This window comes from Streptomyces sp. S.PNR 29 (assembly GCF_030386795.1).
In the GTDB taxonomy this organism is placed as follows: domain Bacteria; phylum Actinomycetota; class Actinomycetes; order Streptomycetales; family Streptomycetaceae; genus Streptomyces.
In genome coordinates this window covers 57,539-288,224 of sequence record NZ_JANUQM010000002.1, presented here as the reverse complement: position 1 = coordinate 288,224, position 230,686 = coordinate 57,539, and the positions used below count along the sequence as shown (strand labels likewise).

The 230,686-nt window shown below is 71.5% G+C and carries 197 protein-coding genes, 4 tRNA genes, 1 other RNA gene, 8 pseudogenes and 2 riboswitches (1 of these 212 only partly in view); of the genes and pseudogenes, 122 read left to right on the top strand and 88 right to left on the bottom strand.

Translation table 11 applies throughout. From position 1 onward, the window contains the following. Both NW895_RS05975 and NW895_RS05970 read right to left on the bottom strand, forming a co-directional pair. Positions 1–856: the 5' portion of an alpha-L-fucosidase gene (locus NW895_RS05975; protein ID WP_289934244.1), read on the bottom strand. It extends 566 nt beyond the left edge of the window; the window shows 856 of its 1,422 coding nt (coding positions 1–856); the start codon lies at positions 854–856; the stop codon falls past the left edge of the window. Between the two features lie 156 nt (positions 857–1,012). Beyond that, positions 1,013–2,032: a LacI family DNA-binding transcriptional regulator gene (locus NW895_RS05970; RefSeq protein WP_289934243.1), complete on the bottom strand. Its 1,020-nt coding sequence runs from the start codon at positions 2,030–2,032 to the stop codon at positions 1,013–1,015. A 90-nt stretch (positions 2,033–2,122) separates the two neighbouring features. Between NW895_RS05970 and NW895_RS05965 the strand changes: the two genes are divergently transcribed. Continuing rightward, positions 2,123–3,994, top strand: a complete 1,872-nt coding sequence (locus NW895_RS05965; protein ID WP_289934242.1) for a glycoside hydrolase family 35 protein — start codon at positions 2,123–2,125, stop codon at positions 3,992–3,994. An 8-nt stretch (positions 3,995–4,002) separates the two neighbouring features. On the opposite strand, the pseudogene NW895_RS05960 reads toward NW895_RS05965, so the two are convergent. Both NW895_RS05960 and NW895_RS05955 read right to left on the bottom strand, forming a co-directional pair. Next, positions 4,003–4,125 (bottom strand): annotated as a pseudogene (locus NW895_RS05960) (DUF397 domain-containing protein); the annotation flags it as partial. A 20-nt stretch (positions 4,126–4,145) separates the two neighbouring features. Further along, on the bottom strand, positions 4,146–4,415 hold the full coding sequence (locus tag NW895_RS05955) for a hypothetical protein (protein ID WP_289934241.1): 270 nt from the start codon (positions 4,413–4,415) through the stop codon (positions 4,146–4,148). A gap of 188 nt (positions 4,416–4,603) precedes the next feature. On the opposite strand from NW895_RS05955, the gene NW895_RS05950 reads away from it, so the two are divergent. Next, entirely contained in the window at positions 4,604–4,957 is a 354-nt protein-coding gene (locus tag NW895_RS05950; protein WP_289934240.1) for a hypothetical protein, read from the top strand. Between the two features lie 90 nt (positions 4,958–5,047). On the opposite strand, the gene NW895_RS05945 is transcribed toward NW895_RS05950, so the two are convergent. From NW895_RS05945 to NW895_RS05925, 5 genes and pseudogenes are all read right to left on the bottom strand, one after another. Next, entirely contained in the window at positions 5,048–5,176 is a 129-nt protein-coding gene (locus NW895_RS05945; RefSeq protein WP_289934239.1) for an RICIN domain-containing protein, read from the bottom strand. A gap of 228 nt (positions 5,177–5,404) precedes the next feature. Beyond that, an RNA gene (gene rnpB / locus NW895_RS05940) (RNase P RNA component class A) lies at positions 5,405–5,810 on the bottom strand. A gap of 116 nt (positions 5,811–5,926) precedes the next feature. Further along, positions 5,927–6,643: pseudogene (locus tag NW895_RS05935) on the bottom strand (DMT family transporter); the annotation flags it as partial. A gap of 82 nt (positions 6,644–6,725) precedes the next feature. Then, positions 6,726–7,596 (bottom strand): annotated as a pseudogene (locus NW895_RS05930) (AraC family transcriptional regulator). A gap of 26 nt (positions 7,597–7,622) precedes the next feature. After that, positions 7,623–8,198, bottom strand: coding sequence for a Uma2 family endonuclease (locus NW895_RS05925; protein WP_289934238.1), 576 nt, complete (start codon positions 8,196–8,198; stop codon positions 7,623–7,625). 162 nt (positions 8,199–8,360) lie between these two features. Between NW895_RS05925 and NW895_RS05920 the strand changes: the two genes are divergently transcribed. From NW895_RS05920 to eda, 4 genes are all read left to right on the top strand, one after another. Continuing rightward, positions 8,361–9,116, top strand: a complete 756-nt coding sequence (locus tag NW895_RS05920; RefSeq protein ID WP_289934237.1) for a MerR family transcriptional regulator — start codon at positions 8,361–8,363, stop codon at positions 9,114–9,116. Next, positions 9,113–9,682: a hypothetical protein gene (locus tag NW895_RS05915; protein WP_289934236.1), complete on the top strand. Its 570-nt coding sequence runs from the start codon at positions 9,113–9,115 to the stop codon at positions 9,680–9,682. The genes NW895_RS05920 and NW895_RS05915 overlap by 4 nt, the downstream gene beginning before the upstream one ends. 44 nt (positions 9,683–9,726) lie before the next feature. Continuing rightward, positions 9,727–10,509 (top strand): peroxide stress protein YaaA, encoded by a 783-nt coding sequence (gene yaaA / locus NW895_RS05910; protein WP_289934235.1) that lies wholly within the window; start codon positions 9,727–9,729, stop codon positions 10,507–10,509. A gap of 71 nt (positions 10,510–10,580) precedes the next feature. Further along, a complete protein-coding gene (eda, locus tag NW895_RS05905; RefSeq protein WP_289934234.1) occupies positions 10,581–11,228 on the top strand; it encodes a bifunctional 4-hydroxy-2-oxoglutarate aldolase/2-dehydro-3-deoxy-phosphogluconate aldolase in 648 nt (215 codons plus the stop codon). Here eda and NW895_RS05900 read toward each other — a convergent pair. Genes NW895_RS05900 through NW895_RS05890 form a run of 3 tightly spaced genes read right to left on the bottom strand, consistent with a single transcriptional unit; the run spans position 11,203 to position 14,192 of the window. Continuing rightward, positions 11,203–12,579 carry a bifunctional RNase H/acid phosphatase gene (locus tag NW895_RS05900; protein WP_289934233.1) on the bottom strand — a complete coding sequence of 459 codons (1,377 nt, stop codon included), beginning with the start codon at positions 12,577–12,579 and terminating at the stop codon, positions 11,203–11,205. The genes eda and NW895_RS05900 overlap by 26 nt on opposite strands. A 12-nt stretch (positions 12,580–12,591) precedes the next feature. Beyond that, on the bottom strand, positions 12,592–13,335 hold the full coding sequence (locus NW895_RS05895) for a C4-type zinc ribbon domain-containing protein (protein ID WP_289934808.1): 744 nt from the start codon (positions 13,333–13,335) through the stop codon (positions 12,592–12,594). Beyond that, entirely contained in the window at positions 13,332–14,192 is an 861-nt protein-coding gene (locus NW895_RS05890) for a Nif3-like dinuclear metal center hexameric protein (protein ID WP_289934232.1), read from the bottom strand. The genes NW895_RS05895 and NW895_RS05890 overlap by 4 nt, the downstream gene beginning before the upstream one ends. Positions 14,193–14,389: 197 nt before the next feature. On the opposite strand from NW895_RS05890, the gene NW895_RS05885 reads away from it, so the two are divergent. Next, complete coding sequence (locus NW895_RS05885; RefSeq protein WP_289934231.1) at positions 14,390–15,625, top strand: hypothetical protein; 1,236 nt, start codon at positions 14,390–14,392, stop codon at positions 15,623–15,625. Positions 15,626–15,722: 97 nt separating this feature from the next. Beyond that, complete coding sequence (locus NW895_RS05880) at positions 15,723–15,890, top strand: hypothetical protein (RefSeq protein ID WP_289934230.1); 168 nt, start codon at positions 15,723–15,725, stop codon at positions 15,888–15,890. A gap of 80 nt (positions 15,891–15,970) precedes the next feature. Here NW895_RS05880 and NW895_RS05875 read toward each other — a convergent pair whose 3' ends face one another. The 4 genes and pseudogenes from NW895_RS05875 to NW895_RS05860 all read right to left on the bottom strand — a co-directional run. After that, positions 15,971–16,909: a 3-oxoacyl-ACP reductase gene (locus NW895_RS05875; RefSeq protein ID WP_289934229.1), complete on the bottom strand. Its 939-nt coding sequence runs from the start codon at positions 16,907–16,909 to the stop codon at positions 15,971–15,973. 23 nt (positions 16,910–16,932) lie between these two features. Beyond that, complete coding sequence (locus NW895_RS05870; RefSeq protein ID WP_289934228.1) at positions 16,933–18,009, bottom strand: Zn-dependent alcohol dehydrogenase; 1,077 nt, start codon at positions 18,007–18,009, stop codon at positions 16,933–16,935. A 41-nt stretch (positions 18,010–18,050) separates the two neighbouring features. After that, entirely contained in the window at positions 18,051–18,908 is an 858-nt protein-coding gene (locus NW895_RS05865; RefSeq protein ID WP_289934227.1) for a MaoC/PaaZ C-terminal domain-containing protein, read from the bottom strand. Positions 18,909–19,106: 198 nt separating this feature from the next. Further along, positions 19,107–19,481 (bottom strand): annotated as a pseudogene (locus NW895_RS05860) (class I SAM-dependent methyltransferase); the annotation flags it as partial. A gap of 1,048 nt (positions 19,482–20,529) precedes the next feature. Between NW895_RS05860 and NW895_RS05855 the strand changes: the two are divergent. From NW895_RS05855 to NW895_RS05815, 9 genes are all read left to right on the top strand, one after another. Then, the gene (locus NW895_RS05855; protein WP_289934226.1) at positions 20,530–21,471 is read left to right on the top strand and encodes a right-handed parallel beta-helix repeat-containing protein; all 942 of its coding nucleotides are present in this window, start codon (positions 20,530–20,532) and stop codon (positions 21,469–21,471) included. 376 nt (positions 21,472–21,847) lie between these two features. Further along, positions 21,848–22,594, top strand: coding sequence for an IPT/TIG domain-containing protein (locus tag NW895_RS05850; protein WP_289934225.1), 747 nt, complete (start codon positions 21,848–21,850; stop codon positions 22,592–22,594). Between the two features lie 155 nt (positions 22,595–22,749). Beyond that, a complete protein-coding gene (locus NW895_RS05845; protein WP_289934223.1) occupies positions 22,750–24,018 on the top strand; it encodes an IPT/TIG domain-containing protein in 1,269 nt (422 codons plus the stop codon). A gap of 109 nt (positions 24,019–24,127) precedes the next feature. Continuing rightward, positions 24,128–25,867 carry an MFS transporter gene (locus tag NW895_RS05840; protein ID WP_289934222.1) on the top strand — a complete coding sequence of 580 codons (1,740 nt, stop codon included), beginning with the start codon at positions 24,128–24,130 and terminating at the stop codon, positions 25,865–25,867. Between the two features lie 90 nt (positions 25,868–25,957). Beyond that, positions 25,958–26,608 carry a class I SAM-dependent methyltransferase gene (locus tag NW895_RS05835; RefSeq protein ID WP_289934221.1) on the top strand — a complete coding sequence of 217 codons (651 nt, stop codon included), beginning with the start codon at positions 25,958–25,960 and terminating at the stop codon, positions 26,606–26,608. A gap of 22 nt (positions 26,609–26,630) precedes the next feature. Beyond that, positions 26,631–27,641, top strand: a complete 1,011-nt coding sequence (locus NW895_RS05830) for an N-acetylmuramoyl-L-alanine amidase (protein WP_289934220.1) — start codon at positions 26,631–26,633, stop codon at positions 27,639–27,641. Positions 27,642–27,797: 156 nt separating this feature from the next. After that, positions 27,798–28,610, top strand: coding sequence for a DUF5336 domain-containing protein (locus NW895_RS05825; protein WP_289934219.1), 813 nt, complete (start codon positions 27,798–27,800; stop codon positions 28,608–28,610). Positions 28,611–28,723: 113 nt separating this feature from the next. After that, positions 28,724–29,734 (top strand): LLM class F420-dependent oxidoreductase, encoded by a 1,011-nt coding sequence (locus NW895_RS05820; protein WP_289934218.1) that lies wholly within the window; start codon positions 28,724–28,726, stop codon positions 29,732–29,734. Between the two features lie 41 nt (positions 29,735–29,775). Continuing rightward, the gene (locus NW895_RS05815) at positions 29,776–30,078 is read left to right on the top strand and encodes a hypothetical protein (RefSeq protein WP_289934217.1); all 303 of its coding nucleotides are present in this window, start codon (positions 29,776–29,778) and stop codon (positions 30,076–30,078) included. A 36-nt stretch (positions 30,079–30,114) separates the two neighbouring features. Here the strand turns inward: NW895_RS05815 and NW895_RS05810 are convergent, their stop codons facing one another. From NW895_RS05810 to NW895_RS05800, 3 genes are read right to left on the bottom strand one after another with little or no spacing between them, the layout of a single operon-like run. Then, on the bottom strand, positions 30,115–31,185 hold the full coding sequence (locus NW895_RS05810; protein WP_289934216.1) for a prenyltransferase: 1,071 nt from the start codon (positions 31,183–31,185) through the stop codon (positions 30,115–30,117). Next, entirely contained in the window at positions 31,182–31,958 is a 777-nt protein-coding gene (locus NW895_RS05805) for a class I SAM-dependent methyltransferase (RefSeq protein WP_289934215.1), read from the bottom strand. The genes NW895_RS05810 and NW895_RS05805 overlap by 4 nt, the downstream gene beginning before the upstream one ends. Further along, positions 31,952–33,328 (bottom strand): glycosyltransferase family 4 protein, encoded by a 1,377-nt coding sequence (locus tag NW895_RS05800; RefSeq protein WP_289934214.1) that lies wholly within the window; start codon positions 33,326–33,328, stop codon positions 31,952–31,954. The genes NW895_RS05805 and NW895_RS05800 overlap by 7 nt, the downstream gene beginning before the upstream one ends. A gap of 208 nt (positions 33,329–33,536) precedes the next feature. On the opposite strand from NW895_RS05800, the gene NW895_RS05795 reads away from it, so the two are divergent. The 3 genes and pseudogenes from NW895_RS05795 to NW895_RS05785 form a co-directional block, all read left to right on the top strand. After that, complete coding sequence (locus tag NW895_RS05795) at positions 33,537–34,187, top strand: TetR family transcriptional regulator (RefSeq protein ID WP_289934213.1); 651 nt, start codon at positions 33,537–33,539, stop codon at positions 34,185–34,187. After that, positions 34,185–34,373, bottom strand: a riboswitch (TPP riboswitch). (Overlaps the previous gene by 3 nt.) Positions 34,374–34,554: 181 nt before the next feature. Further along, positions 34,555–34,875, top strand: coding sequence for a GYD domain-containing protein (locus NW895_RS05790; protein ID WP_289934212.1), 321 nt, complete (start codon positions 34,555–34,557; stop codon positions 34,873–34,875). Positions 34,876–34,922: 47 nt separating this feature from the next. Beyond that, positions 34,923–35,054: pseudogene (locus NW895_RS05785) on the top strand (antibiotic biosynthesis monooxygenase); the annotation flags it as partial. 44 nt (positions 35,055–35,098) lie between these two features. On the opposite strand, the gene NW895_RS05780 reads toward NW895_RS05785, so the two are convergent. Further along, complete coding sequence (locus NW895_RS05780; protein WP_289934211.1) at positions 35,099–35,332, bottom strand: ferredoxin; 234 nt, start codon at positions 35,330–35,332, stop codon at positions 35,099–35,101. 6 nt (positions 35,333–35,338) lie between these two features. Continuing rightward, positions 35,339–36,796, bottom strand: a complete 1,458-nt coding sequence (locus NW895_RS05775; protein ID WP_289934210.1) for an aldehyde dehydrogenase — start codon at positions 36,794–36,796, stop codon at positions 35,339–35,341. A gap of 157 nt (positions 36,797–36,953) precedes the next feature. Between NW895_RS05775 and NW895_RS05770 the strand changes: the two genes are divergently transcribed. The 3 genes from NW895_RS05770 (at position 36,954) to NW895_RS05760 (ending at position 39,713) form a co-directional block, all read left to right on the top strand. Further along, positions 36,954–37,307: a hypothetical protein gene (locus NW895_RS05770; protein WP_289934209.1), complete on the top strand. Its 354-nt coding sequence runs from the start codon at positions 36,954–36,956 to the stop codon at positions 37,305–37,307. Between the two features lie 178 nt (positions 37,308–37,485). Next, positions 37,486–38,601, top strand: coding sequence for a hypothetical protein (locus tag NW895_RS05765; RefSeq protein ID WP_289934208.1), 1,116 nt, complete (start codon positions 37,486–37,488; stop codon positions 38,599–38,601). A gap of 83 nt (positions 38,602–38,684) precedes the next feature. Beyond that, the gene (locus NW895_RS05760) at positions 38,685–39,713 is read left to right on the top strand and encodes an MBL fold metallo-hydrolase (protein WP_289934207.1); all 1,029 of its coding nucleotides are present in this window, start codon (positions 38,685–38,687) and stop codon (positions 39,711–39,713) included. On the opposite strand, the gene NW895_RS05755 is transcribed toward NW895_RS05760, so the two are convergent. After that, positions 39,707–40,456: a transglycosylase SLT domain-containing protein gene (locus NW895_RS05755; protein ID WP_289934206.1), complete on the bottom strand. Its 750-nt coding sequence runs from the start codon at positions 40,454–40,456 to the stop codon at positions 39,707–39,709. The genes NW895_RS05760 and NW895_RS05755 overlap by 7 nt on opposite strands. Before the next feature lie 78 nt (positions 40,457–40,534). Next, a riboswitch (cobalamin riboswitch) is annotated at positions 40,535–40,672 on the top strand. Between the two features lie 117 nt (positions 40,673–40,789). Here NW895_RS05755 and NW895_RS05750 point away from each other — a divergent pair. The 7 genes and pseudogenes from NW895_RS05750 to NW895_RS05720 form a co-directional block, all read left to right on the top strand. After that, on the top strand, positions 40,790–41,980 hold the full coding sequence (locus NW895_RS05750; RefSeq protein WP_289934205.1) for a prenyltransferase/squalene oxidase repeat-containing protein: 1,191 nt from the start codon (positions 40,790–40,792) through the stop codon (positions 41,978–41,980). Continuing rightward, positions 41,977–42,597 carry an SCO2322 family protein gene (locus tag NW895_RS05745; protein WP_289934204.1) on the top strand — a complete coding sequence of 207 codons (621 nt, stop codon included), beginning with the start codon at positions 41,977–41,979 and terminating at the stop codon, positions 42,595–42,597. The genes NW895_RS05750 and NW895_RS05745 overlap by 4 nt, the downstream gene beginning before the upstream one ends. After that, positions 42,563–43,657, top strand: a complete 1,095-nt coding sequence (locus tag NW895_RS05740; protein WP_289934807.1) for an energy-coupling factor transporter transmembrane component T — start codon at positions 42,563–42,565, stop codon at positions 43,655–43,657. The genes NW895_RS05745 and NW895_RS05740 overlap by 35 nt, the downstream gene beginning before the upstream one ends. Then, a complete protein-coding gene (locus NW895_RS05735) occupies positions 43,654–45,345 on the top strand; it encodes an ABC transporter ATP-binding protein (protein ID WP_289934203.1) in 1,692 nt (563 codons plus the stop codon). Before NW895_RS05740 ends, NW895_RS05735 begins: the two co-directional genes overlap by 4 nt. Next, positions 45,342–46,187 carry an ECF transporter S component gene (locus tag NW895_RS05730; RefSeq protein ID WP_289934202.1) on the top strand — a complete coding sequence of 282 codons (846 nt, stop codon included), beginning with the start codon at positions 45,342–45,344 and terminating at the stop codon, positions 46,185–46,187. The genes NW895_RS05735 and NW895_RS05730 overlap by 4 nt, the downstream gene beginning before the upstream one ends. Before the next feature lie 99 nt (positions 46,188–46,286). Beyond that, positions 46,287–47,774 carry a penicillin-binding protein 2 gene (locus tag NW895_RS05725; RefSeq protein ID WP_289934201.1) on the top strand — a complete coding sequence of 496 codons (1,488 nt, stop codon included), beginning with the start codon at positions 46,287–46,289 and terminating at the stop codon, positions 47,772–47,774. A gap of 28 nt (positions 47,775–47,802) precedes the next feature. Then, positions 47,803–48,028 (top strand): annotated as a pseudogene (locus NW895_RS05720) (DUF664 domain-containing protein); the annotation flags it as partial. Between the two features lie 75 nt (positions 48,029–48,103). Here the strand turns inward: NW895_RS05720 and NW895_RS05715 are convergent. Continuing rightward, on the bottom strand, positions 48,104–48,505 hold the full coding sequence (locus tag NW895_RS05715; RefSeq protein ID WP_289934806.1) for an ATP-binding protein: 402 nt from the start codon (positions 48,503–48,505) through the stop codon (positions 48,104–48,106). A gap of 146 nt (positions 48,506–48,651) precedes the next feature. Between NW895_RS05715 and NW895_RS05710 the strand changes: the two genes are divergently transcribed. Beyond that, positions 48,652–49,500, top strand: coding sequence for a helix-turn-helix transcriptional regulator (locus tag NW895_RS05710; RefSeq protein ID WP_289934200.1), 849 nt, complete (start codon positions 48,652–48,654; stop codon positions 49,498–49,500). Next, positions 49,460–49,669: a DUF397 domain-containing protein gene (locus tag NW895_RS05705; RefSeq protein WP_289934199.1), complete on the top strand. Its 210-nt coding sequence runs from the start codon at positions 49,460–49,462 to the stop codon at positions 49,667–49,669. Before NW895_RS05710 ends, NW895_RS05705 begins: the two co-directional genes overlap by 41 nt. Here the strand turns inward: NW895_RS05705 and NW895_RS05700 are convergent. Next, positions 49,653–50,822 (bottom strand): steroid 3-ketoacyl-CoA thiolase, encoded by a 1,170-nt coding sequence (locus NW895_RS05700; protein WP_289934198.1) that lies wholly within the window; start codon positions 50,820–50,822, stop codon positions 49,653–49,655. The genes NW895_RS05705 and NW895_RS05700 overlap by 17 nt on opposite strands. Positions 50,823–51,013: 191 nt before the next feature. On the opposite strand from NW895_RS05700, the gene NW895_RS05695 reads away from it, so the two are divergent. After that, positions 51,014–52,261, top strand: coding sequence for a cytochrome P450 (locus NW895_RS05695; protein ID WP_289934197.1), 1,248 nt, complete (start codon positions 51,014–51,016; stop codon positions 52,259–52,261). Here the strand turns inward: NW895_RS05695 and NW895_RS05690 are convergent. Next, on the bottom strand, positions 52,236–53,579 hold the full coding sequence (locus NW895_RS05690) for a glycosyltransferase family 39 protein (protein ID WP_289934196.1): 1,344 nt from the start codon (positions 53,577–53,579) through the stop codon (positions 52,236–52,238). The genes NW895_RS05695 and NW895_RS05690 overlap by 26 nt on opposite strands. Positions 53,580–53,778: 199 nt before the next feature. Next, positions 53,779–55,776 (bottom strand): bifunctional glycosyltransferase 87/phosphatase PAP2 family protein, encoded by a 1,998-nt coding sequence (locus tag NW895_RS05685; RefSeq protein WP_289934805.1) that lies wholly within the window; start codon positions 55,774–55,776, stop codon positions 53,779–53,781. 361 nt (positions 55,777–56,137) lie between these two features. Here NW895_RS05685 and proP point away from each other — a divergent pair, with 361 nt between their 5' ends. Beyond that, positions 56,138–57,517 carry a glycine betaine/L-proline transporter ProP gene (proP, locus tag NW895_RS05680; protein WP_289934195.1) on the top strand — a complete coding sequence of 460 codons (1,380 nt, stop codon included), beginning with the start codon at positions 56,138–56,140 and terminating at the stop codon, positions 57,515–57,517. 378 nt (positions 57,518–57,895) lie between these two features. Next, entirely contained in the window at positions 57,896–58,567 is a 672-nt protein-coding gene (locus NW895_RS05675) for an O-methyltransferase (RefSeq protein WP_289934194.1), read from the top strand. A gap of 12 nt (positions 58,568–58,579) precedes the next feature. Here NW895_RS05675 and NW895_RS05670 read toward each other — a convergent pair whose 3' ends face one another. Next, positions 58,580–58,972, bottom strand: a complete 393-nt coding sequence (locus NW895_RS05670; RefSeq protein WP_289934193.1) for a hypothetical protein — start codon at positions 58,970–58,972, stop codon at positions 58,580–58,582. Between the two features lie 123 nt (positions 58,973–59,095). Between NW895_RS05670 and NW895_RS05665 the strand changes: the two genes are divergently transcribed. Continuing rightward, positions 59,096–59,503, top strand: a complete 408-nt coding sequence (locus tag NW895_RS05665; protein WP_289934192.1) for a DUF1992 domain-containing protein — start codon at positions 59,096–59,098, stop codon at positions 59,501–59,503. A gap of 14 nt (positions 59,504–59,517) precedes the next feature. On the opposite strand, the gene NW895_RS05660 is transcribed toward NW895_RS05665, so the two are convergent. After that, positions 59,518–59,988: a hypothetical protein gene (locus NW895_RS05660; protein ID WP_289934191.1), complete on the bottom strand. Its 471-nt coding sequence runs from the start codon at positions 59,986–59,988 to the stop codon at positions 59,518–59,520. Between the two features lie 5 nt (positions 59,989–59,993). Then, positions 59,994–60,665, bottom strand: a complete 672-nt coding sequence (locus NW895_RS05655; protein WP_289934190.1) for a hypothetical protein — start codon at positions 60,663–60,665, stop codon at positions 59,994–59,996. A gap of 201 nt (positions 60,666–60,866) precedes the next feature. Here NW895_RS05655 and NW895_RS05650 point away from each other — a divergent pair, with 201 nt between their 5' ends. Further along, positions 60,867–61,361: a GNAT family N-acetyltransferase gene (locus NW895_RS05650; protein WP_289934189.1), complete on the top strand. Its 495-nt coding sequence runs from the start codon at positions 60,867–60,869 to the stop codon at positions 61,359–61,361. 32 nt (positions 61,362–61,393) lie between these two features. Here the strand turns inward: NW895_RS05650 and NW895_RS05645 are convergent, their stop codons facing one another. After that, positions 61,394–63,436, bottom strand: coding sequence for an MFS transporter (locus tag NW895_RS05645; RefSeq protein ID WP_289934188.1), 2,043 nt, complete (start codon positions 63,434–63,436; stop codon positions 61,394–61,396). Between the two features lie 180 nt (positions 63,437–63,616). On the opposite strand from NW895_RS05645, the gene NW895_RS05640 reads away from it, so the two are divergent. Further along, positions 63,617–64,657 (top strand): peptidoglycan-binding domain-containing protein, encoded by a 1,041-nt coding sequence (locus tag NW895_RS05640; RefSeq protein WP_289934187.1) that lies wholly within the window; start codon positions 63,617–63,619, stop codon positions 64,655–64,657. 115 nt (positions 64,658–64,772) lie between these two features. On the opposite strand, the gene NW895_RS05635 is transcribed toward NW895_RS05640, so the two are convergent. Together NW895_RS05635 and NW895_RS05630 are read right to left on the bottom strand one after the other, a co-directional pair. Then, positions 64,773–65,438, bottom strand: coding sequence for an HAD-IA family hydrolase (locus NW895_RS05635; protein ID WP_289934804.1), 666 nt, complete (start codon positions 65,436–65,438; stop codon positions 64,773–64,775). Positions 65,439–65,647: 209 nt separating this feature from the next. Further along, a complete protein-coding gene (locus NW895_RS05630) occupies positions 65,648–66,229 on the bottom strand; it encodes a TMEM165/GDT1 family protein (protein WP_289934186.1) in 582 nt (193 codons plus the stop codon). 376 nt (positions 66,230–66,605) lie between these two features. On the opposite strand from NW895_RS05630, the gene NW895_RS05625 reads away from it, so the two are divergent. The 4 genes from NW895_RS05625 (at position 66,606) to NW895_RS05610 (ending at position 70,962) form a co-directional block, all read left to right on the top strand. Beyond that, a complete protein-coding gene (locus tag NW895_RS05625) occupies positions 66,606–67,250 on the top strand; it encodes an HNH endonuclease family protein (RefSeq protein WP_289934184.1) in 645 nt (214 codons plus the stop codon). An 89-nt stretch (positions 67,251–67,339) separates the two neighbouring features. Further along, positions 67,340–68,977: an alkaline phosphatase D family protein gene (locus NW895_RS05620; protein WP_289934183.1), complete on the top strand. Its 1,638-nt coding sequence runs from the start codon at positions 67,340–67,342 to the stop codon at positions 68,975–68,977. Positions 68,978–69,640: 663 nt separating this feature from the next. Next, a complete protein-coding gene (locus NW895_RS05615; RefSeq protein ID WP_289934181.1) occupies positions 69,641–70,093 on the top strand; it encodes a DoxX family protein in 453 nt (150 codons plus the stop codon). A 224-nt stretch (positions 70,094–70,317) separates the two neighbouring features. After that, a complete protein-coding gene (locus NW895_RS05610; protein WP_289934180.1) occupies positions 70,318–70,962 on the top strand; it encodes a VTT domain-containing protein in 645 nt (214 codons plus the stop codon). A gap of 69 nt (positions 70,963–71,031) precedes the next feature. Here NW895_RS05610 and NW895_RS05605 read toward each other — a convergent pair whose 3' ends face one another. Next, a complete protein-coding gene (locus NW895_RS05605; RefSeq protein WP_289934178.1) occupies positions 71,032–71,262 on the bottom strand; it encodes a DUF2277 domain-containing protein in 231 nt (76 codons plus the stop codon). A 70-nt stretch (positions 71,263–71,332) separates the two neighbouring features. Between NW895_RS05605 and NW895_RS05600 the strand changes: the two genes are divergently transcribed. Together NW895_RS05600 and NW895_RS05595 are read left to right on the top strand one after the other, a co-directional pair. Then, a complete protein-coding gene (locus NW895_RS05600) occupies positions 71,333–72,103 on the top strand; it encodes an MBL fold metallo-hydrolase (RefSeq protein WP_289934803.1) in 771 nt (256 codons plus the stop codon). Between the two features lie 67 nt (positions 72,104–72,170). After that, positions 72,171–73,073: a 2-dehydropantoate 2-reductase gene (locus tag NW895_RS05595; RefSeq protein ID WP_289934176.1), complete on the top strand. Its 903-nt coding sequence runs from the start codon at positions 72,171–72,173 to the stop codon at positions 73,071–73,073. A 31-nt stretch (positions 73,074–73,104) separates the two neighbouring features. On the opposite strand, the gene NW895_RS05590 is transcribed toward NW895_RS05595, so the two are convergent. Next, entirely contained in the window at positions 73,105–74,409 is a 1,305-nt protein-coding gene (locus NW895_RS05590; RefSeq protein WP_354670072.1) for an MFS transporter, read from the bottom strand. Positions 74,410–74,744: 335 nt separating this feature from the next. Next, positions 74,745–75,659, bottom strand: coding sequence for an aminoglycoside phosphotransferase family protein (locus tag NW895_RS05585; RefSeq protein WP_289934174.1), 915 nt, complete (start codon positions 75,657–75,659; stop codon positions 74,745–74,747). A gap of 94 nt (positions 75,660–75,753) precedes the next feature. Between NW895_RS05585 and NW895_RS05580 the strand changes: the two genes are divergently transcribed. Next, positions 75,754–76,116, top strand: coding sequence for a hypothetical protein (locus tag NW895_RS05580; RefSeq protein ID WP_289934173.1), 363 nt, complete (start codon positions 75,754–75,756; stop codon positions 76,114–76,116). A 73-nt stretch (positions 76,117–76,189) separates the two neighbouring features. Here NW895_RS05580 and NW895_RS05575 read toward each other — a convergent pair whose 3' ends face one another. The 3 genes from NW895_RS05575 to NW895_RS05565 form a co-directional block, all read right to left on the bottom strand. Beyond that, positions 76,190–76,831: a DUF305 domain-containing protein gene (locus NW895_RS05575; RefSeq protein ID WP_289934172.1), complete on the bottom strand. Its 642-nt coding sequence runs from the start codon at positions 76,829–76,831 to the stop codon at positions 76,190–76,192. Positions 76,832–76,924: 93 nt separating this feature from the next. Next, positions 76,925–77,326 carry a DUF6153 family protein gene (locus NW895_RS05570; protein WP_289934171.1) on the bottom strand — a complete coding sequence of 134 codons (402 nt, stop codon included), beginning with the start codon at positions 77,324–77,326 and terminating at the stop codon, positions 76,925–76,927. A 44-nt stretch (positions 77,327–77,370) separates the two neighbouring features. Next, a tRNA-Val gene (locus tag NW895_RS05565) sits at positions 77,371–77,445 on the bottom strand. Between the two features lie 178 nt (positions 77,446–77,623). Here NW895_RS05565 and NW895_RS05560 point away from each other — a divergent pair. After that, positions 77,624–78,394 (top strand): DUF4097 family beta strand repeat-containing protein, encoded by a 771-nt coding sequence (locus NW895_RS05560; protein WP_289934170.1) that lies wholly within the window; start codon positions 77,624–77,626, stop codon positions 78,392–78,394. Positions 78,395–78,465: 71 nt separating this feature from the next. Next, a complete protein-coding gene (locus NW895_RS05555) occupies positions 78,466–79,848 on the top strand; it encodes a hypothetical protein (RefSeq protein ID WP_289934168.1) in 1,383 nt (460 codons plus the stop codon). 19 nt (positions 79,849–79,867) lie between these two features. Here the strand turns inward: NW895_RS05555 and NW895_RS05550 are convergent, their stop codons facing one another. From NW895_RS05550 to NW895_RS05540, 3 genes are all read right to left on the bottom strand, one after another. After that, the gene (locus NW895_RS05550; protein WP_289934167.1) at positions 79,868–81,037 is read right to left on the bottom strand and encodes an amidase domain-containing protein; all 1,170 of its coding nucleotides are present in this window, start codon (positions 81,035–81,037) and stop codon (positions 79,868–79,870) included. 92 nt (positions 81,038–81,129) lie between these two features. After that, positions 81,130–82,416, bottom strand: a complete 1,287-nt coding sequence (locus NW895_RS05545; RefSeq protein ID WP_289934165.1) for a hypothetical protein — start codon at positions 82,414–82,416, stop codon at positions 81,130–81,132. A gap of 54 nt (positions 82,417–82,470) precedes the next feature. Beyond that, positions 82,471–84,663: a transglycosylase domain-containing protein gene (locus NW895_RS05540; protein ID WP_289934164.1), complete on the bottom strand. Its 2,193-nt coding sequence runs from the start codon at positions 84,661–84,663 to the stop codon at positions 82,471–82,473. A 221-nt stretch (positions 84,664–84,884) separates the two neighbouring features. Between NW895_RS05540 and NW895_RS05535 the strand changes: the two genes are divergently transcribed. Together NW895_RS05535 and NW895_RS05530 are read left to right on the top strand one after the other, a co-directional pair. Further along, a complete protein-coding gene (locus NW895_RS05535; RefSeq protein ID WP_289934163.1) occupies positions 84,885–85,112 on the top strand; it encodes a zinc ribbon domain-containing protein in 228 nt (75 codons plus the stop codon). A gap of 52 nt (positions 85,113–85,164) precedes the next feature. Beyond that, positions 85,165–85,881: a DedA family protein gene (locus NW895_RS05530; RefSeq protein WP_289934162.1), complete on the top strand. Its 717-nt coding sequence runs from the start codon at positions 85,165–85,167 to the stop codon at positions 85,879–85,881. Here the strand turns inward: NW895_RS05530 and NW895_RS05525 are convergent. The 3 genes from NW895_RS05525 to NW895_RS05515 are packed head-to-tail and all read right to left on the bottom strand — an operon-like array spanning position 85,799 to position 90,344. Continuing rightward, the gene (locus tag NW895_RS05525; RefSeq protein ID WP_289934161.1) at positions 85,799–86,611 is read right to left on the bottom strand and encodes an HAD family hydrolase; all 813 of its coding nucleotides are present in this window, start codon (positions 86,609–86,611) and stop codon (positions 85,799–85,801) included. The genes NW895_RS05530 and NW895_RS05525 overlap by 83 nt on opposite strands. Next, entirely contained in the window at positions 86,611–89,148 is a 2,538-nt protein-coding gene (locus NW895_RS05520; RefSeq protein ID WP_289934160.1) for a phosphoribosyltransferase, read from the bottom strand. The genes NW895_RS05525 and NW895_RS05520 overlap by 1 nt, the downstream gene beginning before the upstream one ends. A gap of 29 nt (positions 89,149–89,177) precedes the next feature. Beyond that, positions 89,178–90,344 (bottom strand): HpcH/HpaI aldolase/citrate lyase family protein, encoded by a 1,167-nt coding sequence (locus tag NW895_RS05515; protein WP_289934158.1) that lies wholly within the window; start codon positions 90,342–90,344, stop codon positions 89,178–89,180. A 206-nt stretch (positions 90,345–90,550) separates the two neighbouring features. On the opposite strand from NW895_RS05515, the gene NW895_RS05510 reads away from it, so the two are divergent. Then, positions 90,551–91,447, top strand: a complete 897-nt coding sequence (locus NW895_RS05510) for a TerD family protein (protein ID WP_289934157.1) — start codon at positions 90,551–90,553, stop codon at positions 91,445–91,447. Positions 91,448–91,465: 18 nt separating this feature from the next. Here the strand turns inward: NW895_RS05510 and NW895_RS05505 are convergent, their stop codons facing one another. The 6 genes from NW895_RS05505 to NW895_RS05480 form a co-directional block, all read right to left on the bottom strand. Continuing rightward, on the bottom strand, positions 91,466–92,203 hold the full coding sequence (locus NW895_RS05505; RefSeq protein WP_289934156.1) for a Tellurium resistance: 738 nt from the start codon (positions 92,201–92,203) through the stop codon (positions 91,466–91,468). 152 nt (positions 92,204–92,355) lie between these two features. Next, the gene (locus NW895_RS05500; protein ID WP_289934153.1) at positions 92,356–93,498 is read right to left on the bottom strand and encodes a DUF475 domain-containing protein; all 1,143 of its coding nucleotides are present in this window, start codon (positions 93,496–93,498) and stop codon (positions 92,356–92,358) included. Between the two features lie 125 nt (positions 93,499–93,623). Further along, on the bottom strand, positions 93,624–94,199 hold the full coding sequence (locus NW895_RS05495) for a TerD family protein (RefSeq protein ID WP_289934151.1): 576 nt from the start codon (positions 94,197–94,199) through the stop codon (positions 93,624–93,626). Between the two features lie 99 nt (positions 94,200–94,298). Beyond that, on the bottom strand, positions 94,299–94,874 hold the full coding sequence (locus tag NW895_RS05490; RefSeq protein ID WP_289934150.1) for a calcium homeostasis/redox stress adaptation protein: 576 nt from the start codon (positions 94,872–94,874) through the stop codon (positions 94,299–94,301). A gap of 148 nt (positions 94,875–95,022) precedes the next feature. Beyond that, complete coding sequence (locus tag NW895_RS05485) at positions 95,023–95,481, bottom strand: peroxiredoxin (protein WP_289934149.1); 459 nt, start codon at positions 95,479–95,481, stop codon at positions 95,023–95,025. Between the two features lie 117 nt (positions 95,482–95,598). Then, positions 95,599–96,036, bottom strand: coding sequence for a DUF3052 domain-containing protein (locus tag NW895_RS05480; RefSeq protein ID WP_289934148.1), 438 nt, complete (start codon positions 96,034–96,036; stop codon positions 95,599–95,601). Between the two features lie 428 nt (positions 96,037–96,464). Here NW895_RS05480 and aceE point away from each other — a divergent pair, with 428 nt between their 5' ends. Together aceE and NW895_RS05470 are read left to right on the top strand one after the other, a co-directional pair. Further along, entirely contained in the window at positions 96,465–99,212 is a 2,748-nt protein-coding gene (gene aceE / locus NW895_RS05475; RefSeq protein WP_289934145.1) for a pyruvate dehydrogenase (acetyl-transferring), homodimeric type, read from the top strand. A gap of 71 nt (positions 99,213–99,283) precedes the next feature. Then, positions 99,284–100,030 carry a potassium channel family protein gene (locus tag NW895_RS05470; protein ID WP_289934143.1) on the top strand — a complete coding sequence of 249 codons (747 nt, stop codon included), beginning with the start codon at positions 99,284–99,286 and terminating at the stop codon, positions 100,028–100,030. A gap of 412 nt (positions 100,031–100,442) precedes the next feature. On the opposite strand, the gene NW895_RS05465 is transcribed toward NW895_RS05470, so the two are convergent. Both NW895_RS05465 and NW895_RS05460 read right to left on the bottom strand, forming a co-directional pair. After that, the gene (locus tag NW895_RS05465) at positions 100,443–100,748 is read right to left on the bottom strand and encodes a small hydrophobic protein (RefSeq protein WP_289934801.1); all 306 of its coding nucleotides are present in this window, start codon (positions 100,746–100,748) and stop codon (positions 100,443–100,445) included. A gap of 333 nt (positions 100,749–101,081) precedes the next feature. Beyond that, entirely contained in the window at positions 101,082–102,701 is a 1,620-nt protein-coding gene (locus tag NW895_RS05460) for an MFS transporter (protein WP_289934142.1), read from the bottom strand. Positions 102,702–102,818: 117 nt separating this feature from the next. Between NW895_RS05460 and NW895_RS05455 the strand changes: the two genes are divergently transcribed. The 3 genes from NW895_RS05455 (at position 102,819) to NW895_RS05445 (ending at position 105,693) form a co-directional block, all read left to right on the top strand. Continuing rightward, entirely contained in the window at positions 102,819–103,478 is a 660-nt protein-coding gene (locus NW895_RS05455) for a TetR family transcriptional regulator (RefSeq protein ID WP_289934141.1), read from the top strand. 81 nt (positions 103,479–103,559) lie between these two features. After that, positions 103,560–104,777, top strand: coding sequence for an alpha/beta hydrolase family protein (locus NW895_RS05450; RefSeq protein ID WP_289934140.1), 1,218 nt, complete (start codon positions 103,560–103,562; stop codon positions 104,775–104,777). A gap of 58 nt (positions 104,778–104,835) precedes the next feature. After that, positions 104,836–105,693 (top strand): DUF4429 domain-containing protein, encoded by an 858-nt coding sequence (locus tag NW895_RS05445; protein ID WP_289934800.1) that lies wholly within the window; start codon positions 104,836–104,838, stop codon positions 105,691–105,693. 78 nt (positions 105,694–105,771) lie between these two features. On the opposite strand, the gene NW895_RS05440 is transcribed toward NW895_RS05445, so the two are convergent. Beyond that, entirely contained in the window at positions 105,772–106,788 is a 1,017-nt protein-coding gene (locus NW895_RS05440) for an aldo/keto reductase (protein WP_289934139.1), read from the bottom strand. Beyond that, the gene (locus tag NW895_RS05435; RefSeq protein WP_289934138.1) at positions 106,785–107,270 is read right to left on the bottom strand and encodes a MerR family transcriptional regulator; all 486 of its coding nucleotides are present in this window, start codon (positions 107,268–107,270) and stop codon (positions 106,785–106,787) included. The genes NW895_RS05440 and NW895_RS05435 overlap by 4 nt, the downstream gene beginning before the upstream one ends. Positions 107,271–107,376: 106 nt before the next feature. On the opposite strand from NW895_RS05435, the gene NW895_RS05430 reads away from it, so the two are divergent. Together NW895_RS05430 and NW895_RS05425 are read left to right on the top strand one after the other, a co-directional pair. Next, positions 107,377–107,850 carry a GNAT family N-acetyltransferase gene (locus NW895_RS05430; RefSeq protein ID WP_289934137.1) on the top strand — a complete coding sequence of 158 codons (474 nt, stop codon included), beginning with the start codon at positions 107,377–107,379 and terminating at the stop codon, positions 107,848–107,850. A 19-nt stretch (positions 107,851–107,869) separates the two neighbouring features. Continuing rightward, positions 107,870–108,697, top strand: coding sequence for a serine hydrolase domain-containing protein (locus NW895_RS05425; protein WP_289934136.1), 828 nt, complete (start codon positions 107,870–107,872; stop codon positions 108,695–108,697). Here the strand turns inward: NW895_RS05425 and NW895_RS05420 are convergent. Next, positions 108,694–109,344, bottom strand: coding sequence for a pirin family protein (locus NW895_RS05420; RefSeq protein WP_289934799.1), 651 nt, complete (start codon positions 109,342–109,344; stop codon positions 108,694–108,696). The two genes, NW895_RS05425 and NW895_RS05420, sit on opposite strands and share 4 nt — an antisense overlap. A gap of 62 nt (positions 109,345–109,406) precedes the next feature. On the opposite strand from NW895_RS05420, the gene fasR reads away from it, so the two are divergent. The 5 genes from fasR to NW895_RS05395 all read left to right on the top strand — a co-directional run bounded on the left by fasR (position 109,407) and on the right by NW895_RS05395 (position 114,401). Further along, positions 109,407–110,612, top strand: coding sequence for a fatty acid biosynthesis transcriptional regulator FasR (fasR, locus tag NW895_RS05415; RefSeq protein WP_289934135.1), 1,206 nt, complete (start codon positions 109,407–109,409; stop codon positions 110,610–110,612). Between the two features lie 89 nt (positions 110,613–110,701). After that, positions 110,702–111,634, top strand: a complete 933-nt coding sequence (locus NW895_RS05410) for an ACP S-malonyltransferase (protein WP_289934133.1) — start codon at positions 110,702–110,704, stop codon at positions 111,632–111,634. A 16-nt stretch (positions 111,635–111,650) separates the two neighbouring features. Continuing rightward, positions 111,651–112,682: a ketoacyl-ACP synthase III gene (locus NW895_RS05405; RefSeq protein WP_289934131.1), complete on the top strand. Its 1,032-nt coding sequence runs from the start codon at positions 111,651–111,653 to the stop codon at positions 112,680–112,682. A gap of 99 nt (positions 112,683–112,781) precedes the next feature. Further along, positions 112,782–113,030, top strand: a complete 249-nt coding sequence (locus NW895_RS05400; RefSeq protein ID WP_030341284.1) for an acyl carrier protein — start codon at positions 112,782–112,784, stop codon at positions 113,028–113,030. Positions 113,031–113,129: 99 nt separating this feature from the next. Beyond that, on the top strand, positions 113,130–114,401 hold the full coding sequence (locus NW895_RS05395) for a beta-ketoacyl-[acyl-carrier-protein] synthase family protein (RefSeq protein WP_289934126.1): 1,272 nt from the start codon (positions 113,130–113,132) through the stop codon (positions 114,399–114,401). 55 nt (positions 114,402–114,456) lie between these two features. Here NW895_RS05395 and NW895_RS05390 read toward each other — a convergent pair whose 3' ends face one another. Continuing rightward, positions 114,457–114,951, bottom strand: a complete 495-nt coding sequence (locus NW895_RS05390) for a DUF3145 domain-containing protein (protein WP_289934124.1) — start codon at positions 114,949–114,951, stop codon at positions 114,457–114,459. A 257-nt stretch (positions 114,952–115,208) separates the two neighbouring features. Here NW895_RS05390 and NW895_RS05385 point away from each other — a divergent pair, with 257 nt between their 5' ends. Together NW895_RS05385 and NW895_RS05380 are read left to right on the top strand one after the other, a co-directional pair. After that, positions 115,209–116,102: an SGNH/GDSL hydrolase family protein gene (locus tag NW895_RS05385; RefSeq protein WP_289934123.1), complete on the top strand. Its 894-nt coding sequence runs from the start codon at positions 115,209–115,211 to the stop codon at positions 116,100–116,102. A gap of 37 nt (positions 116,103–116,139) precedes the next feature. After that, positions 116,140–117,111 carry an aldose epimerase family protein gene (locus NW895_RS05380; RefSeq protein ID WP_289934121.1) on the top strand — a complete coding sequence of 324 codons (972 nt, stop codon included), beginning with the start codon at positions 116,140–116,142 and terminating at the stop codon, positions 117,109–117,111. A 210-nt stretch (positions 117,112–117,321) separates the two neighbouring features. Here NW895_RS05380 and NW895_RS05375 read toward each other — a convergent pair. After that, a pseudogene (locus NW895_RS05375) lies at positions 117,322–117,702 on the bottom strand (RidA family protein); the annotation flags it as partial. Positions 117,703–117,730: 28 nt separating this feature from the next. Further along, a complete protein-coding gene (locus NW895_RS05370; RefSeq protein WP_289934119.1) occupies positions 117,731–118,540 on the bottom strand; it encodes an NAD(P)-dependent oxidoreductase in 810 nt (269 codons plus the stop codon). A 49-nt stretch (positions 118,541–118,589) separates the two neighbouring features. On the opposite strand from NW895_RS05370, the gene NW895_RS05365 reads away from it, so the two are divergent. Together NW895_RS05365 and NW895_RS05360 are read left to right on the top strand one after the other, a co-directional pair. Next, positions 118,590–119,522 (top strand): LysR family transcriptional regulator, encoded by a 933-nt coding sequence (locus tag NW895_RS05365; protein WP_289934118.1) that lies wholly within the window; start codon positions 118,590–118,592, stop codon positions 119,520–119,522. An 81-nt stretch (positions 119,523–119,603) separates the two neighbouring features. Beyond that, positions 119,604–120,851, top strand: coding sequence for a pyroglutamyl peptidase (locus NW895_RS05360; RefSeq protein WP_289934117.1), 1,248 nt, complete (start codon positions 119,604–119,606; stop codon positions 120,849–120,851). Here NW895_RS05360 and NW895_RS05355 read toward each other — a convergent pair. Further along, positions 120,835–121,635 carry an EI24 domain-containing protein gene (locus NW895_RS05355; RefSeq protein WP_289934116.1) on the bottom strand — a complete coding sequence of 267 codons (801 nt, stop codon included), beginning with the start codon at positions 121,633–121,635 and terminating at the stop codon, positions 120,835–120,837. The two genes, NW895_RS05360 and NW895_RS05355, sit on opposite strands and share 17 nt — an antisense overlap. Before the next feature lie 214 nt (positions 121,636–121,849). On the opposite strand from NW895_RS05355, the gene NW895_RS05350 reads away from it, so the two are divergent. The 3 genes from NW895_RS05350 to NW895_RS05340 are packed head-to-tail and all read left to right on the top strand — an operon-like array spanning position 121,850 to position 125,117. Next, positions 121,850–123,370 carry an arylsulfotransferase family protein gene (locus NW895_RS05350; RefSeq protein WP_289934115.1) on the top strand — a complete coding sequence of 507 codons (1,521 nt, stop codon included), beginning with the start codon at positions 121,850–121,852 and terminating at the stop codon, positions 123,368–123,370. Positions 123,371–123,384: 14 nt separating this feature from the next. Continuing rightward, positions 123,385–124,425: a 3-oxoacyl-[acyl-carrier-protein] synthase III C-terminal domain-containing protein gene (locus tag NW895_RS05345; RefSeq protein ID WP_289934114.1), complete on the top strand. Its 1,041-nt coding sequence runs from the start codon at positions 123,385–123,387 to the stop codon at positions 124,423–124,425. A gap of 35 nt (positions 124,426–124,460) precedes the next feature. Next, complete coding sequence (locus NW895_RS05340; protein WP_289934113.1) at positions 124,461–125,117, top strand: sulfotransferase family protein; 657 nt, start codon at positions 124,461–124,463, stop codon at positions 125,115–125,117. Positions 125,118–125,466: 349 nt separating this feature from the next. On the opposite strand, the gene NW895_RS05335 is transcribed toward NW895_RS05340, so the two are convergent. Then, complete coding sequence (locus NW895_RS05335; RefSeq protein ID WP_289934112.1) at positions 125,467–125,910, bottom strand: MarR family transcriptional regulator; 444 nt, start codon at positions 125,908–125,910, stop codon at positions 125,467–125,469. A gap of 101 nt (positions 125,911–126,011) precedes the next feature. On the opposite strand from NW895_RS05335, the gene NW895_RS05330 reads away from it, so the two are divergent. Beyond that, positions 126,012–127,034, top strand: coding sequence for an NADP-dependent oxidoreductase (locus NW895_RS05330; protein ID WP_289934111.1), 1,023 nt, complete (start codon positions 126,012–126,014; stop codon positions 127,032–127,034). A gap of 103 nt (positions 127,035–127,137) precedes the next feature. On the opposite strand, the gene NW895_RS05325 is transcribed toward NW895_RS05330, so the two are convergent. Both NW895_RS05325 and NW895_RS05320 read right to left on the bottom strand, forming a co-directional pair. Further along, positions 127,138–128,289: a serine hydrolase domain-containing protein gene (locus NW895_RS05325; RefSeq protein ID WP_289934110.1), complete on the bottom strand. Its 1,152-nt coding sequence runs from the start codon at positions 128,287–128,289 to the stop codon at positions 127,138–127,140. Between the two features lie 159 nt (positions 128,290–128,448). Beyond that, positions 128,449–129,258: a hypothetical protein gene (locus tag NW895_RS05320; protein ID WP_289934109.1), complete on the bottom strand. Its 810-nt coding sequence runs from the start codon at positions 129,256–129,258 to the stop codon at positions 128,449–128,451. A gap of 411 nt (positions 129,259–129,669) precedes the next feature. Between NW895_RS05320 and NW895_RS05315 the strand changes: the two genes are divergently transcribed. From NW895_RS05315 to NW895_RS05280, 8 genes are all read left to right on the top strand, one after another. Then, the gene (locus NW895_RS05315) at positions 129,670–130,833 is read left to right on the top strand and encodes a mandelate racemase/muconate lactonizing enzyme family protein (protein WP_289934108.1); all 1,164 of its coding nucleotides are present in this window, start codon (positions 129,670–129,672) and stop codon (positions 130,831–130,833) included. Further along, complete coding sequence (locus tag NW895_RS05310) at positions 130,830–131,834, top strand: alcohol dehydrogenase catalytic domain-containing protein (RefSeq protein ID WP_289934107.1); 1,005 nt, start codon at positions 130,830–130,832, stop codon at positions 131,832–131,834. The genes NW895_RS05315 and NW895_RS05310 overlap by 4 nt, the downstream gene beginning before the upstream one ends. A gap of 110 nt (positions 131,835–131,944) precedes the next feature. Next, on the top strand, positions 131,945–132,913 hold the full coding sequence (locus NW895_RS05305; RefSeq protein WP_289934106.1) for a hypothetical protein: 969 nt from the start codon (positions 131,945–131,947) through the stop codon (positions 132,911–132,913). Between the two features lie 141 nt (positions 132,914–133,054). Then, positions 133,055–134,167 (top strand): multiple monosaccharide ABC transporter substrate-binding protein, encoded by a 1,113-nt coding sequence (gene chvE, locus NW895_RS05300; protein WP_354670071.1) that lies wholly within the window; start codon positions 133,055–133,057, stop codon positions 134,165–134,167. A gap of 32 nt (positions 134,168–134,199) precedes the next feature. After that, complete coding sequence (gene mmsA, locus NW895_RS05295; RefSeq protein WP_289934104.1) at positions 134,200–135,750, top strand: multiple monosaccharide ABC transporter ATP-binding protein; 1,551 nt, start codon at positions 134,200–134,202, stop codon at positions 135,748–135,750. Continuing rightward, positions 135,747–136,991 carry a multiple monosaccharide ABC transporter permease gene (gene mmsB, locus NW895_RS05290; protein WP_289934102.1) on the top strand — a complete coding sequence of 415 codons (1,245 nt, stop codon included), beginning with the start codon at positions 135,747–135,749 and terminating at the stop codon, positions 136,989–136,991. Before mmsA ends, mmsB begins: the two co-directional genes overlap by 4 nt. A gap of 50 nt (positions 136,992–137,041) precedes the next feature. Further along, entirely contained in the window at positions 137,042–138,157 is a 1,116-nt protein-coding gene (locus NW895_RS05285; protein WP_289934100.1) for an aldose epimerase family protein, read from the top strand. A gap of 170 nt (positions 138,158–138,327) precedes the next feature. Next, the gene (locus NW895_RS05280) at positions 138,328–140,010 is read left to right on the top strand and encodes a histidinol-phosphate transaminase (RefSeq protein ID WP_289934098.1); all 1,683 of its coding nucleotides are present in this window, start codon (positions 138,328–138,330) and stop codon (positions 140,008–140,010) included. 219 nt (positions 140,011–140,229) lie between these two features. Here NW895_RS05280 and NW895_RS05275 read toward each other — a convergent pair whose 3' ends face one another. Further along, entirely contained in the window at positions 140,230–140,739 is a 510-nt protein-coding gene (locus NW895_RS05275) for a hypothetical protein (protein WP_289934096.1), read from the bottom strand. 44 nt (positions 140,740–140,783) lie between these two features. Next, positions 140,784–141,209, bottom strand: coding sequence for a hypothetical protein (locus tag NW895_RS05270; RefSeq protein ID WP_289934095.1), 426 nt, complete (start codon positions 141,207–141,209; stop codon positions 140,784–140,786). A 182-nt stretch (positions 141,210–141,391) separates the two neighbouring features. Between NW895_RS05270 and NW895_RS05265 the strand changes: the two genes are divergently transcribed. Further along, positions 141,392–142,465, top strand: a complete 1,074-nt coding sequence (locus tag NW895_RS05265) for a winged helix-turn-helix domain-containing protein (protein ID WP_289934094.1) — start codon at positions 141,392–141,394, stop codon at positions 142,463–142,465. Between the two features lie 228 nt (positions 142,466–142,693). Here NW895_RS05265 and NW895_RS05260 read toward each other — a convergent pair whose 3' ends face one another. Both NW895_RS05260 and NW895_RS05255 read right to left on the bottom strand, forming a co-directional pair. Continuing rightward, entirely contained in the window at positions 142,694–144,124 is a 1,431-nt protein-coding gene (locus NW895_RS05260; protein WP_289934093.1) for a family 43 glycosylhydrolase, read from the bottom strand. Continuing rightward, positions 144,106–145,074, bottom strand: a complete 969-nt coding sequence (locus NW895_RS05255) for an arabinan endo-1,5-alpha-L-arabinosidase (protein WP_289934092.1) — start codon at positions 145,072–145,074, stop codon at positions 144,106–144,108. The genes NW895_RS05260 and NW895_RS05255 overlap by 19 nt, the downstream gene beginning before the upstream one ends. A 267-nt stretch (positions 145,075–145,341) precedes the next feature. On the opposite strand from NW895_RS05255, the gene NW895_RS05250 reads away from it, so the two are divergent. The 3 genes from NW895_RS05250 to NW895_RS05240 all read left to right on the top strand — a co-directional run bounded on the left by NW895_RS05250 (position 145,342) and on the right by NW895_RS05240 (position 149,548). Continuing rightward, complete coding sequence (locus NW895_RS05250; RefSeq protein WP_289934091.1) at positions 145,342–146,934, top strand: substrate-binding domain-containing protein; 1,593 nt, start codon at positions 145,342–145,344, stop codon at positions 146,932–146,934. 314 nt (positions 146,935–147,248) lie between these two features. Beyond that, a complete protein-coding gene (locus tag NW895_RS05245; RefSeq protein ID WP_289934090.1) occupies positions 147,249–147,668 on the top strand; it encodes a hypothetical protein in 420 nt (139 codons plus the stop codon). Beyond that, entirely contained in the window at positions 147,665–149,548 is a 1,884-nt protein-coding gene (locus NW895_RS05240) for an esterase-like activity of phytase family protein (RefSeq protein WP_289934088.1), read from the top strand. Before NW895_RS05245 ends, NW895_RS05240 begins: the two co-directional genes overlap by 4 nt. 50 nt (positions 149,549–149,598) lie before the next feature. On the opposite strand, the gene NW895_RS05235 is transcribed toward NW895_RS05240, so the two are convergent. Next, complete coding sequence (locus tag NW895_RS05235; RefSeq protein WP_289934087.1) at positions 149,599–150,249, bottom strand: DUF4360 domain-containing protein; 651 nt, start codon at positions 150,247–150,249, stop codon at positions 149,599–149,601. Between the two features lie 294 nt (positions 150,250–150,543). On the opposite strand from NW895_RS05235, the gene NW895_RS05230 reads away from it, so the two are divergent. Further along, the gene (locus NW895_RS05230; RefSeq protein WP_289934086.1) at positions 150,544–153,225 is read left to right on the top strand and encodes a beta-galactosidase; all 2,682 of its coding nucleotides are present in this window, start codon (positions 150,544–150,546) and stop codon (positions 153,223–153,225) included. A gap of 89 nt (positions 153,226–153,314) precedes the next feature. Next, positions 153,315–154,427 (top strand): hypothetical protein, encoded by a 1,113-nt coding sequence (locus NW895_RS05225; protein WP_289934085.1) that lies wholly within the window; start codon positions 153,315–153,317, stop codon positions 154,425–154,427. A gap of 25 nt (positions 154,428–154,452) precedes the next feature. On the opposite strand, the gene NW895_RS05220 is transcribed toward NW895_RS05225, so the two are convergent. The 5 genes from NW895_RS05220 to NW895_RS05200 all read right to left on the bottom strand — a co-directional run bounded on the left by NW895_RS05220 (position 154,453) and on the right by NW895_RS05200 (position 160,179). After that, the gene (locus tag NW895_RS05220) at positions 154,453–155,967 is read right to left on the bottom strand and encodes an alpha-N-arabinofuranosidase (protein WP_289934084.1); all 1,515 of its coding nucleotides are present in this window, start codon (positions 155,965–155,967) and stop codon (positions 154,453–154,455) included. Positions 155,968–156,046: 79 nt separating this feature from the next. Further along, complete coding sequence (locus NW895_RS05215) at positions 156,047–157,012, bottom strand: arabinan endo-1,5-alpha-L-arabinosidase (protein WP_289934083.1); 966 nt, start codon at positions 157,010–157,012, stop codon at positions 156,047–156,049. 22 nt (positions 157,013–157,034) lie between these two features. Beyond that, positions 157,035–157,895: a carbohydrate ABC transporter permease gene (locus NW895_RS05210; protein ID WP_289934082.1), complete on the bottom strand. Its 861-nt coding sequence runs from the start codon at positions 157,893–157,895 to the stop codon at positions 157,035–157,037. Beyond that, positions 157,892–158,833, bottom strand: coding sequence for a sugar ABC transporter permease (locus tag NW895_RS05205; protein WP_289934081.1), 942 nt, complete (start codon positions 158,831–158,833; stop codon positions 157,892–157,894). Before NW895_RS05205 ends, NW895_RS05210 begins: the two co-directional genes overlap by 4 nt. Beyond that, positions 158,830–160,179, bottom strand: a complete 1,350-nt coding sequence (locus NW895_RS05200) for an extracellular solute-binding protein (RefSeq protein ID WP_289934080.1) — start codon at positions 160,177–160,179, stop codon at positions 158,830–158,832. Before NW895_RS05200 ends, NW895_RS05205 begins: the two co-directional genes overlap by 4 nt. A gap of 322 nt (positions 160,180–160,501) precedes the next feature. Here NW895_RS05200 and NW895_RS05195 point away from each other — a divergent pair, with 322 nt between their 5' ends. The 5 genes from NW895_RS05195 to NW895_RS05175 all read left to right on the top strand — a co-directional run bounded on the left by NW895_RS05195 (position 160,502) and on the right by NW895_RS05175 (position 166,156). Further along, positions 160,502–161,743: an MAB_1171c family putative transporter gene (locus NW895_RS05195; RefSeq protein WP_289934079.1), complete on the top strand. Its 1,242-nt coding sequence runs from the start codon at positions 160,502–160,504 to the stop codon at positions 161,741–161,743. 82 nt (positions 161,744–161,825) lie between these two features. Continuing rightward, on the top strand, positions 161,826–162,347 hold the full coding sequence (locus NW895_RS05190) for a toxin (RefSeq protein ID WP_289934078.1): 522 nt from the start codon (positions 161,826–161,828) through the stop codon (positions 162,345–162,347). Further along, the gene (locus NW895_RS05185; protein WP_289934077.1) at positions 162,344–163,525 is read left to right on the top strand and encodes an MAB_1171c family putative transporter; all 1,182 of its coding nucleotides are present in this window, start codon (positions 162,344–162,346) and stop codon (positions 163,523–163,525) included. Before NW895_RS05190 ends, NW895_RS05185 begins: the two co-directional genes overlap by 4 nt. Before the next feature lie 31 nt (positions 163,526–163,556). Beyond that, positions 163,557–164,744, top strand: a complete 1,188-nt coding sequence (locus NW895_RS05180; protein ID WP_289934075.1) for an MAB_1171c family putative transporter — start codon at positions 163,557–163,559, stop codon at positions 164,742–164,744. 14 nt (positions 164,745–164,758) lie between these two features. Then, positions 164,759–166,156 carry an FAD-dependent monooxygenase gene (locus NW895_RS05175; RefSeq protein ID WP_289934074.1) on the top strand — a complete coding sequence of 466 codons (1,398 nt, stop codon included), beginning with the start codon at positions 164,759–164,761 and terminating at the stop codon, positions 166,154–166,156. A gap of 88 nt (positions 166,157–166,244) precedes the next feature. Here NW895_RS05175 and NW895_RS05170 read toward each other — a convergent pair whose 3' ends face one another. Both NW895_RS05170 and NW895_RS05165 read right to left on the bottom strand, forming a co-directional pair. After that, complete coding sequence (locus tag NW895_RS05170) at positions 166,245–167,090, bottom strand: SMP-30/gluconolactonase/LRE family protein (protein ID WP_289934073.1); 846 nt, start codon at positions 167,088–167,090, stop codon at positions 166,245–166,247. A 2-nt stretch (positions 167,091–167,092) separates the two neighbouring features. After that, positions 167,093–167,866, bottom strand: a complete 774-nt coding sequence (locus tag NW895_RS05165; RefSeq protein WP_289934072.1) for an IclR family transcriptional regulator — start codon at positions 167,864–167,866, stop codon at positions 167,093–167,095. A 242-nt stretch (positions 167,867–168,108) separates the two neighbouring features. Here NW895_RS05165 and NW895_RS05160 point away from each other — a divergent pair, with 242 nt between their 5' ends. Next, positions 168,109–172,944 (top strand): tetratricopeptide repeat protein, encoded by a 4,836-nt coding sequence (locus tag NW895_RS05160; RefSeq protein WP_289934071.1) that lies wholly within the window; start codon positions 168,109–168,111, stop codon positions 172,942–172,944. Further along, entirely contained in the window at positions 172,910–174,310 is a 1,401-nt protein-coding gene (locus tag NW895_RS05155) for a hypothetical protein (RefSeq protein ID WP_289934070.1), read from the top strand. The genes NW895_RS05160 and NW895_RS05155 overlap by 35 nt, the downstream gene beginning before the upstream one ends. Before the next feature lie 8 nt (positions 174,311–174,318). Here NW895_RS05155 and NW895_RS05150 read toward each other — a convergent pair whose 3' ends face one another. Both NW895_RS05150 and NW895_RS05145 read right to left on the bottom strand, forming a co-directional pair. Continuing rightward, complete coding sequence (locus NW895_RS05150) at positions 174,319–175,572, bottom strand: helix-turn-helix domain-containing protein (RefSeq protein WP_289934069.1); 1,254 nt, start codon at positions 175,570–175,572, stop codon at positions 174,319–174,321. Positions 175,573–175,574: 2 nt separating this feature from the next. After that, the gene (locus tag NW895_RS05145; RefSeq protein WP_289934067.1) at positions 175,575–175,727 is read right to left on the bottom strand and encodes a hypothetical protein; all 153 of its coding nucleotides are present in this window, start codon (positions 175,725–175,727) and stop codon (positions 175,575–175,577) included. A 217-nt stretch (positions 175,728–175,944) separates the two neighbouring features. Here NW895_RS05145 and NW895_RS05140 point away from each other — a divergent pair, with 217 nt between their 5' ends. From NW895_RS05140 to NW895_RS05095, 10 genes are all read left to right on the top strand, one after another. Next, on the top strand, positions 175,945–176,931 hold the full coding sequence (locus NW895_RS05140; protein ID WP_289934066.1) for a DUF3068 domain-containing protein: 987 nt from the start codon (positions 175,945–175,947) through the stop codon (positions 176,929–176,931). A 240-nt stretch (positions 176,932–177,171) separates the two neighbouring features. Further along, on the top strand, positions 177,172–178,323 hold the full coding sequence (locus NW895_RS05135; RefSeq protein WP_289934065.1) for a glycosyltransferase family 4 protein: 1,152 nt from the start codon (positions 177,172–177,174) through the stop codon (positions 178,321–178,323). Beyond that, positions 178,320–179,060 carry a class I SAM-dependent methyltransferase gene (locus tag NW895_RS05130; protein WP_289934064.1) on the top strand — a complete coding sequence of 247 codons (741 nt, stop codon included), beginning with the start codon at positions 178,320–178,322 and terminating at the stop codon, positions 179,058–179,060. The genes NW895_RS05135 and NW895_RS05130 overlap by 4 nt, the downstream gene beginning before the upstream one ends. Further along, on the top strand, positions 179,057–183,463 hold the full coding sequence (locus tag NW895_RS05125; protein ID WP_289934063.1) for an alpha-(1->3)-arabinofuranosyltransferase: 4,407 nt from the start codon (positions 179,057–179,059) through the stop codon (positions 183,461–183,463). The genes NW895_RS05130 and NW895_RS05125 overlap by 4 nt, the downstream gene beginning before the upstream one ends. Next, positions 183,460–184,704 carry a condensation protein gene (locus NW895_RS05120; protein WP_289934062.1) on the top strand — a complete coding sequence of 415 codons (1,245 nt, stop codon included), beginning with the start codon at positions 183,460–183,462 and terminating at the stop codon, positions 184,702–184,704. Before NW895_RS05125 ends, NW895_RS05120 begins: the two co-directional genes overlap by 4 nt. Then, a complete protein-coding gene (locus tag NW895_RS05115; RefSeq protein WP_289934060.1) occupies positions 184,705–185,439 on the top strand; it encodes a class I SAM-dependent methyltransferase in 735 nt (244 codons plus the stop codon). It abuts the gene before it with no gap. Positions 185,440–185,463: 24 nt separating this feature from the next. Then, entirely contained in the window at positions 185,464–186,363 is a 900-nt protein-coding gene (locus NW895_RS05110; RefSeq protein WP_289934798.1) for a hypothetical protein, read from the top strand. Then, entirely contained in the window at positions 186,360–186,587 is a 228-nt protein-coding gene (locus NW895_RS05105; RefSeq protein ID WP_289934057.1) for a Trm112 family protein, read from the top strand. Before NW895_RS05110 ends, NW895_RS05105 begins: the two co-directional genes overlap by 4 nt. Further along, on the top strand, positions 186,584–187,402 hold the full coding sequence (locus NW895_RS05100; RefSeq protein ID WP_289934056.1) for an FkbM family methyltransferase: 819 nt from the start codon (positions 186,584–186,586) through the stop codon (positions 187,400–187,402). Before NW895_RS05105 ends, NW895_RS05100 begins: the two co-directional genes overlap by 4 nt. Then, positions 187,365–187,967 carry a hypothetical protein gene (locus NW895_RS05095; RefSeq protein WP_289934055.1) on the top strand — a complete coding sequence of 201 codons (603 nt, stop codon included), beginning with the start codon at positions 187,365–187,367 and terminating at the stop codon, positions 187,965–187,967. Before NW895_RS05100 ends, NW895_RS05095 begins: the two co-directional genes overlap by 38 nt. On the opposite strand, the gene NW895_RS05090 is transcribed toward NW895_RS05095, so the two are convergent. Both NW895_RS05090 and NW895_RS05085 read right to left on the bottom strand, forming a co-directional pair. Then, a complete protein-coding gene (locus NW895_RS05090) occupies positions 187,957–188,829 on the bottom strand; it encodes a hypothetical protein (RefSeq protein ID WP_289934052.1) in 873 nt (290 codons plus the stop codon). The two genes, NW895_RS05095 and NW895_RS05090, sit on opposite strands and share 11 nt — an antisense overlap. A gap of 82 nt (positions 188,830–188,911) precedes the next feature. Next, the gene (locus NW895_RS05085; RefSeq protein WP_289934050.1) at positions 188,912–189,619 is read right to left on the bottom strand and encodes a FadR/GntR family transcriptional regulator; all 708 of its coding nucleotides are present in this window, start codon (positions 189,617–189,619) and stop codon (positions 188,912–188,914) included. A 233-nt stretch (positions 189,620–189,852) separates the two neighbouring features. Between NW895_RS05085 and NW895_RS05080 the strand changes: the two genes are divergently transcribed. From NW895_RS05080 to NW895_RS05060, 5 genes are all read left to right on the top strand, one after another. After that, entirely contained in the window at positions 189,853–191,214 is a 1,362-nt protein-coding gene (locus tag NW895_RS05080; RefSeq protein ID WP_289934048.1) for an SLC13 family permease, read from the top strand. A 68-nt stretch (positions 191,215–191,282) separates the two neighbouring features. Beyond that, positions 191,283–192,731, top strand: coding sequence for an acyl-CoA synthetase (locus NW895_RS05075; RefSeq protein WP_289934047.1), 1,449 nt, complete (start codon positions 191,283–191,285; stop codon positions 192,729–192,731). Then, complete coding sequence (locus NW895_RS05070; protein ID WP_289934046.1) at positions 192,724–194,052, top strand: carboxyl transferase domain-containing protein; 1,329 nt, start codon at positions 192,724–192,726, stop codon at positions 194,050–194,052. Before NW895_RS05075 ends, NW895_RS05070 begins: the two co-directional genes overlap by 8 nt. 60 nt (positions 194,053–194,112) lie before the next feature. Continuing rightward, positions 194,113–195,801: a murein biosynthesis integral membrane protein MurJ gene (gene murJ, locus NW895_RS05065; protein ID WP_289934044.1), complete on the top strand. Its 1,689-nt coding sequence runs from the start codon at positions 194,113–194,115 to the stop codon at positions 195,799–195,801. Between the two features lie 141 nt (positions 195,802–195,942). Then, positions 195,943–196,977 carry a rod shape-determining protein gene (locus NW895_RS05060; protein WP_289934043.1) on the top strand — a complete coding sequence of 345 codons (1,035 nt, stop codon included), beginning with the start codon at positions 195,943–195,945 and terminating at the stop codon, positions 196,975–196,977. A 51-nt stretch (positions 196,978–197,028) separates the two neighbouring features. Here NW895_RS05060 and NW895_RS05055 read toward each other — a convergent pair whose 3' ends face one another. Beyond that, a complete protein-coding gene (locus NW895_RS05055; RefSeq protein WP_289934041.1) occupies positions 197,029–197,997 on the bottom strand; it encodes an anti-sigma factor RsbA family regulatory protein in 969 nt (322 codons plus the stop codon). Continuing rightward, positions 197,994–198,347, bottom strand: a complete 354-nt coding sequence (locus NW895_RS05050; protein ID WP_289934040.1) for an STAS domain-containing protein — start codon at positions 198,345–198,347, stop codon at positions 197,994–197,996. The genes NW895_RS05055 and NW895_RS05050 overlap by 4 nt, the downstream gene beginning before the upstream one ends. A gap of 223 nt (positions 198,348–198,570) precedes the next feature. Between NW895_RS05050 and NW895_RS05045 the strand changes: the two genes are divergently transcribed. After that, entirely contained in the window at positions 198,571–199,263 is a 693-nt protein-coding gene (locus tag NW895_RS05045) for an ANTAR domain-containing protein (protein ID WP_289934039.1), read from the top strand. A 205-nt stretch (positions 199,264–199,468) separates the two neighbouring features. On the opposite strand, the gene NW895_RS05040 is transcribed toward NW895_RS05045, so the two are convergent. After that, positions 199,469–200,401, bottom strand: coding sequence for a L,D-transpeptidase family protein (locus tag NW895_RS05040; protein WP_289934037.1), 933 nt, complete (start codon positions 200,399–200,401; stop codon positions 199,469–199,471). A gap of 333 nt (positions 200,402–200,734) precedes the next feature. On the opposite strand from NW895_RS05040, the gene NW895_RS05035 reads away from it, so the two are divergent. Further along, complete coding sequence (locus tag NW895_RS05035) at positions 200,735–202,825, top strand: hypothetical protein (protein ID WP_289934036.1); 2,091 nt, start codon at positions 200,735–200,737, stop codon at positions 202,823–202,825. Here NW895_RS05035 and NW895_RS05030 read toward each other — a convergent pair. Further along, a complete protein-coding gene (locus NW895_RS05030; protein WP_289934035.1) occupies positions 202,743–203,951 on the bottom strand; it encodes a PQQ-binding-like beta-propeller repeat protein in 1,209 nt (402 codons plus the stop codon). The genes NW895_RS05035 and NW895_RS05030 overlap by 83 nt on opposite strands. A gap of 280 nt (positions 203,952–204,231) precedes the next feature. Between NW895_RS05030 and NW895_RS05025 the strand changes: the two genes are divergently transcribed. After that, positions 204,232–205,239 carry a trypsin-like serine protease gene (locus NW895_RS05025; RefSeq protein WP_289934034.1) on the top strand — a complete coding sequence of 336 codons (1,008 nt, stop codon included), beginning with the start codon at positions 204,232–204,234 and terminating at the stop codon, positions 205,237–205,239. 21 nt (positions 205,240–205,260) lie between these two features. Here the strand turns inward: NW895_RS05025 and NW895_RS05020 are convergent, their stop codons facing one another. Further along, positions 205,261–205,665, bottom strand: a complete 405-nt coding sequence (locus NW895_RS05020) for an ArsI/CadI family heavy metal resistance metalloenzyme (RefSeq protein ID WP_289934033.1) — start codon at positions 205,663–205,665, stop codon at positions 205,261–205,263. A 188-nt stretch (positions 205,666–205,853) separates the two neighbouring features. On the opposite strand from NW895_RS05020, the gene NW895_RS05015 reads away from it, so the two are divergent. The 7 genes from NW895_RS05015 (at position 205,854) to NW895_RS04985 (ending at position 219,172) form a co-directional block, all read left to right on the top strand. Further along, positions 205,854–206,213 (top strand): metalloregulator ArsR/SmtB family transcription factor, encoded by a 360-nt coding sequence (locus tag NW895_RS05015; RefSeq protein WP_289934032.1) that lies wholly within the window; start codon positions 205,854–205,856, stop codon positions 206,211–206,213. After that, a complete protein-coding gene (locus NW895_RS05010) occupies positions 206,213–206,626 on the top strand; it encodes an arsenate reductase ArsC (RefSeq protein WP_289934031.1) in 414 nt (137 codons plus the stop codon). The genes NW895_RS05015 and NW895_RS05010 overlap by 1 nt, the downstream gene beginning before the upstream one ends. Before the next feature lie 464 nt (positions 206,627–207,090). After that, positions 207,091–215,451 carry a non-ribosomal peptide synthetase gene (locus tag NW895_RS05005; protein WP_289934030.1) on the top strand — a complete coding sequence of 2,787 codons (8,361 nt, stop codon included), beginning with the start codon at positions 207,091–207,093 and terminating at the stop codon, positions 215,449–215,451. Positions 215,452–215,523: 72 nt separating this feature from the next. After that, positions 215,524–216,669 carry an acyl-CoA dehydrogenase family protein gene (locus NW895_RS05000; protein ID WP_289934797.1) on the top strand — a complete coding sequence of 382 codons (1,146 nt, stop codon included), beginning with the start codon at positions 215,524–215,526 and terminating at the stop codon, positions 216,667–216,669. 99 nt (positions 216,670–216,768) lie between these two features. Then, positions 216,769–216,978, top strand: a complete 210-nt coding sequence (locus tag NW895_RS04995; protein WP_289934029.1) for an MbtH family protein — start codon at positions 216,769–216,771, stop codon at positions 216,976–216,978. 416 nt (positions 216,979–217,394) lie between these two features. Beyond that, complete coding sequence (locus NW895_RS04990) at positions 217,395–218,066, top strand: response regulator transcription factor (protein ID WP_289934028.1); 672 nt, start codon at positions 217,395–217,397, stop codon at positions 218,064–218,066. Continuing rightward, positions 218,063–219,172, top strand: a complete 1,110-nt coding sequence (locus NW895_RS04985) for a histidine kinase (RefSeq protein ID WP_289934027.1) — start codon at positions 218,063–218,065, stop codon at positions 219,170–219,172. Before NW895_RS04990 ends, NW895_RS04985 begins: the two co-directional genes overlap by 4 nt. 210 nt (positions 219,173–219,382) lie before the next feature. On the opposite strand, the gene NW895_RS04980 is transcribed toward NW895_RS04985, so the two are convergent. Continuing rightward, positions 219,383–221,179 carry an ABC transporter ATP-binding protein gene (locus NW895_RS04980; RefSeq protein ID WP_289934026.1) on the bottom strand — a complete coding sequence of 599 codons (1,797 nt, stop codon included), beginning with the start codon at positions 221,177–221,179 and terminating at the stop codon, positions 219,383–219,385. A gap of 320 nt (positions 221,180–221,499) precedes the next feature. Here NW895_RS04980 and NW895_RS04975 point away from each other — a divergent pair. Further along, positions 221,500–222,767 (top strand): annotated as a pseudogene (locus tag NW895_RS04975) (DUF418 domain-containing protein). Between the two features lie 111 nt (positions 222,768–222,878). Here NW895_RS04975 and NW895_RS04970 read toward each other — a convergent pair. The 3 genes from NW895_RS04970 to NW895_RS04960 form a co-directional block, all read right to left on the bottom strand. Beyond that, positions 222,879–222,955, bottom strand: a tRNA-Ile gene (locus tag NW895_RS04970). A 189-nt stretch (positions 222,956–223,144) separates the two neighbouring features. Further along, positions 223,145–223,217, bottom strand: a tRNA-Asn gene (locus tag NW895_RS04965). Between the two features lie 5 nt (positions 223,218–223,222). Further along, a tRNA-Asn gene (locus NW895_RS04960) sits at positions 223,223–223,295 on the bottom strand. A gap of 157 nt (positions 223,296–223,452) precedes the next feature. Here NW895_RS04960 and NW895_RS04955 point away from each other — a divergent pair. The 4 genes from NW895_RS04955 (at position 223,453) to NW895_RS04940 (ending at position 229,033) form a co-directional block, all read left to right on the top strand. Next, positions 223,453–223,758 (top strand): YtxH domain-containing protein, encoded by a 306-nt coding sequence (locus NW895_RS04955; protein ID WP_289934025.1) that lies wholly within the window; start codon positions 223,453–223,455, stop codon positions 223,756–223,758. Between the two features lie 50 nt (positions 223,759–223,808). Next, positions 223,809–225,263 carry an FGGY family carbohydrate kinase gene (locus NW895_RS04950; RefSeq protein WP_289934023.1) on the top strand — a complete coding sequence of 485 codons (1,455 nt, stop codon included), beginning with the start codon at positions 223,809–223,811 and terminating at the stop codon, positions 225,261–225,263. A 108-nt stretch (positions 225,264–225,371) separates the two neighbouring features. Further along, the gene (locus NW895_RS04945) at positions 225,372–227,105 is read left to right on the top strand and encodes an ABC transporter ATP-binding protein (protein WP_289934022.1); all 1,734 of its coding nucleotides are present in this window, start codon (positions 225,372–225,374) and stop codon (positions 227,103–227,105) included. Further along, positions 227,105–229,033, top strand: coding sequence for an ABC transporter ATP-binding protein (locus tag NW895_RS04940; protein ID WP_289934021.1), 1,929 nt, complete (start codon positions 227,105–227,107; stop codon positions 229,031–229,033). The genes NW895_RS04945 and NW895_RS04940 overlap by 1 nt, the downstream gene beginning before the upstream one ends. A 36-nt stretch (positions 229,034–229,069) precedes the next feature. On the opposite strand, the gene NW895_RS04935 is transcribed toward NW895_RS04940, so the two are convergent. Further along, a complete protein-coding gene (locus NW895_RS04935) occupies positions 229,070–230,371 on the bottom strand; it encodes an RNA polymerase sigma factor (protein ID WP_289934020.1) in 1,302 nt (433 codons plus the stop codon). Positions 230,372–230,503: 132 nt separating this feature from the next. Between NW895_RS04935 and NW895_RS04930 the strand changes: the two genes are divergently transcribed. Beyond that, entirely contained in the window at positions 230,504–230,677 is a 174-nt protein-coding gene (locus NW895_RS04930) for a hypothetical protein (protein WP_289934019.1), read from the top strand. Positions 230,678–230,686: the final 9 nt, after the last annotated feature.

Genomic DNA, 230,686 nt, shown 5'->3' with positions numbered 1-230,686 from the left:
ACCAGCCGGGACGGATCGAGGTGTTGACCTCGGCCGGGTACCAGACCAGGTCGTCCTCGTGCCCGGCCAGGGCGGCGCGGCTGCCGAGGTCGCGGTCGTCGCTGCGCACCAAGCGGGCGAAGCCCGCGTCGTCCGCCTTCTGCGAGCGGTCCGCGGTCCGCTCGGCGTCCTGCAGGGCGCGCGGCACCACGCTCCACTCGTCGGGCCGGGTGTCCCCGGCCTCGTTGCCGCACCAGCGGACGTCGGGCCCGCACACGCTGATGACCGCGTCCGGCTGCAACTCTCGCACGACGGCGTAGTAACGGTCCCAGTCGTAGACCTGCCGCCTGCCGTTCGGTCCCTCACCGTTGGCGCCGTCCAGCCACACCGAGAACACCGGCCCGTACCGGGTGAGCAGTTCGGTGAGCTGGGCGACGTAGAAGTCGTCGTACGCGGTCCCGGAGCCGTAGGACGCCTCGGTGCGGTCCCAGGGGGAGAGGTAGATGCCGAACCGCAGTCCGTGCCGCCGGGCCGCGTCGGCGACCTCCGCGACCACGTCGCCCCGACCGCCGCGCCACGGCGAGGAGGCGACCGAGTAGGCCGTGACGTCGCTCGGCCAGAGACAGAACCCGTCGTGGTGCTTGCAGGTGAGGATCACACCGGTCATCCCGGCGCTCTTGAGCGCCGCCACCCACTGGTCGGCGTCGAGTGCGTCAGGGTCGAAGAGGGCCGGATCGTCGTGTCCCTCGCCCCACTCGCGGTCCGTCATGGTGTTCATGCCGAAGTGGAGGAACCCGTAGAACTCCATCTTCTGCCAGGCGAGTTGGCGCTTGCTCGGCCGGACAGCGGCCAGCGCCGTACACGTCGATTCCTTCATCGGGACCCCTCCGTGACATCGATGTCAGACTGGGACGGGACAGGCGCCGTCGTCGCTACGATGGCATCGATAACATGACGGCTTACGGTGGCACTGGTCCACAGAAGGACGCAAGGGCTCACCCGAGACTTTTCGGCGTCCGGGCGAGCGCGCTGCTCAGCGGGCGCGCGGCGGAGCCGTGGAGGCGCGCACCGACAGCGACACGGTGCCGACGGAGGCATCGACGTCGGCGGCGTCGCCCCGCAGCAACAGGGCCACGGCAGCCGCGCCGTAACGGTAGAAGTCCTGCCGGACCGTGGTCAGCGGCGGAGAGCAGTAGGCCGCCAGGGCGATGTCGTCGACGCTCACGATGGACACGTCCTCGGGCACCGAGCGGCCGCGCTCGTGCAGGGCGCGGATCACCCCGAAGGCCATCTCGTCGCCGGCGGCGAAGACCGCGGTCACGTCCGGGATCATCGCGAGGATCTGCCCCTGCCGGTATCCGGAGTCGGGCGACCAGTCGCCCTCCAGGGGCGGCGGCGCCTCGATCCCGGCCGCGGCCAGGCACTCCCGCCAGCCCTGTCGCCGCTGACGCGCCTCGATCCACTCGTCCGGCCCGGAGATGTGCCAGACCTGCCGGTGCCCGAGGTCGAGCAGGTGCTGCGTGGCGACCCGGCCCGCCTCCTGCTGGTCGATGCCGAGCACCCGGGCACCCGCCGTCCGCGAACCGTCGAGGGTGACGGTCGGGATGTCGCGGGTGAGGTCCTCCATCTTCGACGTCACGGAAATGAGCGGTACGGCGATGACGAAGCCGTCGACGCCCTGGTCGGCGAGCCTGGACAGGGCGCGCTCCATCAGGCCGGTGTCGAGCGCGGCGATGGTCGCGATGTTCACCGCGTACCCGGCCTCACCGGCGGCCGCCTCGACGCCGGCGGTCACCGCCGAGCGCGAGTAGTACCCGCCGGACGCCAGCAGCACGAGTCCGATGGTGTGGCTGCGCCCCGAGGAGAGCGCCCTGGCGGCGCTGTTGAACCGGTAGCCGACCTGTTCCACGGCGGCGAGCACGCGCCGCCTGGTCTCGGGGTTGACGTTCGGCGAGCCGCGGAGCGCGCGCGAGACGGTCTGGGCGGAAACCCCGGCCGCCCGGGCCACGTCGGCCATGCTGGGCTGCCTCAGCTTCGTGGTGCCCTCGGTCATGGCGCTCCTCTCCCCCGCGGCCGGCCCGCGACGTCCTCCACGATCCTATCCGTCTTGTTACGTATGGCATCGATAACATAGGCTCACACGGTGACCGAGCCCCCCGCACCACACGCCTCTTCGGCCCACACCTCTTCGGCCCGTACCTCTTCGGCCAACGGCACGTCCCACGCGGCGCCCGGCACCGCGCCCAGCGCCCTCACCTGGCACGGGGGCCGCCTGTACCGGCACGGCGCGCCCCACCGCGTCCTGTCCGGGGCACTGCACTACTTCCGCGTCCACCCCGACCTGTGGCGAGACCGGATCCGCCGCCTCGCCGACCTCGGCCTCAACACGGTCGACACGTACGTGGCCTGGAACTTCCACCAGCCCCGGGAGGACCTGGCGCCCCGCTTCGACGGCTGGCGGGACATCGAGCGGTTCATCCGCACGGCGGGCGAGGAGGGCCTCGACGTCATCGTCCGGCCCGGCCCGTACATCTGCGCGGAGTGGTCCAACGGCGGCCTGCCGAGCTGGCTCACCGGCCGTGACGTCGCGGTCCGCAGCTCGGATCCGGCGTTCACCTCCCCCGTGGCCCGCTGGTTCGACGAGCTGGTCCCCCGCATCGCGGCGCTCCAGGCAGCCTACGGCGGGCCGGTCGTGGCGGTGCAGGTGGAGAACGAGTTCGGCAGCTACGGCGACGACCACGCCTACCTGCACTGGAATCGCCAGGCCCTGACCACCCGGGGCATCCGGGAGCTGCTGTTCACCGCCGACGGCCCCACCGAGCTCATGCTGGACGGCGGCACCCTGCCCGGCACCCTGACGGCCGTCACCCTGGGCTCCGGACCCGATGCCGCCCGGCAACTCCTCGCCACGCGGCGACCGGACGAGCCCTTCCTGGTCGCCGAGTTCTGGAACGGCTGGTTCGACCACTGGGGCAAGCCGCACCACGTCCGCGGGGTGGACAGCGCCGTCCGCACCCTCCGCGGCATCATCGCCGACGGCGGCAGCGTGAGCCTCTACATGGCCCACGGCGGCACCAACTTCGGCCTCTGGGCGGGCGCCAACGACCACGAGGGCAGGCTGGCGCCGGTCGTCACGAGCTACGACTCCGACGCGCCGGTCGCGGAGGACGGCAGCCTCACGGCCAAGTTCTTCGCCGTACGCGAGGCGCTCGGCGCCCGTGGCCCCCTACGGTCGTCCACCCACAGCCCGAAGCTGCGGCCGGCCCGCCTCCCCCTCCACCACCACGCCGACCTGCTCCCCGGCCTCCGCGCCGTACCGGCCACGGCCTCGACCGCCCCGCGCCCCGCCTCCTTCGAACAACTCGGCCTCGACGCGGGCATGGTCCTGCACACCGCGCACCCCCGCGTCCCGCCGGGCGACCACCGACTGACCCTCACCGACGTACGCGACCGTGCCCTGGTCTTCGCCGACGGGACGTGGCTGGGGCTCGCCGACCGCGACTCCGCGGACCTCCCCATCCGGGGAACCGGCGAGGTCGTACGCCTGGAGATCCTGGTCGAGAACCTCGGCCGGGTGAACTACGGCCCGGGCATCGGCCGCCACAAGGGGCTGCTCGGCCCCGTCCTCGTCAACCGGCGCATCGTGCAGGGCTGGGACAGCACGCCCGTCGCGCTGCAGGAGTGGTCCGCCACGGAGCTGGCCCGCGCGGTCGCCGCCGGCCCGGCGAGCACGCGGGCCGGGTTCGCCATGGCGACGTTCGACGTCGAGACGCCCGCGGACACCTTCCTCGCGCTGCCGGGGTCGAGCCGTGGCCTGGTCTGGGTGAACGGCTTCCTCCTCGGCCGCTACTGGGAGATCGGCCCGCAGGTCACGCTGTACTGCCCGGCACCGCTGCTGCGGGTGGGGGAAAACACCGTGACGGTGCTGGAGATGGAACGGCTCGGCGAGCGTGTGGAGCTGCGGGACCGGGCCGAGTTGGGGCCGGAGGAGGAGTACGTCGAGGAGTTCGGGTGACGGAGGGGTCAGCGTCCGGCGGCGAACCGCACGAACGCGGCCCACTCCGTGGGGTGGGCGGCGAGTTGAGCGCGGGCGGGGTCTTTGGAGTCGCGGACGTGAACGGTCCCGGGGGTGGTGGCGACCTCAAGGCGCCCCACCCCGGCAGCGCCTATTCGGCCTCGACCGGCGGGAGCCCGGCCACACAGCCGGGGCACCATCCGCCGCTCTCGCGCCACTGGCGCTCCTCGTTCTGCGTGGACAGTGCCTTGGCGTGCCGGTGCAGCGTGCAGGCCAGCGCGTACGTGCTCTCCTCCCTGCGGATGACCTGGGCGTTGTCCTCGGGCTTGTCATAGACGAGATCCCAGCCCGGGATCACGGACGGGCCCATGGCGTCCACGCGGCGGCGCCCGTCGCTGCTGACATGGGTGGTGCGCTCCATGCGGTCTCCTCTGTGGCGTCCAGCCCTGGCCTCACGCGCCGCCTGGAGTATCGCGGCCCCCAGGAACGGACGGCATGCATGCGGGGGAAGGTGAATGTACCCCCGTCTCCGGCCTTATGCCTGCCACGCGCACGTCCGGCATCCCGTTCCCCGGGCGCCGCTGCTCCCGCACCGGGCAGGATGGCCCCATGCCGCCAAGGACTTCCCGCACGCGCACACCCCGGGGCTGGAACCTGTTCGGGGAGCCGTACTACAGCGAGCCCGGGACCGGCCCGCACCGCCCAAGCCTGCCGGTCTTCACCCCGGACACGCTTCCAGACCGCTACCTGACGCGGAAACAGGTGGAAGAGCTGGGCCTGACGCCGGGACCACCGGTCGGCGTACTGCGCTGGACTCCACGGGGAAGGACGGTGCCGGAGGAGTGCCGGGTCTACGACCGCGGTACGGCGCAGCCGACTCCCCCGCGTGAGCCGGACTTGTTCGACGCCGTGAAGGAGGAGCAGCGCCGACCGCGAGGCCGCCGCGGCGGCTCCGGTGCGTAGCCCGCGGCCGGACGAAGCCGAACTGCGGCCCAGCGCTCAGGGCGGGGCGAGGCCGGAATCCGGTCCTGTCCCGCCCTGGGGCTCACTGCGTCAGGGGCAGGCGATCCTCACCAGCTTCCACTGCTGGTTGCTGCCGCCGGTGGTGGGCCACTGGATGATGGCCGCGCCGTCGGCAGTGGAGTTCGCGGAGATGGCGACGTTGTAGGTGTTCGAGGGCATCGGGTTTGACCGGGCTGGCGATCATCCACAACAGCGGATACAGCATCACGAGCCCTGCGGCGATCAGAACGACGTGCTTGACGAGCGTGCGCATCCGAGCCAATCGCCTGCGGCGGTGCGGGGCAGGGGCCGGGCCCGGGGCCGCCGAAGGGCTGTCATCGGCCTTCAGCTGGACTTTCTGGCGGGGCTCGCGGAGTGAACCGCCGACTGACCGGAGACAAAGTGCGGCAGACGAGTCGGGCTGTACGCCGGGTTCTGTTCCGAGGGGTCCTCGCGGGCCCCCCGGCGACGGCCATCCATCTAGGACCGGCGTTGCCGCCGGCCTCGTGCGGTCTACCCGCGGACTCGGGCGGGCAGCCCTCAAACGTCCGCGCAGAGCGCTTTTGACGGCGCTCCTCTTGACCTTGCTCCGGGTGGGGTTTACCTAGCTGCCCAGGTCACCCTGGGCACTGGTGGTCTCTTACACCACCGTTTCACCCTTACCCAGCGCCGGAGCGCTGGGCGGTTTGCTTTCTGTGGCACTGTCCCGCGGGTCACCCCGGGTGGCCGTTAGCCACCACCCTGCCCTGTGGAGCCCGGACGTTCCTCGGGAAGCCCCGCTAGGGGGACCTCACGCGGCCGTCCGCCCGGCTCGTCTGCCGTGTCGACCATGGTACCGGGCCTGCGGCCCTGCCTCGGCCCCGCGGCCGTCGCCAGCACCGAGCCCGCGAGGATCAGGGCGAAGGCGACCGCGATCGTCGGCGTCAGGCTCTCGTCCAGGAAGACGACGCCGGCCGCGACCGCCACCGCGGGATTGACGTACGTGATGACCGTCGCCCGCGTCGGCCCCGCCTCCCTGATCAGCTCAAGGAAGGCGACGAAGGCGACCGCCGTGCACACCACTCCGAGGCCGGCGAGGGCGGCCAGGACCTCTGCGGAGGGAACCTCGTCCGGCCAGGTGACCGCGGCCGCGGGCGCGTAGACGAGGGCCGCCAGTGCCAGGCAGGAGGCCGTGAGCTGGAGGGAGGGGACCTGCTTCAGGTGGCGGGCGGCGATCAGGGGGGCCGTGGCATAGCCGAGGACCGTCAGGAACACCTCGCCCAGCGAGCGGGCGTCGCCGCCGGTCAGGTGCGGGACGGTGAGGACCGCGACGCCTCCCAGGCCCAGTGCGAGGCCGGTCAGCCGCCGCGCGCCGAGACGTTCCGTGTCGCCGAAGAAGCGGGCGAGGGCGACGCCGACGATGGGGACGCCCGCGATCAGCAGGCCGGCCGTGGAACTGGACAGGTGCCGCTCGGCGTCCGTCAGCGTCCACCACGGGCCGATGATCTCGATGCACGCGAAGGCCAGCAGGGGCTTCCAGTGACTGCCTGCGGTCCGGGTCAGGCCGCCCTGGCGTATCGCGAAGGGGAGCAGGAGCGCGGCGCCCAGCGCGCACCGCGTGAACACCACCATGGACGGGGAGAGGTCCTCCACCGCCACCTTGATCATCAGATAGGGGATGCCCCAGACGACTCCCATCAGGGAGAACAGGAACCAGCCGCGTGCAGTCATGGGGCGAGTCTCCGCCGGATCAGGCCCCGGTGTCTTGAACGCTGTTGCGGTACGCCGCCGGCGTCACCCCCAGCACCCGGCGGAACCAGCGCGTCATATGCGCCTGGTCGGCGAAGCCCACGAGCGGTGCCGCCTCGGCGGGGCGCATGCCGGTGTCCAGCAGGGCGCGCGCCCTGGTCACCCGGTACTGGGCGAGCCAGGCGTACGGCGGTATCCCCATCGTCGTACGGAAGGCGCGCAGGAGCTGGTAGCGGGACAGGCCCAGGTCGGTGGCGAGGGCGGCGAGGGAGGGCGGGGTCAGCAGTTCGTCGGCGAGGCGGTCGCGTACGGCGAGGGCGATGCGGTCGGCGCCGGGAACGGTGTCGCTTTCCGCGCGGGCGGTGGAGTGGCGGCGGGCCAGGGCCGTGAGCAGCCAGGGCAGGCGGGACTCCGCCTCTGGGGGTACCCCCAGGCCCTTAAGGCACTGGGGGAGGGTCGGGGCAGGCGCTGATGTCCGTGTGGGCGAGGCGGAGGGCGGCGGCCAGTTCCGGGTCGTGGAGGACGGGCTCGCGGAAGTGCGGGAGGCCGCCGAGGGTGCCGTCGGCCAGCAAGGAGCTCTCCGCGTACAGGGCGCGGTAGGAGTAGCCGTCGGGCGCGGCCGGGCCGCCGGTGTGCATCTCGCCGGGTTCCAGTACGACGATGGAGCCGGGGCCGGAGCGGATGTGACCGCCGCGGTAGGCGATGACCTCCAGTCCGCCGACGGTGACGCCGACCGTGAACTCCTCGTGCGCGTGCGGGGCGTAGACGTGCCGGTCGAAGCGGGCGGTGAGGAGGTCCAGGGGTGGGCCGCCGTGGCCGAGCCGGGCTCGGGTCCAGCGGGCCTGTTCACGTATCCGTTCCTGTGCGCTCACCTCGTACCCCCCCCCGCCCAAGGGGATCAGAGGAAGTCGGTGGTGTCCAGCTCGAAGGCGAAGGGCTCCGGCAGGGCGATCGATTTGCCCAGGGGGCGGGTGCAGTGCTCGCGGTAGTCGTCCTTCTCCGGGTCCCTGAACAGCGTGATCGAGGAGGCCTCGCGGTCGACGAGCAGGTAGAGCGGGATGCCACCGCGGGCGTAGCAGCGGCGTTTGGCCTCGCGGTCGGCGTTGTGCTTTGTGGAGGTCACCTCCAGGACCATGGCGACGCCGTCGCAGGGCATCCAGGAGTCGGCTCCACGGTAGAGCCGCAGCTTCGTGGGGGCGAATGTGCCGTCCGGGATCGCGTGGTTCGGGCAACCGCCCCCGCTCGCCAGCTTCAGGCCCTTGTTCCCGGAGAACTGCATGTCGGTCCGGGACCGTCTGATCACCTGATTCACGATCAGGCTGATGTAGTCCTCGTGGTCCCCGTCCGGCGGCGGCGTCACAACGATCTCCCCCTCGATCAGCTCCGCCCGGAATCCCTCCGGCGTGTCCAGGGCGAGAAAGCCCTCCAGCAGGACCTCTTCCTGCGTGAGCGGCTCATGGGCCATGGCAGTCATGTCACGCCCCTCCCTCTGTCGCTCGCCAGACTGGGACATCGCTGATCACCTGTCCGTGAGATCGGGACCCCTTCCCTCGATCGTGGCACACGATCAACGTCGCCGTCAGGCGGCGAGCCGGGCGCTTGACCCTGCCGCGACGTCAACGTCTCTACTGATCCCATGCGGATCGGAGAACTCGCCGCGGCCGTCGGTGTCACCACGCGGGCCGTGCGGCACTACCACCACCTGGGCCTGTTGCCGGAGCCCGAGCGGCGGGCCAACGGCTACCGGGACTACACGCTGCGGCACGCCGTCGTGCTCGCCCGGATCCGGCGGTTGACCGAGCTGGGGCTGGCGCTGGCGGAGGTGCGGGACGTGCTCGCGGACGATGCGGGCAAGGACCTCGTCGAGGTGCTGACCGAGCTGGACGATGACCTGGCGCGGCAGGAGGCGGCGCTCCGGGAGCGCCGGGCGCGGCTGCGGGCGCTGCTGGAGACGGAGGACGGGCTGGCCGCCGAAGGGCCGGTCGCCCCGGAATTGGCCGCGCTGTTCGCGGGCATGGGGGACGTGTCCCGCTCCCCCATGGCAGCCAAGGACCGTGAGGTGCTCGCGCTCATCGAGACCATGGCCGGCCCGGAGGACCGCGAGCGGCTGATGGGCATGGTGGGCGGCGTCCTGGACGCACCGGACGGTGTTGAGCGGGCGCTGGCGGTGTACGCGTTGCTCGACGAGCTCGCCGACGCGGAACCCGATGATCCACGCGTGGACGAGGCCGCGCACGCCCTCGCCGGGTGCACGCCCCGCGAACTGCTCCCCGCGCACGTGGGCGTCGACGCCGATGGCGGCTTCCTGCGCGTCTTGTACGCGGACCTTCCTCCGGCCCAGGCGGAGGCGATCCGCCGTACGCTGCGAATCCTCACCGAGGAGCGGCGATGAGGGCCGCGTACATGCTCGTCCGGCACGAGCTGCGGCTGCTGGCGAGCCTGGGGCTGTGGGTGGCGCGGCGGACCCACGGGACGGACGGCGGGCAGGCCTTCGGGTACACGCGGGGGCAGGGCGCGATGATGTTCGGGTTCGCGTTCGTGTGCGTGATCGAGACACTGACGATGTCCGTGTTGCTGCGGGACTGGCCGGCCGTGCACCGGGTGATGTTCCTGCTGGACGTGTACACCGTCGTCTTCGTCGTCGCGCTGCACGCTGCGTCCGTGGTCCGACCGCACGTACTGGGCGTCGATGCGCTGCGGATCCGCCGTGCCGTGCACGTCGACGTGTGCATACCGCTCGCCCGGATCGTCTCCGTCCGCCGCGAGCTGCGTACGACGCACGAGCGGGCCGACGGCGAACTCAACCTCGCCGTCGGCGCGCGGACGACGGTGACGATCGAGCTCGCCGAGCCCGTCACCCACGTCACTTTCTTCGGCCGCCGACGGGACGTGCGCGCGGTCCGATTTCACGCAGACGATGCCGACGGCCTCGTGGCCGCCCTCGCCCGGCGGGCGTAGGGGCACGCCGTACCCTGTCCCGGAGCTCAACCGAAGGAGACCCCGTGCTTGTCCTGCTGCCTCCCTCCGAAGGAAAGGCATCCTCCGGCCGTGGCGCCCCGCTGAAGCTGGAGTCGCTGTCGCTGCCGGGGCTCACCGATGCCCGCGAGGCCGTGCTCACCGAGCTGGTCGAGCTGTGCAGCGGTGACGAGGACAAGGCCCGTGAGGTGCTGGGGCTGAGTGAGGGGCTGCGGGGGGAGGTCGCGAAGAACGCGGAGCTGTGGACGGCGGGGGCGCGGCCCGCCGGGGAGGTCTACACGGGCGTGCTGTACGACGCCCTCGACCTGGCTTCCCTCGACGCGGCCGCCAAGAAGCGCGCCGCCCGCTCGCTGCTGGTCTTCTCGGGGCTGTGGGGCGCGGTCCGCGTGACCGACCGGATCCCCTCCTACCGTTGCTCGATGGGCGTGAAGCTGCCGGGCCTCGGGGCGCTGGGCGCGCACTGGCGTACGCCGATGGCGTCGGTGCTTCCCGAGGCGGCCGGGGCGGGGCTGGTGCTGGACCTGCGGTCCTCCGCGTACGCGGCCGCCTGGAAGCCGAAGGGGGAGGTGGCCGCGCGGACGGCGACCGTGCGGGTGCTGCACGCGCCGACCCGGAAGGTGGTCAGCCACTTCAACAAGGCGACGAAGGGGCGGATCGTGCGCAGTCTGCTGACCGCCGGGGTCGCTCCTCAGGGCCCGGCGGAGCTGGTGGAGGTGCTGCGGGAGCTGGGGTACGTCGTGGAGGCCGAGGCGCCCGCGAAGGCGGGGAAGGCGTGGTCGCTGGACGTGCTGGTGACGGAGATTCACTGACCGGACCCTCGTGCGTTGCACCCTGCGCAATGCCCTTTGCGCAGAGTGATCGACGTGGGCAGGATGACGCCATGGCCTCTCCCCTGCCCTCCTCGGTGCTGGACCTCGCGCCCGTCGTCCCCGTCGTCGTGGTCGAGGACGTAAGCGACGCCGTACCGCTGGCGCGGGCGCTGGCCCGCGGAGGGCTGCCCGTGATCGAGGTGACGCTCAGGACCTCCGCGGCGCTCGACGCGATCCGGGCGATCGCCGGGGAGGTGCCGGAGGCGGTGGTGGGGGCGGGGACGGTGATCACGCCGGCACAGGTCGGCGAGGCGGTGGGGGCGGGGGCCCGGTTCCTGGTCAGCCCGGGCTGGACGGACCGGCTGCTGGAGGCGATGCGGGCGTCCGGGGTGCCGTACCTGCCGGGAGTGTCGACCACGTCGGAGGTGGTGGCGCTGCTGGAGCGCGGGGTGCGGGAGATGAAGTTCTTCCCGGCGCAGGCGGCGGGCGGCACGGCCTATCTGAAGTCGCTCGCCGGTCCGCTCCCGCAGGCCCGTTTCTGCCCGACCGGGGGCATCGGCCCGGACTCCGCCCCGGAGTATCTGGCGCTGCCCAACGTCGGCTGTGTGGGCGGCAGCTGGATGCTGCCGCAGGACACGGTCGCCGCCCGCGACTGGGCGCGCGTCGAGACGCTGGCCCGTGCGGCCGCCGAGCTCAGCGCAGGTGGGACGTGTCGTTGAACAGCCGGACGCTGGCGTTGCCGTCGGCGTAGTAGGCGATCGCCGACAGCGAGGCCGCCGACAGTTCCATGCGGAACAGGGACTCCGCCGGGGCGCCCAGGGCCAGCCGTACGAACGTCTTGATCGGCGTCACATGGGAGACGAGCAGGACGGTCCGGCCCGCGTACGCCGCGACCAGCTTGTCACGGGTGGCGGCGACGCGGACGGCGGTCGCCGCGAAGCTCTCGCCGCCGCCGGTGGGTTCGGCGTCCGGGGAGGCCAGCCAGGCGTTGAGGTCGTCCGGGTAGCGCTCGCGCACCTCGCCGAAGGTGAGCCCCTCCCAGGCGCCGAAGTCGGTCTCGCGCAGGCCGTCGTCGACGCTGACGTCGAGGCCGAGTCGGGCGGCGACGATACCGGCGGTCTCGCGGGTGCGGGCGAGGGGCGAGGACACGATCGCCTGGATCGTGCCGCGCCGGGCCAGCGCCGCCGCGACCCTCTCGGCCTGCTCCCGTCCGGTGTCGGAGAGGGAGGGATCGGTGCCGCCGCTGCCGGAGAACCGCTTCTGCGGCGTGAGCGGTGTCTCCCCGTGCCGGAGCAGGACGAAGGTGGCGGGGGCGCCGAGGTCGGGGGCCGCGCTCCAGCCCGGGGTGGAGACGGCGGTCCCGGCATCGGCCACCGTGCGGGCGGCGCGTACGTCGTCGCCGGCCTTGGCGCTCTCGGGACCCGGCTGCTCAGCAGCCGGTGCTGCCGCTCGCTCCGCCCCGGCCGCGTCCCCCTGGGTCTCCGTCGCCCCTCGGCGAGAGCCGGACCCGGCGGCGCCCAGCGCCCCCCGCACCCGTGCCGCACCGGCAGCCGCGTCTCCGGGAGGACCCGACGGCTCACCGGTCCCGGCGGTGTCCGAGGCGGCCCTGGACTGGGCGGTGTCCAGGGCGGCCCTGGACTCCGACGGCGACCACTGCTCCCCCCGGCTGCCCGCGTCCATGGCCTCGTTGGCGAGCCGGTCGGCGTGCTTGTTGCGGTCCCGGGGGACCCACTCGTACGTGACCTGCCCCGGCGGGAACACGCGCGCCGCCTCGGCCGCCAGCGGCTTCATGTCGGGGTGCTTGATCTTCCAGCGGCCCGACATCTGCTCCACGACGAGCTTGGAGTCCATGCGGACGTGGACGTCGGCGGACGGGTCCAGGGCGTGCGCCGCGCGCAGCCCGGCGAGCAGCCCCCGGTACTCGGCCACGTTGTTCGTGGCGACGCCGATGTACTCGGCGGCCTCGGCGAGGGGCTCCCCCGTCGCCGCGTCCAGCACCACGGCGCCGTACCCGGCGGGCCCCGGGTTGCCCCGCGACCCGCCGTCGGCCTCGACGATGAACTCCGGCACGCCGAAAGCCCCTTACAGGCCGGACTCGGCCGTGCGGACCAGGATCCGGCGGCAGTTCTCGCACCGCACCACCGTGTCCGGCGCGGCCGCGCGGATCTCGCTGAGCTCGGTGATCGCCAGCTCCTGGCGGCAGCCCTGGCAGGTGCGCTGGTACAGCCGGGCCGCGCCGATGCCGCCCTGCTGCTCGCGCAGCTTGTCGTACAGCTTCATCAGGTCCGCGGGCACCGCGCCCGCGATGACCTCGCGCTCCTTCGTCACCGAGGCGACCTCGCCGTCGATCTCCTCGAACGCCGCGTCCCTGCGGGCGGTGGCGTCGTCGATCTTCGCCTGGACGGAGGCGACCCGCTCGGTCAGCTCGGCGACCCGCTCCTGCGCGGACTCGCGCCGCTCCATGATCTCCAGGACGACGTCCTCCAGGTCGCCCTGCCGCTTGGCGAGGGAGGCGATCTCGTGCTGGAGGTTCTCCAGGTCCTTCGGGGAGGTGACGGCCCCCGAGTCCAGGCGCTGCTGGTCGCGGGCGGAGCGCTGGCGCACCTGGTCCACGTCCTGCTCGGCCTTGGTCTGCTCGCGGGCGCAGTCGCTCTCCTCGGTCTGCGCGGCCACCAGCAGGTCGCGCAGCTGCGTGTGGTCCTTGGTCAGCGACTCGATCTCGGCGTGCTCGGGCAGCGACCTGCGCCGGTGCGCGAGCTGCTGCAGCCGGACGTCGAGGGCCTGGACGTCGAGGAGTCGGATCTGGTCGGCGGGCGCGGCGTTCAGTTGGGGGCTCCTGCAGTCGTAGAAGGGGAGGCCGCGTGCGCGGTCCAGGGGTCGGTGACCGTCTTCGAGACGTGGACGCGCAGGCCCCATCCATTCCGGTCGGAGATCTCGTCGAGCTGGGCGGCGGCCAGCTCGCACCAGGGCCATTCGGTGGCCCAGTGCGCGGCGTCGAGCAGCGCGAGCGGGCTGTGGGCGCCGGCCGCCATGAACTCGGAGGCCGGGTGGTGGCGCAGGTCCGCGGTGAGGAAGGCGTCGACGCCGGCCGCCCGTACGTGGTCGAAGAGGCTGTCGCCGGAGCCGCCGCTGACGGCGACCGTGCGGACCGTCGCCCCCGGGTCGCCTGCGACGCGGATGCCCTGGGCGGTACCGGGCAGCCGCTCGGCGGCACGGGCGGCGAACTCGCGGACGGTGAGCGGGTGGTCCAGTTCGCAGACGCGGCCGAGGCCACGGCGGCCCTCGGGGTCGGAGGGGTCCGGTACGAGGGGCCGTACCACCCGCAGGTCCAGGGCACCGGCCAGCGCGTCGCTCACGCCCGGGTCGGCCGTGTCGGCGTTGGTGTGGGCGACGTGCAGCGCGATGTCGTTCTTGATGAGCGTGTGCACCACGCGGCCCTTGAAGGTGGAGGCGGCGACCGTCGTGGTACCGCGCAGGTAGAGCGGGTGGTGGGTGACGAGCAGGTCGGCGTCCAGCTTCACCGCCTCGTCGACGGTCTCCTGCACGGGGTCGACGGCGAACAGGACCCGGGAGACCTCCTGGTCGGGCTCGCCCACGACGGTACCGACCGCGTCCCAGGACTCGGCCCGCTCGGCGGGCCACAGGTCCTCCAGCGTGGCGATGACTTCTGACAGACGGGGCACGCACGCAAGGCTACCTGGACGTTCTCCGGGGTTGAACCGTCACCGGTGCCGTACGAGCCAGCACGCCTCGCTCAGCACATTCGCCCCCGTTTCCTCAGGGGAACCGTTCCTCTGCCACTCGTATGCGTGAAGTGGCCGTCCACCGGTCCCCGCCTGTGCGTGCGAAAACTAGCGTCGTCACTGGAGGTGACCGAACGATGACAGTCTGTGCCATCGAACCTTCGGCGGACCACGAGGACGACGACACAACGCCCCCGGCGGGCTGCACCCTGACCGCGGACGGCGCCTACGCCGCGCGCCTCGCCCTCAGCGGCGGCTCCTGGTACCCGGAGCGCTGGACGCTGCACGGCCCCGAACCGTACGCGGTGCCGCTGCCCGGCAACCAGCCGGAGGAGCCCGGCACCGAGGTGCAGCCGATGGGCGACGGGCGCGTCCTCATCCACCGGCTGGTGGCCGGGCGGCACGCCTTCTCGCTGCTGTATCCGACCGGCCCCGGCACCGGCGAACTGCCGCTCGGCGCGGTCGAGTGCCCGGACGACGGGACCCGGCTGCGGCTGCTTCCCCCGGCCCCGGGCGGCGGCAAGGCGTACGCCCTCGCGGCCGGCCGGGGTTCCACGGCGGTGTGGCTGGTGGCGGGCGGCGCCTTGCGGCCGCAGTTGCTCGCCGAGGTCCCCGGCCGCTGTTCGGGCGGGGTGTGGCTGGACGGCACGGGGCGGATGCTGGCGCTGGACCGGGAGGCCGACGGGCGCACCAAGTCGGTCGTGGTGGACCTGGAGCGCGGCGGGGAGGTGTCGCCCCTGCTGCAGATCACGGAGGACAGCGACGACCGGGTGCTGCTGGCCGCCCCGGACAGCGGGCTGCTGCTGATCCGCTCCGACGCGCCGTCGCCGGGGCGCGGCCGGCTGGGCTGGGGCGTGCTGGGCAGCACGCTGCCGGTGCGCTTCCCGGAGTGCCTGCGGCTGCCGGAGTGCACCGTCACACCGTTCGCGATCCAGCCGGGTCAGGTGCTGACGCCGGAGAGCTGCGCGGTGGCGCTGCGCATCGACGGCGCGTTCGGCAGCTGGGTCGGCGTATGGCGGCCCGCCGAGCGGCAGGTGCACCATCTCGCGGCGCCCCAGGGCTGGTTGGCGGGCTCGGGACGGTGGACGAGCGACGGGGTGCTGCACCTGCCGTACGCCACGGCGCAGGTGCCGTGCGGCGTGGCCCGGCTGGCGGTTCCCGCACCGCCGGGGGCGTCGGCCGGCGAGCCGGCACGACCCCCCTCACCGACGCCGCCCGCGGCACCGGCGGAACAGACGGCACAGACGGCACAGACGGAAAGGGTGGACATGGTGGAAAGGGTGGAAAGGGTGGAACCAGACCCTCCGGCCCTCTCCGCCCCCCGCCCGGTGCCGTTGCAACAGGCGCCCCTGGGACAACTTGTAACGAAGTAGTGCCGGTTGGCGTGGCCGCCTGGATTCGGGCCGAGGTGTGCCGGTTAGACTCGCCCGGCTGTAAGAAAGATCATGTTGACGGGGTGAATTCCTTCCGATGAGTAACGCCAGCACGAACCAGCCGCAGCAGGCCCAGGGTGCCGACGTTCAGGAGATCGCCGTCGGTCACGGCCGGCACCGTGGCCCGGTCTCCCAGCAGGACGGCGAGACGGCTCCGCGTGGCCGTCACCGCAAGCCGGCCGAGGAGACCGAAACGGCGGCCTGACGTAACGTCAGCCACCGGGTGGAAGCGCACCGGCCCCGCTCGTCGTCCGACGGGCGGGGCCGTTCGCCGTTCCGGCCCGTTCAGGCCCGCCTGAGCCCCAGCACCTCCACCGCCGCGAAGGTCTCCCCCCGAGGCCGGTCCGCGTAGTACGGCGTGAGCAGCGCGTCCAGTTCCTCGTACGAGAACGTCTGCTGGGCGCTGTCGAAGCGGGCGGCGACCCGCGGCCGTTCGACGACCGCGACCATGCCCCCGTGCACGACGAGCAGCTGCCCGTTGATCCGCCCGGCGGCGGGCGAGGCCAGATAGCCGACGAGCGGCGCGACATGCTCGGGCGCGAGCGGATCGAGCCCGTCGCCGGACTGCTCGAACCCGGCGAAGACGTCCTCGGTCATCCGGGTACGGGCGCGCGGGCAGATCGCGTTGGCCGTCACTCCGTACTTGGCCAGGGCGAGGGCGGTGGACGTGGTCAGGCCGACGATCCCGCCCTTCGCGGCAGCGTAGTTGGGCTGTCCGGCGGACCCGGCGAGGAACGCCTCGGAGGAGGTGTTGACGATCCGCCCGTAGACCGGCCCGCCCGCCTGCTTGGCCCGCTCCCGCCAGTGCGCGGCGGCGAAGCGGATGGTGTTGAAGTGCCCCTTGAGATGGACGCGGATCACCTCGTCCCACTCCTCCTCGCTCATGGAGAAGACCATCCGGTCGCGCAGGATGCCCGCGTTGTTGACCAGGATGTCGAGTTTGCCGAACGCGCCGACCGCCGACTCGACCAGGTCCCGCGCCTGCTGGAAGTCGCCGACGTCCCCGGTGTGGGCGAGCGCCGTGCCGCCCGCCTTCCGGATCTCGGCGGCGACCTCCTCGGCGGGACCGGCCGAGATCTCTCCGGTGCCGTCCCGGCCCGGCCGGCCGTGGTCGTTGACGACGACGGCCGCGCCCAGCCGCCCCAGCTCCAGCGCCTCGGCCCGGCCGAGCCCCCGGCCGGCGCCGGTGACGATCGCGGCGAGTCCCTCAAGCGGCAGTGACATGCGCACCTCGACCACCCGAGCCGTCAGATCTCGATGCACGTACGCAGGGCGGTCCCCGTGCGCATCTGGTCCAGCGCCTCGTTGATCTCGGCGAGCGGCACCCGGTGGGTGATCAGCCCCGCCAGGTCGATCCGGCCGGCCCGCCACAGGGCGATGGTCCGCTCGTAGGAGCGCAGGACGTCGCCGCCGCCGTACATCGACGGCAGGATCCGCTTCTCGTCGAAGAACAGCTCGAACATGTTGAGCTGCAGAAAGTCGTCCATGGCACCCGCGCCGACCACGACGAGAGTCCCGCCACGCCGGGTGTGGTCGTACGCGGTCCGGGCGGTGGCGGCCTTCCCCACGACCTCGAAGACGTAGTCGAACCCCTCACCACCGGTGATCTGCTGCTTGGCGTCGGCCAACTCGTCAGGGGCGACGGCCCTGGTGGCGCCGAACCTGAGGGCGGCCTCCCGCCGCGAGGCCACCGGATCGACGGCGACGATCTCGGCGGCCCCCTTCAGCCGGGCGCCCTGGATCGCCGAGATGCCCACACCCCCGCACCCGATGACGGCGACCGACGCCCCCGCCTCCACGTCCGCCGTGTTCAGGGCGGCCCCGAGCCCGGTGGTGACCCCGCACCCGATGAGGGCGGCAATGTCGAAGGGCACGTCGTCCGGGACCGGCACCGCGCATCCGGCGTCGACGACGACCTCCTCGGTGAAGGTGCCGGTGCCCGCGAAGCCGAAGACGTCCCCGCCGGGCCGCCGGAAGTTGGGGGTGCCCGCGTTCATGAACCCGGCCAGACACAACTGGCTCTGCCCGCGCTTGCAGGCGGGGCACGCCCCGCAGGCGGGCAGCCAGCACACGACCACCCGGTCCCCGGCCTTCAGGTGCTGGACGCCCTCCCCCACCTCCAGGATCTCCCCCGCCCCTTCGTGCCCCGGCACGAAGGGCGCCGGCTGCGGCAGCACCCCGCTCATCGCGGACAGGTCCGAGTGGCACAGCCCCGTGGCCCGCACCCGGATCCGCACCTTGCCGGGCCCGAAGCCCACCGCCTCGACGTCGTCGAGGACCTCGACCTTGTCCTGCCCGGTCTCGTGCAGTACGGCTGCGCGCATGGTGGGCTCCCCTCAGGAGTACGGGACTCAGGAGTACGAACTCAGGAGTGTTCGACGATCGTGTCGGCGAGAACGGGCGCGTCCCCTCGCTCGACGGCCCCGACGGCCACCCGTACGGCACCGTCCTGCCGCCACATGCGGATGCGCAGGGTCTCCCCGGGGTGGACGACCCCGGCGAACCGGGTGGCGTACGACCGCACCCGCGCGACATCCCCGTCGAGCAGCGTGTCGACGACGGCCTTGAGGGTGATCCCGTAGGTGCACAGCCCGTGCAGGATGGGCCGGTCGAACCCGGCGAGCTTGGCGAACTCGGGATCGGCGTGCAGCGGGTTGAAGTCCCCGGAGAGCCGGTAGAGCAGGGCCTGGTCCTCACGGACCGCCCGCTCGACGACTCGCTCGGGCTCGCCCTCGGGCGCATCGAGCCGCCCGGAGGGACCCCGCTCGCCGCCCCACCCGCCTTCGCCCCGTACGAAGATCTGGGCGTCGTTGGTCCACAGCGGACCGTCGTCGTCGGCGACATCGGTGCGCATCACGAGCACGGCCGCCTTGCCCTTGTCGTGGACGGCGGCGATACGCGAGGTGGCGGTGGCGGCACCCCGCACCGGGATCGGCCGGTGCAGCCGCAGGCTCTGCCCACCGTGCAGCACGCGAGCCAGGTCGACGTCGACACCGGGCATGGACAGCCCGCTGATCACACCGGGCGACCCGGCACCGGCGACGGTGGCGAAGCTCGGCAGTACATGCAGCCGGGACTCAAGGACGTACCGCAGCTCATCGGGGTCGGTGGCAGGCACACCGGCACCGATCCCCAGGTGATAGAGCAGAACGTCCCTCGGCTCCCAGACGATTTCGCCGGAACGGGGCTCGGCGGCAAGGGCCTTGGCTGCGTCGATGGGCATGAGGCTCCTGACATGGCTTCAGGCAAGACCCCGGCGCGGCCGTCCGCACCGTCGGCCGCACCGAGGTCGTCTCGGGCCGACCTAGAACGCGTTCCAGTCCGGCGCCCTTTGTATAGCCCAGTGCCCGCGACTTGTGAAGGCTCCTGACGTGGTGTCAGCTCATGCTTGGTGACACATAGGGGTCAGGCCTCCCGGCGAGGCGAAAGCGTCCCCGCGGTGGAAGCGCACCCCCGGCACACCCGATGCGCGGGCCCGCTCCCGCGCCCGCTCGACGGCCGTCGCCGCCAGGTCGACCGCGTCCACCTCGTACCCGCGTTCCGCCAAGTACAGCGCATTGCGCCCGGCCCCGCACCCCAGATCGAGCGCGCGGCCCCCACCGGCCGTCCCGCGCTCGACGTACGACACCAGGTTCTCGTCCGGCTCCGCCACGAAGAACGGCACCGGCCTGGAACGGCCGCTGCAGAACCCGTCCCACCAGCTGGATCCCCGGCCCGTCCATCGGTCGGCGTCCGGTGCGAACAGCCCGTCGAGCAGCGCGAGTACGTCGTCCACGGTGCGTATGCAGCGGTCCATCAGGCCCCCTTCGGTGTACGGCGATCGTATGCTCGGACAGGGGTGAAACCCCAGGTCAACAGGGGTCGCCGTGATGCCCAGGCGGGCCGTCCGCCGGAACGGTCCTCGGGCGGGGTGTCACCTGGCCGCGGCCCGCACCACTTCTGGAAGCGGGACCCGCGCCCGCCCACGTTCGCGCTCCACACACCCGCTCCCCACACCCGGAGCAGGTCCGCACAAGGCCGCCACCGTGGAATGCGGCGCGGCGATACCGACCGCGCGGCCGGTGCCACGAACGGCACCGGCCGCGCGGGATCCAAATTCTCCTCCAGGGGTGCCCATCGCGGTATGCCGGTGTGCACCGGGCCCTCCCGGGAGAACCGTGGGTGATCCGACTGCCGCATCCCCCGGCGAGAATGGGCGCCCACCGGTTAGATCCCTGCCAGTAACCCATTGTCACCGCGAGAGCCGCAAGGGGCTCAGGAGCCTCTCACACGAACGGCCCAGCGCATTGTTCGCGCCCCGGCGGAGTGGGAGGGCCGGGTGGCGGGGAGCGGGTCGGCTCGCCACTGGCCGACGGGTTCTGCCCAACGCTCCCCGTGACAGCGGTTGTTGGAGTGACCACGGGCCGGCCTCGGCGGGTGGCGGTCCACGGGCCGACGGGGGGCGCACTTCAGGCTACGTGCGCCGGGGACGGTGGGAAGCCGACCGCCCGGGAACGCAGGCCGTCGGGTCCGACCGTCACCCGAACGCATTCCCCTGGGTGCCGAAGGGCCACGGTCCCGATCAAGTGGTAGTGCCGCGTGCGGCACTTCGACCCGCCGGAGCTGCGCTCCTCTTCCCAGCCGGTGCCGCATGCCCTCGGGCGCGGTTCCCGGTGGACATCCGGTCACCGGGGCGACGCCCGTCCCACAACGTCGAGGGAGAACCGGTTATGACCGTGACCACTGCTCGTTGCCTTCTTGTGGCCGCCCTGTTGAGTGCGTCAGCGTCCGGCATCGCCACACCAGCGGCTGCCGGGCCCCCGGCGTCCCAGCGCACGCTGGTGCCGTGCGGAGATGTCGCCGCCTTGATCGCACAGATCAGCGCGGCGAACACCAGCGGATCGGGATCGATCTCGCTGACGGCCGGGTGCACGTACGTACTCACCGACGCCGAGACCACCGGCCCCAACGGCGCCAACGGGCTGCCGACCATCACCGGAAACGTGACCATCAGCGGCACCGGCGCCACCATCACCCGTGCGTCGGCCTCGCCCTTCCGCATCGCCGAGGTCGCCGCGCAGGGGAGCCTCGCTCTGTACGGGGTCACCGTGTCGGGTGGCAGTGCGACGTCCGCGCCCGGAACGACCGGTGGCGGCATCCTCACGCTCGGCAGGCTGATGGCGCACAACAGCCGGATCACCGCAAACGCCGCTTCGGGCGCAGGCGGGGGAATCGCCGTCGCGTCCGGTGCCACGGCACAGCTGAACAACACCGTGGTCACGGGCAACTCGGCGTCCGACGGCGGCGGGATCCACGTCACGGACGCCGGCTCACTGACCGTGAACGGCGGGTCCGTCACCGACAACACCGCGACCTACACCGGCGGCGGACTGGCCACGTTCGGAACCACGGTGCTCGCCAACACGGCGGTGCGTGACAACGAGACCGAGAGCTTCGAAGGCGGCGGCATCTTCACGGCCACCGGGCCGCTCACCGTCAACGGCGGCTCGGTCAGCGACAACACGGCCACCTCGCACGGCGGGGGCATCGTCAACTTCGGAAGCGTGCTCCGGCTGCAGGGCACCACGGTGCGCGGCAACGAGGCGGGGCTCGACGGCGGCGGTCTCTACCACGGCGGGGGCACGTCCACCCTGCTCAGCGGCAGCGTCACCGGCAACACGGCCGGGGGGCAGGGCGGCGGCGTCTACCGCGCCGAGGGAGACGTCATCCTGACGGGCACCCCCGTCAACGGCAACGCCCCCGACAACTGCGCCCCTCCTGGGACCGTCGTCGGCTGCGGGCAGTAGACCTGCGGGAGGGTGATTACTCCGTTCGGGTGATGCGCATTGACGGCCTCTTGTCACTGAGTCGGGCCTGTGGGTCACTGAGAGTGTGAACCGGCGGGCTGCCCATCCCCGTACCGGGGGAACATCGAGACGGGCAGCTCATGCCGGTTTTTCCACGCCCAGGAAGCCGGCACCGACGCCAGGCGCCCGGTCGTGGGCGTCGCGCAGGTGACGCTCCTCGTTCTCCCGGACCCGGCGGTACCGACTGCACCTGACAAGGCGGCAAGAGGCCGGGGGGCCTGTCCCATGACGGCGGACTGCCCGCACGGCGCGGCCGCGGTCGCCGGAGTTTCGCCGGTTCCTCGCATGTCCCCGACGAGCAGCGAGGAGTACCCGCATGCCCATTTCTCCGAACCAGGGTTCCACCGGCGGCGGAACGCTGGTGACCATCACCGGAACGAACCTGTCCGGCACCAGCGCGGTGATGTTCGGCACCAAGCCGGCCACGAACGTCACGAACGTCTCCCCGACCCAGGTGACCGCCGTCTCCCCGTCGGGGACCGGCACGGTCGGGGTCACCGTCACGACTCCCGGCGGAACCAGCAACCCGGTGCCGTTCTTCTACGTCGGCGCCCCGTTCAAGTCCTCCCTGGGCGCCACCTCCGGTCCGCTGGCCGGCGGCAACACCGTGACCATCAACGGCACCGGCCTGTCCACGGCCACCAGCGTGTCCTTCGGCGGGGTGACCGCCACCCCGACGGTGAACTCCGACAGCTCGCTCAGCGTCGTGGTGCCCGCGGGCACCGCGGCCGGGCCGGTGTCGGTCAGTGTGACCACCGCCGGCGGCACCAACAACGGCCTGTCGTACACCTACGTCGACAACCCCACGATCGGGACCATCAGCCCCACCTCGGGCCCGACCTCGGGCGGTACGGCGGTGACCATCACCGGGACCAACCTGGACAGCACCGACTCGGTCACCTTCGACGGCGCCGCGGCGCCGTTCTCCGTGATCAACACGACCACGCTGTCGGTTGTCACCCCGCCCGGCACCGCCGGGGCCGCCGACGTGGTGGTGACCAACCCCTCCGGCTCCGACACGGCGGTCGGCGGCTTCACCTACATCGCCGGCCCGGGCATCTGACCCGTCCGGCGACCTCCCCAGGGAGGCACCGAACCCCCGTCCGGGCGGGAAGCCCCCCTCCGCCCGGACGGGGCATCAGCCATACGGCCACGCCCACGAGCTGGCCTGCGATGCGTGGATGATCCCGCCCGTCTGCTCGCTGAAGGAGTACAGCCATGGCCGCTCCTGTGGTCTCCTCTGTCAGTCCCAACCAAGGGCCGGCCTCCGGCGGTACCACTGTCACCGTGACCGGTAGTGGATTCACCGGCGCGTCGCTCGTCCGTTTCGGCAGCAAGACCGCGGCGTTCACGGTCAACAGCAGCACCCAGATCACCGCGGTGAGCCCGTCCGGCACCGGCACCGTGAACGTCACCGTCACGACCAGCCAGGGAACCAGCACCCAGCAGGTCACTTTCACCTACGCGCAGACTCCCTCCCTGTCCAGTCTGTCGCCCGGTCAGGGACCGGCGGCCGGCGGGACCACGGTGACGCTGACAGGCACGAATCTCTCCGGTGCCACGGCGGTGCGGTTCGACGGCGTCGCCACCTCGTTCACCGTCGACTCCGCCACCCAGATCACCGCCGTGACCCCGGCCCACGCCGCCGGCGCCGCGGCCGTCACCGTGACCACTCCCGGCGGCACCAGCAACGCCCTCACCTTCACGTACCTCGCCACTCCCGCGGTCACCGGCGTGTCGCCCGAACGGGGCCCGGCCTCCGGCGGGACCACGGTGACACTGACGGGCGCGAACCTCACCGGTGCCACGGCGGTACGGTTCGACGGCCTCGCCGCCACCTCGTTCACCGTCGACTCCGCCACCCAGATCACCGCCGTGACCCCGGCCCACGCCGCCGGCGCCGCAGCCGTCACCGTGACCACCCCCGCCGGCACCAGCAACCCGGACGATCCGAGCGCGCACTTCTACTACGCCGCGCCGCCGTCGCTGACCTCCCTCTCGCCTCCTTCCGGAACGACGGCGGGCGGTACGCTCGTCACGCTGACCGGCAACAACCTGCTCGGTGCGACCGCGGTGCGCTTCGACGGGACGTCCGCCACCTCGTTCGCCATCGACTCCGCCACCCAGATCACCGCCCTGGCACCGGCCCACGCCGCCGGCGCCGCGGCCGTCACCGTGACCACCCCCGGCGGCACCAGCAACCCCGTCGGCTACACCTATCTCTCCGCGCCCGCGCTCACTTCCCTGGCACCGGCCTCGGGGCCGACGCACGCGGGTGCGGTGGTCACCCTGACCGGCAGCAACCTGGCGACGACCACCAGCGTGAAGTTCGGTTCCACTCCCGCCGCCTTCACGGTGGTCTCCCCGACCCAGGTCACCGCCGTGGTCCCCGCGGGCCCGGCCGGCCCGGTCACCATCACCGCGACCAACCCCGCCGGCACCAGCAACGGCCTGACCTACCAACGGACCGGCGCCCCGGCCGTCTGAAGCGGGACGCCACCTGACGGCGGGTCAGATCACAAAGGAGAAGTCAAAGATTCGTTAGGGTGCCAAAGCATCGGAATAGTTGCCCCGGCACACCGGGTTGATGCCGCACATGACACATCCGCCCATCGACCAGCCCACCTCCCGTCCGAGCGGAGCCGTCGTCCCGGTCCTCGCCTTCGCGGGCATCGTCGTGGCGGTGATGCAGACCCTGCTCGTCCCGGTCATCAAGGACCTGCCGCAGCTGCTGGACACCGCGCCCAGCAACGCGACCTGGGTCCTGACCTCGACGCTGCTCTCGGGTGCCGTGGCCACGCCGATCATGGGCCGCCTCGGCGACCTCTACGGCAAGCGGCGCATGCTGATCACCAGCCTGGCCGTGATGGTCGTGGGCGCGCTGGTCAGCGCGTTCACCAGCACGCTGCTCCCCATGATCGTCGGCCGTACGCTCCAGGGCTTCGCGATGGGCGCGATCCCGCTCGGCATCGGCCTGATGCGGGACATGCTGCCCCGCGAGCGGCTCGGCTCGGCGATGGCGCTGATGAGCTCCTCGATCGGCGTCGGCGGCGGCCTCGCCCTGCCGGCCGCGGCCCTGGTCGCGCAGCACACCGACTGGCACGCCCTCTTCTACGGCGCCGCGGGTCTCGGTGCGCTCGCCATCGCCCTCACCCTCCTCGTCGTACCCGAGTCCCCGCTGCGCGCCAAGGGCTCCTTCGACCTGCTGGGCGCGCTCGGCCTGTCCACGGGCCTGGTCCTGTTCCTCCTGCCCATCACCAAGGGCAGCGACTGGGGCTGGTCGTCGGCCACCACGCTCACCCTCTTCGCCGCGTCCCTCGTCGTCCTGCTCCTGTGGGGCGTGCTGGAACTCCGCATCACCGCGCCCCTCGTCGACCTGCGCACCACCGCCCGCCGCGAGGTGCTCCTCACCAACCTGGCCTCGATCATGGTGGGCGTCTCCTTCTACGTCGTCTCGCTGGTCCTCCCCCAACTCCTCCAGCTGCCGAGGAGCACCGGCTACGGCCTCGGCCAGTCGATGGTCGTCGCGGGTCTGCTGGTGGCCCCGCTGGGCCTGACGATGATGTTCACGGCCCCCGTCTACGCCCGGCTGTCGGCGAAGTACGGCCCCAAGGTCACGCTGATCCTCGGCATGCTGATCATCGCGATCGGCTACGGCGCGGGCCTCGGCCTGATGAGTGCCGCCTGGCAGAGCCTGGTCATCTCGGTGGTCCTCGGCGCGGGCATCGGCCTCGCCTACTCCTCGCTGCCCGCACTGATCGTCGGCGCGGTCCCGGCCTCGGAGACGGGCGCGGCGAACGGCCTCAACACACTCATGCGGTCCATCGGTACGTCGGTCTCCAGCGCCGTCATCGGCATGGTGCTGGCCGACACCGCGAACGATGTGGGCGGCGTGGCGATCCCGACCATGCACGGTTTCCGTGTCTCGTTCCTGATCGCGACCGCCGCCGTCGCCCTCGGTCTGATCCTGGCCCTCTTCCTGCCCGGCCGCCGTCCCGCACCCCACCCTCAGCTGCGCGCGAGCAGCGAGGAGGACGCGAACCCGGCCCACGCCGCCGAGGCGCTCCGCGCCTTCCGCGGCCGCGTCCTGGACGCCGACGGCGCCCCCGTGGCCCGCGCCAAGGTCACCCTGATCGACCATCACGGCCGCCAGGCGGGCGCGGCCCTCTCCACCGAGGACGGCACGTACACGCTCGCGGTCCCCGCCGGGGGCCCGTACGTGCTGGCCGCGAGGGCGGCGGGCCACGACCCGCTCGCCAGCCGGGCCACCCACCCGGGCGAGGACCGCCCGGTCGACCTGGACCTGTCGCTGCCGGCCGAGTCGGTCACCGCCTGAGAGCCACACCACCCGTACCCCCTGTCGCCCGTCCGGCAGGGGGTACGACAGCATGGACGCCCACACGGACGTACGACCGAAAGGACCGCCATGCCAGCGGCGCCGAAGCCCGAGATCCTGGCCGCCTTCGAGGCCGCCAAGGGGTTCATGCCGACGGGCGAGGGACTGGCGCTGTACGCGGCGGCGCTGGAGGCCGGCCGCCTCGGTCTGCCGCTGCTCGAAGTCGGCACGTACTGCGGGCGCTCCACGATCCTGCTCGCCGACGCGGCCCGCGAGGCCGGGGTCACCGCGCTGACGGTCGATCACCACCGCGGCAGCGAGGAGCAGCAGCCGGGCTGGGAGTACCACGACCCGGAGACGGTCGACCCCGAGGTCGGCCTGATGGACACCCTGCCGGCCTTCCGCCGGACGCTGCACAAGGCGGGCCTGGAGGACCACGTCGTGGCGCTGGTCGGCCGCTCCCCGAAGATCGCGGCCCTCTGGCGGACTCCCCTCGGCCTGGTCTTCATCGACGGCGGCCACACCGACGAGCACGCAGGCGCCGACTACGAGGGCTGGGCCCCCCATGTGGCCGAAGGAGGTCTCCTCGTCATCCACGACGTCTTCCCGGACCCGGCGGACGAGTTCACCGGCCAGGCCCCGTACCGCGTCTACCTCAGGGCCCTTGAGTCCGGCGCGTTCACCGAGATCTCGGTGACCGACTCGCTCCGCGTGCTGCGGCGAACGGGAGCGGGGATCTGAGGGCCCGGTTAGAGTCGCAGACGTGTCGTACGCAGGCCCGGAATTCGATCCTCCCCAGCCCCGCCGTCGCCGGCGCGGGCCCCTGACCGTGGCGCTCGCCGCGCTGGTGCCGGGGGCTCTGCTCGGCTGGCTCGTCCACGAGGCGGTCGGTGACCCGGCGGACCGGGGTGACGCGGCGCGGGCGACCGTACGGTCGTCCCCGGTCCCCTCGTCGGGCAGCTCCGCCGCCACCGACGACGCCCGCACCGACAAGACCCCTACCGACGACGCCCCCACCGACGATGTCCCCACCGACGATGCCAAGGAGCCCGGCGCCTCGGAGAAGCCCGCACCCAGGACCTCCGCGCCGGCCGCGTCCGGGCCTCTCAAGGGCAAGGTCGTCGTCATCGACCCGGGCCACAACCCCGCCAACTTCCAGCACACGGCCGAGATCAACCGCAAGGTGAACATCGGGACGAACTGGAAGGAGTGCGACACGACGGGCACGTCCACCAACTCCGGCTACACGGAGGCCGGGTTCACCCTGGACGTCGCCCACCGGATGCGCACGCTCCTGCAGCGGCAGGGCGCCACGGTGAAGCTGACGCAGGACGGCGACCGGCCGTACGGGCCGTGCGTGGACGAGCGGGCCCGGATCGGCAACAAGGCGCAGGCCGACGCGGTCGTCTCGATCCACGCCGACGGTTCGGGGCCCGGCAACCGCGGCTTCCACGTCATCCTGCCGGGCGCGGTGCGCGCGGGCTCCGCCGACACCCGCGCCATCGTCGGCCCGTCCCGCGCCCTCGGCGAGCGCATCGCGGGCAACTTCGTGCGCGTCACGGGCAGCGCCCCCTCCAACTACGTCGGCGGCGGCACCGGTCTCGTCACGCGTAAGGACCTGGGCGGTCTCAATCTGTCAACGGTTCCCAAGGTGTTCATCGAGTGCGGCAACATGCGCGATAGCAAGGACGCGGCGCTGCTGACCAGCGGGGCCTGGCGGCAGAAGGCGGCGCAAGGGATCTCTGAGGGAATCGTGAGCTTCCTGCGCGGGTAGCGATCGGCGCGCTGCTCTCTGCGGACAGCCTGACCGGGCGGACGATAGTGTCATCCGTACGATGAGGGTCACCCCACGCTTCACACCGGTGCCTGACGGCGACATGGTGACAGCGACGCCTCTACCGACGACGAGACGACCTACGAAGGACCTGAAGTGAATATCCGCTCCCTCACTCGAGGCGACGGCGTGGTGATCGGAGCAGCGGTGTTGCTGTTCATCGCGTCGTTTCTCGACATCTATTCGATCGATGGTGCGCCCGACAGCATCGACCTCCCGAACCTCTGGGGGAGCGGGCCGGTAGTGCTCGGTGTCGTGCTGGCAGGGATCATCGGGGCCGCGCTCGTCGTCGTCTCCCGGGGCCTGCCGCAGCCGCGCAAGGTCGCGGGCCTCGACCTCGGCCAGTTCGGCGTCGCCTTCACGGTCTTCGCCGCGTGGAGCGCCCTCGGCAACGTCTTCGACCCGGCCGGGGCCGTCGACAACGTCGGCAGCTCCTCCGACGGCCCCAACGCCGGCACGGGCCTGATCCTCGCCCTCGTCGCCACGGTGCTCATGGCCGCCGCCGCCATCGCCACCCCCCTCGTCCCCGCTCTCAAGGGCGCCCTCGTCCCGGCCCCGCGCCCCGCCGCCCCGCAGCCCTACGGCGCCCAGCCGCAGGGTGGTTACGGCTACCCGGGTGCGCAGCAGCAGCCGTACGGCGGTCCGCAGCCGGGTCAGCCGTACGGTGCCCAGCCCCAGGCGGCGCAGCCGCAGCCGCAGCCGCCGGCCGGGGACTTCTCGCCGTTCTGGTTCGCCGTGCCGGTGCCGCGGCCGCTGTTCGCGGAGGACGGTTCGCCGACGCCGATCGCGGAGCTGGCGCCGGGCACCTGGTACCTCGCCGTCGAGCAGCGCGGTCCCGGTCTGGTCGCCCAGACGCAGGACGGCCGCCGCGGAGTGCTGCAGGACACGTCGGGTATCCAGCGCGGCTGACATCGGGTTCTTCACGGCCCCTCGCCCTTCCGGCTCTTCCGGGCGAGGGGCCGTTGTCGTACAGTCACCGGCACCAGAGCTGACGAACCGTCAGCTACTCCCCGGAGGTGCCCATGCGGCTCGGACTCGCCCTCGGCTACTGGGGCCGCGGCCCCTCCCCCGACCACGTGCCGCTGGCGCAGGAGGCCGAGCGGCTGGGCTACGACTCGGTGTGGACGGCGGAGTCCTGGGGCTCGGACGTGTTCACGCCGCTCGCCTGGATCGCGGCACACACGTCAAGGATCAAGCTGGGGACGGCGGTTGCCCAGATGGCGGCCCGCTCACCGACCACGACGGCGATGCACGCGCTGACCCTGGACCACCTCTCCGGCGGGCGGATGCTGCTGGGCCTCGGTCTGTCCGGTCCGCAGGTCGTCGAGGGCTGGTACGGCCGCCCGTTCCCCAAGTCGCCGCTCACCGCCACCCGGGAGTACGTCGACGTCGTACGGCAGGTGTTCACGCGCCGGGCGCCGGTCGAGCTGGCCGGCCGCTTCCACGCCCACCCGTACCGGGGCCCGGACGCCACCGGCCTCGGCAAGCCGCTCAAGCCGATCACCCACCCCCTGCGTCCCGATCTGCCCGTCCTCCTCGGCGCGGAGGGCCCGAAGAACATCGCCCAGACGGCCCGCATCGCGGACGGCTGGCTGCCGCTGTACTGGTCACCCACCAGGCCGGAGGTCTACGAGGCCTCGCTCGCCGGCGCCCCCGACGGCTTTCTCGTCGCCCCCCTGGCCCAGGTACGGGTCTGCGACGACGTCACCGAAGGCCTGCTCCCCGTCAAAGCCATGCTCGGCTTCTACATCGGCGGCATGGGGCACGCGGCCCGCAACTTCCACGCCGACCTCATGGCACGCATGGGGTACGAGGACGAGGCCCGCCGCGTCCAGGACCTGTTCCTCTCCGGCCGCCGCGAGGAGGCGGTGCTCGCCGTGCCGGACGCCTTCGCCGACGAGATCTCCCTGGTCGGCCCGCGTGAACGCATCGCCGAGCGGCTGGAGTTGTGGCGCACGGGGCCGGTGACGGACCTGCTGGCCCTGGCGCCGGACCGGGAGTCGCTGCGCGTGCTGGCGGAACTCAACTCGTGACCGTCAGGTTTCGTTCGGGCATGCAGGGTTACTTGTCGGGCATGTCCCCTCGATATCGCTATGGCGCCAATTCGGCCGGCAGGGTCATCGCGGCCGTAGCCGACATCATGGCCCTCATCCTGGGCCTGTGGATTCTGATGTACCTGCTGGACGCGAACCGCACCAACGACTTCGTGCAGTTCGTCCACGACGTCGCCCGCTGGCTCGCGGGCTGGTCCCACGACCTGTTCACCTTCGACGAGGCATGGGCAAGGGTCGTCGCCGGCTACGGCCTGGCGGCCATCGTCTACCTCTTCGTGGGCCACGCGATCGCCAACCGCGTCCACCGGGTGCAGCGGCACTGAGCGCCCCGCAAGGGGGCGCCCCGCGCACACCGGAGGTCAGCCGCAGCAGTCCGGGTCCAGGCCCCACGGCAGACGGTCGCCGCCGAAGACCTGGCAGGTGGCCTCGTGGCCGCCCAGGGCCGCGACGGCGAGGAGGAGGGAGCCGGCCGTCCAGGCGGTCAGTTCCCTCGGCCAGATCACCGCGTCCTCGAAGACGTAACCCGTCCAGTACAGGCCGCTGTCGGCGTCCCGCAGGTGCTGGATCGACTGCAGGATGTCCAGCGCCCGGTCGGACTCGCCCATCGCCCACAGGGCCAGGGCCAGTTCGGCCGACTCGCCGCCGGTGACCCAAGGGTTGGGCACGACGCAGCGCACCCCGAGGCCGGGGACCACGAAGCGGTCCCAGTCCTCCTCGATACGGGACTTGGCCTCCGTACCGGTCAGCGCGCCGCCCAGCACCGGGTAGTACCAGTCCATCGAGTAGCGGTTCTTGTCCAGGAACCGCTCGGGGTGACGGCGGATGGCATGCCGGAGCGCCCCCGCCGCCAACTCCCAGTCCGGCTGCGGCTCCTCACGCTGCTCGGCGATGGCGAGCGCGCAGCGCAGGGCGTGGTGGATCGAGGAGCTGCCCGTCAGCAGCGCGTCCGCCGTGTCCGTGCCGTCGTCGTCGCGCCGCCAGCCGATCTGCCCGCCCGGCTGCTGCAGCCTCAGCACGAACTCCACGGCGGCGTACACGGTCGGCCACATGCGGTCCAGGAACGTGTCGTCGCCGGTGGAGAGGTAGTGGTGCCACACCCCTACCGCTATGTACGCGACGAAGTTGGTCTCGCGGCCGCGGTCCGTCACGTCCCGCGCGTCGCCGTCGGCGTAGGCCGCGTACCAGGAGCCGTCCTCGTTCTGGTGCCGGGCCAGCCAGGTGTACGCCCGCTCCGCGGCCTCGTGCTGGCCCGCCGCGTCCAGCGCCATCGCGGCCTCGACGTGGTCCCAGGGGTCGAGATGGTGGCCCCGGAACCACGGGATCGCGCCGTCCTCCCGCTGCACGGCGAGGATGCCGCGGACGGTCGCGGCGGCCTGCTCCGCGGTGAGGACCCCGGGCAGGACGAGGTGTTCTGTCCGGGGGGTCGTCACTTGGCGGCCGCCTCGGTCGCTTCGGCCGCTTCGGCCGCTTCTGTTCCGGACAGCCGCGGCAGGTGGGGCTTGGTCGCGTACGCCACGAAGCTCTTGCCGATCAGCGGGTTCAGCGCCTGCTCGGCGACCCGGGTGGCCAGCGGCTTCTTCATGATGTCCCAGACCAGCAGCTTGTGGTACGCCCGCACCGGCAGCGCCTTGTCGTTGTCGACGCCGAACGCGCACTTCAGCCACCAGTAGGGCGAGTGCAGCGCGTGCGCGTGGTGCGTGCCGTACGGCTCCAGGCCCGCCTCGCGGATCCTGGTGAGCAGCTCGTCCGCCTTGTAGATGCGGATGTGACCGCCCTCGACCTCGTGGTAGGCGTCGGACAGCGCCCAGCACACCTTCTCGGGGCCGTAGCGCGGCACGGTGATCGCGATGCGGCCGCCCGGCTTCAGCACCCGGACCATCTCGGCGAGTACGCCCTTGTCGTCCGGGATGTGCTCCATCACCTCGGAGATGATCACGACGTCGAAGGACTCGTCGGGGAAGGGCAGGGCCAGCGCGTCGCCCTCCATGGCCGTCGCGGTGGCCCCCGCCGGCGCCTCGCCGGCCTCCTTCATCGCCGCGAACCACTTCGCGACCTCGCGGATCTCCTCGCCGTTCTGGTCCAGCGCCACGACCTGCGCGCCGCGCCGGTAGCACTCGAACGCGTGCCGGCCGGCACCGCAGCCGAGGTCCAGGACGCGGTCGCCCGGGGCGAGCGGGAACCGGGAGAAGTCGACGGTCAGCACGTGGCCCTGCTTTCGGAGGAGGTACTTGTCGGGGCCGCGGGGCGGCCGGTTGCCGGAAGTGTGGAACGGCCGGAGCGGGCGATGGCCTCGCGGTACCGGGCCACCGTGCCCTCGGCGGCGCGCGCCCATGTGAAGTGCCGCAGCACGCGCTCACGTCCGGCGGCACCGAGGCGGGCCCTCAGCTCCCCGTCCCCGAGGAGCCGGCCGAGCCCGGCGGCCAGCGCACCGGCGTCGCCCGGTGGCACCGCCAGGCACGTCTCCCCGTCCCGCCCGGCGACCTCCGGGATCGCGCCGCCGGTCGTGGCGAGCAGCGGCGTGCCCGTGGCCATGGCCTCGGCGGCCGGAAGGGAGAAGCCCTCGTACAGCGACGGCACGCAGGCGACCTCCGCCGAGCGCACCAGGTCGACCAGTTCCGCGTCCGAGATGCCCTTGACGAACTCGACGGCGTCTTCGAGGCCGTACCGCTCGACGGCCCCCGCGACGGGCCCCTCCGCGGGCCGCTTGCCGACGACGACGAGGTGGGCGTCGGGGTACTCGGTGCGTACCTTCGCGAGCGCCTCGACGAGGAAGACCAGGCCCTTCAGGGGGACGTCCGCGCTGGACGTGGTCACGATCCGCCCCGGTACGACGGGCACCGACGGGTCGGGCTTGAACAGGTCCGTGTCGGCGCCGATGTGGACGACGTGGATCCGGTCCTGCCGGACGCCCAGGTGGTCGACGATCTCCTGGCGGGACGTGCCGGAGACGGTGAGCACGGACGGCAGGCGGCGCGCGACGCGCTTCTGCATGCGGGTGAAGGCGTACCAGCGGCGCACGGACCAGCGCCGCTGCCGGCTGTCCGCCGCGTCCAGCTCCAACTGCCGGTCGACGGTGATGGGGTGATGGATCGTGGTCACCAGGGGCGCGCCCACGTCCCCCAACAGGCCGTATCCGAGCGTCTGGTTGTCGTGGACGACGTCGAAGTCGCCGCGGCGGGCGCGCAGGTGGCGGCGGGCGCGCAGCGAGAAGGTCAGCGGCTCGGGGAAGCCGCCGGTCCACATGGTGGCGACCTCCAGCGCGTCGATCCAGTCGCGGTACTCGTCGCGCTTCGGGGTGCGGAAGGGATCGGGCTGGCGGTAGAGGTCGAGGCTGGGCAGCTCGGTGAGGCTCAGGCCGTCATGGCCCTCGTCGAGCACGGGGTACGGCTGGGCGCCGATGACCTCGATCCGGTGGCCGAGGCGGGCCAGCTCGCGCGACAGGTGCCGTACGTAGACGCCCTGGCCCCCGCAGAACGGGTTTCCCTTGTAGGTGAGGAGTGCGATGCGGAGCGGTCGCTCGCCGTCAGCGGCGAGATCCTCACGGGGACCCGCCTGACTGGCCTCAGCGGTCACTCTGGGCCCCCTTCTCCCTGCACTGTCCCGCGAGACTACGACGGGACGCTAATCTAGAACAAGTTTCAGACTTGATCGTCCAGAGGCTCCGAATCTACCGGCAGGTAGGGGTGCTGTGAGCAGTGGATCAGGTGATTCGCACCACGGCACGGCACCCTGCCATGCTGTCCGATCACCAGCCCTCACCGACTGTCACGGAACGGGACCCATGCCTGCGGAAGCCAAGGTGAACAAGGTGGCCAAGGTGGAAGTCAGTACCGCGCACCCCGCCTCCTCACCCCTCACCGAGCGGCAGGAGGCGCGCCGCCGCCGGATCCTGCACGCGAGCGCCCAACTGGCCAGCCGGGGCGGTTTCGACGCGGTGCAGATGCGGGAGGTCGCGGAGTCCTCGCAGGTGGCGCTCGGCACGCTGTACCGCTACTTCCCGTCCAAGATCCATCTGCTGGTCGCGACCATGCAGGACCAGCTGGAGCACATGCACGGGACGCTGCGGAAGAAGCCGCCGGCGGGCGAGACGGCGGCGGAGCGGGTGGCGGAGACCCTGATGCGGGCCTTCCGCGCGCTGCAACGCGAGCCGCATCTGGCCGACGCGATGGTCCGGGCCCTGACGTTCGCCGACCGCAGCGTCTCGCCCGAGGTGGACCAGGTCTCGCGTCAGACCACGGCGATCATCCTGGACGCGATGGGCCTGGAGAGCCCGACACCGGAGCAGCTCTCCGCGGTCCGCGTCATCGAGCACACCTGGCACTCGGCGCTGATCACCTGGCTGTCGGGCCGCGCCTCGATCGCCCAGGTCAAGATCGACATCGAGACGGTGTGCCGGCTGATCGATCTGACGGCCCCGGACACACGAAAGTGACCTACGAGACGGGTTCCCTTCGCCGGTATTGTCCGGATCAGGTTTTGGGGGTCGCCTTCCAGTCATACGACCTCTCGGTCACATGACCTTCCGGCCTCTCAGCCCTACCGTCGACGTCGGCACCAGCGGAAGCCGAAGCTTCACGCCAGAGTCGGCATCTCCGGTCGGACTCCCTCACTCGTCCCGTAGGCCGATTTCCAGAGTAGGACTTCCGTCGGCAAAGGGAACCCCCCAATCGGGATTTTTTACCCAAATCTCCCGAACAGCCCATACAGCCCCCGGCCACCGCGACACGCACCCGCGACAGAAGGAACATATGGAGTGGAAGTGACTGATGAGACATAAGTGACAGGTGAAGGTGGCTCCGATGGCGAAGTACCTCTTCAAGGTCAAGCTGACCCAGGACGGCCTCAAGGGGCTGCTCAGGGAAGGCGGGAGCGCGCGGCGGGAGGTCGTCAAGCGCACGATCGAGGGCCTCGGCGGCCGGATCGAGACGATGTACTGGGCCTTCGGCGACGACGACGTCTACCTCACGGTGGAGCTGCCCGGCAACACCTCCGCGGCGGCCCTGGGCCTGGTCGTCTCCGCAGCCGGCGGCGTCCGCACGAGCACGGTCGTCCTGCTGTCGGCCGAGGAGATCGACGAGGCGGTCCAGCAGAAGGTGGACTACCGGGCACCCGGCACCTGACCGCCCGGCCCCGCCCCTCCCGGTCCTGGAGTGCCGGGCGCGGCTACGCCGAGCACCGCGCGGCACAAAAGCGTGGGCGAGCCGAGTGGTACGAGAGCTACACGTCGCACGCGGTGAAAGCGGAGCGGGGCCACGGATTCACGCGAGCGCAGGTCTCGCACGGCCCCGCAGCGGGCTGACCGATCGATGCCACCACCTCCTGGTCCGGCAAGCGCCGCCCCGCCTACTCCTCCGGCGGAAACACCGGCTCCCCGCTCCCCAGCAGCGTGATCTGGATGGCCTCCACGGGGCAGTTCTCCGCCGCCGCCAGAACCCGCTCGTTGGCGTCGGCCTCCGCGTCGACGGGGTGGGACTGGCGGCCGGTGTCGAGGCGGAAGCCGTCGGGGGCGTGGTGGAGGCACTGGGCGGAGCCGATGCAGAGGGAGCGGTCGACCTCGACGTGCCAGCGGTCGCCCATGGTCTCTCACCCCTCCCAGCCCGCCGGCAGATGGATCATCTTGTGCTCCAGGTACTCCCCGTACCCCTCGGGGCCGAACTCCCGCCCCAGGCCGGAGTTCTTGTAGCCGCCGAACGGGCCGAGCATGTCGAGGCTGAAGGTGTTGACGGAGTACGTGCCGGTACGGACCTGGCGGGCGACCTCGATGCCATGGGCGACGTCGGCCGTCCACACGCTCCCGCTCAGCCCGTAGTCGGAGTCGTTGGCGATCTTCACGGCCTCGGACTCGTCGCCGTAGGGCAGGAGGCAGATCACCGGGCCGAAGATCTCCTCCCGGGCGATCCGCATGGAGTTGTCGACGTCGCCGAACAGCGTCGGTTCCACGTACCAGCCGCGATCGAACCCGGCCGGACGTCCGCCCCCCGTGAGGACCTTGGCGCCCTCCTCCTGGCCGATGCGGATGTAGTCGAGGTTCCTGCGCTGCTGCCGCCGGGCCACCAGGGGGCCCACCTGGGTCGCCGGGTCCAGCGGGTCGCCGACCACCAGCGCGCTCGCCGCCGCCGCGAAGGCCTCGGCGAACTCGTCGTAGCGCGAGCGCGGCAGCAGGATGCGGGTCTGCGCCACGCAGGCCTGACCGTTGTTCATCCAGGCCGCCGGGACGATGCCCGCGACGGCCGTCTCCAGGTCCGCGTCCGGCAGCACGACGGCCGCCGACTTGCCGCCCAGCTCCAGCGTCACGCGTGTCAGATTCCGCGCGGCCACCTCCATCACGCGCTTCCCGGCGGCCACCGAGCCGGTGAAGGAGACCTTGTCGACGCCCGGGTGCCCGACGAGGTACTCGCTGACCTCGCGGTCCGCCGGGAGGATGGACAGGACGCCCTCCGGCAGCCCGGCCTCCCGCGCGATCTCGCCGAGGATGTACGCGTCCAGCGGCGACTCCGGTGACGGCTTCAGCACCACCGCGCAGCCGGCGAGCAGCGCCGGCGCGAGCTTGGCGGCGGCCACGAACTGGGGGACGTTCCAGGGGACCACGGCCGCGACGACGCCGACCGGCTCGCGCCGGACGAGGATCCTGCCCAGGACCCCGTCACGGGTCTCCTCGTAGGTGAAGCCGCGCGCGACCGTGACCGCCGCGTCCCACACCATCATCGCGCCGAGGGCCTGCGCGAGGACGCTCCAGGAGTACGGCGACCCGTTCTCGGACGAGATGACGCGCGCGATCTCCTCGTGCCGGGCCGCGATCCCGTCCTTGATCCGGGTGACGACCGCGATCCGCTCCTCCAGGCTCAGGTGCGGCCAGGGGCCCTCGTCGAACGCCCCGCGCGCCACGGCGACCGCCCGGTCCACGTCCGCCGTGGAGGCGTGCGGCACCCGTCCGATGACCTCCTCGGTGTGCGGCGAGACGACCTCGATGACCTCCTCGCCCAGAGGGTCGGTCAACTCCCCGCCGACGAACAGCTGTCCGTGTTCCACGAGCTCGGTCATGGCCGACCGCCTCCCACGAGCTGGTTTCTGACACTTCATCAGATACGAAACTGATACCAGTTCCACTGGGAAGAGTCCACGGACCTCACACCGGTTCGCCACACGTTCCCGACCTCCGGCGCCCTAGCATGATCAAGCCAAGGGGGAGGTAAAGGGGATGCCAAGGGGAAGCAAGGCGGACAGGGCCGGGCGCCGTTGGCCGTTCGTCGTGGCGGCCGTGTCGCTGGCCGCCTGCGGTGCCGGCTGGGCGATCTCCGCACAGGCGGACGCGGACCGCCCCGGAGTGGCCGTCCAGACGGAGACACCCGCCACCCGCGACGAGATGATCAGCGACCTGCGCGCACTCCTCACCGAGCACGGACAGCGCCCGCCGGACACCTCGGACCTCGCCACCGAGGACATCAGGGACCGGCTGGAGCAGGCCCGTATCAGGTACGCCGAACCGGCCGAGATGCCGGTCGTCCCCGCCTGCGACGGCATCAAGAGCGTCTTCGATCCGGACTGCTGGTAGCAGGCCCGCCCGGCGGCCGACCCCCCACCGCTCGCACACCTCCCCTGCACGAGTCGGCCGACCGTGACTCGTGTCAGTCGTCATGTCATGCGCCTGACACAGACCGCGCACACCCACGCACACCCACGCACCCCCAACCACCCCCACGCACCGACACCCGTCACTCAGGGAGAGGCACATGAAGCTCAAGCACCTGGCCGCCACCGCGGCCTGCACCACCGCCCTGCTCGCGATACCGGCCGTCCCGGCCTCGGCGGCGCAGCCGCAGCCGGCCCGGCCCGGTGTCGCCGTCGACGTCGAGGCCGGGTCCCCCAAGGAGGTCCTGGCCTACTGGACGGCGGAGCGGATGGAGAGAGCGGCCGCCAACCCGGCGCCGGTCCGCGCGGTCCGCGCGCCGCAGGACGGGCCGGACCGGCGGTCCTCCGCGGCCGGGACCCCGCACCTGACGGCGTCCGCCCCGGCGGTCCGCCCCACGGCCGCTCCGGCCGGCCGCACGACCCTGTCGTCCACGACCTCCGAAGCCTCCCTCCAGGCCGCGGCGGCCGAGGACATCGCCGTCGCCCAGGACGTTCCGGCCTCGACCTCCATCCCCAACGTCGTGGTGGGCAAGCTCTTCTACAAGGCGCCCGACGGCCAGGACCACACCTGCTCAGCGTCCGTGATCGTCTCGGACACCGCGAACACCATCTGGACCGCGGGCCACTGCGTGCACCTCGGCGACGGCAGCGGGGAGGCCGGCTGGTCCACCGACATCATCTTCGTCCCGGGCTACAAGGACGGCCAGGAGCCGTGGGGCGTGTGGGTCGCGGACCGCAAGTACGCCCCGACCCAGTGGATCGAGGACGGCGACCACCAGAGCGCCGACCTGGCCGCCGTCGTCCTGCAGCCGAACACCACGTACGGCAGGCTCCAGGACAACGTCGGTGCGCTGGGGTACCAGTTCGGTTCGGTCACCGACCACCAGGACGCGTTCACCGTCGGCTACCCGGGCGAGGGCTACCAGCGCACCGACATGGACGGCGAGCAGATGATGTACTGCTACGGCAACACCGAGGACGCCCAGCCGTTCTGGCCGCTGGACGACCGGCTGAAGATGGACTGCGACATGGGCAAGGGCGCCAGTGGCGGCCCCATGTTCATCGGTGCGCTGGGCGGCAATCCCCAGATCGTCGGCGCCAACAGCCACTACGAGTCGGACGCGACGACGGGTGAGCGCATCAGCGACGACCTGTTCTCCTCCCTGCACGACGCCAACGCGGTGGCGGTGATCAACGAGGTCGACGCGAGCGCCTGAAGCCCCGCGGCGGGCAGGTGACATGGGCTCCCATGGGAACCCGTTCTAGTTATAGTGACCGGAACGCGGCGACAGGGGAGCCCATGACACAGGTGACCGACCACGGCGGAGGCGTCCGGTCCCTCCGGGTTCCCATCCCGGACAACCCCCTCGGCCACACGCTCGTGTACGTCGTCGACACCGACCGCGGCCCCGTGCTGATCGACACCGGCTGGGACGACCCGGACTCCTGGGACACCCTGGCCGAGGGCCTGACGGCCTGCGGCACCTCGCCCGGCGAGATCCACGGCGTGGTCGTCACCCACCATCACCCCGACCACCACGGCCTGTCCGGCAGGGTGCGCGAGGCGTCAGGCGCCTGGATAGCGATGCACGCGGCGGACACCGCGGTCGTACGGCGCACCCGCGAGGCCCGCCCGGAGCGCTGGCTGACCTACATGACCGCCAAGCTGGCGGCGGCCGGCGCCCCCGAAGAGCACCTCGCTCCCCTGCGTACGGCCCGCCCCGGCACCCTGCCCGGCCTCGCCCCCGCCCTCCCCGACCGCGAGATCGTTCCCGGCGAACTCCTCGCCCTGCCCGGCCGCCGCCTCCGCGCGATCTGGACCCCGGGCCACACACCGGGCCACGTCTGCCTCCACCTGGAGGAGGAGCACCCCGCCCGGCTCCCGGGCCACGGCCGGCTGTTCTCCGGTGACCACCTGCTCCCCGGGATCACCCCCCACATCGGCCTGTACGAGGACCCGGACGACACCACGGTCACCGACCCTCTGGGCGACTACCTCGACTCCCTGGAACGCATCGCCCGCCTCGCCCCCGCCGAGGTCCTGCCCGCCCACCAGCACGCGTTCCCCGACGCGGCGGCCCGCGTACGGCAGTTGCTCACCCACCACGAGGAACGCCTCTGCGGCCTGCTGACCCTCCTTTCCGAGCCCCTCACCCCCTGGCAGCTCGCCGAACGCATGGAGTGGAACCGACCCTGGGACCGGATCCCGTACGGCTCACGGAACATCGCGGTCTCCGAAGCCGAGGCGCATCTGCGGCGGTTGGTGAAGCTGGGCCGGGCGGAGGCGGTGGCGGGCAGCGATCCGGTGAGGTACGTGGCGGCTCAGTAGGAGCCGTTGGCCTGCCAGAACGCCCAGGCGTCGCAGGGGCTGCCATAGCGGTCGTTCATGTAGTTCAGGCCCCACTTGATCTGCGTGGCCGGATTGGTCCGCCAGTCGGCTCCGGCAGACGCCATCTTGGAACCGGGATAGGCCTGCACGAGACCGTAGGCCCCGGAAGAGGGATTGACCGCCTTGTAGTTCCAGCCGGACTCGTGGTCCACGATGTTGCTGAAGCACTGGAACTGATCGCCGGGCACGATCTGCCGCGCGATGGCCTGGACCTGGGCAGCGGTGTACGAGGACTGCGGCGCGAGGCTGACGGCGCCCGCCGCCGGGGAACTCGACGAACCACCGGCCTTCTGCTGGGCCTGCTCGCGCTCCTCGGCGTCCTGCCGGGCCTTCTCCCGGGCCTTCTGCTGGGCCTTCTGCCGGGCCGCCTTCTGCTGGGCCGCCTTCTGCTTGGCGATCGCGTCCTTCGCGGCCTGTTCGCGGGCCGCCTCCGCCGCGGTTCTCCTCGCGCTGTTGTCCGCTGCGACGGCCTGCGCGTCGGCCTGCTCGGCCAGGGAGGCCGTCTGCACCTGGACCTGCTGCCCTGCGGGTAAGTCCGCGAGGAGGGTCGAGTCGCTCGCCGTCGTTTCGGCGTCGTTCACCGAGTGGCCGGAGCTGCTCTGGGCAACTCCCGCGACGGCGCCGACAGTAGTGACCGCCGTGGCCGAGGCCACCGCGAATCCCCGCACTAAGTTCCCGCTCACACGTTGTCCTTCCGGCATGACCAGATCAAGAGGTTGAGCGTCGCAAGACTAAAGAGCGGCCGCACCGGCGGCAACGGGTGGCAGGTACAGTGGCCGGGTCGTCATCACACCCGTACGGGGGGAAGCCGGTGCAATTCCGGCGCTGGCCCGCAACCGTGAACCGCCCGGGCAAAGGGCGGTGAGCCGGATCGCCCCGCACGGATTCGTGAACCGGCTCACGTGCGCCGGCAAGCCCGCCGCCGCACGGCACCGTCGAGGTATACGGAGCCGAGCCGCCCGGGGGTGGGTGCCCCGTGCTGTCCGGCTCCCCGCAGGGAGAGGCACCCGCCGATCATGAGACTCAGCCGCAGCGCCGCGGCCCTGGCCGCCACCGCCGTCATGCTCGGCTCCGCCGCGCCCGCCGTCGCCGCCCCCTCGCCGTCGCCGTCGACGCCCTCCGGCCTGTACGGCACCAAGGACCCCACGTACGACGGTGTCTGGCGTCAGTCCCTCGCCCTGCTGGCGCAGGACACGGTGGGCGTGAAGCCCGCCGACCGGGCCGTCGAGTGGCTGCTGGGCCAGCAGTGTGCGAACGGCGCGTTCGCTCCCTTCCGCGCCGACCCGGGCGAGGCGTGCGACGCCAAGGTGATGGTCGACACGAACCAGACGTCCGCCGCCGTCCAGGCCCTCGCCGCCCTCGGCGGCCACGACGCCGCCACCGGCAAGGCCGTCGACTGGCTGAAGTCCGTGCAGAACGCGGACGGCGGCTGGGGCTACGCCCCCGGCGGCGCGAGCGACGCCAACTCGACGTCCGTCGTGATCGGCGCGCTGACGGCGGTGGGTGAGCGGCCGGACGACGTACGCAAGGGCGGCAAGTCGCCGTACGACGCCCTGCTGAAGCTCGCCCTGCCCTGCGACGAGGGCGGTGGGTTCGCCTTCCAGCCGGACAAGAAGGGCACGTTGGCCGCCAACGCGGACGCGACGGCGGCGGCCGTGGTGGGCGCGCTCGGCAAGGGCCTGGCGGCCGCGCCCGGCAAGAAGGCGCCCGCCGACTGTGCCGACGGCGACCTCACCCCGCGGCAGGCCGCCGCCAACGGCGCCTCCTACCTCGCGGACGCCCTCGCGAAGAACGGCCACCTCACGTCCGCCCTGGCCGGCTCCGCCGACCGGCCCGACCACGGCAACACCGCCGACGCCGTCGTCGCGCTCGCCGCACAGGGCGGCGCCGGCCAGGCGGCCAAGGCCTGGCGGTGGCTGGAGCGGAACTCCGCGAAGTGGGCGCAGCAGAACGGCCCCGCCGCGTACGCCCAGCTGATCTTCGCCGCCCACGCCACGGGCGTCGACCCGACCGACTTCGGCGGCGGGGACCTCGTCGAGCTGCTCAACGCCACCGGGCGCGCCCCGAAGTCCACGCCGTATCAGGGAAGTGCCCGGGACGAGGCGACCAACAACCCCACCTACGAGGTCTGGTGGTTCGTCGGCGCCTGCCTCGTCGCCGGCATCGGCATCGGCTTCCTGCTCAGCGGCCGGAGGCGGCAGCCGTGACCACCCGCCGTGCCGCGGCCCTGCTCCTGTCGGCGTTCCTGCTGCTGTCCGGCACGGGTCAGGCGCGAGCCGCCGACTACCGCTACTGGTCGTTCTGGGAACGCGACGGCGACCACTGGACGTACGCCACCCAGGGCCCGTCGGCCACCCGCCCCGCCGACGGCGACGTCCAGGGCTTCCGCTTCGCGCTGAGCGAGAACTCCGCCGACGCGACGCGACCGCGCGGTACGGCGTCCTTCGCGTCCATCTGCGCCAGGACGCCGACGCGGGACGGCAGCAAGCGGGTGGCCTTGGTCCTCGACTTCGGTACGACGGCGGACGCGCCGCCGGGTGAGACCCCGCCCCGGGGCCGGACGGCCTGTGCGGTGATCCCCCGGGACGCGACGACGGCCCAGGCGCTGGCGGCGGTCGCCAAACCCCTGAGGTACGACACCAACGCCCTGTTGTGCTCGATCGCGGGCTACCCGAGGAAGGGGTGCGGTGAGCAGGTGACGGAGGTGGAGTCCAAGCCGGAGGGGAACGCCGGTGACGGCCCGTCAGTGGGCCTGCTCACCGGGATCGGGGTGGTGGCGGTACTGGGCGGTGCGGCGGTGTGGCAGGCACGGCGTCGTGCGTGACCAGGCCCGTCTCCACCCCGGCGCCTGGTGGCTCTGGGCCCTGGCCCTGGGCACCGCGGCCACCCGCACCACCAACCCCCTCCTTCTCGCCCTCCTCATCGCGGTCTCGGCGTACGTCGTGGCAACCCACCGCCCCGACACCCCCTGGGCCCGCTCCTACTCCGCCTTCCTCCGACTCGCCCTCGCCGTCCTCCTCATACGCCTCTTCTTCGCCGCCGCCCTCGGCTCCCCCATCCCCGGCACACACGTGATCGTCACCCTCCCCGAAGTCCCCCTCCCCCGCTGGGCCCAGGGCATCCGCCTGGGCGGCGAGATCACCGCCGAGGCGCTCACCTTCGCGCTCTACGACGGCCTGAGACTGGCCACGCTCCTGATCTGCGTCGGCGCGGCGAACGCCCTCGCGAACCCGGCCCGCCTCCTCAAGTCCCTCCCGGGCGCCCTGTACGAGACGGGTGTCGCGGTCGTCGTCGCCCTCACCTTCGCCCCGCACCTCATCGCCGACGTCCAGCGCCTGCGCGCCGCCCGCCGTCTCAGGGGCCGCCCCGACAAGGGCGTACGGGGCCTGCTGCAGGTCGGCCTCCCGGTCCTGGAGGGCGCACTGGAACGGTCCGTCGCCCTCGCCGCCGCGATGGACGCCCGCGGCTACGGCCGTACCGCCCGGGTCCCGGCCGCCGTCCGCCGTACCACCACCGCCCTCACGCTGGGCGGTCTGCTCGGCGTCTGCGCGGGAACGTACGGACTGCTCACCGCCGAAGGCGGAACCTACGGCCTGCCGGTCCTGCTCACCGGCGTCGCCGCCGCCCTGGCCGGCCTCCACCTCGGCGGTCGCCGCTCGCTGCGCACCCGCTACCGCCCGGACCGCTGGGACGCCCGCGCCTGGCTGGTGACCGCGTCCGGCGCGACGGTGGCCGCCCTGCTCGCCCTCGCCGCGGCCCACGCCCCGGCCGCCCTCCACCCCGGGGTCGTCCCCCTCGTCGCCCCCACCCTCCCCCTCTGGCCCGCCGCGGCCGTACTCCTCGGCCTGCTCCCCGCCTTCGTCGTCCCCAAGGAGCCGTCGTGATCCGCTTCGAGGATGTCTCCGTGACGTACGACGGGGCGGCCGAACCCACGGTCCAAGGAGTTGACTTCGAGGTTCCCGAGGGCGAACTGGTCCTGCTCGTGGGCCCGTCGGGGGTCGGCAAGTCCACGGTGCTCGGCGCGGTCAGCGGTCTCGTGCCGCACTTCACCGGCGGCACGCTGCGGGGCCGCGTCACGGTGGCCGGCCGGGACACCCGCACGCACAAGCCGCGTGAACTCGCCGATGTAGTGGGCACGGTGGGCCAGGATCCGCTCTCCCACTTCGTGACGGACACCGTCGAGGACGAGCTCGCCTACGGCATGGAGTCGCTGGGCCTCGCCCCGGACGTGATGCGCCGCCGCGTCGAGGAGACACTCGACCTGCTCGGCCTGGCCGGCCTGCGCGACCGCCCCCTCGCCACCCTCTCCGGCGGCCAGCGGCAGCGGGTCGCCATCGGCTCCGTCCTCACCCCGCACCCCCACGTGCTGGTCCTCGACGAGCCGACCTCCGCCCTGGACCCGGCCGCGGCGGAGGAGGTCCTCGCGGTGCTCCAGCGCCTGGTCCACGACCTCGGTACGACGGTCCTGATGGCCGAACACCGCCTGGAACGCGTCGTCCAGTACGCCGACCAGGTCGTCCTCCTGCCGTCCCCGGGCGCCGCACCGGTCCTCGGCACCCCGGCTGAGGTCATGGCCACCTCCCCGGTGTACCCGCCGGTGGTGGACCTGGGCCGCCTGGCGGGCTGGTCCCCGCTCCCGCTGACGGTCCGGGACGCCCGGCGTCGCGCGGCCCCCCTGCGGGAGCGGCTGGCTCCGGCCGTCCGGGAAGCGGACCCGGACACGCCGCAGCCGACCACCAACGCCACGACCACCCCGGCCATCCGCACCTCCCGCCGGCCTCTGCGCCGCCGCCGCATCCCGAAGCCGGCCCCAACTCCCCCGTACGCGGCCGAAGTCCGTTCCCTCGCCGTCCGCCGGGGCCGCGTCCAGGCGCTCCGGCACGTCGACCTCACCGTCGGCCCCGGCGAGACCATCGCCCTGATGGGCCGCAACGGCGCCGGCAAGTCCACCCTCCTCGCGGCGCTCGTCGGGCTCGTCGAACCGTCCGACGGTTCGGTCCGCGTCGGCGGCGCGGTCCCCCACCGCACGCCCCCGCGCGATCTCGTGCGCCGCGTCGGCCTGGTCCCGCAGGAGCCGCGCGACCTGCTGTACGCGGACACGGTCGCCGCCGAGTGCGCGGCGGCCGACCGGGACGCGGCCGCGGCTCCCGGCACCTGCCGGACGCTGCTCACCTCGCTCCTCCCCGGCGTCGCCGACGACACCCACCCCCGCGACCTGTCCGAGGGCCAGCGCCTCACCCTCGCCCTGGCCGTGGTGCTGACGGCCCGCCCGCCCCTCCTCCTGCTCGACGAGCCGACCCGTGGCCTGGACTACGCGGCGAAGGCCCGTCTGGTCGGGGTGTTGCGCCGACTGGCTGCCGAGGGCCACGCGACCGTGCTGGCGACCCACGACGTGGAGCTGGCCGCCGAGCTCGCGCACCGGGTGGTCCTGCTCGCCGACGGCGAGGTGATCGCCGACGGCCCGACCGCCGACGTCGTCGTCTCGTCCCCGTCCTTCGCGCCCCAGGTCGCCAAGATCCTGGCACCGCAGAAGTGGCTCACGGTGGCTCAGGTGCGGGAGGTCCTCACGTGAACGGCGTTCAGCGCCAGGCCCGGGCCGTCCGCCTGGGACCCCGTTCCGTCGCCGCGCTCGCCCTGGTCAGTGCCGTGGGCGTGGTCGGCTTCGTCTGGCCGTTTCTCGCCCCGCCCACCTCGCGGCTGAGCGCGCACGCGCAGGACGCCCCGTGGCTCTTCGCGGGCCTGCTGGTGCTGCTGGTCGCGGTGGCCACCGCCACGATCTCGGAGACGGGCCTCGGCCCCAAGGCGGTCGCGATGCTCGGTGTGCTGGCCGCGACGGGCGCCGCGCTCCGTCCGATCGGTGCGGGGACCGCCGGCATCGAGCCGATGTTCTTCCTGATGGTGCTCAGCGGCCGGGTTCTCGGCCCGGGGTTCGGCTTCGTGCTCGGCTCGGTCACGATGTTCGCGTCCGCCCTGCTCACGGGCGGGGTGGGCCCGTGGATGCCGTTCCAGATGCTGGCGATGGGCTGGTTCACGATGGGCGCGGGCCTGCTTCCCTTCCCCGACCGCCTGCGCGGCCGTCCCGAACTCCTCCTCCTCGCCGTCTACGGCTTCCTCGCCGCCTTCGCCTACGGCACCGTGATGAACCTCGCGGGCTGGCCCTTCATGAACACCCTCGCCTCGGCCGTCGCCTTCGACCCGCAGGCGCCGCTCCCCGCCAACATGGCCCGCTTCCTCGCCTACTGCCTGGCCACCTCACTCGGCTGGGACCTGGGCCGCGCACTGGTCACGGTCGTCCTGACCCTCGCCCTGGGCCGCCCCGTCCTCAAGGCCCTGCGCCGCGCCACCCGCCGGGCGGCCTTCGAGACCCCGGTGACTTTCGACGCGCCTATGTGGCGAGATTCCGCTGCGAATTGACTTGAAACAGATTTCAGCTACGCAGGGGAAAGCGTTGGCCATCGTTTAGGGTGCTGCCATGCTCCTGCACAACAACATATGCCTTTCCGGGAGATCGCGATGAACCGGCCGTCAAGGCGGGTGGCGATCTTCTGCGGACTGATGATGCTGGCTCTCCTCCTGCGGGCGAACTGGCTTCAGTTCGGAGACGCCGATGATCTGGCCACCGACCCGGAGAACCGGCGGGTCGCCATCGAGCGGTATGCCACACCTCGTGGCGACATCGTGGTCGGGGGCAAGCCCGTCACCGGCGCGCAGGAGGTTCCCGGTGCGGAGCTGAGGTGGAAGCGCACCTATGCGGACGGGGCCATGTATGCGCCGGTAACGGGTTACGCGTCCCAGTCCAACGGTATGACGCTCCTGGAAAACACCTATGACGGCATTCTCAGCGGTCAGGACGACAGCCTTGCGTTCCAGCGTGTCGCCGACATCGTGTCGGGCAAGGGGCGTCGCGCCGGTTCCGTGCTGACCACGATCGACCCGAAAGCGCAGAAGGCCGCTTACAAGGGCCTCACCGACCTCAAGGGCGCGCGCGGCGCCGTGGTGGCTCTGGAGCCCAGCACCGGCAAGGTGCTGTCCCTGGTGTCGGCTCCGTCCTACGACCCTTCCGTGTTCGCCGGCAACACGTTCAAGGAGTCGAAGCGCTACCTGGCGCTCGTCAAGGACAAGCGCAAGCCCATGGCCAACCGCCCGTTGCGGGAGACCTACCCCCCAGGATCCACCTTCAAGATCGTCACGGCGGCAGCGGCCCTGGAGAACGGAATCGTCACGGACATCGACGCTCCGACGAACGCCCCCTCCCCCTACCAACTGCCCCAGTCCACCAACAAGATCGGCAGCGAGGCCGGCGACGGCGTCTGCAACAAGGCTTCCGTGAAGACCGCGATGCAGTATTCCTGCAACAACGTCTTCCTCGATCTGGCCAGCAAACTCGGTGCCGAGAAGATGCGGGAGACGGCGGAGAAGTTCGGTTTCAACGAGGACGTGTACTCGGCCGAACTCGGTGACCTGAGGGGCACGAAGAGTCTGTACCCGAGCGACCTCGACAAGCCCGGCACCGCGCTCACCGGCATGGGCCAGGGCAGTCTCACCTCCACTCCGCTGCAGATGGCCATGGTGACCGCCGCATTGGCCAACGACGGGAAGCTGATGCAGCCGTACATCGTCGACGAAGTTCGCGGACCGGACCTCACGGCGCTGGAGAAGACGGAGCCCGTCGTCATGAGCGAGTCGGTTTCGGCGGAGACGGCGCAAAGCGTCCGGGAGATGATGGAATTCACCGCCCGGGAGGGCAGTGCACGCCGCGCGCAGATCGACGGAATCACGGTCGGCGGAAAGACGGGAACCGCGCAGCGGGGCGTCAACGTCTCGGATCAGGTTCCCTACGGATGGTTCGTCTCCTACGGCAAGAACGCGAAGGGAAAGTCCGTGGCGGTGGCGGTCTTCATCGACCCGACAGACATGGACATCTCCCGCGAGGCCATTTCCGGCGGAAGCCTCGGAGCGCCGATCGCCCGCAGCGTCATGCAAGCGGTTCTGCAAGGCTGACGCCGTGACCGCCGAACCGAACGCGGACTCGGACGGCACGATCGCGGCGCTCGCACTCGACGCGACCGGCCAGGTCCCCTGGTGGCCGGAGGGGCGACGCGAGGTGACTGTGAACCACGTCCCGGTCCGGGTGCTCTCCCACACACAACGGCACGCCGGCCACGCCGACATCGGGCGCGAGCTCATCGACGGGTGATCAGGAAGGGTGGCGTGACCACCACAGCCGGCTGGTGCGCGTGGCGCGGGAATTCGGCGCGGTGGTCACGGATCGCGCACGTCCTCAGAGACTCCTGCAGGATACGGCCACGACACCTCCCATCAGGGCTGCGTTATGCGTCCCCCAAGGCCGGCAGGTCGTAGTGCTGGATTCCCGCCCGGCACTCGAACCACACCGTCTTCCCTCCCCCGCCCTGCGGATCCACGCCCCACTTGTCGACCACCGCGTCCAGCAGCACGAGACCCCGGCCGCCCTCGGCGTCCAGGGACAACTCCGCTGGCATGGCGGGGAGTTCAGGACAGCCGTCCGCCACCTCCACCCGGACCCCCTCCGTCTGCCGCAGCAACAGCAGCCGGCAGCGGCGGTCCGGGACATGGCGTACCACATTGGCGAGCAGTTCGGTCACGCCCAGTTCGACGGCGTCCGTCAGCTCGGTCAGCTCCCACTCGCCCAGGTACGAGCGGACGATACGGCGGATGTGCCGCGCCGAGTGCTCGCCCACGGTGAGGCGCATGGAGTACTGACGGGCGACGGGCCACACGAGAGTGGGGGGAATGTGTTCGTTCACGCCACGAGGTTGGCCTGCCGTGACTACTCTGGGCTACCGAACGGATACAACCGGTCCTGGAGTGGGCCGAGTTGTGCGAGAGGGGGCTCTGCGTGACCCACATCAACGTCCTCGACCCGGGCGCCTCGCCGCTGGACTACTACGGCTACGAGCTGCGGCGGTACCGGGAGGCAGCCGGGCTGACCCAGAAACAGCTCGGGGACATCATCAACTACACCGGGTCGCTGGTCGGCCAGATCGAAACGGCCCGGAAGCTGCCGACGCCGGAGTTCAGCGAACGGGCGGACGCGGCGCTGGGGACGGGCGGGTTGCTGTCCCGGCTCGTCATTCTGGTGCTGCGCAGCCAACTTCCGGCTTGGTTTCAGCAGGTGGCGGAGCTACAGGCGCGGGCCATCGAAATCTGCGCCTTCGAGACCCACATGGTTCACGGCCTCCTCCAGACCCCGGCGTACGCCCGTGCTGTGCTCGGCGCGCTGGACAAGGACAACCTCGACGACCGCACCGCCGTGCGGCTTGCCCGCCAGAGCATCTTCGAAAAGGAGGATCCGCCGGTGTTCTGGGCGGTTCTCAGTGAGGCCGCGCTGTACCAGGAGATCGGCGGGCCGGAGACCATGCGGGGACAACTGGAGCATCTGTTGTCTTTCGAAGACAACCCCAAGGTCAACATCCAGGTCCTGCCGTTCTCAGCTGGAGCGCACGCGGGGATGCAAGGCTCGTTCGACGTCTACCGCTTTGCGAGCGACCCGACCATCCTCTACACGGAGGGGTACGGCAGCGGCCATCCCACCGCCAACCCGGACACCGTCAAGAACTGCTCGCTCCGTTACGATCATCTTCAAGCTGCCGCCCTCTCCCTCAGAGACTCAGCGGAGCTGATGCGACGCGTGATGGAGGAACGCTATGGGGAACAACGCCAGGCTGACGGGGATCCGGTGGCGTAAGTCCAGCTACAGCGGCGACCAGGGGGGCAACTGCGTCGAGATTGCCGAAACCCCCCACACCACCATCGCCATCCGCGACTCCAAAACCCCGGCGGGGCCGATCCTCACCATCGCCCCCGCCACCTTCGCCACCTTCCTCACCTGGACCTCGGCTACAACCGCTGAATGATCGTCCCGGTGGCCAACCCGCCACCGGCGCACATCGTCACCAGCGCGAACTCCTTGTCCGCCCGCTCCAGTTCATGCAAGGCGGTCGTGATAAGGCGCGCTCCGGTCGCCCCCACGGGGTGACCCAGCGCGATCGCGCCCCCGTTCACGTTCACCTTCTCCAGGTCCTGCTCGAACACCCGCGTCCAGCTCAGCACCACCGACGCGAACGCCTCGTTGATCTCCACGAGGTCGATGTCCTTCAGGGACATCCCGGCCTTGCCCAGCACCGCCCGCGTCGCGTCGATCGGGCCGTCCAGGTGGAAGTGCGGGTCGGCGCCGACCAGGGCCTGGGCCACGATCCGTGCCCTCGGCCGCAGCTTCAGCGCCCGCGCCATCCGCTTCGACGCCCACATGATCGCCGCCGCGCCATCGCTGATCTGCGAGGAGTTGCCCGCCGTGTGCACGGCCCTCGGCATGATCGGCTTGAGGCCCCCCAACGCCTCCATGGACGTGTCCCGGGGCCCCTCGTCCCGGTCGACGAGCCGCCACATGCCCTGACCGGCGTACTGCTCCTCCTCCGTGGTCGGCACCTGCACGGCGAACGTCTCCCGTTTGAACCGCTCCTCCGCCCAGGCGTTCGCGGCCCGCTCCTGCGAGAGCAGCCCCAGCGAGTCGGCGTCCTCCCGCGTCAGGCCGCGATGGCGGGCGATCCGCTCCGCCGCCTCGAACTGGTTCGGCAGGTCCACGTTCCACTCGTCGGGGAACGGCTTGCCCGGCCCGTGCTTGGACCCCGATCCCAGCGGCACCCGGGACATCGACTCGACCCCGCAGCTGATCCCCACGTCGATGACCCCGGCCGCGACCATGTTGGCCACCATGTGGGAGGCCTGCTGCGAGGACCCGCACTGGCAGTCGACCGTGGTCGCCGCCGTCTCGTACGGCAGGCCCATGGTCAGCCAGGCCGTGCGCGCCGGGTTCATGGACTGTTCGCCGGCGTGGGTGACCGTGCCGCCGACGATCTGCTCGACGCAGTCGGCCGGGATGCCGGTACGGCCGAGGAGCTCGCGGTAGGTCTCGCCCAGGAGGTAGGCGGGGTGCAGGTTGGCGAGCGCTCCGCCGCGCTTGCCGATGGGCGTGCGTACGGCTTCGACGATCACGGGTTCGGCGGCCATGGGTGCGGGTCCTCTCCGTGAGGGAACTAGTACGCGTTCTAGTTCTGTGTGCAGTCTGCTGACGGGGCCTCACTGTCCGCAAGAGCCGTGCGGGCAATTGAGGAGTTCACGTCTCTTGCTACTTGTAGAACCCGTTACTACCGTCACGGCAGCCCGAATCCTGATGAACCGTCAGATGGCTGGAGCTGCCGATGCCCTGTCCAGCGCTGCCCGACGGGTTCGACTTCACCGACCCCGATCTGCTGCACCACCGCGTGCCCCTGCCCGAGTTCGCCGAGCTGCGCCGGGCCGAACCGGTCCGCTGGATCCCCCAGCCCGCGGGCCTCGCCGGCTTCCAGGACGAGGGGTACTGGGCCGTGACCCGGCACGCGGACGTCAGGTACGTGTCCACCCACCCGGAGCTGTTCTCGTCGTACCTCAACACGGCGATCATCCGCTTCAACGAGCACATCGAGCGGGACGCGATCGACGCCCAGCGGCTCATCCTGCTCAACATGGACCCGCCGGAGCACACCCGTGTCCGGCAGATCGTGCAGCGCGGTTTCACGCCCCGGGCCATCCGCGCGCTGGAGGAACGGCTGCGCGCCCGCGCCCACGCCATCGCCCGGGGCGCCCTCGGCCACTCCGGGCCCTTCGACTTCGTCACCGAGGTCGCCTGCGAACTGCCCCTGCAGGCCATAGCCGAGCTGATCGGCGTGCCGCAGGAGGACCGGGCCAAGATCTTCGACTGGTCCAACAAGATGATCGCGTACGACGACCCGGAGTACGCCATCACGGCGGAGATCGGCCGGGAGTCGGCCACCGAGATCATCGCCTACGCGATGAACATGGCCGCCGACCGCAAGCAGTGCCCGGCCGAGGACATCGTCACGCGGCTGGTGGCGGCGGAGGACGAGGGCAACCTCGGCTCCGACGAGTTCGGCTTCTTCGTGCTGATGCTGGCCGTCGCCGGCAACGAGACCACCCGTAACGCCATCACCCACGGCATGCACGCCTTCCTCACACACCCCGAGCAGTGGGAGCTGTACAAGGCGGAGCGCCCGGCGACGGCGGCGGAGGAGATCGTCCGCTGGGCCACCCCGGTCGCCGCCTTCCAGCGCACGGCGACGCAGGACACCGAGCTCGGCGGCAAGCAGATCCGCAAGGGCGACCGGGTGGGGCTGTTCTACGCCTCCGCGAACCATGATCCCGAGGTGTTCGACAGCCCGGACGCCTTCGACATCACCCGGGACCCCAACCCCCACCTCGGCTTCGGTGGCGGCGGGCCGCACTACTGCCTCGGCAAGTCCCTGGCGGTGCTGGAGATCGACCTCATCTTCAACGCCGTCGCCGACGCCATGCCGCACATCGAGCCGGCCGGCGACCCGCGCCGGCTGCGCTCCGCCTGGATCAACGGGGTGAAGGAGCTCCGGGTCAGCACCGGCGGGCGTACACGATGATCTGAGCGCCACGTACCGCTGTGCGGTCGCAGACCTGGAAGGACGTCTTCAGGACCCGGCGCTTGACCACCTCCTGCGGGAAGGGGTCGAGGGGCTGGCCGGGCGGGTCGGTCAGGGCGATGACGCGGTCGGCGGCGAGCAGGCGGCGCCGGAGGCCGTCGGCGGGGAGTTCGGTGCCCTGGAGGGTGTCCGAGGCGGTCGGGGACCCTGCCAGGGCCAGGTCGTCCACGCGCGCGTAGACGTCCGGGAAGGACATCAGCCACTCGCGGCGCCGGGCCGGCATGAACAGGACACCGTCACCCGGCCGCGCCGCCTTCTCGACCGCGTGGGCGACGGCGACGACATCGTCCTTGCGGCTCTCCGGCGAGCGGACCAGCGACGACCACGGCAGCAGCACGGCCACCGCCGCCGCCGCGAGCAGACAGGCCGTCAGGGCTCGGGTGGCGGGCACGAGCCGGTCCCGGTGGGCGATCGCCCGGTCCAGCGCGGCCCCGGCCAGCAGGGCCAGTCCGGTCATGCCGTACAGGACGTACCGCTCGACGTACCACGGCTTGACCAGGGAAACGACCATCAGCAGCCCGGCAGGGGCGACGAGCATCGGCAGGGCGAGGGTCACCAGACGACGGCTCGCGCCCCCGGAGCGGCGGGTCAGCAGCCAGGCCAGGAGCGCGCCGGCCGCCGAGATCGTCAGGAACTGGAGCCACAGGGCCACGCCGGGGCGTCCGAGCCAGCCCAGTTGGCGTTCGGACTGCCCGGCGCTGAACAGGGCCAGCGGCAGCACGCTCACCGCCACCCCGGCCGCCGCCGCGCCCCAGCGCCGCCAGGTCGCCCGAGGCACACGCTGCCGCCACAGGGTGAGGCCGTGCGCGAGCAGGGCCAGTCCGGCGAACTCGTGCAGCCAGCAGGCCAGTGCGAGCAGCAGCGCGTACGCCGTCCACCAGCGCGCCCGCCCCGTGTCCAGGGCCCGCAGGAAGGCGTACGTCGCCCAGGTGACGCCCGCGCAGACCAGCGCGTACGAACGGCCCTCCTGGGCGAACTCCTGCACGACCGGCAGCACGGCGAAGACCAGCCCCGCCGACAGACCGGCGCGCGCCCCGGCCAGCCGGTGGCCGATCGCCCCGACGCCGGCGGCGGCCAGGGCCGTCGCCGCCACCGACGGCAGGCGCAGCGCGACCAGCCCACCGTCCCAGAGGGCGAACACGCCGTGCATGAGCAGGTAGTACAGGCCGTGCACCGCGTCTATGCGGCCGAGCAGCGCCCACAGGTCACCGAGCGAACGATGGGCCACCTGGTACGTGACCGACTCGTCGCGCCACATGCTGTCCTGCCGCTCGATCCCCCACAGCCCCAGTGCCGTGGCGACGAGCGCCGGTACGACGACGGCAGCGACGGCAGCGACGGCGGCGGTGGCGGTGCCGAGCCGGGGACGGCCGGGCAGGTTCCCGCTCCGCCGGGCCTCGTCGCCCGCCGTGTCCGACGCCCGTACGGCGTCCGCTCGCGAGCCGATGGTCTCCTCCTCACCGACCGGCGCCGACGGAGCCCCTGGACTCTTCCGGGGCCGCCACGACGGTGCCGCTCACGGCGGCCGGGCGCGGCCCCGAGAACACGTACACCAGCCCGAAACCCGCCCCGACCACGAGGGCACCGCCCACCGCGTCGAGCACCCAGTGGTTGGCGGTCGCCACGATCGCGGAGACGGTGAACAGCGGGTGCAGCGTGCCCAGGGCCTTCACCCACCACCTGCGGGCCAGCACCACGATCACGATGCCGCACCACAGGGACCAGCCGAAGTGCAGGGACGGCATGGCCGCGTACTGGTTGGTGACGTCGGTCATCGCGCCGTAGCCCGGCCGGGAGAAGTCCTGCACGCCGTGCACCGTGTCGATGAAGCCCAGTCCCGGCATCAGGCGCGGCGGGGCCAGCGGGTAGAGCCAGAAGCCCAGCAGCCCGAGCAGGGTGGCGAGGCCCAGCGCGCTGCGCGCCCACCGGTAGTCCACGGGGCGGCGGACGTAGAGCACGGCGAGGACGGTCAGCGGGACGACGAAGTGGAACGACGCGTAGTAGAAGTCGAAGAAGCCCCGCAGCCAGTCCGTCCGCACCACGGCGTGGTTGACCCAGTGCTCGATGTCGACGGACAGCCGCTTCTCCAGCGCGTGGATCTCGCGTCCGTGGTGCTCGGCGGTGCCGCGGTCACCGGTCGCGGCGATGCGGATCTGCTGGTAGACGGCGTAGGTGACCCGGATCAGCAGCAGTTCCAGGAGCAGGTTCGGACGGGTGAGGACGCGCCGCAGGAACGGCAGCAGCGGCACGTTCCCGAGGCGGGCCGGGGCCGGGGTGGCGCACTGGGTGGGGATCGGGGACTGATAGAAGGGCGAGGTGCGGGACAGGAACGGTACGGCGGTGGCGGCGGCGAGGGCCGAGACGAGCACCAGGTTGTCGGTGAGCGGCCCCACCACCGCCTTGTCCGGCAGCATCCACCGCGCGGGCAGCGTCATGACCAGGACGACGGCGACCGGCCACACGTACCGGTCACCGGCGCGTCTGCCGACCCTGCCGACGGCCGTGAGCAGCACCCACAGCAGCTGGTGCTGCCAGGCGGTGGGCGAGATGGCGATCGCCGCGCAGCCGGTGATCGCGACCGCGAGCAGCAGCTGGCCGTCGCGGGCGTAGCGCACGGCGCGGCGCAGGCCGAGGGCGGCGGCGGTCGTGCCGAGCGCGAGGAAGAGGGCGACCTCCGGGGGACCTGTCAGGCCGGCGCGGAGCAGGGCGCCGTGCAGGGACTGGTTGGCGAGGGCGTCGGCCTCTCCGCCCAGGCCGACGCCCGCCATGTGGTGCACCCAGTACGTGTAGGAGTCCTGGGACATCGCGACCCAGGCGAGTGCGGTGCAGGCGGCGAACGTGACGCCGGTGGACAGAGCGGCCTTGTGGCGGCCGGTGAACCACAGCAGGGGGGCGAGCAGCAGGAGGGGCGGCTGGAGCGCGGCGGCCACGCCGATCAGCAGGCCGCCGGCGCGCTGGCCACGGACGGTGAAGCAGCCCAGCAGGACGAGCAGGACCGGGATGATGCTGGTCTGGCCGAGCCACAGGGTGGTGCGGACCGGCAGCGACAGCATCAGCAGGCTGACGGCGACGGGCGCGGCGAGGAGTGAGGTGCGGCGGCCCACGGACGGCGGCAGGGCACGGGCGGCGACCAGGCCCAGGGCGACGACCAGCAGCAGCGTGCCGAAGGTCCAGCCCCAGCCGAGGGCCTCCTCGGCGGCACGGGTGAGCGGTTTGAGGACCAGGCCGCCGAAGGGGGTGCCGGTGAAGCGCGTGGAGTCGTACAGCGAGCCCTCGACGTGCAGGACGCCGTCCGGGCCGACCCAGGTCTCCAGATCGGTCAGTCGTTCGCCCCGCGGGGTGCCGAGGACGACGGCCAGCTGCCGAACGGCGAGGATCGTGGCGATCAGCCACAGGCCGAGCCGCGCCACGCGCAGGCGCGCTCCGGCCGCGCCGACCGCTGTCGCGCCGGCCAGCGCCGCCCCGGCGGTCGTCGCTCCGAGCGCCTCCGCCGGTCGCCCCCTGCGTTTCGCGTTCGCCACTCCTCGTTGGCCTCCCGCCCCGTTCGCCCCATTGACCCCTTTTGTCCGAATGACGATAGTGCGGGCGGGGCGGGGTTGTCTCTCCGGGACGCGAGATGGATCACATCCGGATCGTGGAAATCGTCGTCCTGACCGGGCATACGACCCTGCGTGCACGCTGTTTTCGTGCACTGTGCAACTATCGGCGTACCGGGTGTAAGGGGCAACTCTGCGCCTAAGGTCGCTTTTCGGTCCGGCGACAGCGCCGCCGCACGGGCCGCGTCCCTGTCCCCGTCGAAAGGTGGCGAGCGAAGTCTTGTCGGCTGCGACAGTCGCTTCTCCCCAGCCCCCCACACCCCTCTCGTCCCCCGCGAAGGCCGCCCAGGCCACCGTCACCGACTCCGCGCTGGTCCGGCGTGCCGTGAAGGCGGCCGCGCTCGGCAACGCGATGGAGTGGTTCGACTTCGGTGTCTACAGCTACATCGCGGTGACCCTGGGCAAGGTCTTCTTCCCCTCGGGGAACCCGACCGCCCAGCTGCTCTCCACGTTCGGCGCCTTCGCCGCGGCGTTCCTGGTCCGCCCGCTCGGCGGCATGGTCTTCGGCCCGCTCGGTGACCGCGTCGGCCGTCAGAAGGTCCTGGCGCTGACCATGATCATGATGGCGGCGGGCACGTTCGCGATCGGTCTGATCCCGTCGTACGCGACCATCGGCGTGGGCGCGCCGATCCTGCTGCTGGCCGCCCGCCTGGTGCAGGGATTCTCCACCGGCGGTGAGTACGCCGGCGCGTCCACGTTCATCGCCGAGTACGCGCCCGACAAGCGGCGCGGCTTCCTCGGCAGCTGGCTGGAGTTCGGCACCCTGGCCGGGTACATCGGGGGCGCCGGTCTGGTGACGCTGATGACGGCCCTGCTGTCCTCCGAGGACCTGACGTCCTGGGGCTGGCGGATTCCGTTCCTGATCGCGGGCCCGATGGGCATCATCGGCCTGTATCTGCGGCTGCGGCTGGAGGAGACGCCGGCGTTCGCGGCGGAGGTCGAGAAGGCGGAGACGGCTCGGCCGAGGGTGCCGCTGCGCGAGATGATCGTGGGTCAGTGGAAGGCGCTGCTGCTGTGCATGGGCCTGGTGCTGGTCTTCAACGTCACCGACTACATGCTGCTGTCGTACATGCCGAGCTATCTGACCAGTGAGCTCAAGTACGACGAGACGCACGGACTGCTGGTCGTGCTGGCGGTCATGGCGCTGATGATGCTGGTCCAGCCCTTCGCGGGCGCGCTGACGGACCGGGTGGGCCGGCGGCCGGTCATCGCGGCGGGCTGCGTGGGCTTCCTGGTCCTGTCGATTCCGGCGCTACTGCTGATCCGTGAGGGCAGTCTGCTTGCCGTGGGGCTCGGTATGGCCGCCCTGGGGCTGCTCCTGGTGTGCTTCACCTCGGCGATGCCGTCGGCACTGCCGGCCCTGTTCCCGACGAGGGTTCGCTACGGCTCCCTGTCGATCGGCTTCAACGTGTCCGTCTCGCTCTTCGGCGGCACGACGCCGCTGGTGGTGACGGCGCTGATCGGGGCCACGGGCAACATGATGATGCCCGCGTACTACATGATGGCCGCGGCCGTGGTCGGTGGCGTGGCGGTGTGGTTCATGGCCGAGTCCGCGGGCCGTCCGCTGCCGGGGGCGGCGCCTTCGGTCGAACGCCGGTAACGGTGCCTGCGGATGCCTGCGGCGGCCTGCGCGGGTGGGTGGGGGTTCGCGTTGCGCCTACGGGTGGGTGGTGGGTCGGGGCCGTGGGCGGGCGGGTGAGTGGGGGTACGCGCTCAGCCGCCGCCGCTGCGGGCAGTCGTGCCGCTGGGGCGGCACGGGTGGGCGCAGCGGCACCCCGTCGCGCCGGGCCGCGCATCCCCACCCGGGCACCGCGACGCCGGGCAAGCCGTCGGCACCGGGACGTTCAGCACGCCGACGGTGCTCCGTCGCGGAACACGCCGACGCGAATGGCGCTGACAATGGGACCGGGGCGCGACTATGTTCGTTAGCGCACCTAGTTAGGAACGCTAACTAGACGGACGGAGAGGTACAGGAGTAATGAGCGAGTCGCAGCTCTGGGACGACGTCGATGACTACTTCACCACCCACCTCACGCCGCACGATGACGCCCTTGAGGCCGCCCTGCGCGACAGCGAAGCCGCCGAGCTCCCGCCCGTCAACGTCACCGCGCCCCAGGGCAAGCTGCTCCAGCTGCTCGCCCAGGCGCAGGGCGCCCGGCACATCCTGGAGATCGGCACGCTCGGCGGCTACAGCGCCATCTGGCTGGGCCGTGCCCTGCCCGCCGACGGCCGTCTGATCTCCCTGGAGTACAACCCCAAGCACGCCGAGGTCGCCACCCGCAACATCGCCCGCGCGGGCCTGGACAAGCTCGTCGAGGTGAGGGTCGGCCCGGCCCTGGAGTCGCTGCCCAAGCTCGCCGACGAGAACCCGCCGCCCTTCGACCTGGTCTTCATCGACGCCGACAAGGCCAACAACCCGCACTACGTCGAGTGGGCCCTGAAGCTCACCAGCACGGGCAGCCTGATCATCGTCGACAACGTGGTCCGCGGCGGCCGGGTGGCCGACGCGGGCAGCACCGAGCCGGACATCGAGGGCACCCGCGCCGCCATCGAACTGATCGGCAGCCACCCGAGGTTGAGCGGCACGGCGATCCAGACGGTCGGCGGCAAGGGCTACGACGGCTTCGCGCTGGCCCGCGTCCTGGCATAGCTTCCGCCGGGGCTACACCTCGTGGTAGAAGCCGACGTTGACGCTGCGCGGGCCGGTGCGGTCCAGGACGACGATCTCGCCGCTGCCACCTCTCGGCAGCGGCACCGTCCCGCCGTAGGCGACGGGCTGCGTGTACTCCCCGACCGTCAGCCGGACCTCGGACGAGGGATCGGTCTGCGAGCCGCGCAGCCAGGTCAGCTGCCAGGTCCCGTCGGGGCCGCACAGGAACTCCAGGTGGACCCGGGAGACGAACAGCCAGTCGTCGGGTGTCGCCAGCCGGCAGACGGACTTGTCCCGGCCCACCCGGAGCACGGCGCCCGGCTCGCTGGGCGCGTCGGCCATGAGCATGCCGGCCGTGGCACCCTCGTCCGCCGCTGACACGGCGGCCATGGTGAGTTCGAGCACGTGCGCTCCTCCTGAAACGTCCTGGTACGCCGGCCGGGGAACGGCCGTGCACGGCGGCCGGATTGGCGCACCGCCGCCGAATGATAAATCGCCCGGCAGCACGGCGTCCGGCACAATGGCCGCATGACCGAGCGAAAGCCACCCGGCGTCGACTTCGGGTCGTGGGTCGACAAGCAGATCCGGGACGCGAAGGCACGCGGAGAGTTCGACCGGCTGCCGGGGGCGGGCAAACCGCTGCCGAGCGAGGTGGACGCGTCGTACGACGAACTGTGGTGGATCAAGCGGAAGATGGCCCGCGAGGGCGTCTCGGTCCTGCCGCCGACGCTGGCCCTGCGCAAGGAGGCCGAGGACGCGCTGGAGGCGGCTGCCGCCGCCCCCTCCGAGCGGATCGTGCGGAAGATCGTGGAGGACCTCAACGTCCGGATCCGCGACATGATGTACAAGCCGCCGCCCGGCCCCCCGCTGGGTCTGAAGCCGTACGACGTCGAAGAGGTCGTACGTCAGTGGCGGGAGCGCCGGGCGGCGCGGTAGCGCGTGTGTGGCGGTCAGATGTGCAGCAGCCGGTCCGCCAGCTCGCGGTAGTCGCGCAGGGCGAGACGGAGCTGTTCGGTGTCGGCGCCGGTCACGGACTTGCCGCCGCCCGCGTCGGCGGACTGCCAGGACATCCGCAGGGTGCGGCGCCGCTGCGTGACCGCGTCCGTGAAGCGGGAGGCGAGTTCCTCCAGGACGTGGTCGGCCTCCTCGACGGCGTCGCGCGGCCCGTCGACGAATCCGGAGACCGCGTGCTGCAGGCGCAGGCCGAGCTTGTCGCACTCCTCCTGCGGAAGCAGCCGGGTGCCCGCGGTGCCGCCCGTGTGCGGGGCGGAGGCGTCGCCGCCTCGGGTGTCACGCGGGCCGGTGCGGCTCTCGGCGGCGGTCACGGGGCTGGTGCCCAGTGCCGTCTCGCCGCGGGCGTCGGGGGCGTTCTGGCCGCGCTCGGCGGGTGCGCCACCGGGCGGCCGGGTCACATCGGACATGCGCCTCAACTCTCCTTCGGGTGGTGCCGGTTGAACGCCCACGGCGCGTGCTGGCCGCGAGCATGGGCCCGCCGTTCGCCGCCGCCCACGCCGACGCGGTGCTCTCCGCCGTTGTGCCGGGCGGGGCGCATCAGCTCGTCGAAGAGGGCCCGGGCCTCGACCATGGCCTCGCGCATCTCCTCCGTGCCCGCGCCGCCGTCCTGGGCGCCGGTCATGTACGCGCGTGAGACGCGGTGCACGCGCCGGTAGCCGTTGACGTGGTGGGCGTGGTGCACCGACAGCGCGGCGAGCTGCTCCTCGTACTGCCCGCCGTCGGGGAAGCCCCGGGCTCCGGCCAGCTCCGCGAGCAGCCGGTCCGCCTCGGCGACCGCCTCGTGCGGGGAGTCGACGAAGCGCTCCTGGGCGGCCGTCCAGCGTGCCTCGAACCGCTCGCGCTCGGCGGGCTCCAGCGGCCGTTCGCGCAGGGAGCCGTGGCGCTCCACGCGCTCGGCGAGTTCACGCTCGGCGGCCTTGGCGTCCCCGTCGTGCCGGGCCAGGGCCCGGTCGTACTCGGGTCCGAAGCGCCTCTTCAGGCCCGGGCCGCGCTGTGCGCCCCGGGAGCGCAGGGTCAGTGCGGCCGCGACGAGGAGAACGGCCGCCACGATCACGATCAGAGCGATGATCCAGCCTGTGGACATGAATGCCTTCCGGGTTTTCGACCCAACCGGCTCTCCGTACGGGCCGGTTCCGTGGCCGGGTAGCCCGGGAGGGCGCCCTCAAACGGCGCCGGGGCCCGGACCGGGGGCCGACAGTGCCGGCGCACGTCGTGCGCCGGACTCGCCGGAGGTCACCCATATTCGGTTGCGCGCCCGGTAGGGCGTCTTCCGAGAATGCCGGTCATGACCTGGACGATCAGCCCGGAACCGTACGACTCCCCCACCGCCGCAGCCCTCTGGCGTGCCTACTACACGGAGGTCAGCGACCGCTGGTACCTGCGGCACGAAGGGCGGCGGACCGACCCCGCCGAGCTGGAACGGGAGATCGCCGCCGACACCGGCGCCGACCTCGCCCCGCCCCGGGGGCAGCTGCTGGTCGCCCGGTACGCGGGCGAGCCGGCCGGTACCGCGGGCGTACGGCTGCTGGACGACGCCACCGCCGAGCTCACCCGGGTGTTCCTGCACGAGGCGCTGCGCGGCAAGGGCGGCGCAGCGCTGCTCGTCGAGGCCGCCGAGGGCACGGCCCGCGCGCTCGGCGCCGACCGGATCGTCCTCGACACCCGTACCGACCTCGTGGAGGCCCGCGCCCTGTACGCCCGCCTCGGTTACACGGAGACCGGCCCGTACAACGACAGCCCCTACGCCGAGCACTGGTTCGGCAAGCGGCTGGCGCGGTAGGGGCCCGACAGACCCTCAGGGCGCCGCACGGCTCAGATGCGCCTCACCGGGCGGCCGTCGTGGGGGCGTTCCCGTTCCGAGCCGCACAGCTCGTCGGTCAGTTCCTTGACCAGTTGCACCAGGTCGGTGGGCCGGTCCGGTCCCCACCAGTCGCCGAGGAGTTCGGCGAGGGAGTCCTCGCGGGCCCGGGCCAGCCGGTCGGCGACCTCGTGGCCCTCGTCGGTCAGGAAGAGGTCGAGGCCCACACGGTAGGCCAGGTGCCGCTCCTCGACCTGCCGGACGGCCTCGATGATGCTGTGCAGCGGGACGGGGGTGCGATCGGCGAGCACGGCCGGTTCCACCGAGCCGTGCCTCTTGATCCGCAGCACCAGCCAGCTCGCCGCGGGCAGCAGGTCGTAGCCCGCGCGTTCGGTGACCGTCCGGTAGATCTCGCGCCGCCCCTCCCGGGTGCCGAGCACCGACAGGGCGCGGCACACCTCGTCGTACGACGACCGCTCCACCGGGTTGCTGGCGAGCGTCTCGGTGAGGTCGGGTGCGGTGACCGAGCCGCGCAGCCGGTCCTCCTTCAGGAGCCAGGCCAGCACGAAGCCGAGAAGGGCGACGGGGGCGGCGTACAGGAAGACGTCGGTGATGGACGCGGCGTACGCGTGCAGTGCCGAGGGGCGCAGGCCCGGCGGCAGGGCGGCGATGCCGCGCGGGTCGGCCTCCAGGCTGTCCACCGAGATGCCGGGCGGGAGCCGGGTGCCGCGGAAGGCGTCGGCGAGTTTGTCGTCGAGGCGGCCCGCGAAGACGGTGCCGAAGACGGCGACGCCGAAGGACGCGCCGATGGAGCGGAAGAAGGTCGCGCCGGAGGTGGCGACGCCCAGGTCCTCGTACGACACGGCGTTCTGCACGATGAGGACCAGGACCTGCATGACCAGGCCGAGCCCGAGGCCGAAGACGAAGAAGAACCCGCTCATCTCGGCGGTCGAGCTGTTCTCGTCGAGTTGGTGCAGCAGGAGCAGGCCGAGGGTGGTGACGCCGGTCCCGGCGATCGGGAACACCTTCCAGCGGCCGGTGCGGCTGACGATCTGCCCGGAGGCGGTCGACGACAGCAGCATGCCGAGCACCATCGGCAGCATGTGCACGCCGGACAGGGTCGGGCTCACGCCCTGCACGACCTGCAGGAAGGTCGGCAGGTAGGTCAGCGCGCCGAACATGGCGAAGCCGACGATGAAGCTGATCACGGCGGAGAGCGTGAAGGTGCGGATGCGGAAGAGTTTGAGCGGCAGCACGGGCTCGGCCGCCCCGCGCTCCACGGCCACGAAGGCGACGGCGAGGACGACCCCCAGGACCGCGAGCCCGATGATCTGCGCCGATCCCCAGCCCCAGGTGGTGCCGCCGAGGGAGGTGACCAGGATCAGGCAGGTGGCGACGGAGGCGATGAGGAGGGTGCCGAGGTAGTCGATGACGTGCCGTGTGGCCTTGCGCGGGATGCGCAGGACCGCCGCGATGACGGCGAGCGCGACGAGGCCGACGGGCAGGTTGACGTAGAAGACCCAGCGCCAGCTGAGGTGCTGGGTGAACAGCCCGCCGAGCAGCGGCCCGAGGACGCTCGTCGCCCCGAAGACCGCGCCGAACAGTCCCTGGTACCGGCCGCGCTCGCGGGGCGGGACGAGGTCGCCGACGATCGCCATCGACAGCACCATCAGCCCGCCGCCGCCCAGGCCCTGCACGGCCCGGAAGGCGATCAGCTGCGGCATGTCCTGCGCCGTGCCGCACAGCGCCGAGCCGACCAGGAAGATCACGATCGCGGTCTGGAACAGCCGCTTGCGCCCGTACTGGTCGCCGAGCTTCCCCCACAGAGGGGTCGCGGCCGTCGAGGCCAGCAGATACGCGGTGACCACCCAGGACAGGTGCTCCATGCCGCCGAGATCGCTGACGATGGTGGGCAGCGCGGTCGACACGATGGTCTGGTCGAGTGCGGCGAGCAGCATGCCGAGGAGCAGGGCGCCGATCGAGACGAGGACGTTGCCGGGCACGTGCTCCTGAGCGTCGGTGGGCGGTCGTGGTGCGTCACGCACAGGGTCCGTCATACCGCGCGCTTCCCCGGCCATCCAGGCCTCCCGTCCCTCTTGTGACACTCCCATGGTGGCCGGTGTGTCCAGTTCTGGCCTGTTGAGTCCTGTTGGAAGCCGGTATTCCGGGGGCTTCCGCCCCAAGGTGTGGAGAAGATCTGCATAATCTCTGGAGGTCGCGAGGGGAGGGACGAGGACGTGACGGAACGGCAGGGGCACCAGTGCCCGGAGTGCGGGGCGCCCAGGGGCGCCGACAACACCCCGTCCTGCGGCTGCACACTGCGCGCGTCCGAGGCCCTGCGCGACGCGCGTGAGGCGGAGGCGGCGGTCGCGGAGGATTTCGATCCGCTGCGGATACGGCCGTACGTGGAACTGGACGGCGGGGGCGAGCCCCCGAAGACCTCCCCGGCGTCCCCGTCGCGGCCCTCGCCGGAGCCGGACGCCACCATGCCGTTGCGGGCCGTCGGTCCACAGGCGCCGGACGCGGAGGCGACCTCCGTGCTTCCCACCCCCCTTGCGCCCCCGGCGAACGACCCCAGCACCACCGATCTGCGCCTGTTCGAGACCACGGAGCCCGGCCGCGCCACGCCGGGCCCGGACGGCACCGGCACCGGCACCGGCGAGGAGCCGGCCCGTCGGCGACGCGGTGCGCTGCTGAGCGCGGCGGGGGCCGTCGTCGCCGTGGTGGCGGCGGCCGGGTACGCGAGCGGGCTCTTCTCCTACGAGGCACCGTCACGGGACACCGCGCTGCCGGAGGACATACGGGCCGGCGTCCCGGACCCGTCGACCAGCGCGCCCTCGGCGGAACCGGCCGCCCCGAGCACGCCGTCCGCGCGGCCCACCGCCGCGCCGCCGCCCCCGGCGGCCGGTGCGAGCCCGTCGCCCTCGTCGCCGTCCCCGTCGGCGACCAGTGCCTCACCCACACCGTCCCGGTCGGCGGAACCGACGGGGACCCCGACCTCCCCCGCCCCCACCGCCTCCGCGGAGGACCCCGGGAACGCCCGCCAGAACGCCATCCCCGTGCTGCGGCGCGGCGACCGCGGCCCCGAGGTCACCGAACTCCAGTTGCGCCTGAGCCAGGTGTACCTCTACAGCGACGAGCCCGACGGCGAGTTCGGCCAGCGGGTCGAGGACGCCCTCCGCAACTACCAGTGGTCGCGTGGCGTCGACCAGAAGGAACTCGGTGTGTACGGGAAGGAGACGCGGAAGCGGCTGGAGTCGGAGACCGAGGAACCGTGACGCGGCACTCGCCGAGCCGACGGTGACGGTGCCGCCCGGGTGACGCGTCACCCGGCGTCGCAGCCGGCCTCGTCCGGGGGCTGCCGCCCCCGGAGCCACCCCCTGCGCCGGGCGCCTACTGGCTGATGTACAGCCGCATCAGGTCCCCCACCGCCTCCACCCGCACCTGCGTCAGGTCCTCCACCGCCACGTCCGGCTCGTACGACGCGGCCCGCGCCCCCACCCCCACGACCCGCATCCCCGCGGCACGCCCGGCGGCGATCCCGGCCCCGGAGTCCTCGAACACCACACAGTCGGCCGGCGTGACACCCAGCTCGGCGGCCCCCTTCAGGAACCCCTCCGGATCGGGCTTGCTGGCGCCGACCGACTCGGCGGTGATCCGCACCTCGGGCAGCCCGAGCCCGGCGGCCGCCATGCGGGCCGTGGACAGCGCGACGTCGGCGGAGGTCACCAGCGCGTGCGGCAGCCCCCGCAGCGAGGCGAGGAACTCCGGCGCCCCCGGAACGGCGACGACACCCTCCGTGTCCGCGGTCTCCTCGGCGAGCAAGCGCGCGTTGTCCGCGAGGTTCTGCTCCATGGGCCGGTCGGGCAGCAGCAGCGCCATCGACGCGTACCCCTGCCGGCCGTGGACGACCTTCATGACCTCGTCCCCGTCCAGCCCGTGCCGCTCGGACCAGCGCCGCCAGACGCGTTCGACGGAGGCGTCGGAGTTGACGAGGGTGCCGTCCATGTCCAGCAGGAGGGCGCGGGCGGTGAGAACGGTGGTGGCCGTCATCGGCAGCTCCAGAGGCTCCAGGGCGCCACAGGGCGCGAGAACGCGGAAACGTGGGCGCGGGAAGGGGGCACGGCCTTGCAGGGCCCACCCCGGAGGGACAAGGCGGCCCCGCCCGCCGGTCAGGGAAAACGGGCGGGAGCCACTTTGTTCCTCCACGGTACAAAACAGGGGCCGGTTCCGCCACCGCCTTCCGCGATCGTTCACCCGCCGTTCGCTCAGCCGCTCACGGCCTCCCACAGGCTCCACACCCCGAGCGCCAGCATCAGCAGCGCCGCGATCTGCGTGATCAGCCGCAGCGGCACCCGCCTCATCAGCGCCTTTCCGCCGACGATGCCGAGCCCGGCCACCGCCCACAGCGCGAGCACCGCGCCGAGACCGACGGAGAGCGGGTCGTCGTAGCGGGCCGCGAGGTTCGCCGTCATGATCTGGGTGAGGTCGCCGAACTCGGCGACGAGGATGAGCATGAAGCCCGCCCCGGCGACCTTCCAGAAGGACTGGTCCTCCGGCCTGCGGACCTCTTCCTCGTCCTCGTCCTTCTTCAGCAGCAGCATCGCGGCGCCGCCGAGGAACAGCACACCGGTCAGCGCGTGCACGATCTGCTGCGGCAGCAGCGTGAGCACACTGCCGGCCGCGACGGCGAGCGCGACATGCAGCGCGAAGGCGGCGGCGACGCCGGCGAAGACGTAACCCGCGCGGTAGCGGGTGCCGAGGACGAGGCCGGCCAGTGCGGTCTTGTCGGGCAGTTCGGCGAGGAAGACGACGCCGAAGACGAGCGCCGTCACGGTGATGCTGATCAAGGATCCCTCATCGGTCGGGGCCGCCCCGCCGAGAGTGCTGAGCCTTGCGCGGACACCTCGGCAGGACAGCACACGCGGACGCCCGTGCCGTACGGCACAGGCGGTGCACTGCTTGCCGAAGGTCTCGCTGGCCGGCCCCGTCGTGTCCGAGGTCCGCCTCCGGGCGCCGGCTCAGGCGAGCTGAGCAGTATGTCGACGGTCCGGCGAAGAGCTACTCCCCTTCTGCGCCGCCCATGGTACGCGAAGCTCTCCGCACCCCTTGTCGTGTCATGAACACGTCACTAACTTCTCACCGTACGCACATCTCCCCGCAACGCGGCGCGGCGAGCATTCCCTCGCTCGCCCGCCAACGCCCCCACCCCACAAGGGAGTTCGCATGCCCAGATTCTACGCGCGTCGACGCCTCAGCATACTCGCGGGCCTCACCGGCCTCATAGCCTCCGCCGGACTTTTCAACGGCCCGACCGCCTCCGCCGCCCTCCCCACCCCCGTCAGCGCCGCCACCGCCCGCACCTACCTCGCCTCCCTCACCGTGGCGACCGAGGACCGCACCGGCTACGACCGCGATCTCTTCCCGCACTGGATCACCCAGTCCGGCACCTGCAACACCCGTGAGACGGTCCTCAAGCGCGACGGCTCGAACGTCGTCACCGACTCCTCCTGCGCCGCCACCAGCGGCAGCTGGTACTCCCCCTACGACGGCGCCACCTGGACCGCCGCCTCCGACCTGGACATCGACCACCTGGTCCCGCTCGCCGAGGCCTGGGACTCCGGCGCGGACGGCTGGACCACCTCCCGGCGCCAGGCCTTCGCCAACGACCTGACCCGCCCGCAGCTCATCGCCGTCACCGACAACGTCAACCAGGCCAAGGGCGACCAGGACCCGGCCACCTGGATGCCGTCGCGGACCGCCTACCGGTGCACGTACGTCCGCGCCTGGGTGCAGGTGAAGTACTACTACGGCCTCTCGGTCGACTCCGCCGAGAAGAGCGCGCTGCAGAGCTACCTCGCGAACTGCTGACCCGGCGGCCGTGCAGCGGTTCGGTAACGGAGCCTCCCCGCTGACCTCCGTCGTTCCGTACCGTACGGGGCGACGGAGAGGGGATCACCATGGCCCAACTGCGCCTGGGACCGCTGCTGAGGTTCACCGACGGCTCGTCCGCGACCGTGTGGGTCGAGGCGAGCCGTCCGTGCGCCGCCGAGGTGCGCTGCGCCGACGGCGCCGGCGGCACGGCCCGCACCTTCCAGGTCGCGGGCCACCACTACGCCCTGGTCCCGGTGACCGGCCTCACCGCGGGCACGTCGACCGCGTACGAGGTGTTCCTCGACGGCACGCGCGTGTGGCCGTTGCCCGACTCCCGCTTCCCGCCCTCCGTCATCCGCACGCCGGGTGAGGACGACGCCGTCCGCGTCGCCTTCGGCTCGTGCCGCTGGGCCGCGCCCCCGTCCGGTGAGCCCGACCCGGTGGGCCCCGACGCCCTGGACACCCTGGCCGCCCGCATCGCGGCCGACCCGGCGGGCGAACGCCCCGACGTGCTGCTCCTCCTGGGCGACCAGGTGTACGCCGACGAGACCTCCGACGCCACCCGCCGCTGGCTCGCCGCCCGCCGCGACCTGAACGACCCGCCGGGCAGCCAGGTCGCGGACTACGAGGAGTACACCCGGCTCTACTACGAGTCCTGGCTCGATCCCGAGGTGCGCTGGCTGCTGTCCACCGTGCCCAGTTGCATGATCTTCGACGATCACGATCTGATCGACGACTGGAACACCTCCGCCGCCTGGCTCGCCGACATGCGGGCCACCGACTGGTGGCGGGAGCGGCTGCTGAGCGGCCTGATGTCGTACTGGGTGTACCAGCACCTGGGCAACCTGCGGCCGGACGAGCTGGCCGCCGACCCCCTGTACGCGGCCGTCCGCGACACCCCCGACGGCACGGACGTCCTGCGCGCCTTCGCCTCCCGGGCCGACGCCGACCCGGCGTCGGTGCGATGGAGCTACCGGCGCGACTTCGGCCGAGTACGCCTGCTGATGGTCGACACGCGGGCGGCCCGGGTGCTCGACGAGGACAGCCGCGCGATGCTCGACCCGGCGGAGGCCGAGTGGCTGCGCGACCAGGCGCTCGGCGACCGGGGCACGTACGACCACCTCCTCATCGGCACCTCGCTGCCCTGGCTGCTGCCGCACCTGGTGCACCACGCCGAGGCGTGGAACGCGGCGCTGTGCCGGGGCGAGAAGGGCGCGCGCTGGGCGCGGTTCGGGGAGAAGCTGCGCCGGGCGGCGGACCTGGAGCACTGGCCCGCGTTCCCGGCCTCCTTCGACGCGCTGACGGCACTGATCGCCGAGGCCGGTTCGGGACCGGGAGCGCCCGCGACGGTGCTCGTGCTGTCCGGGGACGTGCACCACGCGTACGTGGCCGAGCCGAAGTGGCCGTCGGGCGCGCCCGGCGCCCGGGTGTTCCAGCTGACCTGCTCCCCCGTCCACAACGCCATCCACCTGGCGATCCGCCTCGGCTTCCGCTTCGGCTGGAGCGTCCCGGCCCGCGCCCTCGGCAGGCGCGTCGCCGGGCACGGACGCTGTCCCCGGCCGCCGATCGACTGGCGGAAGACCGGCGGCCCCTGGTTCGGCAACCAGCTCATGACCCTGACCCTGCGGGGCCGTTCGGCCCGGCTGCGGCTGGACCAGGCGCAGGCGGTCAAGGGGGCGGAGCCTCGGCTGCGGACGGTGACGGAGACCGAGCTGGCACCGTGAGCCCCTGACCGCCGAGCGGCTCAGGGTTCCTTTCACTATGAGCGTCCGATCAGGCCGCGCGACCCGGACGGGCACAGTGAAAGGACCCCTTGGATTCACCGCGACGCCGTCATCACGGACTGACGGGTCGGAGGGCGGTGCGACGTCCACCCCGGCGGTTCGGTCCATGGTGCGACCGGATCGGGGCCGCTCAGGACCCTGGACCCCAGCGCCCATGATCGCGAAACGCGCGGCATCCCTTTTGAGTCCCGCGGTAACGACCAGAAGGGATGCCACGGCTTCCGGAACCCGATCCGGCACTGCTGAGAACCGGTCAGTGGCGGCATGGGACGCAACATATCGGCCTCACCGCCTGACGGATCGTCAAAAATAGGCATACTTAGCTTGTTTCACGTCCGACGTGCCGACCGAAGGGGTACATCGGCCGGCGGCCACGAGAGTCAGGCCGGGCATGGATTCGGACACGCTTTCGGACGCCGACACGGTGGCGAGAACCGCCCTACGTGCAGTGATGGCCGATGCGGAACCCCAAGCGGAGGCCAAGCCATGGCCAAATGTTGAACTTGCAAGCATCTATTAGGCGCACCTAACGTGGACCCCTCGGTTCTGTCCCCAGACCGGCCCACCGCCTTGGACCGGCCTACCGAAGGAGTACCCCCCACCATGACCGGACGCCTCAACAGCGCCCAGCCATACGCCATCGGCCTCTTCCGGATCGTCGTCGGCCTGCTGTTCCTCTGCCATGGAGCCGCCAAGCTCTTCGGCGTCCTGGGCGGCGCGGACGGCCAAGGAGGAACCGTTTCCGCAGGGACCTGGCCCGGCTGGTACGCGGCCGTCATCGAACTCGTCGGCGGCAGCCTGGTCCTGATAGGACTCGGCACCCGGGCCGCCGCGTTCATCTCCTCGGGCGCCATGGCCTACGCGTACTTCAAGGTCCACCAGCCGAGCGCGCTGTGGCCGATCGAGAACCACGGGGAGCCCGCGGCCATGTACTGCTGGGCCTTCCTGCTGCTGGTCTTCACCGGCTCCGGCGCCTTCGGACTGGACCAGCTGCTCTCGAAGCGCAAGTCGGCGCAGGAGAAGCCGACGACGGAACAGACGCCGGTGGCGGCCTGATCCGGACCTTCTTCGGTGCCCTCCTCCTGCTCGGAGGAGGGCACCGTCGTACGGGGTGGGGCACGGCGGCCGTCAGGTGAACAAGCCGTGCCGAATGCGAAAGCCCCCCGTGAATCACCCGTTACACCCCAGGCGTACGCTGTAGGGCTGTCATTGGCCGCCCCTGCCGTTCCCTCGCGCGTCGCGGCACGGTCTGGTCCACGGGGGAATAACGGGGAGTCGCGGTGCTGGAGAGTCTCGGGAGTACGGGGTCGCTGACCGCGAACCCATGGATCTACGCGCCATGGATCTACGCGCTGGTGGCCCTCTCGGTCCTCCTCGACGTGTTCCTGCCGGTGCTGCCGAGCGGTGCGCTGGTGATCATGGCCGCCACGGCGGCGGCCGCGGGCTCGGCGACCGGGCGGGGTCCGCGGGACCTCCCCGACATCCTGGCCCTGACGTTCTGCGCCGCCACCGCCTCCGTGCTGGGTGACCTGGTGGCCTACCGCCTCGCCAGGCGGGGCGGCTCCCGCCTGGACCGCGCGATCGCCCGCTCCCGCCGCCTGGCCACGGCGCAGGAACGTCTCGGCGCGGCCCTCGCAACCGGCGGCGGCGCCCTCGTGGTCCTCGCCCGCTTCGCCCCCGCCGGCCGCTCCCTCGTCTCCCTGGGCGCCGGCGCCGCCCACCGCCGGACCCGCGACTTCCTCCCCTGGTCCGCCCTCGCCGGCCTCACCTGGGCCACCTACAGCGTCGCCCTCGGCTACTTCGGCGGCCAGTGGCTCGGCACGACATGGCTGGCGACGGCGGTGTCCCTGGCAGCCCTTCTCGGCGCGGGCGCGGGGGCGGCGTATCTGATACGCCGGCCTCGGCGGACGGTGGAGGCTTCGTAGCAGCGGGCGACGAGGCCTTGAGGGGCCGGGAGGTCACCGCACCACCGGACCCGCGCGACGCAACCCCCGCTACCCCGCCTGCCGCACCCCGGCGCCCCGCACCTCCAACCCGTCCAGCAACTCGGCCGTGGCCTCCGCGATCGCCTCAACGGCCCGTTCGAACACCTCCCGGTTATGGGCGGCAGGCGCCCGGAACCCCGAAACCTTTCGCACGTACTGCAGGGCAGCAGCGCGAATCTCCTCTTCCGTGGCCTCTTCGGCCAGCACGGGCGGACGCAGCGTCTTGATACTCCGGCACATGTCTCCAGTCTCACCCCAGCCCCCATGCCCTGGAGGAATAACCGCGCATCCCCGCGTGATTGAGCTGAACATGATCACCGAGATCCGCTACATCGGCGGCCCCACCGCGGTCCTCACCCTCGGCGGACTGCGCCTGATCACCGACCCCACCTTCGACGCCCCCGGCGAGTACCCCGTCGGCTCCCGCAAGCTGACCAAGACCACCGGCCCGGCCGTACCCCCGTCGGACATCGGCCCGATCGACGCCGTACTCCTCTCCCACGACCACCACCCGGACAACCTCGACACCGCCGGCCGCAGCTACCTCGCACAGACCCCGCTGGTCCTGTCCACCCCCTCGGCCCACGCCCGCCTCGGCACCCCGGTCCACCCGCTCCCCGCGTGGGCCCACATCGACCTCCCCCGCCCGGACACCGGCGCAGCCCTCCGCGTCACCGCCGCCCCCGCCATGCACGGCCCCCGGGGCTCCGAACCCCTCGTCGGCGAGGTCACCGGGTTCGTGCTGTCCGGCGAGGGCCTGCCGAAGGTGTACGTCAGCGGCGACAACGCCTCCCTCGACCTGGTCCGCGAGATCGCCGGCCGCGAGGGCCCCTTCGACGTGGTCGTACTGTTCGCGGGCGCGGCCCGCACCCCCCTCGTCCCGGACGCCCCGCTGACCCTCACCAGCGAGCAGGCGGCCGAGGCCGCCGTGATCCTGGGCGCCCGTCACGTCGTACCGCTGCACTTCGAGCACTGGGGCCACTTCACCCAGGACGGCCCCACGCTGACGAAGGCCTTCGCCGAGGCCGGCCTCACCGACCGGCTGCACCTGCTCACGCCCGGAGCCTCCGTACGCCTCTGACAGCTGCGATGATCCTCCCCGAGGCGGCCACCGCTCCGGGGCCGACCGACGAGAGGACACCCCGCACATGGCGAACGACACCCTCACCGTGGCCGTCCTGGGCCCGGGCGGCGTGGGCGGACTGCTCGCAGCACTCCTGGCCCGGGCAGGGCACCGCGTGATCTGCCTGGCCGGCGAGGACACGGCACACACGCTCCGCACGGACGGGATCCGCGTCCGCAGCGGCCAGTTCGGCGACTTCACGGCCCGCGTCGAGGCGGACACCCACCTCCGCGAACCGGTCGACGCGTGCCTGGTCACCGTCAAGCACACGGCCCTCGACACCGCTCTCACCCGCCTCCCCGCCCCGGTACTGGGCGAGGCTCTGCTCGTGCCGTTCCTGAACGGCGTCGAACACCCGGCACTTCTGCGCGCGCAGTACCGCGCCGACCGCGTCGCACCCGCCGTCATCCGCGTCGAGTCGACCCGCGTCGCCCCGGGCGTCATCGACCACGGCAGCCCGTTCACGGAGATCGACCTGACCGGCACCGCGGTCCCCCGCGGGGCGCTCGACGCCCTCGCGGAGGCCTTCGCCGCCGCCGGCCCGGCCACCCGCGTCCTGGAGGACGAGGCGGCGGCGCTGTGGGCCAAGATGTCGTTCCTGGCCCCGTTCGCACTGCTCACCACCCGCTACGGCCTCCCCCTGGGCGACATACGCACCCGCCACCGCGAGGAGCTGACGGCCCTGGTCGAGGAGACGGCGGCGGTCAGCCGCGCCTGCGGCGGCCCCGCCGACACGGCCCAGTCCCTCGCCCGGTACGACGCTTTCCCACCGGGGACCAAGTCCTCGATGCAGCGCGACGCCGAGTCCGGCCGGCCCCTCGAACTGGACGCGATCGGCGGCGCGTTGCTGCGCGCGGCCGAGCGGCACGGCGTGCCCGTGCCGCTCGCCTCCCGTCTCGTACGGGAGCTGGGGGACGCCGGGCACTGAACCCGGGCTGTTCGCGCGACGACAGAATCCGTCACGCGGACGCGACCGGGGTCTGCGGCGGGGCGGGAAGCGTCCGTCCCAGGCGGGCGAGGGGGGACAGCGCCATCAGTACCGGCGACAGCAGCATGCCCGCGGCGGTCACCAGGAGGCTGGTGCGCGTCCCCCACGCATCCGCGAGAAAGCCGCCGAGCAGCGAGCCGAGCGGGGTCAGCCCCATGCCGACGAAGTTGATCGTCGCGGCCACGCGGCCCTGCATCCCGTCCGGAGCAACGGTCTGCCGGACGGCCATGATCGTGACATTCACCAGCTGACTGAAGGTCCCGAAGACGAAGTTGACCGCAAGGAGGGCGGGAACCGTCACCACGGCGGAGCCGTGCACCGCGGGCACGAACAGGAACACGCCGTCGCCGATCGCTGCCGCGGACACGAGTACCGCGCCATGTCCGAAGCGGCTCGGCAGGCGAGCGGCCAGCAACGAGCCCAGGAGCGCGCCCGGCCCCGTCGCCGCGAGCGCCAGCCCGACGGCGGTGCCCGACAGGTGCAGATCCCGTGGCAGGAACAGCAGATAGACGGTCATCACCGCCGCGAAGAAGAACTGGAAGGCGGCGGACGCGAGGCACACGGTCCGCAGCGAGGCATCGCGGGCGACGAAGCGGAGGCCCTCATGGATCCGCCGCCAGACCCGAGCAGGACGTTGCGAGCGTTCCGGGACGGATTCACGGCGGCCGATCCGTCGGAGCGACAGGAACGACAGCGCGAACAACACCGCGCTGGAGGCGGCGGCGATCGGCGCCGACAGCGCGGACACCAACGCACCGCCGAGGGCGGGACCGCCGATCTGCGCAGCGGACCGACTGCCCTCAAGCGCGCTGTTGCCGCGCATCAGCTGATCGCGTTTCACCAGCCGTACCAGGCACGCCTGGTACGCCACGTCGAAGAAGACGGACAGAGCCCCGACGGCGAACGCGACCACGAGCAGCATCGGCAGGCCGAGCCCGCCGAGGAGGCCGGCCACGGCGGCGACGCCCAGCGCCAGGGCCCGGCCGGCGTCCGTCAGCACCATCAGCGTGAGCGTCCGCCACCTGTCCACCCACGCGCCGATGAAGAGCGACAGCAGCAGGATCGGCGCCTGCCCCACCGCGCGCAGGGCGCCCAGCTGACCGGCACTGGCGTCGAGCGCCAGGACGGCGAAGAGCGGCAGCACCACCAGAGCTGCTTGTTCGCCCAGTTGGGAGGCCGTCTGGCCCACCCAGAGCCTGCGGAAGTCGGCGTCCCGCCACAGGCTTGACGGAACAGGCCGACCGGAATCTGATACAGCGGAGGAAGACAACGGCACAGGGACCCCTCGGATGACCGAAGACGAGACCCGACCGACCGGCGCACGACAGGTGCACCGACCGTTTCAGGCAGCGGGAAAGGAAAGCTCGCTGTGCCGCGCATCAAGGGCAGCACGCGATGACAGGCCGCTCACGGCCTCAGACGTCAACGCGTGCTCGGACGACCGGGCATGTCTTCGCTCCTCATGAGTCACTCGCTGCCCGCACACTAGCGCCCGCTCGGCAGGGCGCGAAAGCCGATTAAAAAAGGGGGCCTTGCGCTGTGGGCGTCCGATGAGGTCGCGCACAGCGCATGGACGCTGCAAGGCCCCCTGAGGGCCGGGCAGACACCTGATCAGGTGCGGGCCGTTGCGATGAGGCGTCGCAGCGAGGCCTGGGCGGGTGGGCCCCAGGTGCGCTTGCCGCCCGGACGGCCTCGCACGCCCGCCTCTCCGATGAGGATGCAGGCGAGTGCTTTCAGCACCGCCCAGCCACGGGCGCGGCGAAGGGTCGCCGGGTCCGGGGCCGGCTGACAGGCGGCGTAAAAGCGGTCGACGGCGTCGTCCGGCAGCAGTATCCACGCGGCGGCGAGGTCGCAGGCCGGATCGCCCGCGAAGAGGTCGCCGAAGTCGATCACACCGCAGAAGGTGCCGTCCGCGGTGAGGACGTTGGCCGGATGCAGATCGCCGTGCAGCCACACCGCCGGCCCCGTCCAGTCGGGCGCGGTGACGGCGTCCTCCCAGACCGCGCGGACGGCGTCCGGGTCGGGGAGCAGCCCCTGTTCGGTGGCCGAGGCCAGCCCCCGGGCGAACCCCTCGGCATGGTCGGGCAGCGGCTCCCCACGGCGGCCGGCCGGCGCTCCTTCGGGGGCAGGCCGGTGCAGAGCGGTCAGGAAGGCGGCCAAGGTGTCGGCCGCCTCCGCACCGCGCGTGGCGGGGGCACGGTCGGCGGGCGTTCCCGGCACCCAGGTGGTGACGATCCAAGGCCGCGGAAACCGCTCGGAGGGCTCGCTGAGGCGCTGCGGGACGGGGACCGGCAGGGGAAGACGCGGGGCGAGAACGGGAAGCCACTCGTGCTCTTTGCGCAGCAGCGCGTCCGCGGACGGCGTCGCCCAGGGCAGCCGGACGGCGAGATCGTCGCCCAGCCGCCACAGCTGGTTGTCCCAGCCACGCGCGCCGAGCCTCAGAGGGAGGCCGGCCAGGTCCGGATGCTGGTCGCGCAGCAGATCCCGGACCAGCTCCGCGGTGATCTCGATCTCGGTAGAGGTCATGCGGAGCCACGATAGCCGGACGGCGAGGCGCCGTTCGGCGGACGGCAGCGAAAGAAACTCGCCACTCAAAATCGAACAGGCGTATTATTGGGTCGTGGCAACGACCTATGACTTTCCGAGTGACCTCCTCGCCGGTCAGGAGGAACTCCATCAGGTCCGGGCCGAGCTGTCGGCCCTGCTGAAGCGGCTCCCCTGGTCCGTCGAACCGCTGGACGGCTTCAGCGACGACACCGGCTGGCGCAAGGTGGAACGTCCCGCCTCCCCCGGCTGGTCGGCGGACGAACAGGCCGAGGTGGAGAAGCTGCGGCGGCGTGAGCGTGAGCTCGCCGTCTTCGTCAGCACCCACCGCTACTGGTCGGAGCTCACCGGCCCCGACCGTGTGGACGCCCGGACGCAGCTGAAGCACGCCCACGAGATCCCGCCCGAGGACACCGAGGAGTCCGGGAAGGCCTCCTAGGGACCGGGCGGGGAGGGAACGGACGAGGAGGGGCCGGCGCGCGGAGGCGCCGGCCCCTTGCCGTGGGCCGGCGTCAGTCCTTGCCGAGCAGCTTGTTCATCTCGCTGATCTCGGCGTTCTGCGCGGTGACGATGTCCTCGGCCGTGGCCTTGGCGGGCCCGTAGGCGCCCTTGTCCTTCTCGGTCGTGGCCATCTCGACGGCACCCTCGTGGTGCTCGACCATCATGGTCAGGAACAGGGTGTCGAAGGTCTTGCCCGAGGCCTTCTCCAGCTTGTCCATGTCCTGGGGGCTCATCATCCCGGACATGCCCCCGTGCGCCGAGTGATCCATGCCCGGCATGGCCTTCGGCACTTCCTCGCCCCACGACTTCAGCCAGCCGGTCATGGTCCTGATCTCCGGGTCCTGCGCCTTCTCGATACGCGTCGCGAGGTCCTTGACCTCGGCGGAGCCGGCCCGCTCGGCGGCGAGCCGCGCCATCTCCAGTGCCTGCTGGTGGTGCGGGATCATGCCCTGCGCGAAGGCGACGTCCTGGGCGTTGTGCGCGCCGTTCGTCGCCTCGGCGCTCGCGGACGCCCCGCCGCCCGTGGACGAGGAGCCGTGCCCCCCGTGCCCGCTGCCGCTCCCGTCGCCGCCACAGGCGGCCAGGGCGAGAGCGGCGGTCGCCGTCGCCACCACGAGGGCGGTACGGCGGGTCAGCGTACGGATGCTGGTCATGGGTGAACTCCTGCTGTGCGGATCCTGCTGTGGAAAGGGAAGGTCGGCATGCCTGTGCGCCGCGCCGACTGCGGGCGCGGGGCGGGGCGGTGCCTATATCCGCAGGAGCTGGAGTTCGGCCAGGGTGGGCGGCGCGCGTGCGCCGTCGGGAGCCGAGGCCGGATAGGTGCGTACGGCCTCGTCGCACACGGCCGTGGGGGCAGGGTCGGGGCCGAGCGCGGGCAGCACCGGACCGCCGCTCACCGCGCCCGCCGCACAGGTCGAATCGGCGTGCTGGACGTGCCCGCCACCGCAGTGGCCGTCATCCGGGCACCCGTGGTGCGCCATGGCCACGGCTGTCATGGACCGTGTGGGGGAGTGCTCGGCAACCGCGCCACCGGGCGCCAGCCCGTGCATCCCCAAGAGCCCCACGAGCAACCCGAGCACGCACAGGGCCCAGCGCCACCGCGAGGGCGGCCGCTGCTCACGCTGCTCGGGAATGCTCACGGGCGTCATCGTACGAGGAAAGCCCCCGGACAGCTTCCGGGGGCCTTCGGTCGTGGTGGGCGCGGACGGTTTCGAACCGCCGACATCCTGCTTGTAAGGCAGGCGCTCTACCCCTGAGCTACGCACCCGAGACGAGTCGACAGCCTACATTGCCCGGGGCGCTGTCCCGCAAACCCGGGGGTTAACCCCACCCTTGATCCGGCAGTGGCCCGGATGCCCCGCCGGGCGCCGGATCCGTACGGTCGAAGAGCCTCGTCGTCCGCCTCGGCCGGCGAGCCTCGCCGTTCGTCTCAGGGGGAGATCGTCATGGCCCGTACGTTTCCTGCTCGCGTGGTCGCCGTGACCGGTGCCGTCGCGGTTGTCGTCGCGGGCCTCAGCGCATGCGGCGCCTCCGCGGGGGACGACAAGGACCCCGAGCACCGGTCCTTCGCCCTGCAGGGCCGCACCCTCACCGTCGACTCCGACGACTCGGCGCTGGAGATCGTCGCCGCGGACTCGACCAAGGCGGGCACCGTCGAGGTCACCCGGTGGTTCCAGGGCTCGGTCGCCATCGGCGGGGAACCGGAGGTGACCTGGTCCATGAAGGACGACCGGCTGGTGCTCCGCATGAAGTGCTCCGGCGTGGTCGCCGACTGCGCGGCCAGGCACCGCATCGAGGTGCCGCGCGGCATCGCCGTCAAGGTCGAGGACGGCGACGGCGGCGTGCGGGCGCGGGGGTTCCGGGACGCGTTGAGCATTCGTACGGGAGACGGGCCCGTCCATGTCACCGACTCCAGCGGGCCCCTGGAGCTGCGCACCGGCGACGGGTCCGTGCGCGCGGACGTCTCCTCGCGCCGGGTGCGCACGCACACGGGCGACGGCTCGGTCCACCTCGAACTCGGCGCCGTACCGGACGTGGTGGACTCCCGCAGCGGCGACGGTTCGGTGACGATCGCGCTGCCCCGGGCCACCTACCGGGTGACGGCCGAGACCGGCGACGGCGGGGTCGATGTGTCCGTCCCCCGGGACAACTCCAGCGCGCATGTGGTGACCGCCCACACCGGCGACGGCAAAGTCACGGTCCGCACGGCGAACTGATCAGCCCGTGTGTTCGTCCTTCACGGGTGGGACAATGAACCCGGGCAGGGCGGACGACACGGGAGAGGGATGTGACGGCGACACCATCGCAGCCGTACTCGTCGCCGAAGGTGCCGTGTGCCCGTCCCGCGCGTCAGGTGCTCCGTGACACGCTGACCCTGATCGGCCTGCCGCTGATCGCCGCCCTGGCGCTGCCCGCCGCGTTCGCCGGGGGCGGCACCCGGCGCTGGTTCGGCGGGCGTGCCGAGAGCCAGCGGGCTGAGGCGCAGGCCGCGAAGGACGCCGCCGCGGCCGCGTTCTACGAGCTGGACACCGCCCAGCGGGACCTGCGGATCTCCATCGAGACGATCACCGCTGTCGACGGCTCCCCCGCCGCCCTGCGCGCCGTCGCCGACTTCGAGGCGCTCGGCCGGCGCATCGACGAGGCCAGCAGCCAGTACATCGACGCCGTCGACGCCCACGACCTCGACCGGGACGACCTGGAGGCCTCGGCCGCCTCCCGCGCCCGTGCCGAGCTGACCGCCGCCAAGGAGGAGCTCGGCCGGGTCAAGCGGGAGCTGGACCGTTTCACCGAGGGGCTCGGGCCCCTGCTCGGCAAGGCGGAGACCCAGCTGGCCCGGCTCGCGCCCGCGGTCGAACGGGCCCGGCAGTCCCTGCTCGCCGCCTCGGGCGCCCTCGACGCGATACGCGCCTCGGGGCTGACGGCGGACGACCTCGCCGCCCGGCTCGCCGCCCTCGCCCCGGAGCTGACCAAGCTGAACCAGGGCGCAGGGCAGCACGGCGTACCGGGGACCCTGGAGCGGGCCGAGCGGGTCACCCGGGAGGCCGAGGCCATCCGGGTCGAGGCCGAACGGCTCCCCGAGCGGGCCGCCGAGATCGACCACCGTCTGGTCTCGCTGCGCACGCGAGCGCAGGCGCTGACCACGCGCGCGGGGCAGGTCGAGCCGGTGCTGAGCGAGCTGCGGCGGCGGTTCACGGCCGCCTGCTGGCAGGACCTGCAGCACGTCCCGGAGCAGGCCGCTAAGACCGTACGGCAGGCCGAGCTGAAGCTGCGCGAGGCGCAGGCCGCGCGGGACGCCCAGCGCTGGCCCGACGCGACCGCACTGGTGTCGACGGTGCGGGCCCTGCTGAACGCGACCGACGAGGCCGTGTCGGCCGCCGGCGACCGGCTGCACCGTCTGAACGCCGTACAGAAGGACCCCCAGCAGGAGATCGACCGCACGCGCTTCGCCATCCGCGACGCGCAACGGCTGGCCATGGCGGGCCGCACCACCCCCGACCCACGGCACGCCCGCCCCCTGGACGACGCGGTGGCCCGCCTCGATCACGCGATCGCCGGCCTGGAGGGCCGGCACCCCGACTACTGGCACTTCCTGATGGAGACGGAAGCGATCCGGCAGACGGCCGCCCATGTGGTGGGCCGGATCCGCGAGGAGCGCGGGGCCGGACACTGAGCCCGGCCCCCGCCCGGCATCAGGTGCGGTAGGCGTAGTAGTACGCGTTCGGGTACGACGCGACGAGGCTCGCCACCGACCTGCGGAGGGTGTTGTTGGAGTGGTACGTCACGTAGGGCACGCCGCCGCTCTTGTACGTGACGATCATCGTGTGGTCCTTGGACCCGTCCCTGTCGAAGTCCATCTGGAGGACGTCACCGACCTCCATCTGGTAGACGTTGGCCAGCGGCTTGGTCCGCTTGGAGTTCTGGGCGAACCAGGACCACTCGTTGACGCCGATGAACGAGTCCGACTGGATCTCGTTGTTGCCGAACCACTTGGTGTAGTCGTACACGTAGCCGGGGACGTGCTTCCAGCCGCCCGCCTTGAGGGACTGGCTGACGAAGTTGGTGCAGTCGCCGCCGGCGCCGTGGCCGTTGAAGTCCGGGTAGTCCTTGTTGTAGACGTTCCAGTACTTCTCGGCGTAGGCCGCCATGGCCTTGTAGTCGTACGTGGTGCCGGTCTTCGGGGCGGCGGCCGGGTTGCGGGTGGTCGCCGCGCGCGGGGCGTTCGGCATGGTGTCGTCGGCGGTGGTCGCCTTGACGGACGCCGGCTTGGAGAGCGTGTTCACCGCGAGACCGCCCTGGTCGGTGTCACGGATGCCGGTGAGCTGCCAGTTGCCCTGCTGGTCGGCCCTGAAGGTCAGTTCGTGGCGGGCCTGGAAGCCGGTCGTCCGGGGCGCGCTGCCGCGGGCCCGGGCGTAGGTCAGGGTCGTGGTCTCGGTGACCGCGGCCTTGGCCGTACGGCCCGTCACACGGGTGGCGTCCAGGGTGACGGTGGTGCTGGCCTTGCTGTACTTCTCGCCGGCCTTCGCCAGCTTGTCCTTGCGCTCGCCCAGCGTGGACAGGGTGGCGTCCTCGGTGCGGGCCGTGCCGGAGGACAGCGTGACGCCGCCGGAGAAGCCGTCGGTCAGCGGCTTCTCTCGCTCCCCCTGCTCGCCGGTGACCAGGGCGTCGGTGCGGTCGGTGAAGACCGCGTCCGCCAGCCGCTGGAAGGTGGCCTTGGTCCGCGCGTCCACCGTCGGGTCGTCGACGACCGCCGCGCCAGCGCTCCAGTTGGGCAGCAGCGCGACTCCGGCGACGACCGAGGTCGCCGCAGCCCCGAGTATCGTGACGCGGCGGCGCGTCACGTTCAATTTCCTTGACTTCACTGGTGTTTCCCCTCTTGCCCCGGCGGAGTGATACCGGGGGGTAGGGAATCTTTGCATGGAGTGTGCGGCTGTTGTGAAGAGGGTTGCGCTTATTACTTCACTACGGTCGACCAGTCGGGCGACTGTGCCGGATCCAGGCCGCGCAGCAGCTGCAGCGTCTCGGGCTTCTGCACGTCGAGCCAGTCGGCCAGCTCCTTGAAGGACACGCACTTGACGTCCTTCTTCGTGCACACGCTCTTGATGACCTGGTCGACGGCCCGCATGTAGATGCCGCCGTTCCAGTTCTCGAAGTGGTTGCCGATGAACAGCGGTGCCCGGCTGCCGTAGTACACACGGTCGAAGCCGTCCATGTAGGCGGCGACGGTCTGCTGCTCCCACTCGGGATACTTCGCCGGGTCGCCCTCGGTCTCGCCCTCGGACTGGTTGTAGAGGAAGTTGAAGTCCATGGAGAGGCCCTGGTACTTGCCGCCCTCGTACGGGAGCATCTGCAGCGGGAAGTCCCAGATGCCGTTCTTCTTGCCGGGCCATATCTGGAAGTCGCCCGCGGAGCTTGCGTCGTAGCGCCACCGGTAGTCCTTGATGGCCTTCAGCAGGTTCTCCTGGCCCTCCAGGCAGGGCGCACGGCCGCCGGTGACCTCCTTCCGGATGTCGAACGGCAGCGGGTCGGCGTCCTTGAAGCCGGTGTTGGTCTTCCAGTTCTCGACGAACTCGTAGAACTGGTCGATCTCGCTCTTCCACTCCTCGACGCTCCAGTCGCCGCCGCCCTTCTTGCCGCAGAAGTGGCCGTTGAAGTGGGTGCCGATCTCGTTCCCGCCCTGCCAGGCCTTGCCGAGCTGCTCCAGGGTGGTGCGGATGTGCTCGTCGGTGGCGAAGCTGATCGCCGCCGAGCCCTTGGAGTGCCGGGGCGGGGAGTAGAGGTCCCGCTTGCTCTTGGGCAGCAGGTAGATGCCCGTGAGGAAGAAGGTCATGTGGGCGTTGTACTCCTCGGCCAGCTCCCGGTAGTGCGCGAAGAGCTGGTCGTCGCCCTGCAGCGCCCCGTCCCAGGAGAAGACCACGAACTGGGGCGGTTTCTCCCCCGGTTTGAGCGGTACCGGCTTCAACTGCCCTTTCTGGGGGCCGGTGTAGGAGGTGGAGCCGTCCCCGAGGACTTTGGTCTTCCCGTCCCACTCCGGCTCCTGGCTCGGCTTCGCTGAGGCCGCCTTGCCGCCGTCGCGGGCCCCGGAGGACGCGGTCGGGGTGGTGTTGTCCGAGCGGGTCAGGGCCAGATAGCCCGCGACCAGGGACGCGACGACGAGCAGGGCCGCCAGGGTCAGCATGCCCGGGGGCGCGGTGCGGCGGGGTGCGCGGGCTCGGCGGCGGCGGCCGGACGGTGACATCATGCGCGGCTCATTCTGCGAGGGGGTTGGGGGGTGTGGTGGTGCCGGGCGCGGGGGTCAGCCGAGGCCCAGGGCACCGGACCAGATGTCGTACGGGACGCTGTCGGTGGCCGTGCCGGCGATCCCGTTCAACGGCAGGGGTTCGAGGCTCTTGGTGAGGTCGATGCGGTAGGTCACCACGGCCGTCGAGACGGCGTCGGCCGTGCCGACGTACCAGGCCGCGGTGTCGTCCTGCGTGGTGCCGGCCTTCCCGGCCACATCGGCGGACCGGGCCACGCCGGGGTGGGCGGTGCGGAAGGCGTCCTTCAGGGCGGTCTGGACCTCCGCGGCCACCGTCCCCCGCACCGCACGGCGGGAGGCGGGCTTCGACAGCGCGACCTTGGATCCGTTGCGGGTGATACGAGCCACCGAGTACGGCTCGACGTGCGTGCCGGCGGCGGCGAACGTGGCGTACCCGCTCGCCATGCGTATCGCGCTGGGCGTGGCGCTGCCCGTGGACAGCGCGGGCACCTGCGGGCCGAAGCTGGAGGAGAGCAGCCCCGCCGCCTGAGCGGTCCGGCGCACCGTGTCCAGGCCGGTGTCCATGCCGAGCTGCATGAACGGGGTGTTCACCGACAGGGCGAGCGCCCGGCTCAGACTGATCTGCCCGTAGGACTTCCCGCCGTCGTTGCGGGCGGCGACCTTCTTGCCGCTGCGGTCCCAGTAGGGCCCCTCGGGTGTCATGACGGGGACGCCGTCGTCGCCGTCGTACAGCGTCTGCGGGGTGACCTCGGTCGTGGCGCCGTCGCGGGTCTTGTGGACACCGTGCTCCAGCGCGGCGGCGTAGACGAACGGCTGGAAGGCCGAACCGGCGGGCACCGTGGTCGCGTTGGACTCGTTGTAGCCCTGCGTACGGTGGTCGGGGCCGCCGTAGACGGCGAGGATCCGCCCGTCGGTGGCCACCGAGGCGGCGCCGTAGTGGACGGTCTTCGCGGCGGCCTTGCCGTCCTTCCGCGCCTGCTTGCGGGCCTTGGCCACGGCGTCGGTGAGCGCGGTCTCCCGCTTCCGGTCGAAGGTCGTGTAGATCTGGTAGCCGCCCAGGTCGAACTGCTTGTCCGAGAGGTGCGCGGCCTTCTTGGCGTACTGCGCGGCCAGCTCCACCAGGTAGTCGCTCTGCTTGCCGGTGTCGTAGACCGGGGTCTGCTTCAGCGGCTCGGGGAACGTCCGGTACTTGGCCCGCTCGGCCTTCGACAGCTTGCCGAGGTCGACCATGCGGTCGAGGATCCAGGACCAGCGTTCCACCGCCCGGGCGTGGTTGGCCTTGTTCACGTTGGGGTCGTAGAGTCCCGCGCCCTTGAGGAGGGAGGCGAGGAAGGCGGCCTCGCTGACGTCGAGTTCGCCGACGTCCTTGCCGTAGTAGGCCTGGGACGCGCGCTGGATGCCGTAGGTGCCGCGGCCGAACCAGCTGGTGTTGAGGTAGCCCTCCAGGATGTCGTCCTTGCTCATCCCGTTGTCCAGCTTCAGAGCGAGCATCGCCTCGGTGAACTTGCGGCCGACCGAGCGGTCCTGGTTGAGGTAGACGTTCTTGACGTACTGCTGGGTGATGGTGGAGCCGCCCTGGGTGTCGCCCTCGCCGACCGTGCGCCACAGGGCGCGGGTGAGGCCGCTGAAGGAGATTCCGGGGTCGCTGTAGAAGCTCGCGTTCTCCGCCGCCAGCACGGCCCAGCGGACGTCCTCGGGGATGTCCTTCAGCGGCATGTCCTGCCGCCGCACCCAGCCGGTGCGTGCCATGGGCGTCCCGTCGGACCAGAAGTAGACGTTGTCCTGCTGGGTGGCGTACGAGTTCAGGTTCTCCGGGATGTCGGTGGCGGCGTAGGCGGCGCCCAGGAAGACGGTGGTCAGGCCGGCGAACGTCAGCGTGGCTCCGAGCCACTGCCGCCAGGAGGGCACCCAGCGGCGCCAGCCGGTGCGGCCGGGGCGCGGGTACTGCGGCCGCAGGCGGCGGGCATAGGGCGCGACGCGGGCCAGGAGCGGGGCCAGCCGCGGGCCGGTGGCGGCGCGCAGACGGGACGGGAGGGTGGCCCGAGGGGCCTTGCGCCTACGGCGCGCCCTGCCGGTATCACTCGTATCTGAGGCATTTCCAGATGAATGGTCCGTGCTGCGCGATGCGCCCGGGTCGACCGTGCGCAATTGCATGGTCTCGTCCGGATTCAAGGAAGCGGGGACCTTCAACTGCATGGTCTCGTCCGGTTCCCACCCAGCCTTGGTCATGGCTGTGCTCCCCTCCCCGCTTATGGTGGTGCTCGCGCGGAGGGGCATGGCCGCCGTGGTCGACAGCAGCGCGCCCCCACATTCCCCCGGCCTTTCGGCTCCCCGCGACTGATCGAAAGTTACCAGCGAGCTTTACAACTTCTCCACAGAGGTGCGGCAGAAACGGTCGACAGGAATCGCGGAGGGCGGAATTTCCGTTCACGCCGATTAACCTGTGGTGCATGCCTCGCTACGAGTACCGCTGCCGGACCTGCGGCGACACCTTCGAACTGAGCCGTCCCATGGCCGAGTCCTCCGCCCCTGCCGCCTGCCCCGCGGGCCATGACGACACGGTGAAACTGCTCTCCACAGTCGCGGTCGGCGGATCGGCCTCCGCCCCGGCCCCCGCGCCCCGGGCGGGCGGTGGCGGAGGCGGAGGCGGCTGCTGCGGCGGGGGCTGCTGCGGCTGAGCGCCCCTCGGCCCTCAGGTTCCCTTCAGCTTCGCTCGCCTAGCGTGACCGCATGGCGAGCAGCGCACCCCAGTGGATCACCGGCCTCATGGACACCCTCGGCGCGCCCGGGGCCGGGCTGGCCGTCGCGTTGGAGAACCTGTTCCCGCCGATCCCGAGCGAGGTGATCCTGCCGCTCGCGGGCTTCACGGCCGGCACGGGCCGGATGAGCCTCCTCGCCGCGCTGCTGTGGACCGTCGCCGGCTCGGTCGTCGGCGCCCTCGCGCTCTACGGCGTCGGCGCGCTGCTGGGCCGCGAGCGCACGGTCGCCGTCGCGGCCCGGCTGCCGCTGGTGAAGGTCGCGGACATCGAGCGGACGGAGGCGTGGTTCCGCAGGCACGGCGCCAAGGCCGTGTTCTTCGGGCGGATGATCCCCGTCTTCCGGAGCCTGATCTCCGTACCGGCCGGCGTGGAGCGCATGCCGCTGCCCGTGTTCACGGCGCTCACCACGCTGGGCAGCGCCCTGTGGAACACCGCCTTCGTGCTCGCGGGCTACCTGCTCGGCGACAACTGGTCCCAGGTCACCACCGTCGTCTCCGCCTACTCCAAGGTCGTGCTCACCGCCGCCGCCCTCGCGCTGACGGCCTTCGTGCTGGTACGCCTGCTGCATCCCACCCGCCGCACCCGCCACCGGGCCGAACCCCAGGTCAGCGAAGCCCTCGCGCCGCCCGCAGAAACTCCCGCAGGATCCGCTCCCCCGCCAGCACCCCCCGCTCGGGCAGGGCGCTGATCGCCGGAGCCGCCCAGCCCGCATCGGCCAGCTCCCCATGACCGGGACGCCAACCCCGGTCGGCGGCGAGCAACAGGTCCGCGTCGAGCAGGGAGTCGCCCGCGGCGAGGGTGAGCTCGGCGCCGGTGCGGCGGGCCACCTCGTACACGGCCGCGCTCTTGGTGAGCGGCTTGGGTACGGCGTAGATCTTGCGGCCCTGGAGCGACACCGTCCAGCCACGGTTCTCCGCCCACACCGCGAGCTCCTTCACCCAGTCCTCGGGCAGCAGCTCGCGTTCGACGACGAGGTAGGCGAACAGGTCCTCGGCGATGCGGTGCTTGCGCACCCAGACCGGGTCGGCGGCGGTCATCAGATGCTCGCTCACCTCGGCCAGCGGGGCGCACTCCTCGGCCAGGCGGGCGGTCACCCGCCGGTGCCAGTCGAGGTCGGAGACACCGTCCACCAGCAGGTGGCCGCCGTTCGCGCAGATCGCGTACTTCGGCGGGGGGCCCGGCAGGTTGATGCGCTGGTACTGCTTGCGGGTGCGGGTCGTCGTCGGCATGAACAGCGCCGTGTCGCCCAGGTCGGTCAGGAGCTGGGCCGCGGTCTCCGTCATGAACGACAGGGGCTTGCTCTCGTGCACCTCCACACAGAGCAGCCGGGGTGCCCGTGCGTCGGGCATGGTCAGCGCCAGAGCCGCGGAGGAGTAGATGAGCGTACGGTCGAGGTCGCTCGCGACGAGTACCGGCATCAGACGCTCACCGCCTTGCCGTCGGCGCCCGTCGCGCCCCGGGTGTACCGGGGGTGGATCAGGCCCACGCAGGTGTACGGCAGGTCGGAGACCTCCTCCACCGGTACGCCCCGCTGTCCGGCCAGCAGGCGTACATGGTCCAGGTCGCTGCCCGCACCGGCCCGCGCCAGGATCTTCCAGGGCACCCGCCGCAGCAGCACGCGGGTGGTCTCGCCGACGCCGGGCTTGACGAGGTTGACGTTGTGGATGCCGTACTCCTCGCTGATGCGCTCCACCGCCGCCCAGCCCTCCCAGGTCGGGGAGCGGTCGGCGGACAGCAGCTCCTTGGCGTGGGCGTCGGCCGCGTCCGCGACCTCGGGGAAGCGGGCGGAGACGGCGTCCAGGAAAGTGACCGACACGTCGGCGCCGGCGAGTTCGCGGTAGAACTTCGCGCCGTGGAAGTCGTGGGGGCCGACGAGGTCGGCGCGCAGCACCGTGCGGGAGATCAGGCCGGAGACGGTGGAGTTGAGGCAGGCGGAGGGGATGAGGAAGTCCTCGCGGGTGCCGTAGGTCCGTACGCAGGAACCGGGGTCGGCCAGCACGGCGATCTCCGGGTCGAAGCCGGTGATGCCGTCGGAGGCCTCGAACTCCCGCAGCGCGTCGGCGAGTTCGCGGGTGATGGCGCCCTTGCCGGTCCAGCCGTCGACGAAGACGACATCGGCGGGGTCATGGTGGTCGGCCAGCCAGCGCAGCGCGTTGGCGTCGATGCCGCGGCCCCGGACGATCGACACGGCGTAGTGGGGCAGGTCGAGGCCGTGCCGGTACTGGGCCCAGCGGCGCATCAGGATGCCGACGGGCGTGCCGGCCCGGGCCAGGGAGACCAGGACGGGTCTCGGTGACCGTTCCGCCAGCACGATCTCGGTGACGGCGCCGGCCGCCTGCGCCAGCCGCGCCGCGGAGGCGTCCAGCGCCGCGTGGAACAGCCGCTGGTACTGCTCGCTCGGCTGGTACTCGACCGGCAGCGACTCCGCGTAGTGCGCGCCGCCGCTCTGGATGGCCTCCTCGCGTTCCTCGGTCGGCGCCTCCAGCGTCACGTCCGAGAGGTCCTGGAGCAGCCAGCCGACCTCCTCGGGGGCATACGAGGAGAAGGCGGGGCCACGGAGCGGCTCGGGCAGCATGGAGGGCCTTTCGGAGGCGTGCGGGGGCTCGGGGACGTACGACGGGACGACCGCGAGCAAGGTGTGCGGGGTGTGCGCGGCGAGCTGGGCCAGCAGGCCGTCCGGGGCGTGCAGCGCGGGGGTGTCGGCGACCGAGTCGACCACGGCTACGACGGCGTCGAAGCCGGCGCCCGCGACGTTGTAGGCGTACCGCTCGCCGGGGCCGTCGGCCGGGTCGTCGTGCGCCGGGAAGACCAGGCGGGTGCGTATCGCGTAGCCGGGGTCGTCGACCGCGAGGACGGGCGAGCGGGTGGTGGTGGAGTAGCGCACCTCGGCGTCCGTGATCCGCTCCAGCTCGCGGGCGAGCCGGAGCGGGGCGTACATCAGCTCCTCGAAGCCGAGGATGTGCACGCGGCGCGCGTCAGCGGGGAGCGCTTCCGCGAGGCGGGCGGCCATGGCGGGGAGGGCGGCTTCGAGCCGTGCTCGGTGCTCGGGGGTGAAGCCGTGCCGACCGCCGTCGGGGAGGCCGTGGGGCCAGCACAGGTCTACGCGGGTGACGTTCGGCTGCGGGCCGGTGGGGGCTGGTCGCCACGACGAAGCCGCAGACGACGAACGCCCCTTCGCGGCCCCCTCCGCCTCGTACCGGGCCACCAGCTCCCGCCCCTTCTCCAGCACCCCCTTCGGCAGCCGCACCGTCCCCGAAGCCGCCGCGACGAGATCCACCCGCGCGCCGATCTCCCGCGCGAACTCCTCCAGCCGCCCGGCATCCTCCGCGGACCGCATGTCGACCAACGCCACCACGACGTACCGCCGCCGGGGATACCGCTCGTGCAGATCCCGGACGGTGTTCAGCACCGTGTTCCCCGTGGAGAACTCGTCGTCGACCAGGACGAGCGGCCCGTCGCCGGCCAGCAGCGCCGGAGCCTCCGGCAGCAGCAGGTGCGAGGTGGCGTGCGAGTGGGACTCCTCGAAGCCGCCGGCCCGGGCGACCCCGGCGACCGGGCGGCGGGTGGAGTGCAGGTAGGGGGCGAGGCCGAGACCGTCGGCGACCGAGTGGCCGAGCCCGGTGGCGGTCTCCGCGTAGCCGAGGACGACGGCCGCGCCCGCTTCGTCGGCACCCAGCAGGTCGCGTACGCGCCGGCCGAGGGTGAAGCCGTGGCCGTACACCACGGACGGCGACTGCGGGACGTGCTTGCCCAGCACGTTGGAGACGAGCAGATGCGCCCGCTTGGGGTTGCGGCGCAGCGCCAGCCCCAGCAGCTCGGTCAGCTCGTCGTCCCCGACGAGCTCGACACCGAGCCGCTCCGCGACCCAGCTGCCGGACCACACCTCGTCACGCACCCCGCAGGCCCCCTTGTCCACTGCCTCGTCCGCCCTGTCTGCCGTGTTCCCCGTGTCCATGGATTCCTTGTGTTCAGTCGAGCAGGTGTTCAGTCGGGCAGTCCGCCGGCGAGCAGTTCCACGAAGCCGATGTCCTCGTTCGCCACGCCGAAAACCTCGGCGCGCAGCAGGGTCCGCTCGGCCCAGGCGCGGTGCGGCTTCACCTCGTTCATCTTGTTGGTGTACGCCGACCTCAGCACGCCTCCGCCACCGCGCTCGGGCCGCAGGATGTCCTGGGCGTCGCTGAACTCCTCGTGGCTGACCACCGACAGCGCGTGCACCGGCAGCACGTGCGAGGGGTGGATGCAGGTCTTGCCCAGCAGGCCGTTGGCCTGGTCGAGGGAGATCTCCCGCAGCAGCCCGTCCATGGCGTGTTCGATCAGCTTCTCGCGCAGCTCCACGGCCTTTCCCTCCAGGAAGGGGCTCTGCCGCAGCTGCGGTTTGAACATACGTTCCTGCACCCGAAAGTACTCCCAGACCGGCCCGGTCACCGTGAAGCCGGTGCCGTCGGCCCGCCCGAGCATGTTCACCACGTCGGCGATCACGGAGGCGACGATCTGGACGTCGTAGGCCGTCATGTCGGGGGCTCTGCGCAGCCCGTAGGAGGAGCAGAAGTCGGTCACACCGAGGCGCAGCGCGAGCACGCGGTCGCGGTACTTGTCGACGGCGCGGTAGATGCCCTCCAGGGTCGCCACGCGCGACTCCCGGTACAGCAGCTCCGGCGACTCCAGCACCGGCATGGCGAGAAGCCGCCGTCCGCTTTCGGCCTCGGCGTCGGCGAGGGCCTCCAGGAAGGGCATGCCGCGTTCCTCGGTGAACTTCGGCAGTACGAATCCGGACAGCAGGCGCACGGCGGGGCCGAGGCGTCGTACGAGGTCGGGGATCTGCTCGGGGACACGGATCCGGACGAACAGCAGCGGCAGGTCGGCGCCGGGGCGGGAGGCGAGGTCCGCGAACTGCCGGACGAGGTTCTCCTCGCCGGCCACGACGTCCGCGTCGTCGATCGAGTCCTCCAGGCACAGGACCATCGACACCACGCCTCGTCCGGCCTGCTTGACGATGTCGTCGGCGAGCCGCGGCCTCGTCGCCGGGCTGTAGAGCGTGGCTCCCAGGGCCGCGGACAGCAGCCGGGTCGGCGAGTCGGGCGTGAAGTCGCACGGCTCCTGGTGGAACAGGCGCTTCCGCACCTCAGGGGCGATGTGCCCGAAGTGACGCATAGTACTCCCCCGTGGTGTCTGGGCTACCTCTGGATTGTCTGAAGGTGGCCGGTAATAGTACGTAGAGATCCATGTCTGGGGTTCCCGCAGGGCATGAACTTCAGGTAACCCGGCTGTGTCGGCGATCATTCGAAGGGACTGCCCATGCAGTCCGAGTACCCGCCCCCGCGTTGTCGTGACCAGGACCGAGAAGGCAGGATGACGGCATGACGCACGCGATGCTGAAGGGGTCGAACGTCCCGCTGGAAGCCACGACGGTGCGCGCCGTGCTGCGCTGGACGCCCGGGCAGGGTGTTCCGGATGTCGACGCCTCGGCGCTGCTCCTCGGCCCCGGCGGCCGCGTGCGCTCCGACGAGGACTTCGTCTTCTACAACCAGCCCCGGCACCCCTCCGGGAAGGTCTGGCGGCTCGGCAAGAAGCGGGTCGCCGAAGGCCTGACCGACACGATCCAGACAGATCTCTCCGGTGTCGAGGCCGGGGTCAGCCGGATTCTGCTGGTCGCATCGGCGGACGGCGTCACCTTCGACCGCGTACGGGCCCTGCGCATCCTGCTGTACGACGCGACGGACGGGACGGCCCCTGACGCGGAGCCGCTGGCCTACTTCGACGTCAAGCCGGAGACGGGCGGGGAGACCGCGCTGATCTGCGGTGAGCTGTACCGGCGCAATGAGGGCTGGAAGTTCCGGGCGCTGGGCGAGGGCTACACGAACGGACTGAAGGGCCTGGCGACCGACTTCGGCATCTCGGTGGACGAGTCGGAGATGGCGGAGGAATCGGCGGCGACGACGCAGCAGCAGGCGTCCGCGCCGCCCCGATCCGGCCCCGAGGTCTCCCGGCCGCTTCCGCCGGAGCAGCCGACGGGCGTGCCGCCGCAGCCGTCCCAGCCGGCGTACGGATATCCGCAGCCGTCCGCGACGCCCACGCCGGCGACCCAGCCCGCGTACGGATATCCGCATCCGACGAGTCAGCCCGCGTACGGGTACCCGCCGGCGGCCGCGGCGACCGGCGCCCAGTCCGGATACGCCTTCCCGCCGCCGGTGACCGTCGTCCCGGACCCGGATTTCCGGCTGCCGCCGCAGGGGCCGCAGTTCATCGGGCGGTAGCGGTCAGCAGCGCACGGCTCAGCGCTCCACCTTCGTCTTGTACCCCCGCCCCCAGTGCAGCCCCCACCCGTACAGCCGGTCCACTTCTCCCTGGAAGCCGTACACGAACTTCACCTCGCGCCGGACGATGATCTCGTCCTTGACCTTCTCGATCATCACGACCGCGCAGGAGCGGGCCTGAGGGTGGCGTTCGTCGAGGTGTATCTCGATGCGGGGGCCGTTGCTGGGGTACAGCGTGACGATGGCATGGGTGCGGTCGAACGCGGGCGTCTGGTCGTAGATGTAGGCGAAGACCAGCAGTCGTTTGATTTCGTCCCGGTGGTCGAGGTTGACGTACATCGTCTCGCCGGACGCCGAACCGAACCGGTCGTCGCCGCTGAGCTTGACGTACGGCGGGGCGTTGACGTCGCCGAAGTAGCCGCCGAGCGGCTGGACGACGCCCTTGGTGCCGTCCTGCAGCTCGTACAGGCAGCCCAGGTCGAGGTCGACGTTGACCATGCTCTGGCTGTGGCCCACGACCTCCGGCGGCTTGAGCGCCCTGAAGGGGTGGCGCAGCACGCTCTCCCGCCGGCCGCCGCCGAAGTCGGAGGTCCGCATCCGCCAGCTCAGGTTGATGCGCAGATGGCCGGTGGCCGCACCCTGCTTGGTCAGCGAGACCCTGTCGTGCCGTTTGGTCAGCTCGATGGCGTTGCTGGCGGCACTGCCCGAGTCGAAGTCGGCCTCGCGTCCCCGCCAGAATCCCTCCAAGAAGCCCATACACGCCCCCACGTTCGCGTCGAAGACCGGCGGGGCGGCCCGAGGACACGTCCTCGGCGGCCGCCCCGCACAGAGCGTTCCTCGCCGGGACCCGGTTCACACCCGCGACGAGGCGCGGCGGGCGCGAACCGGGTCCTTGCGGCAGGCGCGCGTCACACCCCGGACGAGACCTCAGTCCTCTCGTCCGAGCCCGCTTTTCCCTCGGCTGCCGCGAGAGCGCGGTTGCGGCGTACGGAGGACCAGAAGGACCAGCCGATCAGGATCACGCCGATGGAACCGGTGATGAGCTCGTGGATCTGGTACTGGATGGTGACCAGGAGGATCAGGGCGAGGGCGCCGATGGCGTAGTGCGCGCCGTGCTCCAGGTAGACGTAGTCGTCGAGGGTGCCCTGGCGGACCAGGTAGACGGTGAGCGACCGGACGTACATGGCGCCGATGCCGAGACCGAGGGCCATCAGGACGATGTCGTTGGTGATGGCGAAGGCACCGATCACGCCGTCGAAGGAGAAGGACGCGTCGAGGACCTCAAGGTAGAGGAACATGAAGAACGCGGCCTTGCCGGCGAGGGCGACCGCGGAGCGCGGCTTGCCGGTGCGCTCGGCTTCCTCCTCCGCCTCGTGCTCGCGTTCCTCGTCCTCTTCGAGCCTTTCCTCGAAGTAGCCGGAGAGACCGCCGACGATCATGTACGTGATGAGGCCGGCGATACCGGAGAGCAGGACCGTCTCGGCCTTGTCGGCGTGCCCGGCGTGCAGATGGGCCTGGGTCGCGAAGGTCATCGAGGTGATCAGCAGGACGATCAGCGCGATGCAGACCGACAGCATGTCGACCTTGCCGAGCTTGGCCAGCGGGCGCTCGATCCAGCCCAGCCACTTGATGTCCCGGTCTTCGAAGATGAAGTCCAGGAAGATCATCAGAAGGAACATGCCACCGAAGGCGGCGATCGCCGGGTGGGCGTCGGTGACCAGTTCCTGGTAGCGGTCCTTGTCCGTGAGCGCGAGGTCGACGGCCTCGATCGGTCCGAGCTGGGCGCTGAGGGCGACGATCACCACGGGGAAGACCAGTCGCATGCCGAAGACGGCGATCAGGATGCCGACCGTGAGGAAGATCTTCTGCCAGAAGGCATTCATCTTCTTCAGGATCCCGGCGTTGACCACCGCGTTGTCGAAGGACAGCGAGATCTCAAGGACGGAGAGGATCGCCACGATGCCGAAGGCGGTCCACCCCCCGTAGAAGACCGCCGCGACGAGGCCGAGCGCGGTGACCGCGAACGACCAGCCGAAGGTTTTCAGAACCACTGGCTACCCAATCCCTTATGTACGGGTCTCCCCCGCGCCGTACTCGGCTTTACGAAACCTTTGAAGCCGGAGTCTAGTCGGCCTCCGTTCGTATCCCACAGGGCCCCGGATTCTGCTCATATCGCCTATGAGACGTTGACCCCGAAGTCCAGGGCGATCCCCCGCAAGCCCGACGCGTACCCCTGCCCCACCGCCCGGAACTTCCACTCGCCCTGGTACCGGTAGAGCTCACCGAAGATCATCGCGGTCTCGGTGGACGCGTCCTCGCTCAGGTCGTAGCGGGCGAGTTCCTGGCCGTCGGCCTGGTTCACCACCCGGATGAAGGCGTTGCTGACCTGGCCGAAGGCCTGGCCGCGCTCGTCGGCAAGGTGGATGGAGACCGGGAAGACGATCTTGTCGCACTGGGGCGGCACCTTGGACAGGTCGACCAGGATCGACTCGTCATCGCCGTCGCCCTCACCGGTGAGGTTGTCACCGGTGTGCTCCACCGAGCCGTCCGGGCTCTTGAGCTGGTTGTAGAACACGAACCACTCGTCCCCGAGCACCCGGCCGCCGCTGCACATCAGGGCGCTGGCGTCGAGGTCGAACGGGGCTCCGGTGGTGGAGCGCGCGTCCCAGCCGAGACCGATCATCACCTGAGTGAGGTTCGGTGCGGCCTTGGACAGGGAGACATTGCCCCCCTTGGCGAGCGTGACGCCCATGGTGATGGTCCCTCCCCGAGGTGATGCTTCTCTGGCTTCCTGCGCGTCCGGCGCCGCACGTAAACCGTGCGACGCCGGGCGGTGAGACCTTCGGTCGGCTCAGACGTTCACACCGAAGTCCTGCGCGATGCCGCGCAGGCCCGAGGCGTAGCCCTGGCCGATGGCACGGAACTTCCACTCCGCGCCGTGCCGGTAGAGCTCGCCGAAGACCATGGCGGTCTCCGTGGAGGCGTCCTCACTGAGGTCGTAGCGGGCGATCTCGGCGCCGCCGGCCTGGTTCACGACGCGGATGAACGCGTTGCGGACCTGGCCGAAGGACTGCTGGCGGGTCTCGGCGTCGTAGATCGAGACCGGGAAGACGATCTTTTCCACGTCCGCCGGGACGCCGGCGAGATTGACCTTGATCTGCTCGTCGTCGCCCTCGCCCTCACCCGTGAGGTTGTCACCGGTGTGCTCGACGGAGCCGTCGGGGCTCTTGAGGTTGTTGAAGAAGATGAAGTGCTGGTCGCTGACGACCTTGCCGGAGTTGTTCAGCAGCAGCGCGCTGGCGTCCAGGTCGAAGTCGGTGCCGGTCGTGGTGCGGACGTCCCACCCCAGACCGACGATGACCGCGGTCAGGCCCGGCGCCTCCTTGGTCAGCGATACGTTGCCGCCCTTGCTGAGGCTGACTCCCACGAGTCCTCCATTGATGTCCGGGGGCGGGAAGCCCCGTAGTGCGTCGGATGTCGGATCAACGAGTCGATCCTAGTAACGGGTTCCCGCCCCACGCAGGCCCTGGAGCCGAAGAATCACCGGGGTGTCGGGCCCCGTCACGACGGCGGCGTCACAGGGTGTCGAGCGCCTTCACGTAGTCGTTGAGGTCGCGCGCGTCCGGCAGGCCGTTGACGACCGTCCAGCGCACGACGCCCTCCTTGTCGATGACGAAGGTCCCGCGCACGGCGCAACCCTTGTCCTCGTCGAAGACGCCGTAGGCGCGCGACACGTTGCCGTGCGGCCAGAAGTCGCTCAGCAGCGGGTACTCCAGGCCCTCCTGCTCGGCGAAGACGCGCAGGGTGTGGATGGAGTCGTTCGAGACGGCGAGCACCTGGGTGTCGCGGTCGGAGAACTTCGGCAGGTTGTCGCGCAGCTCGCACAGCTCGCCGGTGCACACGCCGGTGAAGGCGAACGGGTAGAAGAGCAGCACCACGTTCTTGTCGCCGAGGAAGTCGGACAGCCGCACGGTCGCGCCGTGGTTGTCCTTGAGCTCGAAGTCGGGGGCCTTCTCGCCGACCTGGATCGCCATCGTCCTGTTGGTCCCTTCGGGGGGGTTGTTCGGGCGAGAACACCCTACGCAGGGATCACCAGAGGCCTGCGGACGGGCTGACGTCGTCAGCCCGTCCGGATCCGGCCGTGGCCGGAACTACTTCTTGGACTTGGCCGCCTTCGGCGTCGCCAGGCGGCTGCCGCTCCAGTCCTTGCCGACGCTGACGCTCTTGGACGCCGTCAGTCCCGCCGTCGTAGCGGCTTCCGAGATGTCACTCGGCTCCACGTATCCCGACCGGCCGGTCTTCGGCGTGAGGAGCAGGATCGCGCCACCCTCTTCGATGTACGTGGTGGCATCCACCAGCGCATCCGTCAGGTCGCCGTCGTCGTCACGGAACCACAGCACAACGGCGTCGGCCACGTCGTCGTAGTCCTCATCCACCAGGTCGCTCTCGATGGCTTCCTCGATGGCCTCGCGGAGCTCCTGGTCCACGTCGTCGTCGTAGCCGATCTCCTGGACCACCTGCCCGGGCTGGAACCCCAGCCTGGCGGCAGGGTTCGTCCGCTCCTCCGCGTGGTCCGCGGTCGCGCTCACGGGTTGCCTCCTGATCATGTCTTGGGAATATCTCAGCCACGCGCGTGCGCGAAGCATTGGCCGTAGTCCACACGGGCGGGGCGGATCGCGCAAGTACCCGGCCGTTCAGACCGCCGAAACGGTGACGATCCTGGCCGTGTCACCGCAACTCCAGGCACAGCCTCCCAGGCGCAGGTGACGCACACCACACCTTTCTGCCCGCTTTGCGCGTTTGGGAATCCTCTGTGGGTACGAGACTCGAATGAGTTTGCCCAAGTCGCCCCGGGGTCGGCACAGGGCCGACCCAGGTCCCGGTTACCTCTCGGTAGAGATGACGTTCCGGCTCCCGGAGGTACACGATGGGGATCGGCGCAGGCACGAGACGACCCCCGAGACAAACAGCGAAAAGCGGCCTCTGACAGGTGGCCCTCCGACAGGTAAGGAACAGCGTGGCTTCCGGATCCGATCGCAACCCGATCATCATTGGCGGCCTTCCGAGTCAGGTTCCTGACTTCGATCCCGAGGAAACCCAGGAGTGGCTCGACTCCCTCGACGCCGCAGTGGACGAGCGCGGCCGGGAGCGGGCCCGTTATCTGATGCTGCGGCTGATCGAGCGGGCCCGCGAGAAGCGCGTGGCCGTGCCCGAGATGCGCAGCACGGACTACGTCAACACCATCCCCACCAAGAGCGAGCCGTTCTTCCCCGGCAACGAGGAGATCGAGCGCAAGATCCTCAACGCCACCCGCTGGAACGCCGCGGTGATGGTCTCGCGCGCCCAGCGGCCGGGCATCGGCGTCGGCGGCCACATCGCCACCTTCGCCTCCTCCGCCTCGCTCTACGACGTGGGCTTCAACCACTTCTTCCGGGGCAAGGACGAGGGCGACGGCGGCGACCAGGTCTTCTTCCAGGGTCACGCCTCGCCGGGCATCTACGCCCGCGCGTACCTGCTGGACCGGCTGAGCGAGCAGCACCTGGACGGCTTCCGGCAGGAGAAGTCGAAGGCGCCGTACGGACTGTCGTCGTACCCGCATCCGCGCCTCATGCCGGACTTCTGGGAGTTCCCGACGGTCTCGATGGGCCTCGGCCCGATCGGCGCGATCTACCAGGCGCGGATGAACCGGTACATGCACGCGCGCGGGATCGCCGACACGTCCAAGTCGCACGTGTGGGCGTTCCTCGGCGACGGCGAGATGGACGAGCCGGAGTCGCTCGGCCAGCTGACGCTCGCCGCGCGTGAGGGCCTGGACAACCTGACCTTCGTCGTCAACTGCAACCTGCAGCGGCTCGACGGCCCGGTGCGCGGCAACGGCAAGATCATCCAGGAGCTGGAGTCGGTCTTCCGCGGTGCCGGCTGGAACGTCATCAAGCTGATCTGGGACCGCACCTGGGACCCGCTGCTGGCGCAGGACCGGGACGGCGTCCTGGTCAACAAGATGAACACCACGCCGGACGGCCAGTTCCAGACCTACGCCACCGAGTCCGGCGCGTACATCCGCGAGCACTTCTTCGGTGACGACGTGCGGCTGCGCGCGATGGTCGAGCACATGACCGACGACCAGATCCTGCACCTGGGCCGCGGCGGTCACGACCACCGGAAGATCTTCGCGGCGTTCTCGGCGGCCAAGGCGCACAAGGGCCAGCCGACGGTCATCCTCGCCAAGACGATCAAGGGCTGGACGCTCGGCCCGAACTTCGAGGGCCGCAACGCCACGCACCAGATGAAGAAGCTGACGGTCGACGACCTCAAGCACTTCCGGGACCGTCTGCACCTGCCGATCTCCGACAAGGAGCTGGAGTCCGGCCTGCCGCCGTACTACCACCCGGGCCGGGACTCGGAGGAGATCCAGTACATGCACGACCGCCGCAAGGGGCTCGGCGGTTACGTCCCCACGCGCGTCGTCCGCTCCAAGCCTCTGCGGCTGCCCGAGGACAAGACGTACGCGACCGTGAAGAAGGGCTCGGGCCAGCAGTCCATCGCGACGACGATGGCCTTCGTCCGGCTCCTCAAGGACCTCATGCGGGACAAGGAGATCGGCAAGCGATTCGTGCTGATCGCGCCGGACGAGTACCGCACGTTCGGCATGGACTCGTTCTTCCCGAGCGCGAAGATCTACAACCCGCTGGGCCAGCAGTACGAGGCCGTGGACCGCGACCTCCTCCTCGCCTACAAGGAGTCGCCGAACGGCCAGATGCTGCACGACGGCATCTCGGAGGCGGGCTGCACGGCCTCCCTGATCGCCGCCGGCTCGGCCTACGCGACCCACGGTGAGCCGCTCATCCCGGTCTACGTCTTCTACTCGATGTTCGGTTTCCAGCGGACCGGCGACCAGTTCTGGCAGATGTCCGACCAGCTGGCACGCGGCTTCGTCCTCGGCGCGACCGCGGGCCGCACGACCCTGACCGGTGAGGGTCTGCAGCACGCGGACGGCCACTCGCAGCTGCTGGCCTCGACCAACCCGGGCTGTGTGGCGTACGACCCGGCCTTCGCGTACGAGATCGCGCACATCGTCAAGGACGGTCTGCGCCGGATGTACGGCAGCTCGGAGGAGCACCCGCACGGCGAGGACGTCTTCTACTACCTGACCGTCTACAACGAGCCGATCCAGCACCCGGCCGAGCCGGAGAACGTGGACGTCGAGGGCATCCTCAAGGGCATCTACCGGCTCAGCGAGGGCACGGCGGGCTCGATCCCGGCGCAGATCATGGCGTCGGGCGTCGCGCTGCCGTGGGCGATCGAGGCGCAGCAGATCCTGGCCCAGGACTGGAACGTGAAGGCCGACGTCTGGTCGGCGACCTCCTGGAACGAGCTGCGGCGCGAGGCCGTGGCCTGCGAGCAGCACAACCTGCTGCACCCCGAGGAGGAGCAGCGGGTGCCGTACGTGACGCAGAAGCTGTCCGGCGCGCAGGGGCCGTTCGTGGCCGTGTCCGACTGGATGCGGTCGGTCCCGGACCAGATCGCGCGCTGGGTGCCCGGAACCTACCAGTCCCTCGGCGCCGACGGCTTCGGCTTCGCCGACACGCGCGGCGCGGCCCGCCGCTTCTTCCACATCGACGCCCAGTCGATCGTGGTCGCGGTCCTCACCGAGCTGGCCCGCGAGGGCAAGGTGGACCGCTCGGTGCTGAAGCAGGCCATCGACCGCTACCAGCTGCTCGACGTGGCAGCGGCCGACCCGGGTGTCGCAGGCGGTGACGCGTAGGCACAGGGTGCCTGACGAGGGCGGTGGAGTCTGTGGCTCCACCGCCCTCACGGTTTCTTTACGATGCGGGCATGAAGGCGGGCAGGAGAGACCAGTCGGCGCAGGTCCGTTGGGAGTCGGTGACCCAACGGCCCCTGATGGCACTCGCGGTGATGTTCGCCGTGGCCTATGCCGTGCCGATCGTCGCCGACGACGCGAGCTCGTCGGTGGCGTTCGCGTGCACGGTGGTCGAGTGGGCGGTGTGGGGAGCGTTCGCCGCGGACTACCTAGCGCGGCTGGTACTCGCCCCTGACCGGCGGGGCTTCATACGTACGCACTGGCTGGACCTGTGCGCGGTGGTGCTGCCGATGGTGCAGCCGTTGCGGCTGCTGCGGCTGGTCTCGACGCTGATGCTGGTGGGGCGGCGGGCGCGGATGGCCACGCAGATCCGGCTGACCACGTATGTCGCGGGGTCCGTGGTCGGGCTGCTGATGTTCGGGTCGCTGGCGGTGCTGTCGGTGGAGCGGGACTCGCCGGACGGGAACATCCGGACGTTGGGTGACGCGGTGTGGTGGTCGTTCACGACGATGACGACCGTGGGGTACGGGGATCACGCGCCGACGACGGGTTTGGGCCGGCTGATCGCGGTGGGGCTGATGCTGTCGGGGATCGCGCTGTTGGGTGTGGTGACGGCGAACATCGCGGCGTGGTTCATCGCGCGGTTCGAGAAGGACGACGTGGAGGAACGGCGGCAGACGGAGGCGATTCGGGGACTGACGGAGGAGGTACGGGCACTGCGGGCGGAGGTGGCTGCGCTGCAGGAACGGTCGGTGAGGTGACGGGGTTGCCGAACAACCCGGCGCGACGGGGTGCCTCCCCCAAGCTTTCCGAGCAGGGGGTACCCCCAGCGCCCACCCGTGCCGCCCCAGGCGGCACGCATGCCCGCGGCTGGGCGGACCGGCACGTACCCGCACTCATCCGCAGTCGCCCACGGCGCGAAGGGGCCGTGTCGGGGGGTGTCCGCCCGCAGCGGCCGGCGTCCATCACCCTCCACCCCGGTAAGAGACAGTTCCGCCGGACCGAGGACGGACACCCCCCGGCGCGGCCCCGACCCACCACCACCCGTAGGCGCAACGCGCACCCCCACCGAACCCGCACAGGCCGCCGCAGGCATCCGCATCCGCACCCGCACACACAAAGGTGGGCCCCCGGCCGCTTCCGCCGGGGGCCCTTCCCTCACTTCCCCGCGGGTCAGAACATGCCGCTGCCCGGGGTGCCCGCTCCGGCCAGCCAGATGACTGCCAGGAGCGTGTCGATGGCGCCCAGTACCAGGGCGACCAGGGCCGTGACAGGACGGGAGCCCGCCCAGGTGCGGCCCATGGAGAGCCAGCCGCAGACGATCGCGACGGGGCCGAGGATGATCCCCAGCACGAAGAACCCGGCGACCGCGCACGTGACTCCGATGACTCCGAGCGTCGCGCGATCCGGCCCGTTCCGTGACCACGTCCGGCTACGTGAACGGGGGTGCCTGCGCGTTCCGTGTCCGAAGCTCGCCATCACCAACTCCCCGAACCCCTGGATCAACTACCGGAACTCCTCGATGAGTTCGGGTTCGGTTGGGGTTCGACCATGCGAGTACCCCGGATACGGCCGTCATTCCTGCGGCCTTCAACTTCGTTCGCTGCCTGCGCGCTGCCCCCCTCCGGCAGCGCGCCGCAGCCCGGTCGTCCGCCATGCCCTTGCGGAGGACTTGACCCACTGTGACCTGCGGCCCCCACCGGAGGGGAGGGGTTCGTCGCCGTTGTCACCCGGATAGGCGAACCGCACGCCGACGCCCCGTAAAAGCCGGCGACCCGTCAGAGCGGACGCCCCGTCAGAGCGGACGCCCTGTCAGATGTGCCCCACGCCCGCACCGGCCGCCGCGTTCTCACCCCGCTTGGTGAGGAACGCGACCAGCACCGCGACCACGGCAACCCCCGCAGCGACCAGGGAGGCCGCGCTCATCCCGGCGATGAACGTGTCATGCGCGACGTCCGTGATCTTCGCGGCGACAGAGTCCGGGGTACCCGGCGTAACCGGCGCCACCCCGACCTGAACCGCCTCGGAAGCCAGGCGCTCCTGCGCCGGAGTGAGCGGCGGAAGTCCCGCGTCCGCCCAGTTGCCGGCCAGGTCGCTGTCGACCTTGGAGGCCATCACGGCACCCAGCACGGCCGTACCGAGACTGCCGCCGATCTGCATCGCGGCCTGCTGGAGCCCCCCGGCCACACCCGACAGCTCCATCGGGGCGTTGCCGACGATGACCTCCGTGGCGCCGACCATGACGGGCGCGAGGCCGAGGCCCAGCAGGGCGAACCAGAGCGACATGGGACCGCTGCCGGTGTCCGCCTCCAGCGTGGACATGCCGTACATGGCGATCGCGGTGACCGCCATACCGCCGGCCAGCGGAACCCGCGGGCCCAGCTTGGTGATCATCGCGCCCGCGAGCGGGGACCCGACGATCATCATGCCGGTGAGCGGCAGCAGGTGCAGACCGGCGTCGATCGGGCTCATGCCGTGCACGTTCTGCAGATAGAAGGTGACGAAGAACAGGCCGCCCATGAAGGCGATGGCCATCAGGACCATCAGGACGACACCCGCCGACAGCGGAATGGAGCGGAACAGCGCCAGCGGGATCAGCGGCTCCTTCACCTTCGTCTCCCAGAAGGAGAAGAGCGCGAAGCCCACGACGCAGGCGACGATGAACGCCCATGTCTTGCCGTCGCCCCAGCCCCAGTCGGGAGCCTTGATGAGCGCCCACACGAGACAGAACATCGCGGCCGACAGCAGGGCGATACCCAGCAGGTCGAAGGAGCGCGGGGCGTTCTCGGCCCGGTGGTCCAGCAGGATCAGCACGCCGAGGATCACGGCGAGGGCGCCGACCGGCACGTTGATGAAGAAGACGGACTGCCAGTTGACGTGCTCGACGAGCACGCCGCCGAGGATCGGGCCGCCCGCGGTGGAGGCCCCGACGACCATGCCCCAGATGCCGATGGCCATGTTGAGCTTCTCGGCCGGGAACGTGGCTCGCAGCAGACCGAGCGCGGCAGGCATCAGCAGTGCGCCGAACAGGCCCTGGAAGACGCGGAAGGTGACGACCAGCGCGATGCTGTCGGACAGGCCGATGGCCCCCGAGGCGGCGGCGAAGCCGACCACGCCGATGAGGAAGGTCTGCCGGTGACCGAACCGGTCACCGAGCTTGCCCGCGGTGATCAGGGAGACCGCGAGGGCGAGGAAGTAACCGTTGGTGATCCACTGGACCTCGGCGAAGGTGGCGCCCAGGTCCTTCTGTATGGCCGGGTTGGCGATGGCCACGATGGTGCCGTCGAGGGCCACCATCATGACCCCCACGGCGACGGTGATGAGGGTGAGCCAGGGGTGCCCCCGCAGCCCCTTGCCGGGCGTCGCGCCCGACGAAGATGCCGGCGCGTCGCCCCCCGGCCCCGTCGCGTCGATGGCGGTCTGACTAGTCATACGGGCGAGCGTAATGTCAGCGACTGACACTTGACAATCTGACGCACAAGTCGGTGACTGACATCGCACTCCCCTGTAGGGTGCCTGATCTTGGAGATCAGCCAGGAAGGAGGGCCCATGGAGACGGCGGCGACCGTAGGCACGGCACCCCGGCCCGGGCTGCGCGAGCTCAAGAAGCAGCGCACGCGGGACGCGCTGCTGCGGGCCGCCTTCAGGCTCTTCACGACCCAGGGGTACGAGCAGACCACCGTCGACGAGATCGCCGAGGCCGTCGACGTCTCGCAGCGCACCTTCTTCCGCTACTTCGCGAGCAAGGAGGAGGCCGCGTTCTTCGTCCTGCGCATCGGGGAGTCGCACATCCTGGAGGCCGTGCGCGCCCGGCCGCCGGCCGAGGCCCCGTTCGAGGCGCTCCGCCGGGCCGTCCTGGAGAGCTGGGACGCCCTCCACGAGACCATCGAGCAGATCGTGCCGGTCGACCTTCACCTGCGCATCTACCAGGTGATCGAGTCGACCCCCGCACTGCTCGCCGCCCACCTGCGGCGCGCGGCGGAAATGGAGGACCGGCTCGCGTGCGTCATCGCCGAGCGCGAGGGGCTGGACGTGGACGCGGACCCGCGGCCGAGGATCGTGGTGGCCCTGTTCGGCGGGGTGATCCGGGTCGCGGAACGGATATGGTCCACAGGGGAGGACCTCAGCCTGGAGGCGATGCGCGAGCAGATGACCAGGTACCTCGACGAGGTGGGTCCCGCACTGGCCGGGAACTGGCGTACAGACTGAACCCAGTACACCATGATCGAAACGTGATCCGTGTCACTTGGTTCACGCGAGACCCTCTCGTTCTCCTAATGTGTCCTCTCAGTGACTTCCTTCGACACCTCCCCGCAACCGAACGTCTGGCGCGCCCTGCTCGCCCTGGCCGTGGTGTTCGTGATGCTGGCGACCACCGGCTGGACCGCCCTGCGCAACCAGAAGAACCCGACCGCGCTCGCGGCCTCGCTCGCCGCCTGGGAAGACGCCCGGATCGAGGGCTACCGGCTGCCCGACCCGCAGGCGGCGCCCGCCCGGCTGGCCCGTTTCTTCGCCTCGCTCACCGAGCGGCAGCGCACCAGCCTCGCCCGCCGCTATCCGCTCGCGGTCGGCAACATGAACGGCGCCCCCGTCGAGCTGCGCTACCGCGCCAACCGCATCGCGCTCGGGCAGGCGCGCAAGGTCGAGCTGAAACGCATGCACGACAGCCGCCTCACCCCGGACGGACAGCAGGATGCGGGCCGCCGTATGCACCGCTTCGAGTCGCTGATGAGCGAGAGCCGGCACATCCTCGCCTTCGACCCGGAGGGCTCGGGCCGGGTCGCCGAGGTGTTCGGGAACCTGGACAAGGCCGACCGCGTGTCCGTGATCGTCCCCGGCGTCGACACCAACCTGCTCACCTTCCAGCGCACCCAGCGCAGGTACTCGGCGCCCGTCGGCATGGCGAAGTCGCTGTACGCGGCCGAGCGCGCGGCGAGCCCCTCGACGCGTACGGCCGTGATCGCCTGGGCCGACTACACGGCACCCAGCGGGGTCGGCATGGACGCGGCGACGGCGATGCGCGCGGAGAGCGGCGCCGCCCGCCTGAACGCGCTGCTGCGCGGGCTCCCCGGCGGCTCACCGGTCTCCCTCTTCTGCCACAGCTACGGCTCGGTGGTGTGCGGGATCGCCGCGCACGCGCTGCCGCGCCGGGTGGCCGACATCGCGGTGGCCGGCAGCCCCGGCATGCGCGTGGAGACGGCCTCGCAGCTGCGGACCTCCGCCCAGGTGTGGTCGATGCGGGACGCCGACGACTGGGTCCAGGACGTGCCGTACCTGGAGGTCGGCGGGCTGGGACACGGCGCCGACCCGGTGTCCACCGCGTTCGGCGCACGGGTGCTGTCGGCGCGCGGCGCCCAGGGTCACAGCGGCTACTTCGAACCGGGCACGGAGAGTCTGCTGAACTTCGCCGACATCGGTGTTGGCGCATACCGCTCGGTGCACTGCGCGGGCGAAGACGAGGGCTGCCGGGCGGATTTGTCCGGCACGGCGCCGGTCGGACGCGCGTAGAGACAACAGAAACCGCGGTCTGCACGGGGAGGGGACGGAGGAGCTCATGCCGCATACGATGAGCCGCATGGGTGACGTACTGGCCGGATTTCATGCCGCCTGGGAGTTCGAGTCCGACTCCGTGCTCATCCGTTACGAACGGGGGATCCGGACACCGAAGCTGTTGCAGGCGCTGGGGGAACGCCGTATCCCCCTGGAGGCGATCGCCGGCGTCACGCTGACGCCCGGCAGACGCGGCACCGTCGTGCTGCGTGTCGAGCCCCGGCCGGGCGCCGATCCGCTGATGGAGGCGGCCGCCGGGCAGTTGAAGGAGAACAGCGACCCGTACCGGCTGGTGCTGCCCGCCGAGCGGGACGCTCTCGCGGAGTACTACGCGGACGAGTTGCGTGCGCGGCTCACCGAGTCGGGGCCGGCCGAACGTCACCTGGTGGCCGCGCCCGAGGCGCCGTTGCAGTTCAAGGCGTACGACGGGAAGGCGTCCTTCGACGGCAGCACGGTCCACTTCAGATGGTTCTGGACGGGGGCGTCGTCGGCGAAGTGGAAGGCCGGCGACCAGAGTTTCCCGGTCGCCGACCTCAGCGGGGTGGAGTGGCGGTCCCCCGAGGTGTTCGAGGGACATCTGCGGTTGTTGCGCCACGACGGGGCCGCGTCACCCGCGCAGGCCGACCAGGATCCGGCAGCGGTGGTCTTCGGGCTCGGATACGGGCCCGTGCACGAGTCGCTGCCGTTCGCCGCGGCTGTGCTGGCCGCGGTGCGGAAGTCCGGGCCGGCTGTCAAGGTTCCGGCGTCCGCGCCGCGCCGTGACCCCGCCGACATCGCCGAGCGCATCCGTCACCTGGGGGAGCTGCATCAGGCCGGGCTGGTGACGGATGAGGAGTTCTCGGCGAAGAAGGCGGAGTTGTTGTCGGAGCTTTAGCGTCTGCCGAGTGCGGTTCGGTTTCGGCTGCGGGCCGTGTGTGGCTTGTCGCGCAGTTCCCCGCGCCCCTGAGAGCCTCTACTCACGCCCCGCAGAAGTGAACGTCATGTCGGCGTACCGGTCGCCCGACACCTTCGTGGCGATCGGCTCCAGCAAGGACAGTTCCTCCTCCGTCAGGACGATCCGCGTCGCCGCCACGTTCTCCTCCACCCGGCCCGGCCTGCGGGTGCCCGGGATCGGGACGATCGGGAGGTCGTGGACTGCCGCCCGCTGCTGGACCCAGGCCAGGGCGATCTGCCCCAGGGTGGCTCCGTGAGCCTCGGCCACCGTGCGGATCGGGTCCAGGAGCGCCGCGTTGGCCGACGCGTTCTCCCCCGTGAAGCGGGGCTGCTGACGGCGGAAGTCGCCGGCCGTCAGGTCCTTGTCGGCGTTGACGAAGGAGCCCGTGAGGAAGCCCCGGCCGAGCGGCGAGTACGGCACCAGTGCCACGCCCAGTTCACGGGCGGCCGGGACGACCTTCGCCTCGATGTCCCGGCTGAACAGCGACCACTCCGACTGCACGGCGGCGATGGGGTGGACGGCCTGGGCGGCGCGCAGTTCGTCGGCGGTGACCTCGCTCAGGCCCAGGTGCTTCACCTTGCCCTCGCGGACCAGTTCGGCCATGGTCCCGACGGTCTCCTCGATCGGCACGTTCACATCGCGCCGGTGCATGTAGTAGAGGTCGATCACGTCGACGTCCAGCCGCTTCAGGCTGTCCTCGGCGGCCTGCCGGATGTACGGCGGGTCGTTGCGGATGACCCGCCTCGTCGGGTCGTCCGGCGGTATCGACAGGGCGAACTTGGTGGCGATGACGACCTCGTCGCGGTGTGCCTTGAAGAACGGCGACAGGAACCGCTCGTTCTCCCCCGCGCCGTACGCGTCCGCCGTGTCGTAGAGCGTGACGCCGAGTTCCAGCGCGCGCTCCAGGGCCGCCCTGGACTCCCCCGCGTCCGACGGGCCGTAGCCGAAGCTCATGCCCATGCAGCCGAGGCCCTGTACACCCACCTCCGGGCCGCCGTCGCCGAGCCGTGCCGTCGGGATCCTGCTGTCGGTCATCGGGTCCTCTCCGCTTCGCGGCCGTGCCCTGCGTCCGCGTAGAAACTGATCTTCAGGTCGAGTACGGCGAGTGTGTCCTGCAGCTCCGCGATCCGTGCCAGCACGTCCCGGCGGGTCGCCTCCAGGAGCTCCCGCCGCTCGCCGTACGTGCTCTCGCCCTCGCGCACCAGCTCCGCGTACCGGACCATGTCGGCGACCGGCATGCCCGTCATGCGCAGCTTCCCGACGAAGTCGAGCCAGTCCAGGTCGCGGTTGGTGTAGCGACGCTGCCCGGTGTGCGAGCGGTCGATGTGGGACATCAGGCCGATCCGCTCGTACCAGCGCAGGGTGTGCGCCGTCAGGCCGGTGAAGGCGACGACCTCGCTGATCGTGTAGCGGTCCTGGCCGTCGGGGCGTGGGTGCCTGCGGGGCGGCGCGGAGCAGATGTCGGTCCTGGTGCCGGTCGGGCGGGTCGCCTCGGCCGTGGTCTGCATCACCGTCATGGCCCCCACGCTAGAACCTTGGAGTGCACTCCAAGCAAGGCCGGGCGGTAAGAGATGGTCAAAATCGGCGGGACGCGGAGCGGGGCGGCTGGCTAGCGTGCGGGGCATGAGTCTCGTACGCCGTGCCCTGCCCAAGGACGCCGAGGAAGTCATGCGCCTGCGCCAGGTGATGATCGATTCCATGTCGGCGGAAGGCCCCTCGTCCGCCGAGTGGCACGCGGAGTCCCTGCCGACCCTGCGGGCCCGACTGGCCGAGCCGGACGGGGAGTTCGCGGCGTTCGTCGTCGGCCACCCGGAACGGCCCGAGCGGCTGGCGGCGCTGGCGGCCGGAACGCTGGAGTACCGGATCGGGCGGGCCGGCAATCCGCACGGGCGGATCGGCTACGTCTTCAGCGTCGCGACCGACCCGGACGCACGGCGCCGCGGCTACGCGCGTGCCTGCATGGAGGCGCTGCTGGAGTGGTTCCGGGAGCGGGGCGCCGGCTACGTCATGCTCACCGCGTCCCCCGACGCCGAGCCGCTGTACGAGTCGATGGGCTTCCGGCGGGACCCTGCCCCCTCCATGCGGCTGCACCTGTGAGCGGCATAGGCTCGCTGGCATGTCGTTGAAGAGCCTTGCGTTGATCGAGAACTGGCCGGTTCCCACCGCGGCGGCGGGTGTCGTGCGGGCGGACGGCACGGTGCCGGGAGTACACGGGCCGGCCGGCCGGCGGTTCCCGCTGGCGTCGGTCACCAAGCCGCTCGCGGCGTACGCGGTGCTCGTCGCGTACGAGGAGGGGGCGGTCGAGCTCGACGAGCCGGCGGGGCCGGCCGGGTCGACGGTGCGGCATCTGCTCGCGCACACCTCGGGGCTCGCCTTCGACGAGCACCGGGTGACGGCGCCTCCCGGGGAGCGGCGGCTGTACTCGAACGCCGGGTTCGAGCAGCTCGGGGACCACATCGCGAAGGCGACGGACATCCCGTTCGCCGAGTATCTGCGGCAGGCGGTGCTCCAGCCGCTGGGGATGGAGTCGACGACGCTGGACGGCTCTCCCGCGAAGGACGGCGTGTCCACGGTCGAGGACCTGCTGCGGTTCGCGGCGGAGGTGCAGGCGCCGCGGCTGCTGGATCCGCGGACGGTGGCGGAGGCGATGACGGTGCAGTACCCGGGGACGAAGGGGGTGCTGCCGGGATACGGGCACCAGAACCCGAACGACTGGGGGCTCGGCTTCGAGATCCGGGACTCCAAGTCGCCGCACTGGACGGGGGGTTCGTCCTCACCTCGGACGTTCGGGCATTTCGGGCAGTCCGGTACGTTTCTGTGGATCGACCCCGATGCCGGTGCCGCCTGCGTGGCGCTCACGGACCGGGCGTTCGGGCCCTGGGCGATCGAGGCGTGGCCGGCGTTCACGGACGCCGTGCTGGCCGAACTCCAGGGCCGGCCCTAAGTCATCTCCCACACCAGCAGCTCCGCCCGGGTCACCGCCACCGCCTCCAGGGCCTTCGCGTCCGTGACGCGCGCCGCGTCCCCCGGGCGCAGTTCCTCACCGTCCAGCCGCACCTCGCCCCGGACGACATGGACGTACACATACGCCCCGTCCGGCACAGCGGTCCGCTCCCCCGCCGCGAGGCGGCGTACGTGGAGCATCGCGCCCGCCTCCGGGACGGCGTACGGGGTGGAGTCCGCGATGCCGCGGACGATCTCGTACGCCGGGTCACCGCCGGGCTCCAGCGGGGCCAGCCACATCTGGACGAAGGTCAGAGGGGCCGGGCCGTCGTTGCGCTCGACGTGGCGGACGCCGGCCGCCGAGCTCAGGCGCTGCACGTCCCCGGCGCGGACGACCGTCTCGTGGCCCGTGGAGTCGCGGTGGGTCAGCTCGCCCTCGACGACCCACGTGACGATCTCGGTGTGGCTGTGCGGGTGCTCGTCGAAGCCGGCGCCGGGGGCGAGGTGCTCCTCGTTGCAGGCGATGAGCGCGCCGAAGCGGAGGTTGCCGGGATCGTAGTGCGGTCCGAAGGAGAAGGCGTGGAACGTCTCGATCCCACCCTCGGGGTCGCCTCCGGAAAAGCGCTCACCGGCGCGCCGTACGTCCATCACGCACCCCACCGTAGACCCGGCGGCGCATGCGCCCGTCCCGATAAGGCAGTCTTGTCCCCGTGCCCCATCCCGAAGCCAGCAAGAACGAAGCAGCAGCGCACGACGTCCATCCGCACGTCGGGACCCTGAAGCGGCTGGAGAAGTCGTCCGGGTCCCTCGCCGCGCAGGCCATCGCGCGGATGGACGAGACGCTGCCGTGGTACCGGGCCATGCCCCCGGAGAACCGTTCCTGGATCGGGCTCGTGGCGCAGGCGGGTATCGCCGCCTTCACCGAGTGGTTCCGGCACCCGGACGCCCCGCAGGCGATCTCCACCGATGTGTTCGGCACCGCGCCCCGCGAGCTGACCCGGGCCATCACGCTGCGGCAGACCGTGGAGATGGTGCGGACCACCATCGAGGTCATGGAGAGCGCGATCGACGAGGTCGCCGCTCCCGGGGACGAGAGCGTGCTGCGCGAGGCGCTGCTCGTGTACGCGCGGGAGATCGCCTTCGCCACCGCCCAGGTGTACGCCCAGGCCGCCGAGGCGCGCGGCGCGTGGGACGCGCGGCTGGAGTCGCTGGTCGTCAACGCCGTGCTCAGCGGTGAGGCCGACGAAGGGGCGGTCAGCAGGGCCGCCGCCCTCGGGTGGAACTCGCCCGAGCATGTGTGCGTCGTGCTGGGCACCGCGCCCGACGGGGACTCGGAGCTGACCGTGGAGGCCATCCGGCGGGCGGCCCGGCACGCCAAGCTCCAGGTGCTGACCGGCGTGCTCGGGGACCGGCTGGTGGTCATCGCGGGCGGCAGCGACAACCCGCTCGCCGTGGCCAAGTCGCTCATCGGGCCGTTCGCCGCGGGACCGGTCGTGGCCGGCCCGATCGTGCCGGACCTGCTCGCCGCGACCCGCTCCGCGCAGGCCGCCGCCGCAGGGCTCAAGGCGTGTTCTGCCTGGCAGGACGCCCCCCGGCCGGTGCTGGCGGACGATCTGCTGCCGGAGCGCGCGATCGCCGGGGACCCGTCCGCGCGCGAGCAGCTGGTGGAGGAGATCTACAGACCGCTGGAGGAGGCCGGGGCCGCACTCCTGGAGACGCTGAGCGTCTATCTGGAGCAGGCGAGCAGTCTCGAAGGGGCCGCCCGGATGCTGTTCGTGCATCCCAACACCGTGCGCTACCGGCTCCGACGTGTGACTGACGTCACCGGATGGTCACCCTCCGATGTACGGTCGGCATTCACACTGCGCATCGCGCTGATCCTGGGACGTCTGACCGATGGAGATCCACAACTCTAGGCTTTTGTCGAGGACCCACAAATCCCCCTTCCGTTCTTCGTCCTTGTCCTCACGGGCGGCCGTGGCCGTCCCCAAGAGAGAGTGTGAGAGTGCTCGTACTCGTCGCTCCCGGCCAGGGCGCCCAGGCGCCCGGCTTTCTGACCCCCTGGCTCGAACTGCCCGGTGTCCGCGGTGCCCTTGAGGCGTGGTCCGACGCCGTGCAGGTCGACCTGATCCGCTACGGCACCGAGGGCGACGCGGAGGAGATCCGCGACACCGCGGTGGCGCAGCCGCTGCTGGTGGCGGCCGGGCTGGCCTCCGCCCACATGCTCTTCGACGACCCGGCGGAGCTGCCCCGCAAGGTCGGCGCCGTCGCCGGACACAGCGTCGGCGAGCTGACCGCGGCCGCGCTCGCCGGGGTGCTCCCCGACGAGGAGACCGTCCGGCTGGTGCGCGCCCGCGGGCTCGCCATGGCCGAGGCCGCCGCGATCAGCGAGACCGGCATGTCGGCACTCCTCGGCGGTGACCCCGAGGTGAGCCTCGCCCACCTGGAGAAGCTGGACCTGACCCCCGCGAACATCAACGGCGCGGGCCAGATCGTGGCGGCCGGCACGCTGGAGCAGCTCGCGGCGCTGAGCGAGGACAAGCCCGAGGGCGTGCGCAAGGTCGTCCCGCTGAAGGTCGCCGGCGCCTTCCACACCCACCACATGGCCCCGGCGGTCGAGAAGCTGGCCGAGGCCGCCAGGGAGCTCACCCCCGGCGACCCGAAGGTCCCGTACGTCTCCAACAAGGACGGGCGGACCGTCGCCACCGGCACCGAGGTGCTGGAGCGGGTGGTCGGCCAGGTCGCCAACCCGGTCCGGTGGGACCTGTGCATGGAGACTTTCAAGGAGCTCGGTGTCACCGCCCTGATCGAGGTGTGTCCCGGCGGTACGCTCACCGGTCTCGCCAAGCGCGCGCTGCCCGGCGTCAAGACGCTCGCCCTGAAGACCCCCGCCGACCTCGACGCGGCTCGCGAGCTGATCGCAGAGCACACTGCCTGACAAGGAGCCCGAGAGCATGTCGAAGATCAAGCCCAGCAAGGGCGCCCCGTACGCACGCATCCTCGGTGTGGGCGGCTACCGCCCGACCCGGATCGTGCCGAACGAGGTGATCCTCGAGAAGATCGACTCGTCCGACGAGTGGATCCGCTCGCGCTCCGGTATCGAGACCCGGCACTGGGCGTCGCCGGAGGAGACCGTCGCGGCGATGTCCCTGGAGGCCTCCGGCAAGGCGATCGCGGACGCCGGGATCACCGCCGGGCAGGTCGGCGCGGTGGTCGTCTCGACGGTCTCGCACTTCAGCCAGACCCCGGCCGTCGCCACCGAGATCGCCGACAAGCTGGGCACCGACAAGGCCGCCGCCTTCGACATCTCCGCGGGCTGCGCGGGCTTCGGCTACGGCCTCACCCTCGCCAAGGGCATGGTCGTCGAGGGCTCGGCGGAGTACGTCCTCGTGATCGGCGTGGAGCGGCTCAGCGACCTCACCGACCTGGAGGACCGGGCCACGGCCTTCCTGTTCGGCGACGGCGCGGGCGCGGTGGTCGTCGGCCCGTCCGAGGAGCCCGCGATCGGCCCGACCGTCTGGGGCTCCGAGGGCGACAAGGCCGAGACGATCAAGCAGACGGTTCCGTGGGACCGCTTCCGGATCGGTGACCTGTCCGAGCTGCCCGTCGACAGCGAGGGCAACGTCAAGTTCCCCGCGATCACGCAGGAAGGCCAGGCGGTGTTCCGCTGGGCCGTGTTCGAGATGGCGAAGGTCGCCCAGCAGGCGCTGGACGCGGCCGGGATCACCCCGGACGACCTGGACGTCTTCATCCCGCACCAGGCCAACGTGCGGATCATCGACTCGATGGTGAAGACCCTGGGGCTGCCGGAGCACGTCACGGTCGCCCGTGACATCCGCACCACCGGCAACACCTCGGCCGCCTCGATCCCGCTCGCGATGGAGCGGCTCCTGGCGACCGGCGAGGCGAAGAGCGGCGACACCGCGCTCGTCATCGGCTTCGGGGCGGGTCTCGTGTACGCAGCGACGGTCGTTACCCTCCCCTAGGCACTCCGTGCCGGATCATGCGTCCGGTGCGGAAAAAGCACCCCCTGCCGCTGACGCGGTGGGCGCCACACCCTCTGGATACTACGAAGGAGCGCCAACATGGCCGCCACTCAGGAAGAGATCGTCGCCGGTCTCGCCGAGATCGTGAACGAGATCGCCGGCATCCCGGTTGAGGACGTCCAGCTGGACAAGTCCTTCACCGACGACCTGGACGTCGACTCGCTGTCCATGGTCGAGGTCGTCGTCGCCGCCGAAGAGCGTTTCGACGTCAAGATCCCGGACGAGGACGTCAAGAACCTCAAGACGGTCGGCGACGCGACCGACTACATCCTCAAGCACCAGGCCTGATCGACCGATCAACCGGGCTGAGCCCGGTTCCGGGCTGACTGCCCCGCCACCCGGCGGTGGCGCCGTACGAATCCCGTATCCGTTGGAGAAAGAATTCCCGTGAGCTCGACCAATCGCACCGTGGTCGTCACCGGTATCGGCGCAACCACACCGCTGGGTGGCGACGCAGCCTCTACCTGGGAGGGTCTGGTCGCCGGCAGGTCCGGCGTCAAGCCCCTGGAGCAGGACTGGGCGGCCGACCAGGCCGTCCGTATCGCGGCGCCCGTCGCCGTGGAACCGACCGAGGTCATCCCGCGGCCGCAGGCCCGCCGCCTGGACCGTTCGGCGCAGTTCGCGCTGATCGCGGCCAAGGAGGCCTGGGCCGACGCCGGTTTCGACGCCAAGGCCGGTGAGGGCGCGGCCGTCGACCCCGACCGGCTCGGCGCGGTCATCGCCTCCGGCATCGGCGGCGTGACGACCCTGCTCGACCAGTACGACGTGCTCAAGGAGAAGGGCGTCCGCCGCGTCTCCCCGCACACCGTTCCGATGCTGATGCCGAACGGCCCGTCGGCGAACGTGGGTCTGGCCGTGGGCGCCCGGGCGGGCGTGCACACGCCGGTCTCCGCCTGCGCGTCGGGTGCGGAGGCCATCGGCTACGCCATCGAGATGATCCGCACCGGCCGCGCCGACGTCGTCGTCGCCGGCGGTACGGAGGCGGCGATCCACCCGCTGCCGATCGCCGCGTTCGGCAACATGATGGCGATGTCCAAGAACAACGACGACCCGCAGGGTGCCTCGCGTCCCTACGACGTGGCCCGGGACGGCTTCGTCCTCGGCGAGGGCGCCGGCGTGATCGTCCTGGAGTCCGCCGAGCACGCCGCCCAGCGCGGTGCGCGGGTGTACGCCGAGGCGGTCGGGCAGGGCATCTCCGCCGACAGCCACGACATCGTGCAGCCGGAGCCGGAGGGCCGCGGCATCTCGCACGCCCTGCAGAACCTGCTGGAGCGCACCGACCTGGACCCGGCGGAGATCGTGCACGTCAACGCGCACGCGACCTCCACGCCGGCCGGTGACATCGCCGAGCTGAAGGCGCTGCGGAAGGTGTTCGGGGACGACACCGACCACTTCGCGGTGTCCGCGACCAAGTCGATGACCGGTCACCTGCTCGGTGGCGCGGGCGGCGTGGAGACGGTCGCGACCGTGCTCGCCCTGTACCACCGGGTGGCTCCGCCGACCATCAACATCGAGAATCTCGACCCCGAGGCGGAGGCCAACGCCGACGTCGTGCGCGGCGAGGCCCGCAAGCTGCCGGTCGAGGGCCGCATCGCCGCCCTCAACGACTCCTTCGGGTTCGGCGGGCACAACGTGGTGCTGGCGTTCCGTACGATCTGAGTCGCACCAGCGTGAAGGGCCCCACCGGCTGGTGGGGGCCCTTTCCTGTTCCGGCCTAGACGACCTGGTGCAACCAGCGGACCGGCGCTCCCTCGCCCGCGTACCGGAACGGCTCCAGCTCGTCGTCCCAGGGCTTGCCGAGCAGCTTGGACAGTTCGGCCTCCAGGTCCGTCTCCCCGCTCTTCGAGCGGACCAGGGCGGCGCGCAGGCGGTCCTCGGGGATCAGGATGTCGCCGTGGATGCCGGTGACGGCGTGGAAGATGCCCAGGTCGGGCGTGCAGCTGTAGCGCTCGCCCTCGGCTGTCGCGCAGGGCTCGGCGGTGACCTCGAAGCGGAGGAGGTGCCAGCCGCGCAGCGCGGAGGCCAGTTTGGAGGCGGTGCCGGCCTCGCCCTGCCAGGAGAACTCCGAGCGCCAGGTGCCGGGGGCGGCGGGCTGCCGGATCCAGTCCAGACTGACGCGCGTGCCGAGCACCCCGGCGACGGCCCACTCGACGTGCGGGCACAGCGCGCGCGGAGCGGAGTGCACGTACAGAACTCCACGTGTCGTCACCGGAACCTCCGGGCAGAGCGGGACATCTCGGAACGGGCGGAACGGCTGTGGCCGGGAGGGCCACGTTGATGGCGAGGCTACCGTGCGGCGGCGCAAGGAGTGTGACGTACCGTCGCTCCCGGCGCCCGGAAACTCCCGCCATTCACCCGGCAGGACGCTTGTACGGGTGTGAGCCGTTGCACCGCCGGTGCGGGAACCTTCGTTCGTTGTCATGGGTTGGGGACCATGACAGGACGACCGAAGGGACGGACCAGGGCATGCGCAACCGACGCCATCGCTCTCGAGCAGCCCTCGCCGTCCTGGCCGCGGCCGTCCTGGGCGTCACCGGCTGCGACGCCGTGGGGGGCGACGCCCCCGGCCCGTCCAGTACGCACGCGCGCAAGCCCTCCCCCAGGCCCACGCCGGCCTGGGACACCAGCCCCGCTTCGATCGCCGCCGTGGGCGACTCCATCACCCGCGCCTTCGACGCCTGTTCGGTTCTGCAGGACTGTCCCGAGGCGTCCTGGGCGACGGGCAGCAGCCCCAGGGTGGACAGTCTCGCCGTACGGCTGCTGGGCAGGGCCAGGGCGGCCGAGCGGAGCTGGAACTACGCGGTGTCCGGGGCACGGATGGCGGACCTGCCCGGGCAGATGGCCCGGGCGGCGGCGCGGAAGCCGGAGCTGGTGACGGTGATGGCCGGGGCGAACGACGCCTGCCGGCCCACGACGTCGGCGATGACCTCGGTCGCCGACTTCCGCGCGGACTTCCAGGACGCGATGAGCACGCTGCGCAGGACCCTGCCCAAGACGCAGGTCTACGTGGCGAGCGTGCCGAACCTGAAGCGGCTGTGGTCCGAGGGACGCGCCAACCCGATGGGCCTGCAGGTGTGGAAGCTGGGCATCTGCCCGTCGATGCTGGGCGACGCGGAGGCGCTGGACGCGGCGGCGACGCAGCGGCGGGACACCGTGCAGAAGCGGGTGCGGGACTACAACAAGGTCCTTCAGGAGGTCTGCGCGAAGGACCGCCGGTGCCGGTTCGACGGCGGTGCGGTCTACGACTTCCGGTTCGGCCCGCGGCAGCTGAGCCAGTGGGACTGGTTCCACCCCAGCGTGAACGGACAGGCCCGGCTGGCGGAGATCGCCTACCGGACGGTCACGGCACGGACGGCATGAGGCGGAGTCCTGAGCGTCGTGTCCTAGAGTTCCGCACATGAACGAACTCTTCGGCACACTTCCGGACGGAACTCCCGTCCACCGCTGGACCCTGGAACGGGCGGGTGTACGGGTACGGATCCTGTCGTACGGCGGAATCGTTCAGTCGGCCGAGGTCCCCGACCGGGACGGGCGGACGGCGAACGTGGTGCTGGGGTTCGCGGACCTCGACGGCTACCTGGCGCACCCGGAGCCGTACGTCGGCGCCCTGGTCGGCCGGTACGCCAACCGGATCGCCGGCGGCCGCTTCCCGCTGGACGGGCGGACGTACGCGCTGGCGCAGAACAACGGGCCCAACGCGCTGCACGGCGGCGAGCGCGGCTTCGACAAGCGCGTGTGGGACATGACCGGAGCCGGGCACGGCGTCCGCCTGACGCGGGTGAGCCCGCACGGCGAGGAGGGCTTCCCGGGCACCCTGGAGGTCTCGGCGACGTACACGCTGGACGAGACGGGGGCGCTGCGGATCGCGTACGAGGCGGTCACCGACGCGCCGACCGTGGTGAACCTGACCCACCACGGCTACTTCAACCTGGGCGGCAGCGGGAACGCGGGCGGGCACGAGCTGCGGCTCGCCGCTTCCCGGTACACCCCGGTCGACGCGGACCTGATCCCGACGGGTGCCCTGGAGGACGTCACGGGCAGTCGCTTCGACTTCCGTGAGGCCCGCAAGGTCGGCTCGGGCTACGACCACAACTTCGTGCTCGACAAGGGCCTGACGCAGGTACCCGTGGAGGTCGCCGAGCTGTACGACCCCGCGTCCGGGCGGGCCCTGACGGTGGCGACCACCGAACCCGGCCTCCAGCTGTACACGGCGGACCACCTGGGCGAACCCTTCGCGCCCGGCGACGGCATCGCGCTGGAGACGCAGCACTTCCCCGACTCCCCGAACCGGCCGGAGTTCCCGAGCACGGTGCTGCGGCCGGGGACGGTGTTCCGGTCGGAGACGGTGTACGGCTTCTCGGCACGCTAGTGCCGGACCGGGGAACGGGACCTGCGGACCGTTCACGAGCCCCGGTCCGGAGGTCAGGTCCCGGACCGGGGCTTCGGTGGGAGAGTCGTCCCGCGTCAGACGTTAATCGTCACGCCGATCCCGCGGTCCGCGATCGAGCGTCCCGTCCGCAGTTCGTACGAAGCCTTCACAAACGGCCATGAGTTGGTCATCCCGTTCCGGGCCCCGCCGCGCCGGTACGGCCGCCACGACCTCGATCTCTATCCGCGCCTCGGGCCGGAACAGCCGCGGCACCTCGAAGGTCATGCTGGTCGGCGGGGTCCCGGTGAGGAACTCCCGGCGTACGGCGCCGTATTCCTCCAGCTGGGCGATGTCGGTCAGGTACGTGCGGATGTTGATGACGTCCGCGAGGGTCGCGCCGTGCGCCCGCAGCAGCGCGGCGATGGTCTCGAAGACACCGCGGCTCTGCTCGGCGAGGGTGGCGCCCTCGGCGATCTGGCCGGAGACGAACAACAGGGCGCTGCCGTCGGCCTGTTCGACGCGGGCGACCTGGGAGTAGTAGGGGCTCAGGGGCTGGGGTGCAGAGGCGGGGTTGTCGAGGGTGATCCGCACGGGTGGGGTCCTTCGGAGTGGCGGGTGGTCAGGCGGTACGGATGCGGGCGGCGGCCGCGGAGAGGTCCGCGTGCGCGAGGGCGGGGTCCGCTGCGGCGCTTCGGAGCTGTTCCAGCGCCGCGTCGAACACGGGCAGTCGGGCGGCCTGCGTGGCCAGGGCGATGTCCTTCACGGCGAGCGCGGTGTCGAAGTGCACGCCCTCGGCGAAGGCACGCCCCACGACGCCGCCGAGCGGCCCGGCCGCGAGGGCGGTGCGTGCCGCGTCCCCGTCGGCGCCCAGCGCGTCGGCGAGGCGCAGCGCCTCGGCGACCAGAGCGACGCCGCCGATGACGGCCGCGTTGAGGACGAGTTTGAGCGCGGCGCCGGACCCCGGCGGCCCGGTCCGGGTCACCGTGCCGAGGCGGGCCAGCACGTGCTCGACACCGTCGGCGTCACCGCCCGCGAGGATGCCGAGCCGTCCGGCGGCGGCCTTGTCGGTGCTGCCCATGACGGGAGCGTCGACGAGGGTGACGCCTTCGCCGAGCCGGGCGGCGAGTTCGCGTACGGCGTCCGGGCCGACGGTCGACATCTCCACCCAGTGGGTGCCGGGCCGCAGCGCGGGCACGATCGCGGCGGCGACCGTGCCGAGGGCGGCCGGGTCGGCGAGCATCGTGATCACCACGTCGGCGTCCCGCACGGCCTCGGCCGGGGAGGCGGCGCGTACGGCTCCGTCCGCGACCAGGGGTTCGGTCTTCTCGGCGGTGCGGTTCCAGGCGGTCAACGGGTGCCCGGCCACGAGCAGTTGCCGGGCCATGGGGGCACCCATGTGTCCCAGGCCCAGGAAAGCGATCTTCTCCATGTCGTCGACGCTAAGCGGGCCCGATCGATGCGACAAGCGAATGTCTAGCATGGCTGTCATGCTCAACTCGCATGAGGTGCCGGACCTTTCCAGCGTCTGGCTGCGCGTGTTCCTGGAGGTCGCGCGGCACGGCTCGTTCACCGTGGCCGCGCGGGCGCTCGGCTGGACCCAGTCCGCGGTGTCCCGGCAGATCGCCTCGCTGGAGGCGGCGCTGGGCGGGGCCCCGCTGTTCGACCGGCTGCCGCGGGGCGTACGGCTCACCGAGGCCGGGCGGATCCTCGTCCCGCGCGCGGAGGCCGTCGCCGAGTCGCTGCACGGGGTCGCGCGCGAGCTGGCGGACCTGCGGGAGGCGGCCGGCGGGCGGCTGCGGTTCGGCGCCTTCGCCACCGCCGACGCGGCGCTGGTCCCGCACGCCCTCGCCGCCTTCCGGGGCCGCCACCCCCGCGTCCGGATCACCCGCGAGGAAGGCTTCACACCGGGCCTCCTCGACCGGCTGACCGCCGGCCATCTCGACCTGGCGGTGGTCTCGACGACGGGCCGGGCGCCGCTGGAGACGTACGACCTCCACCACCTCCTCGACGAGTCCCTGTATGTCGCCGTCCCGGCCGGCCACCCCTTGGCGGGGCAGGACGGGCCGGTGCGGCTCGGCCGGCTCGCCGACGCCGACTGGATCTCGGGCAGTGCCCGGCCCGAGGGCACCCTCCTCGACGCGGCCCTGCGTCAGGGCTTCCGGCCACGGGTCGTGCATGTCGTCGGCGAGTGGACCGCCAAGCTGGGGTACGTCGCCGCCGGCCTCGGCGTGACCCTGGTCCCGGCGCTCGCCGCCGAGTCCGTACGCCCGGACGTCGCCCTGCTGCCGGTGCTGGACGAGGGCGCCCCGGCCCGGGCGGTGTACGTGGCGAGCGCCCGGGGGCGGTCGCTGACGCCGGCCGCCGAGGCCTTCGTCGGCGCGCTCCGGGAGGCCGCCGCGCGGATCCCCTGAGCCACGCGCCATGGCGTGGACCACGTCCGTGACGTGATACTGCGGGCGTCCCCCCACGCTGACGGAAGGACCCGAACTCCCGTGAGTTCTCTGCGCGTTCGCATCGGTGTTCTCGGAATCGCCCTCATGGCGGGGCTCGCGGCCCCCGCAACGGCCACCGCCGCCGAGGCGGCCCCCTCACCCACCGTCGAGGAACAGCGGCTGGACGGGGCCGTGCCCCAGGAGATCCTGCGGCGCTCCGGATTCGACACGGTGGCCGCGGAGTTCGCCCGGGAGCTGGGCCGGGCGGGGTCCTGGTCCGAGGCCCGGCGGATCGTCGTACGCGAGGGGTCCGCGCTGTGGCGGCGGGCCGTGGAGCGGGCGCAGGGGCGCGGGCCGTCCGGTGGGGATCTGAGCCGGGACGACGACCGGCCGCTGTACTGGGCGCGGCTGGGGATGACCCGGGAAGTGCGCACCTGGGAGCCCGGGTTCGGTCTGACGAATACCCAACGGGCCGCGCTGCTCGGCGAGTTGGAGAAGGCTTCACGGGGTCAGAACGCCATCCGCTACCCGGTGGGCAAGGGGCTCAGGCGGATTCTGGTCACCGGTTTCGACCCGTTCACGCTGGACCGGGACATCCGGATATCCAACCCGTCGGGGGCCACCGCGCTCGCCCTCGACGGCACGGTGGTGAAGACGGCGGACGGGCCGGCGCGGATCGAGACCGCCGTGTTCCCGGTGCGCTGGCAGGACTTCGCGGAAGGGACGGTGGAGCGGACGCTGCGGCCGTACCTGCCGCGGGTGGACCTGTTCGCGACCGTCAGCCAGGGGCGGGTCGGGCGGTTCGACGTCGAGCGGACCAACGGGGCCTGGCGGGGCGGTTTCCCGGACAACGAGAACATCAGCCGGACGGAGACGATCCCGGTGGCCGGCCCGGCCTCCCAGCCGCAGTGGACGACGACGACCCTGCCGTACCAGGAGATCGCCGACGCGCGCACCGGGCGCTTCCCCGTGTACGACAACACCCGGGTGACCGAGATCCCGGCGGGAGGCACCGACCCCGTCGTACGGCCCCAGGGCCCGACCCCCGGGTCGACGGCCCGTGAAGGGGGCGGCGGGAACTACCTCTCCAACGAGATCGCCTACCGGGCGACCCTGCTGCGGGACCGGCTCGGGCTGCACGACGTCCTGCCGGGCGGGCATGTGCACACGCCCGTCCTGCAGTTCGGGGCGGGCAACACCGATCCGGCGACCGGGACGGTGACCGATCCGGAGTTCGTGCGCAACCGGCTGGACATCATCGCGCAGGTACGGTCGATCGTGACGGTCGCGCTCAGTGCGACGAAGTGACATCCCCTTCGGGCTCCTCGGCGGCGTCGTCCCCGGCGTTCTGCTCGCCGAGGAGCTCACGGGCGAGCAGCGTCGCGCCCGCCACCGCGCCGGGCATCAGGAACACCGCGACGAAGGGCACCAGGAAGGCCACGCCGAGGGGCGTGCCGAAGCCCCAGACCAGCAGCTTGCGGGAGCGCAGCAGGGCGAGGCGGTCGCGCAGTTCGACGCCGCGGCGCTGGAGGGCGACGGCGGTGAGTTCCTCGGTGAGGAAGAAGCCCGTGACGAAGAACCCGATCACCGGGACGACGGTCTGACCGACGACCGGGATGAAGCCGCAGGCGAAGAGCAGCACGCCCCAGACGGCGGCGCGGACGACGATCCGGAGGCTGTCGCGCGCCGAGATCCACAGCTCGCGCCAGAGCGGGAGGCCGGACTCGGGTGCGGTGCCGTCGGGCGACAGGTCCCGGTCGACCCGCTCGGAGAGGTTCTCGTAGAAGGGCTGGCCGACCAGGAGCGTGACCGCGGTGAAGGTGAGGACGGAGAGCAGCAGGCCGAGGGCGAACAGGACGGCGGTGAGGAAGCCGCGGAAGAGGCCGGGCCAGGGGCTCGGCCAGTCGTCGGCGAACGGGGTCGCCCAGGCCACGAGGTCCTCGCCCCACAGCGCCAGCGAGACGAGCGCCGCCGCGTAGACGACCAGGGTGATCAGCCCCGGGAGAAGCCCGAAGCCGTAACTCCTGCCGTGCCGGGCCACCCAGCGCTGGCCCTTCAGAAGGTGGCCGAATCCCGCCCCAAGATCGCGCATGGGGGAACCCTATCGGGGGCACGGGCCGGGCCGCCCGCAGACCCCTTCGGCCCCGATCCGCCTCGTCCTCAAATCACCCATCGGTCACAGGTGTGACTGGGCCGTGACCGAAGAACAGGTACAACCTTGGGCTGGCACAGCGATCTTGCCGACAGGCACCTCCGGGAACTCTCCGCACATCCTTCACCCACCTCCCCTGAGAGGACATGAACGGATGCCCCATCGCTTACGGACCTTGACCGCCCTGGCGGCGACCGCCCTGCTGGCGGTCGCCTCGAACACGTCGGGTACGGCCCCGGCCGCCGTGGCGGCCTCCCCCGCCGCTGACGCCCCTGCCGTGCTGCAGCCGAGAGACGTCGCCACCTCGGGGGTGGAGGAACCGCCCCCGGTCGACGTGCTGACCCGTCGCCCGGGACGGGCCCAGGGCGATCTGTTCGTCACGGCACAGAGCCCGACGCCGATCGCCCGCGGGCCGCAGATCATGGACGACCACGGCCGGCCCATCTGGTTCCGCAAGCTCCCGGCGGGCTACTTCGCCGCCGACTTCCGCACGCAGGAGTACAAGGGCGAGAAGGTCCTGACGTGGTGGGAGGGCAAGTCCACGAACACCGGCATCGGCGCCGGCGTGGGCTACATCGCCAACGAGAACTACGAGATCATCGCGACGGTGCAGACGCCGGATCCCGGCGAGGTGATGGACCTGCACGAGTTCCTGCTGACGCCGAAGGGCACCGCGCTCATCCTCAGCTACCAGCAGAAGCCGTACGACCTGAGCGAGGTGGGCGGCCCCAAGAACGGCACGGTCGTCGACAACGTTGTGCAGGAGATCGACATCGCCACCGGCAAGAAGGTGATGAACTGGAGCGCGCTGGAGCACGTGCCGCTCGGCCACTCCGACATCCGGCCGTCCTCCGACGCCTCCGTCCCGTACGACTACCTGCACGTGAACTCCGTCGACGTCGACACCGACGGCAATCTGATCATCTCCGGCAACACCGCCAGCACGGTCTACAAGGTGGACCGGAAGACCGGCGAGATCATCTGGCGCCTGGGCGGCAAGAACAGTGACTTCCGGCTCGGTGTGGGCGTGCGCTTCAGCTGGCAGCACGACGTCCGGGCGGTCGGCGGCAACACCTACCGCGTCTTCGACAACGCGACGCGGCGCGGCATGGAGGGCTACGAGTCACGGGTGGCGTGGATCAAGGTCGACCCCCGGCGCGGCAGGGCCGAGCTGGTGCGGCAGCAGGTCCACCCGGACCTGATGTCCGCCGCCTTCGAGGGCGGCAGCCAGGCGCTGCGCAACGGCAACACGTTCGTGAGCTGGGGCGTGTCCGGGCCGGGTCGGATGTCGGAGTTCACGCGCGACGGCCGGCTGGTGTTCGACGCGAAGTTCCCGGGCGCCGTCAGCAGCTACCGTGCCTACCGGCTCGGCTGGGAGGGCCGGCCGCTGACCAAGCCGGAACTGCTGGTCGACGAGGCCGCCTCGGGCGTGGTCCACGCCAACTGGAACGGCGCCTCGGAGGTGGCCCGCTGGCGGCTGCTCGCCGCCAAGCCGGGGGGCGATCTGAAGCCGGTCGCGACCGCCGCCTGGGACGGCTTCGACACGCCGATCACCCTTCCGGCCGATTCCCGCGCCGCCGGACGGATGCAGGTGCAGGCGCTCGACGGACGGGGCAAGGTGATCGGCAGCTCGACCGTCACGTCCGTCGACGCCGCCGGCGCGGCGGCGAACTGAGCGAGGAGGCCGACATGGCGCACGCGCGGATAGCGGACGTCGTCTTCCGGGCCCCGCCGCCGGTGAAGATGGCGGAGCTGGTGGATCATGTCGCCGCCGACGCCGGCGGTGACGCCGTCGCCCAGGTCGTCGGCAACTCCGCCATCACCACCAAGGGCATGGCCGTCAACGTACTGGTGGAGGACCCACGGTGGTGGCCCACCCGGCAGCGGATGGACCGGGGCCTGACCGAGGCGGGCCGGCTGGGCCGGAGGGTGCTGCTGGAGGCGCTCGGCCGGGCCGGGCTGGGCCCGCGGGACGTCGGGCTGCTGGCCACCGTCACCACCACGACCCACTCGGCCCCCGGCCTGGACGCCCTCGCGCCGGCCCTCGGGATGCGCGAGAACGTGGAGATCCTCTCCCTCGGCCCGATGGGCTGTTACGCGGCCCTGCCGGCCCTGACCACCTGCGCGCACTGGGTCGCGGCCCGGCGCAGGCCCGCCGTGCTGCTGGCCGTGGACCTGTTCTCACCGCACCTGCAGCCACCTCCGTATGACAAGGAGGCGGCGGTGGTGCTGACGCTGTTCGGGGACGGCGCGGCCGCGGTCGTGCTGCTGCCCGACGAGCCGGGCGTGCCGGGGGTGCGGGTGGTCGACGCCGAGCAGCTGACGGTGCCGGCGCACGCCGGGGATCTGCAGGTGCACCTCGGCGATCTGGGCCTCAGGATCAGGCTGGCGCCGACCATGCCGGACGTCGTGGCCTCGGCCGTCGGCATCCCGGCGAAGGAGCTGCTGACCAGGAACGGCGTCGCCTGGGACGACGTGGCGTGGTGGGCGGTGCATCCCGGCGGGCGGCGCATCCTCGACCGGGTCGAGGAGGCGATCGGCCTGCCGGAGGACTCCGTGGCCGTGGCCCGCGCCGTGATGCGCGAGTACGGCAACACCGCGGCCCCGGCCGTGCTGGGGGTCCTGGAGCGGTTGTGGTCCACCCGGCCCCTCGGCCCTTCGGAGCACGGAGTCGCGCTGGCCTTCGGCCCCGGCGCCACGATCTGGGCGGTGCTGCTGCGCGGCGCGTGAGTCCTGGAACCACCCGTACGACAGGAGGAGAGACCATGCTGGAGATCTTCGGCGCAGGCTTCGGGCGCACCGGAACCCTGTCGCTCAGAACCGCGCTCGAACGGCTCGGTTTCGGCCGATGTCACCACATGCTGCACGTGTTCGACGACCCGGAGACGGTTCCGGCATGGCAGGCCGCCGCACGCGGTGAGCCGGTCGACTGGACGCAGGTCTACAAGGGGTACCGGTCGAGCGTCGACTGGCCGGGGGCGGCTTTCTGGCGGGAGATCACCGCGGCCTTCCCGGAGGCGAAGGTGATCCTCACCGAACGTGACCCGGAGGCCTGGTACGCCAGCGCCGAGAGCACCATTCACGCCGCCGCCGTCGCCCCGCTGCCCGACGACGCCGACCCGCTGTTCGCCCAGGTGCGCCAGATGGCGCTCGACGTCGTCTGGGACGGGGTCTTCGACGGCCGGTTCACCGACAAGCGGCACGCCCTGGAGGTGTTCGAGGCGCACAACGCCGCGGTCAAGCGGGAGATCGACCCCGACCGGCTGCTGGTCTTCGAGGTCGCGCAGGGCTGGGAGCCGCTGTGCGCATTCCTCGGCGTACCGGTCCCCGACGAGCCCTTCCCCCGCAGCAACGACCGCACGGCCTTCGCCGAGCAGATCGCCCGGCGCCGGGCGGGCGGCACGGTGGAGCCGGCCGGCTGACGCCGGCTCCGGCACACGCCGAGGTGCCCGCGACGGGGAGCCCCCGCCGCGGGCACCTCGGCGCCGGGACCCACGTGAGCTCGTGCGGGCCTTCAGCCGCCGGATGCGCGCACGGCGTCACCGCCTGGCGGCACGGATGCCCGTCCCCGGCGACCCACTCGGCCCGCAGCAACGCATGCCGGACGCGCAGCCGCGCGGGCGCAAGGTGGCCGAGCGCCCTCGGCAGCACTTCCACAGCCAGGCGCGCCCCAAGCGGAGCCACCCGGCCTCCCCGGCCGCCGACCGCGAACGGCCCGGCACGAGGGGGCCCATGATGTCGTCGCCCGAGGCCATGGGCGGCAGGGCGCGCCTAGGCGTCGGCCCCGAGCATCCGGTGGAGCAGGTTCCGCAGGATCTCGCGCTCCTGGCCGGAGAGTCCCGCGAGCGGCTCGCGGGCGAAGCGCAGGGACTCCCGCAGGCTCCGGGCCACCCGTCGCCCCTCGTCCGTCGCCGCTGCCAGCTTCACGCGCCGGTCGGTGGGGTCCGGGCGGCGTTCGACCAGGCCCCGGGCCTCCAGCCGGTCCACGATGCCGGTGACGTTCGACGGCTCGCACTTGAGCTTCCTCGCCAGCTTCCGCATCGGGAGCGGCTCCAGCGACAGCAGGCTCAGCAGCCGCGCCTGCGCCCCGGTCAGCGCGTGTTCTCCCGCGGCCTCCTCGTAGTCGGCGTAGAAGCGGGCCACGACCTCGCCGATGAGTTCGACGACTTCAAGGGTCAGTGCATCGGGGCGGTCGGTCCTGTGTGGTGTGGCCATGGGATCCAGGGTACCCGGTTGTTTGACAACCTGAAATGTTCAGAGGCATGGTTGTTTCAGGTACTGAAGCATTTCGACCAGCAGTGAGGAAAGGTGCCCCGATGACCGACTCCCCCGCCCTCCCCGCCGTAAGCCGCGAATGGCATCTGGTCAGCCGGCCCGTCGGCTGGCCGAAGCCCGAGGACTTCGCCCTGGTCGAGGCGGAGCTGCCGACGCCCGGTGAGGGGCAGGTGCTGGTGCGGAACCTGTACGTCTCCGTCGACCCGTACATGCGCGGCCGGATGAGCGACGCCAAGTCGTACGTGGCCCCGTTCGAGCTCGGCAAGGTCATGCAGGGCGGCGCGGTCGGCGAGGTCGTCGTCTCCAACGCCGAGGGCATCGCCGTCGGCGACCACGTCCTGCACTTCTTCGGCTGGCGCGAGTACGCCGCCGTGGACGCCAGGAACGCCGTGAAGGTCGACCCGGAGGCCGCACCGCTGTCGACGTACCTCGGTGTGCTGGGCATGACCGGCCTCACCGCCTACGCCGGGCTGCTGCGCACCGCCTCCTTCAAGGAGGGCGACGCCGTGTTCGTGTCGGGCGCGGCGGGGGCCGTCGGCAGCCAGGTGGGCCAGATCGCCAGGCTGAAGGGCGCGTCGCGGGTCATCGGGTCCGCCGGGTCCGACGAGAAGGTGAAGCTGCTCCTCGACGAGTACGGCTTCGACGCCGCGTTCAACTACAAGGACGGGCCGGTCTGGGAGCAGCTGAAGGCGGCCGCCCCGGACGGCATCGACGTCTACTTCGACAACGTCGGCGGCGAGCACCTGGAGGCCGCGATCGGCGCGCTCAACATGCGGGGCCGGATCGTGATCTGCGGCATGATCTCGCAGTACAACGCGACCGAGCCGGTCCCGGGCCCGCGCAACATGGTCAAGATCCTGCAGAACCGGCTGCGCGTCGAGGGCTTCCTCGTCGGTGACCACTACGACCTCCAGCCCCGGTTCGTGGAGGAGGTCGGCCCCTGGGTCCGCTCCGGTGAGCTGAAGTACCGCGAGACGGTCGTCGAGGGCATCGAGAACAACCTGGAGGCGTTCCTCGGCGTCCTGCGCGGCGACAACACCGGGAAGATGATCGTCAAGCTCTGAGACGCACCGTGACGCCCGCCCGGCCGCGGTCGTTGCGTACGACGGAAGGCCGCACCCTTGGACGTGGGGTGCGGCCTTTCGCGTCAGTTCGCCACAGCCGCCCTCAGTTCGCCACAGCCGCCCGGTGCACGGCCGCCGCCAGCCGGTCGTTCTCCGGGGCGGCCCCGCCGGGGAAGGCGAAACGGCGTCGGGTGTAGCCGTAGGCGAGCCCGCAGCGCGGGTCGGCGAAGGCCTGGCAGCCGCCCGCGCCACTGTGCCCGATCGTCCCGGCGCCCAGGAACGGATGGCTCATGTCCGCCGTCGCCTGGAAGCCGATCCCGTACGTGCGGTGGGCGCGGGCCACCAGGTCGTAGCCGACGGAGTGGACCTGGCCGAACTCCGCCACCGTGTCCGGCTTCAGCAGCTCCGCCTTCTCCCCCACCTCACTGATCGCCGCCGCGTACAGCCCGGCCAGCCCGCGGGCCGACGCCACACCGCCGACCGACGCGGGGCCCTTGGCGCGGATCACGGCGTGGTTGGGCAGGGTCTCCAGGTCGGTCGGTTCGGCCGCGTGCCGGTTGAAGGCGATGGAGGAGAGGCTGTGCGGGCCGCTCGGGACCGTGTCGAGCAGGGCCTGCTGGGCGGGGGTCGGGACCATGGGCCGGGCCGTGCGGAAGCGGGGTTCCTGCGCGGGTGGCAGGCCCAGGTGGAAGTCCAGGGCGTAAGGGGCGCGGACCCGCTCCTCGTACACCTCCTGGAGCGTGCGGCCCGTGGCCCGCCGTACGACCTCCCCGGCGAGGGCGCCGATGACCAGGCCGTGATAACCGAACGCCGTGCCCGGGCGCCAGAACGGGCGCTGGTCCGCGAGCCGTTCGGCGATCGCCCGGTCGTCGGCCAGTTCCTGGAGGGTGAAGCCGGTGTCCGTACCGACCACGCCCGCGCGGTGGGACAGCAGGTCGCGCAGGGTCAGCCCGCCCTTGCCCTCGGCCGCGAACTCCGGCCAGTAGTACGTCACCTTGCGGTCCAGTTCCAGCGTGCCGTCCTGGACGAGGAGCGCGACCACCAGGTACGCGGCCCCCTTGGTGGACGAGTACACGCCGTACAGGGAGCCGGCGTCGGTGCCGTCCCCCGCCCACAGGTCGACCACCTTCCGGCCGTGCACGTAGGCGCACAACTGGCCCTCGTAGTCGGGCCGTTCCCCGGCCACGAACGCGGCGAACTCCGCGCGCACCCCCTCGAATCCGTCGGCCACGGTGCCGTGGATCTCCTGCGTCATCCGCTCTCCTCACCAACTGAACGCCGCTCGCGTGTACCACGTGTCAATGCCGCCGTGATACGCGTGCCGCGTGCCGGCTTTCCTGGAGATCGGTACGGCGATGTGCACCTGTTCGACTCAACCGGAGGGCATGCGCGTCGAGCGCCGCCGCAGGCGCGGTCAGGTGCACCACCACAAGAAGCGGTTGCAGGTCTCCGAGGGCGACGGCTTCGGAGACGGGTCCGACTTCGTCGGCTCGGCCGTCGGAGTCGGTGACGACGCCGGTGGCGTGGCCGCGGGGGCCGTGGTCGGGGCGTTCGGGGACGGGGCGGCCGGTGCGGACCGGGCGCCCTTGTCCTTGTCCTCGTCGTCCTGGCGGTCCTTCGCCTTGTCGTCCTTCGGGGACTTCGACGCCGACGCCGACGCAGAGGCGGAGGCACTCGGAGACGGCGACCCCGACGCCCCCGCCCCGGCCCCGTCGTCCAGCGGCTCGCCGGTCGCCCCGGCCTCCGCCGACGCTCCGCCCTCCGCCGAGTCGTCCCCGGCGGCCGCCGGCTTCGGGGACTTGCCGGGCGCGTCCATGCCCAGCTCCGCCAGGCTCAGACCACCGGCCGCCAGCACGAACCCGGCGGTGATCAGCAGGGTTCTGCGCCGCCTCCGACGGTGCGCGGCGGCTTTGCGGTCGCGGCGACTCGCCGCGCCGCCGGGACCGGCCGGCGAGTCGCCGGTCTCCCGCCCGCGCGCCCGCCCGCGGCCACGCCCCTCGCGGCGCCGGGCGGCACGGCCCGGCCGCTCGGCTTCGGCCTCGTAGCCGTCGGCCTCGTAGTCGGCCTCATGGGCGGCGTCCTCGTACCGGTCGTCTTCGTACCCGTCGTCCTCGTACCCGTCGTCGTACCGCTCGCCGTACTCCCCGTCATGGCTCTCGTCGTACTCTGCGGGAGCCTCCTCGGGGATCCCGTACGACTCTGCGGGCTCGTACGGCGACCGCACGTCGCTCTCCCCCGCGTGCGCGCGGAGTGTTTCGGCTGAGATGCCGCACCCCGGGCAGGCGAGGGCGCCGTTGAGGTGCCGTCGGCACGGGTGGCAGAAGTCCATGACGCGGGAAGATTAAGTTCCCGCGCGGTAACGTTCCTAGTGCCAGCTGTGAATGTTGTGTGGGGAACGGGCCGTTCCGGCATGGGCAGTTGAGATGTGCAGTCGAGGCGTACCGAAAGCGGTTTTCGAAACTGCCGAAACCGTTATACGCCTGCCCCATTGACACTCCCCGTGCCCCGTCCTTACTGTCACGCCAGCATTTCGAACGTGTGCCGAAATATCGAACACACACGAACCGTACACCAGAGCACTCCAACCGAGCCGACGAAGCCGAAGAAGCAGACGAACCAGCAAGGGGCTACTGCCGTGCGCATCACCGGAATCAGCACACACGTGGTCGGGACGCCGTGGCGCAACCTGACGTACGTCCAGGTGCACACCGACGAGGGGGTCACCGGAGTCGGTGAGACCCGGATGCTGGGGCACACCGACGCCCTCCTCGGCTACCTGAAGGAGGCCGAGGTCAACCACATCCTCGGTTCCGACCCCTTCGCAGTCGAGGACCTCACGCGTCGCATGAAGTACGGCGACTACGGGCGGGCCGGCGAGATCGTGATGTCCGGCATCGCCGTGATCGAGATGGCCTGCTGGGACATCAAGGGCAAGGCCCTCGGCGTCCCCGTCTGGCAGCTGCTGGGCGGCAAGGTCACCGACAAGGTCAAGGCGTACGCCAACGGGTGGTACACGACCGAGCGGACGCCGGAGGCCTACCACAAGGCCGCCCAGGGGGTCATGGAGCGCGGCTACAAGGCGCTCAAGATCGACCCCTTCGGCACCGGGCACTTCGAGCTCGACCACGAGCAGACCCTGTACGCCGTGTCGCTGATCGAGGCCGTTCGCGACGCCATCGGCCCCGAGGCCGAGCTGATGCTGGAGATGCACGGCCGGTTCTCCCCGGCCACCGCCGTCCGGCTCGCCAAGGAGCTGGCCCCCTTCAAGCCGGCCTGGCTGGAGGAGCCGGTCCCGCCGGAGAACCTGAAGGCGCTGGAGAAGGTGGCCGCCAAGGTCGACATGCCGGTCGCGACCGGAGAGCGCATCCACGACCGCATCGAGTTCCGGGAGCTCTTCGAGAGCCAGGCCGTCGACATCATCCAGCCGGACGTCGGCCACATCGGCGGCATCTGGGAGACCCGGAAGCTCGCCGCGACCGCCGAGACCCACTACATGCTGGTCGCCCCGCACAACGTCGGCGGCTCGGTCCTCACCGCCGCTTCCCTCCAGGTCGGCTTCACCTCACCGAACTTCAAGATCCTTGAGCACTTCAACGACTTCGCGGACGCGGAGATCAAGAAGGTGATCAAGGGCGCCCCGCAGGTGAACCCCGAGGACGGCTGCTTCCACATCTCCGACGCGCCCGGCCTGGGTGTCGAGCTGGACGTGGACGCGGCGGCGGAGTTCCCGCAGCAGCAGGCCCGCTTCGACCTGTGGGCGGAAGGCTGGGAGCAGCGCAAGCCGAAGGCCACCAAGTGAGCTCGGCCGTCGTCATCGAGGCGCCGGGCGAGCACCGGCTCGTCCCGCACGAGCCGCGCGACCCCGGCCCCGGCGAGGCCCTGGTCCGGGTCCACGCCGCCGGGATCTGCGGCAGCGACCGCGAGGTGTACCAGGGCAACCGGCCCGAGGGGTACGTGCGCTACCCGCTCACCCCCGGCCATGAGTGGTCCGGGACCGTCGAGCGGGTCGGTGCCGGCGTCCCCGGGTCCCTGGTCGGCCGCAAGGTCGTCGGGGAGGGCTTCCGGAACTGCCAGGTGTGCGACCGCTGCCACGCGGGCGAGACGACGCTGTGCACGGCCGGCTACGAGGAGACGGGGTTCACCCAGCCGGGCGCCATGGCGACCACGCTGACGCTCCCGGCCCGTCTCCTGCACGTGCTGCCGGACGACGCCGACCTCACCGCGGCGGCCCTGCTGGAGCCCGCCGCCTGCATCGCGGCCGCCGCGCTCAAGGCGAACGCGCTGCCCGGCGAGAAGGTCGCCGTCGTCGGCACCGGCACGCTCGGCATGTTCGCCGTGCAGTTCCTGAAGGCCGGCTCCCCGGCCGAGCTGCTGGTCGTGGGCACACGGAGGGACCGGGAGGCGCTGTCCCGGCAGTACGGCGCCACCGACTTCCGTACGAAGGACGAGGAACTCCCGGACGACTTCGACGTCGTGATCGAGACCGCCGGGTCCGCCGACGCCGCGCGCGTCTCGGCCTCGCTGCTCAGGCGCGGTGGCCGGCTGGTGCTGACCGGCATCCCGGCGCCGGGCGCCGAGGGTCTCGACCCGACGGACCTGGTCGTACGGCAGCTGGAGGTGCACACCGTCTTCGGGGCGCCGCCGGACGCCTGGGCGCACACGGTGCGGGTGTTCGGGGCCGGTCTGCTCGATCCGCTGCCGCTGGTGACGCACGAGCTGCCGCTCGCCGAGTTCCCGCGCGCCATCGAGCTGGTGGGATCCGGCGATCCGAAGGTGGGCAAGGTACTGCTCCACCCCTAGACGTACGCCGGTACGGGGGCAACCTGACGGCTCCCGTACCGGCGTACACCCATCCCCCCGCACGCTGAGCCGCGAACTCCGTCCGACATACCGAACACGAAGGACACCTTGTGACCGACGCTTCCACCACGGCAGCCCGCAGGCCCGGTGAGCAGGCGCTCACCGCCCTCGGCCTGGGCGCGCCCGCCCTCGACCCCGCCGACGCCTCCCCGCACTCCTTCCCCGGCGGCGGCCGCTGGCGCACCGAGATCCCCTCGTGCGAGGGTCCCGAAGCGCTGGCCGTCGTCCTCAAGGAAGCCTCGCGGCTCGACGTGCCGATCCACCGGATCAGCCAGGGCAGCGGCGTGTGGATGCTGACCGACGCCGAGATCACCGAGATGGTCGACGCGACCGGCGAACGTGACATCGAGCTCTGCCTCTTCACCGGCCCGCGCGGCACCTGGGACATCGGTGGCTCGACCCGTACCGACTCACGCGGCGGGGGTCTCAGAGCCCGCGGCCACGACGCGGTGGCCGGCTGTGTCGAAGACGCCGTCCGGGCGACGGAGCTGGGCGTCAAGTGCCTGCTCGTGGCCGACGAGGGCGTGCTGTGGACGCTGCACCGGGCACGGGCGGCGGGGATCATCCCGGCCGACACCACGCTCAAGGTGTCGGCGCTCATCGGGCCCGTCAACCCGGCCTCGTACGCGGTGTACGAGCGTCTCGGTGCCGACTCCGTCAACGTGCCCAGCGATCTCACGCTGGACCACCTCACCGAGATCCGCCGGGTGTCCGGCGCTCCCATGGACATGTACATCGAGGCCCCCGACGACCTCGGCGGTTATGTGCGGATGTACGAGGTCGCCGAGCTGATCCGGCGCGGCGCACCGCTCTATCTGAAGTTCGGCCTGTCCAAGGCCCCCGGGATCTACCCGTACGGCACCCACATGCGGGACCTGACCCTGGCCACCGCCAAGGAGCGGGTGCGGCGCGGCCGGCTCGCCCTGGACCTGCTCGCCCGCCATGGGGCGGACGGAGACATGGCGCCCCTCGGCTCACGACTTCCCGGCGATCTGCAACGTTTCGAAATCCCGTCATAACGTTCCGGACAATCGCCTTCACAGAAGAAACCACAGCCGCGCACAATCCCACACATCTCTTCTCGGTTTTCCGGCATGACCACCCGGAGCGACTTCGGACTGCCTGACCGAGCCCTGCCTCACACATCAAGGATGATGACCATGCACAACCGCAGAGCCGCCCTCACCGCCATAGCCGGAGCCGCCTCCCTCGCCCTCACCCTGACCGCCTGCGGCCAGAACAGCGAGGGCGGCAGCAAGGAGAGCGGCGGCGACGCCAAGGGCGGCACCATCGGCATCGCGATGCCGACCAAGTCCTCCGAGCGCTGGATCGCCGACGGCAAGAACGTGGTCGCGGACCTGGAGTCCAAGGGCTACAAGACCAAGCTCGTCTACGGCGAGGACGACCCCGACCAGCAGGTCTCTCAGGTCGAGAACCTGATCACCCAGGGTGTCAAGGCGCTGATCATCGCCGCCATCGACAACAAGTCGATGAACAACGTCCTGCAGCAGGCCAAGGACGCGAACATCCCGGTCATCTCCTACGACCGCCTGATCCTCGGCACGCCGAACGTCGACTACTACGCGTCCTTCGACAACGAGAAGGTCGGCGAGCTCCAGGCCACCTACATCGTCGACAAGCTGGGCCTGAAGGACGGCTCCAAGAAGGGCCCGTTCAACATCGAGCTGTTCGCCGGCTCGAACGACGACAACAACACGCGCTACTTCTTCGGCGGCGCGATGAAGGTCCTGCAGCCGTACATCGACAAGAAGCAGCTGGTCGTGAAGTCCGGCCAGACCAAGCTCAACCAGGTCACCACCCTGCGCTGGGACGGCGGCACCGCCCAGAAGCGCATGGACGACATCCTCACCTCGGCCTACAAGAGCGACCGGGTCGACGCGGTGCTCTCCCCCTACGACGGCATCTCCATCGGCATCCTGTCGGCGCTGAAGTCGGACGACTACGGCTCCAAGAGCAAGCCGCTGCCGATCGTCACCGGTCAGGACGCCGAGGTCGCCTCGGTGAAGTCGATCATCGCCGGTCAGCAGTCGATGACCGTCTACAAGGACACCCGCGAGCTCGCCAAGGTGGCCTCCAACATGGTCGACGCGGTGCTGGACGGCAAGAAGCCCGAGGTCAACGACGAGAAGACCTACGACAACGGCTCGAAGGTCGTGCCCGCGTACCTGCTGGAGCCGGTGGCCGTCGACAAGTCCAACTACCAGAAGGTGGTCGTCGACTCCGGTTACATCAAGGAAAGCGACCTCAAGTAACCGCCGCACCCTAGGGATTGGAAGGCACGACCATGGCGGGACCCGTCCTGGAAATGCGCTCGATCGTCAAGACCTTTCCCGGCGTCAAGGCGCTGTCGGACGTCACCCTGACCGTCCGGCAGGGCGAGGTCCACGCCATCTGCGGGGAGAACGGCGCCGGCAAGTCGACCCTGATGAAGGTCCTCTCCGGCGTCCACCCGCACGGCACCTACGAGGGCGAGATCCTCTTCGAGGGAGAGGTCTGCCAGTTCAAGGACATCCGGGCCAGCGAAGAACGCGGCATCGTGATCATCCATCAGGAACTGGCCCTGGTGCCGTACCTCTCCATCGCGGAGAACATCTTCCTCGGCAATGAGCACGCCACGCGCGGGATCATCAACTGGACCGAGACGCTCAAGCACGCCACCGAACTGCTGCGCCGGGTGGGTCTCAGCGACCACCCGGACACCCGCGTCGCCGACATCGGCGTGGGCAAGCAGCAGCTCGTGGAGATCGCGAAGGCGCTGTCGAAGAAGGTGAAGCTGCTCATCCTGGATGAGCCGACCGCCGCGCTGAACGACGAGGACAGCGGCAAGCTCCTGGACCTCATCCTGGAGCTGAAGAAGCAGGGCATCACCTCGATCATCATCTCCCACAAGCTCAACGAGATCCGCAAGGTCGCCGACTCGGTCACGATCCTGCGCGACGGCCGCACCATCGAGACGCTCGACGTGAAGGCCGCGGAGACCACCGAGGACCGGATCATCAGCGGGATGGTCGGCCGCGACCTGGAGCACCGCTTCCCGGAGCGGACCCCGCACCAGCCGGAGGAGGGCGCCGCGCCCGCCCTGGAGATCCGGGGCTGGACCGTGCACCATCCGATCGACCAGCAGCGCAAGGTCGTCGACGACGTGTCGCTCCAGGTGCGGCGCGGCGAGATCGTCGGCATCGCGGGCCTCATGGGCGCCGGGCGCACCGAACTGGCGATGAGCGTCTTCGGGCGCACCTACGGCCGGTACGCGGCCGGCACGGTCCTCAAGGACGGCGAGGAGATCCGTACCAAGACCGTCCCCGAGGCGGTCAAGCACGGCATCGCGTACGTCACGGAGGACCGCAAGCACTACGGTCTCAACCTCATCGACACCATCAACCGGAACATCTCGCTGACCGCCCTGAGCAAGGTCGCCAAGCGGGGTGTGGTCGACGAGCACGAGGAGCGGCAGGTCGCCGAGGGCTTCCGCAAGTCCATGAACATCAAGGCGCCGACCGTCTTCGAGCCGGTGGGCAAGCTGTCCGGCGGCAACCAGCAGAAGGTCGTCCTCAGCAAGTGGATCTTCTCGGGTCCGGACGTGCTGATCCTGGACGAACCGACGCGCGGTATCGACGTCGGCGCCAAGTACGAGATCTACACGGTCATCGACCAGCTGGCCGCCCAGGGCAAGGCGGTCGTCTTCATCTCCTCCGAGCTGCCGGAGCTGCTCGGCATGTGCGACCGCATCTACACGATGGCCGCGGGGCGGCTGACCGGTGAGTTCTCGCGGGCCGAGGCCTCACAGGAATCGCTGATGCGTCAGATGACGAAGGACAAAGAGGTAACCCGATGAGCACGGATGTGACCGCCAAGAGCCCGGCCCCCGCGCCGCCGGGCGGCAGCGGAGGGGCCGCGGGCGACGGCCTGCTCCAGCTGATCCTGGAGGGCATGCGCCGCAACATGCGGCAGTACGGCATGCTGATCGCCCTCGGCCTGATCGTGGTCCTGTTCGCCGTGTGGACCAACGGCGACCTGCTGCTCCCGCGCAACGTCTCCAACCTGGTCCTGCAGAACAGCTACATCCTGATCCTCGCGATCGGCATGATGCTGGTGATCATCGCGGGTCACATCGACCTGTCGGTCGGCTCGCTGACGGCGTTCGTCGGGTCGATGGCCGCCGTGTTCATGGTCAAGAACGACATGCCGTGGCCGCTGGCCGTGCTGCTGTGCCTGGCCGTGGGCGCGATCGCGGGCGCGGTCCAAGGGTTCTTCATCGCGTACGGCGGCATACCGTCGTTCATCGTGACCCTGGCGGGCATGCTGATCTTCCGCGGCCTGACCGAGATCTTCCTGGACGGGCAGACGCTCGGCCCGTTCCCCGACGGTCTGCAGAAGGTCGCCAACGGCTTCCTGCCCGAGGTCGGCCCGACCACCAACTACCACAACCTCACGTTGCTGCTCGGCTTCGCCCTGATCGCGTTCGTGATCTTCCAGGAGGTCCGCGACCGCAAGCGGCAGCAGGAGTTCTCCCTGGACGTCCCGCCCACCAAGCTGTTCCTGCTGAAGCTGGTCGCGATCGGCGCCGCCGTGCTCACCCTGACGATGCTGCTGGCCAGCTACAAGGGCGCCCCGATCGTCCTGCTCATCCTGGGTGTGCTGCTCGTCGGCTTCGGCTACGTCATGCGCAACGCGATCATCGGCCGCCACATCTACGCCATCGGCGGCAACCTGCCCGCGGCCAAGCTGTCGGGTGTGAAGGACAAGAAGGTCACCTTCCTGGTCTTCCTGAACATGGGCATGCTCGCCGCCCTGGCGGGTCTGGTCTTCGCCGCCCGCTTCAACGCGGCCTCTCCCAAGGCCGGCCTCAACTTCGAGCTGGAGGCGATCGCGGCCTCGTTCATCGGCGGCGCGTCGATGAGCGGCGGTGTCGGCACCGTGCTCGGCGCGATCATCGGTGGCCTGGTCCTGGGCGTGCTGAACAACGGTATGAACCTCGTCGGCATCGGCACCGACTGGCAGCAGGTCATCAAGGGCCTGGTGCTGCTGGCGGCGGTCGGATTCGACGTGTGGAACAAGCGCAAGGTCGGTTCGTAGAACGGACCGGGCCCCGCCGGAAGGCGGGGCCCGGTTCTTTCCACGAGCAGTTGGCTGCGGCGGACTCGGCCGCCACCGCACTCGGCGGAACGGCACACGCCACGGGAGGCAGGAAGCCGGTGAAGACCCTCTTCGGCAAGCTCGCCGACGGCACGGAGATCCACAGCTGGTCGCTGGAGAACGGCGGCACCCGTCTGAAGGTCCTCTCCTACGGCGGCATCGTGCAGTCGCTGGAGATCCCGGACCGGGAGGGCCGGTACGCGAACGTCTCCGCGGGCTTCGGCACCATCGAGGACTACGTCGCCAGGAGCCCGTACTTCGGCGCGCTGATCGGCCGTTACGGCAACCGCATCGCCAAGGGCCGGTTCACCCTCGACGGCGAGAGCCACCAGCTGTCCGTCAACGACGACGCGAACAGCCTGCACGGCGGCGCCACGGGCTTCGACCGGCGTGTGTGGGACGTCGAGCCGTTCACCGAGGGCTCCAACGTCGGCCTGCACCTGTCCTGCACGAGCGTCGACGGCGAGATGGGCTACCCGGGCACGCTCAGGACGAAGGTGACGTACACGCTCACCAGGCAGGGTGACTGGCGCATCGACTACGAGGCCACCACCGACAAGGCCACCGTCGTCAACCTCACCAGCCACGTCTACTGGAACCTGGCCGGCGAGGGCAGCGGCACGATCGAGGACCACGAGCTGACGATCCGCGCGTCCCGCTACACGCCCACCGACTCCGGCCTGATCCCCACGGGCGAGCCGGCCGAGGTCGCCGGCACCCCCTTCGACTTCCGCAGGGCCAAGCCGATCGGCCGGGACCTCCGCGACGCCCACCCGCAGCAGATCAACGCCAAGGGCTACGACCACAACTGGGTCCTCGACAAGGGCGTCACCGCGAAGCCCGAGCACGTCGCCACCCTGCGCGACCCGCGCTCCGGCCGCACCCTGAAGATCGCGACCACCGAGCCCGGCCTGCAGTTCTACTCGGGCAACTTCCTCGACGGCACCCTGGTGGGCACCAGCGGCCGCACCTACCGCCAGGGCGACGCCCTGTGCCTGGAGACGCAGCACTTCCCGGACTCGCCGAACCACCCGTCGTTCCCGTCGACCGTGCTGCGACCGGGGCAGACGTACCGGACGACGACGATCCACTCGTTCGGCTGCTGACGCTCCGACCCGCCTTCACAGGTGGTTGACGAGTTCTGGCCGAATCCTCAGGCGTTGAACAGTGTCACCCGAGCCTCCGTATGTAAGGGCGGCCCGTGCTCCCCCGCGCGGGCCGCCCTCAAACCTCGGGTCCGTCCGTGCCCAACGGATCCGCCCCATACGGAGGTTCCATGGCCGACAACGTCACCTCGCTGTTCCGCAGCACTGCGGCGCACAGCCCGTCCATGGCGGCGTTGACACGCGAGGGCGGCGACGGAGCCGGCCCGGTGGACTTCTGTATCCCCTGCAACCCGTACTTCCCCACCCCCGCCATGTTCGAGGAGATGGCGGGCAGACTGCGCGACATCATCACGTACTACCCGAGCAGCGCCGACACCATCACGGCAGAGCTGTGCAGCCTGCTCCAGCTGCCGCCGCAGTGCGTGGCGATGGGCAACGGCTCCACGGAGCTGATCACCTGGATCGACCACCTGCTGGTGCGCGAGTCCCTCGCCATCCCCGTCCCCACCTTCGGCCGCTGGACCGACCAGCCGATGGAGACGGGCAAGCGGGTCGACATGTTCCCGCTCCAGGAGTCCAGCGGCTTCGCCCTGGACCTCGCGCAGTACGCCGAGTTCATCCGCTCCCGCGGCACCCGGGTCGCCGTCATCTGCAACCCGAACAACCCCGACGGCGGCTTCCTGCACAAGCACGCGGTGGTGCAGTTCATGGACGCGCTCGCCGACCTGGACCTGGTCGTCATCGACGAGTCGTTCCTGGAGTTCGCCGACGCCGAGGCCGAACCGTCCGTCGTGCAGGAGGCGATGCTGCGCCCGAACGTCATCGTGCTGCGCAGCCTCGGCAAGAACTTCGGCCTGCACGGCATCCGCTTCGGCTACCTGGTCGCCAACCCGGCGCTCGCCGGCCGCGTCCGCTCCATGCTGCCCAAGTGGAACCTCAACTCCTTCGCGGAGCACGTGGTGTTCATGCTCAAGGAGCACGGCGCCGAGTACGCGCAGAGCCTCCAGCAGGTCCGCCGCGACCGCCTGGACATGGCGGCCCAGCTCTCCGCGCTGCCCGGGCTGACGGTCTACCCGTCCCAGGGCAACTTCCTCTTCGTGCGCCTCCCCGTGGGCGCCGAAGGCACCGTGGTCCGGGACCGGCTGCTCACCGAGCACCGGATCCTGGTCCGCGAGTGCGGCAACAAGATCGGTTCATCGAGCCGCTTCCTGCGCCTCGTGGTGCGCCCCCAGGTCGACGTGCGTCGCCTGGTGTCCGGCCTGGAACAGGTGCTCTACGGGACGTCCAGGAGGGGAGCCGCCGTGCCCGAGCTGGGCACCGGGACCAGCTACAGCTCGGGTACGGCGGCGGTGGACCGTCTGGTGAGCGAGACCAACGGGTCGGGCATGCGGGGGCTTGCCGCTCAGGCCGCCGGTGCCGGCGCCCCGGGGATCGCCCCCGCCCCGGCCGTCGGCACCGGCATGCCGCTCCCCGCCGCCGCGTCCGCCGCTCCGGCGGGCATGGGCGGCGGGATGCCGATGTCGGCGGCCGCCCAGCCTGCTCCCCAGCCCGCGCCGGTGCCTCGGCCCACACCGATGCCCCAGCCGGCTCCGGCCCAGCCCCTCGCCCCGGTGGCCCAGATGCCGGCTCCGGAACCGATTCCGGCACCGATTCCAGCACCGGCACCGATTCCGACGCCCGCCCCGGCCCCGGCCCCCGCGCCCATGGGCCCCACCCCGCCCGGCGTCCCCGCCCGCGGAGGTCTCACGGCCGCCCAGGTCAGAGGCACCAACGGTCTCGCACCGGCGCCGGCGACCGGCTGGCCGGGCACCCAGAGCTGGCCGAACGCTGCGGGGATGGGGCAGGCGGGGTAGGGCCTCCCGGACCGGGCTAGGGTCTGTTGCGAAAGTGGCGTCGTAGCCCGAAGGGCGGCCGCGCGTCGGCCGGCGCGTGCTCTGGGGGTACCCCCTGCTCGAAGAGCTTGGGGGAGTGCCGCCCGGAAGCCCTCGTACTGGGCGTACTCGGGCTTTCGGGCGGTGCGGCGAGAGTGCGTGCCGGGCGTCGCGCGGCAGGCGGCACTTTCGCAACAGGCCCTAGCAACCACCGCAGTTGTAGTAGGTCACATCCCAGTGGTTGCCCTCGTCGGCGTAGACGTTGCCGGCCCCGGACCTCCACTGCAGAGCCCCATCGCCGCGCGGTCCGATGTAGGTGAAGGTGCTCTTGATGTAGTCACCGATACATGTGTACTTGCTGTAGTCGAGCTTGTAGCCGTTCCAGTGGGAGTACGTGCCACTGGCGTGGCCGGTCTCGGTGCCGCCGGTGATGTTCAACGGGCAGCCACTGGCCCGCTTGAGGGTCTGGGCCCCCTGAGCGGTCTCCAGGTTGAGCTGCTCGAACGAGGTGCACGTGGGGTTGGAGCGGTCGGAGCAGTTGCCCGAGGACGACCAGGTGATGCCGGCCTCCCGGAACATCGAGGTGGCCGTGACGTGGCTGATCTTGGTCACGGCGAACGCGTCGGTCGCGCCGGTCAGGACACCGAAGCCGGGCGCGCACAGTGCGCCGAGCACGAGGGCCTGCGCGGTGAGGACGGAGCGGAGTTTCACGGCTTCCTTCCCGCCGGGAACGAGTGGGGACTGCTGCGTGCCGATCAGGCGGCCCAGCTGCCGGTGGCCACCGGGCCCGACCAGAATTGGAACTTGAACTTGGTGCCGTTCAGGACTGCCGTCGCGATCACTGCCCACTGCCCGGACTCGGCGTACGTGTATTCGTCCTGGCAGTACGGGCTCCCCGACGTCGGATCGAAGCACACCCTGACCCAGCGGTTGCTGTTGGTCCTGATGTTGATGTCGTTGCAGTTGCTGGTGGCCGTGAGCCACGTACCGCCCGGATAGCCGGACGGGTAGTAGTAGGACCCTTCGGGCTTGTAGTAGGACCGCGCGGTGTCGTAGCAGGCCTGGATGCCCACATCGCTCTGCGTGGCCGCACCCGCGGTGGTGCCGCCCGCCACGAGACCGCTCAGGGTCATGGCCAGCGCGCTGGCGACCACGGCGGCCTTCCGGCTCTTCATTCGCATGACCGTTGCTTCCTTCCGGGTAGGGAATGTGATCGCTCCTTCACTGTGACGAGCCCCGGCCCACCCGGCCACGCCTTTGCGTCTGGACGCAAAAGCGGTGGTTGACCCGTTTCAGCGTTGTCCCGTCGAGAGCGGCGCGGCATCCTCGGCCTCACCTTGCAGCGAACGCCTGGGGGGTGACCGTGCTGCGCATCCATTTCACTTCGGAGGACCTCTTACGGACCCGCGTTGCCGCAAGCCCCGACCCCCTGTGGGAAATCGCCAGCAGTCTGCACCGCCTGCAGACTTCGACGGGGCGCTGGGCCTACTCCGGCTGGTACCGCAAGGCCCGCTCCGCCATCGCCGAACAGCAGCTGACCGCCGCGGTGCACAGCGTGCTGATCCCGTTGTTCCCCCGCGCGACCTATTTCCCCGACTTCCTCACACCGGCTGAGGCGAGCCAGGGCCTGGAGAGCGGACTCGCCGCGATACTGGACACCCCACCCGCCCGCGTCCGGCGGGAGATCGGCAAGCTCGCGAAGGTCAGACAGGTGCCGACGGACCTGTTCCGCTTCGCCGACAAGGACGTGCGCGCGGACCTGGTGGCGGTGCTGCGCAAGTATCACAACACCGTCATCATTCCGCACGGCGACACCATGCAGGCCCGCATCGATGCCGAGCGCGCCCTGCGCGGACGCGATCTGCTGCGCGGCGGTACCGAAGGGCTGCTCTGCGGCCTGGGGCGGGGCATGCGCTGGAGACCGCCCGTCCTGGAGGTCGAGTACGTGGGCGGAGTCGATCGCGATCTTCGCCTCAACGGCCGTGGCCTGCTTCTGATTCCCTCCTATTTCTGCTGGCAGCAGCCGGTCTCCTTCGCCGACCCGGACCTGCCGCCGGTCCTGCTGTATCCGTTGCTGCCGTCCGGTCCCGAGCCGCTGCCCCGCCGGGCGGACGCGCCCCTGCCCGCCCTGCTGGGGCACACCCGCGCCGCGGTGCTGCGCGCGGTGGCACACGGCGCCACCAACAACGAGGTCGCCCGGGCCGTCGGCGTCTCTCCGGGCAACGCCAGCCGTCACACGACGGTGTTGCGTGACGCGGGGCTCATCGCCAGCCACCGGCATGCGAACACCGTCCTGCACACCCTCACACCGGTCGGCGCGGCGTTGCTCGGTCTCTCGTGCTCGCCGGATCGCACCTCGACTGCGGGCACGGACACCGGTCACGCGGCCGCTCAAGGAACGGGCCGTTCCAGCCGGTCGGCGGGAACGGCCCGTTGAACTCGGACTCGGCTCGGGACAGACCCTAGGGTCTGTTGCGAAAGTGGCGTCGTAGCCCGAAGGGCGGCCGCGCGTCGGCCGGCGCGTGCTCTGGGGGTACCCCCTGCTCGAAGAGCTTGGGGGAGTGCCGCCCGGAAGCCCTCGTATCGGGCGTACTCGGGCTTTCGGGCGGTGCGGCGAGAGTGCGTGCCGGGCGTCGCGCGGCAGGCGGCACTTTCGCAACAGGCCCTAGACCGGATCGAGCCGCCACTGCTGGCAGGCGTTGTTCAGCCAGCTCCACTGCCGTACGTCGGCGGAGTCGGCCGTCGAACAGTTCGCGACGTCGGCGACCTTGCCGGTGGCCTGGTTGACGATCCGTACGTAGCCGCTGTCGGTGGCCAGGAACCGGAACCGCTGGCAGGTGTTGTTCAGCCAGGACCACTGCCGCAGGTCGGCCCCGTCGGCCGAGGAGCAGTCGGCGGTGTCGAGGACCTTGCCGGTGGCGACGTTCACCAGCCGGCTGGTGTCGTCCCCGAGGTCCTCGACGCGCCACCGCTGGTTGCTGCCGCCGTTGCAGCCGTACTGCTGCACGTTGGCGCCGTCGGCGGTGGAACTCCCGGCGACGTCGAGGCACTTGCCGCTGTTCCGGTTGGTGATCGTGTACGTCGTCGACACGGACGACGGCTCACCCGACGGCCCGGGCATGCTCGCACCGAGCCTCACGGGCGTACCGAAGTTCGGTGTGCCGTCGGCGTTCCAGGTGAACTTCTGCGCCCGCGTGGTACGCCCGTTGTCGCAGCCGTCGGAGGCGGAGTCGTTGGCGTGGTACACGATCCAGCTCTCGGTGCCGTCGGGCGAGGTGAAGAAGCCGTTGTGCCCGGGCCCGTAGACACCGTTCGCATCGCTGCGCTGGAACACCGGCGTGGACTTCTTCGTCCAGGAGGACGCCGCCAGCGGATCGGAGCCGGTGAGGGTGAGCTGCCCCAACTTGTAGTCGGGGGTCCAGCATCCGCTGGCCGAGTAGACGAGGAAGGTCTTCCCGCCCCGCTGGAGAATCTCCGGCCCCTCGTTGACCGTGCCGTTGCGCTCCCAGTCGTAGGTCGGCGTGGAGATGGTCGAGAAGGAGGTGGCGAGGGTGTACGGGTTGGACATCCGGGCGGCGACGAGGTTCTGCGTGCCCCCGCCGGCGCTCCCGAACAGATACAGCTGCCCGTTGATGGTCGCCACCGTCGGGTCCAGCATCCAGGAGGAGTTGAGCTGGTTCTTGTAGGTGTACGGCCCCATGGGGTCGGACCCGGCGCTCTCCAGCACATGCGTGCGCTGCGTCGGGTTGTAGTCGGACACGTTCTGCCCGGCAACGTAGTACAGGTACCAGCGGCCATTGAGGAAGTGCAGCTCGGGCGCCCAGATGTTGCAGCACCGCGAGGCGGCGTCGCCCTTCCACACCTGCACGCCGGGCGCGGTGGCGAGCCCGGCCAGGGTCGCCGACTTGCGGATGGTGATGACGTCGGTCCAGCTCGTCGTCACCAGGTAGTAGTTGCCGTTGTGGTACGAGATCCACGGGTCGGCACCCTTGACCGCCTTGACCGGGTTCGCGAACGAGGCCGCGGTCGCGGACGGCTGACCCAGCGAGAGGGCGAGCAGCAGCGCTGCCAGCAGGGTCAGTATGCGACGGGCCATCCGCTGCTCCAGTTCAGGAGGTTGATGCCGAGCTTGGGCGTGCCGTTGTCGTTGCCGTCGTAGTAGTGGTAGACGATCAGGTCCCCGTCGGAGTCCTTCATGATCGACTGTCCGCCGGGCCCGATGATGCTGCCGTGCGACTCAAGCACCGGGGTCCCCCCGTTGTTCATCATCGAGACGCCGTTCTTGTCGTAGTACGGCCCGGTGACGCTCGTTGCCCGGCCCACCTTGACCTTGTACGTCGAGCTGGTCCCGTTGCAGCAGGTGTCGTAGGAGGCGAAGAGGTAGTAGTACCCGTTGCGCTTGACGATGAAGGGCGCCTCGACGGCCTTGGTCCCGGTGGGCCGGGAGGCGAGCGAGTACCGGGTGGTGTTGGAGGACAACTGCTTCCCGGTGGACGGATTGATCTGGATCATCTTGATCCCGGTCCACCAACTGCCGAACGACAGCCACCACTTGCCGTCGCTGTCGACGAACAGGTTCGGATCGATGGCGTTGTAGTCGCTGGACGAGTTCGACGTGTAGACGATGCCCTGGTCGGTCCAGCTGCCCGGCTGCCCGGTGGTGGAGGTCGCCAGTCCGATGGCCGAGGTGTTCGAGCCGAACTTCGAGACGGAGTAGTACAGCAGGTACTTGCCGCCCTGGTACGAGATGTCCGGCGCCCAGGCCTCCGGGACGGAGGAGTACTGCGACCACCAACTGGGCCGTGCGGAGAAGGCGTCGGCACCGGCGCTGAAGGCGGTGCGGTCGGACGACCTCTTGTTGCTGATACCGCCGCCGGTGGCGTACAGCAGGTACTGGCCGGACGAGGTGCGGATCATCGTCGGGTCGTGCACGACGACGGAGCCGGTGACCCGGCCCGGATTGGGGTACGCCGACGCCGTGGACGGAATCAGGGCGAGCACGGCGGCGGCCGGGACGGCCAGCAGTGCGGTTCTGAGGCGGCTCATACAGTGACGCTCCTTCGCGGTGGGGGGAACGACATCTATTCGACATGTCGAACAACGGTCGCGTCGTCGGACGGACCGTAGAATCGAACCCCTTGCGCGTCAATGCTTCTCACACACCCCGCTCGCCCAACGGCTGGATAACCACGGGCGCTCGAAGGTGACACGCTGGTGAATTCACTCAGGAAGACGACCTTCCATCTCGCCAACCCACACCCCGGCTGGTCACCATGACCTCCCCATCCACCTTGGCCCCGCTCGGAGTTGACCGTGAACGGCTTCCCCTGGGAGATCACCTTCGCCGTCCTCGGTCTGACCGTCCCCGTCGCCGCGGCCCTGTGGGAGTTCGTCCTCGCCGGCCGCAAACGGCTCGGCTACCGGGTCCAGATGGACACGACCGCCGGGGAGGCGGCCGCCAACCCGTACGCCGGAGTGCTCCAGCAGATGCAGCAGACCGGCGGAGCGCCGCTGCACGAACCGTCGTTCGTGCTGCTGCGGTTCGAGAACAGCGGCTGGGCCCCGATCGTGGAGGACGACTACCTGGCTCCCGCCCAGGGCCCGGTGGGCATCCACGTCAGGTTCCGGGGCCGCCGCGTCGTCGGCATGGTCGTGACCGAACTCAGCCGCAACGAACTGCGCCCCTTCTTCGTTCCGCCCGGCAACGAGGACGACACGGACGGGAACTCCCCTCCGAACATCCCGGGCCTCGGCGTCACCGACGGCCGGATCGAGCTGCCCAAGGTGAGGCTCAACCGCCGCGACTACTACAAGGTGCTGGCGGTCCTGGAACGCGAGGCGGGCTTCACGGCCGACACCTTTCCCGACCCCGAGGTCACCGCCGGCATAGTCGGCGGAGTACGCGGCGGGGCGATCCGGAAGACCGAGTACTACCCGTTCGCGTCGAGACGGGTCAGATGGCTGCTCGCCGCCCTGGTGCTGGTTCTGGTCGGCCAGTCGCTGTTCACCTTCACCCGCGACGAGGTCGTCGCCGCACCGCTGGACTGCGCCGAGGGCACCCTCACCCTGTCCGGGTCGACGGCGTTCGCACCAGTACTGCGGGAGGCCGCGCGCCAGTACGAGAAAAAATGCAGCCCGGGCGCCCGCATCCCCATCACCGACGACACGTTCAAGGGCAGCGTCGCGGGGCTCGACACCCTGGCGAAGGCGGGTGAAAACGCCAAGCTGAAGGGCGGCCAGGGCATGGGCGACCGGCTGGCGTTCAGCGACGGCCAGAGCGCCGAACGCCCCCAGCTGGTGCCGCGCCCCGTCGCCCTCTCCCTCTTCGCGCTGGTCGTCAACCCGGACACGGGGGTGAAGAATCTGACCCGTCGGCAGATCAGGGACATCTACGCCGGCAAGATCACCAACTGGAGCCGGCTCAACGGCAAGGACGTCCCCATCCACCTCGTCAGCCGCTACCCCGGCTCCGGCACCCGCGCCACCCTCGAACGCCAGGTCCTCGGCAACAAACCCCTTCCGGCCGTCACGGCCGGCGACTGCGCGTCCCTCGACGACGACCGCCCGGGCCGCTGCGAGGTCGGCGACACCCAGACCCTCCTGGACACCGTGGCCACCACCCCCGGCGCCCTCGGCCACAGCGAGATCGGCGCGGCCACGGCCCACTCCGGCGTCCAGCCGGTCCGCATCGACGGCTTCAAGGCCGACCTGGAGGGCGTGGACGACGGCGCGTACCCGTACTGGCAGACCGAGTACGCCTACACCTACGGCGAACCCCCCGCTGACTCCCCAGCCGCAAGCTTCCTGCGCTACCTGGCCAACGAGGTCGGCAAGGACATCATCCGCTCCCACGGCGACCGGCCCTGCTCGGAGCTGGAGCGGCCGTTGCTGTGTCGGCCGGGCTAGGCAGGTCCACCTCGGCACGGACGGTCTTGCCGGGCCCCGCGTCCCGCTCCAGCACCTCCCAGGGGTCGGCGAGCGCATCGACCAGGACCAGCCCGCGCCTCGACCAACGCATCGAGCGGTAGCCGACGCACGACCGGCGTCACCAGCGCCACACAGCACCACCGCCCGCCCGGCGCGCGCCGGGCGGGCGTGTTCGCTGCGGTTGTGCCTCGGCAACCGTATGCTGGTCGGTAGGTCAATCACCCCGCGCGCAACGGTGGTTGCCACAGGAACGATCCATATCGGCCCGACCCAGCAGGGGGCGAAGGAAGGGCATGGACGTCAGACTACGGCTGCCCGACGATCCGGACGGCGGCGAACTCAAGCAGCTGTACGACTGGTTGATCAGGGACCAGGAACTGCACCACCACGCGGACATCTCGTTGCGGGAGAGCGGCATCGAGACCGAGACCGACGACACGAGCATGGGCGGCGTCCTCGACATCGTGCAGCTCGTCCTCGAGTCCGTTCTCCAACTGGCCCTTCTCGGCGCCGCGATCGTCGAGTGGCGCCGGGCCCTGCGGCCCCGTTCGTCCATCGTCATCGAGCACGACGGCACGACGGTGACGCTGCCGCCCGACGCCACCCCCGATGAGGTGCAGCGGTTCGTGGACACCCTCCGGGACACGGACCGGCCCCCGGAGGACCCGGAGGACTCCCCACCCGCCCCGTCTCCGGAAGACGGCAACCGGTGACCGAGGCGCCACCGGACCCCGGCGCCTCCGCGGCCGTCCTCCTCGGCGTCGGCTCGTACCGGCACATCCCCGGACTTCCGACGGTGGCCAACAACCTCACCCGGTTCAAGGAGGTGCTGAGCGACAAGAGGATCCTGGGCCTGCCCGAGGAACGGTGTTTCACGCAGGCCGATCCGGCGACATCGGCCGAGCTGATCGACCCGGTCATCGAGGCGGCCAAGCTGGCGCGCGACACGCTGATCATCTACTACGCCGGGCACGGGTTCATCGACCGGCACGGCGCGCTGCACCTCACGCTCGTCGGGTCGAGGTACGGAGCACGGCACACGGCGGTGCCGTACGAATGGCTGCGGGACGCCCTTCTGGAGTTCAGCCGGGCCCGGCGTCGCGTCGTCATCCTCGACTGCTGCTACAGCGGACGCGCCATCGACGACATGGCGGGCAAGGAGACACCGCTGTCCGCGGCGGCGGGTGTGCGCGGCACCTACGTCGTGACGTCCTCCGCGGAGAACGTCAAGGCGCTGGCCCCGCGCAAGGAGGAGTGCACGGCGTTCACCGGAGAGCTCGTCCGCGTCCTGCGGGACGGTGTGCCGGGCACGAACGGTCAGGAGAAGGACCGGTACCTGACCCTGGACATGATCTACGACCAGGTCCGGGACTCCCTGCGGGACAAGCAGCGTCCCGTGCCGCAGGTGCAGGACCGGGGCCGGATCGGTCCGCTCCCTTTCGTGCACAACGTGGCGGTGCAGGCGCCGCCCGACCCGCCGCCACGGCGCAGGAGGGGGTGCGTGGCGGCCGTGGCCCTGGGTGTCGCGCTGGCGGCCGTGGCGGGAACGTCTCCCCTGTGGTGGCCCGGCGACGGCGGCGCCGCGTCGGACGCCTGCTCCCCGCGCGCCGCGCTCCTCGGCTTCTCGGACCGCCTCGACAAGTCGACGTTCGAGGGCGAGGGCGTCTACGGCCTCTCCTCCCTCGCCCTGACCGGCACCTCCACGGCGCTGTCCCTGGCCGACAACTCACCACCGGTGCTGTACTCCCTCTCCCTGGGCGAACCGGGACACTCCCCGAAGCCCCGGATCACGGCGATGACACAGCTGCTGCGGGACAACAGCGACGCATACGGCGCCGAGGGCTTCGACGGCGAGGCGATCGCCCTGGAGAAGGGCGGCAGAACGGCGCTCGTGGCCTCGGAGGCCGCCCCCTCGGTCACCCGCTTCGACCTCAAGACGGGCCGGCCGCTGGACGAACTGAAGGTGCCGGACATGTTCCGGCCCCCTCCGCACGGCACCGCGCAGACCAACGCGATCTTCGAATCACTGGCGCTCTCCCCGGACGGCCGGCACTTGTACGTCGGCCTGGAGGATCCCCTCAGCCGCGACGGCTCCTACCAGGGACGTGCCCGCATCCGTATCCTCCGCTACTCCGGCACACCGGGCGGCCGCTACGTCCCCGACCGTCAGATCGCCTACGAGACGGGCTCGGGCAGGCAGCTGGCGGAGCTCACGCCGATCGGGGACGGGGAACGCTTCCTCGCCCTGGAGCGGGGCTACACCGAGGGCCAGGGCAACACCGTGCGCATCTACGAGGTATCGCTGAACGGCCTCCCGGACGTCGCCTCGGCCACCTCCCTGGCAGGCCTGCCGTCCTCCGCCTTCGTCCGCAAACGCGAACTCGTGGACCTCGGCGACTGCCCGCCCTCCGGCGCCAGGGCGAACCAGCCCCAGGTCAACCCCCTCCTCGAGAACGTCGAGGGCATGGCCCTCGGCCCACCCCTGACGGACGGCAGGCACAAGGGCCGCCGGCCGCTGTACCTCGTCACCGACGACAACAACGACGCCGACCAGATCACCCGCTTCTACACCCTGGCGGTCGACGTGCCCTGAAGTGCAAGGGCCCGGAGCCGGGAACGTCCCCGGCTCCGGGCCCCTCCCGTTCAGGACCCCGGGCACTCCTTCCACGCCATGTGGTACACCGTGCTGATGTCCCCGTCCGTGGAGTCCATGGTCATGAAGCTGACCTTGTCGGCCGCGGACGTCCCGGCGCTGACCCGCAGCTCGGTGTTGATGTTGAAGTTGCGCTGGACACCGCAGGGCGCGTAGACGAGTTGGGCCCAGTCCGTGGTGTCGGTGGCCTGCCAGTTGTCGTTGTAGGGGCCGTTGAAGGGGTGGCTGCGGGCGGCCGTGCTCGGGGAGCCCTGGAAGTAGTACGAGGCTCGCTGGACGCCGCTCGCGCCGTTCTGCAGGGAGGCGTAACCGCGGTAGTCGGCGCTGGCGATGGCGTAGGTGAAGCCCTGGGGGACGTGGACGATCAGGCTGAGCTGGCAGTTTCTGCGGGCCGCCGTGGGGTCGGAGTTCCCCCCGGCCTGGGCGAGGTAGTCGCTGTAGGTCACGGTGAAGGCCGTGTTGTCCTCGGAGACGGCGACGGCCGCGGTGCCCTGCGGGCAGCCCGAGCCGTTCACCGTGGCGACCTTGATGACGATCTTGTCCGGCGGCGGGTCGACGAACCCGTCGGACGGGGCTTGCGCGGGCAGCCCGGTGGTGACGAGCGCGGCGATCGCGCCGCTCAGGAGCAGGCCACTGGCCATGGTTCTCCGATCCGTTCCGTGGGGGGTGGCGACAGTCGTGCGAAGGTGCGCGTGATCGTCATGCGCATGCCAACAAGGCAGCGCACGCACTCCCAGCCTGTGGAGAAAAGATGAAGAGCCTGTGAAGGACGGGAGCGGTCGCATCGTACGCATCCGGGCATGGACCGGCCAGGTCCATCTCCGGCCATTCCCAGGCGAGCGGCGGCTCGTACGGCCATCATGGGGCGCCGCAGCGTACGCGACGGCCAGCCGCTAGCGTCGACCGGGCACGCACAGGCAACAGGAGACACTCCCTTGGGGCTCAGCAGACGTACATTCAGCGCCCTGGCCGGCACCACGGTCCTCGGCCTCGCGCTCGGCGGCAGCGGCGGTGCGACACCGCGGGCCTCCGCGGCCCGGACGGTGCCCACCGGCCCACCGCCGGGTCCGCCGCGCGCCGACGGGGCGCGGCACGAGGTCGGCTTCGACCGGTACTCGGCGGTGATCGACGGCAAACGCCTCGTGCTGTGGGCCGGTGAAATGCATCCCTTCCGGCTGCCGAGCCCGTCGCTGTGGCGGGACGTGCTGGAGAAGATGCGCGCCCACGGCTACAACACGGTCGGCATCCGCGTCGCCTGGAACCACCACTCCCCCGCGCCCGGCCGCCACGACTTCACCGGCGTGCGGGACCTGGACCTGTTCCTGCGCACGGCCGCCGAGACCGGCCTGTACGTGATCCTGCGGCCCGGCCCGGCCATCGGCGCGGACGTCGACCGCGGCGGCCTCCCGGGCTGGCTGACGGCGGTGGAGGAAGGGAGCCGGGAGCGGCACGTCGACGCGTGGCTGACGGCGGTGGACTCCATAGCCGTGCGCCACCTGTACACCAAGGGCAGAGGCACGGTCCTGCTGTACGAGGTCGAGGACCGGTACCGGGGCAAGGTGCGCGCCGACGGCATCGACGTACCCCTTCTCCCGCACGCCCCGGACGGGAACGGGCACACCGACGGGTGGCCGGATCCGTGGGGTGGCAAGGGGTACGCGGAGACCCGGCGGGTGCGGGGCGCGGCGTACGCGCGGCGGGAGCACCTGGCCGAGCTGACCGACCGTGTCGCCCTGCACGAGGTCACCATGGCGTTCGGCGGCACCTCGTGGGGGTGGCTGCCCGCGCCGGACGTCTACACGTCGTACGACTACGGCGCGGCCATCGACGAGGGGCGGAAGCAGACCCCCGAGCTGGCCCCGCTGCACCAGCTCGGGCACCTGCTGCACCACGTCCCGGACTTCGCCCGGCTGGACCGTGCGGCGCGGGTGCGGGCCACGGACCGGCGGATCGAGGTGTCCCACCTGGCCAACCCCGACACCGGCTCGCAGGTGTACGTCCTGCGCAACGACTCCGACGAGGCGGTCACCGCGACGCTGCCGGGCACCGGGATCGACGTGCCGGTGACCGTCGCGGCCCGGGACGCCAAGCTGCTGGCCACCGGGCTGCCCCTGGGGGAGCGGAAACTGGCGTTCTCCACCGTGCAGCCCATGCTGTTCCTGAACGCCGGGCAGCAGGACATCGCCGTGTTCGCGGGGCGGCGCGGCGAGATGGCGCAGGTCGTGCTGGAGTGCCCGAGCGAGCCGACGCCGATGCGGCTGGACGTGGAGCCCGCGTGGGCGTACAGCGACGGCAAGCTGCGTGTGACGGTTCCGCTCGGGGCCGGCGGGCTGAGCCGCGTCAGGGTCGAGGGCGGCGGGTCCGACCGGCCGCTGCTGCTGTTCTTCGCCGACGACGCGACGTCGCTGCGGCTGTGGCCGTTTCGGACGCCGTCGGGCCCGGTCCTCGTCTACGGCCCGGCGCTGGTCCGGAACGTCACCCTGCGCGGCGGCACCGTGCAGCTCATCGGCGACACGATCGACCCGACCGGCCTGGAGGTGTGGGGGCCGCGCGGCCTGACCGACGTCACCTGGAACGGCGGCGCGGTGCGCACGCGCGTCAGCGCCACCGGCAGCCTGCTGGCCCTGGCCCTGCTGCCCGGGGTCCCGCGGGTGACGCTGCCGCCGCTGGAGGGCTGGCGGCGGCGGGCGGAGAACCCCGAGTCGGCGCCGGACTTCGACGATGCGGCGTGGACGGTCGCCGACCGGACCGCCTCGGCCGGCTCCACCCCCGTGCCCGACGGGCAGCCCGTCCTCTTCGCGGACGACTACGGCTTCCACTACGGCGACGTCTGGTACCGGGGACGCGTCACGGACGCCGAGGGCGCCGACTCCGTGTCGCTCGCCTACAGCACCGGCACGCAGGGGTTGCTGATGGCCTGGCTGGACGGCAGGCCGCTGGGCACCCACCGGATGCCGGTGCCGGAGAACGGCACGGCGGGAAAGGGCAGTTGGACGGCGACGGCGACCTTCCCCGTGCCGGAGAAGCTCCGCGAGCGCGACGACCACGTCCTGTCCGTGCTCGTCCGGCGCATGCAGCAGGACGACGACGCAGCGGCCCGCGGGCTGACCGGGGTCACCTTCAAGGGGGCCTCCCCGAAGGTCCGTTGGCGGCTCCAGGGCGCGACCGCGCCCGATCCCGTGCGCGGGCCGCTGAACAACGGCGGGCTGTACGGCGAGCGCGAGGGCTGGCATCTGCCGGGGTACGACGACCGCGACTGGGCCTCCGCCGAGCTGCCCCGGGACGACCGGCGGCAGGGGGTGACCTGGTACCGGACCACCTTCCGCACGGCCGTCCCCCCGGGCATCGACGCCTCGGTCGGGCTCGTCCTCGACGACGATCCGGACCGCGCCTACCGCGTCCAGATCTTCCTCAACGGCTGGAACCTGGGGCAGTACATCAACGATGTGGGTCCGCAGCACACCTTCGTCCTGCCGAACGGGATCCTGCGCACCCGTGGCACCAACACACTGGCGCTGGCGGTCCTGTCCGACGGGACCACCCCGTCCGGACCGGCGAGCGTCCGCCTGACGCTGCTGGGGGCGGCAGCGGGAGGAGTGCCGGTGGAACCGGTGTGACCGGATCGAGCCGTCCCCGCGCATTGCCTTCTCCGGCAGGCTGGTTCACCGTTGCCTCCCCAGACCGCCGAAGAAGGAGGGGGAACTCCGTGCGAAGACGGCGTTTCATCAGCGGATTACTCGGTGCCGGGGCCGGGCTCGGCCTTGTCCCGGCGAGCGGCGGGCCCGCACCAGCGGCCCCCGCCCGTCCCCTCGGGGACCCTCACGGCTGGCAGGCCGTCCCGGCCCCCGACTGCACCCCGGCCGCCCAGTTGCTGGGCGTGGCCGCGGCCGGGCCCGCCCTCGCCTGGGCCGTCGGCGAGGAGGGCCGCAACGGCAGCACGCGCGGCACTCCGCTCGCCCTCGCCTGGGACGGCACCGCCTGGACGCGCACCGGCCTCGCCCACCTGGGTTTCAGCGGCCAGCTGCGCTCGGTCGCCGCCACCCCCGGCGGCTCCGCCTGGGCGGTCGGTGCCGACGCCTCCGGCAGGGCCCGGCTGCTGACCTGGGACGGGCAGACCTGGCAGGACACCGACTTCCCCGGCCGGGGAACGTCGGGCACCTCCCTCACCGGGGTCACGACCGGTCCCGACGGCCACGTCTGGATCTCCGGGCGCAGCAGCGGCTCCGTGCTGCTGCACGGCCACGACGGCGACTGGACATGGGTGCCCGCGCCCCCGAGCGGCACCAGCGCCACCCCGTCGGGGGTCCGCGCGACGGCCGGCGGTGACGTCTGGGTCTACGACAGCGCGTTCGTCGCCCGCTGGGACGGCGCCGCGTGGACCGAGCTGTCCGCGCCCCCCGGCATCCGCGCCACCGTCACCGGGCTGCTCCCCGTGGCCCGCGACGACATCTGGCTCACCGGCTACTCGTACGGCGTCGGCGGCCCGCCCGGAAAGCCGCCCAGCGTCACTCTCCTGCACGGGGACGGCACCTCCTGGACGTACGTCACGGCGCCGTTCACCGTGGGCATGCTGACCTCGATCGCCGGCGACGCGCAGGGCGGGCCCGACCGCATCGCGGGGTGGGACTTCTGGGACCAGACCCGGGCCCACTACCTGCGGTGGGACGGCGCGGCCTGGGTGAGCGAGCGCGGCCCTGCCGCCACGACCCCGGTGCTGCTCACCGCCCTCGCGACGGTGCCCGGTTCGGCGGAGTACTGGGCGGTGGGTACGACGTCCTCGTCGCCGTACCCACCGGCCCAGGTGCGCATCGAGCGCTAGCGCTGTTCCGACTGCTCCGACGGGACTACGCCAGCCGGATCACGTTCCAGGACAGCGGCTCCAGGACGGCCTTCAGCGTGCCGTTCTGGAGGGCCGTGCCCTCGACCGTGTGCGGGGTGACCCGCTCGGGGTCGTCGAGGGTGTTGCGGGCGTCCGGGTCGGCGTCGGCGAGCGCGCTGTGCTCGACGACCGACGTGAGGTCGAGGCCGTTCAGGGCCACCTCCAGCGGCAGCGGCCCGGTGCGGCTGCGGTTGACGGCGAAGACGGTGACCGAGCCGTCCTCGGCGCGTACGGCGGTGGCGTGCAGCAGGTCGGCCTCGCCGTACTTCTCCGTCTCGTACGTCGGCGAGTCCACGCGGACGTCGAGGACCTGGCCGCGCCCGTACTTGGCGGCCTGCGCGAACGGGAAGAACGTCGTCTGCCGCCACGCCGGGCCGCCCGGCTCGGTCATGATCGGGGCGATGACGTTGACGAGCTGGGCGAGGCAGGCGACCGTGACGCGGTCGGCGTGCCGGAGCAGGGCGATCAGGAGCGAGCCGAAGACGACCGCGTCCATGACGCTGTAGTTGTCCTCCAGGAGGCGGGGGGCCTCCGGCCAGTCGTCGGGGGTGAAGGTCTTGGCGTGCTGCTCCCAGCGGGAGAGGTACCAGACGTTCCACTCGTCGAAGGAGAGGTTGATCTTCTTCTTGGACTTCAGCCGGGCGCCGATGTGGTCGCAGGTCGCGACCACGTTGTCGATGAACGACTCCATGTCGACGGCGGAGGCGAGGAAGGAGTCCACGTCACCGTCGACCGGCTCGTAGTAGGCGTGCAGGGAGATGTAGTCGACCAGGTCGTACGTCTCCTGCAGCACCTTCGCCTCCCACTCGGCGAAGGTGGGCATGCCCTGGCCGGACGAGCCGCAGGCGACGAGTTCGACCCCCGGGTCGATCTGCCGCATGGCGCGGGCCGTCTCGGCGGCGATGCGGCCGTATTCCTCGGCGGTCTTGTGGCCGGTCTGCCAGGGGCCGTCCATCTCGTTGCCGAGGCACCACAGGCGGATGCCGAAGGGGTCCTTGTCGCCGTGGGCGGCCCGGAGGTCGGACAGGGCCGTACCCGAAGGATGGTTGGCGTACTCCTGGAGTTCCAGGGCCTCGGCCACCCCGCGCGTGCCGAGGTTGACCGCCATCATCGGTTCGGCCTGGGGGCCGATCTTCCTCAGGAAGCCGATGTATTCGGAGAGGCCGAAGCGGTTGGTCTCCGTCGAGTGCCAGGCGAGGTCGAGGCGGCGGGGGCGGTCCTCGACGGGGCCGACCGAGTCCTCCCACTTGTAGCCGGAGACGAAGTTGCCGCCGGGGTAGCGGATGGCGGTGACGCCGAGTTCGCGGACCAGGTCGAGGACGTCCGTGCGGATGCCTTCGGCGTCTGCGGTGGGGTGGTCCGGTTCGAAGATGCCGGTGTAGACGCAGCGGCCGAGGTGTTCGACGAAGGAGCCGAAGAGACGGGGGTCGACCTCGCCGATGGTGAAGGCGGGGTCGAGGGTGAAGCGAGCGGTGTGCATGTTCGCCTTTCGATGTGGGCGTTCTGAATCGTTGGCGGCTGCGGGTCACATGAGGCTGGTCGGGCAGGTCCCCGCGCCCCTAAGGCAGGCTCGGCCAGCCGTCGGCTTTCCAGCCCAGCCTGTTCAGGCCCAGCTTCGGGGTGCCGTTGTCCTCCGCGTCGTAGTAGTGGTACGCCAGCCAGTCCTTGCCCTTGTCGCGGAAGACCGACTCGCCGCCCGTGCCGACGTAGCGGCCGTGGCCGGCCAGCAGGAGGTCGCCGCCGCCTTCCAGGAGGGGCTTTCCGGTGCTGTCCACGTACGGCCCGGTCACCTTCGTCGACCTGCCGACCCTGATCTTGTACGTGGAGTTCACGCCCTGACAGCAGGCGTCGTAGCTCGCGAACAGGTAGTAGTAGCGGCCGTGTTTCACGATGGACGGGCCCTCGACGGCGTACGGGGCGTCCGGGCGGGTGGCCAGGTGGTGGACCGTGGCGCCCGGGATCGCCTTGCCGGTCTTCGGGTTCAGTTCGACCATGCGGATGCCGGTCCAGTAGGAGCCGAAGGACATCCACAGCTTGCCGTCGGCGCGCACGATCGCCGGGTCGATGGCGTTCCAGGGGTCGGTCTTCTCGGAGGTGAAGACCTTGCCGTGGTCGGTCCAGGTGCCGGGCATGCCGGTGCGGGAGGTGGCCACGCCGATCGCGGAGTGGTTGGTGCCCCAGGAGGAGACGGCGTAGTAGAGCCAGTACCGGCCGTCCCGGTAGGAGAGGTCGGGGGCCCAGGGGTCGGCCTTGTCGTTGTACTCGTACCACCAGCCGGGCGGTTCGGTGAAGGCGTTGCCCGCGTCGTCCCACCGGCGCATGTCCGTCGACAGGCGGGCGCCGATGATGCCGCCGGTGGAGTAGGCGACGTACCGGCCGTTCTTGAGGTGGTGGACGGTCGGGTCGTGGATGATCTGCTGGCCGGTGAGGGGGAGGGGGTCGGGGTAGGTGGTGTCCGCCCGGGCCGTGGCCGGCAGCAGGGCGAGGACGGCGGCGAGGGTCGCCGCGAGTCCGAGGCGCTTCATGCGTGCAGCTCCTTGTCGTCGGTCACTGGCCCGCGAGGCCGGTGTGCGCGACACCCGCCACGATCTGGCGCTGGAAGAAGACGAAGACGATGATCAGCGGCAGACCCGCCATGAGGCCGCCGGCCATGAGCTGGGCCCACTGGATGCCGTAGGAGTTCATGACGGTCGCGATGCCGTTCGGCATGGTCATCAGGTCGGGGTTGTTGGTCACCATGTAGGGCCACAGGAAGTTGTTCCACGAGGCGATGAAGGTGAAGATGCCGACCGCGGCGAGGGAGGGGCGCGACAGGGGGAGGACGATGGTGAAGAAGACCCGCCAGCGTCCGGCACCGTCGATGAAGGCGGCCTCCTCCAGCTCGCGCGGGATGCCCTGGAAGAACTTGTAGAGGATGTAGACCATCGCTGCGGGCGCGCACTGCGGCAGGATCATGCCCCAGTACGTGTCGACCATGCCCATCTGCTGGACGGTGGTGAACAGCGGGACGCCGAGGACGGCGGGCGAGATCATCAGGCCGGCCATGACCAGGCCCAGCAGGAGGCCCTTGCCGCGGAACTCCGTGCGGGCGAAGCCGTATCCGGCGAGTGCGCTCACCAGCAGCACCACGGTCGTCACGCAGACGGAGACGACCAGGGAGTTGACGAACCAGTTGGTGATGTTGCCGGTCTCGAACAGGGCCTTCCAGGCCTGGCCCGTCCAGTCCTCGGGCAGCCAGTGCGGCGGCACCTCGACGGCCTCGGTCTCCGACTTCAGCGAGGTGAACAGGCCCCAGGCGAACGGGGCCAGGAAGACGGCGGAGACCGCCGTGCCGAGGAGGGTGAGGATGATCTGGCTGGGGGTCCAGGGCCTGCGGGGCTTGACGCGGATGTCCGCTGCGGTGGTCATCGGGCGGCCTCCTCACGGTTGCGCAGCAGCCACATCCGGGCGAGGGCGACGGCCGCGATGATCACGAAGAAGATGACGGAGATCGCGGAGGCGTAGCCCACGCGGTAGCTGGTGAAGCCCTCTTCGAGGGTGTACTGGACGAAGGTGCGGGTCGCTTCCTCCGGTCCGGGGCCGAAGTCCATCATCACGACGGCCTGGTCGAAGACCTGGAGCGAGGCGAGGATCTGCAGGGCGATGACGAGGCCGGTGATGTTGCGCAGCATCGGCAGGGTGATGTGGACCATGCGGTGCCAGGCGTTGGCGCCGTCCAGTTTGGCGGCCTCGTAGAGGTGGCCGGGGATGCCCTGGAGCGCGGCGAGGTAGAGCAGGAAGCTGAAGCCGACGGTCCACCACAGGGTTTCGATGACGATGGCGAGCATCGCGTACGCCTTGTCGGTCAGCCAGGGTGTGTCGATCCCGAAGACGTAATTGACCATGCCGGTACCCGGGTTGAACAACCACTGCCACAGGTTGCCCGCGACCGTCGACGGCAGCAGGAACGGGGCGAAGAAGCACAGCCGCCACAGCCACTTGCCGCGCTCGATGTGGTGGGCGAGCATCGCGAGGAGGAAGGCGAGGACGGTGATGCAGGGCACGACCAGGAGCGTGAAGTACGCGCTGTGGCCGAGGGCGTCCCACATCAGCGGGTCCTTGAGGGCCTCTCGGTAGTTGTCGAGGCCTACGAAGCTCTCGCCCTGGCCCGTGATGTTGGCGTCCGTGAAGCTGAGGTAGATGCCACGCAGCAGCGGCCAGATCACGAACAGCGTGAACAGGGCGAGGAACGGGGCGACGAACCAGCCGCCGTGCTGCAGGCCCTGCTTGCGGCGGAGGGTGGCGCTGCCGGCGGCGGTCTTCGCACGTGCGGGTGCGGCGATGGTCTGGGCGCTGGTCGCCGTCATGCGGCCGCACCTCCTTCTGCGGCGGTGTGGCCGTCCATGGGGTTCTTCATGGTGAGCAGCTGGGTGAGCGCGCCCTTCATCCGGCGGGCGGCGGCCTCGGGCCCCGCGGAGCCCATCGTCGAGGAGACGACGATCGGGCCGACGCGCTGGGCGAGGATGCCGGTGGAGCCCGCGAACCACACCTTCGGCTCGGTGGCCTGGTGGTTCATGGCCGATACGTACTCGTTCTGCGGGTACAGCTTCCGGTACGCGGCTGTCGACAGGGTCGGCGTGTACGCGGGGATGTGGCCGCCCGCCGCCCACTGCTGGGCGTGGGTGACCACGTAGGCGGCGAGTTGGTGGGCGGCATCGTTCGTGGCGCCGCCGCGGCCGGACTGGTGCGGCAGGACGAAGGAGTGCGACTCGGCGTGGGTGGCCGGCTTGCCGAAGACGGGCGGCAGCGGGGTCGCGCCGTAGTCGAGCTTCGCTCCGGAGAAGACCGGCACCGACCAGTTGCCCTCCCAGGTGAAGGGCGCGCCGTTGATGAACTGTTCGCCGTCGGCGGCACCCGCGATGGAGTAGCCGTCGGTGATGTGCTGCCGCAGGAACTCCAGGACCTGGACGGCCTTGTCCGTGTCGAAGGTGACCTCGGTGTCGGCGTCGTTGAACCAGGTGCCGCCGAGCTGGGTGTAGAAGGCGACGAAGAACCACCACATGAAGTTCTGGTCGTTGGCGTGCAGGCCCAGTACCTGGAGCCCGTTCTTGGTGGCCTTCTTGGCCTCCTTGAGGACGTCGAACCACTCGCTGGTCGACGTCACGGGCACGATCCGCCCGTCGTCGCCGAGCAGTCCGGCCTTCTTCAGGACGTCCTTGCGGTAGAAGCAGAGCTGGACGTGGATGTCGAGCGGGAGGGCGTAGAGCTTGCCGTCGATGACGCCGCGCTGCCACAGCCTGGGGTTGAAGTCCTGTTCCCGTACGCCGTACTTGGCGAGCAGGCCGACGTCCCAGGGGTCCAGGAGGCGGCCGGGCGCGAAGCCGGTGACCCGGCCCAGGTGCATGACGCCCAGGTCGGGTGCGCGGTTGCCCGCGGCCGCCATGGCGAGCTTGGTGTAGAAGGGGTTGCCCCACTGGAGTGTGGAGTCCTTCACCGCGATGTCCGGGTGGGCCTTACGGAAGCCGTCCAGCATCGCGATCATGTTGTAGCCGTCGCCGCCGCTGAAGAGGTTCCAGTACCGCACCCGGGTGCGTGCGCTGGAGGCGAGCGCGTCGGCGCCCGTGCCCAGGGCCGCGAAGCCGAAGCTGCCCGCTACCGCGAGGCCGCCCGCCGCGGCCAGTAGTTGCCTGCGATTCAGGTCAGGTCGTCCCATGCCCTGCCCTCACATCCGAAGCCAGATTGTTCGATATTTCGGATTGTGCTCGTAAAGCCGAACGGGACCGTACGTTTGCAGCGCTGCAACGTCAATGGTTCGGACGGAACTTTGAGAAACCGCGATCACCGATCGTGCGCTTCCGGGTCGTTTCGGGTTGAACGAACCGTCATGGGACCGCATGACGGGGACAGTTGCGGACGCGTACTCTCGAACAAGCTGCCGCGGGGCGGCGAGAAGGGGGTGCGATGGATTTCGCGGGCGCGCCGAAGCGGGCGGCCCGGGCCGTCCCGGCGTCCCCGGACCCCGGCGGAGCGGCCCGGTGACGCAGGCTGTCGGTTACCGGGCGTTGAGTCCGGCCGGGTTCTTCAGCGAGTTCTACACCTCCTTCTGGTGGATCCCGGCCGGGGTGCTGGCCGCCGCGCTGGCGATCAAGTTGCCGACGATCATCCGGCTGTGGAAGGACCCGCTGCTGCGGGCCGTCGGCGGGCTGCTGCTGCTCGCCTGCGCGGTGTTCGTGTTCGTCGCGCCCTCGACCATCGCCTGGGTCAACCGGGTCACGGGCGTGCCGAACATCTCGGCGCCGTGGGTGTACTCCCTGCTGACCGCCTTCTGCGGCTCCTGTCTGCTGCTGATCATCGCCTGGCGCAACGGCCTGTCCGACCGCTCGGCGTCCACCCGCCGTGCCACGCGCTGGGTGGTCTCCGTCTACGCGGGGGTGATCGTCGCGCTGTGGGTGCTGTTCGCCCTCGCGGACGCGCCCGTGGAGCGGCTGCGGGACCTGGACACGTACTACGCCAACACGCCGTTCATGCGCGAGGAGATCCTGCTCTACCTGCTCGCGCACACCACGGCCGCCCTGATCATCTCGAAGCTGATCTGGAACTGGGTCCGCACCGAAGGGCTCGACGCCTGGCTGCGCTGGGGCCTGAAGTTCCTGGGCGCCGGCTACGCGCTGAACCTGGTCTTCGACGCCGCCAAGCTCACCGCCGTGGTGGCCCGCTGGACCGGCCACGACCTGGACTGGCTCAACATGACCGTGGCGCCGACCGTGGCCTGCATGTCCGCCGTCCTGATCGCGGTCGGCTTCATCCTGCCGCACGCCGGCCAGTACCTGCACGAACGCTGGCGGCTCCGGCTCGCCCACCACGAACTGCGGCCGCTGTACCTGCTGATGCGGACGGTGGAGGGCGGCGGCGTCCCGCTCGTGCTGCGCGCCAGCCCGGAACTGCGCCTGACCCGCCGCGAGACGTTCATCCGGGACGTACTGCTGCCGCTGGCCCAGCACATCGACGAGGACCTGCGCCGGCGGTCGTACGAGGCCGCCCTCGGCCTCGGGCACCCGCCGCAGCAGGCGAAGGCGCTCGCGGCGGCGGTGGCGATCCTGGACGCCGTGGACGCCCGGCTCGGCGGGCGCGAGGGCGACGGCGCCGAGGACCGCGACACCACGGAGCTGCTGCGGGAGATCGGAGCCGTGTCCCGGGTGCTGCGCCACCCCGACGCCGTCCGGGCGGTGCGCACACGTGCCCAGGCCCCGGACGGCACTGTGGCGGTCGGTGATTGAACGCGGAGCTGGCTGAAGCCTCAACCGTCTTGGCATAGTGCACGGGTGACCGCGCGGCGCCCAGGCGAGCAAGGGGAGAACGGTGCGAACGAGCAAGGAGATGCGTCGCCTCGCCGACACCCTCATCGATCCCATACGGGTTCCGGTTCCCGTCGACCCGGAGGTGCTGTTCGAGGCGCTCGTCGAATCCGTCAGCGCGTGGCGGGGCCGCGAGGTCGCCGTCCACCGGGCCGCCTTCCCGCCCCACACCGCCAGCGGGCTGTGGCTTGAGCGCGACACGCACGACGACGTCGTGGTCGACCAGCGTGCCGCCGTATGGCACCAGATCGTGATCCTCTGTCACGAGGTGTGGCACATGTACCGGCAGCAGAGCAGCGCACCGCCCGAAGCCGACGGTGAGCTCCCCCGGCTCGTCGCCGCCCGCACCGACTTCAGCCTCGCCGAGGAACAGGAGGCGGACCGCTTCGGCATGCTGATGGGCCGTCGGCTGCGCACCTGGCTGGAGGCCTCGGCGGACTCCGCTCTGGCGGCGCGGGGCGACGACGCACAGGACCTCGCCGGACGCATCGGCGCCGCGCTCGACTACCGCGGGACCCGAAGATGAGCGGTCTGATCAACTACATCAGCTGTGCCGTGCTGTGGCTCGGCCTGGTGGTGAAGGCGCCGGATCTGATACGGCACCGGCAGGACCCCTACCTGCGCGCCATCTGCGCGGTGCTGGGCCTGGCCGGCCTGTGCTTCTTCCTCGGCGCCCCGCCCACGGTCGGGGCCGTCAACCGCCTCAGCGGCGTGCCCAACCTCGCCGCGCCGCTGACGTACGCGTCGATCACCGCCTACAGCGCAGCCTCCCAGGTGCTGATCGTCTACTGGCGGGGCGGGCCGCGGGTGCACCGGACCGCCCGCCGCTGGATCTGGGCCTACGCGCTGGTCGTCCTCGGTATCGCCCTCATGTTCGCCCTGGGCGACGCGCCCGTGGAACGCCGCACCGATCTGGACACCTATTACGCGACCACGCCGTTCATCGCCGAGATGATCGTGCTGTACCTGGTCGGGCACCTCGCCGCCGTCAGCGTCACCACGGTGTCCTCGCTGCGCTGGGCCCGTCAGGTACGGGGCCGGCTGCGCGTGGGCCTGACGGTGCTGGGGATCGGGACGCTGTGCAACGCCGGGTACAGCGTGACCAAACTGGCCGCCGTGACAGCCCGCTGGTGCGGGCGGGACTGGTCGGCGCTCGGCACGGACGTCTCCCCGGCCGCGGCCGGGCTGGGCGCCCTGATGACGGTCGTGGGCGTCCTGATCCCGCTGGTGGGGCCCCGGGTGACGCAGTGGCAGGAGTCCCGGCGGACGTACGTGCGCCTCGAACCGCTGGAGCGGGAACTGGACGACGTCCTCACCCGCCGCTCCCTGCGGCTGCCCAGGCCGCGCCTCTCCTCCCCCACCACCCGGCTGGTGTGGCGGCAGACCAGCATCCACAACGGACTGAGCTACCTGGACGCCTACTTCGACCGGCACCTGTACGACCGGACCCAGGAGGCCGCGCTGCGGGCCACCGGCGACCCGGAGCGGGCCGGGGCCACCGCGTGGGCCGCCGTGATCGTCGCGGCCGTCCGGGACGAGGCCGGCCAGGGGCGGAGCGCGCCGCCTCTCGACGAGGCCGACCGGCTCCCGGACCGGGTGCCGGGGCCGGACGCGCTCGTGCGGATCGCCGACGCGCTGGCCACCTCGCCCCTCGTCGCCGCCGCCCGGGTACCCCGCGGCACCACCACGACGGGCACGGCATGAACCGGACGCCGACCGAACGGAGTTCTGGGGCATGAACCCCGTCGTCTACCTGGCCGCCGCGGTGCTGGCGTTGTCCGCCGCGCTGCTGCTGCGCCGGCCGAGCACCGCCCTGCGCAATCCGCTGACCCTGTCCACCGTGGTCGCGATCGTCCTCGGCGCGGTGGTCTTCGTGTGCTCGGCTCCGCTGACCCTGGCCGCCGTCAACGACCTCACCGGCATTCCCAACTTCGGTGCCCCGCTGACGTACGGCATGCTCTCCGCGTACAGCTGCTCGCTGCTCATCCTGCTGATCAACTGGCGGGGCGGTCCCCGGGCGCGGATCAGACGCATGACGCTGCGCAGCATCGCCGCCTACGGCCTGCTGATCGTCGCCATCGTGGTGCTGTTCGTGCGCGCGGACGCGCACACCGAGCGGCTCACCGATCTCGACACGTACTACGCGAACACGCCGTACATGCGGGAGATGATCCTGCTCTACCTGCTCGGGCACAGCGCGGCGACCCTGGTGATGTGCGCGGTGTGCCTGAAGTGGGCCCGCGAGGTCACCGGCCTGCTCAGGACCGGACTGCGGCTGATCCTGCTCGGCGCGGCGCTGGACGTGGTGGGTTTCCAGTTCGCCAAGTACACCGCGGTGATGGCGCGTTGGGCGGGCCACGACCTCGACTTCCTCTCCACGAGCGTCGCGCCGCCCATGGCCTCGCTCGGCGCGCTGATCTGCTCCGCCGGCTTCGTGCTGCCACGGCTGCTGCCGACGGCCGTCGCGCACTGGCGGGGGCTGCGCGACTACCGGCGGCTGGGACCGCTGTGGCTGCTCGTGCGGTTCGCGTCCACCGCCCCGAAGCCGCCCGCCGCGTGGTGGCAGCTTCCCCAGGCGCGGCTGCAGTGGCGTGAGGTGTCCATCCATGACGCCCTGCTGGCGCTCGCCCCGTACTTCGACGACAAGGTCCGCGAGCGGGCCCGGGACGCCGCCCTGCGCGCGGGCCGCTCCGCCCACGAGGCGCGCCTCGCCGCGGAGGCGGTCATGCTCGCCGACGCCGCACGCCGCGCCGCCGCCCGGGAGGAACCCGCCGACGGCCCGAGCACGTACCGCCTCCACGCCACGGAGGTCTGCGGCACGAGCGGACTGGTCGAGCTGGCACAGGCGTTGGCGCTGTCGCCCGCAGCCACCGCCGTACGTGAAGGTACGGTGAAGGCCTCCCATGGCTGGACCCATGGCTGATTCCGAGGAGCCCCATGTCGCGTAGAGCTGTCGTCATCGGTGCCGGGCTGGCCGGCATGCTGGCCGCGGCGGCCCTGTCCACGGCCGTGGACGAAGTGATCGTGCTGGACCGTGACGACCTGCCCGACGGCCCGGAGCACCGCAGGGGCCTGCCGCAGGGCCGCCACGCGCACCTGCTGATGGCCGGGGGCCTGGACGCCATGGAGGACCTCGTGCCGGGCGTGAGCATGCGGGAGCACCTGCTCGCCGCCGGCGCCCGCGAGATATCCCTCAGCTCGGGCATGGTCGCCCTCACCCCCGAGGGCTGGTTCCGGCGCTGGCGTCGGGAGGGGCCCCGCATGATGACCTGCAGCCGGGCGCTGCTGGACTGGGCGGTACGGGTCGCCGTGCTGGCGGGGACGGGGGTCGAGCTCCGCAAGGCGCGGGCGCTGGAACTGACGGGCACGGCGAGGCGCGTCCGCGGCGTACGGGTCTCGACGACCGCCGGTGAAACGGCACTCGACGCCGATCTCGTCGTCGACGCGAGTGGACGCGGGTCGCGGGTCATGACGTGGCTGGCCGCGCTCGGGGTGTCCGGCATCCGCGAACGGACCGTCGACTCCGGCCTCGTCAACGCCACCCGCGTCTACCGCACGCCCGAGGGCGCCGAACGGTTTCCGCTGACGATCGTGCAGGCCAACCCGTACGTGTCGCGGCCGGGCCGCAGCGGGATGGTGCTGCCCATCGAGGGCGGCCGCTGGATGGTCAGCCTCGCCGGCACGCGGGGCGGCGAGCCGCCGGCCGACCCGGACGGCTTCCTGCGCTACACCCTCGACCTGCCGGACCCCATCGTGGGCCGCCTGATCTCCGGCGCCGAACCCCTCACCGACGTGCACATCAGCCGCAGCACCAGCAACGTCCGGCGCTATCTGGAGAAGGCCCCGCACTGGCCCGAGGGGTTCGTCGTCCTCGGCGACGCGCTGGCCACGTTCAACCCGGCCTACGGGCAGGGCATGTCGGTGGCCGCGCTCGGCGCCCGGGTGCTCGCCCGGGAGCTGCGGCGCACCGATCCGGCCGCGCCCCGGCTCGCCCGCCGCGTGCAGCGCGGGGCCGCCCGGTCGGTCGACGCGGCCTGGGCCATGGCGGTCAGCCAGGACGTCCTCTATCCCGGGGTGCGTGGCGGACGGCCGAGCACCGCCGACCGCCTCGTCACCGCGTACACGCGCCGCGTGATGAAGGCGGCCACCGGCTCCTACGGCGCGGCCGCCGCCGTGTGGGACCTGACCAGCCTGCGCACGGGCCCGGAACGCCTGCTCCGGCCGGGCGCCGTCCTGGCCACGCTCACCGGCTCTGCCCTCCCGCCGGCGACGGAGCCGCCGTTGACAGCGGCCGAACGGACGCTGCTGCGGACGCTGGACCGCACCGGCGGTTAGGCGCCGGGTGCTGCACCGAGAGGGGCGCCCGGCGTTCGCCGCGCGCCCCCGCCGCACCCGCACAGACCGCCGCGGGCACCCGCGCCCGTCAGCCCGCGAACACCGCCTGCGGCAGCCCCTTGCCCGCGCCCGGCACCACCAGCAAGGAGCCGGAGAGCGGAGGCGGGGTGTCGAGCCCCACGCGGGCGGTCGTGATGTACAGGTCGGTCAGCTCGGCGCCACCGAAGGCGCACGCCGTGACCAGCGGAACCGGCAGCTCGATCACCCGGTCCAGCACCCCGGCCGGGGTGTAGCGCCGCACCGCCGCGCCCTGCCACAGCGCCACCCACACGCACCCGTCGGCATCGACCGTGAGGCCGTCGGGGAAACCGGCGCCCTCCTCGATCTCGGCCAGGGGGCGACGGCCCGAGATCTGCCCGCCGTCGTAGTCGAAGACGTCGATACGGCGGGTCGGCGAGTCGATGTAGTACATCAGCCGCCCGTCGGGGCTCCAGCCGGTGCCGTTGCTCACCGCCACGTCGTCGAGAACCGTCCGCACGCTCCCGTCACCGGTGAGGCGGGACAACGTGCCGCCGCCCGGTGCCTCGTCGTAGCGCATGGTGCCCGCCCACAGTGAGCCGTCGGGGGCGACGGCGGCGTCGTTGGCCCGGCGGCCGGGAACGGGCTCGTGGTGCAGCCAGCGGAAGCCGCCGTCGGGGTCGAGCAGCCCCACGCCGTCCCGCAGGTTCAGCACCAGCCCGCCACCCGCGCGCGGCTTCGCGGCACCCACGTGCTGCTCGGTCGTACGGACCGTCCGGCGCCCGGAGACGGGGTCGTAGGTGTGGATGCGGGAGCCCAGGATGTCGATCCAGACGAGCCGCCCGGCCTCCGCGTCCCACGTCGGCCCCTCGCCGAGGGTCGCCTCCGCCCGTACCGCAACCTCGTACGTCGTCATCGTCACCCCACACTCCGGTGGCCGAGACGCTCCGACAGCTCAGCGGCGCCCTTGGCGGCGAGCTGCTCCAGTTCGGCGCGGCGGTCGTCGCTCCAGCGGATCATCGGTACGGAGATGGACAGCGCGGCGACGACCTGCCCCGTACGGTCGCGGACCGGGGCGGCCACGCAGGAGACGTCCGGGTTGGACTCACGGCTCTCGACCGCGATGCCCCGCTCCCGGATCTCGGTCAGGGCCTCGCGCAGGGCCCCGGGGTCGGTGATGCTGTTGGGAGTCATCCCGACGAGCTCGGCGCTGTCGGGGATGCGCGCGGTGAGCTCCTGCTCGGGAAGGGAGGCCAACAGCATCTTGCCGACGGACGTGCAGTGGGCGGGCAGCCTGCGGCCGGCCGCCGACACCATGCGCACGGCGTGCGTGGAGTCGACCTTGGCGATGTAGATGACGTCGGTGTCCTCCAGGATCGCCACGTGCACGGTCTCGTCGCAGGTCTCGGCGACGGACCGGGCGACCTGCTGGCCCTCGGCGGCGAGGTCGAGCTGCTCGGCGTAGCGCGCACCGAGCTGGTACGGCCGGACGCCGAGCCGGTAGCGTCCGGGCTGGCCGGGCACGGGGATGATGTACTTCCGGGCGGCGAGGGTGGTGACCAGCTCGTGCACGGTGGTGCGCGGCAGCTGCAGCTTGCGCACGATGTCGGGGGCGGAGAGCGTCCCGTCCCCGTCCAGGAAGAGCTCGAGAATGTCGAGAGCCCGGGTCACGGCTGGTACGAGGCGTCCCATGTCCGGCCCCCTCCCTAATGTCAGTGAGGCTGCGTTCGAGATTTCAACAGCCGATCGGAATAGCGAACACAGGCTACTCAAGGGTGTTTGCCTGGGCAATGGCCCGGCGCCCTGTCGATGCCGTTTCCGCCCCGCTTCCGATGCCGTTTCCGCACGAACCGCACGGCGTGCGCCCTGATGGCATTACTGTCTTCTGTGTGCGGCACGTCACATTGTGTCGCGGGGGAAATCGGGGGACGAGGGTGTTCAGAGGTCGTCTGGTCGGTATTGGCGTCGGCGACTACGCGTCGGAGGTGCACAGGCGGCTCGATCACGCCGTGGACGATGTGGTCGCTCTGACCGGTGTGCTCGGGGCGGACTTCGACGGGGAGCCGCTGAGGAACCCCACCGAGACGGAGGTGCGGGACTTCCTCAAGTCGCTGAAGAACTCGCTGTCGCCGGATGGTCCGCTGGTCGTCGTGTGGAGCGGTCACGGGCTCCCCGCGGAAGACGGCCTCCGGCTGCTGGCCAGGGACAGCGGCGCGGACGCGGCGGAGGGCCTCGGTGTGCGGGACGTGGTCGCTCCGTGCGCGCTGTCGGGCGCGAACCAGTTGCTGTTCGTCTTCGACACGTGCTTCTCGGGCGACGCGATCCCGGCGAGCGACCTGGCCACGCAGATCATGCGGGAGACCAGGAACGCACGTCAGGTGTGGGTCGGCGTGGTCACCTCCTGCCTGTCCCTGGAGACGGCACGCGACGGGCTGTTCGGGCAGCGCCTGCGGAAGGTCCTGGAGCAGGGGCCGGACATGCCCGAGCTGCGGGTGCGCTGGTCGCCCCACAACCGGTACGTGCGGGGCGACGACGTGTGCGATGCCGTACTGAAGGAGTGGAGCAGCGGCGCGCAGTCGCCGGACTTCCAGTCCCGGGGCAGCGCGTGGTGGATGTTTCCCAACCCGTTGTACCGGCCCGGGGCGCCCGAGCAGGTGGTCGAGCATCTGCTGCGGGCCGCGCGCAGCGGGGCTCCGCTGGAGGCTCCGTCGTGGTTCACCGGGCGTACGGCGGAGGTGAACACGGTCGTCGGGTGGGTGCGGCGGCGGCAGCCCGGGCTGTACGTGGTGACGGGGTCGGCGGGGACCGGCAAGTCGGCGATCCTCGGCCGGGTCGTCAGCCTGTCCAACCCGGAGGAGCGGGAGCGGCTCCTTGCGGACGGGCATCCGTGGAGCCATGAGCTGCCCGAGGAGCGGTCGGTTTCCGCACACGTGCACGCGCGGGGGCTCACCGCGGATCTGGCGGCGGATCATCTTGCCGGGCAGTTGGTGCAGCGGGGGGTGCTGACGGCGCAGGACGCGCGGCGGAACGCGAGTGAGCTGGTGGGGGAGGTGCAGCGGGCGGTCGAGGACGGGGCCCGGGCGCCGGTTCTGGTCGTGGACGGGCTGGACGAGGCGCGGGGTGAGGCGTTCAAGGTCGCCGATGATCTGCTGACGCGGCTGGCCGCGCATGCCGTGGTGGTGGTGTCGACGCGGGACATGCAGCGGGGGGACGGACACCCTGGTCTGGTGGCGACGCTGGCGCCCGACGGGGCGGGGATCGACCTCGACGATCCGGCTGTGCAGCAGCGGGGCAGGGCGGATCTGACCGAGTACGTGCGGCTGCGGCTGCGGGACGTCGACGCGCGTATGGACGCCGGGGCGGTAGCCGATCACCTGTTCGGGACGGACGCGGCGGAGGCACAGCACACGTTTCTCCTTGCCCGGCTGGTGACGGACCAGTTGTCGGCGGTACCGGTGGACACCTCGGTGGAGGGGTGGGAGGACACGATCAGTCACTCCGTCGAGGACGCGTTGGACACGGACCTGGCGGCGGTCGTTCCGGCACCGGAGCGGCGGAGTGCGCAGGGCCCGGTGCCGACGGCGCTGGCCAGGGTCATACTGCGCGCGCTGACCTGGGGGTACGGGGCCGGCTTCCCGGAGGAGGAGTGGCTGTGCGTCGCCAACGTGGAGGCGCCGGACGGGGTGGAGGTGACCCGCGAGGACATCACCTGGGTGCTCGACCAGCTCGGGCGGCACATCGTGCAGGACGGTGAGGCGGGGATCGCGGTGTACCGGATGGCTCATCAGAGCCTTGCCGATCATCTGCGGCCCGCCTTCCGGGGGTCCCCGGAGCAACCCTTCAATCCGGCGGCGCAGGGGGTGGCCGAGGCGCTGCTCGACAGGTACCGGAGCCTTCTCGCAGGAGGCATCGCCGCGGAGAAGCCGTCGTACCTGTGGTTCTACCTGTGGCGTCATGCTGCGGAAACCGGTCAGGCCGGTATCGCGCTGCTTCGTTCCCTGGCGCAGCAGACACCGTCGCTGCTTCCCGACGTGGGTATGGCCGCGGGGCTCGTCGCCAACCGGTTCCAGCACTGGGGGCGCTCGGCGGAAGCGCTCGCAGTGACCGAGGAAGCCGTCCGGCTGTGGCGCGTCCTGGCCGAGATGAACCCCGCCCATCTCCCCAGTCTCGCCATGGCCCTGAACAACCTCGGCGTGTGTTACGGCAACGTGGGGCGCCCGACCGAAGCCCCCGCACTGGCCGAGGAAGCCGTCCGGCTGTGGCGGAGCCTGGCCGAGGAGAACCCCGGCCACCTCCCCGACCTCGCCACGGCCCTGAACAACCTCGGGAGCTGCTACAGCGACGTCGGCCGCTGGGCCGAAGCACTGCCACCCGCCGAAGAGGCAGTCGACCTGTGGCGTGCGCTGACCGAGGAGAACACCACCTACCTCCCCGACCTCGCCGACGCTCTCAACAGTCTCGGCAACCGCTACAGCGACGTCGGACGCCGGGCCGAAGCGCTCACCCCCACCGAAGAAGCGGTCGAACTGTGGCGGGCCCTGGCCGAGGAGAACCCCATCTACCTCCCGAACCTCGCCATGTCCCTGAACAACGTCGGCGTACGCTACAGCGAAGTGGGGCGCCGGACCGAAGCGCTCGCCCCCACGGAGGAAGCCGTCCGCCTGCGACGGGTCCTGGCCGAGGAGAACCCCGCCTACCTGCCCAATCTCGCCGCTGCCCTCAACAACCTCGGCAACCGCTACAGCGACGTCGGACGCCTGACCGAAGCGATCGCCCCCACCGAGGAAGCCGTCCGCCTGCGACGCACCCTGGCCGAGGAGAACCCCGCCCACCTCCCCAACCTCGCCACGGCCCTGAAGAACCTCGGCATCAGTTACAGCGACGCCGGGCGCTGGGACGAAGCACTCGCCCCCACCGAAGAAGCCGTCAGCCTGTCGCGGACGCTGGCCGAGGAGAACCCGGCCTACCTCCCCGACCTCGCCGGCGCCCTCAACAGCCTCGGCATCCGCTACAGCTACGTGGGAAACCAGGCCGAAGCACTCCCGCCCACCGAAGAGGCCGTCCTCCTGTGGCGCGCCCTGGCCGAGGAGAACCGCGCCTATCTCCCCGACCTCGCCGGATCCCTCAACAACCTCGGCATCCGCTACAGCAACGTCGGACGCCAAGCCGAAGCGGTCACCCCCACCGAAGAAGCGATCGACCTGTACCGGGCCCTGGCCGAGGAGAACCGCGCCTATCTCCCCAACCTCGCCGGATCCCTCAACAACCTCGGCATCCGCTACAGCGACGTCGGACGCCTGACCGAAGCGATCGCCCCCACCGAGGAAGCCGTCCGCCTGCGACGCACCCTGGCCGAGGAAAACCCCGCCCACCTGCCCAGCCTCGCCGGCTCCCTCTACAACCTCAGCCTGGTGTACGGCGAATTGGGCCGGTGGGCGGAAGCACCCGCCCCCGCCGAGGAAGCAGTGGACCTGTGGCGCGCCCTGGCCGAGGAGAACCCCGCCCATCTGACCGATCTCGCCGACTCCCTCCACAACCTCAGCATCGTGTACGGCGAAACAGGCCGACGGGCCGAGGCACCCGCCCCCGCCGAGGAAGCAGTGGACCTGTGGCACGCCCTGACTCGGCAAAACCCCGCCCACCTGGCCAACCTCGCCGTAGCTCTCAACAACGTCAGCAAGCACTACGCCGTCGTCGGGCAGTCGGCCGACGAGCTCTGGGAGGGTGTGCTCGGCGAGGCTGACCCGGGCCATGCCGCTTTCCTGCTGCTGGCTCGTTCGTCCACCGCGCAGGCCGGGGACGGCGATGCGACCGCATGGCTCGTCGAAGCCGAACGGGCCATCACCGCTGCCACGTCCCCCGGTCTTGTCGGCGTCCTGCACTCGGAAGGCCGTCGGCACCGCACCGCGGCCCCGGAAACCTTCGACGAGGTCTGGCACCGGCTCACCGGCGCGCACCCCCCTGCCTGGCTCACCATCGATCCCGGCCTGCTGGCACAGGCCGAGGCCTGGATCGGCACCGCGAGCTACGAAGCCGAACGCGACCATCTCGCGGCACACCCGGAACTCCTCTCACCGGAGGCCGACAGCGCCGTGGACGAGGTCTTGCTCGACCTCCAGGAGGAAGCGGCACAGCGCTACCGAGAGCTGCGCCGGCTGGCCCGGAGCGTCGGCGTCGACCACGCCTACCAGCCGCTCCTGAGCTCCGTCCTGGCCTACGAGTTCGCCACCGCTTCCCCGGAAGACCGGCGGACCCTGCTACGGCAACGGCGCGACGACCTGCTCGATGACCTCGTCCTCGAAGCGCTGTCCGGCGGCGCCACCGACCCCGATCCGGAGACCGCCCGCCTGTGCACCCAGGCCGAATGCCTGCTCATGCTCGCAGAGCTCGACGCCGACGCCGACGCCCTCGACGCCCTGGACGACCCTTCCGGGTTCCCCGCTCTGCTCGCCACGGCAGCCCGCCGTCCCGACCCGGCCCCGCTGGCAGCAACCGCGTGCCTCGCCCTGACCGCCGCCACCAGCGACAGCCTCACGGCCACCGCCGAATTCCACCTCGCCGTGGCCGCGGCCATCGACGACGACCCGGACGCTGCCGGCACCCTGCTGGACCACGCCTGCGACCACCACCCCGCGGCCGTCCCCGCCTGGATCACCGCCCTGGCCGAGATCGCCCAGCACCACCCCGCCGCCCTGACCCTCATCCCCCGACTGACCACCCGGCTGGAGGAGCCCGATGACCCCACCCCTACCGCCGCCCTCCACGACTGACCTGGTCGTAGTCCTCCCCGGCATCACAGGCAGCACCCTCCGCAGCCCCGACGGGCTGGTCTGGTCCCCCTCCGCCGGTTCCCTGCTCCGCGCGATCAAGAGCCTCGGCCGTACCCTCACCCGTCTCCGGCTCCCGGAAGGCATCGGCGACGAGCACCCGGACGACGGTGTGCAGCCCGTGGCCCTGATGCCGGACCTGCATCTCGTCCCCGGCGTCTGGACCCCGCTCAAGGGCTACGACCTGCTCCTGGAACGCCTCCGCTCCCTGGGGTACCGCGAGAGCCCGGACCAGCCCGACGCTCCTCCCGGCAACCTCCTCCCCGTCCCCTACGACTGGCGCCTGTCCAACCGCTACAACGGCCGCCGCCTGGCCACCCTCGTCGAACCCGCCCTGGAGCGCCTGCGCGCCCAAGGCGGCCCCTACGCCGACGCCCGTCTCGTCTTCGTCTGTCACTCCATGGGCGGCCTGGTGGCCCGCTGGTACATCGAGCACTGCGGCGGCGCGGAGATCACCCGCAAGCTGATCACCTTCGGCACCCCCTACCGCGGTGCGGCGAAGGCGCTGGACCAGCTGGTCAACGGCGTACGCCGCGGCATCGGGCCCCTGTCCGTCGACCTGACCGCCTTCGCCCGCAGCATGCCCTCCCTGCACCAGCTGCTCCCCGAGTACGCCTTCATCGAGAACTCCGGGGCCCTCGCCAAGACCACCGAGGTCACCGTCCCGGAGTTGGACCAGGGGCAGACGACCGACGCCATGCGCTTCCACACCCAGCTCAACGACGCCGAGGCCGCCCGCCCCTCCGCGCTGACCGCCACCCACGCCATCGTCGGCATCCACCAGAACACAGCCACCACCGCCAGGATCACCACCGACGGCGTCACCCTCCTCGACACCTACAACGCAGACCACCTCTTCGGCGACGGCACCGTCCCGCTCGTCGCCGCCTCCCGCCCCGGCGTCCCCATGGACAGCAACACCCTGCGCCGCGTCCCCGACCACCACGGCAACCTCCACCGCAACCCCGCCGCCCTCGACGAACTCGAAGGCGTCCTCGCCGCCCGCGACATCGTGGTCCGCGCGCCGGCGACCGAGCATCTGCGCCTCGACGTCCCCGAACTGATCACCGCGGAAGAGGACCTCACGGTCCGGGTGACCGCGGTCAGCGGCGAGCGGACCGCCGTACGGCTCACCGTGTCCGACGAGGCCGGCCGGCTTGAGCAGGCCCGTGTCGTCATCGCGGGCGCGGATCCGGTGGAGGCCGTGCTCGACGGGTTGCCCCCGGGCGCCCACACCGTCGACGCCGTGGGCACGGCCCCGGGCTCACGCATCGCCCCGGTCAGCGCCACCACCCTCAAGTGGCAATGAGCCTCCCCTCACCTGTGCCCCCGCGCCGCCCCCAGCTCCCCCCGCAGCCGCTTCGCCCGCAACACCAGCTCCAGCTCGAACCGCCGGTCGGGGTCGTCGACCTCGTCGCCCCACAACTCCCGTATCTGTCTCAGGCGGTACCGCACGGTCTGCGGATGGACGCCGAGCCGTGCCGCCACCTCCGGCGCTCCGCCCCGGGTCTCCAGCCACGCCAGTAACGTCTCCGCGAGTCGCCGGCCATGGGTGGGACCGCAGTGGGCCAGCGGGGCCAGGCACCGCAGTGCCAGGTCGTCGATCAGTTCCTCCGGCTGCAACAGGACCAGCGCTTCGGTGTGCTCGGTGCAGTGCAGGACCTCGCCGGCCGGCAACAGCCCCCGTTCCATCAGCCGCACCGCCGCCTCCGCCCACCGCAGCGACTTCGCCGCGTCGGCCGGCCGCACGGGCGGCCCGATCGCGCCGGACCAGCCGGTCAGCGCCCGGTGCAGCAGTTCGGGCCGGCCGGCGGCGTCCGGGTCGGGGACCACCATGCGTGGCTGCTCGTACTCCATGTCCAGCAGCACTCCCTGCCCCACCGCGGGCGCCACCGCCTCCCGCGCCGGGCGGAGCAGCACCCCCACCGAGACCTTCTCGGGCAGCGGCCAGCCGATCCGCGCGGCCCGCTCGGCCAGCGCGTCGGCCGGGTCGCCCCGGTGCTGTTCGGCCAGCAGCAGCTCCATCAGGCGGCGTTGCAGCCTGAGCCGTTCCCCGGCCTGGCGAGCCGCCGCCTCCGCGTAGCCGCGTACCGACTGGTCGACCAGGCCGTCGAGGTACTCGTAGCCCGCGTCGACGAGTTCGTACATCGCGGGCGGCGGGATCTCGACGCGCTGGCCGATGTCGGCGAAGCGGCGCCAGGCCAGCCGTACGCCCATGCGGTAGATCGCCTGGAGGGAGTCCAGTGAGCGCCCGTGCAGACCCTCGCCCCTGCCGAAGTCCTGGAACACCCCGGGCGGCACCGTGGGCCGTCCCTGCGAGTTCTCCAGGTTCTCCAGGTGCCGCACGAAGACCTCGATGGCGCGGCGGATGCCGACGAGGGCCATCGGCTCGCCGGAGTCGTCGAGGACCACGGGCAGATGGGGGTACTCGCGGCGGATCTCGCGCATGATCTCCTCCGCGAGCGCGGGCGCCTCGGCCATGGCGATCGCCGCGAACCGGCGCACCTGGAAACGCGGGACGTCGTGCCAGGCCGACCGGGGGGTGACGGTTGCCGGAGAGCGAGCCGTCACGGTCAACTCCCCTTGCCTGCTTGCTCGTAGGTGATCAGCGGGGTGTTCGGTTGGTCGGGGGTCGCCTCCAGCAGGGCGACGACGCCGAGCGCGGCGCCCGCGGCGAGAGCCGCGGCGACCGCGACGGTCAGCGCGGCGGCGAGCAGTCTGGACATCGCAGGGTCAGCCTCTCTGTCCGGAGCCCGTCCGGACGTCAGCCCGGAGGTCGTCCCCACCCCGGCGCCCACCCCTGCCTGTCCGGCCCAGTGTTGACAAGACATTGACAGTCCGTCAAGGGGCGCCTACGGTTCCCGGCCCGTACCGCACGCGCACTTTCCCCCACGGTGTCGACGCTCGCTCACGTCGGCTCGTCTCACGCCTCTGGAGTGCCGGATGCGCCGTTCAGCCTCACCTTTCTCCCTGCTCCTGCTGGGTCTCGGCACCTTTCTGCTGGTGCTCGCGCCCCTGCTGGCGTGGTACGTGTCGCCGCGTGCCGCCGTCAATCCGATCGACATCGACACCACCGCCGTCTACACCGGCACCGGCAGCGTCTTCGACACCGACCGGATCGAGACGGTTGCCGACCAGAGGATCACCATCACCCAGCGGGTGCGGGGCGACGTGGCCGGCAGTGAACGCAGCGGCAACGCCGTCTGGGACGTGACGACGACGGTCGACACCGACGAGTCGCTGCCGGCCGCGGACCCGCACGACGCGCTGCTGTTCACCCCGCACCGCTGGGTCATGGACCGGAAGACCACCAAGCCGGTGCACTGCTGCGGGGAGCAGCCGTACATCGAGGGCGAGGCCTATCTGAAATTCCCCTTCGACGTGCAGAAACGCTCCTACCAGTGGTGGGACAACACCCTCGGCGGGACGGTCACGCTGGAGTACCGGGGCACGAAGAAGGTCCAGGGTTACACCGGGTACCGGTTCACCGGGACCGTTCCGCCGTCGAAGGCCGGCACCCGGCTCGTTCCGGGCGGCATCGTCGACCGGCCGGACCGCCCGCAGGTACTGGCCGAGGAGTGGTACTCCAACCACGGCATCGAGCTGGTCGTCGACCAGCGCACCGGCCGGGTGATCTACGCGCAGACCGGCCCGAAACGGACCCTGCGCGCGCCGGGCGCGAAGAAGGACGCGGCGGTGCTGCTGGACAGCCGGAAGATCTCGTTCACCACCGGGACGCAGAAGGAAGCCGTGCGGCAGGCGAAGCAGGACAGCGGTCTGCTGCGCCTGGTGAGCGAGACGTTGCCGATCGGCGCGGCTGTGGCCGGATTCGTCCTCGCGGTGGTCGGTGGTGTTCTGGTGGCGCGAGGGCGGAAGGAGACGGAGCACTCCGAAATGCCTGGAACACCCCAGCCCGCCCTCACGATGTGACAGGGCGTCAGCTCGAACAAAGCCGGAAATTGTCACGCCGGTGAGTAGCCCTGACGAACGTCCGGGCTAAAACTGTCCAACCCCACCCGAGCACAACCCACCCACACCCCCCTCCCAGGAAGATCCCAGGAAGAGCTCAGACCCCCCACAACAGAGCCCGGCCGCCGACCCGGCCGAACGGTCCGCGCCCCTGCCTTCCCCCACGCTGAGTTCCGCACCCCGACACGAGTTGGAGCACCCATGCCCCAGCACGTACCGCCCTCGCTGCGCCCCGCGCCCCCCAGCGCGCCGCAGCACCCTCCGGCGCTCCCCCCACATCCGCGCCGGATCGTCTTCCTCGCCCACCGTGACCTGGGCAATCCGTCCGCCGGCGGCTCCGAACTGCTGGTGGACCGGCTCGCCGACGGGCTGACCCACCTGGGCCATCAGGTCACCCTGCTGTGCGGCGGCCCGGCGGCCTGCCGCGACTACCGGGTCGTGTCGGCGGGCGGCGCCTACGGCCACTACCTGCGCGCCCGCTCGGCCTTCGCCCGCCAGGTCGGCGAGGCCGATCTGCTGGTCGAGGTGTGCAACGGGATGCCGTACCTGGCGCCCCGGTGGCATCGCGGTCCCACGCTGTGCCTGGTGAACCACGTTCACACCGACCTGTGGACGATGCGGTTCGGCGGGCCGCTGGCCCCGGCCGCCCGCATCGGGCGAAGACTGGAGCACTGGGCGCTGACCGGTGCGCAGCAACGGAGCCTGCTGGTCGCCGTCTCCGCTTCGACGGCCCACGCCCTGCGCGCGATCGGCGTCGAACGGGACCGCATTCGGGTCGTGCACAACGGCGTGGAGGAGCCGGGCCCGCGCGCCGACCGCTCCCCGGAACCGCTGTTCGTGGCGGTGGGCCGGCTCGTCGAGTACAAGCGGATCGATCTGTTGCTCCGGTTGTGGGAGCGGGTGCGTCCGGTGACCGGCGGCCGGCTGCTGATCGTCGGCGACGGGCCGGAGCGGCAGCGGCTGGAGCAACTGGCCGGTCCCGGCGTGGAGTTCACCGGTCATGTGCCGGAGGCGGAGAAGCACCGTCTGCTGTGCGCGGCCTGGCTGCTGCTGCATCCGTCGGCGGTGGAGGGCTGGGGGCTGGTGGTGACGGAGGCGGCGGCGCGGGAGACGCCAACGGTCGCCTTCGACGTGCCCGGCGTCCGGGACTCCGTGGTCGACGGTGAGACCGGTGTCCTCGCGCGGGGCGAGTCGTCGTTCGCGGCGGCCTGGTGCACGCTCGCCCTGTCCGGGCACCGGCGGGAGCTCATGGGCAAGGCGGCCCGTGATCGCGCGGCGCGGTATCGCTGGGATCGTACGGTGCGGCAGTTCCGTGCGGTGGCGGCCGAGGCGGTGAGGGGCTGGGCCCCATGAGCGCCACAGGTCTCAAAGACCCCTCCCTGCGCCGCTCCCTCGCCCTCTTCCGCGCCTTCCGGCACGAACAGGACGACCCCGCGTCCTGCTACTCCCTCCTCGCCCGCGACGCCGTCGACCAGGTCGAGGCCTACGACGGTCCCGTCGCCGGCCGCACGGTCGTGGACGTCGGCGGTGGCGGCGGGTACTTCACCGAGGAGTTCCGGCGTCGCGGCGCGCACGCGTTCCTCTTCGAGCCGGACCTGCGGGAACTGGGCGAGAAACCGCCCGAGTCGGCCGTGGTCGCCGACGGGTATCTGCTGCCGCTGCGGGACGGGGCCGCCGACGTCACGTTCTCCTCCAACGTCCTGGAGCACGTGGCCGATCCGCAGACGTTCCTCAGCGAGCTGGCGCGGGTGACCCGTCCGGGCGGGCTGGTCTACGTGTCGTTCACCAACTGGCTGTCGCCGTGGGGCGGGCACGAGTGGGCCCCGTGGCACTACTTCGGCGCCGAGCGGGCCCGCGCCCGCTACCAGCGCCGTACGGGCAGGCCCGCCAAGCACACCCTCGGCGAGAACCTGTTCCCGCACCACATCGGCACCACCCTGCGGCAGGTGCGCGCCCGCGACGACGTGCGGATCGTCTCGGCGCGCTCCCGCTACTGGCCGTTCCTCGCGGAGACCGTCGTCAAGGCGCCGGGGATCCGTGAGCTGGCCACCTGGAACCTCCTCCTCATCCTCCGGCGGTGTCCCCCATGACGACCACGGTCCAGGCTCCCCCTCCGGCAGCCGTCCCCACGCCCGCACCGACCTCGGGTCCGCCGGAGGGCCCGAGGTCGCGGCGCTGGCTGCTGGGGTTCTGGGCCGTGGTCTTCGTGCTGTTCCTGGCGGTGCACCCGGGCCGCCAGACCTTCGACACCAAGCTCGGCGTCACCGTCGACCCCGGCCGGTTCCTCGCCGATCTGGGCCAGTTGTGGCAGGACCAGGGCTCGTTCGGCGGGATCCACAACCAGTACGCCGGCTATCTGTGGCCGATGCTGCCGTTCCACTGGCTGTGCGACCTCGTGCGGCTGCCGGTGTGGCTGGCGGAGCGGCTGTGGCTGTCGCTGGTCGTCTCGGTCGCGTTCTGGGGCGCGCTGCGGCTGGCCGAGCGGCTGCGCGTGGGCAGCGGCGCGTCCCGGCTGCTCGCGGCGGTGGCGTACGCGCTGTGGCCGGTGTTCACCACCGTCGTCGGCTCCACCTCGGCGGCGGCGCTGCCCGGCGCGTTCCTGCCGTGGGTGCTGCTGCCGCTGACGAACGAGCGGTACGCCGCCCGCGTCGCGGCCCTGCGTTCGGCGCTGATCGTGCCGTTCATGGGCGGCGTCAACGCGGCCTCGACCCTGGCCTCGCTGCTCCCGGTCGGGCTGTATCTCCTGTCCCGCCCGTCCGGGCCGAGGCAGCGCAAGCTGATCGCCTGGTGGGTGCCCGGCGTGCTCGTGGTCACGGCCTGGTGGTGGATCCCGCTGCTGCTGCTCGGGGCGTACGGCGAGAACTTCCTGCCGTACGTGGAGACCTCCGAGACCACGACGGCCACCATGTCGGCGACGGAGGCGCTGCGCGGCGCCGGGAACTGGGTGGCGTACCTGCACTTCGGTGAGGCGTGGCTGCCCGCGGGCTGGACGGTGGCGTCCTCGGCCGTCGTGATCGTCTGCTCGGCGCTCGCGGCCGGGCTGGGCCTCGCGGGGCTCGCCAGACGGGACGTTCCGGAGCGGCGGTGGCTGGTGCTGACGGTGCTGGTGACGGCGCTGGTGCTGCTCGCCGGGTACGGCGGCGCGTTCGGCGCTCCCTTCCACGACACCGTGCAGGACTGGCTGGACGGCTGGCTGTCGCCCTTCCGCAACATCTACAAGTTCCAGACGGGACTCGCGCTGGCGCTCGTCCTGGGCCTCGCGCACCTGGTGGGCGTGGCCGCCGAGCCGCGCGGCGCCCGCCCGGTGCGCGGCCGGCGTTTGGCCCCGCTGGTCGCGGCGGTGCTGATCGTCCCCGGGCTGCTGTGGCCGTACCTCAACGGCTCGATCCTCAACCCCGGTTCCTTCCGGAAGCTCCCCGCCTACTGGCAGGCCACGGCCGACTGGCTGGAGAAGTACTCGCCCGACTCGCGCGCCCTGGTCGTCCCGGCGACCGCCCACGGCCTCTACACCTGGGGCTCGACAATCGACCAGCCCCTGGACGTGCTCGCCGGGTCCCGCTGGGCGCAGCGCGACTACGTCCCCTTCGGCACCCCCGGCAACCGGCGTGCCATGGACGCCGTCGAGCAGGCCCTGATGTCCGGCGCCGAAGTGCCGGGGCTGGCCGACTACCTGAGCCGCGCGGGGATCTACTACGTCGTCGTCCGCAACGATCTCGACCCCGACCAGATCGGCCATGTACCGACCACGACGGTGAAGCGGTCCCTGGAACAGTCCGGGTACGAGCGGGTGACCGGTCTCGGGCCGGTCATGACCGGCGGCCGGATCGCGCCCCGCACCCCGCTCCAGGTCGAGGGCCTGTACCCGCGGCAGCGGGCGGTGGAGATCTACCGGCCGCGTGACGCGGACGTGCCGCGGCCCGGGCAGGCCGGGCTCGCGCCGGTCGCCGACACGGCCGTCGTCTCCGGCGGCCCCGAGGCGCTGCTGCCGCCGGCGACCGAGCTGCGTGGCCGGCCGACGGTGCTGACCGGGGACAGCCACCCCGGGCTCGGTTCGCCGCCGGTGCAGCTCACCGGAGACGGGCTGCGGCGCGCGGACACGCGGTTCGGGCTGGTCAACGCCAACACCTCGTACACGTACACCCGGAACGAGCGCAACGCGCCGGACGCGCTACAGGACGCGGGCGAGGGGCCGCACCAGATCCTGCCGGCCGAGGGGCTCGACCATCAGACGGTGGCCGAGCTGCGCGGCGCCCGCTCGGTGACGGCGTCCTCGTACGGCAGCTGGCTGTTCCATCTGCCGCAGTACGACCCGGTGAACGCCTTCGACGGCAACCCGGACACCGCGTGGACGGAGGGGGCGCCCGGTTCGGCGGACGGGCAGTGGCTGCGGATCGGGTTCACGGGGACGTACGACATGCCGTCCTCCGTCAAGGTCACGCCGTTGCCGCAGGACAGTGTGCGGGCGGCGGCGACGCGGGTGCGGGTGGAGACGGAGCAGGGCTCGGTGACGAGCTCCCTCCAGCCGAACGGCATGACGCAGAGCGTCAGGGCGCCCGCGGGTGGGACGCGGTGGATGAAGCTGACGATCGTGGACTCGGTGGAGCGCCGGGCCGGCCTCACCGGTGCGGGCTTCTCCGAGATCCGCCTGCCCGACGTGCAGGTGACGCGCCTGCTGCGGCTGCCCACGGACGCCGAGAACTCCACCGCCGCCACCGACATCGTCTCCCTGCACCGCACGCCCGACCCCACCGGCCTGTCCGCGACCGGCACCGAGAACGGTCTGCACCGCGGCTTCACCACGGGCACGGCGGGCACGTACGAGGTGGCGGCGAAGGCGGTGCCGGTCCCGGGCGAGGAACTCGACCGGCTGCTGTACGAGGTCGCGCCGGAGCAGCAGAACCGGATCGTCGCCACCGCCGACTCCACGGCGAACCTCGGCGCGGGTCTGTCGGCGCGCAACCTCACCGACGGCGACCTCACCACGGCGTGGATCGCGGGCGACCGGCCGACGATCCATCTGAGCTGGGACGGGAAGCAACCCGTGGGCGAGGTGGTCCTGGCCGCTGCGGGCGGCCTGTCCACCCGCCCCGCCCAGGTGCACATCAGCTCCCCGGACGGCGCGGCGATCGCCGACGTCGACGAGAACGGCGTGGTCCGCTTCGACCCGATCACCACCGACCGCCTCGACATCACCGTCACCCGGACGGCCCCGCTGACCCTGCACAACCCCGTCGCCGACGAGGACCTGAGCCTGCCGGTGGGCCTGACGGAGGCGTACCTCCCGGCCCTCGACCAGTACCGCACCCCGCAGCCCTCCGGCAGCCGGACGTTCTCGCTGCCGTGCGGCAAGGGGCCGGTGGTGGCGCTGGACGGCGAGCTGTACCGGACCGCAGTGAAGGGGACGGTTCGGGACCTGGTCGAGCGGCGCGCGGTGGAGGTGACGCTCTGTCAGCGGGGGCGGGCGGACGCCGAGGTGCGGCTGCCGGCCGGCTCGCACCGGCTGGAAGGGGGCGACGCGGGCCCGCTGGCCCTGACGGACGTGACCCTGACCCGCGGCACGCTCGCCGAGGCCGCCGCGGCGGGCCGTGAGCTGGAGATACGGGACTGGCTGGGCGACCGCCGCGAGGTGACGGTCGGCTCGGGCGCGGCCTCGTACCTGACGACGTACGAGAACTACAACGACGGCTGGAAGGCCACGCTGAACGGCCACGACCTCACGCCGGTACGGCTGGACGGCTGGCAGCAGGGCTGGCGGATCCCGGAGGGGGCCGGCGGCACGGTGAAGCTGTCGTACGAGCCGTCGACGACGTACGAGGCGGGGCTGATCGGCAGCGGCGTCGGGATCGCGGCCCTGCTCGGCCTGGTGCTGTGGCGCCGTCACGCCCCCAACCCCGACGCACCGCAGCCGGCCCCGCCGCTGCCCGGGCTGTGGCTCGGCACGGTGGCGCTGACGCTGGTCGGCGCGGTGATCGCCGGGTGGCTCGCGCTGCTGGTGCCGGTGGTGGCGGTGCCGGCGCACCGGCGGCACGCGCTGCTGGTGCCGATCGCCTTCCTGGCCCTGGCGGGCGCGGGGGTCACGGCGGCGACGGGGGCCGGGGAGCCGGCCGGCGCGGAGCAGGGCGCGTTCGGGCCGGTGGCCCAGCTGCTGGCGCTGATCGGGCTGTTCGCGGGGCTGGTGAGCGTACGGGAGCCGGACGGGCGGGGTTCTCCCCCGGCGCCGCCGACGACGCCCGCGCCCTCGGAGGCACCGACGCGGACGCTGCCGCGCCGGCGGCGGGGCGCGAGTCCGCTGGGCGCCGAGAGCGGCCCTCTTCCCACCGCGCCGCGCCGCTCCGAGGCCGGCCCCACGGTGTCCGCGCGCGGCCCCGGCCGCCCCGACCCCGACCCGCCGACCGCCCGCATCGCGTCGCGCAGACCGAAGTTCCGGGCGACGCCGGGGCCCGAGCGGCCCACCCAGCCCGGAGAAGACAGGGGGAGGGGCGAGCGCGCATGACGTCACCGGTACGCATCCCGTTCCCGGTCGTGGACGAGGTGTCCCGGCACTGCCTCCAGGAGGAGGAGCCGGAGACGGTCCACATCGAGGTCCACCTCCCCGGCCACCTGGACCCCACCCGCCTGCGCAAGGCATTCACGGAGGCCCTCCTGCGCCACCCCCGGATCCTCATGCGCGAGGCTCCGGGGCCGTGGTACCGGCGCCGCTACGAGTGGGAACTGACGGCGGATCCGGACGTGGAGGTGGTGAGCTTCCCGCCGTCGGGAAGGGACGCGTTGCGGGACGCGCGCACCCGGGCACTCGCTCAGGCACCCCCGCTGTCGGCCTCGCCGCCGATCCGGCTGGAGGTGGTGGAGAGCGTGCTGTTCCTGACCATCAACCACACCGCCCTCGACGGCCCCGCCTGCCTCCGCGTCCTCGCCACCGCCGCGGAGCTGTACGGAGGCAGGGACAACTCCCCCGCGGCATCCCCCGCCCGTCCCTCCGACGCCCCTGGAGGACCCCAGGACCTTCCCGCCTCCTGGTCCCGCCCCGCAAGGGTCGCCCCCGGCACCCCGGAGCCCTCCCCGGGCAACGGCCTGCTCGTCACCGAACTGCCCCTCCCGCACCGCCCCAAGGGCTCCCCCTACACGGTGAACGACCAGCTCATGGTCGCCACGGCCCTGACCATCGCCCACTGGAACAGAGAGCACGGCGTCCGGCCCCGCCCGCTGCGCATCACCATGCCGGTGGACGACCGCCCCCGCGACACCACGATGCCCATCGGCAACGGCACCCGCCTGGTCGAGGTCCCCTTCGCCCCACAGGAACTGGTCCCCTCCGACATGCCCGGCCTGCTGCGCCGTACGGCGAACCGTACCCGCGCTCTGAAATCCCTCCCGCGCCCCCAACTGGGGCACGGTGCCTCCCTGCTCACCGCCCCCTGGGCCCCGGTCACCGTCCGGGCCGCCCTCACCCGGGGCCTGCGCAGAGCGGCCGCTCCGTGGACGTCCACCACCCTGCTCAGCAACATCGGCCGCGTTCCCTACCCCCTGGACTTCGGCGAGGAGGCCGGCCGCGCGCACGCCGTCTGGTTCTCGGCCCCGGCCCGCATGCCCCGCGGACTCACCGTCACCACCGCCTCGACCGCCGGCCGTCTCCACCTGGCCCTGCGCTGGTCCCGCACCCTCCTCGGCCACGGTGACGGCGCCCACCTGAGGGACCTGTTCGAGCACTACCTGCATACGACGGAGGTGAGCTGAGTGACCACCACGGCCCCGCCGCCCAAGGACCTCCGCGACTTCTACGAGGACCCCACCGTCCCCGTCGCCTCGGGCACCCCCCGCAGCCGCCGCCAGGCCCGGATGCTGGCCGAGGCCCTCGGCCCGGCCGCCGCAGGCCCCCGCACCGTCCTCGACATCGGCTGCGGCGACGGCACCGCGGCGGCCACCGCCGCCCCCCTCCTGCCCGGCCACCGCCTCATTGGCGTCGACTGGTCCCAGGACGCCCTCCGCCGCGCCCGCACCCGCCTGCCGTACGCCGTGCGCGGTGAACTCACCGGCCGAGGACTGCCGTTCGCCACCGGCTCCGCGGACGCCGTGCTGTTCAGCGAAGTGATCGAGCACCTCGTCGACCCGGACGCCGCCCTGGACGAGATCCGCCGCGTGCTGCGCCCGGGAGGACATCTGATGCTCTCCACCCCGAACCTGGCGGCCTGGTACAACCGCGGCCTGCTGCTGGCCGGGATCCAGCCGGTCTTCTCGGAGGTCAGTCTGCGCGCGATCCACGGCCGACCGGGCCGGGAGGTCGTCGGGCACCTGCGCCTGTACACCGCCCGCGCACTGCGGGAGTTCGTCACGGCGGCCGGCTTCGAGGTGGTCCGTCTCGCCGGGGCGCCCTTCCACGGCGTACCGCGCCCGCTGCGCCCGCTGGACCGCCTGGCCTGCGCCAGACCAGCGCTCGCGTCGATCCTGCTGCTGCACGCCCGGAAGACGTGAGGGGGCCGGGTCATGTGGTGGGGAGTGGCCTCGGCCCTGCTGGCGAACACGCTGTACAGCCTCGGTTTCGTCCTGGAGAAACGGGCGCTCACCGCCCTGCCGGAGGTGACGATCCGGCGGCCCGCCCGGCTGCTGCGGCTGGTGCTGGGCAGCCCCCTGTGGATCGGTGGTTCCCTCGCGCTCGCCGCCGGTTTCGCCGCCCAGCTGGCCGTCTACCGCACGCTGCCGATCGCCGCCGCGCAGGGCATCTTCGTCTCCGGCCTGGTGCTGCTCGTGCTGCTGTCGTCCCGGCTGCTGGGCGAGGAGACCACCGGGCGGGAGCGGTACGCGCTCGGCGCCATCCTCCTCGCGCTGCTGATGGTCGTGCTGTCCCTGCGGGAAGGCTCGGACACCGTCAGCCGCGCGGCGCCGTACCCGCTGATCCTGCTGGTGTGCGTGCCGTCGCTGGCGGCCGGCGTATGGCTGTACAACGCGGCCGAGCGCCGCGCCCGCCACCGGCACCGCCTGCCGACGACCGGCGTCGAGTACGGCGTGGCGGTGGGCCTGCTCTACGGCGTCAGCTCGCTCGCCATCAAAGGGGTCTCCAGTTATCTGACGACCAGCGGGCCGGTCGGCGCCCTGCTGGACCTGCTGTCGTCCCCGTACCCGTACCTCCTGCTCTTCACCGGCGTGTTCGGCCTGGTCATGTCGCAGGCGGCGCTGCAGCGCTGCCGGGCCTCGCTGATCGTGCCGGTGTGCACGACCGTGACCTGCCTCTACACGGCGGTGCTCGGCACGCTGTCGTTCGGCGAGGCGCTGCCGGACGAGCCGCTGCGGCTGGCGCTGCGCGTGGCGGGCACGGTGCTCGCCGTCGCCGTGCTGCTGAGCATGCCGAAGCACGACACGGCGCCCCAGTCCCCCGCCAGAGAGTTGACTCCCCCATGACTCCCGACGACCCCCTGCTGAAGATCCTGGCGTGCCCGCTCGACAAGGGCCCGCTGCACCTGCTGCTCCCGGACGAGCGGGTCGCCTCCGAAGAGGCCCTCTACAACCCGCGCCTGCGCCGCCGCTACCCGATCGTCGACGGCATCCCGCAGCTGCTGCCGTCCTCCGGGGAACAGGTGCCGGAGGACGAGCACGAGGAGCTCCTGAAGAGGATGGCCCCATGACCCTGGCCGCCCGGCTGGCCCCCTTCCTGCCCGCCCGCCTCGTGGCGGCGACCGCCAGAGCCGTCTATCCCCGCTTCGAACCCGAGCTGGCCCGGCTCGCCGACCTGTGCCCGCCCGGCTGCGGCACGGCCGTGGACGTGGGCGGCTGGTACGGCCCCTGGACGCACCGCCTGGCCGGCCTCGCACGTCAGGTGGTGACCGTGGAGCCGGTCCCGCACCTGGCACGACTGCTCGCCGACGGCTGCCCCGGGAACGTCCGTGTGGTCCGGGCCGCGGCCTCCGACCGCCCCGGCATCGCCCGCCTGTGGCTGCCCCCGGACGACTCCGGCGCCCGGGGTGTGTCGTCCCTGGTCCGCCGGGACATCCACGCCCGCGCGCTGGACGTCCCCTGCGTGACCCTGGACGAGCTGGGCCTGAAGGACGTCGGCTTCGTCAAGATCGACGTCGACGGCAACGAGGCGGCGGTGCTGCGCGGCGCGACGGGCCTGCTGGCCCGCGACCGCCCGGCCCTCTTCGTCGAGCTGGAGTGCCGCATCCAGCCGATCGCCCCGGTGGTGACGTACCTGTCCCTGCTCGGCTACGACGGCTGGGTCCTCCCCGGCGACACCTGGGTCCCGCTGGCCTCCTTCCCCCTGGAGACGCACCAGGCCGACGCCTGCCACGTGGTCTCCCAGGGCCTGCTGCGCCGCGTGCTGCCCTTCCGGGGACCGCGCTACGTCAACTCGGTGCTGTTCCTGCCGGACGGCCGCCGGCCCGCCCCGCGCACCGTGGGCGACGATGGGTCCCATGCCGTCCTCCGGAAAGCGCCCCGCTAGCCCCTTCACACCGCTCGACTTCCAGCTGGTGCTGCTGCGCCGCATGGCCGACCACAACCCGGACCTGGTGGAGGACGCCCGCCATGAGCTGGGCGTCTCGATCGCGGACATGCGCGAGGCCAACAAACGGTGGCAGGCGATGGTCCGCTCCCCGCGCGCCCGCTCGGCAGCGAGCCGCTACCGCTCGGTCCTCGGCGAACCGGAGTCCGTCACGTCCCGCAGGATCGGCGACCTGGAGTGCGAGGCCCTGCACTGGCGTCTCCCCCTCTGGCCGGACCTGCGTTTCGAGGTGCTCGTCGCCGGAAACGGCGCCGTCTGGAACGAGTGGCTGGTCCGCGCCCCCGGTGCCCGGGGCCCCGCGTTGCACACCGTGGACGACCTCACCCCCTGGTCCTGCACGATCGACGAGGCGGCCCGGGCCTTCTCCCCCGCCCGCCCCCTCCAGGGCTCGGCCCCGACCCGCTGGGGGCTGGCCTTCACGGCCCCGGACACCGAGGGCGCACGGCACGAGGTGGTCGCCGAGTTCACCTGGGGCCTGCTCCAGCGGACGCAGGTCAGCCGGTAGCCGCCGCCAGCACCGCTTCGGCCACCCGCGGCACCGACCCGGTGTGCAGCGACAGGAAGAGGTTGGGCTCGACCAGCTCCAGCTCCATCACGCGCGGCCGGCCGTCCTCCCCGTCCACCAGGTCGACACGGCCGTACAGCAGCTCCGGCGAGTCCGGTACGGCGGCCAACGCGCGCTCCGCGGTGGACAGTTCGGCCGGGGTCGGGGTCCACGGCTCCAGGCCCGGGTGGGCCACCTTGCGCTCGTCGTAGGGGGTACCGGGGGCCAGGACGGCGCCCTTGCGGCTGGCGTGCAGCAGGCGGCCGCCGAAGAACTGCAGGGCCCGTTCACCGCTGACGTCGATGCCGCGGACATACGGCTGCACCATCGCCGTGAACCCCTCGGCGTGCATCCGCTCCAGCTGCCGTACGGCGGTGGCGTGCTCGTCGGGTGTGTAGCGGGCGGCGAACCGGGCGCCCGCGCCGGAGGTGGGCTTGACGACGTACTCGTGGTCGTCGGGAAGGTCGGCCGGCTCGCCGGGGGCTATGTAGCGGGTGGGCACGACGGGCACGCCCGCCGCCGCGAGGTCCCCGAGGTACCGCTTGTCGGTGTTCCAGCGGATGACGTCCGCCGGATTCGCCAGCCGCGTGAGCTCGCCGCACTTCTCCGCCCACGCCGTGAACTCGTCCGCCCGCCAGCTGTAGTCCCAGGTCGAGCGGATCACCGCGAGGTCGAAGGAGCCCCAGTCGACGCCGGGGTCGTCCCACAGCACGGCGGACGCCTCGGCCCCGGCCTGCTCCACCGCACGCACCAGCACGGGCAGGTCGCGGTCGACGCTGACCTCGGGTCCGGGCCGGCAGGTGACGAGTGCTATCCGGGGCACGGCGGGCTCCATCGTCGTACGTACGGTCGATCGCCCGGCAGGCTAACAACCCGGTCAGGAACCGGGACAGCCCGGCCGCCCGCTACCGTTCCTCCTCCGGCTCCCAGTCCAGCAGCCGTACCTTCGCCACCGTCCGCACATGGCGGCGCATGGCCGTGGCCGCCTGCCGGGGGCGGCGGTCGGCGATCGCGTCGAGGATGGCCTGGTGCTGGGCCAGGGACCGGGTGGGGCGGCCGGGCTGGCGGAGGGATTCGGTGCGGCTCTCGGCGATCTGGCCGGCGATGGAGCGCATGAACTCCGCGAGCAGACCGCTGTGCGCGGCCGCCGTGACGGCCGCGTGGAACAGACGGTCGCCCTCCACGCCGGGTCCGCCCCGCTCGATCTCTCCGGCCATGTGGTCGAGCGCGGACCGCATCGCGGCCAGGTCGTCCTCCGTGCGGCGCTCGGCGGCCAGTTCGGCGAGCTTCGTCTCCAGGGCCTCACGGGCCTCCAGCACGTCGGGGAGGCGCCGGCGGCGTTCGACCATCTTCTCGACGGGCTCCACGTCGAGGCTGTCCCGGACGAGGTACGTACCGCCGCCGTGCCGCGCCTCGACCAGCCCCTGGACCTCCAGGACCACGATCGCCTGCTTCACGGAAGCACGGCTGACGCCGAGCCGCTGGGCCAGGTCCCGCTCGGGCGGGAGGCGGTCGCCGGCGCGCAGGCCGCCCTCGGTGACGTACTGGCGCAGGCGGTCGAGGACCTGCTGGTAGAGCGGTGTCCTTGTCATGGGGCGCAGTGCGTCGGTCACGGGATCCCCCTCTCGTCGGGAGCGTAACACCGCACCCGTTGATGGCTGAGTGGCTGAGCCAATTTCCGCGCGACCCCTTGACGGCGCCCGCCGCCGGGCCCAGGCTGGCGTGCCAGCAGAGGCAAAGTGGCTCAGCCACTCAGCCACAGAGCCACAGAGCCACAGAGCCACAGGAGGGGCTGCCCCCGACCGCTGACTCGCAACCGCTCCGGGACCCAAGGACGGGAGCCCGTATGTCCCCTGAACTCGTCTCGATCCTCGTCCTCGTCGTGGTGTTCGTCATCGCCACCACGCGCTCCGTCAACATGGGCGCGCTCGCCCTCGCCGCCGCCTTCGGGGTCGGTGAACTCGTCGCCGGTCTCGACGCGGACGGCATCTTCGCCGGCTTCCCGGGCGACCTGTTCGTCGTCCTGGTCGGCGTCACGTACCTGTTCGCCATCGCGCGGGCGAACGGCACCACCGACTGGCTGGTGCACGCGGCCGTCCGGCTGGTCCGGGGCCGGGTGGCGCTGATCCCCTGGGTGATGTTCGCCCTCACCGGCGCGCTCACGGCGATCGGGGCGCTCAGTCCGGCCGCGGTCGCCATCGTCGCGCCGATCGCGCTGAGCTTCGCCGCCCGCTACGGGATCAGCCCGCTGCTGATGGGCGCGCTGGTGGTGCACGGCGCCCAGGCCGGCGGATTCTCGCCGATCAGCATCTACGGCTCGATCGTCAACGGCATCGTCGAGCGCGAGAAGCTGCCGGGCAACGAGATCGTCCTGTTCCTCGCCTCCCTGATCGTCAACCTGGTCATCGCCGGCATCGTCTTCGTCCTCTTCGGCGGGCTCAGACTGTGGGCGCGGGGCTCGGTGACGGCCGGCGGGGACCCGGGCGGCACCGGCGACGAGGGGCGGGCCCGCCCGGCGGAGGGCGGCACCGGCACACGCCCGGCCCCCGCCGCCACCGCCGTGGCCACCCGCCCCGACACGGCGCCCGGTACCGCACCCGGCACCACCCGCCTCACCCCGGCCCGGATCGCCACCCTCACCGCCCTGGTCGCCCTCGTCGTCGCCGTCCTCGCCCTCGACCTGGACGCGGGCCTGACCGCGATCACCCTGGCCGTGCTCCTGAGCACCGCCTGGCCGGAGGACAGCCGCAAGGCGGTCGGGCAGATCGCCTGGCCGACCGTCCTGCTGATCTGCGGTGTCCTCACGTACGTCGGCGTACTGGAGGAGATGGGCACCATCAAGTGGGCCGGGGAGGGCGTCGGCGGCATCGGCGTCCCGCTCCTTGCGGCGGTGCTGCTGTGCTACATCGGCGCACTCGTGTCGGCGTTCGCCTCCTCCGTCGGCATCATGGGCGCGCTGATCCCGCTCGCCGTGCCGTTCCTGGCGCAGGGCGAGATCGGGGCGGTCGGCATGGTGGCGGCGCTCGCGGTGTCGGCGACGGTGGTGGACGTGAGCCCGTTCTCGACGAACGGCGCGCTGGTGCTGGCCGCGGCACCGGACGTGGACCGCGAGCGTTTCTTCCGGCAGCTGATGGTGTACGGGGGGATCGTGGTGGCGGTGGTACCCGCGGTGGTGTGGCTGGTGATGGTCGTACCGGGCTTCGGGTAGGCACCGTGGACGGCGACAGGCAGCGACAGTCATGGCAACAGGCAGCGACAGTTAAGGAGTTACGACGCGTGTCCTCTCTCTTCCCGGCCCTGACCGACGGCCGGACCGACAGGCCCGCTCTGCGGTTCGGTGACCGCTCCCTGACGTACGCGGAGCTCGGCGCGGCGGCGGGCGCGCTCGCGGGCCGGCTGGCGGGCGGCGGGCGGGTCGCCGTCTGGGCGACGCCGACGATGGAGACCGCCGTCGCCGTGGTCGCGGCGCTGCTCGCCGGGGTGCCCGCGGTGCCGCTCAACCCGAAGTCCGGGGAGAAGGAACTCGGGCACATCCTCTCCGACAGCGCGCCATCGCTGGTGCTGGCTGCTCCCGGTGCCGAACTGCCCACCGTGGTGGGCGCCTTGGAGCGCATCGACGTCGATGTGCGGGCCACCGGCGCGGTCCCCGAGGACCGCGCCGACGAGGGCGATGCCGCGCTGATCGTGTACACCTCCGGCACCACCGGCCCGCCCAAGGGTGCCGTCATCTCGCGCGGGGCGGTCGCCACCACCCTGGACGCGCTCGCCGACGCCTGGCAGTGGACCGGCGACGACGTGCTCGTGCACGGGCTGCCGCTGTTCCACGTCCACGGGCTGGTGCTGGGCGTCCTGGGCCCGCTGCGGCGCGGCGGCTCGGTCCGGCACCTCGGCCGGTTCAGCCCCGAGGGCGTGGCGCGGGAGCTGAACGACGGCGCCACCATGCTGTTCGGGGTGCCGACGATGTACCACCGCATCGCGGAGGCGCTGCCCGGCGACCCGGGGCTGGCGAAGGCGCTGGGCCGGGCGCGGCTGCTCGTGTCCGGTTCCGCGGCGCTGCCCGTGCACGACCACGAGCGGATCGCCGCCGCGACCGGGCGGCGGGTGATCGAGCGGTACGGCATGACGGAGACGCTGATGAACACGAGCGTCCGGGCGGACGGGGAGCCGCGCGCGGGAACGGTGGGCGTTCCGCTCCCCGGGGTCGAACTGCGGCTGGTGGAGGACGACGGCACGCAGATCACGTCGTACGACGGCGAGACCGTCGGCGAGATCCAGGTGCGCGGCCCGAACCTGTTCACCGAGTACCTCAACCGGCCCGACGCCACGGCCGCCGCCTTCACCGCCGACGGCTGGTTCCGCACCGGCGACATGGCGGTGCGCGATCCCGACGGCTATGTCCGGATCGTCGGCCGCAAGGCCACCGACCTGATCAAGAGCGGGGGTTACAAGATCGGGGCGGGTGAGATCGAGAACGCGCTGCTGGAGCACCCCGGTGTGCGGGAGGCGGCCGTCACCGGGGAGCCGGACCCCGACCTGGGCGAGCGGATCGTGGCGTGGATCGTCCCGGCGGACCCCCAGTCCCCGCCCGGGCTCGACGAGCTGGCGGACCATGTCGCCGGCCGCCTCGCCCCGCACAAGCGGCCCCGGGTCGTCCGGTATCTCGACGCGCTCCCCCGCAACGACATGGGGAAGATCATGAAGCGGTCGCTGAGCAGCCATGACTGAGCGGCTGTCCGCGCGGGAGTTCCTCACCGGCGTCACCGACGACTTCGCCGAACTCCCCTGCCCCATACGGGAGTCCGAGCACCCCGACGGCCCCCTCGCCTGGCGGGGTTACGGCGCGCTGCGCGCCCGCGCCGCCGAGCGCACCGGCGAGGAGGAGTCCGTCGTCTGCGGCACCGGGCAGGTCGAGGGCACCCGGGCGGTGCTGATCGCGTTCGAGTTCGGCTTTCTCGGCGGCTCGCTCGGCGAGCGCACCGGCGACCGGCTTCAGGCGGCGTACACGTACGCCCGTGAGCACCGCCTGCCGGCCGTCCCGCTGGTCGCCACCGGCGGCAGCCGGATGCAGGAGGGCATGCTCGCGCTCACCCAGCTCCAGCGGGTGGCACGCCAGTCGGCGCTCACGCGGGAGGCGGGGCTGCCGCAGATCGCGGTGGTGCGGGACCCGACCACCGGGGGCGGCTGGGCGACGCTCGGCGCGGGTGCCGACGTGATCCTCGCGCTGCCCGGCGCCCAGGTCGGCTTCGCCGGTTCCCGGGTCCGGCCACCGGACGCGGACCCGGCGGCGTACACGGCCGAGGCGCAGGTGGCGGCGGGGTCGGCCGACGCGGTCGTACGTCCGGAGGAACTGCGGGCGACGCTGGGCCGGTGGCTGCGGCTGCTGACGTCACCGGCGCGGCAGGCGCCCCTGCCGCCGGCCCTCGGCGCCCCTGGCCTGCCCGCCACCGGCTGGGACGCCGTCCGGCGCGCCCGCTCTCCCGAGCGCCCCCGCGCCGCCCGCTACCTGGACGCCTGCTTCACCCACCGGGAGGCGATCGGCGGCGACCGCTGCGGGGGCGGCACCGACCCGGGCATGCTCTGCGGCTTCGGCGAGCACGAGGGACGTACGGTCGCGTACGCCGCCCAGACCGGGAGCGCGACCCGCCCCGCCGGGTACCGCACCGCCGCCCGGCTGATCCGCCTCGCGGACCGGCTCGGCATCCCGGTGCTGACGCTGGTGGACACCCCGGGCGCGGCGGGCGACGCGGAGGCGGAGCGGCAGGGCGTGGGGCCCGCGATCGCGGACCTGTTCGGCGCGGTGGCCACCGCGCGGGTGCCGGTCACCACGCTGGTGATCGGTGAGGGCGGCTCCGGCGGCGCGCTGGCGCTGGCGGCACCCGGCAACACCTGGGCCACGCCGGACAGTTACTTCTCGGTCATCGCGCCGGAGCTCGCGGCGGCCATCCTGAAGCGGCCGCCTCAGGAGGTGGAGGCGACGGCGGACGAACTCCGTATCCGTCCGCAGGACTTGGTGGAGCTGGGCGTGATCCGGGGGGTGGTCGGCTGACCGGTACCCCTGACGTGGGTGAATGGATCGTGAAGATCTTCCGGGCGTAGGTTGGGCCCCATGGTGGAGGGGGCGAAGACCACGACACAGGCCGTGTCGTCGGGGCGACGGACACGAGGCCGGCACGCCGCTCGGCGGCAGAAGGCGGCGAAGGGAGGACTGGCCCGCTCGTCCTTGCTCATGGCGCTGGGCACCGTCGTGTCCCGCGCCACGGGGCTCGTCCGGACGGTGCTGCAGGCCGCCGCGCTGGGCACGGGCCTGCTGGCCAGCACCTACAACACGGCGAACACGGTGCCGACCAGCCTGTACACGCTGTTGATCGGCGGTGCGCTCAATGCCGTGCTCGTGCCCCAGTTGGTGCGGGCACGGGCCACGCATCCCGATGGCGGGAAGGCGTACGAGCAGCGCCTGGTGACCCTCGTGGTGACCGTGCTCGCTGCCGGAACGGCACTGGCGGTGTGGGCGGCTCCGCAGATCGTCGGCCTGTACATGCGGGACACCCCCGGCAGGCACGAGGCTTTCGAACTGACGGTGACCTTCGCCCGTTTCCTGCTGCCGCAGATCTTCTTCTACGGCCTGTTCAGCATCTACGGTCAGGTCCTCAACGCCCGGGAGAAGTTCGGGGCGATGATGTGGACCCCGGTCCTCAACAACATCGTCCTGATCGGCATGTTCGGGGCCTACCTGGGCCTGCTGACCGTCCCCGGCCGGGTGGAGGACATCACCGCCACGCAGGTCCGCCTGCTCGGCATCGGGACCACCGCCGGCATCGCCGTCCAGGCCCTCGCGCTGATCCCGTTCGCGCGGGCCGCGGGCTTCCGCTTCCGGCCGCGGTTCGACTGGCGCGGCACCGGCCTGGGCGCCGGCGTCCACGCCGCGAAATGGACGCTGCTGTTCGTCCTGGCCAACCAGGTCGCCCTGACGGTGATCACCAACTACGCCAACGCGGCCGACCAGGAACTGCCGAACGCCGGCGTCGGCTACTCCGCCTACAGCTACGCCCAGACCATCTGGATGCTCCCGCAGTCCATCGCCACCGTCTCCCTGGTCACCGCGCTGCTGCCGCGCATGAGCAGGGCCGCCGCGGAAGGCCGCATCGCGGACCTGCGGGCGGACCTCTCCCACGCCCTGCGCGCCAGCGGCGTCGTCATCGTGCCCGCCGCCTTCCTGTTCCTCGCCCTGGGCCCGCAGATCTCCACGCTGCTGTTCGCCCACGGGACCGCCGACGCCGCCTCGGCCCAGCCGCTCGGGCACATGCTGCAGGCGTTCGGCCTCGGGCTCATCCCGTTCTCCGCCCAGTACCTGCTGCTGCGCGGCTTCTACGCGTTCGAGGACACCCGCACGCCCTTCTTCACGGCGGTGTGGATCGCGACGGTGAACATCGCGCTGGCCACCGCCTGTCATGTGCTGCTGCCCGCGCGCTGGTCGGTCACCGGGATGGCCGGTGCCTACACCCTGTCCTACCTGGCGGGCCTCGCCCTCACCGCGCGGCTGCTGCGCAGGCGGGTCGGCGGCCGCCTCGACGACGGGGCCGTTCGCCGCACCTACGCCAAGCTGGTGTGCGCCGCGGGCCTCGCCGCGGGCCTCGGACGGCTCACCGCGGGCGCCTGCGCCGGCTTCCTGGGGACCGGCATGTGGCCCACCGTCGCCGCCCTCGCCGCGGGAACGCTGACGCTGGGCGCGGCCTATCTGGTCCTGGCCCGTCTGATGAAGATCGGCGAACTGCGGCGCCTCCCCGGGACGCGGTGAGACCCGCGCGACGGAAATCCCCCGTTCGGCCGCGCCCCGGCCGGCCCCCTGGGACAGGCGCCCGTCGCCACCCGGCCGCACGATGTCGAAGTGGACCGCCGTCCGGCGGCCCTCCGGTCTGCGCTCTCGGGAGGAACTGCCATGACCGCCACTCTGGAGCAGTTGCGCCGCTGCCATTTCGCCGTCGATCTGGGGGCGGCCAGGACGCGGGTGTATGTGAAGGGCGCCGGCCTCGTCGTCGACCAGCCGTCCGTCGCCGCCGTGAACACCCGTAACGGCGCGCTGATCGCGGTCGGCGAGTTCGCGGAGCGGATGACGGGCCGTACACCCGACTACATCCGCGTCGTCAAGCCCGTGACCGGCGGCACCGTGGTCGACATCGAGATGGCGCAGCGCATGCTGCGGCATCTGCTCGGCGACAAGATCCGCCGTACCCTGCGCCGCAAGCCCCGTCTGCGCGCCGCCGCCTGCACCCCGCACGACGCCGATCCGCTGGCCCAGCGTGCCACCATCGAGACCCTCGTCGGTCTCGGCGCCCGCCGCGTGGAGCTGGTCGACACCCTCATCGCCGCCGCCGTCGGCTGCGGGCTGCCGGTGGAGCAGCCCGAGGCGACGATGATCATGGTGTGCGGGGCGGCCGCGACCCAGGTCGCCGTGCTCTCCCTCGGCTCGATCGTGACGGCCGAGCGGATCCCGGTGGGCGGCGAGGCCGTCGACCACGCGATCGTGCAGCATCTGCGCCACCAGCACGAGCTGATGCTGCCCAGCCAGAACGTACGGCCGCTGCAACTCGCCCTGTCCGGCAACGGGCTCACTCCGCACGGCCCGGCCTCCACCGAGATCCACGGACGCGACGTCGCCACCGGCCTCGCCCGCTCCGTGCAGGTCGACACAGCCGCCGTACGCAACGCCATCCAGACGCCGCTGACCGCGGTCCTCGACGGCATCGGCAAGGTGCTGCGGGACTGCCCGCCGGACCTGGTGGCCGACCTCTCCGACCGCGGAATCATGATGGTCGGCGGCAGCGCCCTGCTCCCCGGGTTCGACCAGATGCTGCGGCAGGCCACCGGCATGCCGGTGCACATCGCCGAACGGCCCGACGTGTGTGCCGTGCAGGGCCTCGGCTACATGCTGGAGGGCAAGATCGAGCCGATGGAGCTGGACCCGGCGACCTGACCTTGAGTCAGGGCGCGCTCACCGGGGTTCCGCGCCCCGCCCGGCCGTCCGTCATCGCGCGAACCAGCACCGCACGGTCGTACCGTCCTCCCCCGTGTGCACCCGGACCAGGTCCGACACGAGGTTGACGAGCAGCAGCCCGCGCCCGCCGCGCTGGTCGCGGGGGGCGGGCCGACGCCCCGCCAGCGGGTCGGTGAGCCGTCCCTTGTCGCGGACCTCGCACACCACGTACCCGTCCTCGTCCCACACCCGCAGCACGCCCGAGCCGCCGCCGTGCACCACGCTGTTGGTGACCAGCTCGGCCGTGACGAGCGCCAGGTCGTCCAGCTTGACGCCCTCAAGACCGAGCCGTGCGCCCTCACCGGTGGCCACGTGCCGGGCGTGGGAGAGCGTTTCGGCGTCGAAGGCGAAGACCAGTGCCTCCGGTACCGGTGACAGCGGCTCGTTGTAGCGGGCGACGACGGCGTCGGGGGCGTACGCGGCGCTGGCGAGTTCCGCGGCGGAGCCGGAGGGGATGACGGTGGGGTGTGTGGCGTAGGCGTCGGCCAGGACCTGCTCGTCGAGGCGCCGGGCGTCGTACGGGCACAGGATCGTCACCGTGCGGTCCTGGAAGGCCGCGTTGATCAGCGCCTCGTGCTGGACGCAGGCCGGGTACTCGGTGGGCGAACGGCCGGCCCAGACGGGCTCGCCGATGATGTGCACCCGCCTGCCGGACGGCTGGGTGTCGGCGAAGGCGCGCAGCACGCCGGGGATGATCCGGCCGGGGTTGCGTCCGGCCTTCCGCATGTCCAGGAACTTCACGGCGTCGGCGCCGTCGCCGAGCGCCTCCCGGATCAGCGCGAGGTTCTCCCCGGGCACCGCCACCGCCACGGGGTCACCCGCCTCCAGTGCTCCGCGCACGAAGGGGACCGTGCCGGCGACGTACTCCCGTTCGTCCCGGTAGAAGAGGGCGGGGTGGACGAAGGCGCCGGGAGAGGCGAAGGTGTCGGAGGGTTCGAAGGGATCCGTCATGGCACTCATGACATCGTCACCTCGATCTCCGACAGGTCGGGCCAGAGCGTGTCCAGCACCCGTCGCAGAGTCGGTGGCGGCCGGTGCAGCACGAACCGCCGGCCGTCCTGGAGCCGCTGTGCGGCTGCCACGAGCGCGCCGGCGCCCGCGACGTCGACGAACGTCACGTCGGACAGCTCCAGGTAGTACACATCCTCACCCTCGCCCACTGCCTGCTCCAACGCGCGTTCCCATCGTCCGCGCGTCGCCAGGACGACCTCGCCCGCCGCCCGCAGGCCCTTGCGCCCGGTCAGCGGGGACACCGTCAGCCCCGGTCCCGTGTGAACGGCTCCGGACGGTGCCTCGTGCTGAGTGCCCACCCTCGTCTCCCATACTCCCGGACGAAGCGCCCTTACCCACCCGGACGCCGGTCAATCCTCGACGCAGGGTGTACTCCGCCTTACGGCGGGCAGGCGCATGGCAGCGCCGACGGGTGCACCGGAGCCGGGCCGACGGCTCCACGCCCGGAAAGCCCGGCGGCTACGGGGAAGACGCGACGTTGGAAGTCTGTCGATGACCGACGAGGACCGACAAGGCGGTGACATGACCTCAGCGGCACCACCATCACTAGCGGGGAGGCTGAACACCCTGGTCGTCGAGGCCCGCGTGAACGCGGACCGGGCGCTGCTCGTCCCCCGGGGTGAGCTGGTCAACGGCTGCGCGGACACGCTGGCCGAGACCCTGGCCGGACTGCCGGCCGGCGTGTACCGCATCGAGCTGGACATGAGCGGTGTGGTGTTCATGGACACGGCCGGACTGCAGTTCCTGGACGTACTCAACGACTTCAGTCAACGGCACGAGGTGCCGGTGACGGCGACGAACTGGAACGGACAGCCGCGCCGGATCCTGGAACTCGCCGGACTGGACACCACCGATCCCCTGTGTGCCACGGCCCACCGGCCCGCTCCGGAGCCGGACGTGCCGGAGCCGGCCTCCTCCGCGGTGGCCCTGGAGCGCTCGGAGCAGCTGCACGTCCTGCAGGTGGAGGTGGAGCAGCTGCGCCACGCGATCGCCTCCCGCCCGGTGATCGACCAGGCGCGCGGGGTGCTGATGGCCATCCACGCCTGCACGCCGGACGAGGCGTGGCACATCCTGCGAGAGGCGTCCCAGCTGTCCAACACCAAGCTGCGGCTGGTGGCCGCCGCGGTCACCGCGGGCGCCGAGGCCGACGGACCGGCCCCTCCGCCCGAGGTGCGCACGGCGCTGCGCACGGCGGTCGCCCGCCTCCGCGGCTGACGCCCGCCCCCGGCGCGGATGGCACCGGGTCCGGCGGGTACCCGGTCCCGCGCTGCCGGAGCCGCCGACGCGGACGCTGCGGCGGCGCCACGATGAGCGAGCAGATCCCGTCGCAGGCCGGGGGTGCTCGCGACGACGTACCCGAGGCGGAGGACGCCACCGGTCCGTGACGCCGCCCGGTGGGCCGCGTCCCCGAGGGAGCCGGTCAGCCGATGGCGATCCGGGGGTGGGCGGACGGCGTGATCCAGCCCATGATCCGGTCCATGGTGGCCCGCGGCACCGAGACGCAGCCCGCCGTGGCGCCGCTGCCGTTGACGTGGAGGAAGATGCCCGCGCCGCGACCTGGGGTGGCGGGCCACCGGTTGAAGTCGATGACGAGCGCCTTGGCGTACTGGGTGGGGTAGTTGACGAGGTGCTCGCTGCCCCGGTCGCCGGACTCGGTGAGCGGGAAGTCCGCGCCCTGTTCGCCGTGCATGGAGTTGTAGTACTTGGACTCGGGGTCCTCCACCCACCAGTCGTCGTCCGTCACGACGTGGTACGGCATGGCCGTGCCGCCGGCTTCGACGCCGAAGCCCTCGGTGATCGTGTAGCTGCCGGTGGGGGTGGTGTAGGTGCCCTGCCTGCGGGTTGCCCCGTCGGTCACGCCGTTGGCGCCGACGCGGGCCGCGCCCGTGCTGAACTGGGCCTTCCAGCCGGAGGATCCCTTGGCCCACGCGGTGACGGTGGCGTAGGAGCCGCTGGCCTTGACGGTGATCAGCTGGGTCGCGTCGCCCACCTCTACGGGCACCGGGAAGTCGGGGGCGGCAGGTGCCGGGGCCGCCGCCGCACCACCGGATCCCTCCTCCGTGCCGCTCGCCGAGCCGCTCCTCTCCCGCGCGGCAGGACCGGACGCGGAGGCGGACGCCGAGGCCGACGCGGAGGCACGGCCGGAGGCGGAGGGACTGGCGGAAGCGGATCCGGAGGCGCTCGGCGACGCCGAGGCGGAAGCGCGGGGAGAGCTCGCCTTGGGCGCCGGCGAGATCTCGACCGAGTCCGAGGCCGCCCCCTGCCGGTCGTCGGGCGCACCGCAGGCGGTTGTCACCGCCAGAGAGCCGAGAACGGCGGCGGTGACCAGAAACCGCCGGGGAAGGACCTGCACGGTGAACTCCTGAAAGGACGGCAGAAGGGCATGGCAAGGCGGCGGTACCGCCCGGACACATGCCGCGCGACCTGCGAGAACGTCACCTCGATGGCGGGGGTTGTAGTCAGCCCTGAGATCCGGTGTCAATCAGGGCGACAAAACGGAGGACATCGCCCTCGCCGAAGGCCCGCAGGCCCCGGCCCCGCGCCCCCGGCCCGACCGGCAGGTTAATTCCGTCCTTCTGCCAGGTGTACAACCATTCACCCCCATCTGACGTCGAACTGGCGAACAGCGGCATCGGTGCCGCACAGCGGTCCTTGGGGGGAAGCCTTGCGTACGTCGATCGGTTGGTTGCGTGCTGTCCTGCGCGTACGCGGAAAAACCGACCTGCTCCTGGTGCTCCTCTTCACCGCCGGCTTCGCGGCGCTGCCCGTCTTCGCGCTGGTGCCCTCCCTGTGGGGCTTCGCCGCCGCGTCGGCCGTGAGCTACCTCGCGGACGAGGCGTTGCACGCCCGGTCCCCCGGCTTCGTCCGCCGGCTGGCGGCGCTGCAGCTCACGCGCACCATGCGGTTCGCCGCCAGGACGGTGATGCTGCTCGCCCTGGCCGACCGGATGAACGCTCCGGGCGCGGTGCTGGTCGCCGGACTGGCCGTCTTCAGCGCCCACTTCGCGCTCGTGATGCTGTATTCGGCGCTGCACCGGGCCATCCGCGCACGACGGGTGCTGCCGGTGGCCGTACGCAACCTCGACATGAGCGGTGCGGGCATCCCGCAGAGTCCGCCCGCCTCCCTCTACCGGCGTTTCCTGCGCAAGCTGCTCCATCTCGACCTGCCGGCCCACGCTGGCCTGCTCGCGGCGCTGGCGACCGGCACGTGGTACCCGGCGGGCATCGGCTTCGCGCTGACGGCCGCGCTGCCCCTGGCGGCGGTGCTGGCGCTGCTGGGACAGTACCGCCGGGCCCTGAGGACGCCGCGCCGGGACGAGGTGATCGCCGAGGTCAACCGGCAGCTGGCCGGGTACCGGCCCGAGGTGGCGCTGTACTTCAGCTTCGCCGCGGTGTCCCGGGACTTCATGTACCAGGTCAACATGTGGATCGAGACGCTGGAGCAGCTCGACCGGCGCCCGTTGATCATCCTTCGTGAGCAGGCCTCGTTCCGCCACCTCAGCCGGACCTGGATACCGGTCCTGTGCGTGCCCAAGGCCGACGACCTGGCCGAACTGGACCTGCCCGACGTCCGGGTCGTCCTCTACCCGGGCAACGCCGGCAAGAACGTGCACATGCTGCGCGTGGCCGAGGCCAAGCATGTCTTCATCGGCCATGGCGACAGCGACAAGCTCGCCAGCAGCAACCGCGTCAGCAAGGTGTACGACGAGATATGGGTGGCCGGCCGGGCCGGCCGCGACCGTTACCAGCGCGTGCGGCACGCCATCAGCGACGAAGCGATCGTCGAGGTGGGCCGCCCGCAGCTGTCGCCGATCCGGCTGCACGCCGACCACACGCCGGGCCCGCTGCCCGTCGTCCTGTACGCCCCCACCTGGGAGGGCTGGAGCGACGACGACTGCCACACCTCCCTGATCCCGATGGGCGTGCCCCTGGTCGAGAGGCTCCTCGCGGAGAACGTACGCGTCATCTACAAGCCGCATCCGCTCACCGGCAGGCGCTCGCGCGAGGCGGCGGAGGCCGACCGGGCCATCCGGGCGATGCTGCGCGCCGACAACGAGCAGCGCGAGGCCGCGCAGACCGAGGCCGCGGTCGCCGCCGCCAGGCCGCGGCTGCAGGAGATCCAGGCCCGGCTCGACGAACTGGCCGGGCGCCACGGGGGCGACTACACCCAGCAGACCCGGGACGCGCGGATCCCGGACCGCGACGGCACGGCCGAGTGGCAGGAACTGCACGCCGAGTGGCACCGGATCTTCTGGGAGAGCCGCGGCCCGATCCGGCACAACGTGATCCTCAAACCGCTGCCGACCCTGTACGAGTGCTTCAACCAGGCGGACATCCTCATCAGCGATGTCTCCTCCGTGGTCGCCGACTTCGTGGCCGGCCTCAAGCCGTATGTCCTGACCAACGCCCAGGATCTGCCCGACGACGAGTTCCGCGCCGCCTACACCACCGCCGGCGGCGCCTACCTGCTCGACCGCGACTGCACCCGGCTGCCGGAGATCCTGCGGTCGGTCCGCGAGCCGCGGCACGATCCGATGGCCCCGCACCGCCGCACGCTCAAGGAGTACGTCCTCGGCCCGGACCGCCCCACCTCCATGGAGCGGTTCAACGCGGCCGTCAACGCCCTGGCCGACCGGGCCACGGCCGAGAAGGCCGAACCGGCCCTGAAGGTTCTGATCGATCCCGCCCTCGGTGTCAGGGAAGCCGTACCGAGCGCAGGGCGCGATGAGTCCTCGGCTCCACGACGACATGACCCGAGCCGCCTCCCGGCACGATGAGCGCGGGGTGCTCGCCGCTCCTGGTCTGCGGATAGGGCGCTGACAGGCGCGGCGCGGCCGCTCCGGCCCCGTCCGGGCCGGTGTGCAGGTCGATGGAGATCACCCGCCCCCGGGAGGTGTCGTTCCCGGGGGTGAGGGTGACGAACCGCCCACCGGCCAGGCCGCCTTCCTCCGTGGTGGTGGCGTAGCTCCACAGCCTCCGCGGGTGTTCCAGGTCGTACGCGGTCCAGGCGCCGGCGCCCGGGTCCTCCGCGCTGTCCTCGTACAGCATCAGCACACCGTCGGAGGAGATCAGACCCCGTGCGGGCCTCATGCCCGTGCCCGCGGCGGTCCTGAGCGGCCTGAGCGTGGCCGGGTCGAGGCGGCGCGGAGGCGGGAAGGTGTCCTCGGCGGAGACCGGGCTGCCGGTGCAGACCAGGTAGCGGCCGCCGGAGACCAGGTGCGGGCATGTGGTGCCCGGGGGGCTCGTCGCCACGGCGTCGCCGGTACGGGCATCGCGGGCGGTGACCTGCGCGCCGTCGGTGGTGTAGACCCGGCCGCCGAACGCGGCGATGCCTTCGCCCGGGTCCGCGTCGACGGCCCGGTGCCACAGCGTCGCGCCGTCGGACGCCCGGAAGGCCCCGAGGGCGACGTCCGCGCCGTCCCCGGACCGCCCGCTCCTGGTGTCGAGGGCGTAGACGACCCCGGACGCCGCGCCGGTCCCGGTGTAGGAGCGCCCGGAGGGGAGCCGGTGCGTCCAGGCCGCCGTACCGGTCCGCAGATCCGCGGTACGCAGCACGCGGCCGCCGCTGGTCACGGCCCGCTCGTCGGCCGCGTCGACGACAAGTCCCCCGTTCTTCCCGCCGCCTCCGCCGCCGGCGACGGTCCAGGTGACCGCACCGGTGACCCGGGACCGCCCGACGAGACCGTCGGGAGCGGTACTGCACACCACCTGATGTTCCGTGGCCCCACAGGTTCCGGACGCCTCCTGCGGGGAGAGGGACGTGACCCACGCACGCCACGGGCCGTCGGCGGCCCCGGAGTTGTGCGGGTCGGCCGGGCCGGGTGCGGGCGTACCCGAACACCCGGCGAGCAGCACGGCACCCAGCACGGCCACGACCGTTCGCACCCGCAGCGCCTGTCGCATCAGAGTCACCCCCGTAGACCCCATGGTGCATCGGACGACGCCGACAGGTACATCTCCTGACCCGGCGACAGAGCGTGTGCCGGGCACGCCACTTGGGCACATCCCAGCATTTCTCGTTCCGGCACGTTCTGGCCGTAGACGCTTCAACAAGCGGTGCTGATCGGCCCGGTGCCGATCGGCGCGACAGCCGGAATTCCGGAATGCAGCCGATGAGTATGCGTGGGAGGCTGGCAAGTGGGGCATACCGAAAACTCGCCTTGACCGTCAAGGAGGCGACGTCATGAACGAGTACGATCCCAAGGCAACAATGCTGGGTCCCACGCTGGCGGATGCCACGGGCAAGGATTTCATCGACGGCCGGGGGCGACGTTGGCTCGCGGTGGGGAAGATCACGCCGAAAGACATCGACGTCGCCCGGTTCGAGCAGGAAAGAATCAGCGCCGAGTACCGGACGCCTCCTGAGCCGGATGCACGGACTCTGAGCGTGCGGTCCCTGGCGGAGAAACTGCGTCCGAGGCGGCTCGTCGGGGAATACGAGTATCTGCTGGAGGAACCGGACTACGAGGTCGCCGAGCGCGTCCTCGCGATGGACGAGGCTCCGCCGACAGACGCGTACGAGGCCGTGGACGAGGCTCAGAAGCCGGAGTTCGTGGTCCCGCCGATCGACGACCGCGTACGCCTCAACACCACCCAGGTGTTCCCGGCAAGCGCCAACGCCTACCTGTCACAGACCTGCACGGCCACGATGATCGGGCCGAGCACGGCGGTGTGCGCCGCCCACTGCTTCTACCAGAACGGCTGGATCACGTCGAGGAGTATCACCTTCGGCGCCAACACAACGGCGCCGACGGCTCCCTTCGGAAGTTTCCTCGCCGACAGTGTGACCCTGCCTGGTGCCTGGAACATCAATGAATGGGACTGGGACTTCGCCGTTCTGGAATTCAGCCCGTCACGGCCCAATCTGGGACGCCAGACCGGCTGGTTCGGAACGGCCCAGAACTTCAACGGCAGGCACACGATCATCGGCTATCCCGTGGACAAGCCCGTTCCGTCGTCCTGGACCGCCTCCGGGAGGTTCACGGCTTCCCCGGGCAGTCGCTACGAACACGACATCGACATCGTCAGCGGTAACAGCGGAGGCGGCGCCTACCACGTCGACGATCTGCGCGTGGCGGGAATTCAGTCGACGCAGTGGAGGAATCCGACACGCGTCTGGAACGAGGTGCGCAGGTGGGACTCGGTCACCTACAACTTCTTCCACGCCTACGGGAACTGGCCGAGGTCCTGAAGGAGGCCGGCCCTCGGCCGGTCAGCAGCAGCCGCCCGCGGTGGCCGGTTGCCCGGTGTCGGCGTCGGCCTTGACGACATACACCTCCCACGGTTCCTGGCCGGGGCCGTGCACCCAGACCTTGTCCTGGAGGGCGTAGCAGCAGGTGGTGTCGTTCTCCACGTCGGTGGCCAGCCCGGCCTCGCTCAGGCGTGCGGTGGCGGCGCGGACGGCCTCGGTGGTCTCGACCTCGACGCCGAGGTGGTCCATGCGGGTCGCCTCGCCATGGACGCCTTCGATCAGTACCAGCTTCAGCGGGGGCTCGGCGATGGCGAAGTTGGCGTAGCCGTCGCGGAGTTTGGCGGGCCCGGTCCCGAACAGCTTCGTGTAGAAGGCGACGGACGCGTCGAGATCGGGTACACGCAGGGCGAGCTGTACGCGGTTCATCACGAACCTCCTTGAGTGGAAGGCGAGTTCAGCAGCCGCCCGGAGGCAGCAGGGGCGCCGACTCCACGGGCCGGGTTCGATGTCCTGCTGGACCCAGGGTGGCACTTGATTTGACAAGCGTCAACATAGACGCTTGCCGAATCAGCGGCCCGGCGCCCGTCTGGTTCGACATATGCCAACATAGATACATGTCGAATACGAAGGTGCTGCCGCTGATCGAGACCGGCGCGCCCGAGGCTGTGGCCCGGTGCTGCCCGCCGTTGACCGAGCGCCCGATCACCGCGGAGGAGGCCGAGACGGCCGCGCGGATGTTCAAGGCCCTCGGCGATCCGGTGCGGCTGCGGCTGTTCTCCGCGGTCGCCTCGCACGAGGGCGGCGAGGCATGCGTGTGCGACATCTCCGACGTCGGGGTCTCCCAGCCGACCGTCTCCCACCACCTGAAGAAGCTCAAGGAGGCCGGACTGCTGACCTCCGAGCGGCGCGGAACGTGGGTCTACTACCGGGTCGAGCCGTCCGTGCTGGCCGCGATGGGCAGGCTGCTGATCTGATGTCCGACAGGCCCTCCGTGCTCTTCGTCTGTGTCCACAACGCGGGCCGTTCCCAGATGGCCGCCGCGTGGCTGACCCACCTGGCCGGGGACCGCGTCGAGGTCCGCTCCGCGGGCTCCGACCCGGGCGAGCGCGTCAACCCGGCCGCCGTCGCGGCCATGGCCGAGGTCGGCATCGACATCTCCGCCGAGGTGCCGAAGATGCTCACCGCCGATGCGGTCAAGGAGTCGGACGTCTGCATCACCATGGGCTGCGGCGACACCTGCCCGGTCTTCCCCGGCAAGCGGTACCTGGACTGGCGGCTCGACGACCCGGCGGGACAGGGCGTCGAGGCGGTCCGCCCGATCCGGGACGAGATCAAGGTGCTGGTCGAGGGCCTGATCAAGGAGATCGCGCCGTCGCCCCAGGCATGAGCACGGGCGGCGCGTCACGGTCACGGCCCGCGGCGCGCGTCCAGGCCGGATGAACGACCAGCCCCGAACCGGCATGCGGCTGCCGGGCAGGTGTCGCACTTACGAGCAGCGGATTCAGTTTCGGGAATCCTGGCGAGCCACGAGCGCGGACAACCCCCGTGCACCAATGCCCGAAGAAGTTCATGCGGGGTGCCCCGACGCGGTTGTGGCCACGGTATAGGGGACATTAGGGGTTCCCCCGAGCTGACCCGGATGTGTCAGTCTACGGGCGGTAGGGACCGGCTATCTGCCGGCCCCACACAAACTCAGGACGGCTCATTCCCGACCGCTCCCAGGCTGCGCTTTTGGCGGGTTTACCGGACCGCTGAGCCGCGCCGTTCCTCATATTCCTTCACCCTGCCGAAAACTTCGCGAGAGCATCCGAAAGGGCCACCATGGCACTGTCCGACGTAAACGCTGCGCGCATGCCTCTGTCGGCGGCTCAACGTGAAGTGTGGCTGGCCCAGCAGCTGGCACCGACCAGCCGGCGGTATCGGATCGCGGAGTTTCTGGACATCGCTGGTGAGATCGACCCCGCGCTGTTCGAGTCGGCGCTGAGGCGCGCCGTCGAGGAAGCCGAAGCCATGCACGCGCGGTTCTTCGAGGACGCCGGGGAGCCCTGGCAAGTCATCGAGCAGCGTACTGGCTGGGATTTCCCGGTACTCGACTTCAGTGGCGAAACGGATCCGCGAGAAGCCGCCGAAGCCTGGATGCGGGCCGAGACCGCCCGGCCGATGGACCTGACCCGCGACAACCTTTTCTCGTTCGCCCTTTTGCGGCTCGGACCGCAACGGTGCATCTGGTACCAGGGATATCACCACATCGTGGTGGACGCGTTCACCTGGGCGCTTTTCGCCCGCAGGGTGGCCGAGCTGTACTCGGCCCAGGCCACGGGAGCGCCTGCCGGTGAGACGCCCTTCGGGCCCTTGCGCCTCCTGCTGGATCGGGACGCCGGCTACCGGGCTTCCGCGGATTACGACGAGGACCGGCGCTATTGGACGCAGCGCTTCGCCGACCGGCCCGAGCCGCCCCGCCTCGCCGCCCGCCCGAGCCGGCTCCCGACCGAACGGCTGTGGCACAAGGCGGGTCTGCCCGGGAACGTGGAGGCGCGCCTGCGGGAGGCGGCCGTCGAAGCCGGCGTGCGCCCCTCCGCCGTGCTGATCGCCGCCACGGCGGCCTACATGCACCGCATGACCGGAGCACAGCAGGTCGTGCTGAGCCTGCCGCTCTCGACCCGTACCGACGCCGCGCTGCGCAGCGTCCCCGGCATGGTCGTCAACGCGCTGCCGCTGCGTGTGGAGGTGCATGCGCACACCACGGTCCTGGAACTGGTGCGGCAGGTTTCCCACGAGGTCGGCCAGGTGCTGCGGCACCAGCGTTACCGAGTGGAGGACCTGGTCCGGGACCTCGCCCTGCCCGGCGGTATGAACGACCTGACCGGCCCGCAGGTCAACATCATGTTCTTCGACTACAACGTGAGCTTCGGGGAGGCCCGCGCCACCGCCCACCCCCTGTACTCCGGGCCGGTCGAGGACCTCTTCGTCATGGCGTACGACCGCTCCGACGGCGCGGGCGTACGGATCAACCTCGAAGGGAACGCCGACCTCTACGAAGCGGACGAACTGGCCGCTCACTCCGGGCGCCTGATCCGGCTGATCGAGGCCTTCACGGCCGATGTCGGTCGGACCGTCGGCGGCATCGACCTGCTGACGGCCGAGGAGCGGCAGGCGGTGCAGGCGGCCGGTACCGGGGCGGTCCGGGACACGCCGAAGGCGACGCTGCCCGAGCTGTTCGAGGCGCAGGTGGCGCGGGATCCGCGGGCCGTCGCGGTGATGCACGCGGAAGAGAACCTGACGTACGGCGAGCTGGACGCGGCCGCGAACCGTCTCGCGCGGATGCTCGTGGACGACGGTGTGGGCCCCGAGCAGGTGGTGGCCCTGGCCTTCCCCCGTTCGCCACAGCTGGTCGTGGCCATCCTGGCGGTACTGAAGACGGGCGCGGCCTACCTGCCGCTGGACCCGGACTACCCCGCCGACCGGCTCGCGTTCATGCTGCAGGACACCGCCCCCGCCCTGCTGATCACCACCGGCGAACTGGTGGACGGCCTCCCGCACACATCCGTACGGCACCTGCTGCTGAACGACCCCCTCACGGTGAAGACCCTCGACGCCCTCCCCGACACCGCGCTCACCGACGAGGAACGGTCCGGGCCCCTGCTGCCTGCGCACCCCGCGTACATCATCTACACCTCCGGCTCCACCGGCACCCCCAAGGGCGTGACGGTCACCCACTCCGGCCTGCCCGATCTGGCGGCGGCGCAGATCGAGCGCTTCGCGGTGGAAGCGGGCAGCCGGGTGCTGCAGTTCGCCTCCTCCAGCTTCGACGCGGCCGTGTCGGAGCTGTCCATGGCGTTGTCGTCCGGTGCGACGCTGGTGCTGGCGCCGAGCGACCGGCTGCTGCCCGGCGAGCCGCTCGCCGCCACCTGCGCCGCGTACGGGATCACCCACCTCACCCTGCCGCCGACCGCCCTGGCAGTGATGCCGCCGGACAGCCTGCCGCGTGACGTCACGCTGATCGTGGCCGGTGAGGCCTGCCCCGCCGGGCTCGTCGCGGACTGGGCGCCCGGCCGCAGGATGATCAACGCCTACGGGCCCACCGAAGCCACGGTGTGCGCGACGATGACCGACCCGCTCACCGCGGACGCCGGCGTGCCCTCCATCGGGCACCCGGTCACCAACACCCGGTCGTACGTACTGGACACGAGCCTGCAACCGGTACCGGTCGGTGTGCCGGGCGAGCTGTACGTCACCGGACCGGGGCTGGCCCGCGGCTACCTGGGCCGGCCCGGCCTGACCGCGCAGCGCTTCGTGGCCGACCCCTTCGGCCGGCCCGGCGAGCGGATGTACCGGACAGGAGACGTGGTGCGGCGCCGTGCCGACGGGCAGCTGGACTTCGTGGGCCGCGCCGACGACCAGGTCAAGATCCGCGGCTTCCGCATCGAACCGGGCGAGATCGAAACCGCACTCGCGGCCCACCCCGGTGTGGCACACGCCGCGGTGGTGGTCCGCGAGGACCAGCCCGGCAACAAGCGCCTGGTCGGCTACGTCGTCCCCGCAGCACCGGCGGACGGCTCCGCCGGTTCGCCGCACCTCACCGCCACGGTGCGCGCCTTCGCCGCCGAACGGCTGCCCCGGCACATGGTTCCGGACGCCGTCGTGGTCCTGCCGGAACTGCCGGTGACCGCCAACGGCAAACTCGACCGGCGCGCCCTGCCCGCCCCCGACACCACCGCCGGCACCTCACGCCCGCCACGCACGCCGGTCGAACAGCTCCTGTGCGACCTGTACGCCCAGGTGCTCGGCGTACGGGCGGTCGGCGCCGAGGACGACTTCTTCGACCTGGGCGGGCACTCCCTCCTCGCCACCCGTCTGATCTCCCGGATCCGCACCGCCCTGGGCACCGAACTCCAGCTGGGCACCCTCTTCCAGGCACGTACTCCGGCGGAGGTCGCCCGGACGCTGGACCAGGCCGACGCGGTGCGTCCGCCGCTGGTGCCGGAGGAACGGCCGCAGCGGTTGCCCCTGTCGTTCGCGCAGCAGCGGCTGTGGTTCCTGAACCGGTTGCAGGGGCCGTCGGCGACCTACAACATCCCCCTGGCCGTACGACTGACCGGCGAACTGGACACCGACGCACTTCGTGCGGCGCTGTCGGACGTCGTGGCACGGCACGAGGCGCTGCGCACCGTCTTCCCCGAGATCGACGGCGTGGCCTGCCAGCAGGTCCTCGACAGCCGGGACGCCGTCCCCGAGCTGACCGTGGCGGCGCCGTCCGCGGCGGAGCTCGACGATGCCGTGACCGCCGCGGCGGGCCATGTCTTCGACCTCACCCGCGATGTGCCGGTGCGGGCGTGGCTGTTCAGGGCGGGCCCGGCGGAGCACGTTCTGGTGCTGGTGGTCCATCACATCGCCGCCGACGGATGGTCGATGCAGCCGCTGTGGCGCGACTTCTCCACGGCCTACACCGCCCGCCGCGACGGCCGGGCCCCGGACTGGGCCCCGCTGCCGGTGCAGTACGCCGACTACACCCTGTGGCAGCACCGGGTGCTGGGGGACGCCCGGAGCCCGGACAGCCTCTGGGCGGAGCAGGTCGCCTACTGGAAACAGACCCTGGCCGACCTGCCCGAACGCATCGATCTTCCGGCCGACCGCCCGCACCCGGAACAGGCCTCCCACCGCGGCCGGATCCTGCCGTTCCGCTGGGACGCCGGACTGCACGCGGGCATAGTCGAGCTGGCGCGCGGCTGCCAGGCCAGCCCGTTCATGGTCGTTCACGCCGCACTGACCGCCCTGCTCTCCCGACTGGGCGCCGGCGCCGACGTGCCCGTGGGCATCGGCATCGCGGGCCGCACGGACCAGGCAACCGAGAACCTCGTCGGGTTCTTCGTCAACACCCTGGTCCTGCGGGTGGACACCTCCGGCGGGCCCACCTTCCGTGACCTGATCCACCGCGTACGGGACAAGAGCCTGCAAGCATACGCACATCAGGACCTCCCCTTCGAGAGCCTGGTCGACGTCCTCAACCCCACCCGCTCCCTCTCCCACCAGCCGCTGTTCCAGGTCGCCCTCGCCTGGCAGAACGTCCCCCAGGGGCACCTGCACATCCCCGGCCTGGACGCCACGGTGGAGACGGTGGACACCGGCACGTCGAAGGTCGACCTGTCCTTCCACCTGACCGAACAGCACACGGCCGACCAGACCCCGGCGGGCATCGGAGGCCTCCTCGAATACAGCACCGACCTGTTCGACCCCGCCACCGTCGAGGCGCTTCAGGCCCGCCTGCGCCTGCTGCTCGAAGCGGCCGTGACGGACGCCGATCAGACCGTCAGCGGTGTCGACCTGCTGACCGCCGAGGAGTGGCAGGAGGCGCTCGTGGCCGGTACCGGGGCGGTCCGGGACGTGCCGCCGGCGGTGTTCCCGGAGCTTTTCGAGGCGCAGGTGGCGCGGGATCCGCGGGCCGTCGCGGTGATGCACGCGGAAGAGAACCTGACGTACGGCGAGCTGGACGCGGCCGCGAACCGTCTCGCGCGGATGCTCGTGGACGACGGTGTGGGCCCCGAGCAGGTGGTGGCCCTGGCCTTCCCCCGTTCGCCACAGCTGGTCGTGGCCATCCTGGCGGTGCTGAAGACGGGCGCGGCCTACCTGCCGCTGGACCCGGACTACCCCGCCGACCGGCTCGCGTTCATGCTGCAGGACACCGCCCCCGCCCTGCTGATCACCACCGGCGAACTGGTGGACGGCCTCCCGCACACATCCGTACGGCACCTGCTGCTGAACGACCCCCTCACGGTGAAGACCCTCGACGCCCTCCCCGACACCGCGCTCACCGACGAGGAACGGTCCGGGCCCCTGCTGCCTGCGCACCCCGCGTACATCATCTACACCTCCGGCTCCACCGGCACCCCCAAGGGCGTGACGGTCACCCACTCCGGCCTGCCCAATGTGACGGCCCTGCAGGTGGAACGCTTCGGGGCACGGCCGGGCAGCCGTGTGCTGCAGTTCGCCTCCACCAGCTTCGACTCCGCCGTGTGGGAACTGTGCTTCGCCCTGCTGTCCGGCGCGACCCTGGTCATGGCGCCGAGCGACCGGCTGCTGCCCGGCGAGCCGCTCGCCGCCACCTGCGCCGCGTACGGGATCACCCACCTCACCCTGCCGCCCACTTCGCTGGCGGCGATGGCGCCGGACAGCCTGCCGCGTGACATCACGCTCATCGTGGCCGGTGAGGCCTGCCCCGCCGGACTCGTCGCGGACTGGGCGCCCGGCCGCAGAATGATCAACGGTTACGGCCCCACCGAAGCCACGGTGGGCGCGACGATGACCGATCCCCTCACCCCCGACGGCAGCGCCCCGCCGATCGGGTACCCGATCGCCAACGCATGCGCGTACGTACTGAACGAGAGACTGCAACCGGTACCGGTCGGTGTGCCGGGCGAGCTGTACGTCACCGGACCGGGGCTGGCCCGCGGCTACCTGGGCCGGCCCGGCCTGACCGCGCAACGCTTCGTCGCGGACCCCTTCGGGGCACCCGGCGGTCGGCTGTACCGCACCGGCGACCTCGTACGCCGCCGCGCCGACGGGCAGCTGGACTTCGTGGGCCGCGCCGACGACCAGGTCAAGATCCGCGGCTTCCGCATCGAACCGGGCGAGATCGAAACCGCACTCGCGGCCCACCCCGGTGTGGCACACGCCGCGGTGGTGGTCCGCGAGGACCAGCCCGGCAACAAGCGCCTGGTCGGCTACGTCGTCCCCGCTCCACCGGCGGAGGAGGCCGACGGGTCCGGAACGGGCGAGCACATCGACGAGTGGCGGGACATCTACGACGCGATCTACGAGCAGGAGCCCGCCGCCGACGTCCTGGGGGAGGACTTCTCCGGGTGGAACAGCAGCTACGACGGCGAAGCCATCCCCCTGGAGCAGATGCGTGAGTGGCGACGGACCACCGTCGAACGCATCCGCGAGTTCGGCCCGCAGCGGATTCTGGAGATCGGCGCGGGCAGCGGACTGCTGCTCGCGCACCTGGCGCCGCACTGCGAGACCTACTGGGGCACCGACATCTCCGCGCCGGTGATCGACCGCCTCGGCCGCCAGATCGCCGCTCGCCCGGACCTGGCCGACCGGGTCCGGCTGCGCTGCCGCGCCGCCGACGACTTCACCGGCCTGCCCAGCGGCTTCTTCGACACGATCGTCCTGAACTCGGTGGTCCAGTACTTCCCCCACGCCGACTACCTGACCGGGGTGCTCGGCTCGGCCATGGAACTCCTCGCCCCGGGCGGCCGGATCTTCCTGGGCGACGTGCGCGACCTGCGTCTCATCCGCACCCTGCGCACCGCCGTCCACCTGCACCGCGCTTCCAGCGCCGCGCACCCCGGGAACATACGCCGGGCGGTCGAGCACGACCTGCTGCTCGAAAAGGAACTGCTGGTCGCACCGGAGTTCTTCACCACCCTGCGGGACCGGATGCCCGCCGTCGCCGGCGTGGACATCCGCCTCAAGCGGGGCCGTCACCACAACGAACTCACCCGGCACCGCTATGACACCGTCCTCCACAAGCAGCCCGCCGATCCCGTCCCGGCCACCCCGCGTCCGGAGCCGGCATCCCGTCTGTCCTGGGGCCGGGAGGTGAACGGGACGGCCGACCTGGACAACCTCCTGCGCACCCGGCGCCCGGACGTGCTGCACGTGTCCGGCATTCCCAATCAGCGGATCGCGGGCGAGGCAGCCGCGCTGCACGCGGTCAGCACCGGCCGCCCGGTGGCGGACGCCCAGCGTGCCCTGGCCGAGCCCGGCACCCCGGGAATCGACCCCGAGGCGCTGCACCACCTCGGTGAACACCACGGCCTGCGGACCATCACCACCTGGTCGTCCACCGGCGAAGGCCATTTCGACGCCCTGTTCACCACCGCCGACCCGCTGACCGGCGGGGCCTGCGTCGAGGCGTACCTGCCGACCGCGGCCGGCGGCGCCCGGCCGGGGCCGCTCACCAACCATCCGGCGGCCTCCCAGCACATCACCACCCTGGGGGCCGTGGTGCGCGACTTCGCCGGTGAGCGGCTGCCGCAGCACATGGTCCCGTCGGCGGTCGTGGTCCTTCCGGAGCTGCCGGTGACGGCCAATGGCAAGCTCGACCGGCGGGCCCTGCCGGCGCCCGAACCCGCCGCGGGTACCTCACGGCCCCCGGTCACTCCGGTCGAGCAGGTGCTGTGCGACCTGTACGCCCAGGTGCTCGGCGTGCAGATGGTGGGCGCCGAGGACGACTTCTTCGACCTGGGCGGGCACTCCCTCCTCGCCACCCGTCTGATCTCCCGGATCCGCGGCACCCTGGGGGTGGAGATCCAGATCCGGACCCTCTTCAAGTCACCCACGCCGGCCGAGCTCGCCCTCGCCCTGAACCAGACCGACGCGGCGCGTCCCGCGCTGGACCTCCTGCTGCCCCTGCGGTCCCGCGGCAGCCGCCCCCCGCTGTTCTGCGCGCATCCCGCAGGCGGCCTCAGCTGGCCCTACGCCGGCCTGCTGAGCTACCTCCCGGACCGCCCCCTGTACGGCGTGCAGGCGCGCAGGCTGACCGACCCGGACGCGGTCGCGGGAACGATGGAGGAGATGGCCGCCGACTACGTACGGGAGATTCGCGCGGTCCAGCCACACGGCCCCTACCACCTGCTCGGCTGGTCCTTCGGCGGCATGGTCGCCCACGCCATGGCCACCCGGCTGCGGGAGGAGGGCGAGGAGGTCGGCCTGCTGGTGCTGCTCGACACCTACGTCCGTGCCGAGGGGAGCCGGGAGGAAGCCCCCGCGGCCGGTGAACAGCAGATCTTCGGACTCCTGCTGCACGCCGCCGGCTACAGCCCCAAGGACGTGGAGGGGCAGGAACTCACCCGGGACCTGGTGGTCGACCTGCTGCGCCGCAGCAACCTCCTGCCGCCGGAGATCCTCCAGGACGACGCCCTCACCGCCATGGTCGAGACGTACAGCCACAACATCGGTCTGCAGCACAGGTTCACGCCCGGGCGCCTCGACGCCGATGTGCTGCTGTTCACCGCATCGCCCTCCGACACCGGCATGGACGTCACGCCCGAGGCCTGGCAGCCGTATGTGACCGGCACGATCACCACGCACCCGATCGAGGGCGAACACCAGAACCTGATGCGGCCGCACGCCCTGGCCCAGCTCGGGCCGGTCCTCGGCGCCGCACTCGACCAGATCACCTGTACCGATCACACCCCCGGGAGGTGAACCCGTGCGGGGCATATCCATGAACCTGCGGGACGTCTTCGCGGAGGAGTCCGCTCCCGGACCGAGGAGCTGATCAGCATGTTCGCCATGACGGCCGAGCAGGAAGCCATCAGAAGTACCGCGATGACCTTCGCCGAGGAGTACCTCGCGCCCAACGCCGTCGACTGGGATCGACAGAGGCACTTCCCCGTCGACGTTCTGCGCAAGGCCGCCGAGGTGGGAATGGGCGGCATCAACGTCCGGGAGGAGTCGGGCGGTTCGGGGTTGTCGCGGAGCGACGCCGTCCTGGTTTTCGAGGCGCTGGCGGCCGGGTGCCCGTCGATCTCCGCGTACCTGTCCATCCACAACATGGTCGCCACGATGATCGACACCTACGGAGACCAGGCCCAGCGCGATCGCTGGGTGGGCCGGCTCTGCCGCATGGACGACCTGGCCAGCTACTGCCTCACCGAGCCGGGTGCCGGTTCGGATGCGGCGGCCATCAGGACCCGGGCGGAACGCGAGGGTGACTCGTACGTGCTGAGCGGTACGAAGCAGTTCACCTCCGGGGCCGGAACGTCGCAGACGTACCTGGTGATGGCCCGCACCAGCGAAGACGGTGCTCGTGGCATCACCGCCTTCATCGTGGACAAGGACACCGACGGACTCTCCTTCGGGGCCGAGGAACGCAAGATGGGCTGGAATGCCCAACCGACCCGCCAAGTGATCATGGACAGGGTCAGAGTCCCCGAGGGAAACCGGCTCAGTGCCGAGGGCGCGGGGTTCAAGATCGCCATGAACGCCCTCAACGGAGGCCGGCTCAACATCGCCGCTTGCTCCCTGGGCGGTGCACGCAGTGCCCTGGAGCGCTCCCTCTCCTATCTCGGGCAGAGGGAGGCGTTCGGGGCCCGCCTGCTGGACATGCCCACGGTCCAGTTCCAACTGGCCGATATGGCGGCTTCCCTGGAAGCGTCCCAGGCGCTCCTCCAGCGCAGCGCGGCTGCCTTGGACCAGGGCTCGGCGAACGCGGTCGAACTGTGTGCCATGGCCAAGGGTTTCTGCACCGACGCGGGTTTCTCGATCGCCAACCAGGCCCTGCAACTGCACGGCGGGTACGGATATCTCTCCGACTACGGGCTGGAGAAGATCGTCCGCGACCTGCGGGTCCACCAGATCCTGGAGGGCACGAACGAGATCATGCGCCTGATCGTCGGGCGGGGCCTGGCGTCCCGGGCGTGACGCCGGCCTGACGCCCTTCCCACGCCGAAGCGCCAACCGCAGCACGGACACATCACCGCGGGCCGCACTGGTTCGCGCCTCACCAAGGAGCAGAACGACATGAGCAATCCGTTCGAGAACGAGGACGGCACCTACCTCGTCCTGGTCAACGACGAGGGTCAGCACTCGCTCTGGCCGGACTTCGCCGACGTGCCGCCGGGCTGGACGGTGGCCCATGGGCCGGACACCCGGGCGGCCGGCCTTGCCTACGTCGAGGCCAACTGGACCGACATGCGGCCGAGGTCGCTGGCCGCCCGGATGGACGCGTGACCGATCCGCTCGACATGTGCGGCGGTGGCCAGGACGGCGGGGGTCTCGCAGACACGGACGACGGTGGGTGCCGGGTGAGCTGCCGTGGCGTCAGGCGGCAGGATCGCCCTCGTCGGCCGACCAGTTGAGGAGCCCGGCCGACGCCCGTGCTTCGCGGCGCCACTCGGCTCCGCCGCCGTCCGGGAAGCCCGCGAGCGCCCCGGTGCCGGACAGGGTGATGTGTCATGCCCCTCAGGCCGGAGACCGGGCCGATCACGGCCTCTCCGGCAGAAGGCTGCCGTGTCCCTGCCGACTGGAGGGTGCTACCCCGCCGTGTGGCTGGAGCTCCCGCCCGCCGGGCCGCAAGGTCTCCGCATGGCTTTAGGGTCGAGGCGGCATGGGCCGGACGGCATGGACGAAGGTGAGGCGGAGCGCGCGTGATCCGGGTAGTGGTGGTGGACGACGAGGCACTGGTCCGCTCGGGCTTCGAACTCATTCTGGGCGCGTCGAAGGACATCGAGGTCGTCGCGACCGCGACCGGAGGCGAAGCCGTGGAAACCGTCCGGCGGGAACGGCCCGGCGTCGTGCTGCTGGACATCCGGATGCCGGACGTCGACGGGCTCACCGTCCTGCGCGAACTGCGCACCATGCCGGATCCGCCGGTGGTGGCGATGCTGACCACGTTCGACGCCGACGAGTACATCCTGACCGCGCTGAACTCAGGCGCGGCCGGTTTCCTCCTCAAGGACACCGAGCCGGAGCAACTCGCCCACCTGGTGCGCACCCTGGCTGCGGGCGGCGTGGTGCTCTCCCCCAAGGCGTCGCGGGCCCTGCTGCACAGCCACCCCGGCACCGAGGCGGCCGTCGACGAGGAGGCAGCCCGCGTCCGGTTCCTCACCGCCCGCGAGCGCGACGTCCTCGTCCTGGTGGCGGAGGGCCTGTCGAACGCCGACATCGGGGCGCGCATCCACCTGGGTGCCGGCACGGTCAAGGACCACGTCAGCGCGATCCTCACGAAGCTGCGGGTGACGAGCCGGGTGCAGGCCGCGCTGCTGGCGCAGCGGGCCGGACTGCTCGACGAGCACCCGCGGTCGGAGGCCGGCCGATGAGCCGTGCGCGTGCCGTGTGGCAGCGTGTGCCCGCGCCGGTCATCGACATCGCCCTGGTGACGGTGGCGGCCGTGGACGTATGGCTGAACATGTGGGAGCACACGCGCCTCGCTGTCGCGCCGGCCGCGGTCGGCTGCGCCGCGTTGGCGTTCCGGCGCAGGTTCCCGCTCGGCGTGTTCCTGCTCACCCTGCCCATCGCGCTGATGCAGGATGTCGCCGTCGCTGTGCTGGTGGCGCTGTTCACCCTGGCCGAACGCTCCCGCAACCGCCGTCTCCTCGCGGTGTGTGTCGCCCTGTCCGCCGTCGCGAGCAGTACTCCGTGGCCCCTGGCCGAGGTCGACCGGACCATGACACTGGTCTTCTTCGTGTACGGCCTCGCGACCGCCGCGGCCCCGGTCCTCTTCGGCCAGCTCCTCCAGGCGCAGCGGGACTTGGCACGGCGGCTGGCCGAGATCGAGGAGGCCAGGGAGCACGAGCGGACCCTGCACGCACAGGCCGTGCTCGCCCGCGAACGCGCCCAACTGGCCCGCGAGATGCACGACGTGGTCTCCCACCAGGTCAGCCTGATCGCCGTACGGGCCGGAGCCCTGCAGGTCGCCACCAAGGACGCGGACGCCAAGGAGGCAGCCCGCACGATCCGTTCGCTGAGCGTCACCACGCTCGACGAACTGCGCACCATGGTCACCCTGCTGCGCGCCTCCGGCGGCCACGCCACGGAGCTGACGCCTCAGCCCACCCTGGCCGATCTGCGCAAACTGGTGGAGTCAAGCGGAACTCACGCGGAGTTGTCGGGTGAGCTCCCGCCCGCCGTGGGCTCCCCCGCCCAACGGGCCCTCTACCGTACGGTCCAGGAGGCGCTGACCAACGTCCGCAAGCACGCCCCCGGCGCCAGGGCGAGCGTCAAGCTGTGGCAGGACGGCGATGATGTCGGGGTGACGGTCACCAACTCGCCGCCGACCCGCCCTTCGTTGTCCCTGCCCGGTTCGCAGCAGGGCTTGGTCGGTCTGCGGGAACGGGCCGACATTCTGCACGGCACCCTGGATGCGGGCCCGACCGCGGAGGGCGGCTACCGGGTGCGGCTGCGGATCCCTCTCAGCACGGAATGAAACGACCTCGTCGGGTGGTGCCGGCTCATGCGACAGTCAGGGTGCTGACCCATGCGACGGCCACTGTCAGGAGCGCGTCGCCACAGCCGATGCTGACGGCTCGCCCCTGTGCGCCGCGGCCCGGGAGCGAGCGGGCGCCGGCACAGCGGCAGTGTGGTGGACAACGCCGCCACTGCCAGCGGCCGTTCGGCGCATGGTGCGCAGGGCGGATCATCGCGCGGGGGCCAGGAGCTGGCCGGCCGCCAGCTGCGCGTACAGCCGGTCCTGGGCCAGCAGTTCCTCATGCGTGCCCACGGCCCGGACCCGGCCGGCGTCCATGACGACGATCCGGTCGGCACCTGTCACCGTCGACAGGCGGTGGGCCACCACCAGCACGGTGGTCTCACGGGCCACCTCCGTGATGACGTCCCGCAGCGCCAGCTCGTTGACCGCGTCGAGTTGCGAGGTCGCCTCGTCCAGGAGCAGCAGCCGGGGACGCCGCAGCAGGGCGCGGGCGATGGCGATGCGCTGCCGCTCGCCGCCCGACAGCTTCGAGCCGCGGTGGCCCACCGGGGTGTCCAGGCCGTGGGGCAGGCGCTCGACGAGAGTGTCGAGCCTCGTCCGGGACAGGACGTCGCGGATGTCGTCGTCCGTGGCGCCGGGAGCCGCGAAGACCAGGTTCTCCCTCAGCGTGCCGGCCAGCACCGGAGCGTCCTGCTCCACATAGCCGATGGCAGATCGCAGCTCGGGCAGAGGCCAGTCCCGTACGTCCTTGCCGTCGACCAGGACCCGGCCGCCGGTGGCCTCGTAGAACCGCTCGATGAGCGCGAACACCGTCGACTTGCCCGCGCCGGAGGGGCCGACGAAGGCGGTCATCCCGGTGCGCGGTACCTCGAAGGTCACCTGCTGGTGGGTGTACGGCAGGCCCGGACGGTAGCGGAAGGACACGTCCTCGAAGCGGACCGACGCCGGGCCCGGCACCGGTGCCCCCTGCCTGGGCCGGGCGCCCGTCCGCCGGTCGGCCGGCTCCGTCGCCAGGCGTTCCAGCTGAGTGATCCGGGAGATCGCGGCCGCCCCCTCCTGATAGGAGGTCACGGCGTCGATCAGCGTGGACACCGGCTCGATCAGGTAGAAGAGGTACAGCAGGAAGGCGATGAGGGTGGACACGGGGATCTCCCCGGACGCCACCCTTGCCCCGCCGGCCGCGAGCACGGCGAGGAAGGCCAGCTGGACGGCGAGTTCGTCGGCCGAGCCGGCCACGGACTCCCACTTCGCGCTCTTCACGCCGTGCCGCCACGCGCGCCGCGCCGCCGCCTCCACCCGGGCCGTCTCCCGCTCCTCGGCACCGGACGCCTTCACCGTACGGAACGCCCCGAGAGCCCGCTCCAGCGCGACGGAGATCTCCCCGACCGCCTCCTGCGAACGCTCGGTGGCCCGCGCGATCCTCGGCATCACCAGTGCGACGGCCCCGCCGACCAGTACGACCACCCCGAGCGTCACACCCAGCAGCACGACATCCAGGAACGCCATCATCACGATCGCCGCGACGAAGGCCACCGCGCCGGTGGCCGCGGAGACGACCGCCTGGGTGCTGACCGCCCGCAAGAGCGTCGTGTCCGAGGTGACCCGGGACATCAGATCGCCCGGCGGGATCCGTTCCCACTCCGCGACCCGCAGCCGCAGCAGCCGCCCGACAAGGGTGCGCCGCGCGGCCAGCACCACCGACTCCGCCGTCCGCTCCAGCACATACGCGCCGAACGCCTCGACCGCCGTGCCCAGCACCACCACCGCGGTGAGTGCGATCAGGATCCCGGCGATGGTCTCACCGGAGGCGAGCCGGTCCACCAGCGCCTTCGTGGCCAGCGGCTGCAGCAGGCCCCCGGCTGCCCCGGCCAGGGCGCACAACAGGCCGAGAACGACGGCCCACCGGTGCGGCCGGACATACGCGTGGAGAGCCTTGACCGTCTCTCGGGCGGACAGGGAAGCCTCATGGGTCTCATCCGTCGTCGGGGCGGATGCGGTGTTCACGGAATTCCTTTCCTCTGCGGTCTGCCGGGCACCGCATCAGCGGTCCGGCGCACCAGGGCGTGAGCATGCGCCGGGTCAGTGGCCGAGTCCGACGGTGCTCGTGGCGAGGGTCCAGCCTGGAGGCCCGGCCTCCGCACGCCCATCCGGCAACCGTCGGGTCCACCCCCGCCGAGTGGCTGGAGAAGACCGGCCTCCGGTCGCGCCGGACCGGCCGGGGACGAGACTCCGCCGGTCGGCAGGGCGGTACCCGCCGATCGGCGGGGACGTCACCGAAGCCTGCCGGATGGTCCGCCCCCTGACGTCCGCGCGAGGTTCTCCGTATGACACAGACACAGCCGCCGCAGGAGACGTCAGCTCTCCAGGAGAACTCGCCTCCGCAGCCCCGAACCCCGCCCGAGTCCGCTGTGCCGGCCTCGCCCGGTCCCTCGCTGGGCCGCCTCGTCGGGGTGGATCTGGCCCGCGCGCTGGCGGTGTTCGGCATGTACGTCGTGCACATCGGCCCCCCGCTGTCGGCCACGACCGGCGTCGCCGGCTGGATCCGATACCTGGCGGACGGTCACTCGTCGGTCCTGTTCGCCACCCTCGCCGGGTTCTCGCTGATGCTGATCGCCGGCCGCCGCGAACCGAAGACCGGCCTCGCCGGCCGGCAGGCGAAGGCCCGGATCGCGATCCGCGCCGTGGTCCTGCTGGCCCTGGGCACCGTGATGGCGAGGGAGTACGGGGGAGTGATCATCCTCGGCTTCTACGGCGTCTACTTCCTCCTCGCCCTGCCCCTGGTACGACTGCGCGCCAGGACACTCGCGATCATCGCGGCCGCGTTCGCCCTCGTCGCACCGCAGCTGGCGTTCGTCCTGAACTCGCTGGTGACCGACTCGATCCGACAGAACGTCAACGCCTACGACCCGCTCTACCGGCTCAGCGACGTGGGAGTGCTCGACCTGCTGCTCAGCGGCTTCTACCCGGCGCTCACGTGGATGTCGTTCGTGATCGCGGGCATGGCGCTGGGCCGCCTCGACCTGTCCTCCGGCACTGTCCAGCGGCGCCTGGCCGCGCTCGGTGCCGCCCTCACCGTGGCCGCGTACGGCATGTCCTTGCTGCTCGCCGGTAAGGACGCGTTGCGGAGCATGGCGGAAGACGGGTCGTCGTCCAGCGGCTCCGGGTCGATGCCCCTCGACAGCGGGTCGGTCCCCCGGACAGCGGGTCGTTCCCCGACATGCCGGCGTCGTCGCTCCTGACGGCCGGGCCGCACAGCGGCACCACGTTCGACATCATCGGCAGCGTCGGAGTCGCGATCCTCGTGATCGTGGGCGCGACGGTGTCGATGGACCGCCTGCCTCGACTGCGCCGCCTGGCGAAACCGGTCATCGCCGTGGGCACCATGTCCCTGACCGCCTACGTCGGCCACTTCCTCGCACAGTCCGCGCTGTCCGTGCCCGCCGGGACCAGCACCCAGCAGTCCTGGGTGCCGCTGCTCATGTTCATCCTCGGCGCCACCCTGTTCGCCGCCGTCTGGTCCCGCTTCTTCCGCCGCGGCCCCCTGGAGTACCTCCTCAACGCCGCCACCAAGCCCGCGAAGCACATCCGATGACAGCCGGCCGGGGTGGGACGCCTCCACATCCCACCCCGGCATGGACATCTCACGGATCCAATCCGTCGCCCGCTCGCCCGCTGAGACGTTTCCGCAGGTCAAATGCCTGCTTGGTGGGGCGGGTGGGACTCGAACCCACGGCCGACGGATTATGAGTCCGCTGCTCTAACCGGCTGAGCTACCGCCCCATAGCGGCGTGTCGCGTACATGTGTGCGCGCCGTCTGCCGCAGCATAGCCGCTCATACGATCTCCTGCCTCGGGTGGGCGGCTTCCCACGGCCTGCATGACCTTGAGGACTCCGCAGCGGCCCGCACGGTTCCCCGGACATGAGACAAGGGCATGAAAAAGGACCCCGGTGGGGTCCTCGTTCAGCATGCTCCCCCGACTGGACTCGAACCAGTAACCTGCCGGTTAACAGCCGGCTGCTCTGCCAATTGAGCTACGGAGGACCGAGCTCCCCCGACTGGACTCGAACCAGTAACCTGCCGGTTAACAGCCGGCTGCTCTGCCAATTGAGCTACGGAGGAATGCCTCGTTGCATCGAACGTACCTACCTGGGTAACCGCCAGGGGGCGCGCGCTCGCTGCGACACATACATTAGCGCAAGCAGGGGGGTGCTTTGCCAATCGGTACCTCCTGGCGCCGACGCCGCACCGGAGACCTACGCAAGGAAGGGTGGCCGCCATGCGTTATCGGCTCACGTTCGTGGCAGGACTCGCCGTCGGTTACGTGCTGGGCACGAAGGCCGGACGCGAGCGCTACGAGCAGTTGAAGAAGTCCGCACAGCAGATCGCTCAGAACCCGGCGGTCCGCAACACCGCGGAGACGGCGGCGCACCAGGGCCGCCACTTCGCGGACAGGGCGTACCACGTGGTGAGCGACAAGGTCGGCGACCGCGTGCCCGACTCCGTGGCCCAGCGGGTCAAGTCCATGCGGGAGCGCAGCTCGAACGGCAGCGGCCCGGACGACTGGGGCACCAGTAACACCTAGGGTCCTTCTCCCGGCACGGCCACCCCTCGTCGTGCGGCAGAATTTTCGCCATGGGGATAGTCGCCGGGTTGGACAGTTCGCCCGATTTCACTCGCATCGTCGTCTGCGACACGGACACGGGTGCCGTACTGCGGCAGGGCTATGCGCCGCATCCGGTGGAGGCCCCCCAGGGCAGCGGCCGTCCCTCCGACGTGGATCCGCAGGCCTGGCTGCTGTCCCTGGGGGAGGCGGCGGGCGGCGGGCTGCTGGAGGGCGTGCAGGCCATCGGCGTCTCCGCGCAGCAGAACGCTCTCGTGCCGCTGGACTCGCAGGGCGGCACCGTGCGCCCTGCCATGGTCGGCGGCGACAAGCGGGCGCAGGTCGCCGCGGCCGACCTGATCGACGCGCTCGGCGGGCGTGAGGCGTGGGCGCAGGCGGTGGGCTCCGTGCCGCAGGCCGCGCAGCCGGTGACCAAGCTGCGCTGGCTGGCGAGAACCGAGCCCGACAACGCCCTGCGCACCGCGATCCTCATGCAGGCGCACGACTGGCTGGTGTGGCAGCTGCTCGGGCGGCCGGTCCGCAGGACCACCGACCGGGGCGGCGCCTCCGGGACCGGCTACTGGTCGGCCGCGACCGGGGCCTACCGGCCCGATCTGATCGAGCTGGCGCTCGGGCACCAGGCCATGGTGCCCGAGGTGATCGGCCCGGCGGACGCGGCCGGTACGACCCCGGAGGGGCTGCTGATCTCCGTCGGCACCGGCGAGACGATGGCCGCGGCCTTCGGGCTCGGGATCGGGCTGGGTGACGCGGTGGTCTCGCTGGGCGCGTCCGGGTCCGTCATGGCCGTCCACCCCGAGGCGCTCGTCGACCAGAGCGGGATGATCACCTCCCTGGCCGACGCGACCGGCATGCATCTGCCGGTCGTCACCACCCTGAACGCCGTACGCACGCTGCGCGGGACCGCCGAGCTGCTCGGGCTGCCCGATCTGGAGAGCCTGTCCGACCTGGCGATGAAGTCGACGCCCGGGTCGCACGGGCTCGTCCTCCTCCCCTACCTGGAGGGTGAGCGGACGCCGAACCTGCCGCACACCGCGGGGACCCTGGCAGGGCTCCGGCGGGAGTCGATGAAGCCGGAGCACCTGGCGCGGGCCGCGTTCGAGGGCATGCTGTGCGGGCTCGCCGACGCGCTGGACGTGCTGCGCGGGCGGGGCGTGGACGTGCGGCGGATCTTCCTGCTGGGGCAGGCCGCCGAGCTGCCCGCGGTGCAGGCGGCGGCGCCCTCGCTGTTCGGGACGCAGGTCGTCGTACCGCAGCCCGCGGACTACGCCGCGATCGGCGCCGCCCGGCAGGCGGCCTGGGCGCTCGGCGTCTCCCAGGGCACGCTCGATCCGCGTACCCCGCCGACCTGGCAGGGTGCGGCCGCGCAGGTCCTGGAGCCGGGCGAGGAGCTGGCGGTGGGGCAGGCCGTGCGCCAGCAGTTCGTGGCCGTACGGGACCAGACCCACCCGGGGGCGTTTCGTCCCTAGGCGCCCGACTCTGTTGGGTTAATCAGTTGAGGTAACGCGGGTGGAGTGTTCGACGATAGGGGCCAAGGGCAACCAATCGCCCCACCGACGACTCCGAGAGACCACAGCGTGCTCATACGACTTCTACGGACCTTCCTCAGGCCCTACCGAAAACCCATCGTCTTACTGGTGCTGCTGCAGTTCCTGCAGACCTGCGCCACCCTCTACCTGCCCACGCTGAACGCGGACATCATCGACAACGGCGTCGTGCACGGGGACACCGGCTACATCCTCGGCTACGGCGCCCTGATGATCGGCATCTCGCTGGCCCAGGTCGTGTGCAACGTCGGTGCCGTGTACTACGGCGCGCGGACGGCGTCCGCGCTCGGCCGGGACGTGCGGGCCGCCGTCTTCGACCGGGTGCAGTCCTTCTCCGCGCGCGAGGTCGGCCACTTCGGCGCGCCCTCGCTCATCACCCGGACCACCAACGACGTCCAGCAGGTGCAGATGCTGGCCCTGATGACGTTCACGCTGATGGTGTCGGCGCCCATCATGTGCGTCGGCGGCATCGTGCTGGCCCTCGGCCTGGACGTGCCGCTGTCCGGGGTGCTGGTCGCGGTCGTGCCGGTGCTGGGCATCTGCGTGACGCTGATCGTGCGGCGGCTGCGGCCGCTGTTCAGGACCATGCAGGAGCGCCTCGACACGGTGAACCGGGTGCTGCGCGAGCAGATCTCCGGCAACCGCGTCATCCGCGCCTTCGTCCGCGACGAGTACGAGCAGCAGCGCTTCCGGAAGGCCAACGCCGAGCTCACCGACATGGCGATGGGCACCGGGAACCTGCTCGCGCTGATGTTCCCGATCGTCATGACGGTGGTGAACCTGTCGTCCCTCGCCGTGGTGTGGTTCGGTGCGCACCGCATCGACAGCGGCGGCATGCAGATCGGTGACCTGACCGCCTTCCTCGCCTATCTGATGCAGATCGTCATGTCCGTGATGATGGCCACCTTCATGTTCATGATGGTGCCGCGGGCGGAGGTGTGCGCCGAGCGCATCCAGGAGGTCCTGGACACCTCGTCCAGCGTCGTGCCGCCGACGGCACCCGTCACCCGGCTGCGCCGCCACGGCCATCTGGAGATCCGCGACGCCGGCTTCCGCTATCCGGGCGCCGAGGAGCCGGTGCTGAGGAACATCGGCCTGGTCGCCCGTCCCGGCGAGACCACCGCCGTCATCGGCTCCACCGGCAGCGGGAAGTCGACGCTGCTCGGGCTGGTGCCGCGGCTGTTCGACGCGACCGACGGGGAGGTGCTCGTGGACGGCGTGGACGTGCGGACCATCGACCCCAAGGTGCTGGCGCGGACCGTCGGGCTGGTGCCGCAGAAGCCGTACCTGTTCGCGGGCACCGTCGCCACCAACCTGCGGTACGGCAACCCGGACGCCACCGACGAGGAGCTGTGGCACGCGCTGGAGGTGGCGCAGGCCAGGGACTTCGTGGAGCGGCTGGAGGGCGGGCTGAACGCGCCCATCGCACAGGGCGGCACCAATGTCTCCGGAGGTCAGCGCCAGCGCCTGGCCATCGCCCGCACGCTCGTCCAGCGCCCGGAGATCTACCTCTTCGACGACTCCTTCTCCGCGCTCGACTACGCCACCGACGCGGCCCTGCGCGCGGCCCTCGCAGCCGAGACCGCCGAGGCGACCGTCGTCATCGTCGCCCAGCGCGTGGCGACCATCCGGGACGCCGACCGGATCGTCGTCCTCGACGAGGGCCTGGTCGTCGGCACGGGCCGGCACCACGAGCTGATGGCGGACAACGAGACGTACCGGGAGATCGTGCTCTCCCAGCTGACGGAAGCGGAGGCTGCCTGATGGCCGGGCCGATGGGGCGGATGATGGCCGGGGGCGGTCCCGACCAGCGCTCGTTGGACTTCAAGGGCTCGGGCAGGCGGCTCATCGCCCAGTTCAGGCCGGAGCGGCTGACGATCTACGGGCTGCTGTTCTGCGTGGTCGTCAGCGTCGGACTCAGCGTGGTCGGGCCCAAGATCCTCGGCAAGGCCACCGACCTGGTCTTCGCGGGCATCATCGGGCGGCAGATGCCGTCCGGGGCGAGCAAGGAGCAGGTCCTCGACTCCATGCGGGAGCGCGGCGAGGGGGAGGTCGCCGACATGCTCCGCAGTACCGACTTCACCCCGGGCAAGGGCATCGACTTCCCCGCGGTCGGGAACGTCCTGCTGCTCGCGCTGGCCGTGTTCGTGATCGCCGGTCTGCTGATGGCGGTGGCGACGCGGCTGGTGAACCGGGCGGTCAACCGGACCATGTACCGGATGCGCGAGGACGTGCAGACGAAGCTGTCGCGGCTGCCGCTGTCGTACTTCGACAAGCGCCAGCGGGGTGAGGTGCTCAGCCGCGCCACCAACGACATCGACAACATCGGGCAGACGCTGCAGCAGTCGATGGGCCAGCTCATCAACTCGCTGCTCACGATCATCGGCGTGCTGGTGATGATGTTCTACGTCTCCTGGATCCTGGCGCTGGTCGCGCTGGTGACCGTGCCGCTGTCGTTCGTCGTCGCCACGCGTGTGGGCAAGCGGTCGCAGCCGCACTTCGTGCAGCAGTGGCGCTCGACCGGCAAGCTCAACGCGCACATCGAGGAGATGTACACCGGGCACACGCTGGTGAAGGTGTTCGGGCGGCAGGAGGAATCGGCGCAGCAGTTCGCCGAGCAGAACGAGGCGCTGTACGAGGCCGGGTTCAAGGCGCAGTTCAACAGCGGGGTGATGCAGCCGCTGATGATGTTCGTGTCGAACATCAACTATGTGCTGGTGGCGGTGGTGGGCGGTCTGCGGGTCGCCTCGGGGTCGCTGTCCATCGGTGACGTGCAGGCCTTCATCCAGTACTCGCGGCAGTTCTCGATGCCGCTGACGCAGGTCGCGTCGATGGCGAACCTGGTGCAGTCGGGTGTGGCGTCGGCCGAGCGGGTCTTCGAACTCCTGGACGCGGAGGAGCAGGAGACGGATCCGCTCCCGGGCGCGAAGCCGGAGGAGTTGCGCGGGCGGGTGGAGCTGGAGCACGTGTCGTTCCGGTACGACCCCGACAAGCCGCTGATCGAGGACCTGTCGCTGAAGGTGGAGCCGGGGCAGACGGTCGCGATCGTCGGGCCGACGGGAGCGGGCAAGACCACGCTGGTCAACCTGCTCATGCGGTTCTACGACGTCACCGGCGGACGCATCACCCTCGACGGCGTCGACATCGCGCGGATGTCCCGGGACGAACTGCGCGCCGGGATCGGCATGGTGCTGCAGGACACCTGGCTGTTCGGCGGCACCATCGCGGAGAACATCGCCTACGGGGCCTCGCGGGACGTCACCCGCGGGGAGATCGAGGAGGCCGCGCGGGCGGCGCACGCGGACCGGTTCATCCGTACGCTGCCCGACGGCTACGACACGGTGATCGACGACGAGGGCACCGGGGTCAGCGCCGGTGAGAAGCAGCTCATCACCATCGCGCGGGCGTTCCTGTCCGACCCGGTGATCCTGGTGCTGGACGAGGCGACGAGTTCGGTCGACACCCGTACCGAGGTGCTGATCCAGAAGGCGATGGCGAAACTGGCGCACGGGCGGACGTCGTTCGTCATCGCCCACCGGCTGTCGACCATCCGGGACGCGGACACGATCCTCGTCATGGAGAACGGGTCGATCGTCGAGCAGGGGGCGCATGCGGACCTGCTCGCCGCCGGCGGGGCGTACGCGCGGCTGTACAAGGCGCAGTTCGCGCAGGCGGTCGCCGAGGTCGACTAGCGCGTACGGGGGGCCGCCGTCTGGCGGCCCCCCTTCTCAGTCCAGGTAGCCCCTGAGCTGGTCCGCGAAGGCGTGGTCGCGGAGCTTGTTCAGGGTCTTGGACTCGATCTGCCGTATCCGCTCCCTGGTGACGCCGAAGATGCGGCCGATCTCCTCCAGGGTGCGGGGGCGGCCGTCGACCAGGCCGTAGCGCAGCTGGACGACCTTCCGTTCACGCTCACCAAGGGTCGACAGGACCGCCTCCAGGTGCTCCCTGAGCAGGAGGAACGCGGCCGACTCGACGGGGCTGGTGGCGTCGCCGTCCTCGATCAGGTCGCCGAGGGCGACGTCGTCCTCCTCGCCGACCGGGGCGTGCAGGGACACGGGTTCCTGGGCGAGGCGGAGCACCTCGCTGACCCGCTCCGGCAGCAGGTCGAGGTGGGCGGCGACCTCCTCGGGCGTCGGCTCGTACCCCCGCTCCTGCAGCATCCGCCGCTGCACCCGCACGACGCGGTTGATGAGCTCGACGACGTGGACCGGGACGCGGATGGTGCGGGCCTGGTCGGCGAGGGCGCGGGACATGGCCTGGCGGATCCACCAGGTGGCGTACGTGGAGAACTTGTAGCCGCGGGCGTAGTCGAACTTCTCCACCGCCCGGATCAGGCCCAGGTTTCCCTCCTGGACGAGATCGAGCATGGTCAGCCCCCGGCCCACGTACCTCTTCGCCACCGACACGACGAGCCGCAGGTTCGCCTCGATCAGGCGTCGCTTGGCCACCCGGCCCATGACGACCAGCCGGTCCAGGTCCAGGGCGAGTTCGCTGTCCAGGTCGGGTGTGTTGCCGAGCTTCTCCTCGGCGAACAGGCCGGCCTCCACGCGGCGGGCGAGTTCGACCTCCTCGGCCGCGGTGAGCAGCGGGATACGGCCGATCTCGCGCAGGTACTGGCGGAACAGGTCCGCGGACGGTCCGCCGGTCTCGGTGCGAGCGGCGGGCGGCGGTTCGGCGGGCTCGGCCGGCTCGGCCGCCTCCAGCGCTTCGGTGGGCGGTTCCGCCGGCTCGGGCGGGTCCTCCGGCCGCGTCTCGGGGTGGTGCACGACACGGCTCTGCGGGGGCACCGCGACGAGAACGTCGGCCTCCGCGTCCGGCTCCGTGCCGTCGGTACTGATGTCGGTCTGGGTGAGGGTCTGGGTCTGCACGGGGGCGACCTCCAGGATGATCGCTGCTGAGGGGTACGGCAGCGGTACTTCGGGGGCGGAGTGGGCGGCCTCGCCGCTGTCCGTCCCGTACGCGATGAGTGGAACGGCGGGGTTCTGTGACCCGTGGGGGACGGATCGGCCGCGCTCCGAGGACTCAGGCACCGGAACCCAGTGTGGGGTAAGACACATCGTCGCCACGAGGGGCGTGCGGTGACTTTTTGCGTCCGGTCCGTGACCGGGTGGTTACCCAGTTCGTTTGACTGTCGTACTGACGGACGGGGAAGGCGGGCCGACATGCAGCTGATCCGGGCGCTACGCGACACGCAGCTGGAGCAGGGCAAGACGCTGGAAGAGCACGGCAAGCTGCTCGGGGCTCTGGTGTCCGGTCAGGTCGCTTTGATGCAGCAGGTGGGGACGAGCATGGAGCATCTCGGGATCACCCCGCCCGAGCAGTCCCCGGGCGAGTAGCTCCCCCAG

Excerpts from the sequence above, each read along its gene's own strand:
- NW895_RS05970 (WP_289934243.1), bottom strand. The coding sequence starts at position 2,032 with ATGACCGAGGGCACCACGAAGCTGAGGCAGCCCAGCATGGCCGACGTG.
- NW895_RS05955 (WP_289934241.1), bottom strand. The coding sequence starts at position 4,415 with ATGGAGCGCACCACCCATGTCAGCAGCGACGGGCGCCGCCGCGTGGAC.
- NW895_RS05950 (WP_289934240.1), top strand. The coding sequence starts at position 4,604 with ATGCCGCCAAGGACTTCCCGCACGCGCACACCCCGGGGCTGGAACCTG.
- NW895_RS05945 (WP_289934239.1), bottom strand. The coding sequence starts at position 5,176 with ATGCCCTCGAACACCTACAACGTCGCCATCTCCGCGAACTCCACTGCC.
- NW895_RS05925 (WP_289934238.1), bottom strand. The coding sequence starts at position 8,198 with ATGACTGCCATGGCCCATGAGCCGCTCACGCAGGAAGAGGTCCTGCTG.
- NW895_RS05920 (WP_289934237.1), top strand. The coding sequence starts at position 8,361 with ATGCGGATCGGAGAACTCGCCGCGGCCGTCGGTGTCACCACGCGGGCC.
- NW895_RS05915 (WP_289934236.1), top strand. The coding sequence starts at position 9,113 with ATGAGGGCCGCGTACATGCTCGTCCGGCACGAGCTGCGGCTGCTGGCG.
- eda (WP_289934234.1), top strand. The coding sequence starts at position 10,581 with ATGGCCTCTCCCCTGCCCTCCTCGGTGCTGGACCTCGCGCCCGTCGTC.
- NW895_RS05885 (WP_289934231.1), top strand. The coding sequence starts at position 14,390 with ATGACAGTCTGTGCCATCGAACCTTCGGCGGACCACGAGGACGACGAC.
- NW895_RS05880 (WP_289934230.1), top strand. The coding sequence starts at position 15,723 with ATGAGTAACGCCAGCACGAACCAGCCGCAGCAGGCCCAGGGTGCCGAC.
- NW895_RS05875 (WP_289934229.1), bottom strand. The coding sequence starts at position 16,909 with ATGTCACTGCCGCTTGAGGGACTCGCCGCGATCGTCACCGGCGCCGGC.
- NW895_RS05870 (WP_289934228.1), bottom strand. The coding sequence starts at position 18,009 with ATGCGCGCAGCCGTACTGCACGAGACCGGGCAGGACAAGGTCGAGGTC.
- NW895_RS05865 (WP_289934227.1), bottom strand. The coding sequence starts at position 18,908 with ATGCCCATCGACGCAGCCAAGGCCCTTGCCGCCGAGCCCCGTTCCGGC.
- NW895_RS05850 (WP_289934225.1), top strand. The coding sequence starts at position 21,848 with ATGCCCATTTCTCCGAACCAGGGTTCCACCGGCGGCGGAACGCTGGTG.
- NW895_RS05845 (WP_289934223.1), top strand. The coding sequence starts at position 22,750 with ATGGCCGCTCCTGTGGTCTCCTCTGTCAGTCCCAACCAAGGGCCGGCC.
- NW895_RS05840 (WP_289934222.1), top strand. The coding sequence starts at position 24,128 with ATGACACATCCGCCCATCGACCAGCCCACCTCCCGTCCGAGCGGAGCC.
- NW895_RS05835 (WP_289934221.1), top strand. The coding sequence starts at position 25,958 with ATGCCAGCGGCGCCGAAGCCCGAGATCCTGGCCGCCTTCGAGGCCGCC.
- NW895_RS05820 (WP_289934218.1), top strand. The coding sequence starts at position 28,724 with ATGCGGCTCGGACTCGCCCTCGGCTACTGGGGCCGCGGCCCCTCCCCC.
- NW895_RS05815 (WP_289934217.1), top strand. The coding sequence starts at position 29,776 with ATGTCCCCTCGATATCGCTATGGCGCCAATTCGGCCGGCAGGGTCATC.
- NW895_RS05795 (WP_289934213.1), top strand. The coding sequence starts at position 33,537 with ATGCCTGCGGAAGCCAAGGTGAACAAGGTGGCCAAGGTGGAAGTCAGT.
- NW895_RS05790 (WP_289934212.1), top strand. The coding sequence starts at position 34,555 with ATGGCGAAGTACCTCTTCAAGGTCAAGCTGACCCAGGACGGCCTCAAG.
- NW895_RS05780 (WP_289934211.1), bottom strand. The coding sequence starts at position 35,332 with ATGGGCGACCGCTGGCACGTCGAGGTCGACCGCTCCCTCTGCATCGGC.
- NW895_RS05775 (WP_289934210.1), bottom strand. The coding sequence starts at position 36,796 with ATGACCGAGCTCGTGGAACACGGACAGCTGTTCGTCGGCGGGGAGTTG.
- NW895_RS05770 (WP_289934209.1), top strand. The coding sequence starts at position 36,954 with ATGCCAAGGGGAAGCAAGGCGGACAGGGCCGGGCGCCGTTGGCCGTTC.
- NW895_RS05765 (WP_289934208.1), top strand. The coding sequence starts at position 37,486 with ATGAAGCTCAAGCACCTGGCCGCCACCGCGGCCTGCACCACCGCCCTG.
- NW895_RS05760 (WP_289934207.1), top strand. The coding sequence starts at position 38,685 with ATGACACAGGTGACCGACCACGGCGGAGGCGTCCGGTCCCTCCGGGTT.
- NW895_RS05750 (WP_289934205.1), top strand. The coding sequence starts at position 40,790 with ATGAGACTCAGCCGCAGCGCCGCGGCCCTGGCCGCCACCGCCGTCATG.
- NW895_RS05725 (WP_289934201.1), top strand. The coding sequence starts at position 46,287 with ATGAACCGGCCGTCAAGGCGGGTGGCGATCTTCTGCGGACTGATGATG.
- NW895_RS05715 (WP_289934806.1), bottom strand. The coding sequence starts at position 48,505 with ATGCGCCTCACCGTGGGCGAGCACTCGGCGCGGCACATCCGCCGTATC.
- NW895_RS05705 (WP_289934199.1), top strand. The coding sequence starts at position 49,460 with ATGGGGAACAACGCCAGGCTGACGGGGATCCGGTGGCGTAAGTCCAGC.
- NW895_RS05700 (WP_289934198.1), bottom strand. The coding sequence starts at position 50,822 with ATGGCCGCCGAACCCGTGATCGTCGAAGCCGTACGCACGCCCATCGGC.
- NW895_RS05695 (WP_289934197.1), top strand. The coding sequence starts at position 51,014 with ATGCCCTGTCCAGCGCTGCCCGACGGGTTCGACTTCACCGACCCCGAT.
- NW895_RS05690 (WP_289934196.1), bottom strand. The coding sequence starts at position 53,579 with ATGTGGCGCGACGAGTCGGTCACGTACCAGGTGGCCCATCGTTCGCTC.
- NW895_RS05675 (WP_289934194.1), top strand. The coding sequence starts at position 57,896 with ATGAGCGAGTCGCAGCTCTGGGACGACGTCGATGACTACTTCACCACC.
- NW895_RS05665 (WP_289934192.1), top strand. The coding sequence starts at position 59,096 with ATGACCGAGCGAAAGCCACCCGGCGTCGACTTCGGGTCGTGGGTCGAC.
- NW895_RS05660 (WP_289934191.1), bottom strand. The coding sequence starts at position 59,988 with ATGTCCGATGTGACCCGGCCGCCCGGTGGCGCACCCGCCGAGCGCGGC.
- NW895_RS05655 (WP_289934190.1), bottom strand. The coding sequence starts at position 60,665 with ATGTCCACAGGCTGGATCATCGCTCTGATCGTGATCGTGGCGGCCGTT.
- NW895_RS05650 (WP_289934189.1), top strand. The coding sequence starts at position 60,867 with ATGACCTGGACGATCAGCCCGGAACCGTACGACTCCCCCACCGCCGCA.
- NW895_RS05645 (WP_289934188.1), bottom strand. The coding sequence starts at position 63,436 with ATGACGGACCCTGTGCGTGACGCACCACGACCGCCCACCGACGCTCAG.
- NW895_RS05625 (WP_289934184.1), top strand. The coding sequence starts at position 66,606 with ATGCCCAGATTCTACGCGCGTCGACGCCTCAGCATACTCGCGGGCCTC.
- NW895_RS05620 (WP_289934183.1), top strand. The coding sequence starts at position 67,340 with ATGGCCCAACTGCGCCTGGGACCGCTGCTGAGGTTCACCGACGGCTCG.
- NW895_RS05615 (WP_289934181.1), top strand. The coding sequence starts at position 69,641 with ATGACCGGACGCCTCAACAGCGCCCAGCCATACGCCATCGGCCTCTTC.
- NW895_RS05605 (WP_289934178.1), bottom strand. The coding sequence starts at position 71,262 with ATGTGCCGGAGTATCAAGACGCTGCGTCCGCCCGTGCTGGCCGAAGAG.
- NW895_RS05600 (WP_289934803.1), top strand. The coding sequence starts at position 71,333 with ATGATCACCGAGATCCGCTACATCGGCGGCCCCACCGCGGTCCTCACC.
- NW895_RS05595 (WP_289934176.1), top strand. The coding sequence starts at position 72,171 with ATGGCGAACGACACCCTCACCGTGGCCGTCCTGGGCCCGGGCGGCGTG.
- NW895_RS05585 (WP_289934174.1), bottom strand. The coding sequence starts at position 75,659 with ATGACCTCTACCGAGATCGAGATCACCGCGGAGCTGGTCCGGGATCTG.
- NW895_RS05575 (WP_289934172.1), bottom strand. The coding sequence starts at position 76,831 with ATGACCAGCATCCGTACGCTGACCCGCCGTACCGCCCTCGTGGTGGCG.
- NW895_RS05570 (WP_289934171.1), bottom strand. The coding sequence starts at position 77,326 with ATGACGCCCGTGAGCATTCCCGAGCAGCGTGAGCAGCGGCCGCCCTCG.
- NW895_RS05560 (WP_289934170.1), top strand. The coding sequence starts at position 77,624 with ATGGCCCGTACGTTTCCTGCTCGCGTGGTCGCCGTGACCGGTGCCGTC.
- NW895_RS05545 (WP_289934165.1), bottom strand. The coding sequence starts at position 82,416 with ATGATGTCACCGTCCGGCCGCCGCCGCCGAGCCCGCGCACCCCGCCGC.
- NW895_RS05540 (WP_289934164.1), bottom strand. The coding sequence starts at position 84,663 with ATGACCAAGGCTGGGTGGGAACCGGACGAGACCATGCAGTTGAAGGTC.
- NW895_RS05535 (WP_289934163.1), top strand. The coding sequence starts at position 84,885 with ATGCCTCGCTACGAGTACCGCTGCCGGACCTGCGGCGACACCTTCGAA.
- NW895_RS05530 (WP_289934162.1), top strand. The coding sequence starts at position 85,165 with ATGGCGAGCAGCGCACCCCAGTGGATCACCGGCCTCATGGACACCCTC.
- NW895_RS05525 (WP_289934161.1), bottom strand. The coding sequence starts at position 86,611 with ATGCCGGTACTCGTCGCGAGCGACCTCGACCGTACGCTCATCTACTCC.
- NW895_RS05520 (WP_289934160.1), bottom strand. The coding sequence starts at position 89,148 with ATGGACACGGGGAACACGGCAGACAGGGCGGACGAGGCAGTGGACAAG.
- NW895_RS05515 (WP_289934158.1), bottom strand. The coding sequence starts at position 90,344 with ATGCGTCACTTCGGGCACATCGCCCCTGAGGTGCGGAAGCGCCTGTTC.
- NW895_RS05510 (WP_289934157.1), top strand. The coding sequence starts at position 90,551 with ATGACGCACGCGATGCTGAAGGGGTCGAACGTCCCGCTGGAAGCCACG.
- NW895_RS05505 (WP_289934156.1), bottom strand. The coding sequence starts at position 92,203 with ATGGGCTTCTTGGAGGGATTCTGGCGGGGACGCGAGGCCGACTTCGAC.
- NW895_RS05495 (WP_289934151.1), bottom strand. The coding sequence starts at position 94,199 with ATGGGCGTCACGCTCGCCAAGGGGGGCAATGTCTCCCTGTCCAAGGCC.
- NW895_RS05485 (WP_289934149.1), bottom strand. The coding sequence starts at position 95,481 with ATGGCGATCCAGGTCGGCGAGAAGGCCCCCGACTTCGAGCTCAAGGAC.
- NW895_RS05470 (WP_289934143.1), top strand. The coding sequence starts at position 99,284 with ATGAAGGCGGGCAGGAGAGACCAGTCGGCGCAGGTCCGTTGGGAGTCG.
- NW895_RS05465 (WP_289934801.1), bottom strand. The coding sequence starts at position 100,748 with ATGGCGAGCTTCGGACACGGAACGCGCAGGCACCCCCGTTCACGTAGC.
- NW895_RS05460 (WP_289934142.1), bottom strand. The coding sequence starts at position 102,701 with ATGACTAGTCAGACCGCCATCGACGCGACGGGGCCGGGGGGCGACGCG.
- NW895_RS05455 (WP_289934141.1), top strand. The coding sequence starts at position 102,819 with ATGGAGACGGCGGCGACCGTAGGCACGGCACCCCGGCCCGGGCTGCGC.
- NW895_RS05445 (WP_289934800.1), top strand. The coding sequence starts at position 104,836 with ATGAGCCGCATGGGTGACGTACTGGCCGGATTTCATGCCGCCTGGGAG.
- NW895_RS05440 (WP_289934139.1), bottom strand. The coding sequence starts at position 106,788 with ATGACCGACAGCAGGATCCCGACGGCACGGCTCGGCGACGGCGGCCCG.
- NW895_RS05435 (WP_289934138.1), bottom strand. The coding sequence starts at position 107,270 with ATGACGGTGATGCAGACCACGGCCGAGGCGACCCGCCCGACCGGCACC.
- NW895_RS05430 (WP_289934137.1), top strand. The coding sequence starts at position 107,377 with ATGAGTCTCGTACGCCGTGCCCTGCCCAAGGACGCCGAGGAAGTCATG.
- NW895_RS05425 (WP_289934136.1), top strand. The coding sequence starts at position 107,870 with ATGTCGTTGAAGAGCCTTGCGTTGATCGAGAACTGGCCGGTTCCCACC.
- NW895_RS05420 (WP_289934799.1), bottom strand. The coding sequence starts at position 109,344 with ATGGACGTACGGCGCGCCGGTGAGCGCTTTTCCGGAGGCGACCCCGAG.
- NW895_RS05405 (WP_289934131.1), top strand. The coding sequence starts at position 111,651 with ATGTCGAAGATCAAGCCCAGCAAGGGCGCCCCGTACGCACGCATCCTC.
- NW895_RS05400 (WP_030341284.1), top strand. The coding sequence starts at position 112,782 with ATGGCCGCCACTCAGGAAGAGATCGTCGCCGGTCTCGCCGAGATCGTG.
- NW895_RS05385 (WP_289934123.1), top strand. The coding sequence starts at position 115,209 with ATGCGCAACCGACGCCATCGCTCTCGAGCAGCCCTCGCCGTCCTGGCC.
- NW895_RS05380 (WP_289934121.1), top strand. The coding sequence starts at position 116,140 with ATGAACGAACTCTTCGGCACACTTCCGGACGGAACTCCCGTCCACCGC.
- NW895_RS05370 (WP_289934119.1), bottom strand. The coding sequence starts at position 118,540 with ATGGAGAAGATCGCTTTCCTGGGCCTGGGACACATGGGTGCCCCCATG.
- NW895_RS05365 (WP_289934118.1), top strand. The coding sequence starts at position 118,590 with ATGGCTGTCATGCTCAACTCGCATGAGGTGCCGGACCTTTCCAGCGTC.
- NW895_RS05355 (WP_289934116.1), bottom strand. The coding sequence starts at position 121,635 with ATGCGCGATCTTGGGGCGGGATTCGGCCACCTTCTGAAGGGCCAGCGC.
- NW895_RS05350 (WP_289934115.1), top strand. The coding sequence starts at position 121,850 with ATGCCCCATCGCTTACGGACCTTGACCGCCCTGGCGGCGACCGCCCTG.
- NW895_RS05345 (WP_289934114.1), top strand. The coding sequence starts at position 123,385 with ATGGCGCACGCGCGGATAGCGGACGTCGTCTTCCGGGCCCCGCCGCCG.
- NW895_RS05340 (WP_289934113.1), top strand. The coding sequence starts at position 124,461 with ATGCTGGAGATCTTCGGCGCAGGCTTCGGGCGCACCGGAACCCTGTCG.
- NW895_RS05335 (WP_289934112.1), bottom strand. The coding sequence starts at position 125,910 with ATGGCCACACCACACAGGACCGACCGCCCCGATGCACTGACCCTTGAA.
- NW895_RS05330 (WP_289934111.1), top strand. The coding sequence starts at position 126,012 with ATGACCGACTCCCCCGCCCTCCCCGCCGTAAGCCGCGAATGGCATCTG.
- NW895_RS05325 (WP_289934110.1), bottom strand. The coding sequence starts at position 128,289 with ATGACGCAGGAGATCCACGGCACCGTGGCCGACGGATTCGAGGGGGTG.
- chvE (WP_354670071.1), top strand. The coding sequence starts at position 133,055 with ATGCACAACCGCAGAGCCGCCCTCACCGCCATAGCCGGAGCCGCCTCC.
- mmsA (WP_289934104.1), top strand. The coding sequence starts at position 134,200 with ATGGCGGGACCCGTCCTGGAAATGCGCTCGATCGTCAAGACCTTTCCC.
- mmsB (WP_289934102.1), top strand. The coding sequence starts at position 135,747 with ATGAGCACGGATGTGACCGCCAAGAGCCCGGCCCCCGCGCCGCCGGGC.
- NW895_RS05280 (WP_289934098.1), top strand. The coding sequence starts at position 138,328 with ATGGCCGACAACGTCACCTCGCTGTTCCGCAGCACTGCGGCGCACAGC.
- NW895_RS05270 (WP_289934095.1), bottom strand. The coding sequence starts at position 141,209 with ATGCGAATGAAGAGCCGGAAGGCCGCCGTGGTCGCCAGCGCGCTGGCC.
- NW895_RS05260 (WP_289934093.1), bottom strand. The coding sequence starts at position 144,124 with ATGGCCCGTCGCATACTGACCCTGCTGGCAGCGCTGCTGCTCGCCCTC.
- NW895_RS05255 (WP_289934092.1), bottom strand. The coding sequence starts at position 145,074 with ATGAGCCGCCTCAGAACCGCACTGCTGGCCGTCCCGGCCGCCGCCGTG.
- NW895_RS05245 (WP_289934090.1), top strand. The coding sequence starts at position 147,249 with ATGGACGTCAGACTACGGCTGCCCGACGATCCGGACGGCGGCGAACTC.
- NW895_RS05235 (WP_289934087.1), bottom strand. The coding sequence starts at position 150,249 with ATGGCCAGTGGCCTGCTCCTGAGCGGCGCGATCGCCGCGCTCGTCACC.
- NW895_RS05220 (WP_289934084.1), bottom strand. The coding sequence starts at position 155,967 with ATGCACACCGCTCGCTTCACCCTCGACCCCGCCTTCACCATCGGCGAG.
- NW895_RS05215 (WP_289934083.1), bottom strand. The coding sequence starts at position 157,012 with ATGAAGCGCCTCGGACTCGCGGCGACCCTCGCCGCCGTCCTCGCCCTG.
- NW895_RS05210 (WP_289934082.1), bottom strand. The coding sequence starts at position 157,895 with ATGACCACCGCAGCGGACATCCGCGTCAAGCCCCGCAGGCCCTGGACC.
- NW895_RS05205 (WP_289934081.1), bottom strand. The coding sequence starts at position 158,833 with ATGACGGCGACCAGCGCCCAGACCATCGCCGCACCCGCACGTGCGAAG.
- NW895_RS05200 (WP_289934080.1), bottom strand. The coding sequence starts at position 160,179 with ATGGGACGACCTGACCTGAATCGCAGGCAACTACTGGCCGCGGCGGGC.
- NW895_RS05185 (WP_289934077.1), top strand. The coding sequence starts at position 162,344 with ATGAGCGGTCTGATCAACTACATCAGCTGTGCCGTGCTGTGGCTCGGC.
- NW895_RS05180 (WP_289934075.1), top strand. The coding sequence starts at position 163,557 with ATGAACCCCGTCGTCTACCTGGCCGCCGCGGTGCTGGCGTTGTCCGCC.
- NW895_RS05175 (WP_289934074.1), top strand. The coding sequence starts at position 164,759 with ATGTCGCGTAGAGCTGTCGTCATCGGTGCCGGGCTGGCCGGCATGCTG.
- NW895_RS05170 (WP_289934073.1), bottom strand. The coding sequence starts at position 167,090 with ATGACGACGTACGAGGTTGCGGTACGGGCGGAGGCGACCCTCGGCGAG.
- NW895_RS05165 (WP_289934072.1), bottom strand. The coding sequence starts at position 167,866 with ATGGGACGCCTCGTACCAGCCGTGACCCGGGCTCTCGACATTCTCGAG.
- NW895_RS05155 (WP_289934070.1), top strand. The coding sequence starts at position 172,910 with ATGACCCCACCCCTACCGCCGCCCTCCACGACTGACCTGGTCGTAGTC.
- NW895_RS05145 (WP_289934067.1), bottom strand. The coding sequence starts at position 175,727 with ATGTCCAGACTGCTCGCCGCCGCGCTGACCGTCGCGGTCGCCGCGGCT.
- NW895_RS05140 (WP_289934066.1), top strand. The coding sequence starts at position 175,945 with ATGCGCCGTTCAGCCTCACCTTTCTCCCTGCTCCTGCTGGGTCTCGGC.
- NW895_RS05135 (WP_289934065.1), top strand. The coding sequence starts at position 177,172 with ATGCCCCAGCACGTACCGCCCTCGCTGCGCCCCGCGCCCCCCAGCGCG.
- NW895_RS05130 (WP_289934064.1), top strand. The coding sequence starts at position 178,320 with ATGAGCGCCACAGGTCTCAAAGACCCCTCCCTGCGCCGCTCCCTCGCC.
- NW895_RS05125 (WP_289934063.1), top strand. The coding sequence starts at position 179,057 with ATGACGACCACGGTCCAGGCTCCCCCTCCGGCAGCCGTCCCCACGCCC.
- NW895_RS05120 (WP_289934062.1), top strand. The coding sequence starts at position 183,460 with ATGACGTCACCGGTACGCATCCCGTTCCCGGTCGTGGACGAGGTGTCC.
- NW895_RS05105 (WP_289934057.1), top strand. The coding sequence starts at position 186,360 with ATGACTCCCGACGACCCCCTGCTGAAGATCCTGGCGTGCCCGCTCGAC.
- NW895_RS05100 (WP_289934056.1), top strand. The coding sequence starts at position 186,584 with ATGACCCTGGCCGCCCGGCTGGCCCCCTTCCTGCCCGCCCGCCTCGTG.
- NW895_RS05095 (WP_289934055.1), top strand. The coding sequence starts at position 187,365 with ATGGGTCCCATGCCGTCCTCCGGAAAGCGCCCCGCTAGCCCCTTCACA.
- NW895_RS05080 (WP_289934048.1), top strand. The coding sequence starts at position 189,853 with ATGTCCCCTGAACTCGTCTCGATCCTCGTCCTCGTCGTGGTGTTCGTC.
- NW895_RS05070 (WP_289934046.1), top strand. The coding sequence starts at position 192,724 with ATGACTGAGCGGCTGTCCGCGCGGGAGTTCCTCACCGGCGTCACCGAC.
- murJ (WP_289934044.1), top strand. The coding sequence starts at position 194,113 with ATGGTGGAGGGGGCGAAGACCACGACACAGGCCGTGTCGTCGGGGCGA.
- NW895_RS05060 (WP_289934043.1), top strand. The coding sequence starts at position 195,943 with ATGACCGCCACTCTGGAGCAGTTGCGCCGCTGCCATTTCGCCGTCGAT.
- NW895_RS05055 (WP_289934041.1), bottom strand. The coding sequence starts at position 197,997 with ATGAGTGCCATGACGGATCCCTTCGAACCCTCCGACACCTTCGCCTCT.
- NW895_RS05045 (WP_289934039.1), top strand. The coding sequence starts at position 198,571 with ATGACCTCAGCGGCACCACCATCACTAGCGGGGAGGCTGAACACCCTG.
- NW895_RS05030 (WP_289934035.1), bottom strand. The coding sequence starts at position 203,951 with ATGCGACAGGCGCTGCGGGTGCGAACGGTCGTGGCCGTGCTGGGTGCC.
- NW895_RS05025 (WP_289934034.1), top strand. The coding sequence starts at position 204,232 with ATGAACGAGTACGATCCCAAGGCAACAATGCTGGGTCCCACGCTGGCG.
- NW895_RS05020 (WP_289934033.1), bottom strand. The coding sequence starts at position 205,665 with ATGAACCGCGTACAGCTCGCCCTGCGTGTACCCGATCTCGACGCGTCC.
- NW895_RS05015 (WP_289934032.1), top strand. The coding sequence starts at position 205,854 with ATGTCGAATACGAAGGTGCTGCCGCTGATCGAGACCGGCGCGCCCGAG.
- NW895_RS05010 (WP_289934031.1), top strand. The coding sequence starts at position 206,213 with ATGTCCGACAGGCCCTCCGTGCTCTTCGTCTGTGTCCACAACGCGGGC.
- NW895_RS05005 (WP_289934030.1), top strand. The coding sequence starts at position 207,091 with ATGCCTCTGTCGGCGGCTCAACGTGAAGTGTGGCTGGCCCAGCAGCTG.
- NW895_RS04995 (WP_289934029.1), top strand. The coding sequence starts at position 216,769 with ATGAGCAATCCGTTCGAGAACGAGGACGGCACCTACCTCGTCCTGGTC.
- NW895_RS04985 (WP_289934027.1), top strand. The coding sequence starts at position 218,063 with ATGAGCCGTGCGCGTGCCGTGTGGCAGCGTGTGCCCGCGCCGGTCATC.
- NW895_RS04955 (WP_289934025.1), top strand. The coding sequence starts at position 223,453 with ATGCGTTATCGGCTCACGTTCGTGGCAGGACTCGCCGTCGGTTACGTG.
- NW895_RS04950 (WP_289934023.1), top strand. The coding sequence starts at position 223,809 with ATGGGGATAGTCGCCGGGTTGGACAGTTCGCCCGATTTCACTCGCATC.
- NW895_RS04940 (WP_289934021.1), top strand. The coding sequence starts at position 227,105 with ATGGCCGGGCCGATGGGGCGGATGATGGCCGGGGGCGGTCCCGACCAG.
- NW895_RS04930 (WP_289934019.1), top strand. The coding sequence starts at position 230,504 with ATGCAGCTGATCCGGGCGCTACGCGACACGCAGCTGGAGCAGGGCAAG.